The 224498-nt window shown below is 73.6% G+C and carries 203 protein-coding genes and 3 pseudogenes (1 of these 206 running past the window's edge); 87 read left to right on the top strand and 119 right to left on the bottom strand.

The window, feature by feature from the left end; translation table 11 throughout:
* The 4 genes from OIE69_RS07015 to fxsA all read left to right on the top strand — a co-directional run.
* On the top strand, positions 1-483 hold the end of the coding sequence (locus OIE69_RS07015; RefSeq protein ID WP_326581024.1) for an amidohydrolase. 1068 nt of this gene lie to the left of the window's left edge; 483 of the gene's 1551 nt are visible here — the last part of the coding sequence; its start codon lies beyond the left edge, outside the window; it ends in the stop codon at positions 481-483.
* A 532-nt stretch (positions 484-1015) separates the two neighbouring features.
* Positions 1016-2674, top strand: a complete 1659-nt coding sequence (lnt, locus tag OIE69_RS07010; protein ID WP_392567474.1) for an apolipoprotein N-acyltransferase — start codon at positions 1016-1018, stop codon at positions 2672-2674.
* Positions 2671-3465 (top strand): polyprenol monophosphomannose synthase, encoded by a 795-nt coding sequence (locus OIE69_RS07005; protein ID WP_326571069.1) that lies wholly within the window; start codon positions 2671-2673, stop codon positions 3463-3465. The genes lnt and OIE69_RS07005 overlap by 4 nt, the downstream gene beginning before the upstream one ends.
* 43 nt (positions 3466-3508) lie before the next feature.
* Entirely contained in the window at positions 3509-4153 is a 645-nt protein-coding gene (gene fxsA, locus OIE69_RS07000; protein WP_326571068.1) for an FxsA family membrane protein, read from the top strand.
* Positions 4154-4214: 61 nt separating this feature from the next.
* On the opposite strand, the gene OIE69_RS06995 is transcribed toward fxsA, so the two are convergent.
* The 3 genes from OIE69_RS06995 to OIE69_RS06985 all read right to left on the bottom strand — a co-directional run bounded on the left by OIE69_RS06995 (position 4215) and on the right by OIE69_RS06985 (position 7583).
* Positions 4215-4589, bottom strand: coding sequence for an RNA polymerase-binding protein RbpA (locus OIE69_RS06995; RefSeq protein WP_326571067.1), 375 nt, complete (start codon positions 4587-4589; stop codon positions 4215-4217).
* A gap of 256 nt (positions 4590-4845) precedes the next feature.
* Positions 4846-6285, bottom strand: a complete 1440-nt coding sequence (locus tag OIE69_RS06990) for an MFS transporter (RefSeq protein ID WP_326571066.1) — start codon at positions 6283-6285, stop codon at positions 4846-4848.
* 167 nt (positions 6286-6452) lie between these two features.
* Positions 6453-7583, bottom strand: a complete 1131-nt coding sequence (locus OIE69_RS06985) for a hypothetical protein (protein WP_326571065.1) — start codon at positions 7581-7583, stop codon at positions 6453-6455.
* 1305 nt (positions 7584-8888) lie between these two features.
* Here OIE69_RS06985 and OIE69_RS06980 point away from each other — a divergent pair.
* Positions 8889-10049, top strand: coding sequence for a class F sortase (locus tag OIE69_RS06980; RefSeq protein ID WP_326571064.1), 1161 nt, complete (start codon positions 8889-8891; stop codon positions 10047-10049).
* 30 nt (positions 10050-10079) lie between these two features.
* Here OIE69_RS06980 and OIE69_RS06975 read toward each other — a convergent pair whose 3' ends face one another.
* Positions 10080-10868: a glycerophosphodiester phosphodiesterase gene (locus OIE69_RS06975; RefSeq protein WP_326571063.1), complete on the bottom strand. Its 789-nt coding sequence runs from the start codon at positions 10866-10868 to the stop codon at positions 10080-10082.
* Complete coding sequence (yczE, locus tag OIE69_RS06970) at positions 10865-11551, bottom strand: membrane protein YczE (RefSeq protein WP_326571062.1); 687 nt, start codon at positions 11549-11551, stop codon at positions 10865-10867. The genes OIE69_RS06975 and yczE overlap by 4 nt, the downstream gene beginning before the upstream one ends.
* Positions 11552-11649: 98 nt before the next feature.
* Here yczE and yczR point away from each other — a divergent pair, with 98 nt between their 5' ends.
* Positions 11650-13140: a MocR-like transcription factor YczR gene (gene yczR / locus OIE69_RS06965; protein WP_326571061.1), complete on the top strand. Its 1491-nt coding sequence runs from the start codon at positions 11650-11652 to the stop codon at positions 13138-13140.
* Positions 13141-13214: 74 nt separating this feature from the next.
* Here the strand turns inward: yczR and OIE69_RS06960 are convergent, their stop codons facing one another.
* Positions 13215-13601 (bottom strand): hypothetical protein, encoded by a 387-nt coding sequence (locus OIE69_RS06960; RefSeq protein ID WP_326571060.1) that lies wholly within the window; start codon positions 13599-13601, stop codon positions 13215-13217.
* 245 nt (positions 13602-13846) lie between these two features.
* Positions 13847-15151: a M28 family metallopeptidase gene (locus OIE69_RS06955; RefSeq protein ID WP_326571059.1), complete on the bottom strand. Its 1305-nt coding sequence runs from the start codon at positions 15149-15151 to the stop codon at positions 13847-13849.
* A gap of 167 nt (positions 15152-15318) precedes the next feature.
* Here OIE69_RS06955 and OIE69_RS06950 point away from each other — a divergent pair, with 167 nt between their 5' ends.
* Positions 15319-15696, top strand: coding sequence for an RNA-binding S4 domain-containing protein (locus tag OIE69_RS06950; RefSeq protein WP_326571058.1), 378 nt, complete (start codon positions 15319-15321; stop codon positions 15694-15696).
* Positions 15697-15924: 228 nt separating this feature from the next.
* On the opposite strand, the gene OIE69_RS06945 is transcribed toward OIE69_RS06950, so the two are convergent.
* Together OIE69_RS06945 and OIE69_RS06940 are read right to left on the bottom strand one after the other, a co-directional pair.
* Positions 15925-18237: an ABC transporter permease gene (locus tag OIE69_RS06945; RefSeq protein WP_326571057.1), complete on the bottom strand. Its 2313-nt coding sequence runs from the start codon at positions 18235-18237 to the stop codon at positions 15925-15927.
* Positions 18234-18941, bottom strand: coding sequence for an ABC transporter ATP-binding protein (locus OIE69_RS06940; RefSeq protein ID WP_326571056.1), 708 nt, complete (start codon positions 18939-18941; stop codon positions 18234-18236). The genes OIE69_RS06945 and OIE69_RS06940 overlap by 4 nt, the downstream gene beginning before the upstream one ends.
* Positions 18942-19079: 138 nt before the next feature.
* Here OIE69_RS06940 and OIE69_RS06935 point away from each other — a divergent pair, with 138 nt between their 5' ends.
* Both OIE69_RS06935 and OIE69_RS06930 read left to right on the top strand, forming a co-directional pair.
* Positions 19080-19958, top strand: a complete 879-nt coding sequence (locus tag OIE69_RS06935; protein WP_326571055.1) for a sensor histidine kinase — start codon at positions 19080-19082, stop codon at positions 19956-19958.
* Entirely contained in the window at positions 19955-20665 is a 711-nt protein-coding gene (locus OIE69_RS06930) for a response regulator transcription factor (RefSeq protein WP_326571054.1), read from the top strand. The genes OIE69_RS06935 and OIE69_RS06930 overlap by 4 nt, the downstream gene beginning before the upstream one ends.
* Before the next feature lie 20 nt (positions 20666-20685).
* Here OIE69_RS06930 and OIE69_RS06925 read toward each other — a convergent pair whose 3' ends face one another.
* Positions 20686-21930 (bottom strand): MFS transporter, encoded by a 1245-nt coding sequence (locus tag OIE69_RS06925; RefSeq protein ID WP_326571053.1) that lies wholly within the window; start codon positions 21928-21930, stop codon positions 20686-20688.
* A gap of 57 nt (positions 21931-21987) precedes the next feature.
* A complete protein-coding gene (locus tag OIE69_RS06920) occupies positions 21988-22440 on the bottom strand; it encodes a YchJ family protein (protein WP_392567473.1) in 453 nt (150 codons plus the stop codon).
* A 109-nt stretch (positions 22441-22549) separates the two neighbouring features.
* Here OIE69_RS06920 and OIE69_RS06915 point away from each other — a divergent pair, with 109 nt between their 5' ends.
* The gene (locus tag OIE69_RS06915; protein ID WP_326571051.1) at positions 22550-23440 is read left to right on the top strand and encodes an ATP-grasp domain-containing protein; all 891 of its coding nucleotides are present in this window, start codon (positions 22550-22552) and stop codon (positions 23438-23440) included.
* A gap of 3 nt (positions 23441-23443) precedes the next feature.
* On the opposite strand, the gene OIE69_RS06910 is transcribed toward OIE69_RS06915, so the two are convergent.
* The 7 genes from OIE69_RS06910 to OIE69_RS06880 all read right to left on the bottom strand — a co-directional run bounded on the left by OIE69_RS06910 (position 23444) and on the right by OIE69_RS06880 (position 32413).
* A complete protein-coding gene (locus OIE69_RS06910) occupies positions 23444-24205 on the bottom strand; it encodes a uracil-DNA glycosylase (RefSeq protein ID WP_326571050.1) in 762 nt (253 codons plus the stop codon).
* Between the two features lie 121 nt (positions 24206-24326).
* Complete coding sequence (locus OIE69_RS06905) at positions 24327-26576, bottom strand: MMPL family transporter (protein ID WP_326571049.1); 2250 nt, start codon at positions 26574-26576, stop codon at positions 24327-24329.
* A 48-nt stretch (positions 26577-26624) separates the two neighbouring features.
* Positions 26625-27260 (bottom strand): TetR/AcrR family transcriptional regulator, encoded by a 636-nt coding sequence (locus OIE69_RS06900; protein ID WP_326571048.1) that lies wholly within the window; start codon positions 27258-27260, stop codon positions 26625-26627.
* 126 nt (positions 27261-27386) lie between these two features.
* Positions 27387-28538 (bottom strand): spore photoproduct lyase family protein, encoded by a 1152-nt coding sequence (locus OIE69_RS06895; protein ID WP_326571047.1) that lies wholly within the window; start codon positions 28536-28538, stop codon positions 27387-27389.
* 36 nt (positions 28539-28574) lie between these two features.
* Positions 28575-29942: a cytochrome P450 gene (locus OIE69_RS06890; RefSeq protein WP_326571046.1), complete on the bottom strand. Its 1368-nt coding sequence runs from the start codon at positions 29940-29942 to the stop codon at positions 28575-28577.
* Between the two features lie 595 nt (positions 29943-30537).
* Positions 30538-31347, bottom strand: coding sequence for a DUF3152 domain-containing protein (locus OIE69_RS06885; protein ID WP_326571045.1), 810 nt, complete (start codon positions 31345-31347; stop codon positions 30538-30540).
* A 355-nt stretch (positions 31348-31702) separates the two neighbouring features.
* On the bottom strand, positions 31703-32413 hold the full coding sequence (locus OIE69_RS06880) for a TetR/AcrR family transcriptional regulator (RefSeq protein WP_326571044.1): 711 nt from the start codon (positions 32411-32413) through the stop codon (positions 31703-31705).
* Positions 32414-32530: 117 nt separating this feature from the next.
* Between OIE69_RS06880 and OIE69_RS06875 the strand changes: the two genes are divergently transcribed.
* The gene (locus OIE69_RS06875; RefSeq protein ID WP_326571043.1) at positions 32531-33751 is read left to right on the top strand and encodes a saccharopine dehydrogenase family protein; all 1221 of its coding nucleotides are present in this window, start codon (positions 32531-32533) and stop codon (positions 33749-33751) included.
* On the opposite strand, the gene tgmB is transcribed toward OIE69_RS06875, so the two are convergent.
* The 5 genes from tgmB to OIE69_RS06850 all read right to left on the bottom strand — a co-directional run bounded on the left by tgmB (position 33718) and on the right by OIE69_RS06850 (position 38225).
* Positions 33718-34674, bottom strand: coding sequence for an ATP-grasp ribosomal peptide maturase (gene tgmB / locus OIE69_RS06870; RefSeq protein WP_326571042.1), 957 nt, complete (start codon positions 34672-34674; stop codon positions 33718-33720). The two genes, OIE69_RS06875 and tgmB, sit on opposite strands and share 34 nt — an antisense overlap.
* A gap of 15 nt (positions 34675-34689) precedes the next feature.
* Positions 34690-34881, bottom strand: coding sequence for a putative ATP-grasp-modified RiPP (gene tgmA, locus OIE69_RS06865; protein ID WP_018562451.1), 192 nt, complete (start codon positions 34879-34881; stop codon positions 34690-34692).
* Positions 34882-35124: 243 nt separating this feature from the next.
* Positions 35125-36612 (bottom strand): cryptochrome/photolyase family protein, encoded by a 1488-nt coding sequence (locus OIE69_RS06860; RefSeq protein ID WP_326571041.1) that lies wholly within the window; start codon positions 36610-36612, stop codon positions 35125-35127.
* 174 nt (positions 36613-36786) lie between these two features.
* Entirely contained in the window at positions 36787-37341 is a 555-nt protein-coding gene (locus tag OIE69_RS06855; RefSeq protein ID WP_326571040.1) for a GNAT family N-acetyltransferase, read from the bottom strand.
* Positions 37338-38225 carry an amidohydrolase family protein gene (locus OIE69_RS06850; protein WP_326581022.1) on the bottom strand — a complete coding sequence of 296 codons (888 nt, stop codon included), beginning with the start codon at positions 38223-38225 and terminating at the stop codon, positions 37338-37340. The genes OIE69_RS06855 and OIE69_RS06850 overlap by 4 nt, the downstream gene beginning before the upstream one ends.
* 157 nt (positions 38226-38382) lie before the next feature.
* On the opposite strand from OIE69_RS06850, the gene OIE69_RS06845 reads away from it, so the two are divergent.
* The 4 genes from OIE69_RS06845 to OIE69_RS06830 are packed head-to-tail and all read left to right on the top strand — an operon-like array spanning position 38383 to position 44258.
* A complete protein-coding gene (locus tag OIE69_RS06845; RefSeq protein WP_326581020.1) occupies positions 38383-39603 on the top strand; it encodes a CaiB/BaiF CoA transferase family protein in 1221 nt (406 codons plus the stop codon).
* A gap of 30 nt (positions 39604-39633) precedes the next feature.
* The gene (locus OIE69_RS06840; protein WP_326571039.1) at positions 39634-40776 is read left to right on the top strand and encodes an acyl-CoA dehydrogenase family protein; all 1143 of its coding nucleotides are present in this window, start codon (positions 39634-39636) and stop codon (positions 40774-40776) included.
* Positions 40777-40822: 46 nt separating this feature from the next.
* On the top strand, positions 40823-42037 hold the full coding sequence (locus tag OIE69_RS06835; protein WP_326571038.1) for an acetyl-CoA C-acetyltransferase: 1215 nt from the start codon (positions 40823-40825) through the stop codon (positions 42035-42037).
* A gap of 37 nt (positions 42038-42074) precedes the next feature.
* The gene (locus tag OIE69_RS06830) at positions 42075-44258 is read left to right on the top strand and encodes a 3-hydroxyacyl-CoA dehydrogenase NAD-binding domain-containing protein (RefSeq protein WP_326571037.1); all 2184 of its coding nucleotides are present in this window, start codon (positions 42075-42077) and stop codon (positions 44256-44258) included.
* Positions 44259-44348: 90 nt separating this feature from the next.
* Here the strand turns inward: OIE69_RS06830 and OIE69_RS06825 are convergent, their stop codons facing one another.
* The 3 genes from OIE69_RS06825 to OIE69_RS06815 form a co-directional block, all read right to left on the bottom strand.
* Positions 44349-45125, bottom strand: a complete 777-nt coding sequence (locus tag OIE69_RS06825) for a MerR family transcriptional regulator (RefSeq protein WP_326571036.1) — start codon at positions 45123-45125, stop codon at positions 44349-44351.
* Positions 45126-45365: 240 nt separating this feature from the next.
* Complete coding sequence (locus OIE69_RS06820; RefSeq protein ID WP_326571035.1) at positions 45366-46973, bottom strand: PP2C family protein-serine/threonine phosphatase; 1608 nt, start codon at positions 46971-46973, stop codon at positions 45366-45368.
* 183 nt (positions 46974-47156) lie between these two features.
* Entirely contained in the window at positions 47157-48314 is a 1158-nt protein-coding gene (locus OIE69_RS06815) for a PP2C family protein-serine/threonine phosphatase (RefSeq protein ID WP_326571034.1), read from the bottom strand.
* A gap of 135 nt (positions 48315-48449) precedes the next feature.
* On the opposite strand from OIE69_RS06815, the gene OIE69_RS06810 reads away from it, so the two are divergent.
* The 4 genes from OIE69_RS06810 to OIE69_RS06795 all read left to right on the top strand — a co-directional run bounded on the left by OIE69_RS06810 (position 48450) and on the right by OIE69_RS06795 (position 52432).
* Complete coding sequence (locus OIE69_RS06810) at positions 48450-48944, top strand: MarR family winged helix-turn-helix transcriptional regulator (protein WP_326571033.1); 495 nt, start codon at positions 48450-48452, stop codon at positions 48942-48944.
* Positions 48945-49164: 220 nt separating this feature from the next.
* A complete protein-coding gene (locus OIE69_RS06805) occupies positions 49165-50382 on the top strand; it encodes a PP2C family protein-serine/threonine phosphatase (protein WP_392567472.1) in 1218 nt (405 codons plus the stop codon).
* Positions 50379-51992, top strand: coding sequence for a sensor histidine kinase (locus OIE69_RS06800; RefSeq protein WP_326571032.1), 1614 nt, complete (start codon positions 50379-50381; stop codon positions 51990-51992). Before OIE69_RS06805 ends, OIE69_RS06800 begins: the two co-directional genes overlap by 4 nt.
* A 2-nt stretch (positions 51993-51994) precedes the next feature.
* Complete coding sequence (locus OIE69_RS06795) at positions 51995-52432, top strand: response regulator (protein ID WP_089223561.1); 438 nt, start codon at positions 51995-51997, stop codon at positions 52430-52432.
* Positions 52433-52467: 35 nt separating this feature from the next.
* Here the strand turns inward: OIE69_RS06795 and OIE69_RS06790 are convergent, their stop codons facing one another.
* Positions 52468-53295: a DUF1206 domain-containing protein gene (locus OIE69_RS06790; RefSeq protein WP_326571031.1), complete on the bottom strand. Its 828-nt coding sequence runs from the start codon at positions 53293-53295 to the stop codon at positions 52468-52470.
* A 170-nt stretch (positions 53296-53465) separates the two neighbouring features.
* Between OIE69_RS06790 and OIE69_RS06785 the strand changes: the two genes are divergently transcribed.
* Positions 53466-53729, top strand: coding sequence for a GlsB/YeaQ/YmgE family stress response membrane protein (locus tag OIE69_RS06785; RefSeq protein ID WP_326571030.1), 264 nt, complete (start codon positions 53466-53468; stop codon positions 53727-53729).
* Positions 53730-53898: 169 nt separating this feature from the next.
* Complete coding sequence (locus tag OIE69_RS06780; protein WP_326571029.1) at positions 53899-54402, top strand: DUF6328 family protein; 504 nt, start codon at positions 53899-53901, stop codon at positions 54400-54402.
* A gap of 88 nt (positions 54403-54490) precedes the next feature.
* Here OIE69_RS06780 and OIE69_RS06775 read toward each other — a convergent pair whose 3' ends face one another.
* From OIE69_RS06775 to OIE69_RS06765, 3 genes are all read right to left on the bottom strand, one after another.
* Positions 54491-55204 (bottom strand): hypothetical protein, encoded by a 714-nt coding sequence (locus OIE69_RS06775; protein WP_326571028.1) that lies wholly within the window; start codon positions 55202-55204, stop codon positions 54491-54493.
* Positions 55201-55845 carry a hypothetical protein gene (locus OIE69_RS06770; protein WP_326571027.1) on the bottom strand — a complete coding sequence of 215 codons (645 nt, stop codon included), beginning with the start codon at positions 55843-55845 and terminating at the stop codon, positions 55201-55203. The genes OIE69_RS06775 and OIE69_RS06770 overlap by 4 nt, the downstream gene beginning before the upstream one ends.
* Positions 55846-55975: 130 nt before the next feature.
* A complete protein-coding gene (locus OIE69_RS06765) occupies positions 55976-56383 on the bottom strand; it encodes an ATP-binding protein (protein ID WP_326571026.1) in 408 nt (135 codons plus the stop codon).
* Positions 56384-56566: 183 nt separating this feature from the next.
* Between OIE69_RS06765 and OIE69_RS06760 the strand changes: the two genes are divergently transcribed.
* Entirely contained in the window at positions 56567-57433 is an 867-nt protein-coding gene (locus OIE69_RS06760) for a SigB/SigF/SigG family RNA polymerase sigma factor (protein ID WP_326571025.1), read from the top strand.
* Between the two features lie 79 nt (positions 57434-57512).
* Entirely contained in the window at positions 57513-58718 is a 1206-nt protein-coding gene (locus OIE69_RS06755; protein ID WP_326571024.1) for a low temperature requirement protein A, read from the top strand.
* A gap of 54 nt (positions 58719-58772) precedes the next feature.
* Here OIE69_RS06755 and OIE69_RS06750 read toward each other — a convergent pair whose 3' ends face one another.
* The gene (locus OIE69_RS06750; RefSeq protein WP_326571023.1) at positions 58773-60950 is read right to left on the bottom strand and encodes a discoidin domain-containing protein; all 2178 of its coding nucleotides are present in this window, start codon (positions 60948-60950) and stop codon (positions 58773-58775) included.
* Between the two features lie 423 nt (positions 60951-61373).
* Between OIE69_RS06750 and OIE69_RS06745 the strand changes: the two genes are divergently transcribed.
* The gene (locus OIE69_RS06745) at positions 61374-61826 is read left to right on the top strand and encodes a hypothetical protein (RefSeq protein WP_326571022.1); all 453 of its coding nucleotides are present in this window, start codon (positions 61374-61376) and stop codon (positions 61824-61826) included.
* On the opposite strand, the gene OIE69_RS06740 is transcribed toward OIE69_RS06745, so the two are convergent.
* On the bottom strand, positions 61774-63273 hold the full coding sequence (locus OIE69_RS06740; RefSeq protein WP_326571021.1) for a hypothetical protein: 1500 nt from the start codon (positions 63271-63273) through the stop codon (positions 61774-61776). The two genes, OIE69_RS06745 and OIE69_RS06740, sit on opposite strands and share 53 nt — an antisense overlap.
* Before the next feature lie 82 nt (positions 63274-63355).
* Here OIE69_RS06740 and OIE69_RS06735 point away from each other — a divergent pair, with 82 nt between their 5' ends.
* Positions 63356-63691, top strand: a complete 336-nt coding sequence (locus OIE69_RS06735; protein ID WP_326571020.1) for a YkvA family protein — start codon at positions 63356-63358, stop codon at positions 63689-63691.
* Positions 63692-63712: 21 nt separating this feature from the next.
* On the opposite strand, the gene OIE69_RS06730 is transcribed toward OIE69_RS06735, so the two are convergent.
* The 3 genes from OIE69_RS06730 to OIE69_RS06720 form a co-directional block, all read right to left on the bottom strand.
* A complete protein-coding gene (locus OIE69_RS06730; protein WP_326571019.1) occupies positions 63713-65173 on the bottom strand; it encodes an ATP-binding protein in 1461 nt (486 codons plus the stop codon).
* On the bottom strand, positions 65170-66828 hold the full coding sequence (locus OIE69_RS06725; protein ID WP_326571018.1) for an FAD-dependent oxidoreductase: 1659 nt from the start codon (positions 66826-66828) through the stop codon (positions 65170-65172). The genes OIE69_RS06730 and OIE69_RS06725 overlap by 4 nt, the downstream gene beginning before the upstream one ends.
* Positions 66829-66973: 145 nt before the next feature.
* Positions 66974-67330, bottom strand: coding sequence for a DUF427 domain-containing protein (locus OIE69_RS06720; RefSeq protein ID WP_326571017.1), 357 nt, complete (start codon positions 67328-67330; stop codon positions 66974-66976).
* Between the two features lie 160 nt (positions 67331-67490).
* Here OIE69_RS06720 and OIE69_RS06715 point away from each other — a divergent pair, with 160 nt between their 5' ends.
* Positions 67491-68000 carry a hypothetical protein gene (locus OIE69_RS06715; protein WP_326571016.1) on the top strand — a complete coding sequence of 170 codons (510 nt, stop codon included), beginning with the start codon at positions 67491-67493 and terminating at the stop codon, positions 67998-68000.
* A 213-nt stretch (positions 68001-68213) separates the two neighbouring features.
* Here the strand turns inward: OIE69_RS06715 and OIE69_RS06710 are convergent.
* The 4 genes and pseudogenes from OIE69_RS06710 to OIE69_RS06695 form a co-directional block, all read right to left on the bottom strand.
* Positions 68214-69050 (bottom strand): annotated as a pseudogene (locus OIE69_RS06710) (endo alpha-1,4 polygalactosaminidase).
* An 87-nt stretch (positions 69051-69137) separates the two neighbouring features.
* A complete protein-coding gene (locus OIE69_RS06705; RefSeq protein ID WP_326571015.1) occupies positions 69138-69404 on the bottom strand; it encodes a hypothetical protein in 267 nt (88 codons plus the stop codon).
* A 178-nt stretch (positions 69405-69582) separates the two neighbouring features.
* Entirely contained in the window at positions 69583-69732 is a 150-nt protein-coding gene (locus OIE69_RS06700) for an MFS transporter small subunit (RefSeq protein ID WP_326571014.1), read from the bottom strand.
* Positions 69729-71120, bottom strand: a complete 1392-nt coding sequence (locus OIE69_RS06695; protein ID WP_392567471.1) for an L-lactate MFS transporter — start codon at positions 71118-71120, stop codon at positions 69729-69731. The genes OIE69_RS06700 and OIE69_RS06695 overlap by 4 nt, the downstream gene beginning before the upstream one ends.
* 342 nt (positions 71121-71462) lie before the next feature.
* On the opposite strand from OIE69_RS06695, the gene OIE69_RS06690 reads away from it, so the two are divergent.
* From OIE69_RS06690 to OIE69_RS06680, 3 genes are all read left to right on the top strand, one after another.
* Entirely contained in the window at positions 71463-72992 is a 1530-nt protein-coding gene (locus tag OIE69_RS06690) for a GMC family oxidoreductase (RefSeq protein WP_326571013.1), read from the top strand.
* Between the two features lie 83 nt (positions 72993-73075).
* On the top strand, positions 73076-74863 hold the full coding sequence (locus OIE69_RS06685) for a SpoIIE family protein phosphatase (protein WP_326571012.1): 1788 nt from the start codon (positions 73076-73078) through the stop codon (positions 74861-74863).
* A gap of 6 nt (positions 74864-74869) precedes the next feature.
* Complete coding sequence (locus OIE69_RS06680) at positions 74870-75715, top strand: GNAT family N-acetyltransferase (protein ID WP_326571011.1); 846 nt, start codon at positions 74870-74872, stop codon at positions 75713-75715.
* Between the two features lie 311 nt (positions 75716-76026).
* On the opposite strand, the gene OIE69_RS06675 is transcribed toward OIE69_RS06680, so the two are convergent.
* Positions 76027-76890: a chitosanase gene (locus OIE69_RS06675; RefSeq protein ID WP_392567470.1), complete on the bottom strand. Its 864-nt coding sequence runs from the start codon at positions 76888-76890 to the stop codon at positions 76027-76029.
* A gap of 203 nt (positions 76891-77093) precedes the next feature.
* On the opposite strand from OIE69_RS06675, the gene OIE69_RS06670 reads away from it, so the two are divergent.
* The gene (locus tag OIE69_RS06670; protein ID WP_392567469.1) at positions 77094-79280 is read left to right on the top strand and encodes a SpoIIE family protein phosphatase; all 2187 of its coding nucleotides are present in this window, start codon (positions 77094-77096) and stop codon (positions 79278-79280) included.
* Between the two features lie 66 nt (positions 79281-79346).
* Here the strand turns inward: OIE69_RS06670 and ykgO are convergent, their stop codons facing one another.
* Complete coding sequence (ykgO, locus tag OIE69_RS06665; RefSeq protein ID WP_319140616.1) at positions 79347-79469, bottom strand: type B 50S ribosomal protein L36; 123 nt, start codon at positions 79467-79469, stop codon at positions 79347-79349.
* 117 nt (positions 79470-79586) lie between these two features.
* Between ykgO and OIE69_RS06660 the strand changes: the two genes are divergently transcribed.
* A complete protein-coding gene (locus OIE69_RS06660) occupies positions 79587-80105 on the top strand; it encodes a DUF1003 domain-containing protein (RefSeq protein WP_326571009.1) in 519 nt (172 codons plus the stop codon).
* Here OIE69_RS06660 and OIE69_RS06655 read toward each other — a convergent pair.
* Both OIE69_RS06655 and OIE69_RS06650 read right to left on the bottom strand, forming a co-directional pair.
* Positions 80100-80411: a hypothetical protein gene (locus tag OIE69_RS06655; protein ID WP_326571008.1), complete on the bottom strand. Its 312-nt coding sequence runs from the start codon at positions 80409-80411 to the stop codon at positions 80100-80102. The genes OIE69_RS06660 and OIE69_RS06655 overlap by 6 nt on opposite strands.
* A gap of 23 nt (positions 80412-80434) precedes the next feature.
* Positions 80435-80626, bottom strand: a complete 192-nt coding sequence (locus tag OIE69_RS06650) for a hypothetical protein (protein ID WP_089223249.1) — start codon at positions 80624-80626, stop codon at positions 80435-80437.
* Positions 80627-80833: 207 nt separating this feature from the next.
* Here OIE69_RS06650 and OIE69_RS06645 point away from each other — a divergent pair, with 207 nt between their 5' ends.
* Positions 80834-82600, top strand: coding sequence for an ABC transporter ATP-binding protein (locus OIE69_RS06645; protein WP_326571007.1), 1767 nt, complete (start codon positions 80834-80836; stop codon positions 82598-82600).
* 87 nt (positions 82601-82687) lie between these two features.
* Here OIE69_RS06645 and OIE69_RS06640 read toward each other — a convergent pair whose 3' ends face one another.
* The gene (locus OIE69_RS06640) at positions 82688-82924 is read right to left on the bottom strand and encodes a hypothetical protein (protein WP_089223247.1); all 237 of its coding nucleotides are present in this window, start codon (positions 82922-82924) and stop codon (positions 82688-82690) included.
* 283 nt (positions 82925-83207) lie between these two features.
* On the opposite strand from OIE69_RS06640, the gene OIE69_RS06635 reads away from it, so the two are divergent.
* On the top strand, positions 83208-84407 hold the full coding sequence (locus OIE69_RS06635) for a PP2C family protein-serine/threonine phosphatase (protein WP_326571006.1): 1200 nt from the start codon (positions 83208-83210) through the stop codon (positions 84405-84407).
* Between the two features lie 237 nt (positions 84408-84644).
* On the top strand, positions 84645-84803 hold the full coding sequence (locus OIE69_RS06630; protein ID WP_179279708.1) for a hypothetical protein: 159 nt from the start codon (positions 84645-84647) through the stop codon (positions 84801-84803).
* A 123-nt stretch (positions 84804-84926) separates the two neighbouring features.
* On the opposite strand, the gene OIE69_RS06625 is transcribed toward OIE69_RS06630, so the two are convergent.
* The 8 genes from OIE69_RS06625 to OIE69_RS06590 form a co-directional block, all read right to left on the bottom strand.
* Positions 84927-85379: a DUF5990 family protein gene (locus tag OIE69_RS06625; RefSeq protein ID WP_326571005.1), complete on the bottom strand. Its 453-nt coding sequence runs from the start codon at positions 85377-85379 to the stop codon at positions 84927-84929.
* A gap of 2 nt (positions 85380-85381) precedes the next feature.
* Complete coding sequence (locus OIE69_RS06620; protein ID WP_326571004.1) at positions 85382-85753, bottom strand: ASCH domain-containing protein; 372 nt, start codon at positions 85751-85753, stop codon at positions 85382-85384.
* Positions 85754-85828: 75 nt separating this feature from the next.
* The gene (locus tag OIE69_RS06615) at positions 85829-86776 is read right to left on the bottom strand and encodes a carbohydrate kinase family protein (protein WP_326571003.1); all 948 of its coding nucleotides are present in this window, start codon (positions 86774-86776) and stop codon (positions 85829-85831) included.
* Positions 86773-87762 carry a zinc-dependent alcohol dehydrogenase family protein gene (locus tag OIE69_RS06610; RefSeq protein WP_326571002.1) on the bottom strand — a complete coding sequence of 330 codons (990 nt, stop codon included), beginning with the start codon at positions 87760-87762 and terminating at the stop codon, positions 86773-86775. The genes OIE69_RS06615 and OIE69_RS06610 overlap by 4 nt, the downstream gene beginning before the upstream one ends.
* Entirely contained in the window at positions 87759-88610 is an 852-nt protein-coding gene (locus OIE69_RS06605; protein WP_326571001.1) for a carbohydrate ABC transporter permease, read from the bottom strand. Before OIE69_RS06605 ends, OIE69_RS06610 begins: the two co-directional genes overlap by 4 nt.
* A complete protein-coding gene (locus OIE69_RS06600) occupies positions 88607-89581 on the bottom strand; it encodes a carbohydrate ABC transporter permease (protein WP_326571000.1) in 975 nt (324 codons plus the stop codon). Before OIE69_RS06600 ends, OIE69_RS06605 begins: the two co-directional genes overlap by 4 nt.
* A 7-nt stretch (positions 89582-89588) precedes the next feature.
* Positions 89589-90983, bottom strand: a complete 1395-nt coding sequence (locus tag OIE69_RS06595; protein WP_326570999.1) for an ABC transporter substrate-binding protein — start codon at positions 90981-90983, stop codon at positions 89589-89591.
* Between the two features lie 115 nt (positions 90984-91098).
* Positions 91099-91860, bottom strand: coding sequence for a DeoR/GlpR family DNA-binding transcription regulator (locus tag OIE69_RS06590; RefSeq protein WP_089223238.1), 762 nt, complete (start codon positions 91858-91860; stop codon positions 91099-91101).
* Between the two features lie 267 nt (positions 91861-92127).
* Here OIE69_RS06590 and OIE69_RS06585 point away from each other — a divergent pair, with 267 nt between their 5' ends.
* Positions 92128-93036, top strand: coding sequence for a phytoene/squalene synthase family protein (locus OIE69_RS06585; RefSeq protein WP_326570998.1), 909 nt, complete (start codon positions 92128-92130; stop codon positions 93034-93036).
* A gap of 305 nt (positions 93037-93341) precedes the next feature.
* Positions 93342-94244 (top strand): MHYT domain-containing protein, encoded by a 903-nt coding sequence (locus tag OIE69_RS06580; protein WP_326570997.1) that lies wholly within the window; start codon positions 93342-93344, stop codon positions 94242-94244.
* 46 nt (positions 94245-94290) lie between these two features.
* On the opposite strand, the gene OIE69_RS06575 is transcribed toward OIE69_RS06580, so the two are convergent.
* The 6 genes from OIE69_RS06575 to OIE69_RS06550 are packed head-to-tail and all read right to left on the bottom strand — an operon-like array spanning position 94291 to position 101196.
* Positions 94291-95592, bottom strand: a complete 1302-nt coding sequence (locus tag OIE69_RS06575) for a vWA domain-containing protein (RefSeq protein ID WP_326570996.1) — start codon at positions 95590-95592, stop codon at positions 94291-94293.
* On the bottom strand, positions 95582-96484 hold the full coding sequence (locus tag OIE69_RS06570) for an AAA family ATPase (protein WP_326570995.1): 903 nt from the start codon (positions 96482-96484) through the stop codon (positions 95582-95584). Before OIE69_RS06570 ends, OIE69_RS06575 begins: the two co-directional genes overlap by 11 nt.
* Positions 96481-97437 carry an XdhC family protein gene (locus tag OIE69_RS06565; RefSeq protein WP_326570994.1) on the bottom strand — a complete coding sequence of 319 codons (957 nt, stop codon included), beginning with the start codon at positions 97435-97437 and terminating at the stop codon, positions 96481-96483. The genes OIE69_RS06570 and OIE69_RS06565 overlap by 4 nt, the downstream gene beginning before the upstream one ends.
* Positions 97434-99812 carry an aerobic carbon-monoxide dehydrogenase large subunit gene (locus OIE69_RS06560; RefSeq protein WP_326570993.1) on the bottom strand — a complete coding sequence of 793 codons (2379 nt, stop codon included), beginning with the start codon at positions 99810-99812 and terminating at the stop codon, positions 97434-97436. Before OIE69_RS06560 ends, OIE69_RS06565 begins: the two co-directional genes overlap by 4 nt.
* The gene (locus OIE69_RS06555; RefSeq protein WP_392567468.1) at positions 99809-100309 is read right to left on the bottom strand and encodes a (2Fe-2S)-binding protein; all 501 of its coding nucleotides are present in this window, start codon (positions 100307-100309) and stop codon (positions 99809-99811) included. Before OIE69_RS06555 ends, OIE69_RS06560 begins: the two co-directional genes overlap by 4 nt.
* A complete protein-coding gene (locus OIE69_RS06550; RefSeq protein WP_326570992.1) occupies positions 100306-101196 on the bottom strand; it encodes an FAD binding domain-containing protein in 891 nt (296 codons plus the stop codon). The genes OIE69_RS06555 and OIE69_RS06550 overlap by 4 nt, the downstream gene beginning before the upstream one ends.
* Positions 101197-101355: 159 nt before the next feature.
* Here OIE69_RS06550 and OIE69_RS06545 point away from each other — a divergent pair, with 159 nt between their 5' ends.
* From OIE69_RS06545 to OIE69_RS06535, 3 genes are all read left to right on the top strand, one after another.
* Positions 101356-102315, top strand: coding sequence for a LysR family transcriptional regulator (locus OIE69_RS06545; RefSeq protein WP_326570991.1), 960 nt, complete (start codon positions 101356-101358; stop codon positions 102313-102315).
* Positions 102316-102505: 190 nt separating this feature from the next.
* The gene (locus OIE69_RS06540) at positions 102506-103321 is read left to right on the top strand and encodes an SRPBCC family protein (RefSeq protein WP_326570990.1); all 816 of its coding nucleotides are present in this window, start codon (positions 102506-102508) and stop codon (positions 103319-103321) included.
* A gap of 9 nt (positions 103322-103330) precedes the next feature.
* A complete protein-coding gene (locus tag OIE69_RS06535; RefSeq protein WP_326570989.1) occupies positions 103331-104443 on the top strand; it encodes an XdhC family protein in 1113 nt (370 codons plus the stop codon).
* A 123-nt stretch (positions 104444-104566) separates the two neighbouring features.
* Here OIE69_RS06535 and OIE69_RS06530 read toward each other — a convergent pair whose 3' ends face one another.
* A complete protein-coding gene (locus OIE69_RS06530; RefSeq protein WP_326570988.1) occupies positions 104567-105133 on the bottom strand; it encodes a cysteine hydrolase family protein in 567 nt (188 codons plus the stop codon).
* A 255-nt stretch (positions 105134-105388) separates the two neighbouring features.
* Between OIE69_RS06530 and OIE69_RS06525 the strand changes: the two genes are divergently transcribed.
* Positions 105389-106372, top strand: a complete 984-nt coding sequence (locus OIE69_RS06525; protein WP_326570987.1) for a hypothetical protein — start codon at positions 105389-105391, stop codon at positions 106370-106372.
* A 110-nt stretch (positions 106373-106482) separates the two neighbouring features.
* Here OIE69_RS06525 and OIE69_RS06520 read toward each other — a convergent pair whose 3' ends face one another.
* From OIE69_RS06520 to OIE69_RS06510, 3 genes are all read right to left on the bottom strand, one after another.
* The gene (locus tag OIE69_RS06520) at positions 106483-107916 is read right to left on the bottom strand and encodes a CHAT domain-containing protein (protein ID WP_326570986.1); all 1434 of its coding nucleotides are present in this window, start codon (positions 107914-107916) and stop codon (positions 106483-106485) included.
* Positions 107917-108417: 501 nt separating this feature from the next.
* Complete coding sequence (locus OIE69_RS06515; RefSeq protein ID WP_392567652.1) at positions 108418-109602, bottom strand: glycoside hydrolase family 64 protein; 1185 nt, start codon at positions 109600-109602, stop codon at positions 108418-108420.
* Positions 109603-109791: 189 nt separating this feature from the next.
* A complete protein-coding gene (locus OIE69_RS06510) occupies positions 109792-110292 on the bottom strand; it encodes a GNAT family N-acetyltransferase (RefSeq protein WP_326570985.1) in 501 nt (166 codons plus the stop codon).
* Between the two features lie 663 nt (positions 110293-110955).
* On the opposite strand from OIE69_RS06510, the gene OIE69_RS06505 reads away from it, so the two are divergent.
* The gene (locus OIE69_RS06505; protein ID WP_326570984.1) at positions 110956-111366 is read left to right on the top strand and encodes a hypothetical protein; all 411 of its coding nucleotides are present in this window, start codon (positions 110956-110958) and stop codon (positions 111364-111366) included.
* Positions 111367-111921: 555 nt separating this feature from the next.
* Here OIE69_RS06505 and OIE69_RS06500 read toward each other — a convergent pair.
* Entirely contained in the window at positions 111922-112158 is a 237-nt protein-coding gene (locus OIE69_RS06500; protein ID WP_326570983.1) for a DUF5133 domain-containing protein, read from the bottom strand.
* 119 nt (positions 112159-112277) lie between these two features.
* Between OIE69_RS06500 and OIE69_RS06495 the strand changes: the two genes are divergently transcribed.
* Positions 112278-112619, top strand: a complete 342-nt coding sequence (locus OIE69_RS06495) for a hypothetical protein (protein ID WP_326570982.1) — start codon at positions 112278-112280, stop codon at positions 112617-112619.
* Between the two features lie 196 nt (positions 112620-112815).
* On the opposite strand, the gene OIE69_RS06490 is transcribed toward OIE69_RS06495, so the two are convergent.
* Positions 112816-113055: a WhiB family transcriptional regulator gene (locus tag OIE69_RS06490; RefSeq protein ID WP_326570981.1), complete on the bottom strand. Its 240-nt coding sequence runs from the start codon at positions 113053-113055 to the stop codon at positions 112816-112818.
* Between the two features lie 195 nt (positions 113056-113250).
* Here OIE69_RS06490 and OIE69_RS06485 point away from each other — a divergent pair, with 195 nt between their 5' ends.
* The 3 genes from OIE69_RS06485 (at position 113251) to OIE69_RS06475 (ending at position 114509) form a co-directional block, all read left to right on the top strand.
* Positions 113251-113730, top strand: a complete 480-nt coding sequence (locus OIE69_RS06485) for a DUF6882 domain-containing protein (RefSeq protein WP_326570980.1) — start codon at positions 113251-113253, stop codon at positions 113728-113730.
* Positions 113731-113820: 90 nt separating this feature from the next.
* On the top strand, positions 113821-114267 hold the full coding sequence (locus OIE69_RS06480; protein ID WP_326570979.1) for an alpha/beta hydrolase: 447 nt from the start codon (positions 113821-113823) through the stop codon (positions 114265-114267).
* Complete coding sequence (locus OIE69_RS06475) at positions 114264-114509, top strand: hypothetical protein (RefSeq protein ID WP_326570978.1); 246 nt, start codon at positions 114264-114266, stop codon at positions 114507-114509. Before OIE69_RS06480 ends, OIE69_RS06475 begins: the two co-directional genes overlap by 4 nt.
* A gap of 43 nt (positions 114510-114552) precedes the next feature.
* Here the strand turns inward: OIE69_RS06475 and OIE69_RS06470 are convergent, their stop codons facing one another.
* Positions 114553-115464, bottom strand: coding sequence for an HD domain-containing protein (locus OIE69_RS06470; RefSeq protein WP_326570977.1), 912 nt, complete (start codon positions 115462-115464; stop codon positions 114553-114555).
* 178 nt (positions 115465-115642) lie between these two features.
* On the opposite strand from OIE69_RS06470, the gene OIE69_RS06465 reads away from it, so the two are divergent.
* A complete protein-coding gene (locus OIE69_RS06465) occupies positions 115643-116836 on the top strand; it encodes a damage-control phosphatase ARMT1 family protein (RefSeq protein ID WP_326570976.1) in 1194 nt (397 codons plus the stop codon).
* 12 nt (positions 116837-116848) lie between these two features.
* Here the strand turns inward: OIE69_RS06465 and OIE69_RS06460 are convergent, their stop codons facing one another.
* The gene (locus OIE69_RS06460; protein ID WP_326570975.1) at positions 116849-117139 is read right to left on the bottom strand and encodes a DUF6295 family protein; all 291 of its coding nucleotides are present in this window, start codon (positions 117137-117139) and stop codon (positions 116849-116851) included.
* Positions 117139-117882 (bottom strand): dienelactone hydrolase family protein, encoded by a 744-nt coding sequence (locus OIE69_RS06455; RefSeq protein WP_326570974.1) that lies wholly within the window; start codon positions 117880-117882, stop codon positions 117139-117141. The genes OIE69_RS06460 and OIE69_RS06455 overlap by 1 nt, the downstream gene beginning before the upstream one ends.
* Positions 117883-117995: 113 nt before the next feature.
* Here OIE69_RS06455 and OIE69_RS06450 point away from each other — a divergent pair, with 113 nt between their 5' ends.
* Entirely contained in the window at positions 117996-118982 is a 987-nt protein-coding gene (locus OIE69_RS06450; protein WP_326570973.1) for a phosphotransferase, read from the top strand.
* 16 nt (positions 118983-118998) lie between these two features.
* On the opposite strand, the gene OIE69_RS06445 is transcribed toward OIE69_RS06450, so the two are convergent.
* On the bottom strand, positions 118999-119271 hold the full coding sequence (locus tag OIE69_RS06445) for a DUF1905 domain-containing protein (RefSeq protein ID WP_326570972.1): 273 nt from the start codon (positions 119269-119271) through the stop codon (positions 118999-119001).
* Positions 119272-119327: 56 nt separating this feature from the next.
* Positions 119328-119708 carry an effector-associated constant component EACC1 gene (locus tag OIE69_RS06440; protein WP_326570971.1) on the bottom strand — a complete coding sequence of 127 codons (381 nt, stop codon included), beginning with the start codon at positions 119706-119708 and terminating at the stop codon, positions 119328-119330.
* A gap of 154 nt (positions 119709-119862) precedes the next feature.
* Between OIE69_RS06440 and OIE69_RS06435 the strand changes: the two genes are divergently transcribed.
* Positions 119863-120621, top strand: a complete 759-nt coding sequence (locus OIE69_RS06435) for an IclR family transcriptional regulator (RefSeq protein WP_326570970.1) — start codon at positions 119863-119865, stop codon at positions 120619-120621.
* A gap of 98 nt (positions 120622-120719) precedes the next feature.
* Entirely contained in the window at positions 120720-121856 is a 1137-nt protein-coding gene (locus tag OIE69_RS06430; protein ID WP_326570969.1) for a PP2C family protein-serine/threonine phosphatase, read from the top strand.
* 29 nt (positions 121857-121885) lie between these two features.
* On the opposite strand, the gene OIE69_RS06425 is transcribed toward OIE69_RS06430, so the two are convergent.
* Positions 121886-124324, bottom strand: coding sequence for an ATP-binding SpoIIE family protein phosphatase (locus tag OIE69_RS06425; RefSeq protein WP_326570968.1), 2439 nt, complete (start codon positions 124322-124324; stop codon positions 121886-121888).
* A gap of 210 nt (positions 124325-124534) precedes the next feature.
* Here OIE69_RS06425 and OIE69_RS06420 point away from each other — a divergent pair, with 210 nt between their 5' ends.
* Positions 124535-125125, top strand: coding sequence for a TIGR03086 family metal-binding protein (locus OIE69_RS06420; RefSeq protein WP_326570967.1), 591 nt, complete (start codon positions 124535-124537; stop codon positions 125123-125125).
* On the opposite strand, the gene OIE69_RS06415 is transcribed toward OIE69_RS06420, so the two are convergent.
* Positions 125088-125951 (bottom strand): class I SAM-dependent methyltransferase, encoded by an 864-nt coding sequence (locus tag OIE69_RS06415; protein ID WP_326570966.1) that lies wholly within the window; start codon positions 125949-125951, stop codon positions 125088-125090. The two genes, OIE69_RS06420 and OIE69_RS06415, sit on opposite strands and share 38 nt — an antisense overlap.
* A 327-nt stretch (positions 125952-126278) precedes the next feature.
* Between OIE69_RS06415 and OIE69_RS06410 the strand changes: the two genes are divergently transcribed.
* The gene (locus tag OIE69_RS06410) at positions 126279-126737 is read left to right on the top strand and encodes a lamin tail domain-containing protein (RefSeq protein ID WP_326570965.1); all 459 of its coding nucleotides are present in this window, start codon (positions 126279-126281) and stop codon (positions 126735-126737) included.
* Between the two features lie 510 nt (positions 126738-127247).
* On the opposite strand, the gene OIE69_RS06400 is transcribed toward OIE69_RS06410, so the two are convergent.
* Positions 127248-131540 (bottom strand): discoidin domain-containing protein, encoded by a 4293-nt coding sequence (locus tag OIE69_RS06400; protein WP_326570964.1) that lies wholly within the window; start codon positions 131538-131540, stop codon positions 127248-127250.
* 242 nt (positions 131541-131782) lie between these two features.
* A complete protein-coding gene (locus OIE69_RS06395; protein WP_326581004.1) occupies positions 131783-132841 on the bottom strand; it encodes an AI-2E family transporter in 1059 nt (352 codons plus the stop codon).
* 255 nt (positions 132842-133096) lie between these two features.
* Between OIE69_RS06395 and nagB the strand changes: the two genes are divergently transcribed.
* Positions 133097-133879 (top strand): glucosamine-6-phosphate deaminase, encoded by a 783-nt coding sequence (nagB, locus tag OIE69_RS06390; RefSeq protein ID WP_326570963.1) that lies wholly within the window; start codon positions 133097-133099, stop codon positions 133877-133879.
* A 10-nt stretch (positions 133880-133889) separates the two neighbouring features.
* Here the strand turns inward: nagB and OIE69_RS06385 are convergent, their stop codons facing one another.
* Positions 133890-134951: an NAD(+)/NADH kinase gene (locus OIE69_RS06385; RefSeq protein WP_326570962.1), complete on the bottom strand. Its 1062-nt coding sequence runs from the start codon at positions 134949-134951 to the stop codon at positions 133890-133892.
* Between the two features lie 164 nt (positions 134952-135115).
* On the opposite strand from OIE69_RS06385, the gene OIE69_RS06380 reads away from it, so the two are divergent.
* Positions 135116-135613, top strand: coding sequence for a hypothetical protein (locus tag OIE69_RS06380; RefSeq protein WP_326570961.1), 498 nt, complete (start codon positions 135116-135118; stop codon positions 135611-135613).
* Positions 135614-135954: 341 nt separating this feature from the next.
* On the opposite strand, the gene OIE69_RS06375 is transcribed toward OIE69_RS06380, so the two are convergent.
* Together OIE69_RS06375 and OIE69_RS06370 are read right to left on the bottom strand one after the other, a co-directional pair.
* Complete coding sequence (locus tag OIE69_RS06375; protein ID WP_326570960.1) at positions 135955-138396, bottom strand: SpoIIE family protein phosphatase; 2442 nt, start codon at positions 138394-138396, stop codon at positions 135955-135957.
* A 153-nt stretch (positions 138397-138549) separates the two neighbouring features.
* Positions 138550-140628, bottom strand: coding sequence for a SpoIIE family protein phosphatase (locus OIE69_RS06370; protein ID WP_326570959.1), 2079 nt, complete (start codon positions 140626-140628; stop codon positions 138550-138552).
* A 208-nt stretch (positions 140629-140836) separates the two neighbouring features.
* Between OIE69_RS06370 and OIE69_RS06365 the strand changes: the two genes are divergently transcribed.
* On the top strand, positions 140837-142186 hold the full coding sequence (locus OIE69_RS06365; RefSeq protein WP_326570958.1) for a hypothetical protein: 1350 nt from the start codon (positions 140837-140839) through the stop codon (positions 142184-142186).
* 1283 nt (positions 142187-143469) lie between these two features.
* Here OIE69_RS06365 and OIE69_RS06360 read toward each other — a convergent pair.
* On the bottom strand, positions 143470-143736 hold the full coding sequence (locus OIE69_RS06360) for a helix-turn-helix domain-containing protein (protein ID WP_326570957.1): 267 nt from the start codon (positions 143734-143736) through the stop codon (positions 143470-143472).
* Positions 143737-143801: 65 nt separating this feature from the next.
* On the opposite strand from OIE69_RS06360, the gene map reads away from it, so the two are divergent.
* A complete protein-coding gene (map, locus tag OIE69_RS06355) occupies positions 143802-144569 on the top strand; it encodes a type I methionyl aminopeptidase (RefSeq protein ID WP_326570956.1) in 768 nt (255 codons plus the stop codon).
* On the opposite strand, the gene OIE69_RS06350 is transcribed toward map, so the two are convergent.
* Positions 144556-145470: a helix-turn-helix domain-containing protein gene (locus OIE69_RS06350; protein WP_326570955.1), complete on the bottom strand. Its 915-nt coding sequence runs from the start codon at positions 145468-145470 to the stop codon at positions 144556-144558. The genes map and OIE69_RS06350 overlap by 14 nt on opposite strands.
* 96 nt (positions 145471-145566) lie before the next feature.
* On the opposite strand from OIE69_RS06350, the gene OIE69_RS06345 reads away from it, so the two are divergent.
* Complete coding sequence (locus tag OIE69_RS06345) at positions 145567-147090, top strand: dienelactone hydrolase family protein (RefSeq protein WP_326570954.1); 1524 nt, start codon at positions 145567-145569, stop codon at positions 147088-147090.
* Positions 147091-147093: 3 nt separating this feature from the next.
* Here the strand turns inward: OIE69_RS06345 and OIE69_RS06340 are convergent, their stop codons facing one another.
* From OIE69_RS06340 to OIE69_RS06300, 9 genes are all read right to left on the bottom strand, one after another.
* Positions 147094-147588: a universal stress protein gene (locus tag OIE69_RS06340; RefSeq protein WP_326570953.1), complete on the bottom strand. Its 495-nt coding sequence runs from the start codon at positions 147586-147588 to the stop codon at positions 147094-147096.
* A 48-nt stretch (positions 147589-147636) separates the two neighbouring features.
* A complete protein-coding gene (locus tag OIE69_RS06335; protein WP_326570952.1) occupies positions 147637-148170 on the bottom strand; it encodes a hypothetical protein in 534 nt (177 codons plus the stop codon).
* 99 nt (positions 148171-148269) lie between these two features.
* Positions 148270-150213 (bottom strand): APC family permease, encoded by a 1944-nt coding sequence (locus OIE69_RS06330; protein WP_326570951.1) that lies wholly within the window; start codon positions 150211-150213, stop codon positions 148270-148272.
* A gap of 169 nt (positions 150214-150382) precedes the next feature.
* Entirely contained in the window at positions 150383-151474 is a 1092-nt protein-coding gene (locus tag OIE69_RS06325) for a zinc-dependent alcohol dehydrogenase family protein (RefSeq protein ID WP_326570950.1), read from the bottom strand.
* Positions 151475-151562: 88 nt separating this feature from the next.
* On the bottom strand, positions 151563-152210 hold the full coding sequence (locus tag OIE69_RS06320; RefSeq protein ID WP_326570949.1) for a CBS domain-containing protein: 648 nt from the start codon (positions 152208-152210) through the stop codon (positions 151563-151565).
* 82 nt (positions 152211-152292) lie between these two features.
* Positions 152293-153234 (bottom strand): GerMN domain-containing protein, encoded by a 942-nt coding sequence (locus OIE69_RS06315; protein WP_326570948.1) that lies wholly within the window; start codon positions 153232-153234, stop codon positions 152293-152295.
* Between the two features lie 56 nt (positions 153235-153290).
* On the bottom strand, positions 153291-154049 hold the full coding sequence (locus OIE69_RS06310; protein WP_326570947.1) for a class I SAM-dependent methyltransferase: 759 nt from the start codon (positions 154047-154049) through the stop codon (positions 153291-153293).
* A gap of 285 nt (positions 154050-154334) precedes the next feature.
* A complete protein-coding gene (ppk2, locus tag OIE69_RS06305; RefSeq protein ID WP_326570946.1) occupies positions 154335-155147 on the bottom strand; it encodes a polyphosphate kinase 2 in 813 nt (270 codons plus the stop codon).
* A gap of 66 nt (positions 155148-155213) precedes the next feature.
* Positions 155214-155990, bottom strand: a complete 777-nt coding sequence (locus OIE69_RS06300) for a hypothetical protein (RefSeq protein ID WP_326570945.1) — start codon at positions 155988-155990, stop codon at positions 155214-155216.
* A 396-nt stretch (positions 155991-156386) separates the two neighbouring features.
* Between OIE69_RS06300 and OIE69_RS06295 the strand changes: the two genes are divergently transcribed.
* Positions 156387-157358 (top strand): aldo/keto reductase, encoded by a 972-nt coding sequence (locus OIE69_RS06295; protein WP_326570944.1) that lies wholly within the window; start codon positions 156387-156389, stop codon positions 157356-157358.
* A gap of 10 nt (positions 157359-157368) precedes the next feature.
* Here the strand turns inward: OIE69_RS06295 and OIE69_RS06290 are convergent, their stop codons facing one another.
* Positions 157369-158739: an FAD-binding oxidoreductase gene (locus OIE69_RS06290; protein WP_326570943.1), complete on the bottom strand. Its 1371-nt coding sequence runs from the start codon at positions 158737-158739 to the stop codon at positions 157369-157371.
* Positions 158740-159024: 285 nt separating this feature from the next.
* On the opposite strand from OIE69_RS06290, the gene OIE69_RS06285 reads away from it, so the two are divergent.
* The 5 genes from OIE69_RS06285 (at position 159025) to OIE69_RS06265 (ending at position 165435) form a co-directional block, all read left to right on the top strand.
* Positions 159025-159921, top strand: a complete 897-nt coding sequence (locus OIE69_RS06285) for a glycoside hydrolase family 19 protein (protein ID WP_326570942.1) — start codon at positions 159025-159027, stop codon at positions 159919-159921.
* 343 nt (positions 159922-160264) lie between these two features.
* Complete coding sequence (locus OIE69_RS06280) at positions 160265-162028, top strand: endonuclease/exonuclease/phosphatase family protein (RefSeq protein ID WP_326570941.1); 1764 nt, start codon at positions 160265-160267, stop codon at positions 162026-162028.
* Positions 162029-162057: 29 nt separating this feature from the next.
* On the top strand, positions 162058-164025 hold the full coding sequence (locus tag OIE69_RS06275; RefSeq protein ID WP_326570940.1) for a phosphocholine-specific phospholipase C: 1968 nt from the start codon (positions 162058-162060) through the stop codon (positions 164023-164025).
* Between the two features lie 117 nt (positions 164026-164142).
* On the top strand, positions 164143-164922 hold the full coding sequence (locus OIE69_RS06270; RefSeq protein WP_326570939.1) for a GntR family transcriptional regulator: 780 nt from the start codon (positions 164143-164145) through the stop codon (positions 164920-164922).
* On the top strand, positions 164923-165435 hold the full coding sequence (locus OIE69_RS06265; RefSeq protein WP_326570938.1) for a hypothetical protein: 513 nt from the start codon (positions 164923-164925) through the stop codon (positions 165433-165435).
* Positions 165436-166027: 592 nt separating this feature from the next.
* Here OIE69_RS06265 and tmpA read toward each other — a convergent pair.
* Complete coding sequence (gene tmpA / locus OIE69_RS06260) at positions 166028-167665, bottom strand: 2-trimethylaminoethylphosphonate dioxygenase (protein WP_326570937.1); 1638 nt, start codon at positions 167663-167665, stop codon at positions 166028-166030.
* Between the two features lie 104 nt (positions 167666-167769).
* Positions 167770-168257: pseudogene (locus OIE69_RS06255) on the bottom strand (homoserine O-acetyltransferase); the annotation flags it as partial.
* A gap of 316 nt (positions 168258-168573) precedes the next feature.
* On the opposite strand from OIE69_RS06255, the gene OIE69_RS06250 reads away from it, so the two are divergent.
* Both OIE69_RS06250 and OIE69_RS06245 read left to right on the top strand, forming a co-directional pair.
* Positions 168574-169911, top strand: a complete 1338-nt coding sequence (locus OIE69_RS06250) for a sulfite oxidase (protein WP_326570936.1) — start codon at positions 168574-168576, stop codon at positions 169909-169911.
* Between the two features lie 109 nt (positions 169912-170020).
* Complete coding sequence (locus OIE69_RS06245; RefSeq protein WP_326570935.1) at positions 170021-170692, top strand: enoyl-CoA hydratase-related protein; 672 nt, start codon at positions 170021-170023, stop codon at positions 170690-170692.
* Positions 170693-170715: 23 nt separating this feature from the next.
* Here OIE69_RS06245 and OIE69_RS06240 read toward each other — a convergent pair whose 3' ends face one another.
* A complete protein-coding gene (locus tag OIE69_RS06240) occupies positions 170716-171444 on the bottom strand; it encodes an SMI1/KNR4 family protein (protein ID WP_326570934.1) in 729 nt (242 codons plus the stop codon).
* A 196-nt stretch (positions 171445-171640) separates the two neighbouring features.
* Here OIE69_RS06240 and OIE69_RS06235 point away from each other — a divergent pair, with 196 nt between their 5' ends.
* The gene (locus OIE69_RS06235) at positions 171641-172243 is read left to right on the top strand and encodes a GNAT family N-acetyltransferase (protein ID WP_326570933.1); all 603 of its coding nucleotides are present in this window, start codon (positions 171641-171643) and stop codon (positions 172241-172243) included.
* 9 nt (positions 172244-172252) lie between these two features.
* Here OIE69_RS06235 and OIE69_RS06230 read toward each other — a convergent pair whose 3' ends face one another.
* Entirely contained in the window at positions 172253-172441 is a 189-nt protein-coding gene (locus OIE69_RS06230; protein ID WP_326570932.1) for a DUF4236 domain-containing protein, read from the bottom strand.
* Positions 172442-172444: 3 nt separating this feature from the next.
* Here OIE69_RS06230 and OIE69_RS06225 point away from each other — a divergent pair, with 3 nt between their 5' ends.
* Positions 172445-172669, top strand: coding sequence for a hypothetical protein (locus OIE69_RS06225; RefSeq protein ID WP_326570931.1), 225 nt, complete (start codon positions 172445-172447; stop codon positions 172667-172669).
* 11 nt (positions 172670-172680) lie between these two features.
* Here the strand turns inward: OIE69_RS06225 and OIE69_RS06220 are convergent, their stop codons facing one another.
* Positions 172681-173832: a serine hydrolase domain-containing protein gene (locus OIE69_RS06220; protein WP_326570930.1), complete on the bottom strand. Its 1152-nt coding sequence runs from the start codon at positions 173830-173832 to the stop codon at positions 172681-172683.
* A gap of 182 nt (positions 173833-174014) precedes the next feature.
* Here OIE69_RS06220 and OIE69_RS06215 point away from each other — a divergent pair, with 182 nt between their 5' ends.
* The gene (locus OIE69_RS06215; protein ID WP_326570929.1) at positions 174015-175277 is read left to right on the top strand and encodes an FAD-dependent oxidoreductase; all 1263 of its coding nucleotides are present in this window, start codon (positions 174015-174017) and stop codon (positions 175275-175277) included.
* Between the two features lie 54 nt (positions 175278-175331).
* Here OIE69_RS06215 and OIE69_RS06210 read toward each other — a convergent pair whose 3' ends face one another.
* Entirely contained in the window at positions 175332-175922 is a 591-nt protein-coding gene (locus OIE69_RS06210; protein WP_326570928.1) for a TetR/AcrR family transcriptional regulator, read from the bottom strand.
* A gap of 249 nt (positions 175923-176171) precedes the next feature.
* On the opposite strand from OIE69_RS06210, the gene OIE69_RS06205 reads away from it, so the two are divergent.
* The 9 genes from OIE69_RS06205 (at position 176172) to OIE69_RS06165 (ending at position 185323) form a co-directional block, all read left to right on the top strand.
* Positions 176172-177614, top strand: coding sequence for an MFS transporter (locus OIE69_RS06205; protein WP_326570927.1), 1443 nt, complete (start codon positions 176172-176174; stop codon positions 177612-177614).
* A gap of 77 nt (positions 177615-177691) precedes the next feature.
* Complete coding sequence (locus OIE69_RS06200; protein ID WP_326570926.1) at positions 177692-178747, top strand: aldo/keto reductase; 1056 nt, start codon at positions 177692-177694, stop codon at positions 178745-178747.
* A 143-nt stretch (positions 178748-178890) separates the two neighbouring features.
* Positions 178891-179490 (top strand): sulfite oxidase-like oxidoreductase, encoded by a 600-nt coding sequence (locus OIE69_RS06195; RefSeq protein WP_326570925.1) that lies wholly within the window; start codon positions 178891-178893, stop codon positions 179488-179490.
* Positions 179460-180215, top strand: coding sequence for a ferredoxin reductase (locus tag OIE69_RS06190; protein WP_326570924.1), 756 nt, complete (start codon positions 179460-179462; stop codon positions 180213-180215). Before OIE69_RS06195 ends, OIE69_RS06190 begins: the two co-directional genes overlap by 31 nt.
* Before the next feature lie 37 nt (positions 180216-180252).
* On the top strand, positions 180253-180588 hold the full coding sequence (locus OIE69_RS06185) for a hypothetical protein (protein WP_326570923.1): 336 nt from the start codon (positions 180253-180255) through the stop codon (positions 180586-180588).
* Positions 180589-180740: 152 nt separating this feature from the next.
* Positions 180741-181058: a hypothetical protein gene (locus OIE69_RS06180; RefSeq protein WP_326570922.1), complete on the top strand. Its 318-nt coding sequence runs from the start codon at positions 180741-180743 to the stop codon at positions 181056-181058.
* A gap of 321 nt (positions 181059-181379) precedes the next feature.
* Positions 181380-183017, top strand: coding sequence for an ABC-F family ATP-binding cassette domain-containing protein (locus OIE69_RS06175; protein ID WP_326570921.1), 1638 nt, complete (start codon positions 181380-181382; stop codon positions 183015-183017).
* A gap of 85 nt (positions 183018-183102) precedes the next feature.
* Positions 183103-184716, top strand: a complete 1614-nt coding sequence (locus tag OIE69_RS06170) for an ABC-F family ATP-binding cassette domain-containing protein (RefSeq protein ID WP_326570920.1) — start codon at positions 183103-183105, stop codon at positions 184714-184716.
* 91 nt (positions 184717-184807) lie between these two features.
* Positions 184808-185323, top strand: coding sequence for a CGNR zinc finger domain-containing protein (locus tag OIE69_RS06165; protein WP_326570919.1), 516 nt, complete (start codon positions 184808-184810; stop codon positions 185321-185323).
* A 77-nt stretch (positions 185324-185400) separates the two neighbouring features.
* On the opposite strand, the gene msrA is transcribed toward OIE69_RS06165, so the two are convergent.
* Both msrA and msrB read right to left on the bottom strand, forming a co-directional pair.
* Positions 185401-185913: a peptide-methionine (S)-S-oxide reductase MsrA gene (gene msrA / locus OIE69_RS06160; RefSeq protein ID WP_326570918.1), complete on the bottom strand. Its 513-nt coding sequence runs from the start codon at positions 185911-185913 to the stop codon at positions 185401-185403.
* Position 185914: 1 nt separating this feature from the next.
* Complete coding sequence (msrB, locus tag OIE69_RS06155) at positions 185915-186382, bottom strand: peptide-methionine (R)-S-oxide reductase MsrB (protein WP_326570917.1); 468 nt, start codon at positions 186380-186382, stop codon at positions 185915-185917.
* A gap of 153 nt (positions 186383-186535) precedes the next feature.
* Here msrB and OIE69_RS06150 point away from each other — a divergent pair, with 153 nt between their 5' ends.
* Positions 186536-187213: an RNA polymerase sigma factor gene (locus OIE69_RS06150; protein ID WP_326570916.1), complete on the top strand. Its 678-nt coding sequence runs from the start codon at positions 186536-186538 to the stop codon at positions 187211-187213.
* Positions 187210-187425: a hypothetical protein gene (locus OIE69_RS06145; protein WP_326570915.1), complete on the top strand. Its 216-nt coding sequence runs from the start codon at positions 187210-187212 to the stop codon at positions 187423-187425. Before OIE69_RS06150 ends, OIE69_RS06145 begins: the two co-directional genes overlap by 4 nt.
* Positions 187426-187431: 6 nt before the next feature.
* Here OIE69_RS06145 and OIE69_RS06140 read toward each other — a convergent pair whose 3' ends face one another.
* The gene (locus tag OIE69_RS06140; protein WP_326570914.1) at positions 187432-188361 is read right to left on the bottom strand and encodes a pyridoxamine 5'-phosphate oxidase family protein; all 930 of its coding nucleotides are present in this window, start codon (positions 188359-188361) and stop codon (positions 187432-187434) included.
* A gap of 47 nt (positions 188362-188408) precedes the next feature.
* On the bottom strand, positions 188409-189281 hold the full coding sequence (locus OIE69_RS06135; RefSeq protein ID WP_326570913.1) for an alpha/beta fold hydrolase: 873 nt from the start codon (positions 189279-189281) through the stop codon (positions 188409-188411).
* A gap of 217 nt (positions 189282-189498) precedes the next feature.
* Here OIE69_RS06135 and OIE69_RS06130 point away from each other — a divergent pair, with 217 nt between their 5' ends.
* Entirely contained in the window at positions 189499-190095 is a 597-nt protein-coding gene (locus tag OIE69_RS06130; protein WP_326570912.1) for a GNAT family N-acetyltransferase, read from the top strand.
* Between the two features lie 113 nt (positions 190096-190208).
* Here the strand turns inward: OIE69_RS06130 and OIE69_RS06125 are convergent, their stop codons facing one another.
* Positions 190209-190844, bottom strand: a complete 636-nt coding sequence (locus OIE69_RS06125) for an LAETG motif-containing sortase-dependent surface protein (protein ID WP_392567467.1) — start codon at positions 190842-190844, stop codon at positions 190209-190211.
* 167 nt (positions 190845-191011) lie between these two features.
* On the opposite strand from OIE69_RS06125, the gene OIE69_RS06120 reads away from it, so the two are divergent.
* The gene (locus OIE69_RS06120; RefSeq protein ID WP_326570911.1) at positions 191012-192166 is read left to right on the top strand and encodes a HEAT repeat domain-containing protein; all 1155 of its coding nucleotides are present in this window, start codon (positions 191012-191014) and stop codon (positions 192164-192166) included.
* Between the two features lie 23 nt (positions 192167-192189).
* Here OIE69_RS06120 and OIE69_RS06115 read toward each other — a convergent pair whose 3' ends face one another.
* The 5 genes from OIE69_RS06115 to OIE69_RS06095 all read right to left on the bottom strand — a co-directional run bounded on the left by OIE69_RS06115 (position 192190) and on the right by OIE69_RS06095 (position 196691).
* Positions 192190-192510, bottom strand: coding sequence for a hypothetical protein (locus tag OIE69_RS06115; protein ID WP_326570910.1), 321 nt, complete (start codon positions 192508-192510; stop codon positions 192190-192192).
* A 58-nt stretch (positions 192511-192568) separates the two neighbouring features.
* Positions 192569-193378, bottom strand: coding sequence for an ABC transporter ATP-binding protein (locus OIE69_RS06110; RefSeq protein WP_326570909.1), 810 nt, complete (start codon positions 193376-193378; stop codon positions 192569-192571).
* On the bottom strand, positions 193375-194523 hold the full coding sequence (locus OIE69_RS06105) for a FecCD family ABC transporter permease (RefSeq protein ID WP_326570908.1): 1149 nt from the start codon (positions 194521-194523) through the stop codon (positions 193375-193377). Before OIE69_RS06105 ends, OIE69_RS06110 begins: the two co-directional genes overlap by 4 nt.
* A complete protein-coding gene (locus OIE69_RS06100) occupies positions 194520-195524 on the bottom strand; it encodes a FecCD family ABC transporter permease (protein ID WP_326570907.1) in 1005 nt (334 codons plus the stop codon). The genes OIE69_RS06105 and OIE69_RS06100 overlap by 4 nt, the downstream gene beginning before the upstream one ends.
* A 111-nt stretch (positions 195525-195635) precedes the next feature.
* Entirely contained in the window at positions 195636-196691 is a 1056-nt protein-coding gene (locus OIE69_RS06095) for an ABC transporter substrate-binding protein (RefSeq protein WP_326570906.1), read from the bottom strand.
* Positions 196692-196933: 242 nt separating this feature from the next.
* Between OIE69_RS06095 and OIE69_RS06090 the strand changes: the two genes are divergently transcribed.
* Genes OIE69_RS06090 through OIE69_RS06080 form a run of 3 tightly spaced genes read left to right on the top strand, consistent with a single transcriptional unit; the run spans position 196934 to position 199679 of the window.
* The gene (locus OIE69_RS06090; RefSeq protein ID WP_018562591.1) at positions 196934-197383 is read left to right on the top strand and encodes a MarR family winged helix-turn-helix transcriptional regulator; all 450 of its coding nucleotides are present in this window, start codon (positions 196934-196936) and stop codon (positions 197381-197383) included.
* On the top strand, positions 197380-199143 hold the full coding sequence (locus tag OIE69_RS06085) for an MFS transporter (RefSeq protein ID WP_326570905.1): 1764 nt from the start codon (positions 197380-197382) through the stop codon (positions 199141-199143). Before OIE69_RS06090 ends, OIE69_RS06085 begins: the two co-directional genes overlap by 4 nt.
* Positions 199119-199679 carry a cysteine hydrolase family protein gene (locus OIE69_RS06080; RefSeq protein WP_326570904.1) on the top strand — a complete coding sequence of 187 codons (561 nt, stop codon included), beginning with the start codon at positions 199119-199121 and terminating at the stop codon, positions 199677-199679. The genes OIE69_RS06085 and OIE69_RS06080 overlap by 25 nt, the downstream gene beginning before the upstream one ends.
* Here the strand turns inward: OIE69_RS06080 and OIE69_RS06075 are convergent.
* From OIE69_RS06075 to OIE69_RS06065, 3 genes are all read right to left on the bottom strand, one after another.
* Entirely contained in the window at positions 199660-200448 is a 789-nt protein-coding gene (locus OIE69_RS06075; RefSeq protein WP_326570903.1) for a hypothetical protein, read from the bottom strand. The two genes, OIE69_RS06080 and OIE69_RS06075, sit on opposite strands and share 20 nt — an antisense overlap.
* Positions 200449-200475: 27 nt before the next feature.
* The gene (locus OIE69_RS06070; protein WP_326570902.1) at positions 200476-201045 is read right to left on the bottom strand and encodes a GNAT family N-acetyltransferase; all 570 of its coding nucleotides are present in this window, start codon (positions 201043-201045) and stop codon (positions 200476-200478) included.
* Positions 201046-201140: 95 nt separating this feature from the next.
* On the bottom strand, positions 201141-205217 hold the full coding sequence (locus OIE69_RS06065; RefSeq protein ID WP_326570901.1) for a discoidin domain-containing protein: 4077 nt from the start codon (positions 205215-205217) through the stop codon (positions 201141-201143).
* Positions 205218-205504: 287 nt separating this feature from the next.
* On the opposite strand from OIE69_RS06065, the gene OIE69_RS06060 reads away from it, so the two are divergent.
* Positions 205505-206215, top strand: a complete 711-nt coding sequence (locus OIE69_RS06060) for a Type 1 glutamine amidotransferase-like domain-containing protein (RefSeq protein ID WP_392567466.1) — start codon at positions 205505-205507, stop codon at positions 206213-206215.
* Between the two features lie 36 nt (positions 206216-206251).
* Here the strand turns inward: OIE69_RS06060 and OIE69_RS06055 are convergent, their stop codons facing one another.
* From OIE69_RS06055 to OIE69_RS06000, 12 genes and pseudogenes are all read right to left on the bottom strand, one after another.
* Positions 206252-206848 (bottom strand): SMI1/KNR4 family protein, encoded by a 597-nt coding sequence (locus OIE69_RS06055; RefSeq protein WP_326570900.1) that lies wholly within the window; start codon positions 206846-206848, stop codon positions 206252-206254.
* A 58-nt stretch (positions 206849-206906) separates the two neighbouring features.
* Positions 206907-207899, bottom strand: coding sequence for an ABC transporter ATP-binding protein (locus OIE69_RS06050; protein WP_326570899.1), 993 nt, complete (start codon positions 207897-207899; stop codon positions 206907-206909).
* Positions 207896-210649 (bottom strand): FtsX-like permease family protein, encoded by a 2754-nt coding sequence (locus OIE69_RS06045; protein WP_326580998.1) that lies wholly within the window; start codon positions 210647-210649, stop codon positions 207896-207898. Before OIE69_RS06045 ends, OIE69_RS06050 begins: the two co-directional genes overlap by 4 nt.
* A gap of 10 nt (positions 210650-210659) precedes the next feature.
* Positions 210660-214001, bottom strand: coding sequence for an ABC transporter permease (locus OIE69_RS06040; RefSeq protein ID WP_392567465.1), 3342 nt, complete (start codon positions 213999-214001; stop codon positions 210660-210662).
* 190 nt (positions 214002-214191) lie between these two features.
* On the bottom strand, positions 214192-215262 hold the full coding sequence (locus OIE69_RS06035; RefSeq protein ID WP_326570897.1) for a trypsin-like serine peptidase: 1071 nt from the start codon (positions 215260-215262) through the stop codon (positions 214192-214194).
* A 144-nt stretch (positions 215263-215406) separates the two neighbouring features.
* Positions 215407-215817 (bottom strand): VOC family protein, encoded by a 411-nt coding sequence (locus OIE69_RS06030; protein WP_326570896.1) that lies wholly within the window; start codon positions 215815-215817, stop codon positions 215407-215409.
* Between the two features lie 87 nt (positions 215818-215904).
* Entirely contained in the window at positions 215905-216306 is a 402-nt protein-coding gene (locus OIE69_RS06025; protein WP_326570895.1) for an AraC family transcriptional regulator, read from the bottom strand.
* Positions 216307-216378: 72 nt separating this feature from the next.
* Positions 216379-216912 (bottom strand): Ig-like domain-containing protein, encoded by a 534-nt coding sequence (locus OIE69_RS06020; protein ID WP_326570894.1) that lies wholly within the window; start codon positions 216910-216912, stop codon positions 216379-216381.
* 129 nt (positions 216913-217041) lie between these two features.
* Complete coding sequence (locus OIE69_RS06015; RefSeq protein WP_326570893.1) at positions 217042-218091, bottom strand: IPT/TIG domain-containing protein; 1050 nt, start codon at positions 218089-218091, stop codon at positions 217042-217044.
* A 126-nt stretch (positions 218092-218217) separates the two neighbouring features.
* A pseudogene (locus OIE69_RS06010) lies at positions 218218-218957 on the bottom strand (IPT/TIG domain-containing protein).
* Between the two features lie 329 nt (positions 218958-219286).
* Positions 219287-220429, bottom strand: a complete 1143-nt coding sequence (locus OIE69_RS06005; protein ID WP_326570892.1) for a permease — start codon at positions 220427-220429, stop codon at positions 219287-219289.
* Between the two features lie 4 nt (positions 220430-220433).
* Positions 220434-221567, bottom strand: coding sequence for an MGDG synthase family glycosyltransferase (locus tag OIE69_RS06000; protein WP_326570891.1), 1134 nt, complete (start codon positions 221565-221567; stop codon positions 220434-220436).
* A 313-nt stretch (positions 221568-221880) separates the two neighbouring features.
* Here OIE69_RS06000 and OIE69_RS05995 point away from each other — a divergent pair, with 313 nt between their 5' ends.
* Genes OIE69_RS05995 through OIE69_RS05985 form a run of 3 tightly spaced genes read left to right on the top strand, consistent with a single transcriptional unit; the run spans position 221881 to position 224388 of the window.
* A complete protein-coding gene (locus OIE69_RS05995; protein WP_326570890.1) occupies positions 221881-222714 on the top strand; it encodes an SDR family NAD(P)-dependent oxidoreductase in 834 nt (277 codons plus the stop codon).
* A 4-nt stretch (positions 222715-222718) separates the two neighbouring features.
* On the top strand, positions 222719-223657 hold the full coding sequence (locus tag OIE69_RS05990; protein ID WP_326570889.1) for a DMT family transporter: 939 nt from the start codon (positions 222719-222721) through the stop codon (positions 223655-223657).
* Positions 223654-224388, top strand: coding sequence for a polysaccharide deacetylase family protein (locus tag OIE69_RS05985; RefSeq protein WP_326570888.1), 735 nt, complete (start codon positions 223654-223656; stop codon positions 224386-224388). The genes OIE69_RS05990 and OIE69_RS05985 overlap by 4 nt, the downstream gene beginning before the upstream one ends.
* Positions 224389-224498: the final 110 nt, after the last annotated feature.

The following is a 224498-nucleotide window of genomic DNA, read 5'->3' as shown; positions in this document are numbered from 1 at the left end:
GCCTTCGACGCCGCCTGGGGCGGCGAGGACGGCATGTACGCCCAGCGCCTGGGCGCCGAGCGGGCCCGCACCCTCAACCCGTTCGCCGCGATGACCCGGGCCGGTGTGCCCCTCGCCCTCGGCTCCGACAGTCCGGTCACGCCGCTCGACCCCTGGGGCACGCTGCGCGCGGCCGCGTTCCACCGGACCCTGGAACACCGCATCTCCGTCCGCGGCGCGTTCAACGCCCACACCCGAGGCGGCTGGCGTGCCGTGGGCCGCGACGACGCGGGTGTCCTCGTGCCCGGCGCGCCCGCGGACTATGTGGTCTGGCAGGCCGGTGACCTCGTGGTACAGGCCCCCGACGAGCGGGTCGCCAACTGGTCGACCGACCCGCGCTCCGGCACCCCCGGCCTGCCCGACCTCACCCCAGGGCTCCCGCTGCCGACGGCGCTGCGCACCGTGGTCGGCGGCCGTACGGTCTTCGCACGGCCGAACGAGTGACGGGTCAACGGCGGATGCCCCCGAACGGTTCTCCGTCGGGATGGCGTGGAACTTTCCCCCGCCTTGCGTTGACCTGCTGATTTGGTCAATCCACGCAGGTCAAGCCGCTGTTGACAGGCGGCGGTCGGGGGCGAGTAGGTTCGGCCGGGTCCACCACCGGACGTCCGACCGGATCTCCGTGCGCCGACGGCCGCAGCTGGGCCACCGGGCATCGCGCCGTACGGCGCGCGCCACCGGAGCCAGGTCCAGCGCTCGCGGCATGGAACGCGGTCCGCCTCACCGAGAGGCTCCGCCCGGTCGGCAGGTGTGACCCGGGAGGGGCCCGGACGCCCAGTAGACAACGGCCTTGTCGCCGATCCGCAGCCAGCGGGTCCCAGGTCGGCCCGAAGGGCGTTCCGGGCCCCGAGCAGATCACGCCCCTCCCGCGCCGCGCGCCCGCGCGGGAGGCTTTGCCCGCCCGGGGTCCGCGGACAGGGCCGTTGGAGGTACGGTCACTCTCACACAGTGACCACCTGCAGGAAGGCCGCGAACCTTGCGACCGCGCTCCGACGCCGCACCGGCCCCCGCCGCGCCGCCGGCGACGTCCGTAGAACCGCCGCCGCCGCCCGCCCCGGCACCCGGGCGCACGGCCCGCATGGCGCACGCCCTGCGGGCGAACGCGCGGCGGTCGGCGCTCGCCGCGCTGTGCGGCCTGGCCCTGGCGGCCGCGTTCCCGCCGTACGGAGTGTGGCCGCTGTCGGTCGTGGCCGTGGGGGGCCTCGCGCTGCTGACCCGGGACCGCACCGCCCGTCAGGGCGCGTGGCTGGGCTTCGCCTTCGGACTGCCGTTCTTCGTGTGGCTCCTGATGTGGCTGCGGGTGATCGGCTGGGACGCGGTCGTGGGCCTGTCCGTCATCGAGGCCGCCTTCGTCGCCGTGCTGGGCGCGGGCCTGGCGGTCACCTCACGGCTGCGTGCCTGGCCGCTGTGGGGCGCCTGCCTGTGGGTGGCGGAGGAACTCGCCAGGGACCGGCTGCCGTTCGGCGGGTTTCCCTGGGGCAGGCTGGCCTTCGCGAACACCAGCACCCCCTTCACCCCGCTCGCCGCGCTCGGCGGCGCGCCCCTGGTGACCTTCGCGGTCGCGCTGTGCGGCTCGCTGCTGGCCGCGGCCGCGGTCGCCGTGTGGCGGCTGCGCAAGGGCCCGGTCGTCTTCGGCCCGCGGCGCTTCGTGCCCGCCACGACGGCGGTGGTGCTGGCCGCCGCCGCCGTCGCCGCGGGGTACACGGTGCCGGTGCCCACCGCGGCCGACGACACCGTCCGGGTGGCCATCGTGCAGGGCAACGTCCAGCAGCCGGGCATGCACTTCCTCGGCCGGCCGCTGAAGATCCTCAACAACCACGTCGAGGCGACGCTGAAGCTCGCCGAGGACGTCAAGGCGGGCCGCACGCCCAAGCCCGATCTGGTGATCTGGCCGGAGAACTCCTCCGACATGGACCCGTTCTCCGAGCCGCAGGCCTACGCCCTGATCACCGAGGCGGTCCGGGCCGTCGGCGTCCCCGTCCTCGTCGGCGCCCTGGTCGACGGCCCGGACGCGGACCACGTCCAGAACGAGGGCATCGTCTGGGACCCGGAGAGCGGCCCCGGCGACCACTACACCAAGCAGCACCCGGTGCCCTTCGGCGAGTACGTGCCCTTCCGCGAGCAGCTCACCAAGGTCATCAAGCGGCTCGACCAGGTCCCGCGCGACTTCTACCCCGGCAAGGGCAGCGGTGTCCTGCAGATCGGCCCGGCGAAGCTCGGCGACGTCATCTGCTTCGAGGTGGCGTACGACGGGATCGTCCACGACACCGTCACCGCGGGCGCGCGCGCCCTGGTCATCCAGACCAACAACGCCACCTACGGCCGCACCGGCCAGCCCGAGCAGCAGCTGGCGATGTCGCGGCTGCGGGCCGTCGAGCACGGCCGCGCCGTGGTGACGGCGGCGACCAGCGGCATCACCGCCGTGGTCGCCCCCGACGGACGCATCGAGCAGCAGACCGAGGAGTTCACGCAGGCCGTGCTCAGCGCGCAGCTGCCCCTCCGCGACGATCTGACCGTCGCCGACCGCGTCGGCTCCGCTCCCGAATGGACCCTCGCTATGGTGGGCCTCCTGTCCTGGGCCGCGGCGATCGTGCTGGGCAGGCGAGGACGTACCGAGACGGAGGAGCAGCAGTGAGCGATGGCGGTGGGGTCACCCGTGGCGCAGCCCAGGGGAGGGCTTTCGGGCCGCTCGGCTCGGTTCTCGTGATCATCCCGACGTACAACGAGGCCGACAACGTCAAGCCGATCGTCGCCCGGGTCCGCGCGGCCGTGCCCGAGGCGCACGTCCTCGTCGCCGACGACAACAGCCCCGACGGCACCGGCAAGCTCGCCGACGAACTGGCCGCCGCCGACGACCACGTCCACGTGCTGCACCGCAAGGGCAAGGAGGGGCTGGGCGCCGCCTACCTGGCCGGCTTCCGCTGGGGCATCGAGCACGACTACGGCGTGCTCGTGGAGATGGACGCCGACGGCTCGCACCAGCCCGAGGAGCTGCCGCGTCTGCTGACCGCGCTCAAGGGCGCCGACGTGGTGCTGGGCTCCCGGTGGATCCCCGGCGGGCGGGTGGTCAACTGGCCGAAGTCCCGGGAGTTCCTGTCGCGCGGCGGCAGCACCTATTCGCGGCTGCTGCTCGACGTGCCGCTGCGCGATGTCACCGGGGGCTATCGGGCGTTCCGCAAGGAGACGCTGCTGGGCCTGGGGATGGACGAGGTGGCCTCCCAGGGCTACTGCTTCCAGGTCGACCTCGCCTGGCGCGCGGTGAAGTCCGGCTTCCATGTCGTCGAGGTCCCGATCACCTTCGTGGAGCGGGAACGCGGCGACAGCAAGATGAGCCGGGAGATCGTCGCCGAGGCGCTGTGGCGGGTCACCGCCTGGGGCGTCGGTTCCCGTGTGAGGCGGCTGACGTCCGGACGGCGCCGCGGCTGACCGGCCCTCCGGACTCCGGCGGGGAACAGGCACAATGGTGCGTATGACGATCAGTTCCCCGCCGCCGGCCGGTCCGCGGCAACCGGGCGGCGACGCGCGTCCGCGACGGCGCTCGCGCGCCGGCAGGTGGATACCGCTGGGTGTGGCCGCTTACGCGCTGCTGGAGATCTGGCTCCTCATCCTCGTGGCCGGGGCCGCCGGCGGTCTCACCGTCCTCCTGCTGCTCGTGGTGGGCTTCGTCGGCGGGGCGCTGGCCGTACGGCATGCCGGGCGCAGCGCCTGGCGGGCGCTGAACGAGACCATGCGCTCCGGCGGACCCGAGCGGGACGGCGAGAAGCGGGACGAGTCCGGGGCCGCGAACGGCGGCGGGGGCGGCGCGGCGCCGATCATGTTCGGCGGCCTGCTGCTGATGGTGCCCGGGTTGATCTCGGACGTGGCGGGGTTGTTCTTCCTCTTCCCGCCGACCCGCTCCCTGCTGACGCGGGCGGGCGCGCGTGTCCTGGACCGCCGGGCCGCCGCGGCCCGAGAGCGGGACCCGGGCTCGGGCTCGCTGGGCGATCTCTTCGCCCAGGCGCGTGCCGCCGAGGAGCAGATGCGCATCCACCGTCCCGACGGCAAGGTCATCCAGGGCGAGGTCGTCGACCGCGGCCCGGAGCAGAACGACGAAGACCCCGGGCCGCGGCACTGAAGCCACGCTCGCCCGGGGCGCACGTCTGCCGGGCCCGCCCCTCACGGGCCCATTCCTTCTCTCAGGCGGTCTTGCGGTGGTCCCGCGGATGCACCGCGATGTTCATGGCGCCGGAGCGCAGGACGGCCAGCCGCTCGGCCAGCACCTCCTCCAGCTCCTCGAGCGTGCGCCGCTCCATGAGCATGTCCCAGTGCGTACGCGCGGGCTTGCTCGTCTTCTCTTCCGGGCCCTCTCCGTCGACCAGGAGCGCGATCTGGCCGCAGGCGCGGCACTCCCACTCCGACGGAATCTCGGCCTCCACCGAGAACGGCATCTCGAATCGATGTCCGTTCCGGCATGCGTACTCAACGGTCTGGCGCGGTGCCAGATCGATGCCGCGGTCGGTCTCGTAGCTCGTCGCCCCGAGTCGCGTGCCGCGGAGAGCTCGCTCACTCATGAATCGTGCCTCCCGGGCTGTGTCGCCCACAGGACAGGTGTCGCTGTCGTCGTCATCCGGTCAACGTCCGGTCGGCGGTGAAGATTCCCGTTGCCGGGAGGTGCGTCGCCCGTCGTGCCGCCCCTTTTTGTACCCATCGACGCCCGTTTTGTCACATCTAGCGAGAGATGTCACCCTGCGTTCTGGTATCTTTAGCGCGCAGTAACGGTCCGTCCGACGGCCAACGGCGTACACTACCGCGCCGCACCCATCCGTACTAAATCGTCTCGGGGACCGGATTGCCCGCGGCCGCCACGGCCCGCCGCATCGGCACCCTCGCCAGCAGCACGAACCCGATGACGAAGAACGCCACCAGGGACACGATCGCGTCCCGGTAGCTCCCGGTCAGCTGGTACGTCAGACCGAACAGCAGCGGGCCCAGCCAGCTGGTGCCCCGGTCGCTGATCTCGTACACCGAGTAGTACTCGGCCTCCTTGCCGCGCGGGATGAGGTGCGAGAAGAGCGAGCGCGACAGTGCCTGGCTGCCGCCCAGGACCATCCCGATGGCCGCCGCCAGACAGTAGAACGCCACCGGCTCGCCGGCCGGCAGGAAGAAGCCGGCCCCGATCGTCAGCGTCCACGCCACCAGCGAGCCCAGCACGGTACGGCGCGCGCCGTACCGTGCCGCGAGCCGGCCCAGCAGCAGGGCGCCGAAGACGGCCAGCACCTGCACCAGGAGGATCGCGCCGATCAGGGCTGTCTCGTCCAGCTCCAGCTCCTTCGAGCCGTAGAGCGAGGCCTGCGAGATCACCGTCTGGATACCGTCGTTGTAGACCAGGTAGGCCAGCAGGAACGCCAGGGTGAGCGGGTGGCGGCGCATGTCCCGCAAGGTGGCGGCGAGTTGACGCCAGCCCTGGCGCAGTGACCCCGCGCCCTTGACGGCCTTTCCGCCGGACAGCCCGCCCGGCGCGGTGTCGCGCAGCCGCAGCAGCGGGATGAGCGTGAAGACCGCCCACCACAGGCCCGCCGAGGCCAGGCAGATCCGTACCGCCATGCCCTTGGAGAGGCCGACTGCGTCGTGCCCGAGGAACAGCGCCAGATTGGCGACGAGCATCAACGCCCCGGCCGCGTAACCGAACGCCCAGCCCCGCGAGGAGACCGCGTCCCGCTCGTGCGGTTCGGCGATCTCGGGCAGGAAGGCGTTGTAGAGGACCATGGCCGACGCGAAGGCCACGTTGGCGACGATCAGGAGTCCGCCGCCGAGGAGGTAGCGGTCCCCGGTCACGAAGAACATCGCCGTCGTCGCCGCGGCGCCGATGTACGCGAACGCCCCGAGCAGCGCCTTCTTGCGGCCTGTCCGGTCGGCGACCGCCCCGGCGAGCGGCATCACCAGGACCGAGAGCAGCACGGAGGCGGAGACCACGTACGCGAAGTACGCACCGGCGCGGACCGGTATCCCGAGCGGGTGGACGTAGCCGTCCGGGCCCGCGGCCGCCTCGGCGATGTCGGTGAGGTAAGGCCCCAGGAAGACCGTGATCACACTGGTGGAGAAGACCGAGTTGGCCCAGTCGTAGAAGTACCAGCCGCGCTGTGCGCGCCGCCGCTCGTGCGCCGGGGCGGCGTTACCGTCGTGCACCGCCGTGTCCTGCGCCTCGCCCGTGGTCACCCGTGGTTCCTGCCGATCCGTGTCGTGCGCCGTGCCGATGTGATCGGTCATGATGCCATCCACGGCCGGGGTGGGGGAGGGGGATCATCCGCCGGATTCCTGCGTTCATCCGGCGGACGCCTCCCGTCCGCCCGGCCCGGGCACGGGACTGCCCCCGGGCGCCACGAGGGCGGCCCGGGGGCAGTGCGGTCAGCCTGTGTCGCGGAGGTCCGCGACGATCAGGCGCGACCGCCGTTCACGCGCCGGCGACGCAGCATGTAGACACCGCCACCGGCACCGGCGAGCAGGAGTGAGGCGCCGAGCAGGGTCTCCGGGGTGTTCATGCCGATGGAACCGCCGAAGCCGGTGTCGGGGCCGCCGCCGTTGCCGCCGCCACCACCGCCCCCGCCGTTGCCGCCGCCGCCGCCACCACCGCCGCCACCGTTGCCGCCGCCGCCACCGCCGTTGCCGCCTCCGTGGCCGCCCTTGCAGCCCTTGTTGCCGCCCCCGCCGCCGCCGTTGCCGCCCCACGAGTCGTCCATGTTGCGGCCGTCGTCGGACCCGCTGTCGAAGTTCTGGGCGGTCAGGTCGTTGCCGTCGCCTCCGTTGTTGTCGCTGTCGTTGTTGTCGCCGCCGTTCTCTCCGCCGTTGTCGCCGCCGCCGCCGTTGTCGCCGCCGCCGCCGTTGCCGCCCCCGCCGCCGCCGTTGCCGCCACGGCCGCCGCCGTTGTCGCCGCCGCCGTTGCCGCCCCCGCCGCCGTTGCCGCCCCCGCCGTAACCGCCGCCGCCACCACCGCCGTGGCCGGAGTCGTCGTCACCGCCCCACCACGACTCGCACCGGTCGTCGCCGCCGTAGCCGCCGTGACCGCGCCCGTAACCGCCGCCGCCGCCGTGGCCGCCGCCGCCGTGGCCGCCGCCGTAACCGCTCTTTCCTCCGTGGTCGCCGCCGCGACCCCCGCCGTCACGGCCGCCCTCACCGTCGCGGCCGCCCTCACCGTCGCGGCCGCCCTCACCGTCGCGACCACTGCTGCCGTCGACGCTGACGGTCACGGTCGAAGTGACCTGGCCGTCGGTGCCGTCCGGCTCGTTGCAGGTCAGCTGGACCTGGTAGGAGCCCTCGGGCGTGGTCTTGTCCACGAGGAGCCGGAGGCTCGTGGTCGTGGCGGTACCCACCGGCTCCACCCTCGTGAGGGTGGTCACGTAGGTCGGCGCCGTGATGCAGCCGCCGAGCGTGAAGGTGACCACTTCGCCCGGGGCGACACGGCCGTTGTTGGAGACGGAGACGATCGGGTCCGCGACCGCCACACTTGCCGGCAGGACGACGGCCGTGACCGTCATCGCCGCCGCTGCGAGAATGCGTGAACCACGCATGGGGGGAACCTCCTTGCGGACGGGGCAGGCGGGATTGGGGATCACCGCGACACGTACTGCGACCGCGTCCTTGAGATCCATGGCACGAGGGCGGGGATCTTCACGCACCTCGGAATCGGCACAGGCCTTCCCCCGGACGGGGCATCAGAATTCTGGCCGGAACAGCGTTGTCGCAGGTGGGGAGCCATACCCGCGGTGGCGTCAGAAAAATGTGAAGAGTTCGTCAAACGGGTGATCGGGAGCGGGCCCGGCAGCGCATCAGTCGATGGCCGGTCAGCCGATTGCCTGTCAGGCAACACGGCGTCAGTACACCGCGGGGTCGTGAGACCCACGGCATCAATGTGCAGGGCCGCCCCTTCGGTGACGCGGATGGATGCGACTGCTCCGAAGCAACGCGGCTTTTCCCAGCGCGATCTCACGCGAATTCACCAGAACGGCTCACCGGGGGCGTTCGCGCAGCACGCCACGAGTGCCGGGTGCACCTGTGTCTCCCATGACCTCGGTGCGTACCTGCCGGCGAAGGCGACCGTCCGACACGGGCCGGCGATCCACACGGGCGGGTGAACCGGACGTCGGTGAACCCGGCGTCCTCGGAGCGGCGTTGACCGGGGCGGGCGGGCACGGGCCGGCACCGCCTGCGGACCCCGTACGAGCCACGCAGGGCCCCAGCCCCGGCAGGGGGCTGCGTGACGAGGCGTGGCCCGGCCTCCCGGTCCGCAGGCCGCGAGGGTCGGCGCGGCCGACCCCGCCCCCAGCGCGTCCACCGCCCGCAGGTACGGCAAGCCCGTGGCCGCGAAGTACGCCGTGGAGAGCGCGCCGCGAACGTTGCCTGCCGCCGCTGCCGGAGCGGCACCTCCATCACCTCCCACGGCGGCAGCGGCCAGGCCGCGGAGAACCCTCCTCCACCGCCCGGCCACCGTCGGTGCAGCTGCCGCCCGTTGCCGCGCCCCACCGACTGGCGCCACGACACCCCTGCCGACGGCGGTCCGCGACCAGGAATCCGCCCGGCAGCCACGGGCGTGCGCGCGGTACACGACGACCGTGGACGCGGCCAGCGCGTGCGGGCCTTCGGGGCGCAGAGCGCACGGGTGCTGAGCGCCCATCAGGACACGGTCGGCATCATCGGCGCTGCTCCCGGCGCCGCAGCGCCGGTTGCCCCCGCTGCCGCAGCACCGCCACTCGATCGAGTGGGGCGCACATTGCCCGCTTCACGCTGATCCATCCGCGTTTGACGCATACTTCGGTTTAACATCATTTATGACGGACTGTCACTCATGACCTGCCGGTCGGAGCTGAAGGACTGCGATGCTGCGAAACTCCGGGGATCACACCACCCCCGTGCCCTGGTACGGACAGCCCGACGCCTGGTACGGGCAGCCCGACCCCTGGTTCGGCCAGCCGTTCGTGCCCGAGCCCACCGCCGACGCGCCCGGCGCGCTCGGCAGGCCGGACCGCGCGCCGCAGCCCCCGGCCCGGGCCCGGCCCGCGGACCCGGCCACCGCGCAGGCGGGGCGGTCGCCCGGGAAGAAGAAGCGGAAGCCGAAGGGCGAACCGGCCGCGAAGGCACCGGCCCCGTCGAAGGGCGCGGCGAAGCCGCCTGCACCGGCGGGCGGGAAGCCCCCGGCACCGGCCGGCGGACAACCGCCCGCCCCGGCGGGCGCGAAGCCTCCGGCGCCGGCTCCCGGGAAACCGCCGGTCTCCGCCCCCGCGAAGCCCCCGGCCCGGTCCGGTCCGGGGGCGCCGACCCGGCGCCGGCCGATGCGCCGTCCCGGCCGTCCGGGCAGCGGCTCCGCCGCGCGTCCCGGGGGCGGGAGTCCCCAGCAGCTGAAGCTCACCCGGCGCGGCCGCGGCGCGGTCGGGGTGCTCGTGTGCACGGTCCTCGTCGCCGGGGTGGTGCTGACCTTCCAGGGCTTCACCGGCATGGACGGTCCGCCCCAGCCCTCGGCCGCCTCCGCGGCCCTTTCCGACGCGGCCGCGATCAAGGCCCCGCCGCCTCTCCCCCCGGCCCAGCCGACGCGCATCCGCATCCCCGGAGTGAGCATCGACGCGCCGATCATGAACGTGGGACTGGACAGCCGCGGTGTGATCGCGGCCCCGCCGCTCGAGAAGGCGGGGGAGGCCGCCTGGTTCAAGGACTCGGTCAGCCCGGGGGCCCGGGGCTCCTCCGTCATCGTGGGGCACGTCGACAACGAGAGCGGCCCCGCGGTCTTCTACAGCCTCGGGGCGCTGAAGAAGGGCTCGACCATCGACGTCGTCCGGGACGACGGCACCACGGCGATCTTCACCATCTACGGCATCGAGGTCTTCACCAAGGCCGAGTTCCCCGCCAAGCGCATCTACAGGGACACCGAGGACCCCGAGCTGCGCGTGATCACCTGCGGCGGCACCTACACCAAGGACTCGGGCTACTCGGGCAACGTCGTGGTCTTCGCCCGCATGTCCAAGACGAAGCAGGCCAAGGTCTGAGGGGCGCCGGCGGCCGGTCGGTACCGGCCGTCAGGCCCAGACCCCGCGTTCGGTGAACACCGCGCGCAAAGCCTCGAGCCGGTCGGTCATGATCCCGTCCACGCCGAGGTCCAGCAGGGCGCGCATCCGGGCCTCGTCGTTGATCGTCCACACGTGCACCTGCAGGCCCAGCCGGTGCGCCGCCGCGATGAACGCGGGGTCGACGACCCGGATGCCGTACGCCCGCTCGGGCACCTGGACGCACACCGCGCCGCGCCGACGCGCCGCGGCGAGGAGCAGCCGTTCGGCGGCACGGCCGCCGCGGGAGAGCAGCCGCAGGTCCGCCACGCCCCTGGTGCCCAGGGAACTGGCCAGCCGCGATCCGCCGAGTGCCCGGGCCCGGACCAGCCGGGCCTCGGAGAACGAGCCCACGCACACCCGGTCCCACGCGCCTGCCCGGCGTACCGCCTCCACCAGGGGCTCGACCGCGGCGTCCGACTTGGTGTCCACGTTCCAGCGGGCGTCCGGGAACTCCTCCAGCAGTTCCTCGAACAGCGGTACCGGCTCGCGCCCGGCCACACGGGCCCGGCCCACCTCGCTCCACGGCAGGTCCGCGATCCGCCCGCCGGCGTCGGTCACCCGGTCCAGGGACGCGTCGTGGAAGGCCACCAGTACGCCGTCCGAGGTCAGGTGGACGTCGGTCTCCAGGTAGCGGTAGCCGAGGTCGACGGCCCGCCGGAAGGCCCAGGCGGTGTTCTCCAGGCCGTCCGCGGTGCCGCCGCGGTGGGCGAAGGCGATCGGGGCGGGGCTGTCCAGATACGGATGGCGTGTGTCGCTCACTCCGGCAGTATCGCGCGCCCCTCCGCGGCGTCCGCCACCGGCTGCCCCCCGCGGGCGACGACCACGGAGTCGTCCTGCGGCCCGGGCCCCGACCGCGGCAGCTCGAACAGGCGCAGGAAGAACTGGGCCAGCGGCCCGATCGAGACCGCGTAGACGACCGTCCCCACGCCGACGCTGCCGCCGAGCACGAAGCCGACCGCCAGCACGGTGACCTCGATCGCCGTGCGCACCAGGCGGATGGAGCGGCCCGTGCGGCGGTGCAGGCCCGTCATCAGGCCGTCGCGGGGGCCCGGGCCGTACCGGGCGGTGATGTAGAGGCCGGTCGCCACGCCGTTGAGCAGCACGCCCGCCACCAGCAGCGGGATCCGCACGCCGAGGCCGTGCGGCTGGGGCAGCAGGGCCAGCGTCGCGTCCATCGACAGGCCGACGACGAAGACGTTGGAGACCGTGCCCAGCCCGGGCCGCTGGCGCATCGGCCACCACAGCAGCAGGACGAGCGCGCCCACCGCCACCGAGACCAGGCCGATGCTGACGCCGGTGTGCCGTGAGATGCCCTGGTGGAGGACGTCCCACGGGTCGAGGCCCAGCGCTGCGCGCACCTGCAGGGCCGCGCTCGCCCCGTAGAGGGCCAGTCCCGCGTACAGGTGCAACAGGCGGCGTGTTGTTCTGGATTGGCCCTCCACGAGACCCCCCTCTGGCCATGACGACTGGATGCGGGACACTATGTGGCATGGTCCTGGGAGAAATCCATGGCCAATGTGCGGAAGGTGGACCGGAAACCATGTCGCAGTGGACCGCAACGGTAGGGGTCACTCATCTCGCGCGCCTGCTCGAGCCCCGTCCGGCGCAGCGCGCCACCGGCCGCCGCGTCCCCGCCTACCGGGGGCTCGCCGACGGCATCCGGGTCCTGGTCCTGGAGGGACGCGTGCCCGTGGCCGCGCGGCTCCCCGCCGAACGCGAGCTGGCGCTGGCCCTCGCCGTCAGCCGCACCACCGTGGCCGCCGCCTACGAGGCGCTGCGCGCCGAGGGCTTCGCCCGGTCGCGGCGCGGCGCCGGCACGTGGACGGCCGTCCCGGACGGCCAGGCCCTGCCCACCCGTGGTCTGGAGCCGCTGCCCCCGGACGCCGCCGGCACCGTCATCGACCTCGGCTGCGCGGCACTGCCCGCACCCGAGCCGTGGCTGACCCGCGCGGTCCACGGCGCCCTGGCCGACCTGCCGTCCTACTCGGCCACCCACGGCGACTTCCCCGCCGGGCTGCCCGTGCTGCGCGAGGCCATCGCGGCGCGCTACACCGCGCGCGGCATCCCCACCCTCCCCGAGCAGATCATGGTGACCACCGGTGCCATGGGCGCCATTGCGGCCGCCGTGCGGCGGCTCGGCACCCCCGGCGAGCGGGTGGCCGTCGAGTCGCCGAGCTACGCCAACGTCCTGGAACTGCTGCGGGAGAACGGCGCCCGGCTCGTCCCCGTCGCCATGCGCGAGGGCCTCGGCGGCTGGGACCTCGACGCCTGGAAGCGCGTCCTGCGCGACGCGGCGCCCCGCATGGCCTACGTCATGCCCGACTTCCACAACCCCACCGGCACCCTCGTCCCTGACGACCAGCGCCGCGCCCTCGTCGAGGCCGCCCGCGCCGCCGGGACCGTACTCGTCGCCGACGAGACGATGGCCGAGCTCCCCCTGGACGAGGCCGCGTCCGCGCCGCGCCCGATGGCCGCCTTCGACCGCGGCGGCAGCGTCATCACCGTCGGCTCGGCGAGCAAGGCGATCTGGGCCGGGCTGCGCATCGGCTGGGTCCGCGCCGCGCCCGACGTCGTACGCCGCCTCGTCAGCGCCCGCGCCTACCTCGACCTCGGCTCGCCCGTCGTCGACCAGCTCGCCGTGGCCTGGCTGCTGCGCACCGGGGCGTGGGACGACGCGGTCGCCGCCCGGCGCGAGCGGGCCCGCGCCCACCGCGACGACCTGGTCGCGGCGCTGCGCGAGCGGCTGCCCGACTGGGAGTTCGCCGTCCCGGCCGGCGGCATGACGATGTGGGTGCGGACCGGCGACGTCTCCGGCTCACGTCTCGCCGTCGCGGGCGAGCGCCTCGGCGTCCGCGTCCCCTCGGGTCCGCGGTTCGGCGTCGACGGCGCGTTCGAGGGCTACATCCGGCTGCCCTTCACCGTCGGCGGTCCCGTCGCGCGTGACGCCGTCGAGCGCCTGGCGGCCGCCGCGCAGACCGTCCGCGACGGCGGGGGCTCCGAGGGCGAGGGCGCGGGGCTCTTCGTGGCCTGAACCGGCGGGCGGCGCGACAGGGCCCGGGACGGCCCGCCTGGCGAGCCGTCCCGGGCGCCGGGACGCCGTCCGGCTCAGCGGCCGTCGGGGAGCTCCGTGAGGCGGAGGCGGAGCTCGACCTCCTGGTCGCCGGAGACCGATCCCTGCTCCTCGAGGAGGAAGGAGTCGCCGAGCACCTTCTTGACCTCGCGTACGTGACGGGGCCCGCCGGAGAGATCCGCGGTCAGGGAGCCGTCGAGGTGGACGGGGCCGAGTTCGTGGCCGTGGCTGCGGGTGTCGACGGAGGCGGCCCACACGGTCGGGTGGGAGGACCCGGGGCGGGGCTCCACGGCCTCGGTGAGGGACTCGCCGGGACGCGTCGGGAAGGCGGCCTCCAACGCGCCGAGCACGGCTCCGGCGTCCTGCCGCTCGCAGCCGGTGAGGAGGACGTCGACGTGGGAATTGGTGTGATGACTGCTCATCAGCGGTTCTCCTCTCGCGGGAGGCCCGGCACGGTACGTCCGGCACCGCAAGCCGCGCCCCTCTTCAGCGTAGGACGGCGACCGTCCGCACGCGCCTTCGGCGGGCGGCTGCGGCGCGGGGGGAGGAGTGCTGCCGCGGGTGAACGGTCGACCGCGACGGTTGCGCGCGTGTGCAACAGGCGGCGCCTGCATTGATCCCGGTGACGGCCGCCGCGCGAGAACGGGGCCGTCACCGGATCCGCCGGTCAGAACGTCAGCTTCCAGCTGTTGATGTAGCCCGTGTCCTGGGAGGCCACGTCCTGCACGCGCAGCCGCCACGTGCCGTTGGCGACCTCGCCGGAGGCGTTGACCGTGTACGTCGTGATGACGTTGTCCGCGGAGTCGCTGCCGCTGGAGTTCTTCAGCCGGTAGCTGCTCCCGTCCGGGGCGACCAGGTCCACGACGAGGTCGCCGCGCCAGGTGTGCCGGATGTCCACGCCGACCGCGAGGGCCGAGGGGGCGTTGCCGCTGACCCCGCTGACGGTGATCGAGGACGTCACGGCCGCGCCGTTGTCGGGGACGCTGACGTCAGCGGTGTTCTCGAAGACCGTGCCGGGCGGGGGAGCGGCGGCGGTGCCCAGGGTCCAGATCGCGTTGGCGATCGCGTCGCTGTTGTTGTCGAGCGCGGTGTCGTTGATGTTCGACGTCGTGTCGCAGGACGAGTGGTAGCAGCGGTCGAAGGCCTGTCCGGCCGTGCCGCCCCACTTCTGCGCCTGCGCCGAGGTCTTGGTGTAGTCCGCGCCGGAGAACAGCCCGCCGACCGGGATGCCCGCGCTTTTGAAGGGCGCGTGGTCGGAGCGGCCGTCGCCCTCGGTCTCGATCTCGGTCGCGATGCCCTTGGCGGCGTACCAGTCCTTGAAGACCTTCTCGAGGGCGGCGTCGTCGTCGTAGACGAAGTAGCCCGGGTTCGGCGAGCCGATCATGTCGAAGTTCAGGTAGCCGTCGATCTTGGCGCGCTCGGTGGCGGCCAGGCCGTTGACGTACGCCCGGGAGCCGACCATGCCGAGTTCCTCGGCGCCCCACCAGCCGAACCGCAGGTGCTTCGTGGGCTGCAGGTTCTCGCGCGCGACGGCCAGGGCGGTCTCCAGGACCGCGGCGGAGCCGGAGCCGTTGTCGTTGATGCCGGGCCCCGCGGTGACGGAGTCGAGGTGGGCGCCCGCCATGATCACGTGGTTGGTGTCGCCGCCGGGCCAGTCCGCGACCAGGTTCCAGCCGGTGGCGCCGCCGGAGGTGAACTGCTGGAGCGCGGTGGTGTAGCCGGCGGCGTCCAGCTTGGCCTTGACGTAGTCGATCGAGGCCCGGTAGCCGGCTCTGCCGTGAGCCCGGTTGCCGCCGTTGGCGGTGGCGATCGACTGCAATTGGCTCAGGTGCGCCTTGACGTTCGCCACCGGGATGTCGGGGGCGGCGGCGAGGGCGGTGGGCCGCGCGGAGGCGGGTGTCGCGGAGGCGGTGAGCAGGGCCGCCGCGAGCGCGGTGGCGGCCCCGGCCGCGACGATCTTGAATGCGGGCACAGGTCACTCCGGTGTGTGGGGGATGGAGTTGCGCGGGACTGTGCGGGCGGTACGGCGGCATCTTTGACGTGTGCATGCCTGGGCGCATCCTGTGGCTCGCGGGGGCTCCCGTCAAGAGCGCATACCGGACGCCGCGTTCCGGGAACCGGGCGCGCTAGGGTCGTGACATGGCTGACGACGAGGGCCCGGTGCGGGTCGACGCCTGGATCTGGTCCGTCCGGCTCACGAAGACGCGGTCCATGGCCGCCACCGCGTGCCGCGCCGGGCACGTGCGGGTCAACGGCGAGCGCGTCAAGCCCGCGCACGCGGTACGCCCCGGCGACGAGGTACGGCTGCGCGGCGTGGGGCACGAGCGGATCGTCGTCGTCACGCGTCTGGTGCGGAAGCGGGTCGGCGCCCCCGTCGCGGCGGAGTGCTTCGTCGACAACAGTCCTCCGCCGCCCACCCTGGAGGAGGTGCCGGCGCCGGTCGTCCGCGACCGCGGCGCGGGCCGGCCGACCAAGCGCGAGCGGCGGGACATGGAACGGCTGCGCGGCACCCGCTGAGGCGTGCGCGTACCGCGCCCGGGCGGATTCGGTACGGCCCTGCGCCACGGGATGCCACGCGTCGCTCACGCGGTGAGGGCGGCCTCGAACCACCGGACCGTCCCGCCGGGGTCGCCCGGCGGCCGTCGCCGCATCCCGGCCCGGGCACCGCAGGCCACGGCATGAGCCCCTGCCGCCGGGGCAGGGGCTCACGGGGTGGGGAGGTGCGGCGGAACCGCGTCCGCGCCGTCACTCGTTGTGGAGCACCTGGGCGATCGTCAGGCGGGCCGCGCGGCGGGCGGGGAGGTAGGCGCCGAGGACCGCGATGGCGATGCCCGTGAGGGCGAGCGCGGTCAGGGCCACCGGGTGCCAGACGTCCGTCATGTACGGGGGGAGGGTGGTGTCGACGGCGTCCACCATGCGCGGGACGACCTGCTGGTAGCCCCAGATGCCCAGCGGGACGCCGAGCACGGAGCCGAGGGCGCCGAGTGCCGCCATCGAGGTCGTCATCATCACCGTGACCTGGCGCGGGGTCATGCCGATGGACTTCAGCATGCCCAGGTCGCGGCGCCGGTCTCGGGTGTTGAGGACGACCGTGTTGAAGACGCCGAGGGACGCGACGACGGCCAGCATCGCGGTGAGCACCGAGGCGGAACCGACGACGGTCCGGGTGATGGCGTTCGGGCCCGTGACCGCCGGGCCGACGCCTGGGTCGGCGGCCGCGGCCGCGCGGGCGTAGGCGGCCGGGTCGGTGCCGTCGCGGAGTTTGACGTGGTACGCGATGGGCTTCTCCTCGGGGGCGAGTGCCGTGAACGTCGGCCAGCCGGCGACGAGCAGTTGGCCGTTGGTCTCCATGAACGCGCCGACGACGGTCACCTCCTGGCTCCGGCCGCCCTTCTGCAACCGCACCTCGTCGCCGACGCGCACGCCGGACTGCCGGAGCCAGGCCGTCCCGGCGACGACTTCTCCGGCCCGCCGCATCCAGTGGCCCTCGGTGAGCACGCTGTCCAGTTCGGGTCCGTCGCCGCGGCGGCCCTCGAGCATGGCCTTGCGGGCGGAACCGGCGACCGTCACCTCCACGTCCCCCCGGGCCGTGATCCCGGCGACGCCGGGCAACGAGGCGAGCAGGGAGTGGAGTTCCGGGTCGGGGTGCTCGGCTTCGACGAGCTCGCCGTGCCGCACGGTGCTCGCGTACACCGTGACCTGGTAGGCGTCCCGGCCCGCGTTGCCGAACCGGGTCATCGTCGTGGCCAGGCCGGAGGCGAACGTCACGGTGGTCACGCCCAGGACCACCGCCGCCACCGTCAGCGCGCTGCGGCCGGGCCGGGCGAACGGCAGCCCCACGCCGAGGCTCACCGAGCGCGGCAGCCGGCTGCCGGCCAGGCGCCGCTGCACGCCCAGGGCGCGGCCGGCCCGCGGGGCGGTACCCGCGCTGATCGCCCGCGCCGCGGAGAGCCGGCGCGCGCGCAGCGAGGGGGCGAGCGCGGCGAGGACGCAGACGGCCGGCATGCCGAGCAGGGCGAGCACGTTCACCCACGGCGCGATGCCGACGCTGTCGTGGAACACGCCCGCGTCAGGCCCGGTGAACGTGAACCGGAGGAACGGCGCCGCCAGCAGGTTTCCGGCGACGACGCCGGCGGCGCAGCCGACGACCGCGGGCGCGGTCACCATCGCCAGGTACACCGCGAGCACCTGCCCCGGGGTGAACCCCAGGGCCTTGAGGATGCCGATGTGCCGGAAGCCGGAGATCACGGCACCGCTGACCACATTGGCGACGATCAGCACGGACACGACGATGCCGAGGATGCCGAAGGCCGACAGGTACGGCGCGTACGCCCGCGCCGCCCCGCCGATCCGGTGCTTGAGCGTGAGGTACGACTCGGAGCCGGCGAGCGCGTCCTGCGGGAGCCGTGCCGTCACCGTCCCCAATTGCTCGCGGAGCCTGGTGTCCGACGACGCGTCGGAGAAGCGGAACAGCATCTGCGTGGTGGCCGGGTGCAGCGCGTCGATCTGGGACGGCGCCACCCAGGCGTCCGCGGTGCGGCTCAGGTCGAAGGCGAAGCCGACGATGGTGAGCGTGGGGCCGGAGGGCACCGGGATCCGTTTGCCCAGGGCGTCGGCGGTCCAGTCCGGCTGCCGGTTGAGGACCACCTCGCCGGGCGCGGTCGCCCAGCGGCCCGCCCAGAGGTCGAGCCGGTCCACCGGCCCGCCCGGGTCCGCCCGGCCGACGAATGTGACCTCGCCGAAGACCCCGTACTTCGCGGTGTCCCGCGGCAGTCCGACCGTGGCCTGCGGGAACGGCCCGGCGACGGCCTCGACGCCGGGTTCCCCCGCGGCCTCGGCCAGTTGCGCGTCCGAGGTCCTGGACCGGTCGAACGCCGCCACGACATGGGGTCCGTGCTGCTTGCCGAAGGCCTTGTCGAACGGCGCGGAGGCCGCGTCGACCAGCCCGAGCGCGACGACGATCGCCCCCGTCGAGGTCAGCGTGACCAGCGCGATGACGAGGGTCTGGAGCCTGCGCCGCCGTACGGCCGCCCGCGCGGCCCGCCACACCGCCCTCATGCGGACGGCTCCAGGGTGTGCTGCCCCGTCACCCGGCCGTCGGCGAGGGTGACCAGGCGTCCGGCGCAGCGGCGCGCCAGGCGCTCGTCGTGCGTCACCAGGACGAGCGTCTGGCCGATCTGGTTGAGGTCGAGGAGCAGGTCCATCACCTGCTCGCCCGCGCGGCTGTCCAGGGCGCCGGTCGGCTCGTCGGCGAGCAGCAGGGCGGGGCGGTTCATCAACGCGCGAGCCACCGCGACGCGTTGACGTTCGCCGCCGCTCAGCACGGCCGGATGGGCGTTGGCGCGGTCCGCGATGCCGAGTTCCTCGAAGAGCTCCATGGCGCGGCGCCGGGCCGGACGGGCCGGGGTGCCGGTCAACTGGGCGGCGAGCGCGACGTTGTCCAGCGCGGACAGGTCGTCGACGAGGTTGAAGAACTGGAAGATCATGCCGATGCGGTGTCGCCGGTACAGCGCGAGGCCCCTCTCGCTCAACCGCCCCACGTCCTCGCCGTGCACCAGCACGGTGCCGGCCGTGGGCCGGTCGAGGCCGGCGATCATGTTGAGCAGGGTGGACTTGCCGCACCCCGAGGGCCCCATCACCGCGACCGCCTCGCCGGCGCGGATCTCCAGCGTCACGCCGTCCAGGGCCGTCGTCTCGCCGTATTCCCTGCGTACGCCGTCGAGTCGTACGACGGTCTTCCCGCTGCTGTCCTCAGTGACCATGCACAGGACGCTAGGCGCCCGGCGCGGCCCGGACATCCCTCCCCGGATGGCACCTTGGCGGGGATCTCATCCCGGGGATGCAGAACCCTGCATCCAGGGGCTGATGCGCCCGTGGTGATCGTCTGCGAAGGTGAACTCGTGGCGAATGGGGAGCCGGACGTGCTGGTCGCGGCGCTGGGGGCGGCGTGCGCGGTCGCCGTGTGCCTGGCGGTGGCCCTGGTGCGCACGCGGCGCCGCTGGCAGTCGGCCCTGGGGGAGCGCGGCTGGCTGCTGGAGCGGGAGCGGGAGAGCGCCACGCTCACCGCGGTGGCGGCCGAACGCGAGCGCATAGCGAGGGAGTTGCACGACATCGTCAGCCACAACGTCAGCCTGATGGTGGTGCAGGCCGGGGCCGCCCGCGAGGTGCTGGGCACCATGCCGGACGAGGCCGCGGCGGCGCTCCGTTCGGTCGAGGACGCGGGGCGCGGCGCCATGACGGACCTGCGGCACATGCTGGGACTGCTGGCGCCGTCCCCGGGCGGCGTGGACGACGAGGGCGGGGAGCACGGTCCGGACGGGGCCGGTGAGGGCGGCGCCGAGGCGCTGGCCCCGCAGCCCGGACTCGACCGGCTGGGGGCGCTGATCGACCGGGTCTCCTTCGCCGGGCTGCCCGTCGAGGTGCGCGTCTCCGGGGAGCCGCGCCCGCTGCCGCAGGGCGTCGACGTGACGGCGTACCGCATCATCCAGGAGGCGCTCACCAACGCGCTCCGGCACGGTGACGGAGGGAAGGCGGAGGTGACGGTGCGGTACGCGGAGCGCGCGCTGCGCGTCGAGGTGCTCACCACCGGCCCCAGCGTGCTGAACGGAACCGGAACCGGAACCGGGCCCGCTGCCGCTCCGCGCCGCCGGGAGGGCGCCGGGCGCGGGCTGTTGGGCCTGCGCGAACGGGTCGCGGTGTACGGGGGAGACCTGGACGCCCGGCGCCGTCTCGGCGGTGGCTACCGGGTCAGGGCGCGCATCCCGTTGGACCGGCCGTGACGGCGGGGGCGGGGGCGTCCCCCCGCGTGCTCATCGCCGACGACCAGACGCTCATCAGGACCGGCTTCCGGCTCATCCTCACCGCGCGCGGCATCACGGTGGTCGGCGAGGCGGCGGACGGCGCGGAGGCGGTCGCCGAGGCGGGCCGGCTGCGGCCGGACGTCGTCCTGATGGACATCCGCATGCCCATCATGGACGGCCTGGAGGCCACCCGCCGCATCCTGGAGCAGATCCCGGAGTGCCGGGTGCTCATCCTCACCACCTTCGACCTCGACCGCTACGTCTACACGGCGCTGTCGGTGGGGGCGAGCGGCTTCCTGCTGAAGGACGTCACGCCCGAGCACCTGGCGGCGGCCGTGCGTCTCGTCGACACCGGGGACGCCCTGCTGGCGCCGTCGATCACGCGCAGGCTGGTGGAACGCTTCGCCTCCGGGGCGGCGGCCGCGCAGGACGGTCCTCCGGCCCACGCCGGCCTCGCCGCCCTGACCCCGCGCGAACGGGAGGTCCTCACGCTGCTCGGCCGCGGTCTGTCCAACCTCGAACTGGCCGCGGAACTGACGCTGAGCGAGGCGACGGTGAAGTCGCACGTCGCCCGCATCTTCGCCAAGTTGGCGTTGCGCGACCGGGCCCAGGCGGTGGTCCTGGCCTACGAGACCGGTCTGGTACGGCCGGGCGGGCCCGGCGCCGAAGCCTCCCCCGGGCGTTGACCCCGCCAGCCCTCCCCGCCTCAGACGCGGTCGGTCGCCGGGACGGGGTCCGGGGCGGCGAGGCGCCGCCGGTAGGGCAGCAGGAAGGCCGTACCCAGGATCAGGACGCCGGCGGCGGCGACGGCCGTACGGGGACCGGTGACGGCGGCGAGCAGGCCCCAACCGGCCGTCAGCGCCGCGATGGTGGCGCTGCTGGTGATGGACCACGCCGACAGGACGCGGGCGACCTGGTCGGCGGGGCTGTGTTCGAGCCGGTAGGTGGCGAAGACGGGGTTGAACACCCCCACGCACGTGACCAGGCCGAACTCGACCAGGATGACGAGCACCAGACCCCACGGGCCGGGCCGGACGAAGGCCAGGCCGACGAGCCAGCAGGCCCTGAGGGCCCCGCTGGCGACCATCACGCGGCGCTGTCCGTACCGGGGGACCAGCCGCCGTGAGAGCCGGGAGCCGACCAGGCCGCCGAGGCACGGCACCCCGAAGGCGAGCCCGTACTGCCAGGGGGCGAACCCCAGGTCGCGCAGGAGGAGGACGGCCAGCAGCGGTGCGGTCGCCATGATCAGGCCGTTGACCAGGGTGGTGTTGAAGAACAGCAGGCGCAGGGTGGGGTGGCCGAGGATGCGCCGCCAGCCGTCCAGCAGGTCGCCGGGGCGGAAGGGCCGTGCCGTCTTCGGCGCCGGTGGCGGGTCCTCACCGCCCATCGCCCGGATCCCGAACGCCGACAGCAGGAAGCTGACCGCGTTCACCACGGTGGTCACCAGGGGCCCGAACGCCCCCACGGCGAGACCGCCCGACGGCGGGCCGAGCGCCGTCGCCGTCCACATCGTCGACTCGAAACGGCCGTTGGCGCTCAGCAGGTGCTCCGGGCGTACCAGCGCCTTCAGACAGGCTCCGCTCGCCGCGGTGAACACGACGTTGGAGGCGGCGACGACGATCGACACCAGGACCAATTGCAGGAAGGTCAGCGCCCCCGCCAGATGGGCCACCGGGAGCGAGAGCAGGACCGCGAACCGGAGGAGGTCGGCGCCGATCATCACGGGCCGCTTGCGGCGCCGGTCCACCCACGGGCCGAGCGGGATCGCGATGAGCGCCGCTCCGGCCAGGCCTGCCGCGGACAGCAAGGACACCTGCGCCGGGCTGCTGCGCAGCAGGCGGATGGCGATGAGCGGGAAGGCGTCGAGCGCGAACCACGTGCCCACCGTGCTCGTGGCGTACGCCGTCCACAGCCATCCGAATTCGCGTCCCAGCGACGGCCCGCGCTCCACGACGTCCTCCCCGCTCCCGTTCCTCGCCCCCGGCTGCCCTGTCGTGCGGTGTCGAGCTCAGGGCAGGGGCGCCACGTAGACCCAGGCGCCGTCGTGGCGGACGAAGCGGCTGTTCTCCTCCATCACGTCGTGCTCGCCGCGCAGGCCGTAGTGCGCGCGGAAGGCGACGGTGCCCTCGCTGTGGAAGGCGCTGCCGTCGGTGGTGGCGCCGATCTCCAGCCGTTCCCAGCGCACGTGGTGGTCGAGGTCCAGCTCCGCGGGCCGGGTCTCCGGGTGCCAGGTGCGCAGCACGTACGCCGCGTCGTGCACCGCGTAGGCGCTGTAGCGGGACCGCATCAGGGCCTCGGCGGTGGGGGCGGCGGCGTGGCCCGAGTGGTACCGGCCGCAGCAGTCGCCGTACGTGGCGGGCAGCCCGCAGGGGCAGGGCGCGCCGGGGGAGTGCGGCAGGGGACGGGTGCGGGGGCGCGGGGCGGAACGGCGGCCGGGGCGGGACTTGGGCATGCCGCCCATTGTGCACCGCCGCCGCGGACGCGCCCGCAGGCCCCGTGACCTCAGGCGATGCCGCCCGGGTAGCCTGCGGGACGGCAAGATCTCCGCCCGACCGACCCGAGGAGCCCCCGTGCCGCAGCCGAGGATCGCCCTGGTGACGACCGCGCACCTCCCGGAGGGCACCGTCGATCGCGACCTGCCCCTGCTGCGGGACGCCGTCGCCGCCGCGGGCGCCGAGGCCGCGGTCGTGAACTGGAACGACCCCGGCGTCGCATGGGCCGGGTTCGACCTGGCGCTCATACGCTCGACCTGGGACTACACCTGGCGCACCGGCGAGTTCCTGGCCTGGGCCGACCGCTGCGGTGCCGCGACCACCCTGCTCAACCCGCCCGCGGTCGTGCGCTGGAACTCCGACAAGCGCTATCTGGGCGAGCTGGCCTCCCTCGGCGTTCCCGCGGTCGCCACCCGCTACCTGCCGCCGGGCGGCGGCACCGACGGGCTGCCCGCCGTCCACGAGTTCGTGGTCAAGCCCGCGGCGGGCGCGGGCGCCCGCTACGCCGCGCGCTACCGCCCCGGGCAGCACGAGGAGGCGCGGGCGCACGTGGCGCGGATGCACGACGAGGGCATCACCGCGATGGTCCAGCCCTACATGCCGCGGATCGACACCAGCGGCGAGCGCGCCCTGGTCTTCCTCGGCGGCCGCTTCCTGCACGCCATCGCCAAGAACGCCGTGCTCTCGCCGGACACGCGCTACGACCAGCGCAAGGTCGCCCATCCCGGAGTGCGCCCCTGGACCCCGACGGAGGCCGAACTGGCCGCCGCGGAGCGGGCACTGGCCGCCGTCCCCGGCAGGCCGGAGCTGCTCTACGCCCGGGTGGACCTGGTTGACGCTGAGGACGGCACGCCGCGCGTGATGGAGCTGGAGCTCATCGAGCCCAACCTGTTCCTCAAGGACCACCCGGACTCGCTGCCCGAGGTCGCCGGCGCGATCGTGCGCGCCGCGGGCCGCGCCGCGGGCTGAGCCTCAGCGGGTCACCGGCAGTCCGGCCCGCTCGGCGGCCGCCGCCAGGACCTCGCGCAGCATGGCGGGGGTGAGCCGCCCGGTGAAGGTGTTCTGCTGGCTGACGTGGTAGCAGCCGTACAGGTGCAGCGGCGGCTCCCCTTCCGCGGGGGCCGCCAGCTCCACGTGCGCGCCGTGCCCGAAGCGCGGCAGCGGCCGCGGCAGCCGGTACCCGGCGCCGCCGAGCACGGGCAGCAGCGCCTGCCAGCCGAACGCGCCGAGGACGACGATGGCGCGCAGCGTGGGCCGCAGCAGCTCCAGTTCCCGCACCAGCCACGGGCGGCAGGTCAGCCGCTCCTGCGGGGTGGGCTTGTTGTCGGGCGGCGCGCAGTGGACGGGCGCGGTCACCCGCACCCCGTACAGCTCCAGGCCGTCGCCGCGTTCCGTGGAGGTGGGCTGGGAGGCGAGGCCGACGGCGTGCAGGGCCTCGAACAGCACGTCGCCGGAGCGGTCGCCGGTGAACATCCGGCCGGTGCGGTTGCCGCCGTGCGCGGCGGGGGCCAGACCGACCAGGGCCAGCGCGGCGTCCGGCGGGCCGAAGCCCGGCACCGGACGGGCCCAGTACTCCCACCCCGCGTAGGCGCGGCGCCGGACCCGGGCGGTCTCCTCGCGCCAGTCGACCAGCCGCGGGCAGGCCCGGCAACCGGTCAGCCGCTCGTCGAGCACGGCGAGGTCCCGCGCCCCGGGCGCGGCGAGGGCGGGGAAGTCCGCCGATTCCTGCTGCACCTGCGTGCCGTCCCTTCGCGGCCGGTACGGCGCTCGTACGGCCCGCCCCCACGCTACCCAGCCCCCGGCCCCGCCGCAGGGGGCGACGGGGCCGGGGCACGCGGTGGGGGCGTACGCGGGGTCAGGCGCGGGCCGGCTCCGGCTCGGCCGCCGGACCCGACGCCTCGACCTCGTCCGCCGCGTCGGAGGGGCGCAGCAGCTCGCCCTCGACGTCGACGTTCGGCAGGATGCGGTCCAGCCAGGACGGCAGCCACCAGGCCCGCCGGCCCAGCAGCGCCAGCACCGCGGGGACGATGGCCATCCGCACGACGAAGGCGTCGAAGAAGACGGCCGTCGCCAGGCCGAAGCCGATCGACTTGATCATCGCCTCGTGGGATCCGATGAAGCCGGCGAAGACGGCGATCATGATGACCGCGGCGGCCGTGACGACCCGGGCACTGTGCCGGAAGCCGGTGACGATGGCCTGCCCGGGCCGTTCCCCGTGGACATGTGCCTCGCGGATGCGCGTGACCAGGAAGACCTCGTAGTCCATGGCGAGACCGAAGACCACGCCCACCAGGAAGATCGGCATCATCGACATGATCGGGCCGGTCTGCTCGACCCCCAGCAGTGAACCGAGCCAGCCCCACTGGAAGACCGCGACGACCGCGCCGAGTGCCGCCATCACCGAGAGCAGGAAGCCGAGGGCGGCCTTCAGCGGGACGAGGACCGAGCGGAACACCACGATCAGCAGCAGGAAGGCGAGGCCGACGACGAGCGCCAGGTAGGGCAGCATCGCGTCGGTGAGCTTCTGGGAGGTGTCGATGTTGAGCGCCGTGGTGCCGGTGACGGAGACCTCGGCGCCGGTGCGGTCCGTGATCCCGCCGCCCGCGGCGCGGATCGCGCCGACCAGTTCCTCGGTCTCGCCGCTGCTCGGCTTGGACGCGGGGACCACGGTGATGATCGCGGTGTCCCCGGCCTTGTTGAAGGTCGCCGGGGTCACGGCCGCCACGTCGTCGAGGCCCTTGAGGTCCGCGGCGACGTCCCGGACCGCGCCCCGGGGGTCGTCGGTGCCCCTGGCGTCGGTGACCACGACGAGCGGGCCGTTGAAACCGGGGCCGAAGCCCTCCGAGAGCAGGTCGTACGCCCGGCGCTGGGTCGTCGAGGCGGGCTGCGACCCGTCGTCGCCGAGGCCGAGTTCGATCGAGCCGGCGGGCACGGCCACCGCGCCGAGTGCCGCGACGCAGAGCAGCAGGACGGCGACGGGGCGCCGGATGACGAACCGGGCCCAGCGGGTGCCCATGTTGGGGCGCTCCGCGCGGGGCACGCGGTGGGCGTGGTGCCGGGCGTCCCCTCCGCGGCGGCGGAAGAGGCCGGCGGCGTTCGCGGGACGGACGCGCTTGCCCGCGAAGCCGATCAGCGCGGGCACGAGGGTGAGGGCGATGAGGACGGCGATGACGACCGTGCCGGCGGCGGCCACGCCCATCTTCGTCAGCATCGGGATGTCGACGACGGACAGGCCCACCAGCGCGATCACGACCGTGAGCCCGGCGAAGACCACCGCGGAGCCCGCGGTGCCGACGGCGCGTCCGGCCGCCTCCTCGCCCTGCCGCCCCTCGGCGAGTTCGGCGCGGAAGCGGGAGACGATGAACAGGGCGTAGTCGATGCCAACGGCCAGGCCGATCATCATGGCCAGGATCGAGGTGGTGGACCCCAGGTCGAGGGTGCTCGCGAGCGCGGTGATGGAGCTGACGCCGATCCCGACGCCGATCAGTGCCGTGACCAGGGGCAGTCCGGCGGAGACCAGGGAGCCGAAGGTGATCACCAGCACGACGGCGGCGACGGCGATGCCGATCACCTCGGTGGCCCCGGTCTCCGGCGCCGTCTGGAGCGCGTCACCGCCGATCTCCACGGTCAGCCCGCTGTCGCGGGCGTGCGCGGCCGCGGTCTCCAGGGCCTCGCGGGAGGAGTCCCGCAGTTCCATGCCGGGGACGTCGTACGCCACCCTCGCGTAGGCGATCGTCCGGTCCTTGCTCACCGCCCCGGCCGTGTACGGGTCGTCGACGGAGGCGACTTCGGCGCCCTGCCGCAGTTCGCCCACGACCTTCCGGACGGCCTTCTTGTTGGCGCGTTCCGTCATCTTCTCGCCGGCGGGGGCCTTGAAGACCACACGTGCGGTCGCGCCGTCGGCGCCGGCGCCGGGGAAGCGCTCGTCGAGGAGGTCGAAGGCCTTCTGGGACTCGGTGCCGGGCACGGAGAAGGACGAACTGCCCGCGGCGGGCGCGTTGGCGGCGCCGACACCGGCGAGGGCGAGCAGCGCCACCCAGATCAGGACGACGAAGTGCCGTCGCCGGAAGGCGAACCGGCCGGTCCGGTAGAGGAATGTGGCCACGGGGTGTACTCCCTGTCGGGTTCGAGGGGCGGTGGAGGACGGTCGCCGTCAGGGAGCGGACGCGGCGGCGGGGTCGGAGGCGGGGTCGGTACGGAGGCCGAGCGCGGGCAGGATCACCGCGTCGAGGAAGGCCAGCAGGTAGGCACGGGTGGGCGGCAGGTCCTCGAGCACGTTCCGGGTGAAGAAGGCGCCCAGCAGCATCTGCAGGAGGTAGGGGAGCGCCGGGTCGTCCGCCCGGACCTCTCCGCGGTCGACGGCGCGCCGCAGCAGGGTGTCCAGGCCGGAGCGCTCCGGCTGGATCATGACCTCGTGCAGTGCGTGCATCAGGTCGGGGTTGCCGTGCAGGGCCATGGCCAGGCCGCGCATGAGGGCGCAGTCGCGTTCCAGCTGCCGGTCGTCGTCGAGGGTCAGCAGGGCGCGCAGGTCGCCGCGGAGGCTCCCGGTGTCGATGTCCCCGGGGCCGACGGGCCTCCCGTGGCGCAGGGCCGTGGCGACCAGCGCGGCCTTGCCGCCCCACTGGCGGTACAGGGTGGCCTTGCTGCAGTGGCCGCGGGCGGCTACGGCGTCCATGGTCAGGGCCTCGTAGCCGACCTCGCGGAGCAGGTCGAGCGTGCTCGCGTGGACCGCGGCCTCGCGTTCCGCGGTGAGGCGGCTGCCGCGACGGGTGGTGACCGGTGCGGTCATGGACCCTCTCCGTCCTGAACGAAACGGTTTCGTACTCGTCAGAGCATAGAGTCGGGCTCATCGAAACGAAACGGTTTCGTACGTGGGCTGCATCACGCCGTGGACGGGAACTTCCGCAGCGGACCCTCAGAAGGCGTAGCGGACGCGGAGCCAGGGTGCGTGCTCCGCGGCGAGCGCCAGCAGCCGGCGTACGGACGCCGCCTTCTCCGCCGCGCGGTATCGCACGTTGAGGTCCCCGTTCTGCGAACGCTTGGGCTCCTGCAGCGCGGGGCGCCACAGCAGTTCCTCGGCCCGGGGGTGCCAGCCCAGGTTGACCTCGTGCAGCCCGGCGTTGTGGGTGAGCATGATCACCTCGGCCGCGGCCTGGGTCTTCACCGCCGCCGGAAGGACGTCGTCCAGGTGCCGGAACAACTCCGCCCACGCGTCCTGCCAGCCGGGGCGCACCACGACCGGCGACAGGTTGAAGTGCACCTCGTACCCGGCCTCGAGGAAGTCGCCCGCGGCGGCGATCCGTTCGGCCACCGGGCTGGTCCTGACGTCCAGCAGCCGGGAGTCCTCGGGCGGCATCAGCGAGAAGCGGACCCTCGTGCGTCCGCGGGGGTCGAGCCGCAGCAGGTCGGGGTTGACGAACTTGGTCGCGAAGGACGCCTTCGCCGTGGGCCACCGCCGGAACGCCGACACGAGGTCGGCGGTGTTGTCGCAGATCAGGGCGTCCACCGAGCAGTCGCCGTTCTCGCCGACGTCGTACACCCACGCCAGCGGGTCGCACTGGTTGGCCTCGGGCTTGCGGCCCTGCTCGGCGACGTGCCGGGCGATGCGGCCGACGATCCGGTCGATGTTGGTGAAGGTGGTGACCGGGTTGGCGTAGCCCTTGCGGCGCGGGACGTAGCAGTAGGCGCAGGCCATGGCGCAGCCGTTGGAGGCGCCGGGCGCGATCCAGTCGGCGGAACGGCCGTTGGGGCGGACGGTCAGCGTCTGCCTCACCCCGAGGACCAGGGTCCGCGTCTTCACCCGCACCCAGCGCGCCGCGTTGCCCTCGTTGCCGTGCAGACCCGGGATCCGCCAGTGCGACGGCACCTCGACGACTTCGGCGTCCGGGAAGCGGGCGAGGATCTCCCGCCCCCGCGGGGAGGCGGCCGCCGTCGGCTCGGCGTACACGGTGCGGACGTCCAGCAGCCGTGCGGCGGCGGGGGAGTCGCGGAAGGACGCGCCGCCCGCCGCCTTGCGCGGAGGCAGGACGTCGTCGAGCGGGAACAGCCCGTCGGGTTCCGATGCCATCGTCGCGACCCTACCCGCACGGGCGGGGCGGCCCGCTCAGACGGCGCGCAGCGTCGCGGTCACCTCCCGGCCCGGCTGCAGGGTCAGGCCCGGGCGCGGGGGGATCTCGCCGGGGTCGACGTCGACGTGGAAGCGCCGGGCCAGGGTGGCCAGCACCAGCACCGCCTCCACCATTGCGAAGCGGGCGCCCAGGCAGGCCCGCGCGCCGCCGCCGAAGGGGAACCAGGCGTGGTCCGGCAGCGCGGCCGCCTCCTCGCCCTCCCACCGCTCGGGCCGGAACTCCCCGGGTGCGGGGAACCAGCGCGCGTCGCGGTGCGCGCTCCACTGGCTGGACCACAGCACCGTCCCCTCGGGGACCGGCCGCCCGTCGAGCACGGAGTCCTCCTTGGCGATGCCGGTCATCAGCCACACGGGAGGGTAGAGCCGCAACGTCTCCTTGACGACCTGCTCGGTCCAGCGCAGTTCCTTGAGGTCGTCGAAGCGCGGGTCGCGGTCGCCCAGCACCCGGGTGAGCTCGTCGGTGAGCCGGTCGCGCGCGGCGGGGTTTCGCGCGAGCAGGTACCAGGCCCAGGTGAGGGTGGTGCCGGTGGTCTCGTGGCCGCCGATGTAGAGCGTGACCGCCTCGTCCCGGACCTCCCGGTCGGTGAGCGGGCGGCCCTCCTCGTCGACGGCCGAGAGCAGCCGGCTCAGCAGGTCGTCGCGCTCCTTGCCGCCGCGCCGCCGGGCGGAGGTGACCCGGGCCACCTCCGCGTCGACGACCCGGACCGCCGCCTTGAGCCGCCTGCGGCCCGGCGTCGGAACCCACGGCGGCAGGAACAGCGTGACGCCCCGGAACTCGTCGCCGATGGCGCGCTGGGCGACGTCCATCGCCCGGCCGATCACGTCCTCCCGTCCCGCCGTGTCGGCGCCGAACAGGGTCCGCACCGCGATCCGCTGGGTGAGGGCCAGCATCTCCCGCCGTACGTCGATGTGCCGGCCCGCGCGCCAGCGTTCCGCGGTGGCCGCCGCGCTCTCCGCCATCGTGGCCGCGTACGACCGGACCTGACGGGGGCGGACGGCGGGCTGCACCAGAGCCCGCTTGCGGCGCCATGCGGGACCCTCGCTGGTGACCACGCCCTCCCCGAGCACCAGCTTGAAGGCCCAGCCGAGCTCGGGATGGCGGAAGACGGTCTCGACGCCGGTCAGCAGTTCGCCGATGTGCTCCGGCCGGGACAGGAACAGCGCACGCTGCGGGCCGAGCCGCCAGCGCACGAGGTCGCCGTGCCCGCGCAGCGTGACGAAGAAGGCGAGCGGGTCGCGGGCGAAGGCGGGCAGACTGCCGATCAGCGGCAGTCCGCGCGGTCCGGGGACGGGCAGGACGTCCGCAGCGGCGTCCTCGGGCTGTGCGGTGGTCTCCGCGGGCATGTCGTCCTGTCCTCGGGCTCGACGGCGGGGGCACGGGCAGAGCGGTCCGCACCCCAGCAAAGCGGCGCGGCGCCCCGTGCGCCAGAGGGCGTCGGGGCGCGGACGACGCCCGGGCCTTCGGCGGACTCGACCGGGCGGAACCCCTGGGCACCACAGGTCCGTGTCCGCGACTCCCGGGGACCGGCCCGGGCGGTGGCCTCTCACGGGACACGTGCAGCGGCAGGCCGGTGCCCGTCCGGTCGGGCCGGGGGGCGTGGGGTGGCGGCGCAGCACGGCGCGGTGCGGCTTGGCCCGCGTGAGCCGCCCCGGAGTTCGCACCACGCAGAAGGAGACGACCCGCTCCGTCGGGCGACCGCACGTGCGGGGTCGGCCGTGGCGGCGCCTGGGCCTGGGCGCGTGGAGCGGCGTGCTCACGCTCGGCGGGTCAGGGACCAGGGAGGCGTGAGGAGGGGCGGGCTCTGGCAGGGCACCGGGGCGAGGCGGGTTTCCGTCACCGCGAGCCCGCCCACCGGCGCCGGCCCGGTGAGGGGGTCGCGCCTCGGCGGCCGCTCGGCGTTATCGGGCGGAAGGCCGCGGAGCCGAGACGGCCGGGCCGTCACGGGACGGCGGGGCCGGTGATCGCGCGGCCGTGGCGGTCGAACGGCCAGGCGTTGGGGGTGCAGCCGTGGAGGCCCTTGATCTGCTGCATCATCGCCGGGGCGGGGCGCCCGGGGCCGGGGCAGCCACGATGGCCGCGGCCGAGACGGTGCCCGACCTCGTGGTTGATGATCAGGGCGCGGTACTCGGCCGGGCGGCCCTTGTAGTACGGGCTCAGCAGCACCCAGCGCTTGAGGTTGACCACGACGTCCTTGCCGCCGCTGCAGTTCACCTCGCCGCCGGTGTCCAGGCCGTACACCGCGCACAGCGCGTCCGTGGTGTCCGGGGTGGCCAGGCGCACGAGGAAGTCGTACGGCGGCGTGTCGACGCGCCGGAAGGCGGCGCCGGCCGTCGTCCAGCCGCGCTTGTCGGCGAGTATGCGGTCGACCTCCGCGGCCACCGAGGCGGCGGAGAACCCGGTGCCGTCCTCGACCTCCACGCCGTACCGCAGCAGGGTGCCGTGCCCGATGGTCCGCGAGGTGCCGGGGGCCTTGGTGAACCTGCCGTCGCCGTGTTCCGGCACCCGGGTCGGGGTCGGCTTCGGCGTAGCGCTGGGGGCCGGCGTGGGCGCCCGGGACGGCACGGCGGGGGCGGCCGGTCCGTGCTGGGCGGCCGCGGGGACCGCCCGCTCGTGGGCGTTCCGCTCGGTCAGCACCGAGCCCAGACCCACCGCGAGGACCGCGAGGACGGCGAGGACCGCGAGGCGCGGCACCAGCACCCGCCACCTGGGCTTCGTCCCGGGGCGTCGGTTCGTCCGGGGGTGTTTCATACGTCGTACTCCGTACTGCTGCGCGTGAACCGGCGGTGGGCGCCGGACCTCACGCTCCTTTCAGGCGTGCGTGTTCATGCCGGGCGGGCAACGCGACGGTGACCGTCAGCCCGCCCCCCCCGTAAGGGGTTCCTCTCCATCGAGGACACGATGACGGCCTTGGTCATCTCGTTCGGGAGGGGGGACACTGCCGCAGTCCCTCGGCTGTCGCGTCCGCGAGCATCTCCTCGTCCTCCACGACCAGCACCCGCACGTCCACCAGCCTCTCTCGCCTCGCCCCGTGCCGTGACCCGCGCAGGTCACGGGCGGGTCAGGCCTCCAGTATGCGGAGGCGAGGTGAACGGGAGACGAGCCCTCAGTCGTCCCGCGACGCCGCCAGCCGCGCCGTGGCGCTGTCGAGCAGCATGTCGAGGGCGGTGGGGTAGGCGCTGCGGTTCATGCGGGCGACCAGCAGGCCGGCGGTGGCCGCGATGTGCGGATGGGTCCGTGCCGGCAGCCGCGCGTACGTCTCCCGCCACACGTCCCGGTCGGCGGCGCGGGCGGCCTCGGGGAGGGCCAGGGTCGCCGCGTCCAGCGCGGCGAAGGCCAGGGCCTGGTCGATGAAGGCCTGGTAGATCGCGACCGCGGCGGGGTCGGGGAACCCGGCGGTGCGCAGGATGCCCAGGACCGCCTCGTCGGCCGCCGTCTCGTGGGCGCGCCCGGAGACCCGGCTGGCGGTGAGCACCGCCGCCTGCGGGTGGGCGAGGTACGCGGTGTGGATGCGCAGCCCCAGGCCGCGCAGGTCGGTGCGCCAGACGCCGGTGGACTCCCAGCCCTCCATCGCCCGGCCCATCAGGTCGTCCGCGATGGCCAGGGTGAGGTCGTCCATGCCGCGGAAGTAGCGGTACAGCGTGCTCGGGTCGGCACCGAGCGCGATGCCCAGCCGCCGTACGGTCAGCCCGGCCGATCCGTGCTCGTGCAGCATGCGCAGCGCGGTGTCGACGATCAGCCGGTGCGAGAGCACCGCCCCGTTCCTGGTGGGGCGGCGGCGCCGGCGTCCCGCCTCCTGCACGACCCTCTTGGGCACGAGTCCCTCCCTTCCCGCCGCGTCGAGCTTATGCCAACACCATTGACCATACGTCGCGGGACGGCGTTTCATCCCTGGGCAGAGGCGCCTCCGCCTCGGAACGGAGACTTGTCAGCCATGCGTGTACTGCTTGTGGGGGCCGGCGGGGTGGGTACCGCGATCACCCGGATCGCCGCCCGTCGCTCGTTCTTCGAGGCCATGGTCGTCGCCGACCGGGACCTCGCCCGCGCCGAGGCCGCCGTGGCGGCCGTGGACGACGGGACCGGCCGGTTCTCCGCCGCTCCCGTCGACGCCTCCGACGAGGCCGCGGTCACCGCGCTGCTCACCGAGCGGCGCTGCGACGTCCTGCTCAACGCCACCGACCCGCGCTTCGTGATGCCCCTGTTCGGCGCCGCCCTCGCCGCCGGCGCCGACTACCTCGACATGGCGATGTCGCTGTCCCGCCCGCACCCGGAGCGCCCCTATGAGGAGTGCGGGGTCAAGCTCGGCGACGCCCAGTTCGAGCGGGCCGCCGAGTGGGAGAAGGCCGGACGGCTGGCCCTGGTCGGGATGGGCGTGGAGCCGGGCCTGTCGGACGTCTTCGCCCGCTACGCCGCCGACGAGCTGTTCGACACGATCGAGGAGATCGGGGTGCGCGACGGTGCGAACCTCACCGTCGACGGCTACGACTTCGCGCCGTCGTTCAGCATCTGGACCACCATCGAGGAGTGCCTCAACCCGCCGGTGGTGTACGAGGCCGGACGCGGCTGGTTCACGACCGAGCCCTTCAGCGAGCCGGAGGTCTTCGACTTCCCCGAGGGCATCGGGCCCGTCGGTTGCGTGAACATCGAGCACGAGGAGGTGCTGCTGATGCCGCGCTGGGTCGACGCCGGACGCGTGACCTTCAAGTACGGCCTGGGGGAGGAGTTCATCGGCACCCTCAGGACCCTCCACCAGCTCGGCCTGGACCGCACCGGACCCGTCACGGTGCAGAGCGACCGGGGGGCGGTCCGGGTGAGCCCGCGGGACGTCGTGGCGGCCTGCCTGCCCGACCCGGCGACGCTGGGCGAGCGCATGCACGGCAAGACGTGCGCCGGAACGTGGGTGAAGGGGACGAAGGACGGCCGGGCGCGCGAGGTGTACCTGTACCACGTCGTCGACAACCAGTGGTCGATGCGCGAGTACGGCTCGCAGGCCGTCGTCTGGCAGACGGCCGTCAACCCCGTCGTGGCCCTGGAGCTGATGGCCGCGGGCACCTGGGCGGGCAGCGGCGTCCTCGGCCCCGAGGCCCTGGCCCCGCGTCCCTTCCTCGACCTGCTGACCTCCTACGGCTCCCCGTGGGGTGTGCGCGAATCCTGACAGCCGGCCAGCCAGTCGGCGATGGCCGCGGTGATGGGCTGCCCCGTCGCCAGCTCGACGAAGCCGAACTGGCCGCCCTGGTTGCACTCGAGGAACCACCAGGTCCCGTCGGTGTCCTCGGCGAAGTCGAAGGCGCCGTAGGCGAGTCCGGCCGCGGCCATGTACTCCCGCACCGAGCGCGCGATGCGCACCGGTGGCTCCACGGGCTCCCAGTCGGCGTCCTCGGGGCTGCCGAACCGGCCGTCGACCTGGTCGGGACCGGACTTCTTGCGGGCCGCGAACAACCCCGTCCCCACGCAGGTCAGGCGGATGTCGGCGGCCTTGGGTATGTACTGCTGCAGCAGCGTCGGCCCCGCCGCGACCGCGGAGAAGTCGGCGTCCGGGGCGACCAGCGTGGTCGGCAGCGCCATCGGCGGATCGCCCGGGTGCGTGCCGGAGACCGACTTGACCACCAGCTGCGGATGCTGCTCGGCGAACTCCCGTGCCGCCTGGGGGAAGGTGGTGATGAGCGTGGCGGGGACCGCGAACCCCGAGTGGTGCGCGGTGAACAACTGCCATGGCTTGTAACGGGCCTGCGCCGCGGCGGCCGGGTGGTTCATCCACCGGGCCCGCACGCAGCGCAGCGCCCCGTACAGCGCCGCGCCGGCCTCGGCGGTCAGCCACTCGGACTGCTCCGCCGCGCCGGCGCCGGGTGTGCCGGGTCTTCGGATCCAAATGGAGCGCACGCTGTCCATGCTCACCATGCGCTCCTGGACCGACAGGTACCCGCGTACGTCACCGCGTACGTACTCGGCGGACATGGAGACCTCGCCGGGCAGGTCCGCAGGGTCCAGGCGGACCACCGGCGTCCCGCGGTCGTGCAGCGCCGCCACCACCAGGTCGGCTGTCACGTCCTCGGGTGAGGTGAGGATCAGGACGGTCATGGGGGTTCGGGGTACTCAGTCGTCGAAGTGCGTCTTGGAGCCGGCGGTGGAGACGGTGGCGGCCGTGGCGAGCAGCAGCGCGCGGTCGGTGATGACGGGGCGTCCGTCGGGGAGCACGTTCAGCTGCAGGGCGGAATCGTAGGTGTACGGCGCTACAAATGTTTCGGGTGTGGCCGGCCGGGCATGAATCAGCGCGAACGGTCGCATGGCTTCTCCTCACTTCTCCTGCGCGTCGGGCAGCAACCAGCTCCAGTGCCCAACTGCGGCCCTACGTATGAGACTCACGTGGTGCCCCGAACCGTTCCCTGTAACTGGTGTGACGCAGGTAACTATACGTGCCTGAAGTGCATTGAGTTCGCTACTCAGAGTGACGAAGTGACTCTCTTTCGTAGATATCGCCAGGGGGCACCTGTCTACGGGTACCCGCTGCACGCCCGGGGTTGCGCACCGTCACGGAGTCCGTCGCCCGCGTTCCTCCTCCAGCGCCAGCACCTCGGGCAGGTTTCCCAGCCGCTCCAGGCCCCGAACCGCCCTCGCCGTACGGTGGTTGGCGGCGAGCAGATCCCGGTGCCGGTGCACGAAGGCCCAGTAGCCGGTGGTGTACGGGCAGGCGCGCTCACCCGTCCGTTCGGCGGGCCGGTAGGCGCAGCCGTCGCACAGGTCGCTCATGCGGTGGATGTAGGCGCCCGCCGAGGTGTACGGCTTGGTCGTCATCAGCCCGCCGTCCGCGTACTGGGACATCCCGACCACGTTCGGCGCCATCACCCAGTCGTGGCCGTCGACGAAGCAGCGGTGGAACCAGTCGGTCAACTCGGCCGGGTCCCAGCCGTGTTGGAGCGCGTGGCTGCCCAGCACCATCAGCCGGGGGATGTGGTGGGTCCACCCCGTGTCGCGGACCTGGGCCAGCACCGTCGACAGGCAGCGCGCCCGCACCGCGTCCGCGTCCAGTTCCAGGAACCAGCGCGGCAGCCGCGTGTGGTGGCGCAGTTCGTTGCGGTGCCGGTAGTCCGCGCCGAAGTGCCAGTACAACTGCTGTACGTACTCCCGCCATCCGGCGATCTGCCGGACGAAGCCCTCCACGCTGTTCAGCGGCGCGTCACCGGAGCGCAACGCGCGCTCCGCCCGCTCGACGCACTCGGCGGGGTGCAACAGCCCCAGGTTCAGGGGGGCGGAGAGCAGGCTGTGGCTCATCACCGGGTCCCCGGCGAGCATGGCGTCCTCGTACCGCCCGAACTCCGGCAAGCGGTGCGCGACGAAGGAGCGCAGCGCCGACAGGGCCTCGCGCCGGGTCACGGGGAACAGCCGGGGGCCGTCGCGGCCGACGAAGCGGACCCGCCCCTCGCGTTCCCAGCGGTCCAGGTCGCGCCGGACCTCCTCGTCGATCTCGTCCTCGTGCGGCCGCCAGGGCGGCGGTACCCCGAGGTCGTCCCGGTCGCGCGGCGGCGGCTCCCGGTTGTCGTGGTCCAGGTTCCAGCGGCCGCCGGCCGGTTCGCCGCCGTCCATCAGCAGGTCGTGGGAGCGGCGCACCCAGCGGTAGAAGTCCTCCAGCCGCAGGCGTGCCCCGCCGCGGTCCTCGAGCCAGCCGGTGAACTCCTCGCGCGACACCAGGAATCCGCGGTCCGGCAGGACCTCGACCCGGTCCATCGACTCCACCAGCCGCAGCGCGGCCCGCGAGCTCGGCCGGCACGCCGTCACCTGTGCGCCGCCCGCCGCCTCGCGCAGCCCCTCGCGATAGGTGCCGGCCCGCACGTAGCGCACACGGTCGCCGAGTTCCGCCGCCCGGTGCCGCATCGCGGACAGCACGAGGTGGGCCTTGGCCCGGTGCGAGCGGCGCCGGGCGAACGCCGAGCGCGCCTCGATCATCACCACGGGCACGCCGGGGTCGAGGAAGTGCGGCCCCAGCTGGTCGCCGAAGAGCCAGTGCAGACGTGGCGCCATGTGGGCGTACCTCCCGTGCGACGTGGGGCGGGCGTCCGGGATGTACCGGATGTCCCGGGCGGGGGACATCCTTCATCACGGCGGCCCCCGACGCCCGCAACGGCGCCCGCGGCAGGCCGCTGGTGTCGTCGCACCGGAGTACCGGAGTACCGGAGCAGCGCGCCCCGGACGGCGTCAGCCGCCCTGTGCCCCGCCGGGCCGGGTGACGTCGCGCTGCCAGCGGACCTCGCCGTCCACGACGACGGAGGTGGGGGCGAGGCCGGCGGCCGCGGCGACGGAACGGGACGCCCGGTGACCGGGGTGGACATGGGCGACGACGCGGTCCACGGGGAGTGCGACGAGCCGGGCGACGAGGGCGACGGCGGCCTCGGTGGCGATGCCGCGGCCCTGCCAGGGGGCGCCGGTCACCCAGGCGACCTCGGCGACCGTGCCGTCGGGGGTGTCCCACGCCACCGTCGCCTGCACGGTGCCCGTGAGGCGGTCCTCCGTGCGCAGCCGGACCACCCAGTTCCACCAGGACACGGCGGGGTCCCCGGAGCCGGCGACCAGGCGGGTGTAGCGGGCGCGCAGACCCGGCGCGTCGTACGGGGTGCCGCCGATGAACTCGTGGAGCCCGGGGTCGGAGAGCACGGCGGCCATCTCCTGCGCGTGATCGACCCGCAGCGGTTCGAGCACCAGCCGCGGCGTGGTGATCGCCTCGGGCCCGCCGGGCCGCACGGGCGGCGTCACTGCGGGATCCCGAAGAGCCGGACGGCGTTGCCGTACAGGACGCCCCGCGTCCACGCCTCGCCCAGCTCCAGCCGCGTCAGCGCCTGCAGGGCGTGCGGGTACGCGTACGGGATGTTGGGGAAGTCGCTGCCGAACAGGACGCGTTCGCCGAGGTCGGCCAGCCGTGTGCGCTCCGGGGGCGGGAAGGGCGCGTCGGCCTCGCTGAAGTCCGTGAACGCCATCGTCGTGTCCAGGTGCACGCCCTCGTACCGCTCGGCGAGGTCCAGGAACGCCCCGTACTCCGGCATGCCCATGTGCGCGACGACCAGCCGCAGCCGGGGGTGCCGGGCCAGCAGCCGGGCGATCGGGCCGGGACCGGTGTGGCGGCCGGGGACGGGCCCCGACCCGCAGTGGGTGACGACGGGGACGCCGCCGTCCGCGAGCAGGCCCCAGACGGGGTCGAGCAGCGGGTCGTTCGGGTCGAAGGCCCCGACCTGCACGTGGCACTTGAAGACCCGGGCGCCCGCCTCCAGCGCCTGCCGGACGTAGCCGGGCGCCTCCGGCTCCGGGAAGAAGGTCGCCGTGTGCAGGCAGTCGGGCGTCCGGGCGGCGAAGCCGGCGGCCCAGGAGTTCAGCCAGGCGGCCATCGCGGGCTTGTGCGGGTAGAGCATCGAGGTGAAGGCGCGTACCCCGAACGCCCGCAGTGTGGCCACCCGCTCGTCCTCGTCGGTGCGGTACGCGATCGGCCACCGCCGGCCCGTGAGCGGGCCGGCGGAGTCGAAGTACGCCCAGACCTTGGCCAGCACGCGGTCCGGCATGAAGTGGGTGTGGACGTCCACGATCCCCGGCAGGCCCAGGTCCTGCCAGAGCTGCCTCACCCGTACGGCCTCGTCCGCCGGCGCCATGTCCGTCACCTCTGCCACTGTGCCTCCTCCATGGCGGTGATCCTCACACGAACCGCGGCCCGCCGGGGCTGCGGCCCTTGTCATCGGCATCGCGCATCCATAGCATCGCCAGTGTTACAGCAATACTGTCATGCTCGTCGCGAAGCCGGAGGCCCCGATGACCGAGGCGCGAACGCGACCGGGGAAACGGCCGGGGGAACGACCGGCGGAGGCGGCATCCGCCGGCGGGCCGCTCGCCGGTGTGCGCGTGGTGGAGCTGGCCGGCATCGGACCGGCCCCCTTCGCCGCCATGCTGCTCGGCGACCTCGGCGCCGACGTCGTCCGCGTCGACCGGCCGGGCGGCTCACGGCTCGGCGTCGACCCGGCGCACGACGTCACCAACCGCAACAAGCGCTCCGTGGTCGCCGACCTCAAGAGCGAGGGGGGCGTCCGGCTGGTCCTGGACCTCGCCGCCCGCGCCGACGTCCTGCTGGAGGGCAACCGCCCCGGCGTCGCCGAACGCCTCGGCGTCGGTCCCACCGACTGCCACGCCCGCAACCCCCGCCTCGTCTACGGCCGTATGACCGGCTGGGGCCAGGACGGGCCGCTCGCCGCGCGCGCCGGGCACGACATCGGGTACATCGCCGTCGCCGGTGCCCTGGGGATGATCGGCCCCGGCGACGGACCGCCCGCGATCCCGGCCAACCTGCTCGGCGACTACGCCGGCGGCTCCCTCTACCTGGTCACCGGTGTGCTCGCCGCCCTGCACCACGCCCGCGCCACCGGCACCGGCCAGGTCGTCGACGCGGCCGTCGTCGACGGCGTCGCCCACCTCGGCGCGATGATCCGCGGCATGGTCGCCGCCGGCGGCTGGCAGGACCGGCGCGGCGCCAACCTGCTGGACGGCGGCTGCCCCTACTACGCCGTCTACGAGACCGCCGACGGCGGCTGGATGGCCGTCGGCGCCCTGGAACCCGCCTTCTACGCGGAGTTCGCCCGGCTGCTCGGCCTCCCCGAGGACGCGCCGGACCGGGGCGACCTCGGACGCTGGGACGAACTGCGCACCCTGATCGCGGCCCGCTTCAGGTCCCGAACCCGCCAGGAGTGGACGGAGGTCTTCGAGGGCAGCGACGCCTGCACGGCGCCGGTGCTCTCGCTGGCCGAGGCCGCGGCCCACCCCCACCTGGCCGCCCGCGGCACCTTCGCCGGCACCGGCGGCATCACCCAGCCCGCTCCCGCCCCGCGCTTCTCCGCCACCCCCGGCGCGCTGCGGCGGCCGCCCGCCCTGCCCGGCGCGCACACCGCGGAGGTCGCCCGCGACTGGGACCTTCCGGTGTCCGTCCCCGGGGTCACGACGCCCACCCCCCTCGTCGAACGGGCCGGCGACCGGCTCCCGTAGCCGGGCCACCGGCGGAAGGCAGGCACCAGTATGCGGCGCGACCTCTTCACGGCCGAGCACGAGGCGTTCCGGGAGACCGTCAGGGCCTTCCTGGCCAGGGAGGTGCTGCCGCACCACGAGCGCTGGGAGAAGGCCGGCATCGTCGACCGCGAGGCCTGGCTCGCCGCCGGCCGCCAGGGCCTGCTCGGCACCTCGGTGGCCGAGGAGTACGGCGGCGGGGGCAGCGACGACTTCCGCTACGCGGTCGTGCTGGCGGAGGAGTTCGCGCGGGCCGGGGCGCACGGGCTCGCCCTCGGCCTCCACAACGACATCATCGGCCCGTACCTGACCGGCCTGGCCACCGAGGAGCAGAAGCGGCGCTGGCTGCCCGGGTTCTGCAGCGGCGAGACCATCACGGCCATCGCCATGACCGAGCCCGGCGCCGGCTCCGACCTGCAGGGCATCCGCACCACCGCCGCCGACGAGGGCGACGCCTGGGTCCTCAACGGCTCCAAGACCTTCATCTCCAACGGGATCCTCGCCGACCTGGTCGTGGTCGTCGCCCGGACCACCCCCGAGGGCGGCGCGCGCGGGCTGAGCCTGCTCGTGGTGGAACGCGGCATGCCCGGCTTCGAACGCGGCCGCAACCTCGACAAGATCGGCCAGAAGGCCCAGGACACCGCCGAACTCTTCTTCCGCGACGTACGGGTGCCCAAGGAGAACCTGCTGGGCACCGAGAACCAGGCCTTCCTCCACCTCATGGCCAACCTCGCCCAGGAGCGGCTCACCATCGCCGTCGCCGCGGCGGCGGCCGCCGAGCACCTGCTGGACCTCACCACCACCTACGTCAAGGAGCGCGAGGCCTTCGGCCGGCCGCTCGCGCGGCTCCAGCACATACGGTTCGAGATCGCCGAGATGGCCACCGAGTGCGCCGTCACGCGCGCCTTCGTCGACCGTTGCGTCGGCGAGCACACGGCGGGCCGCCTCGACGCGGTGCACGCGTCGATGGCCAAATGGTGGGCGACGGAACTGCAGAAGCGGGTCACCGACCGGTGTCTGCAACTGCACGGCGGCTACGGCTACATGAGCGATTTCCCGATCGCCAGGGCCTTCACCGACGGACGTATCCAGACCATCTACGGCGGCACCACGGAGATCATGAAGGAGATCATCGGCCGTTCGCTGCTCGGCTGATCCCCCCTCGCACCACACCGACACCCTCATCGAAAGGCATCCGACGTTGAGCACCGACGCCTACGTCTACGAGGCCATCCGCACCCCGCGCGGGCGCGGCAAGGCCAACGGTTCCCTGCACGGCACCAAGCCCATCGACCTGGTCACCGGGCTCATCGACGAACTGCGCCGCCGCCTGCCGGGACTCGACCCGGCCGCGATCGACGACATCGTGCTCGGTGTCGTCACCCCGATCGGCGACCAGGGCTCCGACATCGCCAAGACCGCCGCCATCGCCGCCGGGCTTCCCGAGACCGTGGCCGGCGTCCAGGAGAACCGCTTCTGCGCCTCCGGTCTGGAGGCCGTCAACATGGCCGCCGCCAAGGTCCGTTCCGGCTGGGAGGACCTGGTGCTCGCGGGCGGCGTGGAGTCGATGTCCCGCGTCGCCATGGGCTCCGACGGCGGCGCCTGGGCCATGGACCCGATGACCAGCTACACCACGGGCTTCGTGCCCCAGGGCGTCGGCGCCGACCTCATCGCCACCATCGAGGGCTTCAGCCGCCACGACGTCGACACCTACGCAGCCGAGTCGCAGGCCCGCGCAGTCGAGGCGTGGAAGGAGGGCCGCTTCGACCGCTCCGTCGTCCCCGTCGTCGACCGCAACGGCCTGGTCGTCCTCGACCGCGACGAGCACATCCGGCCCGGCACCACCGCGGAGAGCCTGGCCGGGCTCAAGCCGTCCTTCGCCACGATCGGCGAGGCGGGCGGCTTCGACGCCGTCGCGCTGCAGAAGTACCACTGGGTCGAGAGGATCGACCACGTCCACCACGCGGGCAACTCCTCCGGCATCGTGGACGGCGCCGCACTGGTGGCCATCGGCAACCGTGAGACCGGCGAGCGCTTCGGCCTCACCCCGCGGGCCCGCATCGTCTCCGCCGCGGTCTCCGGCTCGGACCCCACCATCATGCTCACCGGCCCCGCCCCCGCCTGCCGCAAGGCGCTCGCCAAGGCCGGGCTGACCGTCGACGACATCGACCTCGTCGAGATCAACGAGGCCTTCGCCGCCGTCGTCCTGCGCTTCATGCGCGAGATGGGCCTGAGCCACGACAAGGTCAACGTCAACGGCGGCGCCATCGCGCTCGGCCACCCCCTCGGGGCCACCGGCGCCATGATCCTGGGGACCCTCGTCGACGAACTGGAACGCCGCGACCAGCGGTACGGACTCGCCACGCTGTGCGTCGGCGGCGGCATGGGTATCGCCACCGTCGTCGAGCGCCTCTGACCTCCTGTCCCGCACCCCGCTACGGAGCCGACCGAACATGACCGCTCTTCCGACGCACACCACCATCCGCTGGGAACAGGACGAGACCGGGGTCGTCACCCTCGTCCTCGACGACCCGAACCAGTCCGCGAACACCATGAACCAGGCCTTCAGGGAGTCCCTGCGGGCCGTCGCCGACCGCCTGGAGGCGGAACGCGACTCCGTCCGCGGCGTCATCGTCACCTCCGCCAAGAAGACCTTCTTCGCCGGCGGGGACCTCAAGGACATGATCAAGGCGGGGCCCGAGGACGCCCCGCAGATCTTCGAGGCCGGCATGGGGATGAAGCGCGACCTGCGCCGCATCGAGACCCTCGGCAAGCCCGTCGTCGCCGCCGTCAACGGTGCGGCCCTCGGCGGCGGTTACGAGATCGCGCTCGCCTGCCACCACCGCGTCGCACTCGACGCGCGCGGCTCGAAGATCGGCCTGCCCGAGGCCACCCTCGGCCTGCTCCCCGGCGGCGGCGGGGTCGTCCGCACGGTGCGGCTGCTCGGCATCACCGACGCGCTGCTGAAGGTGCTGCTGCAGGGCAACCAGTACGACCCGCGGCGCGCGCTGGAGAACGGGCTGGTCCACGAGGTCGCGACCGACCACGACGACATGCTCGCGAAGGCACACGCCTTCATCGACGCCCACCCCGAGTCCGCGCAGCCCTGGGACGCCAAGGGCTACCGCATCCCCGGCGGCACCCCCAGCACGCCCAAGTTCGCCGCCAACCTGCCCGCCTTCCCGGCCAACCTGCGCAAGCAGCTCGCCGGCGCCCCCTACCCGGCGCAGCGCAACATCCTCGCCACCGCCGTGGAGAGCGCCCAGGTCGACGTCGACACCGCCTTCGCCATCGAGGCCCGCTACTTCACCGAGCTGGTGACCGGCCCGATCGCCAAGAACATGATCCAGGCCTTCTTCTTCGACATGCAGGCCGTCAACTCCGGTGCCAGCCGCCCCAAGGACGTCCCGGCCCGCACCGTCACCAAGGTGGCCGTGCTCGGCGCCGGCATGATGGGCGCGGGCATCGCCTACTCGTGCGCCAAGGCCGGCATCGAGGTCGTCCTGAAGGACGTCAGCGCCGAGGCCGCCGAGCGCGGCAAGGCGTACTCCGCCGGGCTCCTCGACAAGGCCCTGGCCAGGGGCCGTACCACCCAGGAGAAGCGGGACGAGCTGCTCGCCCGGATCCACGCCACCGCCGACCCGCAGGACCTGGCGGGCTGCGACGCCGTCATCGAGGCGGTCTTCGAGGACCCGGCCCTGAAGCACAAGGTGTTCCAGGAGATCGAGGGCGTCGTCGCCCCCGACGCCCTGCTGTGCTCCAACACGTCCACCCTGCCCATCTCGCTCCTGGCGGAGGGTGTGCAGCGCCGCGAGGACTTCATCGGCCTGCACTTCTTCTCGCCGGTCGACAGGATGCCGCTGGTCGAGATCATCAAGGGCGGCCGCACCGGCGACGAGGCGATCGCCCGCGCCTTCGACCTGGTCCGGCAGATCCGCAAGACCCCGATCGTCGTCAACGACTCGCGGGGCTTCTTCACCTCGCGCGTCATCGGGCACTTCATCAACGAGGGCGTGGCGATGGTCGGCGAGGGCGTCGACCCCGCGACCGTGGAACAGGCCGCCGCCCAGGCCGGCTACCCGGCCAAGGTGCTCTCCCTGATGGACGAGCTGACGCTCACGCTGCCCCGCAAGATCCGCGAGGAGTCGCGGCGCGCCGTGGAGGAGGCAGGAGGCACCTGGCAGCCGCATCCCGCGGACGCCGTCATCGACCGCATGGTCGAGGAGTTCGGACGCACCGGACGCAGCGGCGGCGCCGGCTTCTACGACTACGCCGACGGCAAGCGGACGGGCCTGTGGCCCGGCCTGCGCGAGCACTTCACCAAGCCGGAGGCGGCGGCCGTCCCCTTGCAGGACCTCAAGGAGCGCATGCTCTTCGTCGAGGCGCTGGACACCGTCCGCTGCCTGGAGGAGGGCGTTCTGACCTCCGTCGCCGACGCCAACATCGGTTCCATCCTGGGCATCGGCTTCCCCGCCTGGACCGGCGGCGTCCTGCAGTACGTCAACGGCTACCCCGGAGGCCCGGCCGGCTTCCTCGCCCGCGCCGAGGAGCTGAGGGCCGCCTACGGCGAGCGCTTCGCCGCCCCGGAGCTGCTGGTGCGGAAGGCCGGGCGGGGCGAGACCTTCACCGACGGCTGACCCGTACGGCTGACCCGTACGAGCGGCCGGGACGCACCGGCCCGGACGGCGGCGCCGCGGCCCCCACCGGGGGACCGCGGCGCCGCCGTCTCACTCCTCGCCGCTCCCTCGTTCGCCGAACCCGGCGGCCGTGGCCCGCAGTTCCTCGGCGAGCGACCGCTGGAAGGCGGTGACCAGGGCCTGGACGACCATCGGCTGCAGGTCGTCGGTGAGCCTGCGCATCCGGGCCCGCTCCTCGGGCGCCGGGCGCCCGGCCACGTACGGCTGCCACACCTCCTGCTGGAAGAGCCGGTGCAACTCGTGGGCGACCGCGCGGGCGTGCTTCAGCACGATCTCCCGGGTGGCGAGCAGCGTCTCCAGCGGGATCGGCACGTCCAGCAGGCGCACCCCCAGGTGCAGCAGCGCCGGGTTCACCAGCAGCACACCGGGGTCCGCGGTGGGGTGCAGGACGCCCATGGCGGCGAGCCGGTCCAGGTCGTGTCCGCTCAGCGGCCGTCCCGCCCGCTGCTCCAGCCCGTCCCGGGCCAGTTCCTCCGCGGCGTCGGGCATCCACGTCGCCACCAGCGCCCGGTGCAGCGCGAGGTCCTCGGGGGTGATGTCGGCGGGCAGCTGCTCCAGATAGCGGCCGATCGCGGCCAGCGTCAGCCCCTGCCGCTGCAGCTCCTCGATCAACGCCAGCCGGGCGAGGTGGTCCGGCCCGTACAGACCGATGCGGCGGGTGCCCAGTTCCGGCGGCGGCAGCAGGCCCTTGGCGCTGTAGAAGCGGATCGTGCGGACCGTGGTACCGGAGCGTGCCGCGAGCTCGTCCACCGTCAGACGCGGCTCCTCGGCCGCCGGCGCGGTCTGCCGGGCGGGGGACTGCGTCATGCGCCGGATCTCGCTCTCTGCCTCGCCGCGCTGGTCATGACACCAGTATGACCGGTCACGGTGCGGAGCCGGGGCCGTGCGCACGCCTGCGGCGGCTCGGACCGGTCCGCGCCGTCGCGTACGCGTCCCCGCCGTGGTGGCGGCGAACAGGGCGCCCGCCCGGTCCTCTGCCGACGCGGAGTGCGCCGGGGGCGCGTCCTCACGGTGCCCATGGCGTGCACCCGGCCGGTCCGTGGGCGTTCACCGCACTCGGAGGGTGCCGCGCGGGGCGGCCACGCCGACCAGCGCGATGTCGTCGTGGGGGCGGTCGGCGAGCCATTCGGTGGTGCGCATCTCCACATGCTCGACCAGGGCTTCCACCGGCATCCCGACGCAGCCGGCCACGGTCGTCTTCAGCCGCTCGGAGCCGAAGAACTCACGGCCGGTCACCCCGCCGCGGGCCTCGGTGACGCCGTCCGAGTAGAGCAGGCAGCTCTCGCCGGGCTGCAGCACCGTGGTGAAGGTCGTGGCCCGCACGTCGGGCACCGCGCCGATCAGGGTGCCGGAGGTGCCGGCCTCCTCCACGTCGCCGGAGACCCGCAGGATGAGCGGTGCCGGATGGCCGCCCGTGGTCAGCCGTAGCCGCACCTGACCGCGGCCGAGCGGGGTGACGCCCGCGAGCACCATGGTGGCGAAGCGCGTGCGGGCGGTGTTGAGGAGCGCGTGGTTGAGCAGCGTCAGCAGCCTTACGTGGTCGGTCTCGACCATCCGCAGGGCGCTGAGGGTGTTGCGGATCTTGCCGGTGAGGACGGCGGCCTCCAGGCCCTTTCCGCACACGTCCCCCAGCACCACGGTGCTCTCGCCGTCGGAGTCCTCCGCCGGGTAGGTGTCGTAGAAGTCCCCGCCGACGCGCAGCGCCTCACGGGACGGCCGGTAGGAACCTGCCACCTCGGTGCCCCTGATGGGCCCCAGCCGCGGCGGCAGCAGGTCCTCCTGGAGCAGGGCGGCGCTGCGCGCCTGCTCGGTGTAGAGGACGGAGGCGGAGATCGCGGCGCCGGCGCGGGCGGCGAAGACCCGGGCGAAGGTCTCCTCCTCGACCGTGAACGGCCCGCCGAGGCGGCGCATCAGGACGAGTGCGCCCGCCGGGACGCCGTTCCCCGGCAGCGGGGTGACCAGCAGCGACACCGGGGCGCCGAAGTCCTCGGGGAGCAGCCAGTCCGGGGCCCGTGCGGGATCGGTCCGGCGCGACGGCACCGGGGGGAAGCCGGCCAGCGCCTCGGCCAGCCCGGGCACTTCGGCGGGGTCGACGGCCAGGGCGCACTCCTCCACGCCGTGACGGCCCGTGACGGCCCGGGTCAGCCGCAACTGCTGCCGGTCGGGCGGGGTGACGACCACCGCGGCGTCGGCGAGCTGCGAGGCGGCCAGCTCCGCCGTGGCGGTCACGCACGTGCGCGGGTCGAGCGAGGAGAGCAGCCCGGCGGACGCCTCGGCCAGGAACTCCGCGCGGCCGTGGGCCAGCTGCAGTTCGCGGTCGGTGCTGCGGGCGTCCGTCACGTCGGTGAGGTACCAGGCGTGGTGCCCGCCCGGGAGCTCGGCGCGGCGTGCCGTCACCTGCCGGGTCCCCATGCCGCCGTGGGCGGTGGCGGCACCCGAGGCGTCCGCCGCCGTCAGCCAGGCGGGGGCGGTCTCGGCGAGCGCGCGGCCGGCCACCAGCCGCGGCGCCCAGGAGGTGATCACGGCGTTGACGGCACGGATCACCCCTGCGCGGTCGCTCACCAGGACGGCGGTCTCGGTCAGGGACTCGACGAGCGCGCGCAGCACCCGCTGCCCGATCCGAGCGGAGGTGGCTGACCCCTGCTCTCGGGCCACTGGTGAGCGCGGAGGCGGGAGAGACGTCACGATGCGGTAGGAGCAAGGCCGGGGCCGCCGTGTGGGACCGTCGGGATCGCTCCGGTCCTCTCGTACCTGGACGAAGGTTGGCCGGGGCAAACAGTTGCCCTTCGGCAAGAGTCTTCCCCATCGCCCGTCACCAGGCAAGCTCCTCCCAGCGGTTCACGCCCAGTCCAGGCACACCACCAGCGCGTCGTCCTCGGCCTCCGGCAGCACGCGGTGACCCGGCAGTTCGCCCAGGACCGCCCGTGGGACGTCCGCGGCCGGGAGCAGCCGGGTGGCCAGGACCGCGCGGGCCAGCGCCCGTTCGCCGTACGTCTCGCCCCCGGGTGAGGCGGTCGCGTACACGCCGTCGCTGACGATCAGGAGCCGGTCCCCGGAGCGCACCTCGAAGCGCTGCGGGACATAGGGGGTGTCCTCGAACATGCCCAGGGGCGACTGGGCCTCGAAGTCGATCCGGTCCACCGCCGAGCCGCGCAGCCGGTACACGCGCGGCGATCCGGCCTCGACCACCTCGGCCGCGCCGGTCGCCAGGTCGAAGCGCATCAGCAGGACCGACACGTACTGTTCGCCCCGGTACCGGGCGTAGACGGCCTGGTCCGCGAGCATCGCCTGGTCGGCGAGGGGGACGCCGGCGCGCCGGGCGTTGCGCAGCGCGTTCACGGTGAGGCTGGTCAGCAGGGCGGCCTCGATGCCCTGTCCCATTCCGTTGGTGACGGTCAGTGTGAGGTCCCGCGCGGCTGCCGACCAGTCGAAGTTGTCGCCGTGGATGTCGTAGGCGGGCTCCAACTGGGCGCCGAGGGCGTACTCGGGGCGGGCGCAGGCTCGTCCGGGCAGCAGCTCCCACTGCATCTCGGCGGCGAGGGTGAGCCGGTTCCGGCGGCGGGCGCGCAGGTAGCGGTCGGTGTCCCGGTCGGCGACGAGGAGGTGATGGCCGAGCATCTCCGCGATCTCGGCGAGGTCGCGCACCTCCTCGGGCGCGGGTTCACCGGGCAGCGTGACGCTGAGCACGCCGATGCGGTCACCGCGCACGCTCACCGGAAGGTGGAGGCGTACGCCCTCGTCGCCCGCGGCCTCGGCGAACGGTTCCTGGGCGCCGAAGGCCCGGCCCTCGGGCGTTCCCGCGAGGGGTACGGCGGCCTGCGTGGGCTCGGGCGCGGAGACCGGCTGGAGCACCGCCAGGCCGTAGTCGGCGAGCAGGATCTCCACGGAGCGGGCCGCGCAGTGGGTGCGCAGGACGTCCGTCAGGGCGGCGGGCAGGGCGTGCGGGGGCGCGGCGCGCAGGGCGCGTTCGGCGGCGAGGGGGGCGTGTCGGTTCACCGGGGTGCGACGGTCCTTCTGGGTGCGGGGTCGGGTCGGTTAGCGTGGTGGCGCGCCGTTTGGCGCGCCCTGTCCTGTCTCGTCTACCCGCTCGCCGGCGGTATCCCTCCGGCGGCACGCCGTGAGGAGGTCCCCTTGGCCGCCACCGCCGGATCGCAGCGGGACGCCGCCGTGGCCGCGGCGTCGTCCGTGGTGGAGGCACTCGAGGTGCTGTGGGGCCGCGGCCGGGACGCGGGGGACCCTCCCGTGCCGCCCTCGCAGTTGCGCGTGCTGTTCGCGCTGGAGGGCAACGAGGGGATCAACCTGAGGACGCTGTGCGACGTTCTGGGTGCCGGGCCGCCCGCGGTGAGCCGGCTCTGCGACCGGCTGCAGGCGGTGGGCTACCTCACCCGGGACACCAGCCCCACTTCACGCCGCGAGGTGTGCCTGTGGCTCACGCCGCGCGGTACCGCCTTCCTCGCCCAGCTGCGGGAACGCAGGGAGCGGGAACTGGCGACGGTCGTGTCGGCGATGCCCGAACGCGCCCGTCGCGCCCTCCTGGAGGGGCTGACCGCGTTCCGCTCCGCCGCCGAGACGACGGGGCTCGGCGCCGTACGTCCGCTTCCCGGAGGCCGCAGCCACACCGCGTAGCCGTCCGGTCCGTGCTCCCGGCCGTGCGTCCGGTCGTGCGTCCGGCGCCGGGGGTACCCCCCGGCGGGCCGACCTGCGTGCGATTGTTGTGTTCGACTACTGTTGCCAAACGGCAATGATCGAAGATGATCGGCACTGACCCAAAGGGCATCCGGCCAGGGTGCCCTTCGCGTACGATCCCATCGCCCCACCTGGGGCACCACAGGGGTGGGGAGACGATGTGGAAGGCAACACGCTGACGCCCCCGGAGGGCGTCATCCCCAGACAGGGCGACGGCCGGCGCAGCCGGCTCTCCGTACTCCTCGTCGAGGACGACGCGGGGGACGCGCTGCTCGTCGAGGAGCTGGTCGCCGACAGCGGGGTGCCCGTCGAACTGCGCTGGGTACGCACGCTGGCCGAGGCGGGCACCGAACTGGCCGCCCGCCCCGCCGACTGCGTCCTGCTCGACCTGCACCTGCCCGACGGCCAGGGCCTGGACGCCCTCGGCCGGGCACTGTCGCTCACCGACCGTGCCGCCGTCGTCGTGCTCACCGGTCTCGCCGAGGAGCGGACCGGCCTGGCCGCGCTCTCCGCCGGGGCCCAGGACTACCTGGTCAAGGGGCGGGTCGAGGGCGAACTCCTGGGCCGCGCGCTGCGCTACGCGGTCGAACGCAAGCAGGCCGAACGGGCGGCCCTCGCCCTGCGGGCCAGCCAGATGCGGGCCCAGGAGAACGCGCGCCTGGAGCGCGGACTGCTCCCGCTGCCCATGTTGCGCACCAAGGACGTCACCGTCACACCCCGTTACCGTCCGGGCCGGGCGGACTCCCTGCTCGGCGGTGACTTCTACGACGTCGTGGAGACCACCGAGGGCGTCGTCCACACCCTCATCGGGGACGTGTCCGGGCACGGTCCGGACGAGGCCGCGCTCGGCGTCGGACTGCGCATCGCCTGGCGCACCCTGGTGCTGACCGGCGTCGAGGGCGCCCGGCAACTCGCGCTGCTGGAGCAGGTGCTGGTGGCCGAACGCGCCGCCCCCGAGATCTTCGCCACGGCCACCATCCTCACCCTCGCCCCCGACCGCCGCACGGCCCGGGTCTGGCGGGCGGGCCACCACGGACTGCTCAACCTGGCCCCGGACGGCACCGTCGAGTACACCGAGCCGCCCCGCGGGCCCGCCCTGGGCGTGGTGCCCGGCATGGGGGAGTGGCCCGAGGGCCGGATCGAACTGCGCCCCGGCCAGTCGCTGATGCTCTTCACGGACGGGCTGTTCGAGGGCCGCACCGACGAGGGCCGGCTCGGCGAGGAGGGCCTGCTCGCCCTGGCCAGGCAGCACGCCACGCTGCCCGCCTCGGAGTTCGTCGACACCCTGATCGCGCGCGCCGAGGCACTGGCCGCCGACCACGGCGGCCTGGACGACGACCTGGCGGTGGTCCACCTCACCTGGAGCGCCTCGCCGTGACGGCCGCCCGCGCGCGGCTGACCGTCCAGGGCTGGATCGTGCTGGTCCTCGCCGCCCTGGGGGTGTTCATGACCGTGGCCGCAGGCGTCGGCTTCACCCAGCTGCGGCGCACGGCGGAGGTCTCGGACCACCTCATCGCCCGGGTCTCGCCCGCGCGGGTCGAGGCCTACCGGCTGCAGACCGCCCTCGTCGACCAGGAGACCGGGGTCCGCGGCTACGCCATCACCGGCGACCCGGACTTCCTGGAGCCCTACACCCGCGGCCGGGTCGTCGAGGAGGACGCCGCCCGCCGCATGCGCGGCCTCGTGAACGGCCTACCGGAACTCGTACGCGACCTGGACGCGCTCCGGCAGGCCGCCGCCGACTGGCGCCGGCGGTACGCGCAGCAGGTGGTCGACCGCACCGAGGCCCTCGGCGGCGGCACCCCCGACGCGGCCACCACCCGCCGGGGCAAGGAGGCCTTCGACCGGGTCCGCGCCCTGTCCGCGACCCAGGCCCGCCGACTGGACGCGGAACGCGCCGCCGGCACGCGGCAGCTGGCGGACGCCCGCACCCTGCGCGACCGGGTCTTCGGGCTCATGGTCGTGGCCTTCTTCCTCACCGCCGTCGCGCTCGCCGTCCTGGTGCGGGTGATGGTCGTCCGGCCGCTGAACCGGCTCCGCGAGGCCGTGCAGGACGTGTCGGGCGGCGAATACGACCGCCGTATCCCGTCCCACGGCCCCGCCGACCTGCACGCCGTCGGCGCCGCCGTGGAGGGGATGCGGCGGCGCATCGTCACCGACCTGGGGGAGTCGCGGCGTAAGGAGGAGCAACTGCGCCACGAGGGCGAGCTGCGCGAGGCGCAGGCCGAGGAACTGCGCCGCTCCAACGCGGAGCTGGAGCAGTTCGCCTACGTCGCCTCCCACGACCTGCAGGAACCGCTGCGCAAGGTCGCGTCCTTCTGCCAGTTGTTGGAGAAGCGCTACGGCGAGAGCCTCGACGAACGCGGCACGCAGTACATCGCCTTCGCCGTCGACGGCGCCAAGCGCATGCAGGTGCTCATCAACGACCTGCTGACCTTCTCCCGGGTCGGGCGGCTGGGCGACGCCAGCGTGCCGGTCGCCCTGGACGAGCCGCTGGACCGCGCGCTGGGCAACCTGTCCGTCGCGATAGAGGAGTCGGGCGCCGTGATCGAGCGCCCGCCCGCGCTGCCCGGCACCGTGGGCGACCCGACCCTGCTGGCCATGCTCTGGCAGAACCTGGTCGGCAACGCCGTCAAGTTCCGAGCGGAGGACCGGCCGCCCCGGGTGACCATCACCCTGGACGGGCCGGGAGCACCGCAGGACCCCGGGCGTCCTGACGGGGACGGCATGCTCCACTTCTCCGTCACCGACAACGGCATAGGCGTGCCGGCGGAGTTCGCCGACAAGATCTTCGTCATCTTCCAGCGCCTGCACAGCCGGGACAGCTACGGCGGTACGGGCATCGGGCTCGCGCTGTGCAAGAAGATCGTCGAGTACCACGGAGGCCGGATCCGGCTCGACCCCGGCCGGCCGGAGGGCACCCGCATCCGCTTCACCCTGCCGGCGGCCGCCGAGCGGGCACCCGCACCGGAGGAGGAGTCCGCGTGAACCTGCAGGAACCGGAACCGATCATCGTGCTGCTCGTCGAGGACGACCCCGGCGACGAGCTGATGACCCGCGAGGCGTTCCAGGAGAACAAGGTCCGCAACGTCCTGCACGTCGTACGGGACGGCGAGGAGGCCCTCGACTTCCTCCACCGGCGCGGCGCCCACGCCGGCGCGCCGCGCCCCGGGCTGATCCTCCTCGACCTCAACCTGCCCCGCTTCGACGGCCGTCAGGTGCTCGCCGCGATCAAGGCCGACGCCGACCTGTGCACCATCCCGGTCGTCGTCCTCACCACCTCCGAGGCCGAGGAGGACATCCTGCGCAGCTACAAGCTGCACGCCAACGCCTATGTGACCAAGCCGGTCGACTTCGAACGCTTCATCGACGTGGTCCGGCAGATCGACGACTTCTTCGTGACGGTGGTGAAGCTCCCGGGCCGCTGATCCGGGCGCCCGCCGCCGCTCGGACCAGCTGCCGCTCAGACCTGCCGCCAGCGGGCCATCGCCCAGGAGAACACCCCGAACAGCGCCAGCCCCGCCGCGATCACGGCCAGCAGCCACGGTCCGGCGGGGGTGTCCCGGAACGTGCGCAGCGTGTCGTCCAGCCCCTTCGCCCGGTCCGGGTCGAAGCGCACCGCCGCGACGACGACGAAGCAGCCCGCGGCGGCGAACACCACGCCCCGGCTGGCCCCTCCGGCCACCCCGAGGAAGTCGACCACCCTGCGGACCCGCGGCGACATCGCTCCCGTCCGCAGGTGCTTGCGGAACTTCCGCAGCAGGGCCCGTACCGCGATCCACCCTCCGGCTCCCACCAGGACCAGGCCCGCCGCCCCCACCAGCCAGCGGCCCATGGGCCAGCCCAGGGCGTGCGCGGTGACGTCCTTGGAGGTCTCGTCGCTCGACCCGCCCGCGGAGGAGCCGTCCACCGCGAAGGTCACCACGGAGTACGTCACGAAGGCGTAGAAGACCGCGCGGGCCGCGGACATGAGCCGCTTGCCCGCCTTGTCCCCGTCCGGACCCGCCGCGCCGAACGCGGCCTCCGACAACCGCCACAGCGTCATCCCGGCGAACCCCACCGCCAGGGCCCAGACCAGGAACCCGCCGAAGGGCTGCGCCGCCAGCCGGGCGACCGCGCCGCCCCGGTCGGCCTGCTCCGAGGACCCGTCGAAGGCGACCCGCAGCGCCAGCACCCCGAGCAGCGCGTAGATGACCCCGCGCGCCGCGAGACCCGCCCGCGCCCCGGCGCGGATCGCCTTCCTCCCCCGCGTCCCGGGCCGTACCGCGCCCGCACCCACCGTCGTGTCCACACCGGCCTCCCTGCCCCGACTGCCTCCGGTCCACCGGATGCCCCGTCGCGGCCGGAACACACCCGGCGACACGGCGGCGCGCGGCTGCGTGGAGTGTCCGGCCCGGGGTATCCGCGTGGTGCGAACACACTTCCGGCCAGGGGCCGGACGAGGTTGGGGTTGAGGTGGAGATGGAGATCTCGAGCATCATCAGTGCCATCGTGATCGGCCTGATCATCGGTGTGCTGGGGCGTCTGGTGGCGCCGGGGCGACAGCCGATCGGAGTGCTGTGGACGATCGTCGTCGGCATCGTGGCGGCCTTCATCGGCAGCGCGATCGCCCAGGGGCTCGGTGTCGCCGACACCGACGGCGTCGACTGGGTCGAGTGGCTGATACAGATCGGCCTCGCGGCCGTCGGAGTGAGCCTGCTGTCGCGGAGCAGGGCGCGGCGGTGAGCACCGCGGTCCGGCCGCCCCCGCTCCGGGCGCGGGCGGCCGGACCGCGTACGAGGACGGCGACCGGTCCGGTCGCCGTCCTCGTCATGCCCGGGCCATGCCGCGCGCGACACGGGCAGCCGATGGTAAGTCAGCTATGACGTGCACGACCGAGCAGTGGGAGGGTGCCATGTCCAGTGACGACGCGGACGGCCGGACCGGCCCGGGGGACGGGCGTGACGAGACCGAGGACGAGCGCGCCGACCGGAAGTGGGGCGAGCTCATCCAGGAGGTGCGGGTCGCCCAGACAGGCGTGCAGATCCTCTTCGGATTCCTGCTGACCGTCGTCTTCACCCCGCACTACCAGCGGCTCGGGACGACCGACCACACGATCTACATCGTCACGGTGGTGCTCGGCGCCTGCGCGACCGGGGCGCTGATCGGCCCGGTCTCCTTCCACCGGATCGTCTCCGGCAGCCGCATCAAACCGCAGGCCGTGCGCTGGGCCTCCCGGCTCACCTTCGTCGGGCTCGTGCTGCTGCTGGCGACGATGACCTCGGCGCTGCTCCTGGTGCTGCGCGCCGCCACCCACGACGCCTTCGTGCCGTGGCTCGTCGCCGGCGTCCTGGTCTGGTACCTGGTCTGCTGGTACGGGCTGCCGCTCTGGGCCCGGTACCGCCACACGGGCGACTGACCCGCGACCGGGCGCACCTGAACGCGGTGGCCGGGAAACCCTGGGGTTTCCCGGCCACCGCGTTCATGTCGTTCGCGGCGTGCGGTCCTCAGACGTGCAGGACGCGGTCGACGAGGTCGCGGTAGCCCTGCAGGGCCAGGCGCAGCCTCTCGGTGTCGCCGCCCTCGCTCTCGTTCCGTCCGCCGGCCCGCCAGCCCGAGCGCAGTTCGTCGCGCCGGCTGCGCAGTTCCTCCACCAGCCGCTCGGTGGCCTCGCCGAGGACCTCGTCGGCCTCCTCCACCGCGTGGCGCGGCTCGTCGACGAAGCCGCCGACGGCGTGCTGCAGTCGCTGCTGCAGCTTGTCCACCGCCCCGTCCACACGCGGCGGAGCGCCCGGGGCGGGCACCCGCTCCTCCTGCCGCGCCGGGCTGCCGCCGGGCTTCACCGCCGCAGCGGGGCCGAAGCCGCCGGCCGTCGTGGGCTTCGCGCCGTGCTCGGGCTTCGCGCCGGCCGTCGCGGGCTTCGCGCCGTGCTCGGGCTTCGCGCCGGCCGTCGTGGGCTTCGCGCCGTGCTCGGGCTTCGCGCCGGCCGTCGCGGGCTTCGCGCCGTCCTCGGGCCGCGACCATCCGGTGGGCCGGCGCGCGGCAGGCGGCTCGTCCTTCGTGTCCGCGCTCTGCGGCGCGGCGGGGGACTTCGGCTTGCCGGGGGTCTGCTCGGAGGGGGCCGTGCGCCCCTCGCGCCCGGTGCCGGTGCCGTCCGTCGTGGCGGCCCGGTCGCTCTTGTCGGTTCCGTCGGTGTCGTGGTGCTCGTGTGTGGGGTTCATCGGCTGCTCCAGGACGGCAGGTGGAAGCGGTGGGAGCCGTTTCGGCCGGAGTCCGCGTCACCCGCGCCGTCCTCGCGCGAGGTGGTGCGGGGCCCCTTGTCCACCGCGATGAGGTCGTCGAACAGCGCCCGGGCGCTGAGCAGCCGCGCGCGCAGTTCCTCGGTGTCCGCCGTGGTGCGGTCACCGTCGTTCCGGGGTTCCGCGGCGCCGCGCAGGTCGCGGTAGGCCTGGAGGTGCCGGGGGCGGTGGACCGACAGGGCGTCGATCTGCTCGCCCGAGGTGTGCTCCGGGAAGCCGCGTTCGTGTGCCAGCCGGTCCAGCAGCCGCGACGCCTCTCGCACAGCCTGCGCGGGGGAGTCGACGAACCGCTCCTGCAGGGCGGCCCACTCGACGCGGTACTCCTCGGTCCGACGTGCGCTCAGCGGCTCCGGGGCCAGACCGCCGTGCCGTTCGACACGCTCCTGCAACTCGCGGTGCGCCGCGTCCGTGTCGCCCTCGTGCCGGGCGACCGTGCGTTCGTACTCCGGTCCGAAGCGGCGCCTGAGCTGTCCCGTGCCGCCGCCGCGCCGCGTCGTGAGGACCGCGGCGAGGGCGATCAGGACAACGACGACGACCGCCCCGATGATGATGCCCGTGGTCATGGTGTGCCTCCCGGGGGCCGTCGTCCGGCCCCGACGTTCGAACTGGCCGTGGTGCGGGTCTCGTTGCACCAAAGGTGCGTGTTACCGCGATCCGTTCGTCCACACGTACGACGTCGGGGGCAGGGGCGCGTCAGCGCGGCAGGTGCACGTGGATGACCTTGCCGCCCGCGCGCAGCAGCGTCACCCGGATGTCCCGGGCCAGCCGGCGCACCAGGCGCAGGCCGTAGCCGCCGGGCAGGAAGCGCTCGGTGGGCGGGGGCGGGGCCGGCAGCCGGTCGTTGTGGTCCTGGACGGACACGCGGATCGCGTCCGGTACCGCCACCACGTCGAGGCCCGCCAGCCCGCCGCCGTACCGGAAGGCGTTGGTGACCAGTTCGGAGACGACCAGCAGGCAGTCCTCGACCCGCTCCTGATCGACGCCTCGCAGCCGCGCACGGGCGAAGTCACGTGCCTCGCCGATGGTGGTGGGCAGCGGCCGGTCCGCCGGCGCGGGCCGCACGATCCCCGCGCCTTCCGCGTCTAGGTCAATGCTGTACACGCACGATCACCCCGTAGGCATCCTCGGTCCCTCACTGGTCTGCCCGGACTGGCCGGTCCTACGCTGCCCTTGGCGCGATTCACGTCCTTCCGGGATCGGTGGGAATGCTTTGCGGAGGAGCGGGTACCCGAGGGGCAACGTACGGGAACATGACGTAGAGGTGCAGAGGTGCGAGGAGGAGCCGTGATCGCCGACGTGAGCGGGACGAGCACCGGGGTCGAGAGCCCCGAGGTCGACGTACTGCCGCAGATCGCCGACCCGAGCAGCGTGGCTCCCACGAGCGCGCGCCGCCTGTCGAAGCTCTTCCTCGAGCGCCTCACGGTGCTCGAGGAGGGAACCCAGGAGTACCAGTACGCCCGCAACACCCTCATCGAGATGAACATGTCGCTCGTGCGGTTCGCGGCCAGGCGCTTCCGCGACCGCAGCGACGAGATGGAGGACATCGTCCAGGTCGGGACGATCGGGCTGATCAAGGCCATCGACCGGTTCGACATCTCGCGCGAGGTGGAGTTCACCACCTTCGCGGTGCCGTACATCGTCGGTGAGATCAAGCGGTTCTTCCGCGACACGACCTGGGCCGTGCACGTGCCGCGCCGCCTCCAGGAGCGCCGGGTGGAGCTGGCCCGCGCCCGGGACGAGCTGTCCTCCCGGCTGGGCCGCGCCCCGAAGGTGAGCGAGCTCGCGGCACTCATGGACATCTCCGAGGCCGAGGTCGTCGAGGCCCAGGTGGCCTCCAACGGCTACACCGCCTCCTCCCTTGACGCGGCCATGAACGGCGACGACGGCGACGACGGCGAGACGGTGCTCGCCGACTTCATCGGCGCGGTCGACCCCGCCATGGAACTCGTCGAGGACCTCGGCTCGCTCGCACCGCTCGTCGTGGAGCTCGGTGATCGCGATCGGCAGCTGCTCCATCTGCGGTACGTGGAGGAACTGACGCAGGCCCAGATCGGGGAGATCATGGGCTGCACGCAGATGCACGTCTCGCGGCTGCTCTCGCGCACCCTGGCCCGGCTGCGGGCCGGACTCCTCCAGGACGGCTGCGCCTGACCCCGCCCCGTCCCCCTGCACGTGGCCCGCGCCCGGTCCCTTCGGGCGCGGGCACGTGTGCACCGCCTACGATGCGCGGATGACCGATCACGATCAGGCGGCGCCGGACCGCCGCTTCCGCCCGCTGGTCCGGATGACGGCCCGGGACCCGCACGAGCCGCACCGGGTCGCCACGCCGCTGGAGCTGTTCTTCGACCTCTGTTTCGTGGTGGCGGTGGCCCAGGCCGGCGTGCGACTGGTGCACGCGGTCGCCGAGGGCCACGCCGGGCAGGGTGTCCTCGGCTACTGCCTGGTCTTCTTCGCGATCTGGCTGGCGTGGCTGAACTTCACCTGGTTCGCCTCGGCCTTCGACACCGACGACGTGCCGTACCGCATCGCCACGTTCGTCCAGATCGCCGGCGTCCTGGTGCTGGCGGCCGGGGTTCCCCGTGCCTTCGACGCCAACGACTTCTCGATCGCCGTCGCCGGGTACGTCATCATGCGCATCGCACTGGCCTTCCAGTGGCTGCGCGCGGCACGCAACGCGGCCGGACCGGCGCGGACCACGGCGCTGAGCTACGCCGCCGGTCTGGTCGTCGTCCAGGTGGGATGGGTCGTCCTGCTGCTCCAGCCCGTCGGCGGGCTGTGGTACTGGGGCTTCCTGATCCTGGCGGTCGCGGAACTGGCGGTGCCCGTCTGGGCCGAGCGGGCGCAGCGCACCACCTGGCATCCGCACCACATCTCCGAACGCTACGGCCTCTTCACCATCATCGTGCTCGGTGAGTCGGTGGCCGCCGCGACGGTGGCCGTGCAGTCCGCCGTCGACGAGTTCACCGCGCTCGGCGAGTTGCTGCCTGTCGCCCTGGGAGGACTGCTCGTCGTGTTCTCCGCCTACTGGCTCTACTTCGCCATCCCCATCCACCAGCACCTCACCAGCAGCGCGCGGGCGTTCCTGTGGGGCTACGGGCACTACCTCGTCTTCGGCTCGGCCGCCGCCATCGGCGCGGGGCTGGAGGTGGTGGTCGAGCAGGCCGTGGGCAAGGCACACATCTCGCAGACGGCCGCCGCGGCCGCCGTCACGCTGCCGACCGCCGTCTTCCTGCTGACGGTCTGGCTGATCCACTCCCGCAGCGCCAAGCGCGGGTTCGCCGAGCACGCGGTGCTGCCCGGCTGCGCCCTGGTGGTGCTGGCGAGCACCTTCTGCGGGGCCGGGGCGGTGCCGGTGGCGGGGCTCGCCATGGCGGCCGCGGTCGCCGTGGGCGAGGTGCTGCACTCCCGCCACTCCCGCCGCCTGCCGGCTGCCTGAGGACGGCTGACGGGGTGCCCCGCCGGAGGAACGGGGCACCCCTGCCCGGAGCCGTCAGGGGAACGAGACCACTGTGGACGGCGTGGTCGAGGTGCCGGAGGTAGCGGCACCGGTGCCGTTGATGACGTGGTCGTACTGGCCCATGCCGCCCAGGGAGACCACCAGGACGTCGTGCATCTTGATACCGGACTTCACCGGGACCTCGAAGCCGTGGTCCATGCGGATCGTCGGATCGGTGGTGAAGTTGCAGTAGCTGCCCAGGCCCCATGCCTCGTGGGTGTTCACCGAGTCGTCCACCTTGTAGGCGGCCCAGCCCTTCGTGGCGCCGTTCTGGATGGCGGCCTGGTTGGGCGCGTCGTAGGCGATCTCGTTCTGGAAGAAGATCGTCCTGCCCCGCTCGCCGCTCCACTGGACGTCGTACTTCTTGAAGTGCTCGACGAACAGGCCGGTGGCCAGGACGTCGTCGCCGTTGACGCGCAGACCGTAGTCGGCCGGGTTGGTGTCCCAGCCGACACCGGCGCCGTGGTCGGCGCGCCAGATCCAGGTGTGGTCGATGACGGTGTCGTCGCTGTTGACCTCCATGCTGGTGGTCGCCCTGCCCGGGCCGGCGCCGCCGATGCGGATGAAGACGTCCTGCACGGTCGTCGGGTTCGCGGCGTGGTCGGCGGCCGAGCCCTGCGGACCGACCTGGAGCAGCACCTGGGAGTTGACCGCGCCGGCGTCGATCAGGAACCCGGCCAGCTTCACGCCGTCGACGTCGGCGACCTTCATCGCCGTCACACCGTTGTCGGGGATGATCGTCGCGAGGCCGAGGCCGAGCACGACGGTGTTCGCCCGGTTGACGTCGATGGTCTGGTCGATGTGGTAGATGCCCGGGGTGAACAGGAGGTTGAGGCCCTGGGCGAGCGCGGCGTTGATGGTGGCGGCCGTCGCGCCCGGCTTGACCACGTAGAACTGGCTCAGCGGGATCGAGGAGCCCTGCGGCGCGCCGTTGCCCCAGCTGGTGCCGCGGGCGTTGGTGCGCTTGGCGGGCACGAAGACCTTGTAGTCGTTGCCGTCGAGGTAGAGGAAGGGCTTCTCACGGGACACGGGGGTGGTGTCGAGCGTGGTGTACGGCGGGTTGGGGAAGCTCTGCGCGGGAGCGCCCTGCACCCCGGAGAAGACCATGTTCCACACGCCGTTGGTCCAGCCGCCGACCGAGCTGTCCCGGGTGTACCACTGCTGCTGCGAGTACGGGCCCACGGTGCCGTCGATCCTGCTGTCGGCGATGTAGCCGCCGCTGGCCCAGCCGTAGCCGTTGGGGGCGAGGTTGAGGCCGCCCCTGACGTGCATCCGGCGGAAGGGCGCGGCCTGGGCGACGGCCCAGCGGTCGGTGCCGTTCACCGGGTTCAGGGCGAGGTTCTCCGCGGAGCGCCAGAAGTTCTGGGTGGCGTTGCCGTTGAACCAGCCGGCGTCCACGGTCACGTCGCCGTTGAAGGTGGTGTCGTCGGGGGAGAGTCCGAGCCCGGCGATCGAGGTGTAGAAGCCGATGTTGGCGTTGATGTTGTTGTAGGTGCCGGGCTTGAACAGCAGCGCGTAGCGTCCGGTGCCGAACTGCGCGGACTCCTGCTGCTGGAAGACCTGGTCCAGCCTGGCCTGGATGCCCGGGGTCGAGGGGTCGAAGACCAGGACGTTCGGGCCGAGGTCGCCGCCGCCGGGGATCACCGGGCCGGTGCCGCCGTCGGTGGTGTGCACGGCGAGCTCCCACAGCGAGTAGCCGTATCCGGTGGCGCGGGTGGTGCCGTACACGCGCAGGTAACGGCCGGTGCCGCTGACGGCGCGGGTCTCGGTGCCGCCGGCGCCGGTGCTGGTGGAGGCGACCGTGGTCCAGTCGCTGCCGTTGGCGGAGAGCTGGATCTGGTAGGCCTTGGCGTAGGCGGCCTCCCAGCCGAGGACGACCTCGCAGACGGTCTGGGAGCCGCCGAGGTCGACCTGGATCCACTGGGGGTCGCTGAACGTGCTGGACCAGCGGGTGCCGGTGTCGCCGTCGACGGCGTTGGCGGCGGCGAAGGAGCCGTTCTCGGTGGAGGAGGCGGTGGCGGTCCTGCCCTGTGCGGCGTTGGCGGTGCCGCAGGCGGCGGCGTGGGCACCGGTGAGGGGGCCGGCCGGCACGGTGAGCAGGGCGAGCAGTACGGCCAGCAGGGCGATCAGCCCCAGGGGTCTGCGGCGGGCGGCGTTGACTTCGGGTCTCATAGGAACTCCTGTGTCAGCCTCACGACTTAATTCAGGGCGTGAGTTAAGACGTGACAGAAGTCGCGGTCAAGGGTCCTCGCACAAAGTGTTTCTGAGGAGTCAACAGTTCGATGAGCGCTTCATGTACTTGCGCCGCCGTGACCTGCGGGGAGTCGAATGAGTTCGGGACTTGAATCAGATCGGCCCCATCCGGCCCCGGGAGGCGTTCCGCACCAGTCCTGGCGTGAAGTCTTGACGGCGCCGGGCCCGCTCGGTTGACTGCCGCCGCAGCGGCCGCAACCGGCTGGGGTACCGGCTCCGGCCGCTGCCGCCGGCATGCCCCCGCCCCCTCTCGCCCCCTGCCCTCCGGCGCCGGGCCCGCGTCGAGCAGAAGGGCCGACTCCACGGGTCCCGCAGATGATCTTCACGGGTTAGACTCCGCGGGTGTCCGAACTCCGCACACTGGTCCTCGGATTCCGGCAGGCGATCGTCGACTGCCCCGACCCGGGCCTGGTCTCCCTGGAGCGTTTCCCGCACGGCTCCTGCGGGGACGCCTCGATCCTCCTCGGTCAGTACCTGTACGAGAACGGGCAGGGGGTGTGGACGTACGTCAGCGGGTGGGAGGACCGCGCCACCCACGCGTGGATCGAGAAGAACGGCGTGCGGGTCGACATCACCGCCGACCAGTTCGACGGGGTCGGCACCCCCGTGATCATCGCCTCGGGAGGCGGCTGGCACGACCGCTTCACGGTCGACCCCACCGCCTCCCACGGCGCTCTCATCGACGTGCGCCAGGACTTCGCCCGACGCGAACTGCGCACCGCCTACGAGCGGTTGACCGCGGTCATCCGGCGGCATCGGCCGGGAGCGGCAGGGGCGCCACCAGCCTGCGCATGACCGTAGGCTCCAGTGCGGGGTTGGCCGCCGCCCGGTGCGCGAGCTCCTCGTCGTCGAGCAACTCCGCGAGCCGGGCCCGGGGGAGGTTCGGATGGCCCGCCCCGGCCGCCCGTACACCGGGATCCGGGTCGCGGGTCAGCCCGTCCACCGTCTCCGCCGCGGTGGCCGGGTCGCGGGCGGCCAGGGCGCGGACCGCAGGGTCCTCGTCCCCGGCGTACCGCGCCAGCCCGGCGATGGGAAACCCCGGCCGGGTGAGCAGGTGTTCGCGCTCGTACCCGGTGTACTCCAGGAAGGCGCTCAGCAGCAGCTCGGCGGGTGCCTCCGGATGGTTCTGCGCGAGCAGCACGCGCACGCCGAGGTCGTCGTCCGCGGCCAGCCGCGCCACCAGGTCGGACGGCAGGCTGTGGTCCCAGGCGGCGCGCCGCCGCAGCAACGGATGCCCGGACAGGGCGTCCCGCCGCACCGCGGCGGGATCCCGGGGCACCAGGCGCTGCAGCGTCGGTCCGAACGAGCCGTCCACCGGCACCTCGTAGTCGATCGCCGCCCGTTCCGCCTCGCTCAGCGCGGGATGCACGGAGAGCGCGAGGCGTACTCGCGGATCGGTGTCCGCGGCGAGCGCCCGGCGCTCCTCCGGCCCGAGGTCGGAGCGGTACGCGATCCGCTCCCGCACTTCGGGGTCGGCGTCGGCGGCCAGCAGGACCACCATGTCGGCGGGGAGGGTGGGGTTGCCCGCGATCGTCCAGCGGTCTCCCTCGCCCACGGGGGCGTCGAGCACGCCCTCCACGACGCCTCGGCTCAGGGCGCTGTGCATCAGCAGGTGCGTCCGCCCGTGGCACGGCCGGTCGGGCAGCTCCCGCTCCACCCACGCCGGGTCCTCGTGCCGCAGGTGCTGCCGCACCATTTCCCGTACCTCGTCGTCCGGATCCGCCAGGAGGGCGTCGCGGGCTTCGTCCGGCACGCCGCGCCAGGCGACGGCCATGCGCCGCACCTTCGGCTCGGGGTGGGTGCGCATCGACTCCATCAGCCCGGCGGAGGCCTGGCGGTAAAGGGTGCCCAGGATCTCCTGCTCGTACGTGAGGAGCATGTGGACGACGGCCCGGTCCGGGAGCGGCCGCGGGCGCACGCCCCCCGGCATCCGGGGCGTGTCGGCCAGATGCGCCCGCACGAACCACTCGGGGTCGTCCAGCAGCCGTGCGCGCTGGACCGGGTCGGCGTGCGGATTGCGGGCGAAGAAGCTGCGTGTGTACCTGTCGGGGTGGGCGACCACGGCGTCGACCACGGCGTCCGGCAGCGTCCGGTCCCGGCACAGGACCATGCGTGCCGCGAGCGGGCCGTCGGCGAGCAGTCGCAGCAGGATGTCCTCGGGGGCCGCGGGATTGAGCGCCAGGCCGGCGAGCCGGCGCGCGGGCAGGCCGGCGGTCCCCCAGATCTCCTCGGGCGTGATCATGTACTGTGTGCTTCCTTTCCGTCGGGGCCGGTTACCGTTTCCGCACACACCGGCCGGGTACACGGGATCGAGGGAGGCAGACATGGACCTGGGTGACTGGTCGACCACGGCTCTCGTGATCGCCGCGGTGGCGGTCGTGGTGATGCTCGTGGTGGCCGTGGTGCTCGTGGTGAAGATGGCCCGGATCCGCACCCTGCTGCGCAGCGCGGACGTGCCACGCTCGGGCAAGCTGGCGTTCTGGGCCGCGCTGGTCTACCTGGTCTGCCCGGTGGACCTGCTGCCCGATCCGATCCTGATCGACGACATCGGTGTGCTGCTGCTGGCCCTGCGCTCGCTCAAGAGCGCCGCCGACGGACAGCTGCCCGTCGGCCGCGACCGCGCCCGGACCCTTCCGAAGTCGAAGAGTCCGGTGGCCTGACCCTCCTCGCGGCCCGGGGGCTCAGCCCCCTGCCCGCTCCGCGTCCCCCGGCTGCGCCTCGGGCTGGGCGACCGGCAGGCACACGGTGAAACGGGTGTCGCCGGGGCCGGACTCGACGCGGATGTCGCCGTGGTGCTTGTTGACCACGATGCGGTACGAGATGTCCAGGCCCAGCCCGGTGCCCTCACCCACCGGCTTGGTGGTGAAGAACGGCTCGAAGATCCGCGGCCGGATCTCCGGGGAGATGCCGGGACCGGTGTCGCCCACCTCCACCACCAGACGGTCGGGGCCGTCCCAGGAGCTGCGCAGCGTCAGGGTGCCCGAACCGCCCATGGCGTCCAGCGCGTTGACGACGAGGTTGGTCCACACCTGGTTGAGCTCGGCGCCGTACGCCTGGATCTGCGGCAGGCTGCGGTCGTACTCCTTGACGACCCGCACCCCGCCGGGGATCTTCGCCTGGAGCATCGTGAGCGTCGCGTCGAGCAGCGCGTGGATGTCCACCGTCTGCTGCGGTGCCCGGTCGAGCTGCGAGTACTGCTTCGCGGCCCCCACCAGCCCGGAGATCCGGGTGACGGCGTCGTCGATCTCGCCCATGAGCAGTTCGGTGTCGAGGGTGTACGTGAGCCAGCGGATCGCCGCCTCCAGCCGTTCCTCGCCGACCGTGTCGACCACGGAGTCCAGCCACTCGGCGTCCACACCGCCCGCGACCAGCGTCGAGGCCAGTTCCCAGGAGCCGTTGACGCCGTGGTCGTCGAGCCAGTCCGTCAGCTCGTCCTCGGCGTCGGCCGCGTCCAGCGCCGACCGTTCGGGCGCCGACGCCATGCGCTTGATCGCGGCGTCCTGCAGCTCGACCAGCTCGTGCAGCTGCCGGGTGTCCAGCCGGCCGTCCGCGATCATCGCCAGCTTGTGCCGCATGCCGGTCACCCGGTCGCGCAGCGCCGAGGTGGCCCGCACCGCGGCGGCGGCCGGGTTGTTCAGCTCATGGGTGAGCCCGGCCGACAGCGAGCCCAGCGCGAGCAGCCGCTCGCGCTCCCCGATGATCGTGTTCTGCTTGCGGTACCCGAAGAACGCCCCCTCCAGCAGGTGCACCGCCATCGGGAACCACCGGCGCATCGCGCCGGCGAACTCCTCGGCCGGGATCAGGAAGAACTCGCAGTCGGTCACCGCCTTCAGCGAGTTGGGGTACGTCTGCTCGACGCGGTCCCCGATGTACGCCTGCGTCGCCCCGGCGTACACGCCCCGCTGGTCGGTGCGGTTGACCTCCACCACGTCGCCGTGGACCAGCCGGCCCAGCGACACCGTGCCGCTGAGCAGCACGTAGAAACAGCTCGCCGGATCGCCCTCGGTGTAGACGGGACTGTTCGCGGGGACCCGCTCCACCCGTCCCTGCTCGCTCAGCCAGTCCAGTTCCTTCTCACCGAGCGACTCGAACAGGAACAGGGTCCGCAGCTGCTCGGGCCCGAGCCGGTCCGTCGTGGTCACTGCGCCTCCAGATAACGGTGCACCAGGGATACGGCCATCGCGCCCTCGCCGACCGCGGAGGCCACCCGCTTGACCGACTCCGCCCGCACGTCGCCGGCGGCGAAGACGCCCGGCACGCTGGCCTCCAGGTGGTACGGGTCGCGGGGGAGCGGCCAGCCGGCGGGCCGCCTGCCCCCGGCGATCAGGTCGGGGCCGGTGACCACGAAGCCGCGCCGGTCCCGCTCGACGACGCCCTCCAGCCAGTCCGTGCGCGGTTCGGCGCCGATGAAGACGAACAGGAACGAGGCGTCCACGGTGGTCACCGTGCCCGTCTTCGCGTCGCGGAGCATCAGCTGTTCCAGGTGGTCGCCGCCCTTGCCGCCGACGACCTCGGTGCAGGGGCGGACCTCGATGTTGTCGATGGCCGCGATCTGGTCGATCAGATACTGCGACATCGAACGCTGCAGGTCGGCGCCGCGGATCAGCATGTGTACCCTGCACGCGTTGCGGGAGAAGTAGACGGCCGCCTGCCCGGCCGAGTTGGCCCCGCCGACGATGTAGACCTCCTGGCCCGTGCAGTTCATGGCCTCGGTCATCGCCGAGCCGTAGAAGACCCCGGCACCGGTGAACTCCGCCAGCCCGGGCGCTTCGAGCCGGCGGTAGGACACCCCGGTCGCCAGCACCACCGTGTGCGCCGCGATGGACGTGCCGTCGCCGAAGGACAGCACCCTTCCGCTGCCGGCCGCCTGCAGCGCGACCACCTCCCGGGTGCTGAGGATCTCCGCCCCGAACTTCGTCGCCTGGCGGCGGGCCCGGTCGGTCAGCTGAGCGCCGGAGACGCCGTCCGGGAAGCCGAGGTAGTTCTCGATGCGGCTGCTCTGCCCCGCCTGGCCGCCGGTCGCCCGGCGCTCCACCAGGACCGTGCGCAGGCCCTCGGACGCGCCGTACACCGCCGCGCCCAGGCCCGCGGGACCGCCGCCGACCACCACCAGGTCGTAGAAGTCGGAGGCCGGAACGGTGCTCAGCCCCACGTGGGCGGCGAGCTCGGCCTCCGTGGGCCGCAGCAGCGTCGTCCCGTCGCCGGTCACCACCAGCGGCACATCGGCGGAGGTCAGCCCGGCCGCGTTCAGCAGCTGCTCGGCCTCGGGCTCCTCCGCGGGCAGCCAGCGGTAGGGCACCAGGTTGCGGGTGAGGAAGTCGCGCACCTTGAACGAGGGCGCCGACCAGCGGTGGCCGACCACACGGGTCTCGGACGCCGTCGGGTCGGGAGTGGCGATCCACGTGTCGAGCAGGGTGTCGATCACCGGGTAGAGGTTCTCCTCCGGTGGGCTCCACGGCTTCAGCAGGTAGTGGTCGAGGTCGACGATGTTGATCGCGTCGATGGCCGCGCTGGTGTCCGCGTACGCCGTGAGCAGCACACGGCGGGCGAGCGGGAACAGGTCCATCGCCGCCTCGAGGAACTCCACCCCGTTCATCTGCGGCATGCGGTAGTCGGCGAGCATCACCGCGAGTTGCTCCCCTCGCAGTTTGATCTCCCGCAGCGCGCTCAGGGCCTCGTCCCCCGAGGTGGCGCGCACCACCCGGTAGCGGTCCCCGTACCTGCGGCGAATGTCCCGGGCCACGGCACGGGACACTGCGGGATCGTCGTCGACGGTCAGGATCGTCGGATTCGCCATGTGACCATCATTGCTCCCCGGCGGCCGTCGTGCGAAGCAAACCGAACAGCCGTGCCTCAAGTGGGGCATGGGGCAGCGGCACATGCCGCCGGCACGGTCAAGGACGTGGTGACGGACGGTGCGCCGACGCGCACCGTCCGGCCGGTCAGGCCTCCTCGACCGCGACCTCGGCCACGGTGTCGTAGAAGGAGAGGTGGCCGGTGATCTCCGGCACCGACGGGAGCGGCTCCTCGTAGAACCAGGCGACGTCGTTGTGGTCGCCGTAGGACCAGTAGGAGGCGACGCCCTTGTAGGGGCAGGTGGTGTTGGTGTCGCTGCCGCGGAAGAGCGCGAGGTCCACGTCCTGCGGCGGGATGTAGTAGCGCACCGGCAGGCCGGTCTCGTGGACGAGTACCGGCCGCCGGGTCTCGGCCACCACCTTGCCGTCGATCCTGACCGTCACGTGCTGCGTGCCGGGTACCGCGTCGACGCGGTGACCGCGCCGGCTGTCCGTGGGGGGCATGGGCTTCCCTTCCTCGGGTCCGTCCGGATCCGTTGCAACGGCGGCGGTGCCGCCGCACATTCCCCGGGCGCCCCGGGTTCCCCCGCATGCACGCATCTGCGTGACTCCGGCGGCGGTCCCCCGTTGGCCCTTCAAGATCACAGCGAAGGAGGACCGCCCGATGAGCACCCGCCGTCACCAGAAGGGCCGCAAGCACCGCACGGTCAATCGCACGCCGAGGCCCGTCGCCCCCGTCGGCACCGTGGGGGCGAGGGCCACGGCCACCCCGCCGGCCTCGCCCGCCGCCCCGGCCTTGCCCGCGACCCCGGCCGCACCGTCCCGCACCGCGGCAACCGCTCCCGTCCCCGCTCCGGCCGCGCCCCCGGTGGCGCCCTCGGTTCCGACGGTCCCCGCCCCGGCTGTCGCCCCGGCGCCCGCCACGGCCGCCGTGCCACCTCCCGCCGGGCCCCGCCCCGACATGTCCGGGCCGGAGGAGTCCGGTCTCGCCCGTACGGCGCTCAAGACCCTCCAGCAGCTTCGCGCGGCCGGCCGCGACGGGACGACCATCGACGCCCTCAGCGCCAGCGTCGGCTACCAGCCCGCCACCATCGTGCGGCACATCGACAGCCTCGCCGCGCACCACCTGGTCCACCAGCGCGACGGCCGCTGGTACGCCGTGACGACCTCATGACCCCGGGCGTGGCGGGCGGCCGGCGGCGCGTTCCGCGCGGACCGGCCGCGCACGGTCGTCCCGGGGGTCCACGGCGGTGAAGCCCCGGGCGCCGCTGGAGACCGATCGCCGCCGTCCGCCACGCCCCCACCGACCGCGCCGCCGTGCCCGCTCCCCGCGGGCAGGGGGTGTCGCCGCCCTGCCCCGTCCCGATGCCGGGCCGCCGCGCCCCGGTCAGCAGGTACGGAAGACGTGGCCCGGCTTCCCGGCGGGCGCGACGTCGCGGTCGCGGAGCACGACCGCCAGACGGGCACCCCAGCGGCGGCAGGTCGCCGTGAAGTCGGCCGCGTCATAGGCCACGACGAGGACGCGGTCGTCGTACGCGGCGGCGTACCGCCCGCACTCGTCGAACTCGCCGCACTCCTCGGCGACCGCGAAGTCGAAGCCGATGCCGGACCGTCGGGGGAGGAGTTCGGTGGTGTTCTTCTGCGCGACGGCCAGCCCCGCGGCGTGGGCGCGTGAGGCGAGCAGCCGGGCGAACGCGGCGTTGTCGGCGGGCGTGAGCAGGCCGTCGGAGCGCTCGACGGAGTCGAGGTTGTCCGGCTCGACCGCCCGGAACCCGCGCTCCGCGCAGTCGTCGATCCACGCGCCGACGACCTCCGCCAAGGCCTCCCGTTTGGCGGCGGTGGAGGTGTCCAGCAGGGCCTCGTCCCACTCGTCGTCCACGACGAGTCCGCCGTCCCCGTCACGCAACAGCAGGCCGGGGTCCCGGGCGCGCCACCTGGACAGCTCGCCGGGCTGGGCCTGGAAGGCGTTGACGTAGCAGACGGAGTACACGCCCGGGGCGGGCCGGTCCCCGCGGTCGCGGGAGACCACGCGCACGCCGTCGGGCGGCGGTTAGCCGCCGCCGATCTGGTAGTCGAAGGAGGCCCCGGCCCGCGGCGGCACCACGCGCGGGGCGGCGGACGAGCCGTCGCCGGTGCCGCAACCCGCCGTCGGCGCCAGGGCCGCCACGACCGCGAGGAAGGCGGCGACGGCACGCGGTACCGGTGACGGGTCGGGGAGGGGCACACGCGCTCCTGGACGGCGAGGCCGGACGGGGGACCATCATCCTCCCGTCCGGCCTCGTGGTGCCGTCGACCGGGTCCGCGCCGCGGATCACATCATCCCGCCGCCGTCCCAGTGGGCGCCGGTGAGCCAGACGAGGGCGATGAGGGTGTCGATCGCGCCCAGCACGACGGCGATCAGCGGGAGCACCGGCCTGGCGCCCCGGAGGGTGCGGCCCATGGCGAGCCGGCCGCACACGACAGCGGCCGGGCCGAGGACGATGCCGAGGACGAAGAATCCGGCGGCCGCGCAGAGCAGGCCGGCGGCAACCAGGGTGCGGGGGCTCGCGCCGGTACCGGTACGGCTGTTGGGGGGCATGGTTCCTTCCTCCATGGGCCGGTGCCCGTTCCGCGGTGCGGAAGTGGCGGTTCCCGGCGATCCGGACACCCCCGTGCGGTGCGCCCGGGGGCCGTCGGCACACAGGGGACCGCCACGGGCCGCCGGGTCCATCAGGACGGGGCGGCCCGTGGCGGGTGCCGGAGTGCCGGAGTGCCGGTCAGCCGGTGAACAACTGCTTGAGCTTGAGGACGAGTTCGTACACACCGTAGGCGAAGGGCGCGCCGACCCACAGCCAGGCGACGACCATCAGCGGCAGCCGGCCGTTCCCGGCGGTGGCCTCGGCGGGCGCGGGGTTCGAAGCGGTCATCGGACGGCTCCTTCCGACTCGGGTCCGATGGTGGCCTTCGTCTCGGCGGACGGTCCGTCATGGTGCCGCGGATGGACCGGGCGTACCAGTTCGTTGGCGACGAAGCCGATCACCAGCAGCACCATCATGATGACGAAGGACGTGGAGTAGAGGTCGGGTCCCGTCCGGCCCGCCGACTTCTCGTGGTCGGCGATCGCGTTCACGATCAGCGGTCCGAGCACGCCCGCCGTGGACCACGCGGTCAGCAGCCGCCCGTGGATGGCGCCCACCTCGTACGTCCCGAAGAGGTCCTTGAGATAGGCGGGCACGGTGGCGAACCCGCCGCCGTAGAAGGACAGGATGACGGCGGCCGCGATGATGAACAGCGGCTTGGAGTCGTCGCCGACCAGGGCGATCAGCAGGTAGAGCAGCGCCCCGGCACCGAGGTAGAGGCGGTAGATGTTCTTCCGCCCGACCAGGTCGGAGGTGGAGGACCAGGTGATCCGGCCGAGCATGTTGCCGAGCGACAGCAGGCCGACGAAACCGGCCGCGGCCGTGGCCGTCACCGGAGTGGAGGTGTCGGCGAAGAAGTCGGTGATCATCGGCGCGGCCTTCTCCAGGATGCCGATGCCCGCCGTCACGTTCATGCAGAGCACCACCCACAGACACCAGAACTGCGGGGTGCGCAGCGCGTTGCGCGCGGACACCTGCGCAGTGGTGACGAGTGGGCGCGCGGCCGCGGCCGACGGGCTCCAGCCGGGAGGCCGCCAGTCGTCCGCGGGGACCCGGACGAGCAGCACCCCGACGGTCATGAAGACCGCGTAGACCAGGCCCATGACCAGGAAGGTCTGCCCGATGCCGGAGGAGTCGGCGCCGAAGGAGGAGAGCAGTTCCGTCGACCAGGGTGAGGCGATGAGCGCGCCACCGCCGAAGCCCATGATGGCGATGCCGGTGGCGAGCCCCGGCCGGTCGGGGAACCACTTGATGAGCGTGGAGACCGGCGAGATGTAGCCGATGCCGAGGCCTATGCCGCCGACGAGGCCGTAGCCGAGGACGATCAGCCAGTACTGGCGCGTGGCGGCGCCGAGGGCCGAGATGAGGAAGCCGGAGGCGAAGCAGAGGGCCGAGACGCACATGGCCCATCGCGGGCCGTTGCGTTCGACGAGGGTGCCGCCGAACGCGGCGGACAGCCCGAGCATGACGATCGCGAGCTGGAACGGCAGCGCGGACTGGGTGCCGCTCAGCCCGAGCGAGGACTCCAGCGGTGGCTTGAACACGCTCCAGGCGTATGCCTGCCCGATGGCGAGGTGGATGGAGAGTGCGGCCGGCGGTACCAGCCAGCGGCTCCAGCCCGGCGGTGCGACGGTGCGGGCACGGGTGAGGACGTCGGGTACGCCCATTGACGCCATGGCGAGTACCTCCGTGAGGGGACATGATCCCGTGGACCGTACAACTTTCATCCATCCCTGGGTAGGGCGTTTGGCGATGAACTTGCCGGAGCGGAAGGCGTGTCCGGGATTCGCGAGGCATTCGTCCGCCTCTCGGTGGGGTCCTCGTCCGCGCGCGCGTCCCGGGATCGAGGGGGTGCGGGGCGCGCAAGGAGAGTTCGTAAGGGTTCGTCCATATTTATTGGCGATAGCGGCGATAACGACAAATCTGTTCGATTGGTGGTGGTTGGGGTTATCGTGTTCGGTGTTAGCCGATCAGGGCTATCACTGGAAACGCCGGACGTGGCCGGTCAGAGGTGACCCATGCATGCGATAACGGACAGCTACGACTTCGTGGTCGTCGGCGGCGGCACCGCGGGCAGTGTGCTCGCCGCGCGCCTCTCCGAGACGGACGGCGCACGCGTGCTCCTGCTGGAGGCGGGGGACGACGGGCCGCCGGCCGCGGCGGCGACGCCGCCCGCCTGGCCGACGCTGCTGGGCACGTCCGCGAACTGGGGCGACACCACCGTCCGGCAGTCGGCGACGGGCACCACCACACCCCTCGCGCGCGGTCGCGGCCTGGGCGGGGGGTCGGCCATCAACGCCATGACCTTCGTGCGGGGCCACCACTCCGGCTACGGCGCGTGGACCGCCGGCGGTGCCAAGGGCTGGGGCTACGACGACCTGCTCCCGTACTTCAAGCGCAGCGAGAACGCCCCCGGGCGCGACCCCGTGCTCCGCGGTGTCGGCGGCCCCCTGACCGTGGGGCCCGCGAGCCCGCCCCACCCCGTCGTGGCCGCGCTCCTCACGGCGGCGACCCAGACCGGCTACCGGCGGGCGGCCGACATCGCCGCAGGTCTGGAGGAGGGCTTCGGCTGGAGCGACCTCAACATCGTCGGCGGCCGGCGGCAGAGCGCCGCCGACGCCTACCTCACCCCCGCCCGGCACCGCCGCAACCTCACCGTGGTGACCGGTGCACTGGTCCACCGCCTGCTCCTGCGCGACGGACGGTGCGTCGGGGTGGAGTACGGGCACGCCGGCCGCACCGGCACCGTCGCGGCCGGCTGCCACGGCGAGGTCGTGCTCACCGCGGGCACCATCGGGACACCGCAACTGCTGATGCTCTCCGGCATCGGCCCCCGGGCGCACCTGCGGGACAAGGGCATCGACGTCGCCTTCGACCTGCCGGGCGTCGGGGCGAACCTGCAGGACCACCCGGTGGCCGCCGTCGTCCACCGAGCGGCCCGGCCCGTTCCGCCCGGAGCCAACAACCACGGCGAGGCCATCGGCCTGGTGCGCAGCCGGCTCGGCATCTGCGACCCCGACGTGCAGGTGCTCCTGGCCGACAGCCCGGGGTGCCGCACGCCTGCGGCCGACGTGCCGGACGGGCAGGGATACCGGATCGCGGTCTCCCCGATGCGGCCGCACAGCAGCGGCACCGTTCGGCTCGCGAGTGCCGAACCGGGAGCCCTGCCCCTGGTCGACCCCGACTACTACGGTGACGACCGCGACCTGGCCACGATGGTCGAAGCGCTGTTCCTGGCACGGGAGATCGGCCAGGCGCGCGCCCTCGACGGATGGCGCGCCCACGAGGTCCTGCCCGGCCCCGACGTGAAGGACGACGCCGGACTGCGGGCGTACGCGCGCGGCGCCCTGGCCTCCTACATGCACCCCGTCGGCACGTGCCGGATCGGCATCGACGACCTGGCCGTCGTCGACACGGACCTGCGCCTCCACGGCGTCGACGGCCTGCGGGTCGCCGACGCCTCCGTGATGCCCGCCATCCCCTCGGGCAACATCGCCGCCACGGTCTACGCCATCGCGGAACGCGCGGCGGACCTCCTCAGGCGCTGACCCCTTCGGCCCGGATCCGGCCCCCCACCGGCCGGATCCGGGCCCCGCCACATCCCCGCAGCCCAGACGAAGGACCGACGCACATGGCATCACCCGCACCCATCGACCTGGCCGGCCTGCTCCAGCGGGCGGTGGGCGTGACCGGGGCGGCGCTGGGCTCCCCCCTCGCCCCCTCGGCGATCGGCCTCGCCCTGTGGAACACCGACCTGCGGTGCACCTGGGTCAACGACTCACTGGAGGACTACGACGGCATCCCTCGGGAGCGGCGGCTGGGCCACCGCCCGGACGCGGCGCTGCCCGCCGGGGCGGGCGCGCTGGAGGCGGTGATGCGCCAGGTGCTGGCCACCGGCACGCCCGTCAGCGGCCGCGAGTACCTCGTGCCGGCGGTGGACGGCGTCCGCCGCGACGGGGCACTCTCCGCCTGTTGCATCCGCCTCGAGGACGCCGAGGGCAGGCCGATGGGCGTCTGCCTGGTCGTCCTGCGGATCACCGGTGAGCACCGGGCCGGCGACCGGCTCGCACTGCTCGGCGAGGCCGGTGCGCGTATCGGCACCACGCTGGACGTCATGCGCACCGCGCAGGAACTGGCCGCGTTCAGCGTCCCCTGCCTCGCCGACTTCGTCACCGTCGACCTCGCCGACACCCTGCGCCTCGGTGAGGAGCCGCTGTCCCGGCTCGGCCCGGACGGCGACTACGTCCCGGTGTTCCGCCGGGCGGGACTGTCCTCCGTCCACGAGGGCGCCCCCGAGGCGGTCTCGCAGGTCGGCGACGTGGTGTACGTGCCGTCCTCCTCGCCCCTCACACGCGTGCTGTCCTCCGGCCGCTCCCTGCTCGAGCCCGTGCTGGACACCGCCTCCCCGTGGCTCAGCCGCGACCCGGCACGGGCCCGGAAGATCGACCGGTTCGGCCTGCACTCGCTGATGATCGTGCCGATCAGGGCCCGCGGCGTCGTGCTGGGCGTGGTGCTCCTCCTGCGCTCCGACGACCCGCGGCCGTTCGACGAGGAGGACCTGCTGTTCGCCGAGGAACTGGTCGCCAGGGCCGCCCTGAGCCTGGACAACGCGCGCCGCTACACCCACGAACGCGCCACCGCCCTCGCCCTCCAGCGGGGCCTGCTCCCGCGCCGCGTGTGCGGCGGCCCCTCCCTGGACGTCGTCTCCCGCTTCCTCCCCGCGGACCTCGAGGACGGTGTGGGCGGCGACTGGTACGACGTGATCCCGCTGCCGCGCGACCGGGTGGCGCTCGTCGTCGGCGACGTGGTCGGGCACGGCATCGACGCCGCGGCCACGATGGGGCGGCTCCGGACGGCGGTGCGGACGCTCGCCGACCTCGACCTGGCGCCGGAACAGCTCCTGGCCCACCTCGACCAGACGATCATCCGCCTCGCAGAGGAGGAAAGCGAGGGTCCGCACGCCTCCTCCGTGAGCGCCAGCTGCCTGTACGCCGTCTACGACCCCGCCGGCCGCCGCTGCACCATCGCCAGGGCCGGACACCCGCCGCCCGCCGTCCGCCACCCCGAAGGCGGCGTCACCTTCCTCGACCTGCCCAACGGCACACCGCTCGGCCTCGGGATGCCCCCGTACCAGGCCGCCGAGGTGGAACTGCCCGAGGGCAGCCTCATCGCCCTCTACACCGACGGCCTCATCGAGGACCGCCGGCACGACGTCGACACCGGGATGGAGCGTGTGCGCCGCGCCCTCGACCGGCCCGGGCGCCTGGACGACCTCTGCGCGGCGGTGCTCGGCACCCTGCCGAGCGCGACCCCGCCCGACGACGTCACCCTCCTCATCGCCCGCACCCGCGCCGCGTCCTCGGCGCCCTCGCGTGCGCGGTGCCCGGCACCGCGTCCCGGCAACCGATTCCCGAGGTAGGTCCCCATGACCGCGTTCCACGTCTCCTCCGCAGGCGCCGAGGACATCAGCCGCCTCTCCGACTGGGCCGAGGACGAAGGATGGAACCCCGGCAGTTCCGACGGGCAGGCCTTCTTCCCCGCCGATCCGGCCGGCTTCCTCTTCGGGAGACTCGACGGCGAGCCCGTCGCCTCGGTCTCCGCGGTGCGCTACGGAGCGGACTTCGGCTTCGTCGGCCTCTACATCGCCCGACCGCCCTTCCGCGGCCAGGGCTACGGGATCCGGGTCTGGCGCGCCGGGCTGGACCACCTCGCAGGCCGTAACATCGGCCTCGACGGGGTCGTCGCGCAGCAGGAGAACTACCGCAGATCGGGCTTCAGCACGGCCTGGCGGAACATCCGGTACCAGGGGACGCCGTCCGGCGGGGTCATGCCCGGCGGCGTCGCGCTGATCGACGCCAGGAGCGTCGGATTCGGCGAACTGGCCCGCTACGACCGGCGGTTCTTCCCCGCCGCGCGCGACGCGTTCCTCGCCTCCTGGATCACCCTGCCGGACCGTACCGCCCTCGCGGCCGTCGCCGACGGCCGGCTGCGGGGACTGGGGGTGCTGCGCGCCGCCCGCGGGCCGTCCCGCGTGGGGCCGCTGTACGCCTCGTCCGGGAAGGTCGCCCTCGCGCTGCTCATGGGGCTCGCACGGACCGCGCCGGGGGAGCCCCTCGTGATCGACGTGCCCGAGCCCAACGAGGCCGCCGTGCGCCTGGTGGAGCACCTGGGCCTGACGCCCTCGTTCGAGGCCGCGCGCATGTACACGGGCCCGGTCCCGGACGTCGACCTGGCGGGCATCTACGGCGTCACCAGCCTGGAACTGGGCTAGCCGCGGGCCCCGGCGCCGCTCCCCCAGCTGACGCTGGGAGGTGCCCCCAGGCACGGCGCTCCCCCAGCCTTCGGCCAGGGGGAGTTGTCGAATCGTCCGAGCAGCCCACTACGAGGACGACTCTCCGCCTTGCGATGCACCGCACCTGGGGGCACCTCCCAGCGCAAGCTCGGGGAACCGCGGAGCCCGCCCTCCGGGCGGTGGGGGCACCTCCCAGGCTCATGTGACGACACGGCCTAGCCGCGGGCCCCGGCGCCGCTCCGGGCGGCCCCCCGGCCAGGGAGGCCGCCCGGAACGCCGTGCGTGGGGCGTTACTGGTTGATGGTGTAACTGTCCCCGTAGACCTTCCACTTGAGCGGAGGGTTGAGGTCGAGGTTGCCGTTGTTGAGGAAGACGCGCTGCTCCGTGTCGACCCGGCTGGTGTCGCTGTGCGCCTCCTCGGTCTTCATCGCCGCCTTGCGCGCGTCGAGGAAGGCGTTGATGTACGCCGTCTCGTCGCCGCCCTGCGCGGGGCTCTTCGCCTTGGACAGGGCGGTCTTGCGGATGCCGCCGAAGCTGACCTTGTCCTCGCCGGGGCCGTGCATCACGATCGCGTCGTAGTACGCGAACTGGCCCAGCGCGCGCAGCCCGTCGGCCTTGGCCTGCTTGACCGAGGGGTCGAAGTAGACGCGGTCGCGCTCGTCGTTCTGCGCCTGCTGGAACGCCGTGTCGGCGGCGGCGCTGCGCCAGGCGCTCTCGAAGCCTGAGCCGAGGCCGCTGTGCGAGTCGGTCCCGTTGACCCGGCGCAGTGCGGGCAGGTAGCGGGCGAGCGGGTTGCCCGGCTTGCGGTCGGTGTACAGCTCGACGAGCTCGAGCATGTCACCGGTGCCGGAGCAGAATCCGATGATGCCCGCGGTGTAGCCGCGGCCGTCGCCGATGTCCTCGATGTACTTGTACTGGGCCTTCCAGTCCAGTGAGGAGTTCTCGGCGCTGGACACCAGCTGCATGGCGATGTCCTTCTTGTGCGGGTCGTCGAGCCCGACGCCGGCCGCCGCGGCGGCCGGCCGCCCCGGCGCGGCCGAGGCCAGGGTGCCGGCGCCGGCGGCGAGGACGCCCGCGGTCAGCGCGGCGGTCGCGTAGAGGACGACCCGCCGGCGGGGGAGGGTGCGTGCATGACGGTGTGGGGGGATCTGCACGGGTGACTCCGTGGGTCAGAGGTTAGGAAACCTTCCTAACAGCGCCACATTGAAGCACCGGGCCAGTCGGACGCCAAGGGGTTCGAACAAAAACGCCGCATGTCATCTGCTCGAAGAATCAAGGGAGTTGGCGACAACCGCCCGGCGGCCGGGCGCGTCCTGCCGAAGCCGCGGGCTCCCCGCATGCGCGGTCCGCCACCCGGATGCAGTCTGGACGGGAAGAGGATGAGGAGGTGGTACCCGTGCCGGACGGGCCCCCTCCCTCCCCGTCCCACCCCGACGTCGGGGAGTGGACGGACGAAAGCCTGCTGGCACCGGCGCTGTTCGCGATGATGGACGGCGTGCGGGCGCACGCGGGCGGGATCTACCTCCTCGCGCCCGGCGAGCCGGTGCTGGAGATGGCCGTGATGGCCGGTCTGCCGCGCGCCTTCGCCGCGCCCTGGGAACGGGTGGGGCTGGGCGCCCCGATCCCCGTCGCGGAGGCACTGCGCGAACGCCGGCTGGTCTGGGTCGGCGGCGAGGAGGAGATGGCGCGCCGGTACCCGCGGATCGCGCTCGTCCTGCCGTACCCGTTCACCCTCGCCGCGCTGCCCGTCGCGACCGCCGGCACCGCCTTCGGCTCGGTGTTCGTCACCTGGCCGGGCGCCCATCCGCCCGAGCTGTCCGACTGGGAGCGCGAGCGCCTGCTCGCCGCCAGCGAGCAGCTCGCCCGCAGCCTGGAGCAGCGGACCACCGAGGGCCGGCCGGTGCGGCGCGGACGGGACGTGGCGATCGGCGCCCCCGTCGCCGGCGTCTCCTCGGCGGTCGAGGCGGTGCGCATGGTGGGCCGGCTGCCGGACGGCCTGTGCTCCCTCGACCTCGACGGGCGGGTCACCTACGCCAACGGCGCGGCGTCCCGCCGGCTGGGCGTGCCGGTGCGCAAGCTGCTCGGGCATCCGCTGTGGCGGACGCTGCCGTGGCTGGAGGACCCCGTGCACCAGGAGAGGCACCGCGCGGCGCTGATCAGCAGGCAGCCCACCTCGTTCACCGCGCTGCGCCCGCCCGGCGACTGGCTCACCTTCCAGCTCCACCCCAGCAGCAACGGCGTCAGCGTGCGCATATCGCCGGCCCGCGGCCCGGCGGCGGAGGCTCCCGTACCCGACCCCGTGAGCGGTGCGGCGCAGCCCGCGGTCGGGCTGGTGGCCATCTCCCACCTCGTGAACCTGTCCGGGGCGCTCACGGAGGCCGTCTGCGTGCAGGACGTGATCGACCTGGTCGCCGACGAGATCATGCCCGCGGTCGGCAGCCGGGTACTGGCCGTCGTCGCCCCGGAGGCAGGGAGGATGCGCGTGCTCGGCCACCGCGGCTACCGCGATCCGACGATCGTCGACCGGTACGACGGCATGGCGATGTCATCGCCGACCCCCGCCGCCCAGGTGCTGGCCAGTGGCGCGCCCGCGTTCCTGGAGTCCGAGCAGGAGATGCGGGCGTGCTTCCCCGACCGCCCGCCGGTCTCCGACGGCATGGCGGCCTGGGCCTACCTCCCGCTGATCGCCTCCGGCCGCCCGGTCGGCACCTGCGTGCTCGGATACCCGCGACCGCACCGCTTCGGGGCCGACGAGCGGGCTCTGCTGACCAGCCTCGGCGGACTCGTCGCCCAGGCCCTGGAGCGGGCGCGGCTCTACGACGCCAAGCACCGGCTGGCCCACGGCCTCCAGTCGGCGCTGCTGCCGCGGACTCTGCCGGAGCTCCCCGGCCTCGAGGCGGCCGCGCGGTACCTCGCGGGCACCGAGGGCATGGACATCGGCGGCGACTTCTACGACCTGCTCCGCGTGGGGGACCGGCCGGCCGCCGTGATCGGCGACGTGCAGGGCCACAACGTCACCGCGGCCGGCCTGATGGGCCAGGTCCGCACGGCGGTACGGGCGTACTCCGCCGTCGGGCAGTCGCCCGGCCAGGTGATGGAGTGCACCAACCGCCTGCTGCTGGACCTGGACGTGGAGCTGCTCGCCAGCTGCGTCTACCTGCACCTCGACCCGGACGGGGAACGGGTGATGGCGGCGGGCGCGGGCCACCCGCAGCCCCTGCTGCGGGAGCCGGACGGCCACGTGCGGCCGCTCGACCTCGCCCAGGGCCCGCTGCTGGGCATCGACGCGGAGGCGGTCTACCGCACCGTCGAGTTCCCGTTCCCGCCGGGCTCGGTGCTCATGCTCTACACCGACGGCCTGGTCGAGTGCCCGGGGACGGACGTCGACACCGAGCTGGCCGCCCTCTCGGACCACCTCGGCGCAGCCGGCGGGCTGCCGCTCGACCGGGTCGCCGACGGCGTGCTCGCCCTCACCTCCGAGCGCCGGCTGCGCACCGACGACATCGCGCTGCTCCTGCTGCGCTCCCTGACCCGGTCCCGGTGACCGCTACGCAAACGGGCGCCGCGCGCCGTCCTGGGACGGCGCGCGGCGCCCGTGGTGCTCTGCGGGTCAGCCCTGGCGGGCCTTGAAACGGGGGTCCCTCTTGTTGATCACGTAGACACGGCCGCGACGGCGGACGATCTGCGAGCCGGGGGTGTTCTTGAGGGAGCGCAGCGAGGCACGTACCTTCACCGGTCGCCTCCTTTCGGGCGGTTCTTGATCCGCCCATGCCAACGCTGGGAAGGCGCGGTTTCTTCCCGCCGCTTCCCGGTGCCGTGGCCGCGGAGGGCCGGGGGCAGGATGAGGCCCATGAGTTCCCCTGCCGACGGCCGCGCCGTCCCCTCGCCGCCGCACCCGCTGGTCCGCTCCCCGCACGAGCGGGTCCTCTTCGCCCGCGGGAGGGGCGCCCAGGACCGGGTCGCGGACGCGATCACCGCCTTCTCCGGCTCGATGGCCTTCGTCTATGTGCACATCGTCTGGTTCGCGGTCTGGATCCTGCTGAACGAGGGGCTCGCGGGGCCCGGCGGGGTCTTCGACCCGTACCCCTTCGGACTGCTCACCATGATCGTCAGCCTGGAGGCGATCTTCCTCTCGACCTTCGTCATGGTCAGCCAGAACCGCCAGGCCGCACGCGACAACATCCGCGCCGACCTCGCCTTCGAGACGAACGTGCGCTCCGAGGTCTGGTCATCGCACATAGGCCGGGCCCTCGGCCTCGACCCCGAGGAGGTCGAGCGGAACGTCCAGCAGCTCGTCGCCGAGAGCCGGGCCCGCATGGGCGTCACCTCCCCGGCGGTGCCCCCGGCCGCGAAGCCGCCCGTCTCATGACCCCTCGTCGTCCCGGTCCGCCTCGCGCGGCGCGCCGGGGCTGGTGAAGTCCGGGCTGGAGTACCCGGGCCCGCGGAAACCCGGCGACTCGAAGCCGGGTGACTCGAAGCCGGGCTCCGCGATGTCCGCGACCTCCGGCTCCGGGACCTCGTACTCCGGGATCCGCGGGGGCGGCGGAACCGCCGCGGCGTCCCCGGCGCCCGGTGCCGGCCCGGGGCCGTCGGCGGACGTGGAGAACCCGGGACTGCTGAAGCCCGGGCGGTGCTTCGGCACATTCCCGCGCGGGCGGTCCGGACGGTCCGTCATGGCCTTTCCCCTCCCCGGAGACCTCAGCGCCGTCGCCCGCGGTATCCGGACCAGCGGGCACCCGCGCCCGAGCCGACCCCGCCGAGGTGCGCGGCGAGCAGCGTCAGCCCGACCAGCAGCAGGCTCGTCGGGGTGAACACGGCCTCCGTCGCCGTCCCGGTGGCGTTGATGATGAACGCGACCGCGAAGACGACGGCCGCAACGATGGCCAGCATCGTCCCTCCCAGTGGTCCGGGGGCGCGCCTCGCGCCGCCCCTTCCCCCACCGTCTGCCCCGGGACCGGCCCCTCAGTCGGCCGGGACCGGTCAGGGACCCCCGGGCGGTGTCCGTGGGAGCGCTCGCAGCCTAGGATTCCGCGGTGACCGGACGATGAGCCAGTGCCGTCTCATCACCCCGCGCCCTCGTGCACCCGGAGTTCCCGCATGGCGTCGCCGCACGGCCCGCTCGACCACCGCTACCGCGGTGAGCACCCGATCCGCACCCTCGCCTACCTCTTCCGCCACGACCGCGGCCGACTGGCCCTGGCCGTGCTGGCGTTCATGGTCAAGCACACCCCGATCTGGCTGACCCCGCTGGTCACCGCACAGGTCATCGACGTCATCGTGCAGCACAGGCCGCTGTCGGGCATGCTGTTCGGCACCGCCGTCCTGCTGCTGATGCTGGTCCTCAACTACCCCTTCCACCTGCTGTACGTGCGCTGCTGGTACGGCAGCGCCCGCCGTACCGGCACCCGGCTGCGCTCCGCGCTGTGCCAGCGCATGCAGCAGCTCTCCATCGGCTACCACACGAAGGTCAACTCCGCCGTCCTGCAGACCAAGGTCATCCGGGACGTCGAGGCCATCGAGCAGGCGGTCCAGCAGACCGGCGACATGGGCCTTTCCGCGCTCGCCACGCTGCTCGGCGCGCTGGTGGTGATCGCCGTGCAGGCGCCGTCCTTCCTGCCGGTCTTCCTGGTCGTCGTGCCCGCGACGTCCGCGCTGGTGATGTGGCTGCGGGGGCGGCTGCGCGAGTCCAACGAATCGTTCCGCCAGGAGGTGGAGCAACTCTCCTCCCGCGTCACCGAGATGACCACCCTCATCCCCATCACCCGCGCCCACGGTCTGGAGTCCACTGCGCTGCGCCGCGTCGACGGCACGCTCAGCCAGGTCCTCACCGCGGGGCTGCGCCTGGACCGGCTCAACGGGCGCTTCGGCTCACTCGCCTGGATCGTCCTCAACGTCCTCGGCGCCTGCTGCCTGCTCGGCTCCGCGCTCGCCGCGTACCACGGCTGGCTGGGCGTGACCCCCGGCGACGTCGTCATGCTGACCACCTACTTCTCCGCCCTCACCGCCGCCGTCACGACCCTGCTCAGCCTCACGCCCGTGGTCAGCAAGGGACTGGAGTCGGTGCGCTCGGTCGGCGAGGTGCTGCAGGCGCCCGACCTCGAGCAGAACGCGGGGAAGACCGAGGTGGCCGCCGTCCGCGGGCGGGTGGACTTCGAAGGCGTCGGCTTCGCCTACGACGACGCCGTCGACCACTCGGTGCGCGACTTCTCCCTCTCCGTCCGACCGGGCGAGACCATCGCGCTCGTGGGCACCTCGGGGGCCGGCAAGTCGACCCTCCTCAACCTCGTCATCGGCTTCCTGCGCCCCACCGAGGGCCGGATCCTGCTGGACGGTGCGGACATGGAGACCCTGGACCTGCGCAGCTACCGCCGCTTCGTGTCCGTCGTGCCCCAGGAGTCCATCCTCTTCGAGGGCACCATCCGGGAGAACGTCGGCTACGGCATGCCGGGCGTCCCCGAGGAGGCGGTACGGGAGGCGCTGCGGGCCGCCAACGCCCTGGAGTTCGTGGAACGGCTGCCCGCCGGCCTCGCCACGGTCGTCGGCGAGCGGGGCGCGCGGCTGTCCGGCGGGCAGAAGCAGCGGCTGGCCATCGCCCGGGCGCTGATCCGCGACCCCCGTGTGCTGGTGCTGGACGAGGCCACCTCCGCCCTCGACTCCCGCTCCGAGGCCCTCGTCCAGCAGGCGCTGGAACGTCTGGTCCGCAACCGCACCGTCTTCGTGGTGGCCCATCGGCTGTCCACCATCCGCAACGCCGACCGCATCGTCGTCATGGACGGCGGAAGGATCACGGAGGTCGGCTCGCACGGGCAACTGCTGCGCGCCGGCGGCCCGTACGCCGCCCTGCGCAGCGCTCAGACCGCCTGAGCCCCCCGCCCCCGCCCGCACGCGCCCGGGGGCGCCCTCCGCGTCGGCGGAGCGGCGCCCCCGGGGCCGCGCGGATCGGGCCGCGGGTCAGCGGCGGTGGTGGTTGACGACGTGGTGGTGGTGACGGTGCTGGCGGTGGCCGTGCCAGCGGTGGTGGTGACGCTTGCCGTGGTGGCTGTGGTGGCCGCGGCCGTGGTCGCCGTGCGTGGCGTGCGTGCCGGGGGTGCGGACGGACTCCGGCGTGACGGCACCGGCACCCGCCGCACCGCCCAGGACGACGGCTACGGCCACACCGACCGCGGCCACGAAACGGGAAACGCGCATGGATCGACTCCTGTCTCCGCGGGCGCCGTGGGCACCCGCTCGGGTGGAACACGAGAAGCGTCGGGCCTCGGCATGTCCGTCGAGGTGCGCCACGCCCGTATTGGCACACGATTTGCTGGAATATGATGTTCTGTGGAACCGGCGGCTGTGGGCGATCCGGGGAGGCCCGCGCCGTGGTCGCGGCGGAGCCGCGGGCCGGGGTGGTGCGTGGTTTCGGCCTCGGTGTCCGGGGCAGGTGCCCGGTCGTCCCGGCCCCGCGCCGGGGACGGCGCACCGACAGGTGATGGTGACGGTGGACGACACCGGCTTTGGCGCTCTGCTGAGCGGGCTCCTGCAGCGCACGCACGAGGTCGCCCCGAAGGACTGGGGCGCGGCCCTCGCGCATGCCGCGCACGAGGTGGGCCTGGACGACGTCACGGTCCTCCTCGCCGACGTCCGGCAGGCCAGGCTCGTCCCGCTGTCGGGCGACCCGGCCTCCCGCGCCCGTGGGGCCGTGGCCGTCGACGGCACGCCGGCGGGCGCCGCCTACCGGACGGTCTCCCTGCGCCTGAGCGAGCGCGACGACCGGATCACGATGTGGCTCCCGCTCGTCGACGGCGTGGAGCGGATCGGCGTCATGGAGGTCACCGCCCACCGGATCGACCCGGAACTCCTCTCCCGCTGCCGCGCGCTCGCCGACGTCACGACCTTGACGATCGTCTCCAAGGCGGGGTCCAGCGACGACCTGCTGCGGCTCGTCCGCAGCCGCCCGATGACCACCGCCGCGGAGCTCGTGTGGGCCTTCCTGCCGCCGCGGACCCTCGGCACGACCGAGGTGACCTCCAGCGCCGTGCTGGAACCCGCGTACGAGATCGGCGGCGACGCCTTCGACCACAGCCTCCAGGAGGACCACCTGCACCTGACGGTGGTCGACGCGATGGGCCACGACCTCGCCTCGGGGCTCACGGCGGCCGTCGCGCTGGCCGGCTGCCGGGCCGCCCGGCGTGCCGGCGCCGACCTGGGCGAGATCGTCAAGACCGTGGACGAGACCCTCGCCGAGTGGATCCCGGACCGGCTCGCCACCGCGGTCTTCGCCGACCTCGACGTCCGCAGCGGCCAGTTCGCGTGGGCGAACTGCGGGCACCCCCCGCCCCGGCTGATCCGCGCCCGGCACGTCGTCCCCGGCGCCCTGGAGCGCGACGCGGATCTGCCCCTCGGCCTCGGTTCCGACTACGGCGACCGGCCGCGCTCCGTCCACTCCACGCGCCTGGAGCCCGGTGACCGGGTCCTCATCCACACCGACGGTGTGACCGAGTCCCGCGCCGAGGGCGGCGACGAGTTCGGCGAGCGGCGCCTCACCGAGTACGTCGTGCACGCCACCGCGTTCGGCGACCCCGCCCCGGAGGTCCTGCGGCGGCTCGTCCACGCCATCCTGGCGCACCGGCACGGTCGCCTCGACGACGACGCCACCGTGCTGCTCGCGGAGTGGCACCCCACGCGCTGAACCCGGCTGACCGAGGTGGTTTCCGGCGTGCCGCCCAGGGCAGCCGAAGCCTGACGGGTGGCGACGTGCCCGCGCAGCGGCGGACACGGTCGGTGCCGGGGCCGGCGCGCAGCGCGACGGCCGCCGGGTGCCGGGCGGACCCCCACGGCAAACATGTCCTGATCAGGAATGCTTTGTCGTGTAAATCACGTTCGAATGGGTATGCGGTGTCGAGAAGACATGAGGAGGCGCCCAGCCGTGGACACACGCAACGGCCACCCGACCAGCACCCGCATCCCCCGAGATCAGCAGATACGCACGTGCAGGCCTGCTGTCGTGAAGGAGGGCCGGGGCAATCCGCCGCAGCGGGAGCCCGACAGCGGCAAGGAATGGAACATCGTCAGGGGAGAGGACTGAGGGACCCGTACCCCCGTGTGACCGAGCGGGACCACTGCCCGGCGCCGGTGGGAAGGCGTAAGCGGTCGTGCGGACCGTGGGCGCGCCCACCGGTGGGGTGGTGGTCCCGTTCACTTCCCGTCGTCAGCCCGTGGCGTCCGGTGTCCCCGCCGACCACGTGACGAGCGGCGGCCGCACGGCGGCGCAGAGCGGGCCGCCCCTGGCGTCGGTGAGGCCCAGCCGTCCGAGGAGCGTCCCGGAGCGGGCGGCCGCGCGCAGCGTGGCGGGAGCGACACCGTCCAGCATGAGCTTGGCCCGGCGGAACATCGTGAAGTCGCCGGAACCCCCGACCTCGCCCCAGGACAGGTAGACGAAGCGGGCGCCGGGGCCGCCCTGGACATAGGGCCCCGTGACGTCGAGCCCGTCAGGGGTCTCGCGGACCCGGCAGTCGAGGTCCCACGTCGCCGCCGCAGCGTCGCCGGGCCGAGGGCCGAGGAGTTCCGCGGGACGGGCGCGGCGCTGCACGGCGACGTGGACGCCGCGGTGGTCGCCGAAGGCGCGGCCGGGCAGGTCGCTCCCCTCGATGCGGATCCGCACCGTCAGCCGCCCGCCGTGACGAGCCGGAACGCCAGGCACACCACGGGCGTGGCGTCCTCGACGGGAGTGCCCGCCCGTTCCCAGAAGCGACGGTGCCCGGCCCGCCACGCGTCGAGGGAGGCGTCCCCCTCTCCCTCGGCGGCGGCGTGCTCCCACCTCACGTCCGCGAAGGACGTCACTTCCACGTCCGTGACCACGATGACGCCGACGCAGTGGCTCTCCCGGTCCAGCAGGGCCAGCCGCTCGCCGACGAACTCCAGACCCTCGGTCTCCTCCACGTACTCGGACAGCAGTCCGGTCGTGGCGGTCTTCTTGCCCGCCAGGACCAGGGAGTTGAGCTCGTCCCGGAGCGCGTCGGGCGTGCCGAGCTCCATGGAGCGCATTCCGTCGACCCGCGGCCACATCGTCGTACCGCCCCTCGGTGCGTGGGAGTGCCGTCCGCCGGATCATCACATGACGGGCGCCACCTCCGCCAGGAACGGCGGGTCCGCCCCCGCGCGCCCGCAGGTCAGAGCCGCGACCCGCGCGGCGAGTTCCAGTGCCCCGGCCACCGCGGGCGGCGGGGAGCCGCCGTCCGCGGCGCCGTGCAGCCGCCGGCGGGCCGTCGCCCCGCCGAGCAGCCCGGCGCTGAGGAGGCCGGACAGCAGGCCCGCCATGAAGGCGTCACCGGCGCCGATCGTGTCGACGACGCGCGCCGGGTGGGCGGGGACCCGGTGCCGTCCGCCCGGGGCCCAGTGGGCCTCGGCGCCCGCCGCGCCCCGAGTGAGGACGACCAGGCGCGGACCGCGGCGCGCCCAGTCGGCGGCCACGTCCCCCGGATCCCGTCCCGGGTGCAGCCAGCCGAGGTCCTCCTCGCTGGCCTTCACCACGTCGGCCAGCGCCACCAGCCGTTCGACGCGCGGGCGTTCGTCCCCGGGCGGGCCGAGCAGCGCGGGTCTGAGGTTCGGGTCGTAGGAGACGGTGTGCCCACGGCGCCGGACCGCCGCGACCAGGCTGAGGATGCGGCCCGCGCCCGGCTCCAGCGCGGTGGCGATCGAGCCGGTGTGCAGGTGCCCCGGCACGTCGAGCCGACCGACCGGGGGCAGGTCCCAGGTGATGTCGAACCGGTACAGGGCGCCGCCGTTCGCGTCGAGCTCCGCCCTGGCCGTGGACGTGGGGGCGTGGACGACCGACCCCGGCAGCAGCCGGACCTTCCCCTCCGCCAGCCGTTCGGCGAGCGCGTCGCCGTGCGCGTCCCGGCCGATGCGCGTGGCCAGGGTGACCGGGTGCCCGAGCCGGGCGAGACCGAGCGCGGTGTTGGCCGGGCTGCCGCCCGGGTGGGCCCGCCGCGTCCCGTCGGGTCCGAGGACCAGGTCGGTCAGCGCCTCGCCGGCGACCAGCGTGGCGGGCGTCGTCACGGCGTCACCAGGATCTTGCGGCCGATGCCCGCCCTGAAGCGCTCGATGGCGTGGGGGTAGTCGGTGAGCGGGAACCGGTCGCTGATGAACACCCCGGGGTCCAGCACCCCGGCGGCGAACAGTTCGGCGGCCCGCTCGTAGCTGTGCAGGACCGCCATGGAGCCGGTGATGGTGATCTCCTGGTTGTAGATCCGGTACGGCTCGATGACCGCTCGGGCGGCGTAGTCGGCCACCCCGAACTGCAGGAAGGTGCCGCCCCTGCCGACTCGTTGCAGCCCGTCCTGGATGGCGGCGGCGTTGCCGGTGGCGTCCACGACGACCTCCCAGCCGCGCGGGCGGGTGATCTCCTGCGCCGAGCCGGCGGTGTTGTCGCAGCCCAGCAGCCTCGCCGTGGCGAGCCGTTCGGGGTTGACGTCGACGACGTCCACGCTCGCCGCGCCCGTGCGCTTGGCGAGTTCCAGCATCATCAGGCCCATCGTTCCCGAGCCGTAGATCAGCACATGGGCGCCGAGCCGGCTGCGCAGCACGTCGTAGCCGCGCACGGCGCACGACAACGGCTCGATCAGCGCCGCGTCGGCGGTCGCCACATGGTCGGGCAGGACGACGCAGTTGGCGACCGGCGCGACGGCGAACTCCGCGGCGCCGCCGGGCTCGGTGACCCCGATCGCGGCCCACCGCTCGCACAGGTTGCCGCGGCCCTGCCGGCAGTAGTGGCACTCGCCGCAGTGCAGCGAGGGGTCGACGGCGACCCGGGCGCCGACCGCCACTTCGGTGACGGCCGAGCCGACCGCGACCACCTCCCCGGCGAACTCGTGCCCCGGCACGATCGGCAGCGTCGGCGCGAACTCGCCCTGCAGGATGTGCAGATCGGTTCCGCACAGCCCGCAGGCCGCGACCGCGACCACCACGTCGCGCGGACCGGGCGCGGGGTCGTCGACGGTGGCGAGCTCGATCTTCCCGGGCTCGGCGATGACGACTGCCTTCACTTGACGGCTCCCAGTGACAGGCCCTGGACCAGGCGGTCCTGGGCGGCGAATCCGGCGACGAGGACGGGCAGGGACACCACGACGGCCGCGGCGCAGACCTTGGCGAGGAAGAGTCCCTGACTGGTGACGAAGGAGGTGAGGAAGACCGGCGCGGTCACCGAGCGGACACCGGTGAGCACCCGGGCGAAGAGCATCTCGTTCCAGCTGAAGATGAAGCAGATCAGCGAGGTGGCGGCGATGCCGGGGGCGGAGACGGGGATGACGATGCGGCGGAACACGGCCGGCAGCCCGGCGCCGTCGATCGCGGCGGCCTCGAGGATCGCCACCGGGATCTCGGCGAGGAAGGACCGCATCATCCAGACCGCGATCGGCAGGTTCATCGAGGTGTGGAGCAGGACCATCAGCCAGACGTTGTCCAGCAGCCCGAGGTTCTGCGCCACGAGGTAGACCGGCAGCAGTCCGGCGACCGCGGGCAGCATCTTCGTCGACAGGAAGAAGAACAGCACGTCGGACCACTTGCGGACGGGCCGTATCGACAGCGCGTACGCGGCCGGTATCGCCAGTGCCAGCACCAGCAGGGTGGAGACCAGACTCGCCGTCAGCGAGTTGGCCAGTGCGGGCCAGGGGCTCGCGCCCGTGGCGGCGCCGAAGAACTCCCGGTAGCCGTCCAGGGTGAGCCCGGCGCCGAGGGAGGGCGGGTTGGTGGCGGCGTCCGTCTCACTGTGCAGCGAGGTCAGCACCATCCAGGCGATCGGCAGGACGAACAGCAGGGCGGCGGCCCAGGCGACCAGCCCCCACAGGGAGGCCGAACGACGCCTGCGGACATCGGGCACGGCCACGGCGCTCATGAGGACTCCTCCTGCAGCAGCGTCGACACCAGGCGCAGGGCGAGGGTGGCGACGACGATGGTCCCGGCGACGACGACCACGCCGGCCGCCGACGCCCGGCCGTAGTCGTGGGCCTTGTAGAAGGACTCGTAGATCGTGTACGGCAGGTTGGCGGTGCCCAGGCCGCCGGAGGTGAGGGTGAAGACCGCGTCGAAGTTCTGCACGACGTAGACCGAGCCGAGCAGCGCGGCCAGTTCGAGGTAGCGCCGCAGGTGCGGCAGGGTCAGGAACCGGAAGACCTGCCAGGCGTTCGCGCCGTCCACCCGGGCCGCCTCCACCGCCTCCGTGGAGCGGCTCTGCAGTCCGGCGAGCAGGATCAGCATCATGAACGGGGTCCACTGCCACACCAGCGAGGCCCCGATCGCCCCGAGCGGCATCGAGGTGATCCAGTCCGGCTGCGGCGGGCGTTCGCTGCCGAACAGCTGCCACAGCCAGCTCAGCGCGCCGTTGAACAGCCCGTACTCGGGGTTGTAGAGGGCGTGCTTCCACAGCAGCGCCGAGGCGACCGGCACCAGCAGGAAGGGCGCGATCAGCAGCGTCCGCACCAGCCCGCGGCCCCGGAAGCGCCGGTCCAGCAGCAGCGCGAGGCCCAGCCCCAGCAGCAGGCTGACCAGGACGACACCGGTCGTGAGCCAGACGGTGGTCAGGACGGAAGCGCGCAGACCGGCGTCGCCGAACACGTCGGCGTAGTTGGTCAGTCCGGTGAAGCCGCGCCGGTCGGGGTAGAGGGCGTTCCAGTCCATGAAGGAGATCACCAGCGTGGCCACGAAGGGCAGTTGGGTCACCACCACCATGAACACCAGCGCCGGCATCAGGGGCGCGCGCCGGGCCCAGGCGGCGGCCCGGCCCGGGCCCGGGGTCCGGGCGGGCACCGCCCGGTCCGCTGCCCGGCCGCGCACCTCCTCGGTGACGGTGCTCGACGTACCGGTCATGGCCGAATCATCCGTTCCGGTACTGGGCGGCGACCTTCTCCGCGAGCTGCTGTGACTTGTCCAGCGCGGCGTCCACCGAGGTGCGCCCGGCGATGGCGGAGGCGATCTCCTGCGAGACCTTGGTGCCGAGGTCGGGGAACTCGGGGATGTCGACGAACTGGATGCCGAGCGTCGGCCGCGGCTGGACACCGGGGTCGCGCGGGTCGGCCCCGGCGATGGCCTCCTCGGTGGCCTTGGCGAAGGGGCCCGCCACCTTCAGGTAGTCCGCGTTCTCGTAGGTGGAGGTGCGCTTGCCCGCGGGGACGCGGGCCCAGCCGAGTTTCTCGCCGACGAGTTCCTCGTACCCCTTGCCGGACGCCCAGGCCACGAACTTCGCCGCGTCGTCCTGACGCTTGCTCGCCTTCTGGATGCCCCAGGCCCAGGTGTACAGCCAGCCGGAGCTGTCCGTCTTCACCACGGGCGCCGGGGCGTAGCCGACCTTGCCGGCGACGGGGGAGTCGGCGCTGTCGAGGATCCCGGCCGCCGAGGTGGCGTCGTACCACATGGCCGTCTTGCCCTGCTGGAAGGCGCCCAGGCACTCGGCGAAGCCGGCCTGCGGCGCGCCCGCCTCGCCGTGCTCGCGGACCAGGTCGACGTAGAACCTCGTCGCCTGCTTGAAGGCGGGGGCGTTCACCTGGGCCTGCCAGTCCTTCGTGAACCAGGTGCCGCCGAAGGTGTTGACGACGGTGGTCAGCGGCGCCATCACCTCGCCCCAGCCGGGCAGTCCGCGCAGGCAGATGCCCTTCATGCCGGACTCGGCGCCGTCCGCCTTCGCCGCGAGGGCGGCGACCTGCTGCCAGGTGGGGCGCTCGGGCATGGTGAGGCCGTTCGCCTCGAAGACGTCCTTGCGGTACATCAGGAACGACGACTCGCCGTAGAACGGTTCGGCGTACAGCCTGCCGTCGGCGCCGGTCAGGCTCTCCCTCATCGACGGGAGGATGTCCGCCTGGTCGAAGTCGGGATCCTCGGCGACCGTGTCGTCCATCGGGGCCAGCCAGCCGTTCTTGCCGTAGATGGGCGCCTCGTAGTTGCTGATGGAGGCGACGTCGTAGGTACCGGCCTGGCTGGAGAACTCCTGGCTGATCTTGTCGCGGACGTCGTTCTCCGGCAGCACGGTGAAGTTGACCTTGATGCCGGTGTCCTTGGTGAAGTCCGACGCGGTCAGCTTCTGGAGGTCCAGCATCTGCGGGTTGTTGACCATCAGGACGTTCACGGAGGCGCCGCCGCCCCCGTCGTCCCCTCCGCTGCCGCCCGCGCCGGCGCAGCCGGTGGCGAGCAGGGCCGTGCAGGCCCCGAGTGCGGTCAGCCGGACGGGGGAGCGGCGCCGTGGCGCCCTTCCGCGGTCGGTGTCGGTGCTGGGCATGGGGAGGCCTTCCTGTGAGGGGGATCCCGGCGGCGCGCACGGGGCTCGGGGTGCTTCGAGGCGTGCCGGGGCGACCTGCGGCGGCTCGCGCGCAGGGTGAGGCGGGTGCGGTGGCTCAGACGCGGATGACGTTGGGGCCGAGCAGCGAGTAGCGGTGGGCCTCGGGGGCCGGCAGGCCCGTGTCGGTGACGATCGTCTCGAAGTCGCCGATCTCCGCGAACCGGCAGAAGCTCGAGGCGCCGAACTTGGTGTGGATGCCCACCAGGACGCGGCGGCGAGCGGAGCGCACCGCCTGCGCCTTGACGTCCGCGACGACCGGATCGGGGGTGGTCAGGCCGAAGTCGCGGGATATGCCGTTGGCCCCCATGATCGCCAGGTCGATGACGAAGGAGGACAGCATCTGGGTGGCCCAGGAGCCGACGGTGGCCAGGGTGCGGCCCCGTACCCGCCCCCCGAGCAGCAGCACGGTGGTCTCGGGCGACTGGGCGACCGCCGCCGCGGTCGGCAGCGAGGCGGTCACCACGGTCAGCGGACGGTCGGTGGGGAGCAGCGCCGCCAGCAACTGCTGGGTGTAGCCCTCGTCGACGAAGACGGTCTCCGCCTCTCCGAGCAGCTTCACTCCCGCCGCGGCGATCCGGCGCTTGCCCTCCACCTGGTGGGTCTCGCGGCGGGCCAGGTCCGTCTCGAAGCCGGCGCTCTCCACGGGGTAGGCCCCGCCGTGGGTACGGCGGACGAGTCCGCGCCGCTCCAGCTCACTGAGGTCACGGCGGATCGTCTCCGGTGCCACCTTGAACTCCGCGGCCAACGCGGTGACCTCCACCCGCCCGGACTGCCGGACCAGGGCCAGGATCCTGTGCTGCCGTTCGTCGCCGCGCATGGCCGCACCTCCCTCGTCCCGGTTCCGTCATGGCCGTTCGGGCATCGGCCGCCCGTTTCCGCCCGTCCGAGATTTATACCGCTGGGGACAGCGGGGCGGTCAGCCCGTACAAGGGAAGAGTCCGCCCGTTTCTGCCCGTTTCCGAGAGGGTGGTGGCGCAGGTCAGCGATGGTCCGCTGGGATCACGCCAGTGAGTTTGCGGGTTTTTCTGCGTTTGGGTGATCATCGGTGACGTCCGGCCGGCGGATCGAGGGGAGCTGCGGAACGATGACCAGCTGGCGCAAGACGCTCGACCGGGCCGGCATCACCGACCCCGCACTCCGCGAGGCGTACTCCGCGCAACGCCGCCTGGTGGCGGGCTTCGACCGGGCCTCGTACGCCGCCGTGCGGCTGCTGCTGCCGGCGCCGGTCGTCCCCGACGCCCTGGCGGCCACCGCCTTCATGCACCACGGCGACAATCTCCTGGACCGGGGCCCGGACGGCCGCCGCGCCTTCGCCGAGTGGGAGGGCCAGATCGAGGCGGCCCTCGCCGGCGCCCCGGCGGACCCCCTGACGCGTGCCCTCGCACACACCGTCACCCGGCGGCCGGTGCTGCGCGCCATCGTCGCGGACTACCTGGTTGCCGCCCCCGCCGACGCGGAGTGGCGCGGCTTCGCCACCGAGGCCGACTTCCAGGCCTACGTCGACGCGTACTCGCTGCCCGCCTTCCTCCTCGTCGCGGGGCTGCTCGCGCCACCGGCCGGCTTCGACGCCTACCGCGCCGCCTGCCGCACCTTCATCGAGGCCGCCCAGCGCCTGGACTTCCTGGAGGACATGGCCGAGGACCTCGCGGACGGGCGGCTGGGCGTCACCGAGGACGCCCTCGCCCGCCACGGCCTGAGCCGGGCGGCCCTGGAGCAGGACCCCGACCCGGCGTCGGTGGCCGCCCTCGTCCGCGACCAGGCCGGGCTGGTCCGGGCGGGCCTCGCCGGCGCGCGGGTACTGGCGGACCTCGTACCGGAGCCCAACCGGCCCATGGTCCGTGCCCTCGTCACGCTCCAGGGGCACCGGTTGCGCAGCGCGGAGCGCGCCGGCGCGGCGCTGGCCCGGCGGTCCGCCCCGCGTCCGCTCGGTCCCGCCCTGCTCACCCTGCTCCGCGCGTACGCGGGCACCTTCCGCCGCCGCGCCCGGTCCTGAACGGTCCGCTCCCCGTGAAGCGGACCAACGGCCGTATTCCAGATGGGAGTTCGCGGGAATTTCCGGTCGGCGGGAATTATCCGCGCGGGAACGCGACGTTTCCGTTTTCGTGGTTGTGCGACGCCGCGGAATCCTTAATATAAGGCTCAAGCATCGGCCGTCGGGGTGGGGTCCGGCAGGCAATCACTGCGGGGTCGTCCGGTGACTTATTCGTCCGCGGCGCGCCGGCGAGGACAGCAGGCAAAGGTGCCGGCCCGATCCGCGCCCATCGTGCTCGCAGTCTGTGCCAGGTGGGGAGTTCATCCGTGGGGCACCAGCAGCATCTGTATTCGCACGCCTTCTATCCCCTGCTCGCCTACGTGATGGCGGCGGTGGGCTCGGGCCTCGGGCTCGCCTGTGCGGCCCGCTTCCACGCGCGGGGCCTCGCCAAGGGGTGGCCGTGGCTGGCCGCCGGGGCACTGACCCTCGGGTCGGGCATCTGGGGCATGCACTTCATCGCCATGCTCGGCTTCTCGGTCGACCGTGTGCAGCTCCGCTACGACGTGCCGCTGACCGTGCTCAGCCTGCTCGTGGCGGTCGTCATCGCAGGCGCCGGCATGCTGGTGGCCGGCCTGCGGCGCACCTGGGGCGGGCTGCTCGTCGGCGGTGTCGGCGCGGGGATCGGCGTCGCCGCCATGCACTACCTGGGCATGGCCGCCCTGCGTTTCCCGGGCACCTTCGACTACACGACCTCGCTCGTGGTGCTCTCCCTGGTCATCGCGGTGGTGGCCGCCACCGCGGCGCTGTGGTTCACCCTGCGCGTGACGGGGGCCCGCGCGACGGTGGGCGCCTCGCTGGTGATGGCGATCGCCATCAGCGGGATGCACTACACGGGGATGTCGGCCGTCACCGTGCGAAGCGTGTCGGGGCACGCGAGCGAGGAGGGCGTCACCGGACTCACCCTCGTCGCGCCGCTCATCATCGGCCTGGGCATCGAGGTGCTGCTGGTCCTCTTCGCCGTCCTGGTGAATCCCGTCGTCGCCGAGGGGAACGGAACGGCACCGCGGGAGGAATCCACGACCCTCCCGTACGACAACCGCCCCGCCCGCGAGGCCGCGCCGCACACGGCGCCGACGAGCTATCACGTACCCGCCCCCGCCTCGCGCTTCGAGGCATTCGGAGGCGATCAGGCCGACCCGTACCGCGAGTCCCGCGAATACCGGGGCTGAAATCCCGGGAAACGAAGGCGAGGAGAGGGGCCGGGCCGCCGGGAACTCAATTCCCTTCAGCCCCGCCCCCTTCCGCTTCCCTTTTCCCTCTTCTTCGGATTCCTCTTCCGTCCCCGCCTTTGCCGATCGCCTCGGCCACTTCCGCGAGCGCGGCGAAGGTGTGGCCGCTGACGAACTCGTCGCAATGGGGGAGTGCCGCCGCCATGCCGCCCGCGAGCGGCAGGTAACCCGGCGCCGCCTTGCGCGGGTTGACCCACACCACGCGGTGGGCCAGCCGGCGCAGCCGGGCCGCCTCGCGTCCCACGGCCCGCGGGTCCTCGCCCTCCCACCCGTCGGAGAAGATCACCACGACGGCGCCGCGCGCCATGCCCCGGCGCCCGAAGCGGTCGTTGAACTCCGCCAGCGCGTGACCGATCCGGGTGCCGCCCGACCAGTCCGACGCGGCGGCCCCCACCCGGCGCAGCGCCGCGTCCACCCCGTACCGCCCCGAGTGGCGCAGCACCGGGGTGAGGCGGGTCAGGCGCGTGGCGAAGACGAAGACCTCCGCGGACACACCCACCGCCGCCGCGCGGGGGAAGAGCCTGAGGTAGGCGCGGGCGTACGGCTCCATCGAGCCGGAGACGTCGCAGAGCAGCACCAGCGGGCGGCGCCGTGACCGGTGGCGCGACCGGGCCAGACGCACGGGCTCCAGGCCCGTCGTGCGGATCGCGCGCAGCGTGCGCCGAGGGTCCACGCGGGGGCCGTGCGGGTCGGCGTCGCGGCGCCGGGTCCTGCGCAGCGGGGTGCGCAACGCGATCAGCTCCATGAGCCGGTCCAGGGCGGCCAGTTCCGCCGCCTCCAGAGCGGCGAAGTCCTGGTGGGCGACGACCTCCGCGGTGCTGCCCAGCGTCGGCACCGTCCCCGCGGGGCCGTCCGCCCCCTCTCCGGCGCGGGGCGCGGCCGCCGCACGCACCGGACCCGCACCGGCCGGGGCCCGGCCCGGTGCCGTGCGGGCGCCGGGGGCAGGGGCCCGCACCTGCTCCTCCTCGGCGCCCGGCGGTGCGACGGTACGTTCGCCGCGCTCCGCGGGAACGCCCCCGAGACCGCCGAAGACGACCTCGAAGACCCGCTCGAAGGGCGCGATCAGTTCCCGGTCGGTGACGAAGGCCAGCCGCGCGGTCCAGTACAGGGCCTCGCGGTCCACCGGGGGCGCCAGCCGCAGCGACCGCAGGAAGCACACCGTCCGCTCGGGGGTGACCGGCAGACCGGAGCGGCGCAGCGCCTCGCCGAGCCGGCCGCCGAACTCGGCCGTGTCGAACAGGGGGAGAGGCGGGGGCGGAGGCGGCGCGGGCGCCCGCTCAGGTGTCACGGCCGCTGCCCACCAGCCACTCCAGGCCGCGTTCCCGCGCCAGTTCCTGGTCCTCCCGGTACTTCAGCAGTGCGCCCAGGGTCGCCCCGGCGGCCTCCGCGTCCAGCCGCCGTACGCCGAGCAGGGCGAGCGCCGCGAGCCAGTCGATGCTCTCGGCGATCCCCGGGGCCTTCTGGATCTCCAGGGTGCGCAGCCGCCGCACCGCCGCCGAGATCGCCTCCGCGAGTTCCGCCGAGGTCCCGGGCACCCGGCGGCGGACGATCCGCACCAGGCGCTCGGGGTCCGGGTAGTCGATCCAGTGGTAGAGGCAGCGCCGCTTCAGGGCGTCGTGCAGATCACGGGTCCGGTTCGAGGTGAGCACCACGACCGGCGGCACCACGGCACGGATGGTGCCGACCTCCGGGATCGTCACCGCCGACTCGGCCAGCACCTCCAGCAGGAACGCCTCGAAGTCGTCGTCCGCCCGGTCGATCTCGTCGATGAGCAGCACCGCGGGCTCCGGGCCGGGGTGGGTGAGCGCGGTCAGCACGGGGCGCCGCAGCAGGTACTCCTCCGTGAACAGGTCCGCCTCGGCGAGACGTTCGCCGCGCGACTCGGCGAGCCGGATGCCCAGCAGCTGACGCGCGTGGTTCCACTCGTACAGCGCCTCCGCCGCGTCGAGGCCGTCGTAGCACTGCAGCCGTACCAGCGGGCCGCCCAGCACGTCGGCCAGCGCCTTCGCCGCCTCCGTCTTGCCGACCCCGGCCTCGCCCTCCAGCAGCAGCGGCTGCGGCAGCCGCAGCGCCAGGAACAGCGCGGTGACCAGCCCGGGGTCCGCGAGGTAGCCGCGCTCGTCGAGCGCCCGGCGCAGACCGGCGATGTCCGGGACGCGCTCCTGCGTGAACGTGCTCACCGCACCTCCGCGTAACGGCCGGGGTCGGCCTCGAACGCCGTACGGCAGCCCTCGCAGCAGAACCAGCGGCGCGCGCCGCCGGCGTCGGAGTACGGGGTGTCCGGTACGGCGGCCACCGTCATCCCGCACACCGGGTCCGCCGCGGTGGACGGGGCCGGCTCCTTCGCCGGGGCCGGTCCGCCCGCCGGGGCCGGGGTCCGCGCCCCGTCCCGGACCCGCACCGAGGCGACCACCTCGGCGAGGATGGACAGCGCGATCTCGCCCGGCGTGCGGGCGCCGATCCACAGGCCCGCGGGCGTGCGGACCGCGTCCCGCTGCTCCCGCGTCAGGTCCAGCCCGCCGACCACCGCCGCCCCGCGCCGCGGACTGGCCACCAGCCCGACGTACGGCACACCCGCGCGCACCGCCGCCGTGATCACGGCCTCCTCGTCCCGCCCGTGCGAGGCTACGACGACCGCGTGGACCCCGGACAGCGACTCCTCGGCGAACCCGCCGGCGGGCGGCCGGGCGACCTCGTAGCCGAGGGCGGGGCCGAAGCCCGTCAGCGCCCGGGCGATGGGCGTCTCACCCAGCACCAGGACCCGCGGGACGGGGCGCCGGGGCTCGAGGAAGATCTCCAGCTCCCCGCCCGACAGGCACGGGTTGCGCAGGCTCAGCGCCCCCTCGACCGCCTCCGTCTCCCCGGCGGCGCCCTCCTCTGCCGCCTCCGGGGAGATCCGCAGCAGCAGCGCCTCTCCGCTCGCCAGCGTCCGCAGCGCCTGCGCGCGGACCGTGGCCTCCGCGCAGACGCCGCCGACGAACCCCTCGATCCGCCCGTCCTCCAGCACCACCGCCGTGTCGCCGGGGCGCGCGCTCGCCGGCCGGCGAGCGCGCACCACGGTCGCGCGGACGAACGGGACGTGCCGCGCGGTGAGTTCGGCGAACCGCGCGTCCGGCACCGGGGCCTGGCTCATTGCGGCGCCTCGACCTGGCCGTGCCGCATCGCCTGCCACACCCGGCCGGGCGTGAGTGGCATGTCGGCGTGGCGCACGCCGATCGCGTCCAGCACCGCGTTGACCACCGCCGGGGGCGAGCCGACGGTCGCGGACTCGCCGATGCCCTTGGCGCCGATCGGGTGGTGCGGCGACGGCGTGACGGTGTGCCCCAGCTCCCAGGCCGGCACCTCCAGCGCGGTCGGCAGCAGGTAGTCCATGAAGGAGCCGGACAGGCAGTTGCCGTCCTCGTCGAAGCCGATGAACTCCATCAGGGCCATGCCCACCCCGTCCGCGAGGCCGCCGTGCACCTGCCCCTCGATGATCATGGGGTTGATGCGCGTCCCGCAGTCGTCCACCGCGATGAAGCGCCGCACCTTCACCGCGCCCGTGCCCGGGTCGACGTCGACCACGCAGATGTACGCCCCGAACGGATAGGTCAGATTGGGCGGGTTGTAGACCGTGGTGGCCTCCAGATGGCCCTCCACGCCCTCCGGCAGCTCCAGCGCGCCGTGCGCGGCCAGCGCGATCTCCTGGATCGTCCGGGTCATCGCCGGGTCGCCCTTGACCGACCACCGGCCCTTGGTCCACTCCAGGTCGTCCGGGGACACCTCCAGCATCGCCCCCGCGATGATCCGCGCCTTGTCCCGCACCTTGCGGGCCACCAGCGCGGCGGCCGCCCCCGACACCGGCGTCGACCGGGAGCCGTAGGTGCCGAGACCGAACGGCGTCTGGTCGGTGTCGCCGTGCACCACGTCGATGTCCTCGGGCGGGATGCCCAGTTCCTCGGCGACGATCTGCGCGAACGTCGTCTCGTGGCCCTGCCCCTGGGTCTGCACGCTGAGCCGCACCACGGCCTTGCCGGTCGGGTGGACGCGCAGCTCGCAGCCGTCGGCCATGCCCAGGCCCAGGATGTCCATGTGCTTGCGCGGGCCCGCGCCGACCGTCTCGGTGAAGAACGACAGCCCGATGCCCATGAGCTCACCGCGCTCGCGCTTCTCCGCCTGCTCGCGGCGCAGTTCCTCGTAGCCGGCGAGGTCCATGGCCTTGCGCAGGCAGGCCGGGTAGTCGCCGGAGTCGTACTCCCAGCCCGTCTTGTTCTGGTAGGGGAACTGCTCGGGCTGCAGCAGGTTGCGCATCCGCAGCTCCGCCGGGTCGGCGCCGAGTTCGGCCGCGAGGCAGTCCACCATGCGCTCGATCAGGTAGACGGCCTCGGTGACACGGAAGGAGCAGGCGTAGGCGACGCCGCCCGGCGCCTTGTTGGTGTAGACGCCGGTGACCTCGCAGTGCGCGGCCTCGATGTCGTACGAGCCGGTGAAGATGTGGAAGAAGCCCGCCGGGTACTTCGTCGGCTGCGCCGTGGAGTTGAAGGCGCCGTGGTCGGCGAGGACCTTGACGCGCACACCGAGGATGCGGCCTTCCGCGGTCGCCGCGATCTGCCCGGTCATGTGGTAGTCGCGGGCGAAGGAGGTGCTCATGAGGTTCTCCGAGCGGTCCTCCACCCACTTGACCGGCTTCCCCGTGACGATCGAGCCCACGACCGCGCACACGTACCCGGGGTAGATGCCGACCTTGTTGCCGAAGCCGCCGCCGATGTCCGGGGAGATGACCCGGATCTTGTGCTCGGGCAGCCCCGCGACCATCGCGTAGAGCGTGCGGTGCGCGTGCGGCGCCTGGGTGGTCGTCCAGAGCGTCAGCTTGCCGTCGACGGGGTCCATGGAGGCCACCGCGCCGCAGGTCTCCAGCGGCGCGGGGTGCACGCGCGGGTAGAGCATCGTCTGCTCGACGACGACGTCGGCGCGGGAGAACACCTCGTCCGTGGCGGCCCGGTCGCCGGCCTCCCAGTCGAAGATGTGGTTGTCGGTACGCCCCTCCAGGTCGTCGCGGATGACCGGCACGGCGGGGTCGAGGGCGCGGCGGGCGTCGATGACGGGGTCGAGCGGCTCGTATTCCACGTCGATCAGTTCGATCGCGTCACGGGTCGCGTAGTGGTCCTCGGCGACGACGAAGGCCACCTCCTGGCCCTGGAAGCGCACCTTGTCGGTGGCGAGCACCGCCTGGGTGTCCATCGACAGCGTCGGCATCCACGCCAGGCCGAGCCCGGCCAGCGTCTCCCCGGTGATGACGGCCTTCACCTTGGGGTGCGCCTCGGCGGCGGACGTGTCGATGGACACGATCCGGGCGTGCGCGAAGGGGCTGCGCAGGACCGCGCCGTGCAGCATGCCCGGCAGCTTGACGTCGTCCACGTAACGGCCCTTGCCGCGGACGAAGCGCGGGTCCTCCTTGCGCTTCATCCGGCCGAAGCCGATCGGCCGCTCCTCGGCGGCGGGGCCGGCGGGTTCCTCGACGGTGGTCATGCCTGGCTCCCCGCTTCCTCACGGCCGACGGACTCGTGGGCGGCGGCCCACCGGATCGCCTTGACGATGTTGAGGTAGCCCGTGCACCGGCACAGCTGCCCCGAGATGGCCTCGCGGACCTCGTCCTCGGACGGGTCGGGGTTGCGGTCCAGCAGCGCCCGGCCGCTGAGCATCATCCCCGGGGTGCAGAAGCCGCACTGCAGCCCGTGCTCCTCGATGAAGCCCTGCTGCACCGGGTCGAGCCGGTCGCCGTCCGCCAGCCCCTCGACAGTGCGGATCTCGTGGCCCTCGGCCATGGCGGCCAGCACCGTGCAGCTCTTGACCGGCTCGCCGTCCATCAGCACCACGCAGGTGCCGCAGTTGCTCGTGTCGCAGCCCCAGTGCGTCCCGGTCAGCTCCAGGTCGTCGCGGAGGAACCGGACCAGCAGATGGCGGGCCTCCACCTCACGGGTGTGGTCCTCGCCGTTGACGTTCACCGTGATCCGCACGTCCGTCATCCCTCCTTCACGGCCGCGGCCGGGGCGGCGGCCCGGGCGACAGCGCGCCGCAGGGCCCTCTTGGTCAGTTCTCCGGCCAGATGCCGCTTGTAGTCGGCCGGCCCGCGGCTGTCGGTGACGGGAGAACAGCTCGCCGACGCCACCCGCCCCGCCTCCTCGAAGAGTTCCGGCGACGGCTCACGGCCCTCCAGCAGCTCCTGCACCGCCTCCGCGTGCAGCCCGCCGGCGCCGACCGCCGCCAGACCCACGCCGACGTGCGTCATGCGCCCGTCCTCCAGGCAGAGCGCCACCCCGGCCGCCGCCACCGCCCAGTCACCGGCCTTGCGTTCCAGCTTCTCGTAGGCGCTGCCGGAGCCCGGCCGGACCGGGAAGCGCACCTCGGTGAGCATCTCGCCGGCGCCGACCGCCGTCTCGTACGGGCCGCGGTGGAAGTCGGCCATGGCGACGCGGCGTTCGCCGTCCGCGCCGCGGATCACGGCCACCGCGTGCAGCGCCGCGCACACCGCCGACAGGTCCTCGGACGGATCGGCCTGGCACAGCGAGCCGCCGATGGTGCCCCGGTTGCGGACCGGCGGGTCGGCGATCACCCGCTCGGCGTCGTGGATGATCGGGAAGTGCCGTCCGACCAGCGGCGACTCCAGCAGGGTGCGGTGCCGGGTGAGGGCCCCGACCCGCAGCTCGCCGCCGGTCTCGTCGATGTGGTCGAGTTCGGTGAGGTCGTTGATGTCGACGAGCACCTCCGGCCCGGCCAGACGCAGCTTCATCATGGGGAGCAGGCTGTGCCCTCCCGCGAGGACCCTGGCCTCCTCGCCGAAGCGCCCCAGCAGTTCCAGGGCCTCCTCCACGCTCTGCGCCCGCTGGTACTCGAACGAAGCGGGTACCTGCACGGCACCCTCCTTCCCTGCCCGGACGGTGGACGATATGGGTCGTTGCGGGGTGCATGTGGGGGGAACACTCGCGCCGTGGAGGGGACCGGTCAACGGCAACTGAAGAGAATGGTTAATACGGACTGCGACAGTTGACGCTCGAACAGATGTAATGTCCTCATGACGCTCACGCAGTTGAGGGCCTTCGTCGCCGTGGCCCGACTGGGATCGGTCAAGGCCGCCGCCGTGTCGCTGGGCGTCACCGAGCCCGCGGTGTCCGGGGCCGTCGCGGCGCTCCGCCGCGAACTGGGCGACGTCCTCTTCATCCGCGCGGGCGGCGGCATCAGCCTCACCCCGGGCGGACAGCGCCTCGCCGCGGGGGCCGCCGAGATCGTCGGCCTGGCGGAGGAGACCCGACACCGGGTACGGCAGGCCAGCGCCGGCACCGCCCAACTGCGGGTCGCGTCCACCGAGACCGGCGCCGAGCAGGTGCTCCCTGCCCTGCTCGCGGCCTTCGGGCGGCGCCAGCCCGAACTGGACGCCGACACCCTGGCGGTACCCGTCGGCGTGTTCGGCGAACTGCTCAGGGACCGCAGGGCCGACGTCACGATCGGGCCCGCGCCCGCCCCGCACCCGGCGATCGAGTCCGTGCCCTTCCTCCGCTTCCAACTGGTCGTCGTCGCGGCGCCCGGTCACCCCTTACGGCAGCAGTCCCGCATCGTCCCCGGCCTGCTCAGCCGCGAACCGTGGCTCTTCGGCCCCGCCGGGATGGACCCCGACACGCTCGCCGGTGCCTTCCTCGCCCGCATCGGCGTCGACCCCGCCAAGGCCACCGCCTTCCCGAGCGTCACCGCCTCGCTCAACGCCGTCGCCGCGGGCGACGGGGTGACGCTGGCCCTGCTGCACGTCGTACGCGAGGAACTGCGGCGCGCCCACCTCGTCGTCCTCGACGTCCTCGGCATGCCGGTCAACGGCATGCTCTACGCGAGCACGCTCGCCCCCGACCGCCGCTCCACGGTCGCCGCCGCGCTCTGCCGGTTCGTGACCACCCCCGCCGCCACCCAGGCCCTGCTGGCCCGCTCCAACGGCGTGCCGCTGACGGAGTTCCGGCCGCCCGTCCACGTCACGCTCTGGAGCTGACCCCGGGGGTCGCCGTCGTGCCCACGGCCGACGTCGAAGCCGGGAGCGGACCTGCCGGACGCGGTCGCGGTATCGGCGGTATTAAGCGAACGCTGAACTGTGCGTTGACGGGCCGCGACGGCAGGCCCAAGGTGTGGGCACCGTCCGGGACCGCCGATGACGTCACGACCGGAAGAGAGGTCTGCCCTCGATGGACTTCACCAACGAGTTCCGAGTGAGCCTGCCGCCGGACCAGGCGTGGGCACTGCTGACGGACGTCGAGCGGATCGCGCCGTGCATGCCGGGTGCCCAGCTCACCGGGCGGGACGGCGACACGTACAACGGCCTCGTGAAGGTGAAGGTCGGCCCCGTGACCGTCCAGTACAAGGGCACCGCCGCCTTCGAGGAGCAGGACGCCGGGAGCCGGACCGCGGTGCTGCGGGCGCGCGGCCGCGACGCCCGGGGCCAGGGCAACGCCGACGCGCGGATCACCGCGCGGCTGGTCCCCGAGGGCGACGCGACGACGGTGACGGTCGAGACCCGCCTGACGATCACCGGCAAGATCGCGCAGTTCGGCAAGGGCATGATCGAGGAGGTCAGCAGGAAGCTGCTGGCCCAGTTCGTGGAGGCCCTGGAGCGGCAACTGGCCGAGGAGCGGGCGCCCGAGCCCGCCGCGGTCGGCGGGGGCGGCGGCAGTGAGCCCCCGGCCGCGGCCCCGGCACCCCCCGCGGAGAGCGCCGGTGCGGAGCGGGCGGGTGCCGCGGAAGACGTCGTGGAGGGGGCCGCGGAAGGGACTTCGCACGGCGGTACGGAAGGCGATGCGGCGGCTTCGGCGTCCATGGTCGAACCGGCGCCCGTGGTCGAGCCGGCGCCCGTGGTCGAGCCGGCGCCCGCCCCGGTGCGGCCCACGCCGGAGCCTGAGCCGATCGACCTCATGGGAGTCGCCAGGGGCGCCGTGCTCAAGCGGGCGATCCCGGCCGCCGTCGCGGTCGTCGTGGTCGTCCTGCTCGTCGTCTGGCTCGTCTGAGGCCCCGCGATGCGTGAACTCGAGGGCCCGATCCGCGCCTGGTACGCGGCGGGACGCACCTTCGGACTCGCCACCGTCGTCGCCGCCTACCGCAGCGCGCCCCGGCCCCCGGGCGCGGTGATGGCCGTGTCCGCCGAGGGCGAGGTCGCCGGGAGCGTGTCCGGCGGGTGCGTCGAAGCCGCCGTGTACGAGGTGGCGCGGGAGGTCGTCCGTACGATGACGCCGCAACTGCACCAGTACGGGATCAGCGACGACGACGCCTTCGCCGTCGGCCTCACCTGCGGCGGCACCATCGACGTCCACGTCGAGCCGGTCTCCCCGGCCACCTTCCCCGAACTGCCGGACGTCCTCGACGACATGGCGGCGGGCCGGGGCGTCGCCGTGGCCACGGTGGTCGCCGGGCCCGGCGCCGGCACCCGCCTGGTGGTGCGCCCCGGGGAACGCTCGGGCGGCCTCGGCTCCGCCGAACTGGACGACGCCGTCGCCGAGGACGCCCGCGCCATGCTGGCCCGCGGCACGAGCGCGCAGCGCCGCTACGGCGACCGGCGGGTCTTCGTCCGTTCCTACGCCCCGCCGCCCCGTCTGCTGGTCTTCGGCGCCACCGACTTCGCCTCGGCCCTCGCCCGCCAGGGCGCGCTCCTCGGCCACCGGGTCACGGTCTGCGATGCGCGCCCGGTGTTCACCACGGCGGCCCGCTTCCCCGACGCCCACGAGGTCGTCGTCGAATGGCCGCACCGCTACCTCGCGGCGGAGTTCGCCGCGGGCCGTGTCGACGCCCGCACGATGGTGGCCGTCCTCACCCACGACCCGAAGTTCGACGTGCCCCTGCTGGAGGTGGCCCTGCGGCTCCCGTTCCTGGGGTTCGTCGGGGCGATGGGCTCCCGGCGCACCCACGAGGACCGTCTCGAGCGGCTGCGGCGCGCGGGCCTCACCGAATCAGAACTCGCCCGCCTCAGCTCGCCGATCGGCCTCGACATCGGCGCCCTGACCCCGCAGGAGACGGCCGTCTCGATCGCCGCCGAGATCATCGCCGGTCGGCGCGGCGGCTCCGGGTCCCCGCTTCGCGGCATGGCGGGGCCGATCCACGCCGTGGCCGTCCACGCGGGACGCGGCGCCGGCTGACGGGCCGTGACCCGCGGGGCGGCAGTGCCCCGCGGATCGGGAGGGTGAGTGTGTCGGCTTCGTCCTCGTCCGCGCGTGCCGACCCGCAGCCCTCGGACCGGCCGATGCCCCGGCCCCGACGGCTCAGCCCGCGTCGGCCGCCGCGAAGGAGACGTCGGCGGTGTCGACGGTGCCGCCGCGGCGCCCGGGGGCGCTCTGGAACCTCCAGTAGAGGTTGGTGTGCGCGATCACCAGCTCCGGGCCGGGCGCCCCGTACGAGCTGAGGTCCTCCGTGGTGTGCGCGTCGCCGACGAGCGTGACGTCGTAGCCGCGGACGAGCCCCCCGTGCAGGGTCGAGCGGATGCAGGCATCGGTCTGGGCGCCCGTCACGACGAGGCGGCCCACGCCGCGGTCGGAGAGCACCGCCTCCAGCTCGGTGTCCTCGAAGGAGTCGCCGTAGAGCTTGTGGATCAGCGGCTCCGCCTCCTCGCGCACGAGCTCCGGCACGTACTGCCAGCTCTCGCTGCCCTTCTGGAGGTCCTCGTCCGAGTGCTGCACCCAGATCACGGGCACGTCCTCGGCGCGCGCCTTGCCGATCAGGGTGTTGATGTTCGCGATGACGTCGTCCCGGTTGGGGGAGCCGGTCACCACCCCGTTCTGGACGTCGATGACGAGCAGCGCGGTGTTCGGACGGTCGGAAAGGGTCGTCATGGGGACTTCCAGTCTCTCGTCGCGGTTCCAGTGTCGTCCCCACCCTAGGCCGGGCCACCGACAATCGGGCTCCAGCGGCCCGGTCCGGGGCTCCCGGGCCTTGTGACCGACGACCGGGGCTATGACTCGCTCCCCCGGGCAGTAACTGCAGTCGGCAGTCGGCAGTCGGCAGTCGGCAGCCGTACTGCCCCGCTCTGCGTGGCGGGAGCAACCCCCGCTCGTCTGTTCTTGATCTCCTGGGGGTACGGTTCGCGCGTGACAACGCTGAACCGGCTTTCTATGGGCTATCTCCCGGCTGTCTCATTCGACGAGGCGTACGGGGATCGAGAGCTCCGAACCGCGGTCGACGTGCTCGTCAAGCGCGGTGACTGGCACCCGTTCCGTGATCTGCTGCTCGCTTCCGGCGATGGCTGGGCTCTCAAGGATCACCGGGTGGGCTACGTCGCCGCACGTGCCGCGGGTAGGCCGGTGCTGCAGGAGTGGGTCGAGGCGGAGCCCGACAGCGCCGATGCGCTGACCGTCCTCTCCCGAGCGGAAACGGTACGGGCCTGGGCTGTTCGCTCCGGCCGGAGGGCACGGTTCGTTCGCAAGAGCGCCTGGCCGAAGTTCTTCGAGATCCTCGGGCGGGCGGACGACATCGCCGCGCAGGCCTGCGAGCGCGCGCCGATGGACCCGACACCCGCCGTGACTGCCGTGACCATAGCTCGCGGATTGCAGGTCTCCCGGCGTGAGTTCAACGCGCGCTGGGCAGCTGTGGTCGCCCGGGATCCTCTGCATCCGAGGGGGCACCACCACGCCCTGCAGTACCTGTGCGCCAAGTGGTCCGGTTCCCACAAGCAGATGTTCCAGTTCGCCCGCGACGCCGCCGAGAAGGCGCCGCCCGGCCATCCGCTCGCCGTGCTGCCGCTTTATGCCAACCTGGAGATGCGACTCGACGACGACGGCGTGGGGCTGGGGTCCGCGCGCTTCGGCATGGATCTGGCCCGGGTTCGGGAACGCTGGATCGAGGTGAACCCCGACCCGTACCCACGCATCGTCGAGGACCGAGCCCTCCTCGCGTTCTACCTGGGCCTCGTGCAACGCCCGGCCGAGGCGGCAGTCCACTTCCGCGCCATGGGTGCCCTTGGATCCACCGTGGGCTGGGAGTACTTCACTCTGGCTCCCAGGCACGCCTTCCGCCGGGACCGGGCAGCCGCCCTGCGCTCGGAGAGCACCGGCCGAGCTGTCCGCAAGAGCTGACCGTCCGACGGCCCCGATCGCGTCGTACCGCCACTGCGCCTTCCGCACCTCTGGTGGTCTCGGAGAACGTCGGCCTATGCGCCGATCCCCGGGCCTTGGGCATTGCCCTGTCATGCGCCGAAGCAGGCGAAGGAGGCCCAGGCCGAAGGGGGTACCCCCTGAGCGTGTGCCTTGCCGATTGCCTGGCCCAGGGCTCTTGTGGTGGACGATGTGACCAGGGCTCGATGTGTCTCCGTCATCAGGGTCACGGTCGCCTGGGTGTCGGGAACCGGCCACAGTGCGCCGATGACGGAACGCGCGCCTACGGCGAGCAGCGCGGCCGGAAAACCCAGCTGCTCGTCCGGGAGATCACCGGTGATACTCCCCAGTTCGCATGCGGACAGTACGACGGTGGCCCCTGGGCGCAGATTGTTCTGCAATACGCTGGCAAGAGGCAGCTTCCCACCCAGGAGCAGCGAGGAAGCCAGTGGGTCGTCGGAGCGCAGTTCGCCGTGGCAGGCGAGATGGACTACTGACGCCTCGGCTATGCGGTCCACGATGTCGGCTGGTGCCAGGCCGATTTCGCTCGTCGCGAGTATTTCTTGGGACGTGCCGCGGGTTGTCCGCAGCAGGTCGGGGAAGTCGGCCGGTACCTTGCGAGGTGGAGGCTCCGGCGCGTCGATGACCTGCTCCCGAAGGATCTCCGGCTCCACGCCGTGCACTGCCGCGATCGCCCGTGCCTCGGGCACGGTCCGGGGGATCGACCGGAGGCCGCCTCCGTCGACCCACGGATCGGCAGCGACAAAGACACCCCGCTCGGCCTGCCGCTGCCATCCCGCGGACAGGAAGAGGGCGCGCCCGGAAGGCACCATGGTCATGTCCAGCACTGAGCAGGCTGGTGCCCCGCCCACAAGGGCCGTGTAGAAGGGGAGAAGGGCGGATTCCGCCAGGGGGGCCAATGCAATCGGGAGTTCCCGCAGTTCGGGCCATTCGGTCAGCAGCGGGTCCCAGAATGCCGAGGTCACCTTGTCGAGGGCGGTGCGTATGAGCTTGGCCAGGCCCTTCTGGCCGAGTTCGCCGCGTTGGGCGGCCACGTAGCCGTCCCGGACCTGCTCGACCAACGTGCGCACGGAGACGAAATCAAGTGCTGGAAGCTCGATGCTCTCGCATATCTCGCGTTCGGAACCGGGGGAGTTGATGCGAAGCGCGGCTGCGCTGCGCGGCGCAGGGGCGATGTAGATGAGGGTTCGCCCGCTGGAGAGGGCTGCTCGCGCGGATGCGAGGGCGTTGGGCGATGTGGCCAGTCTGTGGGTGCCCTCTGCCGTGTTCAGCGTGGCGAGGTCCGTCAGGAACTGTTGTTTCACGGCTTCGTGAAGGGTGAGGCCGATATGGGGGGAGCGTTTCGCCATGGTGCGTGTCGCTCGCATCTCCCGTGCGGCCGTCCTCTGCATGCCGGTCAGTTGCCGTTGGAGCGCGACCAGGCCGCTGTCAGTGATCGTGGCCGTGCTCTCCCGGGCCACCATCCGGTCTCCCAGTGCCAGGGAGGTGATCGCCTCCGCAGTCATGACGCCGGCGAGGGGAACCCCGCATCGGTGCGCCGCGTAAGCCGACGTCGGCGCCATAGGCGTACCGGCGAGGGAGAGACCACTGTCGCCATCACTCGCACGGGGACAGGTGCAGTCGAGCGCCCATGAGCAGACCGTAACAGCGCGGATCGCTCGAGCAAGGAAGTTCCGGCAACCTGCGTTGTCGCTCCGATCATGGCCAGCGCGCAGAGCCATTCTTGATCCACAACCGAGTCCGCGAGGAACCGCCCTACAGCGTGTCGAGCACCGCCGCGATCCTGCCCGAGGCCATCGGCGGACTCTTCAGCGGCGAGGATGACGGAGGCGCCGGCGGATTTGGTGCCGTACTCGGAGTGCATTTACCAGGCCCGCCGGCCCTGCGCACCGAATGCGCCGGCGGGCTCGCCGGGTTGGAGCAGGGGGACCACGTCGCGCGCCTCGCGCAGGGAGGCGCCGGCCTCGCCTGCACGGCGGAAGGCACGGGCGACGTGGTCCTCGACGCTAGTCGAGCGGGTCCAGCGTGATGTACGCCTGTTGCGGGTCGGGGTCGTTGACCAGGGACTCGTGGTTGCCGACGTCGTCGAAGGCGAAGGCGTACGCCTTGCCGTCGGCCGTGCGCGCGTGGATCTCGCGGGCGTAGTGGTTGGTCACGGCGTCCTGGTAGAAGCCGGCCGCGCCGGTGTCCGGCTGCGCCGGGTTGGTGAGCAGGGTGGAGCGGTTGAAGCCGGCGCACAGCGTGCGCGAAATCGGCCCGCGCACCAGGTCGTTGGGCGCGTCCAGCAGCTTGTGGCAGCCGAAGATGCTGTCCGCGTCGGGCTTCTGGAACGAGGTGACTACGGCCCCGGAGGCGTCGGTGAAGCGCATGACGCCGCCGGAGACGCGCCCGTAGTACTTCGTGCCGGGCCGGTCGCCGAAGGGTGTCATCGTCAGCGTCGCCGCGGAGTACTTCTGCCAGACGCGGTTGACGTAGTCGTCCATGACGGTGCGCGGGAGCGCGCCCGTCTCCGTCCCGTGGCCCGGGGAGAGCGCGCGGAGCACGGTGCCGTCGGAGCGGGTCTGCACGAGGTTCGCCCAGCCGCCCGTCCGGCCGCGCAGGGCGGCGAAGAAGCCGTTCCAGCCGCCCGGCACGAGGTGCCCGGTGGTCGTGGTGCTGCCGTCGGCGCGCTTGAGGCCGACGGCGTACGGGGCGGAGAACATGTCCACCTGGGTGCTGTTGATCCACAGTCCGGAGTCGTTCAGCGTGTACTCGGACCAGTTGAAGAGGATGTCCCGGTTGGGGTCGGAGGGGTTCTGCACCGCGGGCTGGACCAGGCCCCCCGTGGTCAGCCTGAAGTCCAGTTTCCGGCCGTACGAGAAGTAGACGCGGCCGGAGAACTTGGGTATGCGGATGGTGACGGACCTGCCGTTGGCGGGGCCGGGGATCGAGGCGTCGGGCGCCGGGGTCGGCGGGTTGCCACCGGCCGGCCAGGGGTGGAAGGTGCCGCCCGCGTCGGCCCAGCCCTGGCGGCCCGTGGCGAGTTCGGTGCCCAGGTCGTAGAGGTAGACGGGTTCGTCGCGGCCGGAGTTGTTGGTGAACGTCAGCGGGATGGTGGCGGGGACGGCGGCCTCGGCGCGGGGGGACCAGGTGCCGAGGCCGGTGAGGCCGACCGTCATCAGCAGCGCGGCCAGCAGGGCCGCGAAGGGCATGCGTCGGATGTGCACGCGCTTCCTCCTTGTGTGGGGGGGTGGAGGGACGCCAGGAGTGGCGGAGCAGTGCGTGAGAGCGCTCTCAAGCGTCAATGCGTGAGGCGGACATGTCAATGCATGGCGTCGGAGTTGTCGATGGCGCGCACCTTTGCGTGCAGCCGGGACCAACCGGCCCCCGGTGGCGATGTCTCAGCCCGCGTGGCGCAGCCACACGTACGCGACCGGCTGCGGCACGTTCCACTCCGCTGCCTGCTCCGCGGGGACGGGGGTGAAGCCCGCCCCGAGGTAGCACCGCAGCGCGGCGGCGTTGTCGGGGTGCACGCGCAGGAAGACCTCGGCCAGGCCGGTCAGCCGGGCCCGCGCGGTCAGCCCGGCGGTCAGACGCCGCCCGAGGCCGCGCCCGCGGGCCGAGGGCGCGACGATGACGCGGGCCAGTTCGACCTCGTTCTCCTCGGCGTCCAGCCAGAGTTCGCCGTAGCCGACGAGGTCCGGTCCGTCGTACAGCAGGTACGCCTCGACGTCCTCCGCGTCGCGCCAGCCCGCGACCACCGCGCCCGCCAGCGGGTGCTCGTGCCGCCCGCACCACAGGGCGACCTCCCGCGCCGTGGCGGGCCAGCCCGCCACCGTGGCGGCATACGTCGCGTCGCCCCCATGCGGCCCGTCCGCCCCGTCGGCCCGGAGCAGCTCCATCGTTCCTCCGCCTCTCGCGTCCGGGCGCCGCCAGGCACGGCGGCAGCCCGATCGGTCAGCGTACGGGCCCCGATCCAGCAGCTCATCGGGCGGGCCATGACGGGCACGTGTTCGGGACGAGATGTCCGTGTGGAGACGGGTCCCACTCCTCTGAGAAGTTCGTGAGCCTCGAGCTTTCCGGAAGACCGGGATCGTTGCCTTCGGACCGACGCATGTGGGGAATGGGTCGATCGCGGATGTCGAGACGCCGGTCGAGCCGGCCGCGCAGACGAGGAGAAGCTCCTCGGAGAGTCCCCAGCCGGCGCACCTCTTCCGCCTTGCTTTCCGTACGTCCTGCAAGCGTGAGCACGGCGGCACACGGTCGTTCGCCCTCGGCAGGATCGCCGCCACGGCAGCGTGGAGGGCTCGCGGGACTGCGATGTCAGCGCGGGGGTGGCCCGCAAGCAGACACAGGAGCTTGTTGTCGTTCCAAGCACTGTCTCGGGCCGCGCTCAGCTCCGTCAGGGTGTCGGGCGCCGTGTGGGGATTGGCCGCAAGGCGATGCAGGACGGAACTGTCGCTCTCGATCCTCGCCGGTCCAAGGTGGTCGGCAGGCGTATGCACGTACGGTGGCCTCGCAGGCTCGCCCGGAAGGAAAGAGGGCGGCCTCTGATCGTAAGCGGCGTGGAGATCGCCTACGGGACAGCCCTTGGCGGGCTGCCGGATGGCATGATCCGGACCGTGAGGGCAGACCCTGGACCGGGTGAGACCGGTGGGCTCGAGGACGATGCCTTTCGCCTGGTCCGCGAAGAGGTACCGCACCTTGTCGTCGAGCGGGAAATGGCAGATCAGGCGGGGATCCAGTCGGGCCACCATGGCGGGATGTTGCTGGGCGGGCAAAGCCCGGAACCGCTGAAAGAACCGTCGAGAGTCCCCTCTGTCTTGAAGTACCACCAGGCCAAGAAGGTCAGTGTCGTCACGACCAGCACCATCGACGCACCCACCCGTAGCGCGGTCGGCGCACGGAAGGTCAGCAACCAGGACACCGTGCAGGACGAGCGCATACAGCCCGAAGTCGACTACGTGCTCGGGTAGCTCGACGTACCAGAACCCGAACCTGTCGCCGGCCTCCAGCCCGGCATCGCAGTACGCCCGCGCGCTGAAAGCCAGCAGCCAGGCTCCGTAGCCCGCGAACATCCCGAAGACGGTTGCTCTGACCCAGGGATCCACGCATGCGACCGCGACTTGCTTTGGCTCATGATCGGACATGACGTCTGAGCGTGGCCCACAGTTGCGCGCGGCCGCATCTCCGCCGCTGCGGTTCGCCTTCCTCAGGTCGCGGGCTGCGGGGCGGGCCCCGGTGACGGGAGCGGTCCCGGTTCGGGCCCGGGGCCCGGCGGCGTGGGGTCCGGGGGGACGGGGTCCGGACCGTGCGGCGGGGGCGTCGGCGGCAGCGGGTCCGGGCCGCCCGGGGGGATGGGCCCGGGTGCGGGACCCGGCTCCGGTCCCGTGGGGCCGGGCGACGGAGTGGGGCTCGGAGGCACCGGATCGTTGGGGGGCGTGGCGTTCGGCGTCATGCGTTCCTCCCGGTTCGGGCCGTCTGCGCTGAGGGGCGCGTACCCGGGACTCCGCCGCTCACGCGGCCCGGCCTCAGGAACCGGGAACGGTGCCGTCCGCCGGCCGTGCCCCAGGCAGCCTGCCGCGGGCGGCCGCGAGCGCGGCCTCCACGTCCGTGGTCCCCGTGGCCACGCACAGCGTGTACGCCACGTCCTCCAGCCGTCGGCGCGCTTCGGGGCCGTCGTTCCCGCCGTTCACGGCGTCCGCCGCCCGCAGCGCCTCGTACTGCTCGACCAGCATGTGCAGAACCACGGGATGGGCCATCAACATGATCGGGATCCCTCCGTCACGACACGGGCACATTCTGCGACTCCGCGACCGGGTACCCCTCATCCCTTCCGCCATTCGGGGTAAGTGACAGGCATGGGCGGGTGGTGGAGGGGGCGGTGATGGAGGGTTCGGGGCTCACGGAGCGCGAACGGCGCGCGCTGGCGGAGATCGAGGACCTGATGCGCGACGACGACGTGCTCGAACGTCAGTTGCGCACGATGCGGCTGGACCCGGAGCCGGACCCGCACCCGGGCCCGGCCGACCTGTTGCGGCGGCCACGCGCCCTGCTGCTGGCGCTGCTGGCGATCGTGTGCCTGGGGCTGCTGATCGCCGCGACCGTGACGACCCTTCTGGCGGTCGTCTGCGCCTTCGTGGTGACGTGGCTGGTCACCCTGGTCGTGGCCGTTCGCCTGCCGGGCACGGCTCGCCGCCGCGGCCGCGGCCGCCGTCGTCGTCGCTGAGCCGGCGCCACCGACCGCGTCTCACGGCCGCGAGAGCACCTCGGCGGCCCCCTGCCGGACAGGCGAGGGGCCGCCGAGGGGTGGGGTCTGCGCCCCGGGCGCTGCGCCGCGGGGAGAGCCCGCCGTCTTCGCCGCCGCCGGCGCCCGCAGGCGCCGACTCCCGCCCCGTCGTGCCGGGACCGGGGCCGCGGGGCGCTCACCCGGTGCGGGCGGCGCGGCGGCGTATGGCGCGGCGCTCCTCCTCGGACGTGCCGCCCCAAATACCCGGGGACTGCCCGGTGGTGAGTGCCCATTCGAGGCAGTCGCCGATCACCGGGCACCTCTCGCAGACCGCTTTGGCACGGGCCTCCTGCCCCGCACCCGGGCCCGACGAGCCGACCGGGAAGAACAGTTCGGGATCCTCTTCTGCGCAAGCGGCGCTTCGCCACCAGCCCATCGTTTCGACTCCTTCCGGAGGAAGCGTTCGGGGGTGCCACGGACATTGCCGTGATGCCGCGCCTACCCGATGTGCCGGGGCCGATGCCTCCCGATCCGCAGCGGACGCGCGAACGGCCGAAGGGACCCGCCACCGGTGCGCATTCGGCCCGGTGAGAGGATCCGGTACCGAAACCGACCCCGGAGGCGAGGGCCCATGACGCAGCACGACCATGCCGCCTGGGAGGAGGTCGTCCTGGCGGCGCGCGAGCGGGCGCGCACCCGGCAGGCACTCATGGTCGAGCGCTTCGGGCTCTCCGGTGACGTGCGGTACGACTGGACGCTGGAGGACGCCCGCATCGCCTGGGCGCGCGGCGGGGAGGTGTTCCTCACCGGCCGGATCACGATGATCGGCAGCGTCGGCCTCACCCAGGGCACCTGGCTCTGGTCGTGGGCGAACGACTCGCTGCCCCCGGCCGCCGTCGGGGACACGGACCGCGTACGGCGGTTCGGCGAGGCGAACGGCTTCCCGGTCCTGCCGTGGCCCGGCTTCGGCGCCGACCCCCGGCTGGTCGCCGAGGCCCGCATGGTCGCCGCCTCCGTACTCGACGCCGAGGGGCTGTGGGCGGACACGGTCGAGGACACACAAGTCCACTTCCTGCTGCACGACCTGACTCCGTCCGCCCCGGCGGCCTGACGCCACGAGGTCGCGAGGCCACGCGGCCGGCCGGCCGGGCCCGCCCCGCTGGTCGTCGTCTCGCACGGCACCGGAGGCTCGGGCGGTGACATGGAGTGGCTGGTGCGTCCGCTGCGCGAGGAGGGTCCGCGGGTACTGGCCCTGGACCACCACGGCAACAACTTCGTGGACGGATACGAGCCGGAGGGCTTCCTCCACGTGTGGGAGCGGCCGCGGGACGTCTCCTTCGCCCACGACGAGCTCGCCGGGGAACGGCCACTGGGACCCGTCGGCGCGGCGGGCTTCTCGCTGGGCGCCCACACGGCGGTGGCGCTCGCCGGGGCCCGCCTCGACACGGACGTGCTGTGGGCCGTGCTGTCGGGCGCCGTGCCGCTGCCGGACATCCCCCGAGTTCCCCGGTGTGCTCGAGGCGTACCGCAAGAAGTACCCCGACGACCTCTCGGTACGGCGGGCGATCGACGGCGCGGGGGGCGGACCTCTCGGACGCGCGGGTGCGGGCGGTCTTCCAAGTGGCCCCCGGCGTCGGCGGATTCGTGACCTCGCGGAGCCTGGCGGCGGTCCGGGTGCCCGTGGGCATCCGCTGGGGCGGTGCCGACACGGTCAACCCGTACGAGGCCGACACCAGGCCCTACGTGGAGCACATCCCCACAGCGAGCGGCCGCTGCGCCGGTGCCCACGTCCGCCACGACGACTTCTTCGCGCCGGAGCCCGCCGACCCGGGAGTCCGCCACCGCGTCGGCGGGGAGGCAGCCGTCTTCTTCGCGCGGCACCTGCGCTGACCGAGCTGTCCGCGCCGATCGCCCCGCCGCCCCCGTGCGCCCCTCAGGTGCGGCCAGGTTCGCGCCCCAGGGCAGCGGGGCTCCCCGCGCCCCGGACCACGGGGAACGCCGTGTGGAAGGCCAGGCGCCGGTCGGCGTCGGCGGCGACCTCGCCGAGGAATCCGTCCAGCGCAAGGAACACCTCCCAGCGCTCGTCGCCGGTCGCCCCTGCCAGCCGGTCGACGACCAGGTCCTCCAGCTCCGTGACGCGTTTGCCCTTCCAGACCTTGTCGGCCACGCTCACCAGCAGGTCCTCCATGGTGACGGCCCCGTCCGTCCACGACCCGTGCGTGGCCGCGAAGCGCGCCAGGCGCGGCGCGACGCCCCGCGCCAGCAGCAGCGCGCGGCCCGCCCTCTCGTGGGCGCTGCCAGGCCCCGACAACTCGGCGACGTGCAGCGCCTTTCCGATGTCGTGGGTGGCCGCGCCGAAGAGCACGGCCTCGCGGTCGACGACCAGGTCGGGGCTGTACTGCCGGATCCACTCGACCAGTTCGCAGGCCACGTCGTGAACGAGCCGCAGGTGGGCCGCGAGCCGCGGCGGAGCGCCGACGTCCCGCAGCAGCCGTTCGACCTCGGGTGGCAGCGGCCGCTCCCGTCCCTGTACGAGGGCCCGGTCGAGGTCCGACACCCGAACGGGTCCTCCGGCCTCCGCCGTCGCCCCGGCGGGTCCTCCGGCCTCCGCCGTCGCCCCGGCGGCGCGCAGTGCGGCGACGGCCGCCTCGGCATCCTCCTCCGGCACGTCGCGCAGCACCGCCACCGGCACCCGGCCCGTGAGGAACCGGCAGTGCTCCGCGCCCCGTCCCGTCAGCCGGCCCAGCACGGCCACGACGTCCGGCACTCGCGGCCCCACCTCCACGAGCACCACCGTCGCCGGCGGCGCGCCGCCCTCCGCCCCCACCTCACGCACCACGGCCATGCGCCCTCCCCGTCACTCCTCGTCCCCCGCCGCGGACAGCGTGCCCCACGCCGCGCGGCAGGGGAACCGCGCGTGCCGCGTGCCCACGTACGGCCGGGGTGCCCCACTTCCCCTCCGCTTCCTGTGAGAATGCCCGCGACCGCTGCCCCCGCCCCCGACCGCTGGAGGACGACGACGCATGGGTGGACACCCCGAAGGCCTCCCCGGCCCCGCGCTCCCGCAGGCACCGCCGATCACCTGCGACGAGCCCGGGTCCTTCGCCCGGAGCGTCTTCCAGGAACGGCACCCCGTGCTGATCCGCCGCATCCTGGACGCCGTCCCGTACGGACCGGAGCGCCGCCGGGCCTTCGCCGCGCTGCTGGAGGAGTCGTGCTCCGGCACGGTCGCCGGGCTGCCGCGGGACGCGCCGGACCTGGCGGCGTGGGAGGAGTGGGGCGAAGGGCGCTTCGGGCGGCCGTGGGCCGAACTGCCCTTCCTGTGGTCGGAGTCGTACTTCTACCGCCGGCTGCTCGACCCCGCCGGTTACCTCGCCGCAGGAGCGTGGCACGGCGTGGACCTGTTCGCGCCGTTCAAGGACGCCGAGCTGGACGGTCCCGGCTTCGCCGCCGACCTCGCCGCCCTCGACGGGCTGCCCGGGCTCGCCCCCGCCGAGCGGGAACACGCGCTGCTCGCGGCCGCCGTGTGGGGCAACCAGGCGGACCTCGGCTTCACCATGGTGGCCGAGGCGTCCGCCCCCGAGGCTTCCGGGACGCTCGTCGCCGACGAGTCGGAGCGGCTGTGGTCCCTGCTGGTCGGCGGCACGGTCGTCGTGGTCACCGACAACAGCGCCCGCGAGGTCCTGGCCGACCTCGCCCTCGTCGACGGCCTTCTCGCGAGCGGACGCGCCGACGAGGTCCACCTGCTGGTCAAACCCCACCCGTACTACGTCTCCGACGCCACCACCCAGGACGTCCTGTCCTGCCTGCGCCGGATGACCGCCGCCCCCGGCGAGGCCGCCCGCATCGGCGGGCGCCTGCTGGCGGCGCTGCGCGAAGGGCGGCTCACGCTGACCGCGCACCCCTTCGCCTGCGCGCCGCTCGGCTATCGCGACATGCCGTACGACCTGCGGGAACGTTTCGCGGCCGCGCGGCTGACGGTGATGAAGGGCGACCTCAACTACCGGCGGCTGGTGGACGACCGGTTCTGGCCCCCGACGGTGCCGTTCGCGGACGTCACCGCCTGGTTCCCGGGACCGGTCGCCACCCTGCGCACCCTCAAGTCCGACACCGTCGCCGGGCTCGCCCCGGAGACCGTGGCCCGGCTCGACGCCGGCGGCATCGCGTGGCGCACCAGCGGCACGCACGCCCTGATCCAGGTCACGGTCCCGGGGTGACGGCCCGTTCCGTCAGCGCGCCGCCGGCGCGGCCTGCCCGGAGGAGGCCAGCCCCGGTGGGGCGGCCGCCAGCGCGGAGCGGATCGCGTCGACCAGGGCCAGCGCCGCCTCCTCGGTGAGCTCGACGGCGACCCGGGCCGACGGCCCCAGCGCCGGGTTGAGGAAGTCGATGTTGACGGCGTGCTCGTACGGCGCGTGCTGCGGGTGGTCGACGTAGACCATGGCCTCGGTCAGCCCGAAGTAGCCCTGGGCGCCCTTGCCGCTGCCGTCGATGCGGATCTTCTCGGTGAGGTACGTGCACATCAGAGGTGCTCCCTGAAGAAGGCCAGGACCTTCGACCAGCCGTCGACCGCCGCCTCGTTGCGGTAGCTCGGACGGTTCACGGCGAAGAAGGCGTGGCCGGCGTTCTCGTAGGTGTGGAACTCGTACGGCTTGCCCTGCGCCTTGAGCTCGGCCTCCAGTTCGGCGACGTGCTCGGGGGAGGGGTAGCTGTCCTCCGCGCCGAACAGCCCCAGCAGCGGGCCGTGCAGGTCCTTCGTCAGGTGGACGATGGGCTCGACCTGGAGCGGGAAGCCCTCCGGCGGCCGGCCCGCGACGAAGGCGCCGTAGCAGTCCACGCCGGCCTGCACGTCAAGCGAGGCCAGGGCGAGGAAGGCCTGGCGCCCGCCGGAGCAGTAACCGATCACGCCGACCTTGCCGTTGGACGACGGCAGGCCCCGCAGGTACTCGGTGGCGCCCGCGGCGTCCCCCAGGAACCGCTCGTCGGGCACGCCGCCCCGCGCGCGTGCCGCCGCGGCCGCGTCGTCCGGCGACGCGCCGGGCGCCTCACGGCTGTAGAGGTTCGGGCAGACGGCCGCGAAGCCCTCCGCCGCGAACCGCCGGGTGATCTCCTTGGTGGAGTCGTCGTAGCCGGGCATGTGGTGGATCACCACGACGCCGCCGAAGGGACCGGGGGCCATGGGGCGGGCGGAGTACGCCTCGATGCGGTCGCCGCCGTGGCCGGTGACGGTCACGGTCACGGTCTCGGCGAGGAGTGCGTCATACATGTACGTCGATCCTTCCGGGGGGACGGATGATCAGCACTCTATGCCGCATGCGCTTTCCCCTCGCCGCCGCCCCGCCCTGGACCCCGGCGGAAGCCGTTTCGTAGGGTCGCCGTATGAGAGAACGGCCCGAGGGGATCGGCGAGCCGGAGCTGGGTGACGCGCTGCGCGGTTGGGGGATTGACGTGGCGTCATGGACGTACGAGCCCGTGGGCTTCGGCGACTACCACTGGACGGCGGACGACGCCCGCGGCCGCCGCTGGTTCGTCACCGTCGCCGACCTGGCGCACAAGAGCCACTGCGGCGCGGGCGCCGACGCCGCCTTCGAGGGACTGAGCCGGGCCATGGACACCGCCCTCGCCCTGCGGGAGCGCGCCGGACGGGATTTCGTGGTCGCGCCGGTCCCCGCCGCGAGCGGCGGTACGGTGCACCGGGTCGGCGCCCGGTACGGGGTGAGCGTCTTCCCCCACGCGGACGGCGTCGCCGGCCGATTCGGCGACCGCCTCGGCGCGCGCGAACGCGGCGCCGTGCTGGACACCCTGGCCGTGCTCCACCGGACGCCGCCTCCGGAGCCCACCCCACGTGTGCGGCTCGCGCTCCCGGGCCGCGCAGCCCTGGAGTCGGCACTCGCCGGGCTGCGCGACCCCTGGCAGGGGGGCCCGTACGCCGGGCGGGCCAGGGAGCTGACGAGGGAGCACGCCGGGGTGCTCCGGCGGCGGCTCGACGAGTTCGACCGGCGTGCCGGCGCCCTCGAAGGCGCGGGAGGCGAACGCGTCGTCACCCATGGCGAGCCGCACCCCGGCAACCTGCTGCGCCAGGGCGCGGGGTACGCGCTGGTCGACTGGGACACCGTGGGCCTCGCCCTTCCCGAGCGTGATCTGTGGCTGGTCGCCACCGGGCCCGAGGACCTCGACCGCTACCAGGACGCGACCGGCCGCCGCCCGGATCCGGAAGCCCTCGCCCTCCACGGCCTGCGTTGGCGGTTGGCGGACGTCGCCGCCTACCTCGGCGACTTCCGTTCCCCGCACACCGCCACGTCCGACTCCGACCTGGCCTGGCGGTCCCTGGCCGGCACGGTGCGCGCCCTGGCGGAGGCGGGCTGAACGGGCCGCACGCCCCTCAGCGGTCCAGCCGTTCCTCCAGGCGCACGGTCACGGTGTCCCCCTCGCTCTTGCCGATGGCCTTGCGGATCCCGGCGTTCACCGGCAGCTTGTGGGTGCCGTCGCCGAGGGCCATGAACGAACTGCGGAACGGCTGCCCGTCGATCGTGCCCCGTACCTTGACCAGCCCGCGGGTGCCGAAGAACTCCGCGGCCTCGGGCCAGACGACGTAGGTCCAGCCGCCCTTGGCCGGGCTCTTCCGCAATGTGGCGGTGAACTGCTTGTCGATCATCGAATGCCTCCGGTGGTGTCGTCCGCACCCTTGATGACGGCGCGGGCCCCCGGAACTCATCGTCGCGGCCCCCCCCGGCACCGCGCCGTCCGGTCACGGCGGTCGGTGGCGCGGAGTGCCTCGAGGGCACGGGTGGCGGTATCGATGTCCTGCCCGGACAGGGCGACGGCGACGCCGTCCTGCCCGAAGGTCATCTCCGGGGCCGAGGGGCGGGCCGCGCGCCAGGCCGGCCAGGCCGCGGCGAGATCGGCCGGCCGGAAGCCGCCGTCGAGGACGATCCGCACACCGTCCGGGGCGCCGCCGGGCGCGGGGCCGTGCCCGGCGAGGGTGACGTCGGCGTTGCGCCGCACACAGGGGTCGGCGTCGAGCAGCCGGCTGTGGAACGGGCGCAGCCCGTCCCCGGCGTCCTGCGCCTGTGTCGTGACGACGAGGTCCATCGGCACCGCTCCCCCCGGGACCAGCACCGTACCGCCGTCACCGTGGCACGACGGCGCGCGGGGGCGCCGGCATCTGCGCACGGAAGGGGACGAGACCTGCGGTGCGGTGTTCCCGTCGCTTGCCGGGGTCCGGCGAGGGGCGCAGGCTGGAGGCATGGCTGCTCAGGGCGGGCCGACGCTCATCACGTCCGTCCAGCGGGCCTTCCGCCTGCTGGAGGCGGTGGGCGCACACGAGTCCGGTGCGCCGGCGAAACAGCTGGCGCGCGAGACGGAACTGCCGCTCGCCACCGCCTACCACCTGCTGCGGACCCTCACCCACGACGGCTACGTGCGCAAGCTCGACGACGGCGGCTTCGCCCTCGGTGAGAAGCTCGAGGCCCTGCACGCCGCGAGCCGCCCGCAGATGCCGCTCAGCCGCGTCCGGCCGGCGCTGGCCGCGCTGCGCGACGACCTGTCGGCCGCCGCCTATCTGACCTTCTACGAGGACGGCGAGATCCGGGTGGCGGACATCGTCGACGGCCCCCGCACCCCGCGGGTCGACCTCTGGGTGGGCTTCGACGACGCGGGACACGCCACCGCGCTCGGCAAGTGCGTGCTGCGCGAGCTGGACGAGGAGTCCCGCAACGACTACCTCTCCCGGCACCCGCTGGCCGATCTGACCCCGCGCACGATCACCCGCCGCACCGAGCTGCTGCGGCGCCTGGAGGACGTACCCGCCCCTCCCGCCGTCATGGACCTGGAGGAGTACGCCCTCGGCACCGTCTGCGTCGCGGTGCCCGTCTACAGCGGCGGCACCCTGGGCTCGCTCGGTGTGTCGCTCCGCGCGGACCGGGTCGCCGCGCGCGACGAGGTGCGCGCCAAGCTGCTCGCGACGGCGAGCCGGGTGACCCGGGGGCTGTCGCTCACTATCTGAAATCCCCGCCCTTGTGGCCGAGCCGCATACACCCATTAACTGGTCGAAACGGACAGCGGCGGTGTGACGCCTCACACAGGCAGGGATTGCGGACGAACATGAGTCAAGCCCCGGACCAGCGGCACGGCGGCCGGCCGGCGTGGCAGGCCGCCACGGGAACGCCCTTTCTGGTCATCTGCGCGGTGGCCTTCGTCGCCTTCGCCAGCGGCAGCGGCCCGGACTGGCTGCCGCTGCTCGCCGTCGGGCCGGCGCTCGCCGCGGCCGTCGGAGGCCCCTGGCGCGTGCTGCGAGCCGGTGTGCTCGCCGTGGCGCTGGCCGCCGTCCTCGGCGCCTACAACGACACGCCCGGCGACAAGCTGGCCATCGTGCTGGGCGCGCTGACTGCGGTCACCCTGGCGAGCGGGCTGGGCGCAGCCGTCCGCAAACGCCGTGAACGCGTGCTCGCGGCCGTCCGTTCGGTCGCCGAGGCCGCGCAGCATGCGCTGCTGCTCCCCGTGCCGGAGACGGTCGGCCCCTTCCAGGTCGCCGTGCGCTACAGCGCGGCCGCGGCGGAGGCCCGGATCGGCGGCGACCTGTACGCCCTGGTGCCCACGCCGTACGGGGTGCGGCTGATCGTGGGCGACGTCCGCGGCAAGGGGCTGCCGGCGGTGAGCACCGCCGCCCTGGTGCTGGGCGTGTTCCGCGAGGCGGCGTACGACGAGCCCGACCTGCTCGACGTCGTCGACCGGATCGAGCGCAGTCTGGCCCGCAACCTCGGCCCGGACGACTTCGTCACCGCAGTCGTCGTCGGGCACCCGCGCCCGGGCCGCATGGAGGTCGTCAACTGCGGCCACGCCCACCCGCTGCTGCTGCGCGGGGGCGACGTCGTCGCCGTCGAGTCCTCCGGCCACGTCCCGCCGCTGGGGCTGCGCGCGCTGGCCGGGGAGGAGCCGGAGCTCCAGGTGCTGCCGTTCTCCGAGGGCGACCAGTTGCTGCTGTACACCGACGGTGTCGTCGAGGCCCGCGACCACGGCCGCCGCTTCTACCCCCTGGACGAGCGCGTCACGCGCCATCTGACCGACGACCCGGCGCGTACCCTGGCCGCGCTCCACGAGGACCTGCTGCACCACGTCGGCGGCAGGCTGCACGACGACGCGGCGCTGCTCCTGCTGCGCAGCACCTCCGGTGTCGCGCCCGTCACCGAGCTGCCCGTCCCCGCCCTGACCGGCGGCGCGTGCGGGACCGGGGCCGCCTGACGCACCGGCCGCCGCGGTGCCGACGGCGGTCAGGCATCGCCCGGCGCCCCGTCCGGTGCGGGCAGCGGCTGCTCGGCCCAGAGGGTCTTGCCGCGGGCGTGGTAGCGCGTGCCCCACAGCGACGCGAGCTGCGAGACCAGGTAGAGCCCGCGGCCGCCCTCGTCCGTCTCCAGGGCGCGACGGACGTGCGGCGAGGTGCTGCTTCCGTCCCCGACCTCGCAGATCAGCCGGCGATCGCGGATCAGCCGCAGCCGCACCGGCGGCGAGCCGTAGCGGATCGCGTTCGTGACCAGCTCGCTGACCAGCAGCTCGGTGGTGAACTCCAGCTCCGCCAGGTCCCATTCGGCGAGTTTCCCGGTCACCAGCCCGCGCGCCCGCCCGACGGACTCCGGCGCGTCCGGCAGGTCCCAGGTCGCGTACCGGTCCGGCGGCAGCCGGTGCAGCCGTGCCACCAGGAGCGACACGTCCTCCCCGGGATGCCCGCCGGGCACCAGCCGGCGCAGGGTCTCGTCGGCGACCTCGCCGGGCTCGCTCCCGGCGGAGGCACCGGCCCCGGCCAGCGCCTCGCCCAGCCGGAGCACCGCCCCGCCCCCGGACTCCGGGGCGAGCAGTCCGTCGGTGTACAGGGCGAGGAGGTCACCGTCGGCGTGGGCCATCTCCGCGCACTCGAACGGCACGCCACCGGTGCCCAGCGCGGGTGTCGCCGGGGTCCCGGACACCGACACCTCGCCGTCGGGACTCAGCCGTGCCGGCATCGCGTGTCCGGCGCTCGCCATGAGGGAGCGCATGGTGATCGGGTCGAAGATCGCGTAGAGGCAGGTCGGGGCCGTGGCCCCGGGCGTGGGGCCGCCCTGCTCGTCCTGGAAGCGCTTGACCTGGTCGCTCAGATGCGTCAGTAGTTCCTCGGGCGCCATGTCCAGGTCCGCCAGCGTCCGCACCGCCGTCCGGAGCCGGCCCATGGACACCGCCGAGTGCAGCCCGCGCCCGCCCGCCTCGCCGATGACCAGGGCGGTACGCGCGCCGGAGAGCGGGATGACGTCGAACCAGCTGCCGCCGAGCCCGGCGTGGCCGCCGCGGGACAGGTGGCGCGAGGCGGTCTCCACGGTCGCCAGCACCGGCAGCCGCTGCGGCAGGAGGTTGCGCTGCAGTGTCATCGCCGTGGCGCGTTCACGGGTGTAGCGGCTGGCGTTGTCGATGCAGACCGCGGCACGCGCGGCGAACTCCTGGGCGAGCAGGACGTCGTCCGCCTCGAAGGAGTGCGCCCGGCTGAACCGTACGAAGAGCACCACGCCCAGCGCCGCCCCCCGTGCGAACATCGGCACCAGCAGCCAGGACCGCACGGCGAAGCCGCGGATCAGCTGCGCCCGGGCGGGATCGGCGGCCTCGAGCTCGACCAGCAGCTCCTCGCCGGTCAGCAGGACCGGCTTTCCGGTGGCCAGGGCCCGGGCGGCCGGGGTGCCGGGCATGGACGCAAAGCGGTCCACCTCACCCGGCGAGACCACGGTCCGCGCCGGGCCGTCGGGGACCATGGTCGCGGCCGCGCGGCGCAGGGGCACCGTCTCGGCGACCGGCCCGGGCAGCGGCTCCTCACCGCCCAGCACCGTGTCCAGCAGGTTGACGTAACTGAAGTCGGCGAACCGCGGCACCGCCACGTCCGTCAGCTCCTGCGCCGTGTGCAGCACGTCCAGGGTGCTGCCGATCCGCGCGCTGGCCTCGTTGACCAGGTCGAGCCGTTCCCGGGCCCGGGCCTCCGTGGTGAGGTCGAAGACCATGTGCGCCAGGGCCACCACGTCACCGTCGGCGCCGCGCAGCGGCAGGATCGTCTCCGACCAGACGGTGTCCCGGTCCGGGTCGCGGGGGTCGCGGCCGCGCACCTCGCTGCCGATCATCGCCCGGCCCGAGGTGAGCACCAGGCGCTGGCGCGCCTCGAAGGCGTCCGTGTCCAGCAGACCGGGCGGCGACACCTCGCGCATGGTGCGCCCGACGAAGTCGTCGGGGAAGCCCGTCGCGCGGATCTGGGAGTCGTTGCGGGCCAGGAAGCACAGGTCCGTGTCGAAGACGTCGATGATGAACGGGGACTCCGTGAACAGGCCGTGCAGCAGCGCACCGAGCAGGTCGTCATGCCGCACCGCCTCGGCGTTCTCCGCCTGCAGCAGCCACTGGTCCGGCGCGAGGGGATGTCCCCACAGCACCACCCCGACGGGCGTGCCCTCCCGGTGCCGCAGCAGCAGCGGACCCAGGAAGACCGAGTGCTCGGGGCAGACGAGGCCCGCGAGGCGGGCGCCGTCGGCGCGGGACCACAGCAGCCGGGACACCGGCCCGCGGGCCTCTGCGGCCGCCCAGCCGAGCAGCCGCTCCGCGCCGGGGGTCCAGTTCGTCACGGTGCCCCGTGCGTCGACGACGGCGAAGGCGTCGCCTCTGGACCGGGGGAAACCGTCAGGGGCGTCGGCGAACAGCGTGCCGCGCATGTCCACCCGTCACGCCCACCCGGCCCTGGCACACCCAAGGATTCCCACAGACCAATACTGCCCGCGGTCAAGATCTGGGGCACGCGGTGCGTGTGCCGCCGCCGTGACCTGCCAGAACGCGACCAACGGAGGCCGTTTCGGCGTACGGCGATGAGTTCGGGGCACCGCACCGGTCCTCAACGGTGACGGCAACCGACCCAGGGGATCCCCATGACGTCTCATCCCGACCTCCGCCCGGCCGCCCGGGACGTGAGCGCACTGCTGGAGCAGATCGGCGACAAGCACCTCGACGCGCCCACCCCCTGTCCCGACTACACCGTGGCGCACCTCATCGGGCACATCGCCGGGCTCTGCGCCGCCTTCCGCGACGCCGCCCGCAAGGACTTCGGCCCGGCCACGGACACTGATCCCGGCGCATCCGTCCCCGAGCTCCCCGCCGCCTGGCGCGAGCTGCTGCCCGTCCTGCTGACCGAGGTGGCGGAGGCCTGGAACGGCCCCGGGGCGTGGGAGGGCGAGACGCGGGCCGGCGGGATCGCCCTGCCCGCGGACGCCGCGGGCCGTTTCGCGCTGAACGAGCTGCTGGTCCACGGCTGGGACCTGGCCCGGGCGACGGGGCTCGACCACCACCCCGACGAGCCGGGCACGGAGATCGCGCTCGCCCTGCTCACGGCTGCCCGGGCGGCATCCGGCGACGGCTCGGGGCCCTTCGGCCGGCCCGTACCGGTCCCGGACTCCGCGCCGGCGCTGGACCGGCTGGTCGGTCTCACCGGCCGGGATCCGGGGTGGACCCCGCCGCGCTGAGCGGCCGGCGGCCCCAGGCGGAGACCATGGGCGCCGTGGCCAGGTCGAGCGTGCCCGTGGCGACGTTCGCCAGATGGCGGTCGACCTCCTCGTCGGTGGCCAACCCGGCCGACACGAGCCGGTCCCTGATGTGCCGCACCGTGGCCGCCTCCAGGACGGCGCAGGCCGGTGACGTGATCGGGAAGTACGCGTCGGCCCCGACCTCCTCCAGCCCGGCCTCCCGCAGCAGGCGCGGCAGCCTCCGCCCGTAGGCCAGGTCCGCCCCGCGCTCGGCCATCAGCGCGCGGAAGCCCGAGCGCAGGCGGTTGGCGAGCCGCTGCTCCGGTCCGGACTCGTCCGGGCAGAGCAGCGGCTGCAGCCCGGGATCGGCGTCCTCCAGCAGCAGCCGGCCGCCGGGGCGCAGCGCGCCGACCATACGCCGCAGCGCCTCCGCCCGGTCGGTGACGTGCACCAGCACCAGCCGGGCGTGGACGAGGTCGAAGCCGCCCGGCGGGGCGGGGTCGGCGGCGACGTCGTGCCGCAGCACCCGGACGACGCCTCCCGTGGCGTCACGGGCCCACGACACGTCGATGTCGGTGGCGACCACGGCGCCGCCGGGGCCGACCCGCGCGGCCAGTCCGAGAGGCACCGAGGCGCCCCCGGCACCCACCTCCCAGCAGCGCATCCCGGACCCGACGCCGAGCGCGTCGACGTGCCGGAACGTCACCGGGTCGAAGAGCTCGGCGAAGGCCTCGAAGCGTGTCCCCGCCTCGGCCCGGCGGTTGTCCAGCAGATAGCCGTGGTCATGCCCCGGAACGCCCCCGTGGTCCGTGCCGCGTGTCGTCATGGCGCGATTCTCCGTTACCGGGGCCCTTCTCCGGCTGCCGGGGGCCGCCCGGCGATCAGGACACTCGTGTGGGTGACACCGAAAAGCCCGCACGGCGGTGCCCGGCGGATGGGTGCATCACGCAGGCAGTCGATATTTCAGCTGAGATTGACAGATGTCGCTTACAGCTAACAGTTACGGATATGTCCGCATTCTGTAACGCGAAGCGATTGTTCCGGTTGTGCGCGCCGCCGCCGGGTCAGAGTTGGGTCATCGGCAACCGCCGAAGCATCCGCACCGCGGGAACGGCCCGAAAGGGCCTGGAACGCACCTTGTTGAGGGGGCATCATGTCTGCTCGTATCACCCGTCGCGTCATCGCCACCGTCCTCGCCTCCGGAGCGATCGTCGCCGGCGCCGCCCTGCCGGCCACCGCGGCGGACGGCCGCGACCACGGCCGCGACCACGGACGGTCTTCGGTGGTCATCGGTGAGGTCAACACCCGCGACGGCCACGGCCGCTTCGGGCGCGGCGGCGGCGAATGGATCGAAGTGGTGAACACCGGCCGCCGCTCGGTCAACCTGCGCGGCTGGACCCTGTCGGACCGCGACGGCAACCGCTACCGCTTCAACAACGTGTGGCTCGTCGGGCACTCGAAGGTGCGCGTGCACACCGGCTTCGGCCGTGACACCCGGCGCGACGTCTTCCAGGACCGCCGCAACTCCGTCTGGGACCGCCGCGACGCCGCGACCCTGCGCAACGACCACCGCCGGGTCGTCGACGTGAAGTCCTGGAGCGGCCGCCGCTGACCGGCACCCGATCCGGGCCGTGCCGCCGCATCCCCGTGGCCGGCACGGCCCACCCCGTCCCCTCCACGGCGTGCCGCGGCGGAAATCCGCTGCGGCACGCCGTCGTGCTGCGCGAGCATGGCGGCATGGACCGCGAACCGGACACATGGGTGACCCTCTTCGGCTACGAGAACCTGCCGGGCTGCCCCCGGCCCACCGAGCTGACGGCACGTTGACTGCGGGACCGGGGGATCGACTGGTGGCCGTTCGCCGACCATGAGCTGATAATCGACCTCGCCTGCGGGATCGGGGAGGACGGGCACTGGCACGGCACCTACGGCGTGAGGATCGACGCCGCCGCACTGCGTCGGCTCGGACTCCACCCGGACCAGCCGACGTCCGCCCCCGCTGATCCGCCGATCCCGGCGTGGTGGGGTTCGTGGGCGTACGGCCGCGGGCGGCGGGGATGACGGAGCGCCGTGGTCCCGGCCGGAGAACCGGCCGGGACCACGGCGCCCGCGCGTCCCCGCGCTACGGGTTGACGTTGATGGTGAAGGTGGACGTGGTGTTCTTGATGTTCAGGTAGTTGTCGTTCATGGTCAGGTTGTTGAAGGTGACGGAGCCGACCGCCGGACCCTGTCCCGACTCCGGCATCTCGTTGGCCCACAGGCCGAAGCCCGACTTGGCGTCGTAGGCGTCGCCGCTGCGGTGGGCACCGGTGATGGACACATTGGTGAGGACCGTGTCCTTGATCGGGTTCTGCGGCTGACCGCCCACGTAGTTCGTCTGGAACATGATCCCGCTGTAGGTCGGGTCCACGATGTCCACGTCGCTGACGCGGATGCCCTGGAAGACCTTCGAGGCGGAGAAGAGCCAGATGCCCGGGAAGGTCTGGCTGCCCCAGAAGTGGCCGCCGCAGCGGACGATGGAGATGTTCTGGAGATTGGTCGGCTCGGTCCCGAAGCCGTTCATCGGGTAGCCGAAGTCCAGGGAGCTGATCGTGACGCCCGAGTAGACCAGGGTGTCCGCGACGAGGATGTTGCGGAAGGTGTTGGCGTAGCCGCCGTAGACGGCGATGCCCGCGGCGCGCCAGGTCAGCAGGGACGTCAGGTTCTCGTAGAGGTTGTTCTTCTCGTCCGCCCCGCCGGCGTCGATCGCCGAGAAGAGGGCGAAGCTGTCGTCACCCGTGGCACGGGCCTCGATGTTGTCGAGGTGGTTGTCCGTGCTGCCGTTGGTCATGTTGACGCCGTCGGCGAAGGTGTCGCGGATCCGGGAGTTCTTGATGGTGACGTCGTCGGTGTTGGCGCCCCAGTAGAGGCAGACCGTGTGCTCGTTCCAGACGTTGTCGATGGTCATGTTTGCGACGTTGGCGAAGTCGAAGACCTTGCCGGGGCCGTCGATGCGTGAGGTGTAGTTGCCGAAGAAGGAGAAGCCCGAGAAGGACGAGCCGTTGGCCGTGGAGTCGGCGCGGAAGCCCGCGTCGGTGTTGGACTGGCCGGCCGGCGTGTGGAAGCGGGCGTACCAGGGGCCCGCGCCGATGATCTTCACGGACTTGCCGTAGACCTGGAACTTGCTGCCCGTCTCGTAGTCGCCCGGCGGCAGGTAGACCCCCTTCAGGGTGCCCGTGGTGTCCATCCGGGCCTTGTCCAGGGCGTTCTGCACGTCCTGGTGGGTGAACCCGGTCGGCGCGGTGTAGGCAGCGGGGTCGGGGTTGGCGATCGGCGAGACCTGCTCGGTGTTGACGAAGTCGATCGCGTACTGGCTGCCGTTGGCGGCGTCCTTCTGCAGCTTGATCTTCGATCCGGCCGGCACGGTCGTGCCGAGCATCATGTTGGCCTCGTCGTAGATGTGGCGGGGGCTGCCGTCACCAGGGTTGTTGCCGGGGGCGGTCTCGCTGCCGTACAGCCACGCGTACTTGGAGGTGAGGTCGATGGCCTTGAGGAAGCTGCCGTTGACGTACACGTTCAGGGTGGAGTTGATCCCGCCGCCGCCCGCGGCGTCGGGGATGGAGTAGCGCACGACCAGGGTGTTGGTGCTGGCCCTGGTGGTGAACTCCACCGAGCTGCCGGTGCTGTTCAGCGTGACGGCCTTGCGGCCGGACGCCTCGCCCGCCGGGTCGCCGACGGTGCGGTTGGGCCCGACCAGGGCGGCGCTCCCGCCGAGGACCCCGTCCTCCGCCTCGTACATGTCGTACGGCATGTTGGCGCCGCGTCCGACGAAGAGGGACTGGGTGCTCGTGTTGTTCTGCTGCTTGACCGCCAGTTCGTTCGTGTCGGGCGCGATGACGGTCTTGACGGTGTACTTGCCGTTGGCGGCGGTCCAGGTGCCCAGCGAGACGGGGCTCGTGGTGCTGCCCGCGGCGATGGCGCCGTTGTAGGAGCCGGTCAGCGTCTTGACGACGGAGCCGGAGACGGAGTCGGTGACCGTGACGGTGATGCCGTGGGAGCCGCCCGCGGAGGCGACCGTGCCCTGGTTCCTGATCGCCACCGAGAAGGTGACCGTGTTGCCCTTGGCCGGGTTGCCGGGGGACCAGCCGGTGGGGGAGGCGATCAGGTCGGAGCTGTCGACCGGCCTGACGACCAGCGGGGTCGGGCTGTTGTAGGCGTTGTTGGTGTCGTTCTGCTCGATGACGTCCCCGGCCTCGTCGACCTTGGCGCTCAACGGGTAGCTGCCCGCGCCCCGTACGCCGATGCTCGCCGTCACGGTGGTCGAGGCACCGGCCGCCAGCCCGCCGACGGCGGCGGTGCCGACCTTGGTGGTGCCCAGGTAGAAGGTGACGTTCGTGGCGCCCGAGGCCAGCTCGCCGATGTTGCGCACGGTCGCGGACAGGCTCACCGAGTCGGTCTCGACCGGCGCGCCGGGGGAGACCGACATGCCGGTGACGGTCAGGTCCGGGTTCGGCGCCGGAGTGCCGATCACCTGGAACTCCGCCAGCTGGCCCGCGGCGGCGCCGCTGTTGGCGGTGAACTGCAGCCGTACGTCGGCGACCCGTGCGCTGACCGGGATGGTCACCGTGTTCGCGGAGGACGGGTTGAAGGAGTAGCCGGCCGCCGCCTTGAGGCTGGTGAAGCCACTCGCGCCCTGTTCCCGGCCGAGCACCTGGACGGTCTGGGTGCGGGTGCCCCAGGCGCTGTCCGGGTTGAGCTTGAGGACCAGCGAGGTGACGTCGGCGTTCGCCCCTAGGGAGACGGTCAGCGTGTTCGGGTAGCTGCCGCCGGCGCCCTCCCAGTAGGTGGTGACGCTGTTGTCGTTGGCGTTGGCCGCGACGAAGTTCTGCGTGCTGGACGACGCCGTGATCGGCTTGCCCACGGCCAGGTTGGAGCCGGTGCCGCCCGAGCCGTTGCGGGTGACGGTGGTGCTGGCGACGCTGCGGTTGCCCGCCGCGTCCTTGGCCCTCACGTAGTAGGAGACGGTCGCGCTGTCGGGCTGGCTGTCGGTGTACGTGAGCGTGGTGCCCGACACCGTGGTGCGCAGCACCTCGTTGGCGTACACCTCGTAGCCGGTCACGCCGACGTTGTCGCCGGCGGCGGTCCAGGTCAGCTTGACCTGGCCGGAGGAGGGCTGGGTGAGGGCGAGGTCGCCCGGCTGGCTGGGCGCCTGCGTGTCGCCGCCGGAGCCCGTCCGGGTGACGGTGTTGCTGTTGCCCGAGACGTTGCCGGCCGCGTCCTTGGCGCGCACGAAGTAGCTGACGGTGGAGCTGTCGGGCTGGTTGTCGGTGAAGGCGAGCGTGCTGCCGGAGACGCTGGTGCGCAGCTCGCCGTCGGCGTAGACGTCGTAGCCGGTGACGCCGACGTTGTCGGTCGCGGCGTTCCAGGTCAGTCGGATCTGGCCGGAGCCGGGCTCGGTGTAGGCCAGGCCGGTGGGCGCGTTCGGCGCGGTGGTGTCACCGGAGGCCGGGCCGTAGACCTCCAGCTCCGACAGCTGCGCGGCGGCCCATCCGGTGTTGCCGGTGACGTCGACCCGCAGGTAGCGGGTGGTCGTGCTGCTCAGGCTGATCGTGACGGTGTTGTTGTCGGCCGGTTTGAAGGAGTAGTCGCGGGACGCCACCAGGTCGCTGAAGGACGTGCCGTTGGTGCTGCCGCGCAGGGACAGCGTCTGCGTCCGGGCCTCCCACGAGGGCGGCAGCTTCAGCACCACCTTGGTGACCGCGACCGAGGACCCCAGGTCGGCCTGGATCCACTGCGGGAAGGTGCTGCCGGCGCTCTCCCAGTAGGTGGTCTGGTTGCCGTCGTTGGCGTTGGCGGCCACGTAGGGCGCGTTGCCGCTGCTCGCGGTGAGGGTGCGGCCCCGGGCGAGGTCGTCGGTGGAGGTGGCGGAGCCGTGCACCTCGAGCTCGGAGATCTGGGCGGCGGGCCAGCCGGTGTTGGCGGTGATGTTCAGCCGTACGAACCGGGTGGGGGTGGCCGCGAAGTCGATGGTCACCGTGTTGCCCGAGCCGGGGCCGAAGTTCCGCGCGGCCGAGCCGGAGAGCGTGGAGAAGGTGGTGCCGTCGGGGCTGCCCTGCACCGCGAAGGTCTCGGTCCTGGCCTCCCAGGCGGCGGGGAGCTTGACGACGACCTGGTCGATGCTGGTGCTGCCGCCCAGGTCGACCTGGACCCACTGCGGGAAGGAACTGCCCGCGCTCTGCCAGTAGGTGTTCTGGTTGCCGTCGGTGATGTTGGCGACCCCGTACTCGGCGTGGGAACTGCTCGCGGTGGCCGGCGCTCCCGCGGCGAGGTTGGGGCCGCCGGCGGCCGCGGCGGGCAGGGCCGACTGGCCGAGCAGCACCAGGCCGGCCGCGATCACCCCCGCCAGCAGCCGTCGGATGAACCGTTTCCTTGGCATGTCGTCCCTGTGCCTCTCGTCAGAGTTGTTGGTGCCATGACATGTCACATGCGGTACGGCTGCCACGCAGAGAAAATTGCGTTGATTGCTTTGGTAATTGCGCGGCCCGAGCCGATAGTTGCAGAGGTGCTTCCGGGCGTCTATGCCCTCGACCGGGCTTTCATCTCAGCCGACACGGGCTTGCGCTGGAGTGTCGTCCAGCCGACAGGGGGTTGCGGAAGCACCGCAAAAACTTGCGCGTCCTACTCCGCGGTGCGCAGCGCCTGGTACATCGACCAGAGGACGGATACCAACGGGACCGCCACCACCGCGCCGATCACCCCGGCGGCGATGGCCCCGCCGATGACGGTGAGGGCGACGACCACCGGATGCAGGCGCACCGCCCAGCTCATCACCAGCGGGTGCAGCACGTGGCCTTCGATCTGGCCGATGACGACGATCAGGCAGACGACGACCGCCGCGATGATGGGACCCTTGGCGGCCAGCGCCACCACGGCGGCGACCGCCAGGGCGATGGGCGAGCCGATCAGCGGCACGAACGCGGCGAAGAACTCCAGCAGTGCCAGCGGCAGTGCGAGCGGCACCCCGAGCAGGTACAGCGCCACCCCCACCAGGATCGCGTTGGTCCCCGCCACCAGCACGATCCCGTGGGTGTAGCCGGTGAACGTACGCCATGCCGCACGGCCCGCCAGCGACACCCGGCCGCGGACCGACCTCGGCAGCTGCCCGCAGAACCAGGACCACTGCCGGTCGCCGGAGTGCAGGAAGAACACCGAGCAGAACAGCGCCAGCGCGAAGACCGTCAGCACCTCGACCAGACGCCCGGCGCCGCTGAGCGCGGTGCTGATCAGGGTCGACCGGTGGCTGGAGAGCCACTGCCCGATCTTCGACTGCAGGTCGGTGAGCGCCTCGGGGTCGAGCCGGAACGGCGGGGCCTCCAGCCAGCGCTCGATCCGTGACAGTCCCGCGCCGAACTCGCGCTGCAGCCCGCCGGTCTCGCCGGCCACCACCTCGCCGACCAGCGCCAGGATGCCGAAGACGACGAGGATGCTGCCGATCAGCGAGACGGCGACGGCCAGCGAGCGCGGAATGGCGCGGGCGAGCAGATCGGCGAGCGGCCGCAGCATGGCGGTGCCGACCAGCCCGAGGAAGACGGCCACCGCGATCTCGTGGAACCGTCCCAGGGTGGCGAACACGGCGTAGACGACGGCCCCCACGACGAGCAGCCGCCAGGAGTAGGCGGCGGCCGTGTTCAGTGCGGGGAACACCCGGACGCCGGGCCGCCTGGCGGACCCGCGCACCTCCCGGCGCCCCGCGCGGATCCGGATCCGCCGTCCTTGGGACACCGTCCCGCACCTCCCCGTCGCGTCCGGCCGCACGCCCGCGTCCGGCGCGCCTGTCCCTGCTTGCTACCACCGGCGGCGAGCCGTCCAACGCGGCGCGCGCCGCATTCGCCCGAAGGCACCCTCCTGGCCGGCGGTGGATCTCCGGGGGTCCCGGCTGCTAAATTGGTCTAAACCAGTTTCGGTCTCTCTCACCAGATCGGCGGTCCCGAAGTGGAAGTCGTCATCGTTCCGGACGCCACCGCGGGCGGCGAACTCATCGCGGGCGCCATCGCGGACCTGCTGCGCCGCAAGCCCGACGCGCTGCTCGGCGTCGCCACCGGATCGACCCCCCTCCCGGTCTACCGGGCACTCGCCGGACTGGCCGGTGAGGGCCGCACCGACGTGTCGCGCGCCCGGATCTGCCAGCTGGACGAGTACGTCGGCCTGCCCGCCGGGCACCCGGAGTCGTACCGCTCCGTGGTGCTGCGCGAGGTCGTCGAGCCCCTCGGCCTCGCCGAGGAGTCGTTCATGGGACCGGACGGCACCGCCGAGGACATCGTCGAGGCGTGCGCGGCGTACGAGCGGACGCTGGCGGAGGCCGGCGGGGTCGACCTCCAACTGCTCGGCATCGGGACCGACGGCCACATCGGTTTCAACGAGCCGTGCTCCTCGCTGGCCTCGCGGACCCGGATCAAGACGCTGACCGAGCAGACCCGCAAGGACAACGCGCGCTTCTTCGACCGCCCCGAGGACGTGCCGCACCACGTCATCACACAGGGCATCGGCACCATCCTGGAGGCCCGGCACCTCGTGCTGCTCGCCACGGGCGAGGCCAAGGCGGAGGCGGTCGCGCTCGCCGTCGAGGGCCCGCTGGCGGCGGTCGTCCCCGCCTCCGCGCTGCAGATGCACCCGCACGCCACCGTCGTCGTCGACGAGGCGGCCGCGTCCAAGCTGAAGCTGGCCGACTACTTCCGGGCCACCTACGCGGCCAAGCCGGCCTGGCAGGGTCTGTGACCCCGTCGGCTCAGCGTTCGCCCGGCGGCGGGAAGCGCAGATTCCGCAGGTCAGGGGGAACGGGCGCGGACGGCCGGTACAGCGGGGGGACCTCACCGTCCGCGGCCGCGGCCGGCGCGTCACTGAGCCGGAAGCGGTCGCGCACCCGCCCGTAGAAGTCGGTCGGCCCCAGCCGGATCAGCCGCAGCCGGTGCCGGGCCTTGTACACCCCGACCCAGTCGCCCGGATCGAGGACGCCCCTCAGCTGGCCGTCGATGCTGACCGCGACCCGCCCCGAGCGGGTCAGCACCCGGACCCCCACGACCTCGTCCGGGGCCGCCACCAGGGTGCGGTCGAAGGCCATGTGCGGTGCGACCGGGGTGAACACGATCGCGTCCATGTGCGGCGAGACCACCGGGCCGCCGGCGGCGAAGCTGTACGCGGTGGAACCCGTCGGCGTGGCCGCCACCACCGCGTCCGCGGAGTAGGACGCGAAAAGACGGCCCGCCAGATACACCGCGAGGCTGGCCTGCCGGTCCCGGGCGAGCTTCTCGAAGACCACGTCGTTGACGGCGTTGACGGCCATCGGCACGCCCCAGCCCACGTCCTCGGGGTCGCTGGGCCGCACCCGCGGCGGCGGGAGCGCGGGCCCGCGCCCGTACCGCAGCAGCGACTCGATGCCCTCGGGGATCTCCAGCGGCCGCGACGCCCGAAGCGTCAGCGTCATGCGGTCCTCGACGGTGGCCCGGCCCTCGTGCACGCAGTCGAGCGCCCGCTCCACGTCCTCGGTGCACACCTCGGTGAGGAAGCCGACGCGCCCCAGGTCCACGCCCAGCACGGCCGCCCCGCACGCCGCGGCCACCCGCGCGCCGCGCAGGAAGGTGCCGTCGCCGCCGAGGGTCACGACCAGGTCCGGATAGCCGGCCACGGCCGCCTCCTCCTGACCGCTGTGCCGGGGCCGGTCCTTGCGCCACACGTCGATCTCCACCGCGGGGACCCCGTGCCGCGCACACCAGCGCTCCACCGCCGCGGCGGCCTCGCTCGCGTCCTCGCGCGCCCCGTGCACGACCAACCCGATCCGGCCCACTGGCATCACGGCCTCCCCGGCGGCGTCCGCTGCGGCGTCATGCCCCCATCGTCCGCCTCGCCGGTGCGCGCGTCGCGTCGGGCGCCGCGCGTGGCCGCTCCCCGCCGCCGTGCGGCGGCGCGCGCGGCGGAGTACCGTTCGGCTGTTCCACAGGTGCAGGGAGGACGAACGTGGAGACCAAGCCCGCGCCGGGTGTCCTCGCCCAAGTGGCGGACCTGATCGGCCGTACGCCCGTCGGGCAGCGCGGAGCGCTGTGGCGGCTCGGTGCGGACCGCCGCCAGCTCGACGCCAACGTCATCCGCCTTCCGGCGGGCACCGAGGTCCGGCCGCACGTCGAGGCCGACCTCGACGTCCTGCTGTACGTCGTGGACGGCGGCGGACACCTCTCCGGCGACGGCGGCGGACGCCAGACGACCCTGGCGCCCGGCGCCCTCGCCTGGCTGCCGCGCGGCACCTGCCGCTCGCTGTCCGCCGGCGCCACGGGTCTGACCTACCTCACGGTGCACGCCCGCCGCCCCGGCCTCACCATCGCCGGCCCCGCCCCGGCACCGGAGGCGGGCGACGCGGCCTGCCTGCTGCACCGCGTCTGCGTGGAGTGCGGCCGCCTGTCCGGCGAGAGCGACGCCCTGTACTGCTCCCGCTGCGGCACCGCACTGCCGCCCCGCTGAGCCCGCCGGGCGGGCCCGGCCGCCGCGTACGGAGGCCGCCCCCGGTCCGCCGAGCGCGGGCCCCGGCACCTGGGAGCGCGGCGTCGTGCGGAAACCGGTCGACGCGCCGGCCGTCGGTGCGATCATGCCGCAGTCGTGCTCGGCCCCACAGCGGGCAGCGGCCGGGCCGTCCTGCGAAAGGCGACGCGGTCCGTGGCGACGCGTCAGCACGGCGCTCGCACCGGACGCGGCCGCGGGGTGGGCGATTCCGGCGGGCAGCCGACCGCATGGCGATCGCGCCGCGGTCGTGCTCAGCGCGGCACGGCGGGCGCACGGGCCGAAGACCCATGTGCCCTACCCGGTCAGAAATCCCCCTGCAGGGGCTGCTCGGTCCAGATCGTCTTGCCCTCGCGCGTGTAGCGGGTGCCCCAGCGTTCGCTGAGCTGGGCCACCAGGAAGAGCCCGCGGCCGCCCTCGTCCGTCGTCCGCGCACGCCGCAGGTGCGGGGAGGTACTGCTGGCGTCGGAGACCTCGCAGATGAGGTGGCTGTCGCGGATCAGCCGCAGCGTGATGGGCCCGCCCGCGTAGCGGTACGCGTTGGTGACCAGCTCGCTGACGATCAGTTCGGTCACGAAGGCCGCCTCCTCCAGCCCCCACTCCGCGAGCTTGGACTCCACGAGGGAGCGGGCCTCCCCGGCGGCGGTGGCGTCCGGGGAGAGGTCCCACGTGGCGACCTGCTCCGGCGCGAGGACGCGGGTCCGGGCGACCAGGAGGGCCACGTCGTCGGCGGCCTCGGTGGCGCGGCGTCCCTTGAGGAGGGCGTCCTCGACGGCGCCGCAGGTCTCCTCCAGCGAGCCGGACGGCGCCGTGAGCGCGCCGCACAGCATCGCGATGCTGTCGTCGACGTCGCGGCAGCGGGTGCAGAGGAGTCCGTCGGTGTACAGCGCGAGCGTGCTGCCCTCGGCCAGTTCGATCTCGGCGGTCTCGAAGGGGAGGCCGCCGAGGCCCAGCGGCGGGCCCGGGGGGATGTTGACCAGGCTGGCCCGTCCCTCCGGGGTGACGACCACGGGCGGCGGATGGCCGGCCCGGGCGAGCGAGCAGCGCCGCGAGACCGGGTCGTAGACGGCGTACAGGCAGGTCGCGCCGACGACGGGCGGGGCGTTCTCGTCGGTCTCGCGCTGCTCCGAGGCGAGCCGGTCCACGAGGTCGTCGAGGTGCGACAGCACCTCGTCCGGGGTGGGGTCCAGGTGGGCCAGGGTGTGCACGGCGGTGCGCAGCCGGCCCATGGTGGCCGCCGCGTGCAGACCGCGGCCGACGACGTCCCCCACCACCAGCGCGATGCGGAGCCCGGAGAGCGGGATGACGTCGAACCAGTCGCCGCCGACCCCGGTGGCGGTGTTGGCGGGCAGGTAGCGGTGGGCCACCTCGGCGGCGGGGTGCCACGGCACGTTTCCCGGGAGGAGGCTGTGCTGCAGGGTGAGGGCCGCCTGGTGCTGCTGGGTGTAGCGGCGGGCGTTGTCGATGCTCAGGGCCGCGCGGGCGGCGAACTCCTCGGCGAGGGTGAGGTCGTCGGCCTCGAAGGGCTCGCGGCGGCGCGTCCGCCAGAGGCTGATCAGCCCGAGCACGAGCCCGCGGGCGACCAGCGGCACCACCATCAGGGAGTGCGCGCCGACCTCGCGGGCCGCCCTGGCCCGCGCGGGGTCCTCGTCGAGCCAGGCCAGGGCCCGGTCCATGTCCGACTCGAAGACCGGGCGGCCCTCGGCCAGCGAACGCGCCTGCGTGGAACCCGGGGGGATGCCGATGGTCCGGCCCACCGGGTACATGATCTGCTCGGTGTCCGGGAAGACCGACTGCACCGCCGCGCGGCAGACCACGGGGAAGGCGTCCTGGGCGGGTTCCTCTCCCTGCGGGACGGCCTCCAGCAGGTCGACCGAGGCACTGTCGGCCAGTCCCGGCACGGCCACCTCGGCCAGTTCGCGGGCGGTGCGGCCGACGTCCAGCGTGGTGCCGATGCGGGCACCGGCCTCGCTGAGCAGGGCGAGCCTGCGGCGGGCCCGGTAGCGCTCGGTCACGTCCTCGACGGTCTGGGTCACCCCGAGCACGTGCCCGTAGGTGTCCTCCATGCGGAACGCCGAGACGGCCACGTACAGTTCGCGCTGCGGGTCGCGGCGCAGCCGGCAGGGCTGCTCGGAGAAGATCGAGGAGCGGCCGGTCTCGAGGACCCGCCGCAGCTGGTCGTCCACGGCTTCGGCGTCCGGCCCGAAGAGGAAGTCCGCCGTGCGCAGGCCCTGGTGCTTCTGCGCGGGGACGCCGCTGAACTTGGTGATCGCCCGGTTCACGCGCAGAAAGGTCAGGTCGGGCGCGAAGACCGCCAGCCCGATGGGGGAGCGGCGGAACAGCCCGTCCAGCACCCATCGGTCGGTCTCCCACTGCACGACCTCGGCGGCGGGCGCCGCGACCACGTACCACTCGCGGCGGTCGTCCTCCCGCGCGACGGCGCGGACCCGGCAGCCCACCTCCACCCGGCGTCCGTCACGGTGCAGCACGGGCACGACCCCGAACCAGCCGCCCTCGCGCAGGCACGCCGCGGTGACGCCGAGGACCAGCTCCAGATCGGCGGGGTGGACGAGGAGTTCGGGGGCCGGCCGGCCCAGCACGTCCCCCGCCCGGTGGCCGAGCAGCGTCTCGGCGCGCGCGCTCCACCCCACCACGGACGCGTCGTCGTCCAGTACCACCGAGGCCGCGCCGTGCACCGAGAACGGGTCCTCCGGTGACTCGCTGAACGTCTTGGCCGGGTTGTCCATCGCTACCACCGTCGCATGTGCGGAAGAACCGGGCGAGCTGCGTCACGTGGGGTGGTTCCCCGCCGGGGCTCGGGAGGAGCGCCCGTACGGGCACAGCTCCGGTATCGGCCCGTCCGGCCGGTGGCGCGTGGCCCGCCGGGCGCCGTCGCGCGCTCAGTCCGGGGGCTCATGGCGGGTGGTCGGGTGGAGCGGCCGGGCCAGCAGGATCGCGACGTCGTCCTGCGCGCCCCGGGGCAGCAGGCGGGCGAGGACGCGGTCGCAGATCCGGGAGAGCGGCCGGCCGCGATGGCGCAGGGCGCGGGCGAGTTGGAGCATGCCCTGGTCGAGGTTGCGGTCGCGGGCCTCGATCAGGCCGTCGGTGTAGAGGACCAGCACGGCGCCCGGCGGCAGCAGCACCCGTTCGGTCTGGAAGTCCCGGCGGCCCACGCCCAGCGGCGTACCGCTCGGGCCGTCCAGGAAGGCCACCTCGCCCCCCGCGCCGGCCACCGCGGGCGGCGGGTGCCCGGCGCGCGCGACCAGGCAGCTGCCGTCCGCCGGGTCGTGGACGGCGTAGACGCACGTGGCCATCTCGTTCTCGCCGACGTCGGCGACGGCCGCGTCCAGCGACCGGAGCAGCTCGACCGGGGGGATGTCGTGCCGGGCCAGGGTGCGCACCGTGGTCCGCAGCTGCCCCATGACGGCCGCCGCGTGCACCCCGTGGCCCATGACGTCCCCGATGACCAGGGCGGTCCTGTCACCGGGCAGCGCGATGACGTCGAACCAGTCGCCGCCCACCTCCTGGTCGCTGGCGGGCAGGTAACGGCCGGCCAGTTCCAGCCCGGGCACTGTGGGCAGCGCGGTGTTGGCGAGACTGCGCTGCAGGGTCAGGGCGGCGCGGCGCTGGGCGGAGTACATCCGCGCGTTGTCGATGCCGAGCGCGGCGCGGGCGGCGAGTTCGTCGATGAGCAGGTTGTCCTGGTCGTCGAAGGGCTCGCGCCTGCGGGACCGGGTGACCATGACGACGCCCAGCACCGTGCCGCGGGCCACCAGCGGGACCATGCGGGCGGAGCCCAGGGTGCGCAAGTAGCTCCGGAGCCGCTCGTTGTCCGGCCCGGGCACCAGCCGGGGTATGTCGGCCCTGGTGAGCCTCATCGGCCGCCCCTCCACCATGACCTGTTCGTACGCCGACGCCCGGGGCACCTGGTGCGTCATGCCGACGGCCAGGTCCTCGGCCGGGGCCGCGGGGTCGGCGAAGGCGACCGCGAGTCGGCGCACCATGCCGTGGGCGGAGGCCGTGGCCTCGTCCGGGTCGAGGACCTCCTCCAGCAGGTGCACGTCGGCGGAGTCGGCCACCCGGGGCACGAGCACCTGCACCACCTCCTCCGCGGTCTGCCGCAGGTCGAGCGTGGTGCCGATGCGCGTGCCCGCCTCGGCGAGCAGGGCGAGCCGCTGCCGTCCGCGGGTGGCCTGGAGCTGCGCCCGCTCCTCGCGGCTGATGTCGATCAGGCTGGCGATCACGCCGAGCCGGCGGCCGCCGCCGCCGAGGAGCGGCGAGAAGGAGCACGACCAGACCCGCTCGTTGCGGGGGTCGGCGCCCGTCCGTCCCAGGCCTCGGAAGTCCACCACGGGTTCGCCGCGGGCCAGCACCTGCCGCATCACCGTCTCCAGCGCCATGGTGTTGAGTCCGGGGACGACCTCGCTCACGCGCCTGCCGATGTGCTGGGCGGCGGGGACGCCGTTCATGCGGGCGAGCGCCTCGTTGACCCGTACGTAGCGCAGGTCGGGCCCGAGCATGGCCAGACCGATGGGGGACTGGGTGAACAGCCCCTCCAGGGCCGCCAGCGAGTCCCGCATGCGCAGCACCGCGGAGGTCTCGGCGGCGATGCCCAGCAGTCCGGTGCGCCCCTGCGGGTCGGCGGTGGGGCAGATCCACATCTCCATGGTCACCAGATGGCCGTCGCGGTGGCGTACCGGCAGCGTGCCCACGACGGCCTCGCCCGACAGCACGCGGCGCGTCAGCTCGTCGGCCAGCTCCCAGTTCGCCACGGGGACCAGCAGAGGGGTGGCGCTGCGGCCGAGCACCTCCTCCGCGGTGTGACCGAAGAGCTCCTGCGCGGCCAGCGACCACTGGGAGATGCGCCCCTCGGAGTCGATCCGCCACATCGCGATGGGCAGCAGGTCGCGGAACACACCTGCCTGCCCCACCGCCGTCTGGGGCTGACCGACATCCTTCGCCGACTGCTGTATGTCCACCGCGACGACCCATCCCCGGGAACGAGGGGCGTTCTCATGCGGTCGGTCCCCGCGGGCCCCCACCCGCCGGACCCAACCGGTCGATGTCGCTCATTGTCGGTCAATTCTGACAGAACAGCCTATCGGAGATGCCGGACACCGCCCGGGGGGAGCGGCGAGCGGGCTGCCGCGGCGCCGCGGCGGCCCGATCTGGGTTAGCGTCGTAGACATGAGGACCGTCCGGCGGATCCTCCGCCTCGTGCCGGTACTCGCCGTGATCTGCGGTGTGCTCTGCATCGTCGTCGCGACGGGCGTCGGGGCACGTGCCGCGGGCGGTCTGGACACGGCGGCGGCCGCCCTGCGCGAGGGACCCGTGTACGTCGATCCGCGGGCGCGCGATGTGCTGTCGCAGGCCGACGCGGACACCCTCGCCGGGCGCATCGAGAAGGCGGACCGGCCGGTCTTCGTCGCCGTCCTCCCGGACACCGCGGAGTTCCCCGCCGCCACACTCCTGAAGGACCTGCGGACCAAGGTCGGCATCACCGGCGTGTACGCCGTCGCCCTCGGCGACCGCTTCGACGCCGGCGCGGACCCCGCCGTGATGTCGCGCGACTCCGTCGAGAACCTGGCAGGCGCCGTGCGCCGGTCCGACCCCGGCGACCCCGCGGCGATGGTCACCGGCTTCGTCGACCAGGCACTGCCGCAGGCCGGCGGCCACGCCCCGGCCTCGTGGGGCGGCGGCTCCGTCGGCGTCGGCACGGGTGGCGGCGGGACCGCAGTGCTCGTCGCGCTCGGCCTCCTGGTCCTCGTCGGGGGCGGCGGGGCCGTCCTGGTGTCGCGACGCGCCAAGCGGCGCCGCGAGGAGCAGGACCGTGCCCGGCTCGACCAGCTGCGCCCGGTGGTGGACGAGGACATCACCGCGTTCGGCGAGGAGCTGAGCCGGATCGGGTTCGACCCGGGCGGCGCGACGGCCGACGACGCCATGCGCGAGGACTACACGCGCGCGCTGGACGCCTACGACACCGCGAAGGCCGCCATGGACCGGGCGCATGCCCCCGGCGACGTGCAGCAGGTCAGCCGGGCACTGGAGGAGGGGCGCTTCGCGCTCGCCACGCTGGACGCGCGCATCGAGGGCGGGCCGCTGCCCGAGCGCCGCCCGCCGTGCTTCTTCGACCCCCGGCACGGGCCGTCGGTCCAGGACGTGCCGTGGACCCCCGAGGGCGGTGGGGCCGAGCGGACCGTGCCGGTCTGCGCCGCCGACGCCGCCCGGCTCGCGGACGGCCTGGAACCCATGGCCCGCCAGGTCGACACACCCCGCGGCCCCCGCCCGTACTGGGAGGCGGGCCCGGCCTACGCCCCCTGGGCCCAGGGCTACTTCGGCAGCGGAATGCTGCCCGGGATCCTCGTGGGGACGCTGCTCGGCGGTTCCCTCGGCGGGTACGGCGGCGTGCCGCCGGACGGCCAGGGCGGGGACTACTCGGGTGCGGACTTCGACAGCGGCGATTTCGGCGGCGGCTTCGGGGGCGGTTTCGGCGACGGAGGGGGTTTCGGCGACGGCGGGGGTTTTGGGGGCGACTGAGCCGCGGGTGCGGTTGTCGTGTGCGGCGCCGTTGTGGTTGCGGTTGCGGTTTCTCCCCCGCCCTCCCGCCCTCCCCCAGCCTTCGGCCGGGGGGACCCCCATCCCGGATGGTTGGTGCGGGCCTCGCGCGTGCGTGGTGGGCCGGGGGCGGGGCCTCCGGGGCTGCACGTCCTGGACTGGGTTATTTACGTGCATGGCGGGCGGTCCAATTGGTGCCGTCTGTGCCGCACACAAATATCCCGCAGCGTCCAGAACATCCACCCCTACGACCCCGCCCCCTCCGTATCGCTGGGCGACCAACGGCCGGTGGGGGGTGATGGGGGGCGCCCCTCCCCACACCGCTGGGAACTGGCCCCAGTAGGGGGTCCTCTGGCCGCAGGCCGAGCAAGGGTGCGCGCGCCAGTGGCCGGGGGCAGCACCTCCCGCGGGACGGCTGGCGCACCTCGCCCGCCGGCGCTCCAGGGCTATGCCTATGTCACGGCGACGCCGAAGGCCGCCAGGCGGCAGATCACGACGATTGCCGATGTGGGGACGCACCCGGACGTCCGGCGGGCGGCCGACCCGTAACCAGGTTCAGTCAGGCCGCCCCTGGCCGAGGGCTGAGGGAGGGCAGGAACCCGCACACGGCCGCTCAGCAGAGCGATCAGCGCCCCCGCGCCCTACCACCGGCATCGGCCCGAGCACCCCCTTCCGGTCCGATCGCACCGGAGCCGGCGCGGGCCTCAGCCGCCACCCCCAGCTACCCCCGGAAGTACCCACCATGGAGGGCCTGATGGCCGTGGGCGTTCTGTACGACGGGTGCGGCAACCCCGGACCGCCTCACCCCCCTCCGGCCGTCAGTCGCCCCACGATGCGGAGGGGGCGGGGTCGTAGGGGTGGATGTTCTGGACGCTGCGGGATATTTGTGTGCGGCATCCGGGGCTCGGACATGGACCGCCCGTCATGCACGTAAATAACCCAGTCCAGGACGTGCAGCCCCGGAGGCCCCGCACCCGGCCCACCACGCACGCCGCGAGGCGGTCACTGACCGCGCCGGATGGGGGTCCCCCCGGCCGAAGGCTGGGGGAGGGCGGGCGGGCGGGAGAACCGCCCGCCGCAGGCGCAAACGACCCGCACACAACAACCGGGCAGCCCGGGGCACCCGGCCCGCAGGCGCAAACAACCCGCACGCGACAACCGGGCCGCAGGGGGCACCCCGACCACAAGGCACTCGCACACACCCACCGGGCAGCCCGGCGCAGCCGCCCCCAAGCGCAACGGACCCGCACACGGGGCCGCGGCCGCTACGCGGCCCCCGCCGCGTCGGCCTCGGGCACGCACGCGAAGGCGAGTTCGTCCAGGGAGACGTCCAGCGCCGCGGCGAGCGCGGCCACGGTGAAGAACGCCGGGGTCGGAGCGCGGCCGGTCTCGATCTTGCGGAGGGTCTCGGCGGAGACGCCGGCCGCCGCGGCGACCTCGACCATGCTGCGGTCGCCGCGTGCCCGGCGCAGCAGCGCACCGAAGCGCTCACCGCGTTGTCGTTCCCAGGGGGTCAGGGGAGTTCGCACCATGTCCGTGATACTAATACCGGTATAAGAATTGGGTGCCCCCGGGGGCGGAACGAGGAGCCACGGACATGGTGGAGATCAAGACGGATGCCGCGCTGGCGGCCATGCGGGAGGCCGGGCGTGTCGTGGCCCATGCGCTCGCCGCGGCCCGTGATGCGGCGCGCGTCGGCGTGTCGCTGCGGGAACTGGACGAGGCGGCCCGCGCCGTCCTGGACGCGGCGGGCGCGCGGTCGCCCTTCCTCGGCTACCGGCCGTCGTTCGCCCCCACGCCGTTCCCCGCGGTGATCTGCACGTCCGTGAACGACGCGCTCGTGCACGGCATCCCCACCGACTACCGGCTGTGCGACGGCGACCTGGTGAGCGTCGACTGCGGCGCCGAACTGGAGGGCTGGACCGGGGACGCCGCGATCAGCTTCACCGTCGGCACACCCCGCCCCGCCGACCTGCGCCTCATCGAGGCCACGCGGCGGGCCCTCGACGCCGGTATCGCCGCGGCGACCGTCGGCAACCGGATCGGCGACATCTCGCACGCCATCGGCACCGTCGCCCGCGAGGCCCGGTGCGGAATGCCCGGGGACTTCGGCGGTCACGGCATCGGCCGACGGATGCACGAGGACCCCCATGTGCCCAACCAGGGCCGCCCCGGGCGTGGTTACCCCCTGCGGCACGGACTGGCCCTCGCGATCGAGCCGATGCTGATGGCCGGGGGGCGCGGCGGCTACCGCACGGCCACCGACGGCTGGACGCTGCACACCGAGGACGGCAGCCGCGCCGCCCACTTCGAGCACACCGTCGCTATCACGGACGAGGGCCCCCGTATCCTCACCGCGCCGTGACCTCGCCCTCGAGCGCGGAGCGCAACCAGGTGTGGGCGGCACCCGGGGTCGGTTCCCCCGGGCCCCTGAGCTCGCCCACGAGCTGCCAGTAGCGGTCGATGCGGGGCTCCACGGCCAGCATGCCGCTCAGCCGGCGGCGGAAACGGGGGGTGTCCCGCGCGCCGAACGACCGCGCGTGGGCGGTGACGAAGCAGTCGAGCGCCTCGCCCGCGCCCGGCGCGCGTCCGGCCAGGACGTCCGGCGCGGCCAGTTCGTAGGCCTCGTAGAGCCCCTCGTACAGCATGGCCGGACGGGGGCCCGCGTCGGGCCGGTGCGCCGCGAGCCGGTGCACGGCACCGGGCGGGCAGGAGGTCGAGGTGAAGGCGTGCAGCCGGGCGAAGGCGAGGACCTGCGCCGGGCCGGGCTCGTCCGGCGGCTGCGGCACGGCGAGTTCGACGACCCGGGCCAGCACGGGAGCGGGCAGCCGCGCGGGCTGCAGCCAGCGGCGCCAGAAGCGGGCCATCGGGTCCGTGCTCGGCGGTACCGGGACGGCGCCGACGAGTTCGAGCCGCTCGGCGCGTTCCTCGGCGGTGCAGTCCTGGAGCAGCCGCAGAGCGGCCTCCCGCCAGCGCAGGGCGGCCAGTTGGGAGCCGAGGGTTCTCAGGTGGCCGGCGACGGCGTCCTCCAGGGCGTCCTCCCGCTCCAGGGCCCGCGCCACCTCCGGCACCGGCAGGTCCAGGGTGCGCAGGGAGCGGATCAGGCGGAGGCGGGCCAGCGCCTCGGGGGCGTAGCGGCGGTGGCCGCCCGCGCTGCGGGCGGACTCGGGCAGCAGCCCGCGGTCCGAGTAGAAACGGACGGTCTTGACGGAGACGCCGGCCCGCTCGGCGAGCTCCCCGATGCCCAACGTGCTGTCGGCCTCCACCGCTTGAACCTCCCTCAGGGGGAGTTCCTACCGTACCGGCGAGCGCGGACGGCCGGCACGGCCGGACCGCGGACCACCGCGTGCGGGGAGGCACACATGACCGTGTTCGTACTGGTTCCCGAGGCCCACACGGGCGGCTGGGTGTGGGAGGACGTCGCCGGACGGCTGCGGGAGTCGGGCGCCGGCGCCCATCCCGTGAGCCTCACCGGCATGGCCGGCTCCGGCAGCCCGGCCGGGCCCGGCACCGACCTGGAGAACCATGTCGAGGACGTCCTGCGCGTCATCGACGGTGCCGGCTCCCCGGACGCGGCGGACGTGGTGCTCGTCGGCCACGGCTACGGCATCCACCCGGTGGTGGCCGCCGCCGACCGGCGGCCCGGACGCGTCGCCCGCGTCGTCCACCTGGACGCGGGCATGCCCCGGGACGGCGATCCGCCGCTGGCCCTGGTGCCCGACCAGGAGCTGCGCGCCCGGCTCTCGGAGCCGGCCGTCCCGCGTGACGACGCGCGGCCCGTCGCCCCGCCGGCGCCCGGGGCGTGGGAGCACTGGGGCAGCACGGCCGGCGTGCCCGCGGCGGCGCTGGCCCGGCTCGCCGCCGACGCCGCGCCCCAGCCCGCCGGGACGCTCACCCGGCCGCTGCGCCTGTCGGGGGCGGCAGCCGCCCTGCCGACGACCGGCGTCCTGTGCGCGGGCAATGGTTCGAGCATCGCCATGGTGGAGGCGCTGGTGGGCCTGGGGCACCCCGAACTCCAGGCGCTGACCGACCCCCGCGTCACCTTCTTCGAACTCTCCACCGGCCACTGGCCGATGCTCTCCGCCCCCGGCGAACTCGCCGGCGTCCTGCTGAAGGCCGCCGCCGGGGAGGGCCACCGCATCACCGAGACGGGGGAACCGCCCGCGCACCTGCGTCCGTTCCTCCTCGACGTGCCCGAACGGCCCCGCGAACGCCGCGAGCGGACCGACCTGTACCTCCCGGAACCCGCCGACGGCGGCGGACCCCGACCGGCCGTGGTGTTCGTCCACGGCGGCCCGGTGCCGGCCGGCGCCCGGCCGACCCCGCGCGACTGGCCGGGCTTCGTCGGTTACGGCCGGCTCGCGGCGGCTCTCGGAGCGGTCGGCGCGACGGTCGACCACCGGCTGCACGGACTCGGCGACTTCCCGCGCGCCGCCGGGGACCTCGCCGAGGCGGTCGAACTCGTCCGCGCCGATCCGCGGGTCGACGCCGACCGCGTCGCGCTGTGGTTCTTCTCCGCCGGCGGGCTGCTGTCCGCGGACTGGCTGGCCGCGCCCCCGCGGTGGCTGCGCTGCGTGGCGGCCACCTATCCCGTCCTCGCGCCGCTGCCCAACTGGGGCCTGGCCGGCCCCCGTTTCCGGCCCGCGGCCGCGGTGCGCGCAGCGGGCGCACTGCCGCTCGTCCTGACCCGGGTGGGGCGGGAGCGTGCGGAGGTCGCGGCGACGGTCGAGGAGTTCCTCTCCGCCGCCAAGGACGCCGGGGCGGACGTGGAGGTCCTCGACCTCCCCGACGGCACCCACGGCTTCGAGACGACCGACCACGGCGAGGCGGCGCGCGGCGCCGTGGAGCGCGCGATGCGCACTGTCCTGGAGCACCTGAGGAGCTGAGGCTCAGACCCCGGCGGGCAGCCGGGACGGCGGTACGGCCAGCACCGGGCAGGCCGCGTGCGCGACGCAGTAACGGGCGACCGAACCGCGCAGCGCACGCGGCAGCAGTCCGCGCGACCCCGTGCCGACGACCAGCAGGTCCTCACCGCGGGCGGCCGCCTTCACCAGTACGTACCCGGCGGGCCCGCGCCCGGTCCCGGCGCGGAAGTCCGGCATCCCGGGCGGCGCGTCGGCGCCGAAGGCCGCCTCCAGGGCGGCGCGCAGGCGCTCCCGCGCCTCCTGTTCCCAGTCGAACGGCCGCGGCGGGAGCGGCACCCGGCGATGCGCGAACTCCTCGGGGGGCGGTTCCCATGCCAGCACCGCCAGCAGTCCCGCGGAGCGGGACCGGGCCTCCGCGACCGCCCGGTGCAGCGCGGCCAGACTGCCGGGGGAACCGCTCAGGCCGACGACGACCCGCCGGCCCGCACCTGACGCGCCCCGATACGGCGACTCGCTCACGGACTGCCTCATTTCTCGACGTACCACCACCAACGACGACGCGGCCGGTCAGGCGATCCCGGACACATCGAGCACCGCGCGCGCCGTGGTGCCGTCGATCCGCTCGCCGAGCCGCCTCAGCACCTCTTCCCCCTCACGGAACGTGCCGGCGGTGCGGGAGCGCCGCGCGCCGGACTCCAGCCGGTGCCACAGCAGCGGATTCGCCTCCAGGACGCGGGGATCGAGCTCCAGCCACCGGCCGTGCGCGTCGCACAGGAGCAGAAGCCGCGACACCCCGGGGGACTGGCGGACCACGGTCAGCGCGTCCGTCCGCACCCGCCGCTCCCGCAGCGGGCCGCGCACCGCCAGCCACCCGTCGCCCGCGGTCACCCGGTCCGGGTGGAGCAGCACGAGCACGAGCACGGCCAGGAGCAGCCACAGCGCGGCACGCCGCGGGGTGAGCGTGCCCGCGACCGCGTCGAGCGGCACCGCCAGGCAGAGGAAGGCGAGCGCGCAACCCAGCGCGCGCCGCAGGTCGGCACGCCAGTGGCGGTCGCCGTTCGTGCCCCGCCGTTCGGGCCGGGGAGCCCTTCGCCGTTCCATGGGGCCGACCGTAGGCAGGACCGGACGCTTCCGGCGCGGCCCTGACGGCGCCTTGACGGGGGCCGGTCCGGTCTTTGCACGCCCCTGACGGGCTGGGGCTCAGCCGACGTGGACGCGGGGCCTGCGGTTACGGTCGGGCTCGGCCTCGCGCAGCACCTCGCGCGTGACCGGGGCGACCTCGCCCTGCCCGAAGAGGAAGAAGCGCCAGAAGTTGGCGAACGGGGTGCCCTCGGTCCACTCGAAGTAGATGTGCGGACGCTGCCCGGTGGTGTCGCGGACGTGCAGCAGGAACGCCGCCAGCGCGTTCGGGATGGAGGAGCTCTCGAGGGTCAGGACGCGGTAGCGGTCGTGGAGGACCTCACCGCGGACCACCAGGCCCGCCTCGAACTCGGACGGGTCGGCGACGGTCACCTCGACGAAGACGAAGTCCTCCTCGGCCGGCAGGTCGTTGTCGGACCGGATCTGCTTGATCTTGTCGCGGTACTCGGCGGCGTCCCGCCGGTCGGGCTCGTTGGCGATGAAGCGGATCGTGCGGTGGGAGATGTCCCGTATGAAGCGCTTGGCCATGTCGTCCGTGCTGATGCCGGTGATGCGCAGTTCGAAGGCGCGGGCGAGCCGCGACAGCAGCGAGATCAGCATGATGCCGACGATGAAGCAGGCGCCGATCTTCACACCGTCCGGCCGCTCGAAGACGTTGACGACCGTGGTGTAGAGGAAGACGGCCGAGATCACCCCGAAGGCGATCGTCCAGTTGCGCTGCCCCGCCTTGCGGGCGGCGATGGTCACCGCGATCGCCGCGGAGGAGATGAGGACCAGGACACCGGTCGCGTACGCGCCGCCCTGGGCGTCGACGTCGGCGTCGAAGATCCACGTGACCAGGAACGCGACAAGGGTGAAGACCAGCACCATCGGCCGCACCGCGCGCGCCCAGTGCGGCGCCATTCCGTAGCGCGGCAGGTAGCGCGGCATGAGGTTGAGGAGCCCGGCCATCGCCGAGGCACCGGCGAACCACAGGATGCAGATCGTCGACACGTCGTACACGGTGCCGAAGACGTTGCCCAGGTACTCGTGCGCGAGGTAGGCCAGCGCGCGGCCGTTGGCCTTGCCGCCGGCCTCGAACTCGTCGGCGGGGATCAGCAGCGTGGTGATGAAGCTGGTCGCGATCAGGAAGCAGCTCATGATCACGGCGGCCGTGGTCAGCAGCTTCTTCGTGTCGCGGATGCGCCCGGCGGGACGTTCCTCGGTGTCCGAGGCGTCGCCCTTGACGTGCGGCATCACCGCCACACCGGTCTCGAAGCCGGACAGGCCCAGGGCGAGTTTCGGGAAGACCAGCAGCGCCACCCCGACCATCACCAGGACGTTTCCGTGCTCCGTGGTGAGGGCGTTCGACCAGTCGGTGACGACGTGCCCGGCCGTGGCCACGTGCCACAGCCCGACGGCCACGACGACGACGTTGAGCGCGAGGTAGGCGCCCACGAGGGCGACCGCGACACCGATCGCCTCCAGGAAGCCCTTCATGAAGACCGCGCCGAGCAGCGCGACCAGCAGCAGCGTGATGAGCATCTGCTTGCCGTGCAGCGCGCTCGTGAGGTGCGGGTTCTCCACCAGGTGGGTCGAGGCGTCGGCCGCCGAGAGCGTGATCGTGATGAGGAAGTCCGTCGCCGCGAAGCCCAGCAGCGTCAGGACGAAGAGCTTGCCCTTCCAGAACGACAGCAGCCGCTCCAGCATGGCGATCGAGCCCTCGCCGCGGGGGCTCTCCTGGGCCACCCGGCGGTAGACGGGCAGGGCGCCGGCCAGCGTGACGACGACGAGGACGACGGTGGCCACCGGCGACAGCAGGCCCGCCGCCAGCGCCGCGATGCCGGGCTGGTAGCCGAGCGTGGAGAAGTAGTCGACGCCCGTCAGGCACATCACCCGCCACCAGCGCTGGCCGTGGTCACGCCGCTCCGCGACCGCCTGTCCGCCCTGCTGATGCCGGGCCATGTCGGACAGGCCCTCGAGCATCCACGCGCGCAGGCGACCCGTAGGGACGGGGGAGGTCATGGAGGCTCCTGACGTACTGCGACTGGTTCCCGCCACCACGAGATGGCCTGGTCAGCGTACGCATCGGGCGGCAGCCGATCCCCCGTACCGGCGCCTCACGCCGTTAAGATTCCGTCAAGAGTGGCCGCCGTGTCCCTGACGCGGCCCTGACGTGCCCCTGACGTGCCCCTTACGCCCCGCTCCGTCCGCTCCGGTCAGACCTGGGCACGAGGACGTCATGGTGAGGCCCGCCCAGGACGACCTTGAGCGCGCCGGTGTCCGCCGCCGCCGCGAACACGTCGTAGGCCTCCGCCATCTCGTGCAGTTCGAAGGTGTGCGTGACGAAGGGGCCGGTGGGCAGCTTCCGGGCCTCCAGCAGGCGCAGCAGGGTGGGCGTGGAGTAGGTGTCGACCAGGCCCGTGGTGATGGTGACGTTGCGGTTCCACAGGTTCTCCAGGTGGAGCGTGACGGGCCTGCCGTGCACCCCCGCGTTCGCCACCCGGCCGCCGGGCCGGACCATCCGCGTGCACATCTCGAAGGTCTCCGGCAGCCCCACGGCCTCGATCACCACGTCCGCGCCGAGACCTCCGGTGAGGTCGTCGACCAGCTGCTCCGGCTGCTCGCCCGCCGGGACCACGGCGTCCGCGCCCAGGTTCTTCGCGGCCTGCAGACGGGCCGCCGCCAGGTCGACGGCGATCACGGTGTGCGGGGAGCACAGCTGCGCGGTCGCGACGGCGGCCAGGCCGATCGGGCCGCAGCCGACCACGGCGACCGTGTCCCCGGGCCGGACCCGGCCGTTGAGGACGCCCACCTCGTAGGCGGTGGGGAAGACGTCGGAGAGCAGGACCGCGTCGTGCCCGGACACGTTGTGCGGCAGCGCGTGCAGCGAGGTGTCGGCGTACGGCACGCGCACGTACTCCGCCTGCGTGCCGTCGACGAGATGCCCGAGTACCCAGCCGCCGCCGTCCAGGCACTGCCCGTAGGCCTGCTCACGGCAGAACCGGCAGCGTCCGCACCCGGAGACGCAACTGACGAGTACCCGGTCGCCCGGCCGGACGGTGTCCACGTCCGCGCCGGTCTCGACGACCTCGCCCACGGCCTCGTGGCCGAGCACCGTGCCGGGAGCGACGTCCGGCACGTCGCCCTTGAGGATGTGCAGGTCGGTGCCGCAGATCGCGACGGTGTCGACGCGGACGATGGCGTCGCTCGTTTCCTGGAGGACCGGATCGGCCACCTCCTGCCAGGCGGCCCGTCCCGGACCCTGGAAGACCCATGCCTTCATGGCGTTCCGCTCCTTCGGGCTGAGCTGTTTCCCCCCTCCCAGCGTGGGCGCGGCCGGCGGCCCTCGCATCCGGCGCCGGCGCCGCCCGTCACACGCGGTTCGGCGTGAGCTCGAAACGCACGTCCACGACGCCCTCCACGGACCGCACCAGGCGGTCCGCCACCGGCACCAGGGAGCGGTCCCCGAGCAGCCCGCTCAGCGTGACGACCCCCTCCTCGACGTCGACCTCGACGGACCGCCACGCGCCGGGGAAGAGGCGGCCGACCACGTTCTCCCGGACGTCGCGGGCGATGTCCTCGTCGGACCGCAGGAAGACCTTCAGCAGGTCGCCCCGGCTGACCACGCCCTTGAGCATGCCGCGGTCGTCGACGACGGGCAGCCGCTTGACCTGGTGCCGTGCCATGGCACGGGCGGCCCAAGCGAGCGAAGCGTCGCCGCGCACGGTGACCGCGGGCGAGGTCATCAACTCCTCGGCGGTCAGGGCGGCCGCCCTGCGGGACCCGGTGGACGCGCCCACCGGGGGTGGCCCGTCCTCGCGGCGCTCCTCCTTGCGCAGCAGGTCGGCCTCGGAGACGACGCCCACGACGCGCGTGCCGTCCTCCACCACCGGTACCGCGCTGACGTGCCACTGCTCCAGGGCCCGCACGATCTCCTTGAACGACGCGCGGCGGGTCACCGCGACGACCCTGCACGTCATCACGTCGCCCACCGTCATCGGCTGCCGGACGGCGTTCATGGCGGCCTCCTGAACCCGGGACGTGCCCCTGGTTCCAGTCTCGGCCGGTGCGGCGGCGCGCGCACGGTCCGGCCGGGCCCGCTCACCGCGCGAGCGTGAGCGGCACCGTGTCCAGGACGACCCGGTGGCCGTCCTCGGCGGACAGGACGTACGCGGTGAGGGTGCCCGGTCCCGGTCCGCCGGGCGCGCGGTAGGGCACGGTCACGTCGAAGGTGCCCCGGGTGCCGCTGCCGGAGGTGGCCGCCACCCGTACGTCGGCGACCGCGCGGCCGGAGCCGTCGGAGACCCGCAGCCGGAACTCCGCCTCGAAGGTGTTGGCCGTACCGTGCACGCGCAGCGGCGCGGCGACGGTGTCGCCGAGGAGCGGCGACTCCACGAGGACGGCGGGGGAGACGTCCTCGAAGTCGCCGCGGCCGAGCGGGCGCCCGCCGGCCGCCGGACCGAGGCCGGCCGCCGGCCTGCCGTCCACGCGGAAGCGCACCTTCTCGACGCCGGGGAACCGGGTCGCAGTGAACACCACTTGGGCCAGCCGGGCTCTCGCGGAAGCGCCGGGGGTGTCGTCGTAGCGGCCCGAGAGGTCCACGGTGGCGACGCGGTCGCGTACGGCCAGGGACCGCAGCGCCGTTCCCGAGGGGATCGCCGTCGCCCGGTCGTGGCCGCGCTCGACGCGGTTCGGCCCCGCGAGCAGGGCCCGCAGGGCCGCCGCGGCGGTCGCCGGGCCGGTGACCGTGCGCGGCGCGGCCGACAGCTTGCCCTCGTGGAGGAAGTAGACGGCCGCCCGGACCGGGCGGGGCGCCGCCGTGACGGACGCGGACGCGGGCGGGAGCGCGGAGGCGGGGGTGGTCGGGTCCGGCGATTCGCCGCTCGGTGTGGCGACCGGCGTGGCGACCGGTGTGCCGGTCCGGGACGGGGCCCCGGAGGCTTCCCGGCCGGAGCCGCCGCAGGCGGACAGCAGGGCCAGGGACAGCAGCGCGGCGGCGAGCGCCCGCGCGGGGCGTGAGGCGGCGAGCCGGGCACCGTCCATGTGGGACCTCCCCTCCGGCATGTGCACACAGTGCCCGCTCCCGCCTCCGCGCGCCATCACCCGGGAGGGTCACCCGCCGGCCCCCGCCGTGCCCGGAACAACGCCGCCCACAGGAAGTCCTCGCCGAAGCGGGCGGAGTCCGCCGGCTCGTCGCGCATGCGGCGCAGCTCGACCTCCGTCAGGCCGGAGAAGATCCGGCGCAGCGCCTCCGGGGTGTAGGCCAGGCCGCCGTGCAGGCGGGACTCGCGGTAGAAGTCCGCGTCGTCCAGCTCGGACCCCATCGCGCCGGCGGCGAAGCAGGTCAGCGCCAGCTGCCCGCCGGGTGCCAGGACCCCGTCCAGCAGCGCGAGGTAGCTGATGCGCCGGTGCGGCGGCAGATGGTGGAAGCAGCCCGAGTCGTGGACCAGGTCGTACGGGCCGCGCAGCACCGTCCCGGCCAGGGCGAAGGCGTCACCACGGTGGAACCGCACGTCCGCCCCGGCCTCGCGGGCCCGCTCCTCGGCCCAGGCGATGGCGGCGGGGGAGAGGTCGACGGCGTCCACGGTGAACCCCCGTGCGGCCAGGTACCGCGCGTTGCGTCCCGGACCGCACCCGAGGTCGAGGACCCGGCCGCCCGGCGCGATCAGGCCCCGGTCCAGCCACTCCACGAGGTTCTCGTCCGGCTTGTCCACGAAGAACGGCACCGGCCGGGCCCGGTCCGCGTAGAACGTGTCCCACCAGCCGGCCGCCCCGTCCGTCCAGCGGTCGGCGCCCGCGGCGAGCAGGTCGTCCAGGAGCCTCAGCACGTCGTCGACGTCTCGGATTCCACGGTCCATCAGATTCCCCTTCCCGATGGGGAGACGCTAGGCCGTGCGAGCCCGAAAGCCCAGCTCAGCGGCGGTATCCGAACCCCGCGTACGCCCGTCTCCCCCACCCCGGCCCCGCACTCCGCCCGCCGTGTCCGCACCCCGCCCGCAGGGCCGCCCCCGCCCCCTTCGACGCCCTCCGCGGTGCCTTTCCCGGGCATGCCGGGCGTGGTTTTCCAGGGGAACTCCGCGGATCCCCGGCGGCGGCCCCACGTGCCCGGAGCGGCCCAAAGGCGCCGAGCGGTCCTGGCGGCGTCACGGGCGCAGGGTCGCCGCGTGGTCCGGGACGTAGGTCTGCAGGTCGCGGGGCGGGCGCTGGTAGCCGGTCGACTCGGGGCGGGGCGGGAGTTCGATGGCGGGGAGCGGGACCTCCTCGTACGGGATGCCGGCCAGGAGGTGGGCGATCATGTTGATGCGGGCGGCGCGTTTGTCGTCGCTCCCGACGACGTGCCAGGGGGCCTCGGGGATGTCGGTGTGCACGAACATCTCGTCCTTGGCCCGTGAGTACGCCTCCCAGCGCGTGATGGACTCCAGGTCCATCCCCGACAGCTTCCAGCGGCGGGTCGGGTCCTCCAGGCGGGCCCGGAAACGCTGCTCCTGCGCGGCGTCGCTGACGGAGAACCAGTACTTGCGCAGGATGATGCCGTCCTCGATCAGCAGCCGTTCGAAGATCGGGCACTGGTGCAGGAAGCGCACGTGCTCCTCGGGGGTGCAGAAGCCCATCACGTGCTCGACGCCCGCGCGGTTGTACCAGCTCCGGTCGAACAGCACGATCTCCCCGCCGGCCGGCAGATGGTCGACGTAGCGCTGGAAGTACCACTGGGTGCGCTCGCGTTCGGTCGGCGCGGGGAGCGCCGCGATGCGTGCGATGCGGGGGTTGAGGTGCTCCGTCACCCGCTTGATCGTGCTGCCCTTGCCGGCCGCGTCGCGCCCCTCGAAGACCACGACGAGCCTGTGCCCGCCGACCCGCACCCACTCCTGCAGCTTGACCAACTCGACCTGCAGCCGCAGCAGTTCCCGCTCGTACACACCGCGCGGCAGGCGGTCCTGCCGCTTCTTGTCACCCATGCCCCGGCGCCCTCGCTTCCGTAGGACGCCCACGGTACGGCTCCAGGGGCGGCCTCCGGGGGAGGCTCAGCCGACCGGGCCGGTGCCGCCCGGGGCGCCGGCGGCGTGACCGGGGGCGGTCGCCGGGAACGGGAGCCAGGGGCCGTGGGTGTGACCGCGGCCGTGGGCGTGCGGGTGCGGAACCGCGCCGAAGGGGGGCAGCGGTGCGGCGTCCGCGCGCTGCGGGGCGGTCCGGGGGGCCGCCGCCGCCGGGGGCTCGGCCGTTTCGGCGGCCGGGGGCGCGGAGGCGTACGGGGTGTCCGTCGTGGGTGCCGAGGTCGGGGACGGGGTGGACGCCGGCGGCGTGGGGTCCGGCGTCTGCGTCGGGGGCGGTGTGGTCGCCGGCGGCGGGGTGGGCGTCGCCGGCGGGGTGGCGGTGTGGCTGGGCTTCGGGGTCGGCGTGCTCGCGGGGGGCTTCGGCTGGGCCGGCTTGGTGTGGGCGGGCTTCGGCGTGGTCTTCACCGGCTTCGGCTTGGGCTTCTCGGCCTTGGCTTTCACCTTCGCCGGGGCCGAGCCCTTCGAGGGCGTCGCGCCGGTGCCCTTCGTCTCCTTCGCCTCCGGTGCCGCGTCACGCCGGCCGCTGTCGGCGTCGACCAGGCCGTGCTCCGGCTGCTCGGACGCGCTGGGCAGGATCGAGGTGACGTGGACCTTGGACGAGCCGGACGAGCGGTCCGCCGTGCCGTCCGAGCCGGACTGCTGGAGTGCCCACGCGGTGCCGCCGAAAGCCGCGGCGGAGGCGACAGCCGCGGCGGACAGCTTGAGCCGCAGGGAACGCCCGCGGCGGTGCTTGGCCTGGTTGCGCATGTGAGACGAGGACCCTTTCGGCTAGCCCCCGCCCGCAATGCCGGCTGCCGCGCTGCGCGGCCGGGGCCGGATACGTCAGGACTCTGCGCGAGCATTCCTGCGGGCGCAAGGGCCTGACCTGCGCAGTCGTCGGAAACGGAGTGCTCTGTTCCGGAAAGTCGCAGGTCAAAGCCATGATGAACCGCGCAAATCGGCGCATGTGACATCGCCCACGTCGCTCACGGGGCGGAAGTCCCGTAGTGGTGCACAGTAGTCATCCAGCCTAGGTCCGGACGATACGGACGGATGCCCCCGTGTGCCGGGCAGGGGCCGTCGACGCGGAGATCCACCGGCTTGCATACTCAGGTGCGCCGTTCGGCGATCGAAGCCACCACACCACCCCGCGGAGGCATGGACGTGGAGTACACGAAACTCGGCAGCACCGGTCTGGACGTCTCCCGGATCTGCCTGGGCTGCATGAGCTACGGCACACCCGAGCGCGGCAGCCACCCGTGGACGCTGGACGAGGACGCCGCCCGCCCCCTGATACGCGGCGCCGTCGAGGCCGGCATCACGTTCTTCGACACCGCCAACGTCTACTCCGACGGCACCAGCGAGGAGATCGTCGGCCGGGCCCTCGCCGAGTACGCGTCCCGCGAGGAGATCGTGCTGGCCACCAAGGTGAACGGCCGCATGCGCCCCGGCCCGAACGGGGCGGGTCTGTCACGGAAGGCCGTCCTCACCGAGATCGACGCGAGTCTGCGCCGCCTCGGGACGGACTACGTGGACCTCTACATCATCCACCGCTGGGACCCGCACACCCCGGTCGAGGAGACGATGGAGGCCCTGCACGACGTGGTGAGGTCGGGCAAGGCGCGGTACATCGGCGCGTCCTCCATGTACGCCTGGCAGTTCTCCAAGGCCCAGTACACGGCGGAACGCCACGGCTGGACGAAGTTCGTCAGCATGCAGAACCACTACAACCTCCTCCACCGCGAGGAGGAGCGCGAGATGCTGCCGCTCTGCGCGGACCAGGGCGTCGGCGTCACCCCCTGGAGCCCGCTCGCCCGGGGGCGGCTGACCCGTGACTGGGACGCCGTCAGCGCCCGGCAGGAGACGGACGAGTTCGGCGGCACCCTCTACATCGAGGAGGACCGCGTGATCGTCGAGGCGGTCGCGACCATCGCGGCACGGCGTGGACTGTCGCGGGCCCAGGTCGCCCTGGCGTGGCTGCTGGGCAAGCCCGGGGTCACGGCGCCGATCGTGGGCGTCGGCAAGGAGGCGCACCTGCGGGACGCCGTCGCCGCGCTGGACGTGCGCCTCACCGAGGAGGAGTTGAAGGAGCTGGAGAGCCCCTACCGGCCGCACGGCGTCGTGGGCTTCTCCTGAGCGGCCCCCGTCAAGGCGTGATGTTCTGGTTGAGGTGGAACAGGTTCCCGGGGTCGTACGTCCGCTTGACCTCGACGAGCCGGTCGTAGTTGCCCTTGTAGTTGGCCCGGATCCGCCCCTGGTCGTCCCCGGCCATGAAGTTGACGTACCCGCCCTCCTCCGAGAGCGGCGCCAGGGCGCGGTAGTAGTCGCGCACCCAGGCCACGTTGGCCTCGTTGGCCGCGGGATCCGGCCACATGCCGGCGATCACGGTGGCGAAGGACGCGTCGCGGTAGGCGAAGGCGGTCGCGTCCGCGGGGACGCGGTGGCAGGCGCCGTCGATCGGGTAGATGTGCACGGTCGAGTTCACGGCGGGCAGGCCGGGCGCGTGCTCGAGGTGCGCGGCGATGGCCTCGTCGGTCAGCTCGGTGACGAAGTTCGCCTTCCAGTAGTGCTGGAGGCCGGGCGGTACGAGGCCGTCGAAGGCGGTGTTGAGCGCCGGGTACGGCATCGGGCCGATGTGCTCGGCGACGACCGGCGCCATGTCGTGGAAGGGCCGCAGCGCCCGCTCGCCCTCGTCGAGCGGGCCGGCCCAGCAGGTCACGGTGGCGACGTGGGCCCTGCCGTGCCGCTCCGGCGGGATGAAGGGCAGGGGCGGGGCGATCTGGAACGCCGGGAAGCTGCCCAGCTGTTCGGGGGCGTCGGCGATGGCCTCGCGGTAGGCGTGCAGCACGCTGCCGGCGTCCTCGAGGTCGTAGAAGATGGGGCCGCCGTAGATGTCCTTGACGGGGCCGAGCCGGAACTGGAACGAGGTGACCACGCCGAAGTTGCCGCCACCGCCGCGCAGCGCCCAGAAGAGGTCGTCGTACTCCTTCTCGCTGGCGACGAGGAAGCGCCCGTCCGCGGTGACGACGTCCGCCGAGATCAGGTTGTCGCAGCTGAGTCCGAGGCCCCGGCTCAGATAGCCGATGCCGCCGCCGAGGGTGAGGCCGCCGACGCCGGTGGTGGAGATGATGCCGCCGGTGGTGGCCAGCCCGAAGGCGTACGTCGCGGCGTTGACGTCTCCCCAGGTGGCGCCGCCCTCCGCGCGGGCGGCGCGTGATCCGGGGTCGACGCGTACGGAGCGCATCGCGGAGAGGTCCGCCACGACTCCGTCGTCGCAGGTGCCGAAGCCCGGTACGGAGTGGCCGCCGCCGCGCACGGCCAGGTCGAGCCCGTTCTCCCGGGCGAAGTCCACCGCGGCGATGACGTCGCCGGCGTTGGCGCAGCGCACGATGACGGCGGGCCGCCGGTCGATCATCGCGTTGTGGACCTTCCGGGCCTCGTCGTAGGCGCCGTCGTCCGCGGTGATCACCGCCCCGTGCACACGCTCCCGCAAGTGGTCGATTGAGGGCTTGCCCATGGCCGACGCTCCTCGTGCGCTTCCGACGCGAGCCCCGCCCGGGGACGCGGCCCGCCTGGGGCCGGCGGTGCGGCTCGACGTGGCGCGCGCCTCGCCCCGCGGGCTCGCCCGCCCACCGGCGCCGGCCTGATTCCACGCTACGCCGACGGGGCGCAGCCTCAACCCGGGGCCGTGGCCGGGCCGTGCGGGGGATGTTGGTCTAGACCTTGACAGGTATAGGCCAATCCGGTTCATTGCTCAGTGCGAAGCGCGACAACTCCCCCCACACAAGGAGCAGTTACGGTGATGCGACGTATCCTCGCCGCCCTGACGACACTCACGGCCGCCGCCGGCCTGGCGGTGGCCCTCCCCGCCGGCACGGCCTCCGCCGCGACCTGCGCCACGCCCTGGAGCGCCGGCGCGGTCTACACCGGCGGCATGACCGCCTCCTACAGCGGCCACAACTGGCAGGCCAAGTGGTGGACGCAGGGCGAGACCCCCGGCACCACCGGTCAGTGGGGCGTCTGGGCGGACCAGGGCGCCTGCGGCGGCACGACCGACCCGGGCAACCCCGGCAACCCCTCCGGATTCGTGGTCAGCGAGGCCCAGTTCAACCAGATGTTCCCGGGCCGGAACTCCTTCTACAGCTACAGCGGCCTGGTCGCGGCCCTCTCCGCGTACCCAGGCTTCGCCAAGACCGGCAGCGACACCGTGAAGAAGCAGGAGGCCGCCGCCTTCCTCGCCAACATCGCCCACGAGACCGGCGGACTGGTCCACATCGTCGAGCAGAACACCGCCAACTACCCGCACTACTGCGACACGAGCCAGCCCTACGGCTGCCCCGCCGGCCAGGCCGCCTACTACGGCCGCGGCCCCATCCAGCTCAGCTGGAACTTCAACTACAAGGCCGCCGGCGACGCCCTCGGCATCGACCTCCTCCACAACCCCTGGCTCGTCGAGCAGGACGCCGCCGTCGCCTGGAAGACCGGCCTCTGGTACTGGAACACCCAGAACGGCCCCGGCACCATGACCCCGCACAACGCCATGGTGAACCAGGCCGGCTTCGGCCAGACCATCCGCTCCATCAACGGCTCCCTGGAATGCGACGGCCGCAACCCGGCCCAGGTGCAGAGCCGCGTCAGCAACTACCAGCGCTTCACCCAGATCCTGGGCGTCGCCCCGGGCGGCAACCTCACCTGCTGAACGACCTCGCCTGCGCACAGCGGAACGTGCACCGTCGAACGGTGCATGACGCCGCCTCCCTCCGAGCGGCGGCCCGGGGGGAGGCCGCCGCTCCGTGTGCGGGACTCCTCGTGGGGCATCCCGATCCCCGTGATGTCGCTGCTCAAGGCGGTGGTGGGGGCGGAGGGCGGCTTGTCCCGCCGCGCGCGCCAACCTCAGATTTCCGCCTGATTCCCGGACGGCGGCAACCCGTCGTTCACGGGTTCGTCGCCGTGGGACGGCTTGCTGGGAGCGAAGTTATCTAGACAACTTTGCCCACCCGTACGCCGCCGCGGCGGCGCCGGGGCGGAGAGGACCCAACACCGTGCCATCCCTCTCAGAGGTCGCCGCATCCGGGAGCAGCGTCGCGCTCGACTCCACGACGCCTCCGCATCGCGGTGACAAGCTCACCTTCACCTGGTCGACGGACGCTCCGGACGCCAAGAACTGGATCGGCGTCTACGACGGCGACCGGCAGCCCGGCAGCGGCAGCGGGTCGCTGGTGTGGACGTACGTCACCGGCACCTCGGGGCGGACGACCCTCGACACCTCCGGCCTGAGCGGCGGGCCGTACACCGTGTACCTGCTGGCCAAGGACGGCTACGGCGTCCTCGCCAAGACCGAGCCGTTCACCTTCGCCGGCCCGCCCACCGGCGACTCCGTCGAACTGCGGACCCCCCACCCGTTCGAGGGTGACAAGGTCTCCTTCCACTGGACGACCGACGCACCCCACGCCAAGAACTGGATCGGCGTCTACGACGGCGACCGGGTCCCCGGCAACGGCGCCTCCCTCGCCTGGGAGTACACCCCCGCCGCCTCCGGCGACATCACCATCGACACCTCCGGCCTCAGCGGCGGGCCCTACACCGCCTTCCTGCTCGCCAAGGACGGCTACGGCATCCTGGCCCGCACCGCGCCCTTCAGCTTCGTGCCGCGCCCCGTCATCCCGCGCCCGCACGCGGTCGTGGACGCCCTCACCACCGCCGAGCAGACGGCGGGCACCGCCTTCTCCCTCTCGCTCGGCGGGCTGTGGATCCGGCCCGAGGGCAACGCCGAGGGCGGCGCCACCTTCAGGCGCACAGGCGGCGACCCCTGGCTGACCGTCGCCTCCGACGGCACCGTCAGCGGCAAGGCCCCGTCCCTCGCGCCGCGCACGCCCGGACGGCTGGTCGTCGCCGTCACCGACAGCGCCGTGGGCACCGACACCGTCACCGTGCAGGTTCCGGTCCGCGCGAGCAGGGACCGGCTGACCCTCAAGGTCGCCACGCTGAACCTGTGGGACGCGGGCAGCCACATCGACGGCGCGCTGGAGAAGCAGCTGCGGCTGGTGCTGACCCAGGGCCTCGACGCCGTCGCGCTCCAGGAGTGCGGTGACGACGCCGCCCGGCGGCTCGCCGCCGCGCTCGGCTGGCACGTGCACCAGGGCGGCGGCCTCGGCATCGTGAGCCGCTACCCGCTCACCGGCACCGTCGCCCCCACCGCCTCACTGCCCGCCGCCGCCGCGACCCTGCGGCTGCCGGGCGAGCGCACCGTGCGGCTGTGGACGGCGCAGCTGGACGAGGCCGGCTACGGTCCGTACGCCGTGCTTGCCGGCCGTACCGCCGCGCAGGTCGAGGCGGCGGAGAAGGGCAGCGCGCGCTACCGGCAGACGCAGGCCCTGGTCGCCGCGATGCGCCGCGACATCGCCTCGCGCGGTCCCGTCGTGCTCGCCGCCGGCCTCGCCTCGCCGTCGCACCGCGACTGGACGAACCGCACGTCGTCCGCGCACGGGGGGACCGGCCGGCTCCGCTGGCCCGTCACCGAGGCGCTGGAGGACGCCGGCCTCACCGACGCCTTCCGCGCCGAGCACTCCAGCCCCGTGAAGGACCCCGGGACCACCTGGTCGCCCGTCAGGCCGCAGCACGAGGGCGGCGGCGCGGAACCGCAGGACCGCATCGACCAGGTCCAGTACGCGGGCCCGCTCAAGGTCGTCGAGGCGCACACCCTGGTCACCGGCCGGCCCCGGCCCCTCCCGGACACCGCCGGCAACGGCTGGCCCTCCGACCACGCCGCCGCCGTCGTCACCTTCTCCCTGTCCGCCCGCGGCTGACCCCGAACGACCTAAGGACACATTCACTCATGACCGAGTTCAGCCGCCGCGCCTTCATCGGCACCGCCGCGGGAGCCGCCGCAGCCGTCGGGCTCTCCGGAACGGCCGAGGCCGCCGGGCACGGCCCGCGGCACGGCAGCATCGAGGACGTCAAGCACGTGGTGATCCTGATGCAGGAGAACCGCAGTTTCGACCACTACTTCGGCACCCTCAGCGGCGTACGGGGGTTCGGCGACCGACAGGCCGCCGTCCTGTCCAACGGCGACCCCGTGTTCCGCCAGCCCGCCCGCGGACGCGAGGAGGGCCACCTCCTGCCGTTCCGCATGGACACCACCAAGTACAACGCCCAGAACGCCGGCGGCCTGCCCCACGACTGGGACAGCGGCCACTCCGCCGTCAACAACGGCGCCATGGACAAGTGGGTGTCCGCCAAGGGCGAGCGCACCATGGGCTACTTCACCCGCGAGGACATCCCCTACCAGTACGCGCTCGCCGACGCCTTCACCCTCTGCGACGGCTACTTCTGCTCGCTGAACGGGCCCACCGACCCCAACCGCCTCTACCTGTGGACCGGCACCGCCGGCCCCGGCGTCGACGGCACCACCGGCCCGTGGACCGACAACACCCCGGTCACCGACAACCCGGTGGCGGACTGGACGACGTACGCGGAACGCCTGCAGGACGCGGGCGTCACCTGGCGCGTCTACCACAACCCGGACGGCTCGGACGACCGCAACGGCGACTACGACGACAACGCCCTGTCGTACTTCAAGCAGTTCCACGAGTTCCCCGAGGACGACCCGCGCTACGTCAACGCCATGACGAAGTTCGACCTCACGGCGTTCGACAAGCACTGCAAGGACGGCACGCTGCCCACGGTCTCCTGGCTGGTGGCGCCGTACCTGTTCTGCGAGCACCCCGCGGCCAGCCCCGACTACGGCGCCCACTGGGTCGACACCGCGCTGCAGTCGCTGTTCTCCAACCCCGACGTGTGGAAGCACACCGTCTTCCTGCTCATGTACGACGAGAACGACGGCTACTTCGACCACGTCATCCCGCCGTTCCCCGAGCCGGGCACCAAGGACGAGTTCGCGAACGGCAAGGCCATCGGCCTGGGCAGCCGGGTGCCGCTGTGGGTCGTGTCGCCGTGGTCACGCGGCGGATGGGCCAACTCGCAGGTCTTCGACCACACTTCGGTGCTGCGCTTCCTGGAGCGCGTCACCGGGGTGAAGGAACCCAACATCTCCGACTGGCGGCGCACCGTCTGCGGCGACCTCACCAGCTGCTTCGACTTCACCAGGCCCGACTACAGCATCCCCGCGCTGCCGGACACCGTCGCGCTGATGGCCAAGGCCGACGCCAACAACGCGCTGCCCGCGGTGAAGGTGCCGGACCGGTCGGCCATGCCCGAGCAGGAGGAGGGGCGGCGGCCGCACCGCCCGCTGCCGTACCGGCCGTGGGCCGACGCGACCGTCGACCGCGACACGGGCAAGGTCACCTGCCGGCTGACCAACGACGGCACCGTCGGCTACCACTTCACCGTGCTGCCCAACACGGCGCTGCCCTTCACCGGCACGCCGTTCACGGTGCCGCCGCGCTCGTCGCGCACCTATGTGTGGGACGCGGCGGCCACCGACGGCCGCTACGACTTCTCCGTGCACGGCGCCGACGGGTTCGTCCGCCGCTTCTCCGGGACGATCGTCCCCGGGGGGCAGGACGACGTCGCCGTGCCCGGCGTCACCGCGACCCTGCGGCACGACGGGCGGCCGGAGAACGCGAACGTCGAGTTCTACCTGCGCAACGACGGCGGCACCGAGGTGGCCTTCACGCTCACCCCGAACGACTTCGCGGGCAAGGAGCAGACCGTGTGGGTCCGGCCGGGCGACCGCACCCGGGTGACCTGGCGCACCGACGGCGGCCGCTACGACGTGACCGTCACCGCGGGCACCGGCACCCGCTTCGTCCAGCGGTACGCGGGAACCGTCCACGCGGTGTGACGCACGGCGGAGGGGACGGGGAACGGGCCGCCGCCCGTCCCCCGTCCCCTCCGGGTAGGGTCGGGGGAACCGGCCGCGGGCGCGGCCCGCACGGCACGAGCAGCTCAGGAGACCACGGTGCGGCAGGAGCAGGGCACCCCGGACAGCGAGCTGCGCTACCGCAAGGTCGCGGCAGAACTGCGCGAGGCCATCATCGCGGGCGAGTACGCCGCCGGCGCGAAACTGCCCCCCGAGGGCACTCTCGCCGAGCGCTACGGCGTCTCGCGCGGCACGGTCCGGCACGCGCTGGCCGTGCTCCGCGCGGACGGCCTGGTCACCTCGCGCCGCGGCACCCGGCGCACGGTGCTCGGCGGCCCCCGCGCGCAGAGCTTCTCGGAGCTGCTGAGCTTCACCAACTGGGCCCGCTCCATCGGGGAGACCCCGGGCGGCCGGGTGGACAGCGTGGTGCGGCGGCCCGCCGAGCCCTTCGAGGCCGGCCAGCTGGGCCTGGAGGACGGCGCCGAGGTTCACCTGGTGCTGCGGGTGCGGACGCTGTCCGGGGAGCCGGTGATGGTCGAACGCTCCCTCTACCCGGCCCGGATCGGTGGGCTGGTGGCGGAACTGCCGCCCGACACCGTCTCGCACACCGAGGCTCTCGTCGCCCACGGCGTGCTGTTCACCGACGCCGACCACACCATCGACCTCGCCTGGGCCGACGCCGACGACGTCCGCCTCCTGGACTGCCCGCCCGGGCAGGTCCTGCTGCGCGAGCGGCGCCGCACCACCGATCCGGAGGGCGCGCCGGTGGAGTGGTCCGAGGACCGCTACCTCCCCGGCACCATCGCCTTCACGGTCCACAACTCCGTCGCGGCCTCCACCCTCGGCCGCCGCCACAGCCCGCGTCCCGGGAAGGACTGAGTGTCCCGGGGCCTGGACCAGGTCACTGCGGCCCTGGCCCAACGCCTCGGCGCCACCCCCGGCGACCTCTCCGACGAGCACGAGCGCTGGGCCCTGTACCGGCGGGCCCTGGAGGACCCGGCCTGTCTGCCCGGCCTGTACGACGCCGTGGCCGTCGAACCCGATCAGAGCGTCGCCCTCGGCATCGTCCTGCACGTCCTCGGCGGCCTCCCGCCCTCCGAGCGCCCGGCCTGGGTCGACCGTCTCGGAACCGAACGCGGCCGCGCCTTCGCGGCACGGCGCGCCCGCGAGATCGGCATCCTGCAGAGCGCGTCGGTGACCGCCCTGTTCGCGGACGAAGCGGTCCAGGACCCCTGGTCGGACTGGCTCCAACTGTGCCTCGCCGAGTCCTCGCAGGAGCCCGCGGTGCTGAACCGCCTCGCGGCCGCGGGCCGCACGAAGCGCATCCGCCGCCTGGCGACCGAGCGGGAACGTTCGATCCGCCGCCACAGCCCGCGTACGGAGGGGGCCTGAGCGCGCAGACGCAGTGGACGGGTGCGGGTTCGTCTCGCGCGCGCCCTTCGGGCGCAATGCGGCGGGCTGCGGACGGGGAGGGTGCCGGTCTGGGGCCGGTCTCCGCTGCCCGGGTGGTGGGTGGCGGGGGTCAAGGCTCCGGAGCGGGTGGGCTTGAGGGTGGGCGCGGGTCTCGTTGCCGTCCGCGGGTGCAGATGGCCGCTTCCACGCCTTCGGTGGGTGGTGGGCGCGCCCGCCGTAACCCGCGTCCGCCGGTGCTTCGGGGTGCTGTTGAGCCGTTGCAGGAGATCGGGCTCGCTTTCGCCGACATGTTCGGTGAAGCAGAGCCCGATGTCGGGGAAGCACCCGCAGACGCCGGTTACGGCGGGCGCGCCGCCCACGAACGGTGGGCGTCGCAACCCGCCATCTGCGCCCGCGGGCGGCGACGAGACCCCAGCCACCGGAAAGGCGAACCGCTCCGGCGCCTGGAGCCTGGCCACGAACCCACCCGCACCGTGCCCACCAGCCCCGGACCGGCACCCTCCCCGTCCGCAGCCCGCGTCTTTGCGCCCGAAGGGCGCGAGACGGCGCGACAGCCGGACCACCAACCGTTCTAGCCGCGCATCAGCGCGGTGAGCAGCGGGAGGAAGTGCTCGAACGGCGGTGTGGGGGCGTCGGGGTCCTTCGCCTCCTCGTCCCAGCGGCGGACGGCGACCGCGTCGGCCGCGCCCGGCAGGCCGGCGAACTCCGCCGCCTGGCGGGGCGTCATCACACCGCCCTGGACCTCCAGGGTGTACTTCGAGGCCTCCGACAGCCGGTCGTGGTACCCCGGCTCGACCGCGCAGAGGTAGCGCTTGGCGGCCACGTGCAGCCGCACCGGCTCGGTGACCTCGGGGCCGAACCAGCGGCCCAGCAGGTCGGCGCCGGTGTGGCTGTGCCGGTTGTCGTCGCCGGTCATCAGGTCGCGGCCGGTGACGACGTCGCCCCGCACGTGCCCGACGTCGTGCAGCAGCGCGGCCGCCACCAGGTGCGGCGGGGCGCCGGCCGCCTGGGCCAGGGCGCCGGCCTGCAGCATGTGCTGGGCCATGGTGACGGGTTCGCCCAGGTACTCCGCGGACACCGCGCCCGCGAACAGCTCGGCGAGCGGCTCCAGGGTGTCCGCGCGGCGCAGCACGGCCAGGGTGCTCGCCAGCCCGTCCAGGTCGGCGTAGCAGCCCTGCAGGTGGCGCGCACCGTCCTGGGCGAAGGCGGTGCGGGCGTGCAGCAGCCGGGTGTTGTCGAAGACCAGGCAGTCGCCGGGCGTGAGCCGCAGGTCCAGCTGCAGTTCGGGGCGGAGCAGCAGCTCGGCGAAGGTGCGGTAGGCCGCGTAGAACGCCTCCAGCTCGTCCGCGGCGAGCCGCAGGGTGCCGATCGAGCGGTTGTTGAACCGCACCTCCCTTACGCGGCCCAGCGGGTCGGTGCCGATCAGCGGTCGGTCGGCGCGCAGTTCGGTCCCCGCGTCACGGAAGACGAACGGCACGGGCGTGCGGGTGAGCACGTCGAACGCCTCCGGGTCCTCGCGGCGCAGCAGTGCGGCCGCAGCGAAGCCGTCGACGAGGCCGGAGTCGCCGCCGGCCGCGTCGTTGACCAGGCAGTGCAGCAACTGGAGCGTCGGAACGGGGTCCCGGTACGGGTTGTCGGTGTGCGGCGTGATGGCGGCCGAGGTGAAGGCCAGGTTGTTCGGGTCCGGCTCGACGCGCACGTCGAAGAGCTTCCCGTAGTTGGTCTCGCGGACGTACCCGAAGGTCTCCGCCACCTCGAGCACCTGGCCCTCGCGCCCGGGTACGCCGTGCAGCAGCATGAAGCCGAGCCGCAGCACGGACTCCAGCATCCGGGCCCGCACACCGGGCTCGCCGAGGTACTCCTCCCAGCCCGCCTCGGGCAGCCGCCCGGAGACCTCGCGCGCGGTCCACAGTTCCTTCCCGGCCTCGGTGCGCAGGTCACCGTGCCCGATCCGGCCGGGCCGGACGGTCTCCAGCCACGCCAGCGGGTACGACGAGCGGTGCCCGTCGGGCTCCCAGACGACCTCCACGGCGGGCGCCGCGTCCCCGGCCGCGTCGGCCGCCGAGCCCACCCGCAGCCCGGCGGGCAGGGCACCGATCTGGAACAGCTTCTGCCCGGACCGCGGGTCGCGGCACTCGGCGCAGGGGCAGTTGTCACGAAGCCACATCGCCGGCAGATCACCGACGGGGAAGCTGGGCAGGGCGGACATGGTCACTCCTCGGGGCAAAGTTGTATAGCCAACTTTGCCGACCGTCACAGGCGGAGACGACCGGGAGGTGACCCCGGCATGTCGCGGCGGCGAACACCCGCCCCCTAAGGCCCGGCCCGGCCCCGCAGTTCCCTGACCAGCCCACCGACCTGCTCGGTCTCGATGAGGAAGCCGTCGTGGCCGCACGGGGAGTCCACGACCCGCACGCGCCCCGCGCCGGGGGTCCCGGCCGCCGGTTCCTCCTGCTGTGCGAGCGGGTGGAGGCGGTCCGAGGAGACCCCGGCGACCAGGGTCCTCGCGGTCGCCCGGCGCAGGGCGGCCTTCACCCCGCCGCGTCCCGGCCCACGTCGTGCCCGTTCATGGCCTGGGTCGGGGCGACGTAGCTCCCCGCGTCGAAGCGCCGGACCAGCTTGGCCGCGTGATGGTCCAGGTAGGACTCCACCTGGTAGCGGCCGCCGCGCCACGGGTCCTCCGCGTCCTGCGGCGCGCGCCCGAAACGGACGCCGAGCTCGGCCTCGCTGCGGTACGTCACGTGGGCCGGCCGCCGGGCCGGCCCGAGTCCCGCGTGCGGACTGTGCCCCGGCGCGGCGTCGGGCGGCTCTGCCGGATGGTGCGCGCGCGCCCCGCCGCGCGCGGTGCTCGCGCGCGTGACCCGGACCGGTCGGCACCGGACTTGACGGACGGGGCTGACGCCGCGTCGGGCCGGCCCTACGATGAGCCCGTGAACTCCACCAGCCCGGCCGTCACGGCCGTACGCACCGGCACGCCGCGCGTTCCCGCGCCGCGCCGCTGTTGTCGCTGAGCGTTCAGGGCCGCCACCCCGCCCGGTTCACGCTTCTCCGCCGCGCCGCCGCGCGCGGTTCTCCGCACCTCCTCGGTCGTTCCCCGACACTGGAAGCAGGACCGTCATGACCCGTGCCCCGCGTTCCACCGTTCCCGTCGACGAGGCCTCCTACGACCGTCTGCGGCTGAGCCAATGGCTCGCAGGACGGGCCCGCGGCGACGGGATGTCCCGCCGTGGGGTGCTCACCCTGCTCGCCGCGGGCACCGCCGCTCTCGCCCTGCCCGCTCCGGTGAGGGCCGCCGCCGCGACCTCCCCGGGAATCGTCAAACCGCTGCCGGACGAGTGGTTCACCCTCCGCGGCACCAATGCCGAGACGAAATGGGAGGCGCTGCGGGGCACCGGCTACCTGACCCCGGCCGACCGCTTCTTCGTGCGCAACCACACGTCGACCCCCGTCGTCGACACCACGACCTGGCGGCTGAGGGTCTGGGGGAGTGGGCTGCGGGGCGGCACGGGCCTGGACGACGCCGTGGAGTTCGGCCTGGACGACCTGCGGGCGCTGCCGCCGGTGGAACACACCGCCTTCGTCGAGTGCGCGGGCAACGGCCGGAGCTTCTACACCTCGCAGCAGGGGCAGTCGGTCTCCGGCACCGCGTGGACGCTGGGCGCCGTCGGCGTGGCCCGGTGGCGCGGCGCGCGCCTGTCGGACGTGCTGCGGCGAGCGGGTATCACCCGGCACGCGGTGGACGTCATGCCGCGCGGTCTCGACGACGAGTACGTCACGGGCGGTGTCGGCCTGGGCCGCGTCCGCAGGCCGCTGCCCGTCGCGAAGGCGCTGGACGACGTGATCCTCGCGTACGAGATGAACGGCGAACCGCTGCCGTACGACCACGGCCGTCCGGTGCGGGTGCTCGTGCCCTCGTGGGCGGGGATCTCCTCGGTGAAGTGGGTCGGCGACATCGAGGTCTCGGCGGAGCCGCTGTACTCGCCCTGGAACACCGACTTCTACCGGCTGTTCGGCCCCGGGTTCCCCGAGGCCGGCAGTGCGCCGCTCACCCGGCAGACCCTCAAGAGCGCCTTCGAACTCGAGGCGGGTGCCGCATTCCCCGCGGGCGTCCGCAGCGTCCTGCACGGCCGCTCGTGGTCGGGGGCCGGGGGAGTGCGGCGCGTGGAGGTCAGCACCGACGGCGGTGCCACCTGGCGGCGGGCCGGACTGCGCGACGTCCCGCGCCGGGACGGCTGGGTGCGCTGGAGCGTCCCGTGGCGGCCGCGCACGCCGGGCCCGGCCGTGCTGCTGGCGCGCGCCACCGACACCGCGGGGCGGACCCAGCCGGACGAGGCGGTGTTCAACACGCAGGGCTACTTCTTCGACGCCGTGGTGCGGCATCCGGTGGTCGTCGCAGGACGTGATGTCGCGGGTGGGGACAGGCCGGGCCGCTCCATGTACGATGCGGACCATTGAGGTTACCGGCTGGTAGGTATGCCGTCCGCGGAGCCGGGGCGAAGGCGACGGCCCGGCCGCGTTCCCGGCAGCCGCCCGGCCGCCCGGCCCTTCGCCCCAAGGAGCAGCCATGCCCACGCTCGACCGCCAGGACGACGTCTTCATCCTCGACCTCGGGGACGGCGAGAACCGCTTCCACCCCGACTGGCTCGCGTCTGTCGACGCCCTTCTGGACGAGGTGGAGAAGGCGGAGGGGCCGCGGGCCCTGGTCACCGCGGCCACCGGCAAGTTCTGGTCCAACGGGCTCGACCTGGAGTGGCTGTTCGCCCACGCGGACCGGGCCGGAGCGTACGTCACCGGCGTGCAGGCCCTGCTCGCCCGCTTCCTGACCCTGCCGGTGTCCACCGTCGCCGCCCTGCAGGGCCACACCTTCGCCGCGGGCGCGATGCTCTCCCTGGCCCACGACTTCCGCGTGATGCGCGCCGACCGGGGCTACTGGTGCCTGCCCGAGGCGGACATCAACATCCCCTTCACCCCGGGCATGTCGGCCCTCATCCAGGCCCGCCTGCACCCGCAGACGGCCCACGAGGCCATGACCACCGCGCGCCGCTACGGCGGCCTCGACGCGCTGGCCGAGCGCATCGTGGACCGTACGGCGGGCGAGGACGAGGTCCGCGAGGCGGCCGTCGCCCTCGCCCGTCCCCTGGCCGGGAAGGCGGGTCCCACCCTCGGCACGATCAAGACCCGCCTGTACGGACCCGCGCTGGAGGCCCTCCGCCAGGAGGACGTGCCCCTCGGCTGACCCGTACGCGGGGGGCGCCGGGGTCAGCGGGGGTCGTTGAGCCAGTCGCCGGGGAGGTCGTCGCGCACCCGGTCGAGCGCCTCCTCGGTGCGGGCCCGCGCCCACAGCCAGGTGCGGTCCTCCTCGCGGAGTATCACGTCGGTCCCGGCGTACCAGCGCGCACCCGGGTCCTCGCCGGGCGGGTACGCGGGGAACGGCAGCGGGGTGAACCGGCCGCCCAGGGACTCGGACTGGGCCTCGTCGAGGTCGTCGCGGAAGTCGCCGAGCTCGAACGGCGCGTGCAGCGACTCCGACAGGACGATCTCGACGCACGCCCACGAGAAGCGGTCCAGCCACGCCGACCACCTCTCGGCCTCCTTGTCCGCGAGGTCCGGCTTCATGACGACCGGCGGATCGGGCTTGTGCAGGTCGGTGAGGAGGATGCCCCACGACGCGGCGCCCTGGTTCTCGTACCGGAAGACCAGGGCCTCCTCGCGGGAATCCACATGCAGCTCCGCCGGTGCGAGCAGCCTGTCGTGATTGCTCGTCAGGTCCGGTCGCCGGCCGAAGAGCCGGTAGGCGTCGCGCAGCACGGCGGGGAGGGCGAAGCCCAGGCGCTCCTCGGCGGCGGCCAGTTCGGGCACACCGCACCCGTCGCCGTCCTGCAGGGGGGTGAGCCAGTGTCCGGCGAAGCCGCGCACGAACCGCAGCGCCCCGGCCGGGTCCGTCATCCCCGCGGCCAGCTCCCGCCGCACGTCGAAGTCGTCTGTCATGCCGCGCACGCTATCGCGCCGCCGCGCGGCGCCCACCGCCTCGGCCGCCGCCGGCCCGCGGAGGCGGGCAGGACGCCCCGTACGCGACGACGCCCCGTATTCATCCCGTCACCCTGGAGTGATGGGGGGCATGGGGCGTGTGGGCGGGAATCCGCGAGTTGGTGCGGTGGCGTGCCCGCCGGATTAGCGTGCGGATATGGCAGTACGCTTCCCCGCTTCGGTCACCATCGACGGCCGGTACGCGCGGCTGGTCCCGCTCTCGCCGCTGCACGTGCCGGCGCTGTTCGCCGCGGCGCGCGCCGACGAAGGGATGTGGCGCTGGCTGTCGACGACACCACCCGGTTCACCGGGCGAGATGGCGGCGCTGGTGGAGCAGCGGCTGGCGCAGGCCGCGGCGGGCGAGTCCGTGGTGTTCGCGGTCGTCCCGCACGCCACGGAGCGCCCGTCGGGCTGGGCCGCGTACATCGACATCTCGGTCGTCGACGAGCGCGTGGACATCGGCTGGAGCTGGCTGGACCCGGCCCTGTGGGGCAGTCCGGTGCACCTGGAGATGCACTTCATGCTGGTGTACTACGCCTTCGAGGACCTGGGCTTCGGCCGCGTCCAGTGGCGCCTGGACGACCTCGACGTGGCGACCCAGGACGCGGTGTCCCGCATCGGCGGCCTCCGCGAGGGCGTGCTGCGCCGGCACTGCCGCCGGATCGACGGATCGTGGCGCGACACCGTGTACTACTCGCTGGTCGCCACGGAGTGGCCGGCCGTGCGGGAGCGCTGGATGGCGGGCTGGATCCTCGAATGACGACGGGCGTCAGTGCCCCTTGCGGGTGCGCCGCCAGGAGAACGGCCCCGGGAGGTCGACGGATTCGGTGCGTTCACCGCGGGTGTTGACCGTGTGGTGGACGCCCTTGCTGCCCGTGGTGATGGAGAGCGAGCGCTTGTTGATGTTCAGGCGGACGCCGGGCAGGATCCGGAACGACTTGCGGAAGCGAAGAGGCATGTGGTGCTCCTTTCCGAGGGTTCGGTCTGGAGTACGTGTGCCCTGCTGACGGCCTTTCAACGGGGGCCGCCCGCACGCGGATCGCGGACGCCCGTCTCAGGCCGGGGGGCCGCCCACGCGGCCGGCGTCTTCGGCGCCGCCGTCCCGCTGCGCCGCGCCGAGGGCAGCGTCGGCGTACCGCTCTCGGTCACCCCGGTCTTCCTCTCGGCGGAACCCCGGGAGGCGTGACCGCGCCGGGCTCAGATCCCGGCCGCGTAGGCCCAGAAGGCGCGCATCGTCGCCGGCGCGGCAGGGCCGGTCAGTTCGACCTGTGTGAGCAGCACCGCCACGGTGCCCGTGGCAGGGGTGATGTGCGCCGCCGTGCCGGTGCCGCCGATCCAGCCGTAGCGTCCCGGCACGTTCCACGGGGCGATCGCCACCACGTCCACCGAACCGCCGAAGCCCCAGCCCTGCCCCTCCAGGAAGATCTCGTTCGCGGCGCGCTCGGCGGGCGGCAGGTGGTCGGCGGTCATCAGCCGCACGGACTCCGCCGACAGCAGTCGGCGGTCGCCCGCGGTGCCTTCCGCGAGGAGCATCCGGCCGAAGGCGTACCAGTCGTCGACGGTCGACACCAGGCCGGCCGCGCCGGACGGGAACGCCGGTGGTCGGCTCCACTGCCCGTCGGGCGCGTCCACCAACTCCAGCCCTCCCCGCGGATCCGGACGGTAGAAGGCGGTGAAGCGGCCGAGGTCGGCACGCGGCACGGCGAAACCGGTGTCGGTCATGCCCAGCGGCTCGAAGATCCGCTCGGCCAGGAACTCGGGCAGCGGCCGGCCCGACGCCCGCGCGACCAGCACGCCCTGGATGTCCGAGCACGTGTTGTACAGCCAGGCCCCGCCCGGCTGGTGCAGCAGGGGGATCCCGGCCAGCGTCGCCATCCAGGCGTCCGGCGCCATGACCTGCTGCGGCCGCGGCGGCCCCTGCTTCAGCTCGCCGAACAGCGGGGCGAGCGCGGGCAGGGAGAAGTCCGCGGGGAAGCCGTAACCGGCACGCGAGGTCAGCAGGTCGAGGACGGTGATCGGGGCCGTGGCCGGCACCACGTCGTCGAGCGGGCTCGCCGGGGTGCGGACGACCACGGGCCCGGCCAGTTCGGGCAGCCACGTCGAGACGGGGTCCGACAGCGCGATCCGCCCGTCGTCCACGAGCATCATGACCGCCGCGGCGACCACCGGTTTGGTGATCGAGGCGATGCGGAAGACCGAGTCCCTGGCCATGGGGGCCGGGTCCCCGACGCCCAGGGTGCCCACGGCCGCCACCTCGACCCGGCCGCCGCGTGCCACCAGGCCCACCGCTCCGGGCACCGATCCGTCGTCCACGAACGCCTGCAGGACGTCGCGCAGCTGCGGCTCCATCGCTCCACCTTCCCTCGTGTGCCGTCATGGAGAGGACTCCCGCCGCGGCGCGGACTCATCGGTGCGCGGGCGCCGGGCGCCCCGTTCGGCGGTGCGTGGCAAGGGGCGGCCCCGGGCACCCGCGTAGCGTACGGAAGGCCGGCCCGTATCGGGGTGTACACGGAGGAAAGGGCACCGGATCCATGCAGCAGGAACGCGGTGACCGCTGTGACGTGATCGTGGTCGGGGCGGGCGCCGCCGGGCTGGCGTGCGCGGCGGACCTCGCCGTGGCGGGCCTGGCGGTGCGGGTGCTGGAGGCCTCGGACGCCGTCGGCGGGCGGATGCGCACCGACCGGCACCGCGGCTTCCTGCTCGACCGCGGCTTCCAGGTCTTCAACACCTCCTACCCCCAGGTGAAGCGGCGCCTGGAGCTGGAGCCGCTGCGGCTGCGGCCCTTCACCCCCGGTGTGCTGGTGCACACCTCCCGCGGGCGGCTGCGCTTCGCCGACCCGACCCGCCCGCCGTACGCGACCGCCGACCTGCTGCCCGGACGGCTCGCGTCGGGGCGCGACCTGGCTGCGCTGGGGGTCCTGAGCGCCCGCGACATGGTGCTGCCCGCGGGAAGGCTGCGCGCCGGCGCCGACACCACGACGCTCACCGCGCTGGCCGCCGCGGGCATCTCGCCCGAGCTGGTGGAGACCCTGTTCCGGCCGTTCCTGTCCGGGGTCTTCCTGGAGGACGAACTGGAGACCTCCAGCCGCTTCTTCCACTTCGTCTGGCGCGGCATGCTGCGCGGCACCCTCGCCCTGCCCGCCGAGGGGATCGGCGCCGTGCCCGGGCAACTCGCCGGGCGACTGCCCGAGGGCACGGTGCGCACCGAGGCCCCGGTGCGCGAGCTGACCGGCGACGGGGTGCTGCTGGAGGACGGCACGGACGTCACCGCGCCCGTCGTGGTGGTGGCGACCGGGCCGGGGGCGGCCGTACGGCTGCTGCCCGGCCTCACGGCCCCGCCGACGCGGACCGTGACGACGTACTACCACGCCGCCGACCGGTCGCCGCTCGCCGAACCGACGCTGATGGTGGACGAACGCCGCCGCTTCCTCAACACCGTCGTCCTCACCGAAGTGCAGCCCGGGCTGTCCCCGGACGGCCGCGCCCTGATGGCGACCTCCGTGCTCGGCACCCCGGGGCCCGCCGACGAGCCGGCCCTGACCGCGGCGCTGTCGGACGTGTACGGCACGGACGCCTCCGCCTGGGAGCCGCTGCACCGCTGCACCGTGCGCGAGGCGCTTCCCGCGATGCCGGCGCCGCACCCGATGACCCGCACCACCCGCTTCGCGCCGGGGCGTCATGTGTGCGGCGACCACCGGGCGACCGGGTCGCTCCAGGGCGCGCTGGCCTCGGGCGCGCGGGCCGCCCGCGAGGTGCTGGCGGACCGCCGCCGGGCGGCGACGCGGCTGCGCTGAGGCGCCGGGGCGGCGGGGAGACGGCGGCGGCGGGGACCGGGGGCGGCGGGGCGCTCAGTCGATCGCGGCGTCGACGAGGGCGATGGCGACGGCGCGGGCGTGGGCGCCCGGCCCGGTGGCGTTCAGCGCGGTGCTGCGCGCGACGGCACCGTCGTAGAGCAGGGCGAGCTGTTCGCCGAGCGCCTCGGGGTCGCGGGCCCCCGCCACTCGTGCCAGGGCCGTCAGCCTGCGGGCGAACTCCCTCTTGTAGGCGGCCACCATCAGGTGGACCGGATGGTCGGGGTCGGGGACCTCGACGGCGGCGTTCAGGAAGGGGCAGCCGCGCAGCGGTCCGTCCGTCCGCCCCGGCGGCCAGTCGAAGATCGCCAGGAGCTGCTCGCGCGCGTCCGGGCAGGGCTCCCCGGGGACCACCTCGGCGGGGAGCAGGCCGTCCTCGAGTTCGCGCAGGTAGGCCTGGACGAGGTCGTCCTTGCTCGCGAAATGCGTGTACAGGGTGCGCTTCGACACGTGGGCGACGGTGGTCAGCTGGTCCATCCCGGTCGCGTTGACCCCCTGGGCGGTGAACAGCTCCGTCGCCGCCTTCAGGATCCGCTCCCGGGCGCCTCGGCCACTGCGCCGGCGTACGGGGGAGGGTGTGTCGCTCATGCCTCAAGGATACCGATCGTTTTACTTCGCCGGAATCGGCTGTTACGGTGGAGCGCGTAAGGAAACCGATCGGTTTACTTAAGGGGTTGGCGGGCCCTTCCGCCGCCCCCTCCCGCGGACGCGGGCGGTGTGCCCGTGCACGCCTCCGCTTTCCGCCGCAACGCCGCGGCGACCCTCCGGTCCCACCGTCGGCCGGGCCGACCGGCCCGCGTACGGCACGACCGCGCCCCTTCCCCCGGAGACAGATCGATGACCCGTACCCCCTCGCGCCCCCTCGGCGGCACCGCCGCTGTGCGGGCGCCGGCCCCAGGCCGCCGGGCGGCAGAACGCCGCACCCCGCACCCGGGGCTCGTGCTCGCCGTCCTGGCGACCTCGGTGTTCCTCTCCGCCCTCGACGCCTTCGTCGTCAACGTCGCCCTGACCCCCATCGGGCACGGCGTGGGAGAGACCTCGCTGTCCCGGCTCAGCTGGATCCTCAACGGATACGCGATCGTGTACGCCGCGCTGCTCGTCCCGGCCGGACGGCTGAGCGACCGCTACGGGCGCAAGGCCGGATTCCTGCTCGGGCTGGGCGTGTTCACCCTCGCCAGCCTCGGCGCCGCCCTCAGCGGCGACCTGTGGGTCCTGGTCGCGTTCCGCTTCCTGCAGGCGGCGGGCGCCGCCGTCCTCACCCCGGCCAGCCTCGGCCTCGTGCTGACCACGGCGCCACCCGCGAAGGTCACCCGTTCCGTGCAGATCTGGGCGGCCGGCGGCTCGCTCGCCGCGGCGGCCGGGCCCGTCGTCGGCGGTCTGCTCGTGCAGTTGGCCTGGCAGTGGATCTTCCTGCTCAACCTGCCGATCGGCGCCGCCGCGTTCGTCCTGGCGGTACGGATGCTGCCGGGCGGCCGGCCGGACACCGACGCCCGACTGCCCGACCTCGTCGGCGGGGCGCTGCTGGTGGTGGCGATCGGCGCGCTCGCGCTGGGCCTGGTCGAGGGCCCGGAATGGGGGTGGGCGACCGCACCCACCGCCGGCGCCTTCGCCGTCGCGGCGCTCGCGGCCTGCCTCCTGCGCTCGGCCCGCCACCCCGTCCCCGTCGTCGACCTGAACCTGCTGCGCGACCGCGTGTTCGCCTCGGCGAACCTCGCCGCCCTGCTGTTCTACGCCGCCTTCGGACTCCAGTTGCTCGCTCTGACCCTGTGGCTGCAGCAGGTGTGGCACTGGTCGGCCATCGAGACCGGGCTCGGCGTCGCACCCGGCCCGGCCATGGTGTTCGCCGCCTCCGCCCTCGGGCGGCGGATCGGGCGGCGCGTGCCGGTGGGCACGGTCGCGGCGCTCGGCTCGGCGCTGGTCGGCCTCGGCACCGTGTGGACCGCCCTCCACGCCGGAGGGCGCCTCGACTACGCCGTCGACATCCTGCCCGGCTGGCTGGTCGCCGGGGTCGGCGTCGGACTGGCCCTGCCCACGATGATCTCGTCGGCCACCGCGGGCCTGCCCAGGGAACGGGCGGCCACCGGCAGCGCCGTCGTCACCATGTCCGGTCAGGTCGGCACCGTGCTCGGTGTCAGCGGCCTGGTCGTCGTCCTGGCCGCAGCCGGTCCGCGGGACCCGGCGCACGCCTACTCCCTCGCCTGGTGGATCTCGGCCGGTGTCGTGGCGCTGAGCGCGCTCGCCGCACTGGGGATCAGCCCCCGCGCCGACCGACGGCGGTGACGCACCGCCGGCACCCCCCGAACCCCGTCCCACCCCACCACCCCACGACAGCACCACCCCCCTCAAGGAGAGACCTGATGCGTTACACGACCTTCGGACACCGGACCGGACTTCGCGTCTCCGAGTACGCCCTCGGCACCGGCAACTTCGGCACCCGCTGGGGCGCCGGCGCCGACCCGGACGAGTCCCGCCGGATGTTCGACAGGTTCGCCGAGGCCGGCGGCACCTTCGTCGACACCGCCGACAACTACCAGTTCGGCGAGGCGGAGGAACTGCTCGGCAGCTTCCTCGCCGCGGACCGCGACCACTTCGTGGTGGCCGGCAAGTACAGCGTCGGCGCCTCCCCGCGCCCGGACGTCTCCCGGAGCGGCAACGGCCGGAAGAACATGGTCCTGTCGCTGGAGGCCAGCCTGAAGCGCCTCGGGACCGACCACCTGGACCTGTTCTGGGTGCACTTCCCGGACGACCTGACGCCCGTCGAGGAGATCCTGCGGGGCCTGGACGACCTGGTGAGCTCCGGCAAGATCCTGCACGCCGCCCTGTCGAACTTCCCGGCCTGGCGCGTCTCCCGCGCCGTCACCCTCGCCGACCTGAGGAACTGGGCCCCCGTCGTCGGCATCCAGGTCGAGTACAGCCTCGTGGAACGGACCGCCGACCGCGAACTGCTGCCGATGGCCGAGAGCCTCGGGCTGGGCGCCGCCCTGTGGTCGCCGCTCGGCGGCGGCCTGCTCACGGGCAAGTACCGCGGCGGCGACGAGGGCCGGCTCAGCGACCTGAAGACGCTGATCCACACCGAGTCGTCCGCCCAGAAGACCGCGGTCGTCGACACCGTCCTGGCCGTCGCCAACGAGACCGAGGCGACGCCGGCGCAGGTGTCCGTGGCCTGGCTCCGCGAGCGTGCCGCCCGCGCCGCCACCTCCTTCGTGCCGATCATCGGCCCGCGCAACAGCGCCCAGCTCGATGACTACCTCGGCGCGCTCGACGTACGGCTCACCCCGGAGCAGTACACGCGCCTGAGCGAGGTCAGCGCCGTACCTCTCGGCGTCCCCCACGAGGCCACCGCCGGCGTGCTGGAGCGGCTCCGCGGCGGCGACGCCTCCCTGGTGGTGGAGCCGCCCAGGCCGGTCGCCTGACCCCCTGCGGCGGCGCGGCGCCGGTCACGACGACCGGGGCCGCGCCCCGCGGGCTCCGGTGGACCGGATCCCCCGGGTCCGCGATGCTGGGGTTCCGCACCACGGGCGAGCCGGGGCGGCGAGGAGAGGAAGGACGGCGCGGTATGCCCATCATCTCGCGCGGATTCCACGGCCGGCGCCCCACGTCGGGCAACAACCTCCCGCCGGGACAGTACGAGACCTTCGACTTCCCCGTCATGTCCGCCGGCCCCACACCGCGGATCGCCCACGAGGACTGGGAGTTCACCATCACCACCGAGGACGGCACCCGTCACCGGTGGGACTGGACGGAACTCATGGCGCTGCCCGCCGAGACCCCGACCGTCGACCTGCACTGCGTGACCAAGTGGTCGAAGTTCGGCACCCACTGGCGGGGCGTCTCCCTCGACACGCTGCTCGCCGACGTCGAGACCGCCGCCGAGTACGCCCTCGTTCACTCCTACGGCGGCTACACCACCAACCTGCCCCTGGAGGACCTCCTCGACGGGCAGGCGTGGATCGCCCACGAGTACGACGGCGACGAGCTCGCCCCCGAGCACGGCGGCCCCGCCCGGCTGCTGGTCCCGCACCTGTACCTGTGGAAGTCGGCGAAGTGGGTCCGCGGCATCCGACTGCTCACGGAGGACGAGCCGGGCTTCTGGGAGAGCGTCGGCTACCACGACTACGGAGACCCATGGCGCGAACAGCGGTACCAAGGCGACTAGGCGACCGCCTGCGCTGGCAGGCCGCCGAACTGGTGGAGCGGCGCGCCGAGTCCGTGGCGGCGTGGACCCTGGTGTTCGACGTGCCCGGCTGGCCCGGTCACCTGCCCGGCCAGCACGTCGACGTCCGGCTCACCGCGGAGGACGGCTACAGCACCCAGCGCAGCTACTCCCTGGCGTCCGCGGCCGACGGCGGCCGGGTCGAACTGACCGTCCAGCGCGTGGAGGACGGCGAGGTCTCGCCCTACCTGACCGACGACCTCGCCGTCGGGGACGCCGTCGAGATCCGCGGCCCCGTCGGCGGCTGGTTCGTCTGGCGCCCCGAGCAGACCGAACCGGTCCTGCTGGTCGGGGGCGGTTCGGGGCTCGTCCCGCTCATGGCGATGGTCCGCGGCCGCACCGCGGCGGACAGCCGCGCCCCGTTCCGGCTGCTGTACTCCGTGCGCGCCCCCGAGGACCGGTTCTACGCGGCCGAACTGGACCGGGGCGCCCCCGGCCTCGACACGACGTACGTCTACACCCGTTCCGCACCGGACGGGTGGACCCGCCCGGTGGGCCGGCTCCAGGCCCGTGACCTGGCCGAATGGGGCTGGCCCGCGGACTTCGAGCCCACCTGCTACGTGTGCGGCCCCACCGGCTTCGTCGAGACGGCCGCGGGACTGCTGGTGGCCCTGGGCCACTCCCCGGACCGGATCCGCACCGAGCGCTTCGGTCCCAGCGGGGGATGACCCCGCGCCACCTCACCGGAAGGAGACCACCCCGACCATGACCGAGCGCTACGCCGCCCGCCTGATCGAGGTGCCCGACGAGGGCATCCGCCTCCACCCGACGGAGGGCACGGCGCCGCCCGAGCCGCCGACCGAGGTCAACCTGCTCGGCATGGCCGTCGCCCTGGCCCTCGGCGCGGCCGGCTACGAGCACCACCCCGCCCTGCGCGACCCCCGGCTGCAGACCCTGGAGGCGCTGCTCGCCGGCGAGGCCGTGATGCCCTGGCGCCCGCCCGCCGCGCAGGCCGGGACCGCCGCGTACGTGGAATGCGAACGGTCCGGCTCCGGCGTCTTCACCTGCGCGGTCCGGCACCGGCCGGCCGAAGGGGACTGAGCGCCGCCCGCGCACGGGGGTGGTACCACCGTTCCCAGGTTCACCGGGGCCCGGCCGACCCGCGATGGAGGGCGCCGCGCCCGCTGTTCCAAGGGATCGGAGGGTGGTGGTCCGGGACACGGCCGCCACGGAGACCGCGAACGAGGAGAGCAGTGACGATGCTTGCCACCGTCGCCCCCGAGGACCGATGGTTCGTGGGATTGCGGTTCAGTACGGCCCGGGGTGCCGTGCGCAGCCACTACTACGTGGTCGGCGAGGCCGACGACGCCGAGGACGCGGTGCGGACCGCCATGCACCGCGCCGCCGACGCCCATGAGTGCGCGGCGCGGGAAAACGCCGTGATCGACGGGGTCGAGGTGCGCCGTCTGCGCTGGAACCCGCTGGGCTGGGCCTACCTCACCGCGTCCGACAGGGACGCCGGGGCATCCTTGTGCCTCGGGCACGGCACCGGGACGGCGTGGAGCGCCTGATCGCCCTGATCGTCCCGGACGACCGCGGGCGCGCGGCGCCCGCGGACCTCCGCCCCGCCGGGCGGGACCGGCCCACCAGGTGCTCTCCCGGAGCGCCCGGCGGGACGGCTGGTAGGGTGACGCGCATCTCCGAATCGGGAACCAAGGGAGTGCGAACGTGGCGGGTGACGACGACATCTCCGGGTGATACCGGGTGTCCTCGGCCATGGGCGGGCGCGCACGACGCGCCGATGCCGTGGCCGTCTCGTCATGCCTTCCCACACTTCCTTTCCCGCGCGGCGGCCCCATGGCCGCGCGCGGCGACCTCCCGAGGGCCCACCCATGTCCGACGCGTACGTCATCTGCTCCCACCTGTCCTTTTCCTGGCCTGACGACACCCCCGTCTTCGAGGACCTGTCCTTCACCGTCGGCGGCGGCCGCACCGGTCTCGTCGCGCCGAACGGCGCCGGCAAGAGCACCCTCCTCAAGCTGATCGCGGGGGAGTACCGGCCCCGCGGCGGCACCGTCACCGTCGACGGGACGCTCGGCTATCTGCCGCAGAGCCTGCCGCTCGCCGGAGATCTCACCGTGGCCGAGGTCATGGGCGTCGCCGACGTCATCCGCGCGATCGACGCCATCGAGTCGGGGGACACCGCGGAGGAGCACTTCACCACCATCGGCGACGACTGGGACATCGAGGAACGCACCCGCGTCGAGCTGGACCGGCTCGGACTCGGCGACGTCTCGCTCGCCCGGCCGCTGCACACGCTGAACGGCGGCCGGATCGTCTCGCTCGGCCTGGCGGCGCAACTCCTCCGGCGCCCCGACGTCCTGCTGCTCGACGAACCCACCAACAACCTGGACATCGACGCGCGCCGCGCGCTGTACGCGGTCCTGGACGAGTGGCGCGGCTCCCTGCTGCTCGTCAGCCACGACCGCGAACTGCTCGACCGGGTGGACCGGGTGGCCGAACTCGACCACGGCGCCCTCCGCTTCCACGGCGGCAACTACACCCTGTACGAGGAGGCCGTGCGGGCCGCCCAGGAGACCGCCGAGCGGAACGTCCGCAGCGCCGAGCAGGAACTCAAGCGTGAGAAGCGCGAGTTGCAGCAGGCCCGGGAACGCGCCGCCCGCCGGGCCGGCAACGCCGCGCGCACCCTCGACAGCGCGGGACTGCCCAAGATCTTCGCAGGGACGCTGAAGCGCCGCGCCCAGGAGTCGGCGGGACGGTCGAACGAGACCCACTCGGCCCGGGTCGGCGAGGCCAAGGCACGTCTGGACGAGGCGGGCCGGGCCCTGCGTGACGACCAGCGCATCGTGGTCGAACTGCCCGGCACCCGCGTCCCCGCAGGCCGCACGCTGTTCGTCGGTGAGGGGATGCGGATCCGCTACGACGAGCGGGACGTCTTCGCGGGCGACGGCGCCGCCCTGACGATCCGCGGACCGGAGCGGATCGCCCTGACCGGGCCCAACGGCGCCGGCAAGTCCACCCTGCTGCGCCTGCTCCACGGGGACCTCGAACCCGGGGACGGCGGCCGGGTCAGGCGTGCCGACGGCCGGGTCGCGTATCTGTCGCAGCGCCTCGACCTGCTGGACGCCGACCGCACGGTGGCCGAGAACCTCGCGCGGTTCGCCCCGGCGACGCCCGAGGCCGAGCGGATGAACCTGCTGGCCCGCTTCCTGTTCCGGGGCGCGCGCGCCCACCTCCCGGTCCGGGTGCTCTCCGGAGGCGAACGGCTGCGCGCCACCCTGGCCTGCGTCCTGTGCGCCGAGCCCGCCCCGCACCTGCTGCTCCTGGACGAGCCGACCAACAACCTGGACCTGGTCAGCGTCGGGCAGCTGGAGAGCGCACTGGCGGCCTACGAGGGCGCCTTCGTCGTGGTCAGCCACGACGAGCGGTTCCTGGAGCGGATCGGCGTCGGCCGCCGGCTGCACCTGTCCGAGGGGCGGCTGACGGAGACCGGCGCCTCCCCGGCGTAGCCCGCGGCCCGTCCCCTCAGCCCTCCCGCCCCGGCCGCCGTCACGGCGGCCGGGGCCGCCCCGACCCCTTCTTGTGGTGATCCCCGTGACCCAGCCCGCCCTGTCCGCCCATGACCTCGTCCGCACCTTCGGCACCCGACGCGTGCTCGACGGCTTCTCCCTCACCGCCGCCCCCGGGCACCGCATCGGTCTCGTCGGCGAGAACGGCGCCGGCAAGTCGACCCTCCTCGAACTGCTCGCCGGAGTGGCCGAGCCCGACGCCGGAACCGTGGTCCGTCCTCCCGACCTGGGCTTCCTGCGCCAGGAACTGCCCTTCCCCGGCAGCGCGACGGTCGGCGACGTCCTCGACGACGCCCTGCGCGAGGCGCGCCGTCTCCTGGCCGAGCTCGACCGCCTCGCCGCCGCCCTCGCCGGGACCCCGCAGGACGCGCCCGCCCAGGCCGGGCTGCTCGACGCGTACGCGGGAGCGCTCGATGCCGCACAGGCCCAGGAGGCCTGGGACGCCGACCGCCGCGCCGACATCGTGCTGGCCGGCCTCGGCCTCGGGGACGTCCCGCGCGACCGCGTGCTGTCGCGGTTGTCGGGCGGCCGGCGCGGCCGGCTGGCGCTCGCCGCGCTCCTGGTGCGACGGCCCACCGCTCTGCTGCTCGACGAGCCGACCAACCACCTGGACGACGCCGCCGCCGCTTTCCTGGAGGAGCAACTGCGCGGCCTGCCGGGGGCCGTGGTGGTCGCGAGCCACGACCGGGCCTTCCTCGACGCCGTCTGCACCGATGTGATCGACCTCGACCCCGCGGCCGACGGCCCGACCCGCCACGGCGGCAACTACAGCGCCTACCTGAAGGAGAAGCACGCCGAACGGGCCCGCTGGCAGCGGCGCTTCGACGCCGAGCAGGAGGAACTCGCCGACCTGCGCCGGTCGGCGGACGTCACCGCCCACCGAGTGGCCCACGACCGGCCCAAGCGCGACAACGAGAAGATGGGGTACGGCCACTCCGGCGGGCGTGTGCAGCAGCAGATCTCCCGGCGCGTGCGCAGCGCCGCCCGCAGGCTCGGGGAACTGGAGCGTGAACAGGTCGCCCGGCCGCCGGAGCCGCTGCGGTTGCGCGCCGCCGCACTCGCCGCCCGGTCCGCCGAGGGTGTCCTGCTGGCGCTGCGCGACGTCCACGTGCCCGGAAGGCTCACCCTGGACCGCCTCGACGTGCCGGCGGCCGACCGGCTGCTGGTCACCGGGGTGAACGGGGCGGGGAAGTCGACCCTCCTGGCCGTGCTCGCCGGGCACCTGGCGGCGGGCAGCGTACGCCGCAGGGAGGGTTTGACTGTCGGCCTGCTTTCCCAGGACACGGTCTTCGAGCGGCCGCACCGCACCGCGCGGGAGACCTATGCCGCGTCGCTCGGCGCGGAGCGCGCGGAGGCGGTCCCGCTGGCCGACCTCGGGCTGCTCGGCGATCCGGAGCTGGACCGGCCGGTCGGGCGGCTGTCCGTCGGGCAGCGGCGCCGGCTGGCCCTGGCCCTGCTGGTGGCCGACCCGCCCGAGCTGCTGCTGCTCGACGAGCCCACCAACCACCTCTCGCCGCGGCTCGCGGACGAACTGGAGGAGGCGCTCGGCCCGGGACCGGGCGCGATCGTCGTCGCCAGCCACGACCGGCGGCTGCGCTCCCGGTGGAGCGGCCGTGAGCTGCGGCTGGAGGCGTCGTGAGCCCGCCGGGGCGCCCGCGGCGGGTGCGCGCTGGGAGGTGTAACCTTCAAACGACCGATGAAGGGTTATCCGAGATGGGAGGGCGCGGAGCATGACGGCCGACCCGGCGGACGACGACTACCTGCTGGAACTGCTCAACACGACCCCGGTCGCCGACGGGACCCAGGTGGACGAACTGGCCGACCCGGACGCCGGCCGCCGCTGGGTGCGCGCCCATGGCGGCACAGGAACGGCGCAGGAGCTGCGCCACCTCCTGGCGGCGCGTGACGCGCTGCAGCGCGTGACGCGCGGAGACGGGGCGCCCGCCGAGCTCCAGAAGCTGCTCACCGGGGTCGCCCGGGTACCGCGGGTGACCGCGCACGGCATCGACTGGGTGCTGGAGGCCCCCGCCGAGCGCATGCCGGCCGTCCGGGCCGTCACGGTCTGGGGCGCGCTGCAAGAGGGCAGGCCCGGACGCCTGCGGCCCTGCGCCAACGACGAGTGCCGGCTGTTCCTGCTCGACCGCAGCAAGGCCAACACCGCCCGCTGGTGCTCCATGGCGGCCTGCGGCAACCGCATGAAGGCCCGGCGCCACCACCGGCGCGCCCGCGCGACGGCCGCCGACTGACGTACGACGGCGGCCCGGGGCCGCCGAGGGCCGCCACGCCGCCCGAGCCCGTCACCAGGGCGGCGCGACGGGGTCCGTCAGCCCTTCGTGCGGGCGGGCAGCCGCCAGTTCGGCCGCGGGAAGTGGCAGGTGTACCCCTCGGGGTAGCGCTCCAGGTAGTCCTGGTGCTCCGGCTCGGCCTCCCAGAAGGGCCCGACGGGCTCGACCTCGGTGACGACCTTGCCGGGCCACAGGTCCGAGGCGTCGACGTCGGCGATGGTGTCCTCCGCGACGCGCTTCTGCTCGTCGTCCACGTAGTAGATCGCCGAGCGGTAGCTGACGCCGATGTCGTTGCCCTGGCGGTTGCGCGTCGACGGGTCGTGGATCTGGAAGAAGAACTCCAGCAGCGCCCGGTAGTCCGTCTTCTCGGGGTCGAAGAGGATCTCGATCGCCTCGGCGTGGGTGCCGTGGTTGCGGTACGTGGCGTTGGGTACGTCGCCGCCCGTGTAGCCGACGCGTGTCCCCACGACGCCGGGCTGCTTGCGGATCAGATCCTGCATGCCCCAGAAGCAGCCGCCCGCGAGCACGGCCCTCTGTGTCTGTCCTGCCATGTCAATCCTCCGAATCGGTCCTGTCACCATTGTCGAACAACCCGAGGTAGGCCCCGTAACCTTCCCGCTCCAGGTCATCGGCGTGGATGAAGCGCAGCGAGGCGGAATTGATGCAGTACCGCAGGCCGCCGGTCTGCCGGGGGCCGTCGGGGAAGACATGCCCCAGGTGGCTGTCGCCCACCGCCGAGCGCACCTCGGTGGCCAGCAGCCCGTAGCCCGGGTCCGGGCGCTCCACGACGGTGGTCCGGTCCAGCGGCCGGGTGAAGCTCGGCCAGCCGCTGTGGCTGTCGTACTTGTCGACCGAGGCGAACAGCGGCTCTCCCGAGACCACGTCCACGTAGATCCCTGGCTCCTTGTTGTCCAGGTAGGCGCCCGTGAAAGGGCGCTCGGTGCCGTTCTCCTGTGTCACGCGGTACTGCTCCGGTGACAGTCGCGAGACGGCCTCCGGATTCCTGCGGTAGCCGGTCACGGTCCCTCCTTGCTCGCGGCTCTCTCTTTTCCGTACGCCCATTGGTGGCGGGGAACGACCGGGTCTTACCTCCCGGGAGCGGCCGGTTCTCGCGGGGGCGCGACGGGCGCCGCCGTGGAGGTGGGGGCGGGCGGCCGCGTCTAGGATCGCTGCATGGGTTCCGCAGAGAACGACGGCCGGGCGGGCGGCGGGGGCCGGGGCGGCAGGTCCATGGACGCGGAGTCCGCGCAGTGGGTGCGGGCGCTGTCGGCGGAAGGCGAGGCGTACGAGGAGGCGACCGGCCGGCTGCACGCGCTGCTGCTGCGCATCGCGTACGCGGAGCTGAACCGGCGTGGGTCGCGGCACGGCATCAGCGGGCCGGAGCTGGACGACCTCGCCCACCAGGCCGCGGCCGACGCCCTGCTGTCGATCACCCGGAAGATCGGCGATTTCCGCGGCGACAGCCGCTTCACGACCTGGGCCTACAAGTTCGTCATGCACGAGGTGTCGAGCAAGCTCGGCCGTCACTTCTGGCGGACGACCGGTGTGCAGCTCGACCCCGAGGCGTGGGAGCGGCTCCCCGACCGGCTCGGCGCCGATCCCGTGCGGCAGAGCGAGGCCCGGGAGCTCGTCGCCGCGCTGCGCGAGGCCGTGGAGGAGGAGCTCACCGAGCGCCAGCGCCGGGTGTTCACCGCGCTCGCCGTGAACGGCGTGGACGCCGACACACTCGCGGCGGAGCTCGGGACCAACCGCAACGCGCTCTACAAGACGATGTTCGACGCGCGGCGTAAGCTCCGTGCCCGGCTCGCAGCCAATGGACATCTGCCCCTGACGACAGCGAGGCGCTCATGAACGAATGGCAGGGCCTTGACGACCTCCTGCGCAGCGATCCCCTGGACCCCGGCTGCGACGCGGCGCTCGACCTGATGGACGTCTACCTGGAGCTGTTCCTGGCGGACGCGGCAGCGGAGCGGCGCTACCCCGGTGTCGCGGCGCACCTGCGCGGCTGCCCGGCCTGCGAGGAGGACTTCCGCGGGCTGCTGGCGGCGGTGACCGGCGGCTGACCGCGGTCAGGCGGTGAGCGGCGGGTTGAGCCGGTAGGGGAGGACGGCGTCCGCCCGCACCGGGACCCGCCCGGTGGCCGCGTGCCGCGGGGTGAAGCGGACCCGGCGGCCCGTGCTGCCGTCGTCGCCCGGGGCCCCGGGTGCGGTCCAGTCGACGGCCGCGGTGCCGGACAGCTGCAGCGTCGTCCCCGTGGCGAAGTCGACGAAGAGCAGAGCCGCGGCGGGGTCGCTCGCCAGGTTGCCGAGGCTGTTGAACATGTTGTTGCCGGGATAGTCCGGCCACCACAGGCCGCCGTCGTCCGTCACCCGGACGAATCCCGGCGGGCCGCCCCGGTGGGAGACGTCCGCGCCGCGTTCGGGGTGGGCGGTGCCGAGGAAGAAGGTGTCGGCCCGGCCCACCATGGCCGCCTGCGCCGCGTCGAGCCGGTCGGCGGGCCGCGCTCCGGCCGCGGGGGTGTCCTCGCCGCCCGGGCCGCCTGCCGGTGCGGGGCCGAGCAGGCGCTGCTGGATGTACTGGGGGCAGTTCCCGTAGGCCTGGTCGACGGCGAGCTCAAAGCCGGTGTCGTCGGCCGCGGCGAGGGTGCCGTTGAGGCGCAGCCGGCGACGGCTGGCGAGGTCGATCACGATCAGGGCCGCGGCCCCGCCGGAGGGGAGCCCGGCGAGCGGGTCGCCCGCCCGCGGACGGGTCTCGACCCGTACGGCGTCACGCCGGGTGGAGAGGAAGCCGGGGGTGCCCGTGAGCGGGGAGACCCACAGGCGCCCGTCCTCGTCGCGTGCGCCGAGTACGGCCAGGTCGCGGTCGGCGAGGAAGCGGGACACCCCGCCGCCGAGGTGCGGCGGGTCGAGCATGCCCCGCAGGCGGGCGGCCTCCTGCGCGACGCCGGCACGTCGCTGGACGGCGAGTTCTCCCTCGTGGAAGCCGGTGTGGCGGGTCATGGCCCTCGCAATCTTCGTACGGCGGTGGGTGTGCGGGATGCGGGAGCTCAGCGCGGCAGTCCCGCCCGGTCGAGGAAGCCCAGGATCAGCTCCGCGACGGGCTCGACGTGGGTCTCCAGGAGGAAGTGCCCCCCGTCGAGGAGGTGCACCTCCGACCGCTGCGCGTCCTTGGCGAAGGCCCGGGCGCCGTCGGGCCCGAAGATCGGGTCGTGCTCGCCCCAGACCGCCAGCACGGGAACGGCGTGGGTGCGCAGGTACTCGTGCAGGCTCGGGTAGAGCGGGATGTTCGTGGCGTAGTCGCGGAAGAGCGTGAGCTGCACGAGGTCGTTGCCGGGCCGGGAGACCAGCTGGAAGTCGTGGTGCCAGGTGTCGGGGGAGACGCTGGTCTCGTCCGGCACTCCAGTGACGTACTGCCACTTGATGCCCTCGAGGCTCAGCGCCACGCGGACGCCCGCCTCGGTCTCGGGGGTCTGCTCGCGCTGGTAGGCCCGGACGTCGTCCCAGAACTCCTCGACGAGTCCCGCCTCGTAGCCGTTGCCGTTCTGGGTGACGATCGCTGTGACGGCGCCGGGGTCGCCCAGGGCGAGGCGCCAGCCGATCGGCGCCCCGTAGTCCTGGACGTAGAGCGCGTACCGCGTGACGCCCAGACCGTCGAGCAGGCCCTTGGTGAGGCCGGCGAGGGCGTCGAAGGAGTACGCGAACTCGTCGGCGGCGGGGGCGTCGGAGAAGCCGAAGCCGAGATGGTCGGGCGCGATGACGCGGTAGCGGCCGGCGAGCCTCGGGATCAGCTCGCGGAACATGAACGAGCTGGTCGGGAAGCCGTGGAGGAGCACGATGACGGGGGCGTCGGCGGGGCCCGCCTCCCGGTAGAAGAGCCGGTGCCCCTGGACCTCGGCGTAGCGGTGGTGCACGGTGGCCATGTCTAACCCCTTCGATTCACTTCGATGGTTACATGCAAACAGGGTCGGGGTAACCTGTCAAGTGAGTGATGGGGGTTAGTGGGGGATGGGTGTGGTGCCCGTCCGGCTGGGGCGGGAAGCGAGGGCGCTCCCCTGGTGTTGTGCATGGTCACAGGGGACCTCGGGTGCCCGCCGGACGTACGGCCGGCGGAGCCCGCGACAGGGACGGAAGACGCACATGACTGGTACGGCCACGGCACAGCGCGCGAAGGGCAACGAGGAAACCCGGATCGTCACCCCCCGGCTCGTCCTGAGGCCGTGGCGTACCGACGACGCCGAAGCGGCGCTGGCCGTCTACGGTACGGACGACGTGACGCGCTGGCTGGCCCCGGCGATGACTCGGCAGCCCGACGTCGCGTCCATGCGGGAGCTGCTGCGCTCCTGGCAGGAGGGCGGCGCCGCCCTGGAACCGCCGGCCGGACGCTGGGCGGTCGAACTGCGCGAGAGCGGCGAACTCGTCGGCGGAGCCGCCGTCCTGCCGCTCCCGCCGTACGGCGTCGACCTCGAGATCGGCTGGCAGCTCGCCCACCCGTTCTGGGGCCGGGGCCTGGCCGCCGAGGCCGGACGCGCGCTGGCGGGGTACGCCTTCGCGTCGGGCGTGGACGAACTCTTCGCCGTGGTCCGCCCGCGGAACGACCGCGGCGCCGCCACCGCCCGCAGCGTCGGCATGGAATGGGTCGGGGAGACCGAGAAGTACTACGACCTGCGGCTGCAGGTGTACCGGCTGCGCAAGGGGGAGTTCGAGGCCTCCACCGCGCGGGGGCCCGCGGCCTGACGCGGAACTCGCGCGGCGGGGCGCAAAAAGCCGGGTGCCGGACCGTACGGAGCACGGTCCGGCACCCTTGTGTCATGCACGGCGAGTCACCGCGCCGCCGTCAGCGACCTGGGTCAGTGACGTGCTGCGGCGCGACGCTTGCGGTTCGCGAAGAGCAGACCGCCGCCGGCGAGCAGCGCGACGGCCGCACCACCCGCGAGCAGCGGGGTGGAGCTGGAGGCACCGGTCTCGGCGAGGTCGCCGGCCGGGGACTCGTCGGTGGAGGGGGTCGAGGGCGCGGCGGAGGGGGCCGTGCTGGCCTCCTCGCTGGGCGTCTCGCTGGGCTTCGGAGACTCGGTGGTCTTCGTCTCCGTCGGGGTGGGCGTGGGGGTGGGCGTGGTCTCGCCCGAGTCCTCGCACGCCGGGGCGTTCTTGGTCTCGTCACGCGAGTAGTTCGCGCCGTCGGCGGCCTTGACGACGAGGCGCACCTGCACCTCGGTCGTGTGGGCCGGCAGCGGCAGCTCCGTGTGGAACTGGTCCTTGAAGGTCTCGGTGGGCAGCAGGTCCTTGCCGTCCACCGTGATCGTCACGGTGTTGTCGCCGCGGCCGTACTGCGTGAGGTCGACCTTGACCTTGGTGCAGGTCACGTCCCACACCGGAGTGTGGGCCGACGCCGGGGTGGCGCACAGGCCGAGACCGATGATGCCGGTCGCGGCGGTTGCTATCAGGGTGCCGGTGCGGGACCAGGCACGGCGGGGGGATGCGGTCACAAGTTCTCCAGGCTGTCGCTAAATCCGATGCCAATGGCAGGCGCAATCTACTCCCCGTCTTCACACCCCTCACTGCCGCCCCACAGCTAACGTGGAAACACGGGGGAAAGAGCCGGATTCGCCTGATGTGCGCGGCCGTTGTCAGACCTCTGCGCCAGACTGCCGCCATGTCCGCGAACCACGCCACCCCCGCACCGCCCGACCCCGCAGCCCTGTTGGCGGCGACCGACTGGGCCGCACTCGCCCACGCCTACGGGCCCGCCGACGGCACCCCGGACGATCTGCTCGGCCTCCTCCACGACGACCCGGAGGTGCAGGCGGAGTCGCTCGGCCGACTGGAGATGTCCGTCCTGCACCAGGGGTCGTTGTACTCCGCCACCGCGCCGGCCGCTCTGTTCGTCGCGGCCGTCCTGAACGACCCCCGCACCCTTGCGGTTCACGAGAACTTCTTCCCCTGGGACGACCGGGCCCGGCCGCTGCGCGCCGCGCTCCTGGAATGGCTGGGCGAACTCGCCGACTCCGCGGCGTACGAGGACGACGAGGAGGACCAGGAGGACGACGGCGAGGAGTGGGCCGAGGAGATCGCGGCGATCGAGGCGTGCCGTACCGTTCGTCCGCAACTGTTCGACGCGGTCGCGCCCTGGCTGGACGACGCGGACGCCACCGTCAGGGAGGCGGCCCTCGGCGCGGTGACGCATCTGCTCCGGGCACCCGAACTCGCCGACCGCATACCGGCCGCGGCCGAACGACTGGAGCGGATCGCCAGGGGCGACGGCGACCGCCGCGAACGGGCCGGCGCCCTCCTGTCGCTGGGCGCCTGGGGCCGTGACACCGGCGGCCTCCTGACGGACTCCGACCCGGCGGTGCGCGCCTGCGCCGCCCTGGGTACCACCGCCCCGGGCGCTGTGCATGCCCTGCTCGACGCGCTCGCCGACCCCGCGGCCGCCGACGCGTGGTTCGACGAGCCGCTGCCCCACTTCGACGGCTGGTTCCGCTTCACCCTGCTCCGCGGACTGCTCGACCGGGCCCGGCACTTCGACGAGGTCCTTCCGGCCGCCCTGTCACTGGTCCCGATGTGCAGCCAGCACACCGTCGACAGCGATTGGGGCCCGCTCCTCGCCTCCGCCTTCCCCGAGCCGTACGCGCCCGGCCGCCCCCTGACGGCCGCCCAGCACGCGTTCCTGCGGGCGCTGGCCGACCGTGACGCCTGCTGGGGCGACATCGCCAACCGCGTCTCCTGGCTGCGGTCCGCCGGACTGCCCACGAAGCGCGCACCGCTGCGCGCCCTCCTCGCCGAAGGGGCGGCGACGCCGGCGCCCTGACGCCCGCCTGACGGCGTGCCGCCTCAGCCCCCGTCGAGGGGCAGCGACGCCACGAACTCCGCCAGACCGGCGGCCCGCGGCGGCGCCGCCTCGCGGGGGAGGAAGCGACGGTAGTGGTCGGCGACCAGGCGGCGCAGAGTCGCCTCGTCCGGTGCGGCGCCGGTGAGTTCGAGGGTGACGCGATGGGGTTCGCCCGTCATGCGCAGGGGGCGGGCCCGCGCGTCGAATCCGCGGGTGTACTCGTCCGGCTCCTCCCAGTAGGCCTCCGCATGGGCCGCATTCGCGAGGACGTACATGTAGAGGTCGTCGTCGAAGAGGATCACGGGGCCGGTCGGTGAGGTCACCCGTGCAGTATGGCGGGGCCCGGCCGTGCTCCCGCCGTGCCGCGTGACGCCCGAGGCGTCAGTCGGCCGCGGCGGGCTGCCAGGGGACTCCGGGGACGACGAGGGGGCTGCCCGTGACCGGGTCGGGGACGATGACGGAGGTCAGGCCGAAGACCTCGTGGACCAGGTCCGCCGTGACGATGTCGCGGGGCGGGCCCTGGGCGACGATGCGGCCGGCCTTCATGGCGATGAGGTGGTCTGCGTAGCGGGCGGCCTGGTTGAGGTCGTGGAGCACGGCGACGACCGTGCGCCCGCGCCCGTGGTTGAGGCGGCGGACCAGGTCCAGCACCTCGACCTGGTGGGCGATGTCGAGGTAGGTGGTCGGCTCGTCCAGCAGGAGCAGATCGGTCTCCTGCGCCAGGGCCATGGCGATCCACACCCGTTGGCGCTGCCCGCCGGACAGCTCGTCGACCGGCCGGTCCGCGAGGTCGGCGGTGCCGGTGTGCTCCAGGGCCTCGGCGACGGCGCGTTCGTCGGCCTCCGACCACTGCTGCCACCACTTCTGGTGGGGCTGGCGCCCGCGCGCCACGAGGTCGGCGACGGTGATGCCGTCCGGCGGCGTGGGGCTCTGCGGCAGTACGCCGATCGTGCGGGCGATCTGCCGGCCGGGGATGCGGGCGAGTTCGGTGCCGTCCAGCAGGACCGTGCCGGAGCGCGGCTTGAGCAGCCGGCCCAGCGCGCGCAGCAGCGTGGACTTGCCGCAGGCGTTGGGGCCGACGATGACGGTGACGCGGCCGTCCGGGATCTCCAGGTCCAGACCGTCGACGACGGTGCGGTCCTCGTACGCCAGGGTCAGCGCCCGGGCGGTGAGTCGGCTGGTACGGCTCATGGGGTGGTGCCTCCGGAACGGCTGCGGGTGCGGGCGATCAGCCACATCAGGTACGGGGCGCCCACCGCTGCGGTGAGGACGCCGACGGGGAGTTCGACGGGGGAGAACAGGCGCCGGGCCAGCAGGTCGGCGACGACGACCACGAGCGCGCCGGTCAGCGCGGAGGACAGCAGCGGGATCTGCGCCGTGCGCGTCAGCCGCCGGGCGATCTGCGGGGCGAGGAGCGCGACGAAGTCGACCGGTCCGGTGGCACCCGTCGCCACGGACGCCAGGACGATGCCGAGCGCGGTCAGGCCGAGCCGCACGCGGTCCAGCCGGATGCCGAGGGCCACGGCGGTGTCGTCGTCGAAGGAGGCCCCGCGCTGGGCCCTGGCCGCCCACAGCGCCGCGGGGACCGCCAGCAGGAGCACCGTCGCCAGGGGGGCGGCCTGGTCGTAGCCGCGGCTGTTGAGCGAGCCCGTCAGCCAGACCTTGGCCTGCTGGGCGACGAGGAAGTCGCCCTTGGTGAGGAAGAGTTGGGTCAGCGAGCCCAGGGCGACCGAGACGCCGATCCCGACGAGGACGAAACGTGAGGCGTGGAGTCCGCGGCGCCAGGCGAACACGTAGACCAGCAGCGCCGCCGAGAGTCCGCCCGCGATCGACACGTAGGGGAGCGCGGTGTACGAGACGAGGCCGAAGCTCATCGCGGCGACGGTCGCGGCGCCCGCGCCGTGGGTGACGCCGATGACGTCGGGGCTGGCCAGGGGGTTGCGCGCGACGGTCTGGACCAGCGCCCCGGCGACTCCGAAGGCGAGCCCGGCGAGCAGGCCGACGACCAGCCGCGGCAGCCGCAGCGTGCCGACGACGAGCTGGTCGGGGCTGGGCCGGCCGAGGAGGACGTTGACGACCTCCACCGGGGAGACGAAGGACTCGCCGACGCAGAGGTAGACCACGACGGCCGCCGCCAGCAGCACGGCGAGCACGACGGCGACGAGCACGGCCCTGCGGTGGACGAGGAGGCTGCCGCGCCCGCGGCGCAGGACGGCGTGCCCCGCCGGGCGCACCCATCGGCCGGCGGCGGCCGGCGAGGCGTCCCGCGTCACGGTGTTCGTGGGGCTCGTGGGGCTCGTGGGGCTCGTGGGGTTCGTGGGGCTCGTGCGGCTCATGCGGCGACCACCGTCCGGCGTCGTACCAGCGCGATGAGGAAGGGCACGCCGAGCAGGGCGGTCATGACGGCCACCGGTACCTCCGAAGGCGGGAAGACGATACGGCCGAGCACGTCGGAGGCGAGGATCATCACCGGTCCCAGGAGGGCGGCCACCGGAAGCACCCAGCGGTGCGCCGCACCGACCAGGGCCCGGGCGATGTGCGGAACGGCCAGGCCCGTGAAGGCGATCGGGCCCACGGCCGCAACGGCGGCGCCGGTCAGCACGGTCGCCCCCACCGCGCCCAGGACGCGCAGCAGCGCCACGTTGTGGCCGAGGCCCTTGGCCGCGTCGTCGCCGAGCGCGAGCGCGTCCAGGCCCCGGGCCAGCACCGCGGCCAGGAGCAGTCCGGCGGCCACGAACGGCCAGATCTGGCCGATGACGTCGCTGCCGCGGCCGCTGATCGAGCCGACCTGCCAGAACCGGAACTCGTCCAGGGCGTGGGCGTCGGTGGTGACGATTCCGGAGACCACGGAGGCGAGGAAGGCGTTCATCGCGGCGCCCGCGAGCGCGAGTTTCACGGGGGAGGCCCCGCGGTAACCGCCCGCGGCCACAGCGTAGACGGCGACGGCGGCGATTGCCGCGCCCACGAAGGCGAACCAGACGTACCCGGTGAGGGTGTGCACGCCGAGGAACGCGATCGCGCACACCACACCGACGGACGCGCCCTGGCTGACGCCCAGGATGCCGGGTTCGGCGATGGGGTTGCGGGTGATGCCCTGCATCACGGTCCCGGCCACGGCGAGGGCGGCGCCGGCCAGTACGCCGATGACGGTGCGCGGTACGCGCAGCGCCCGCACCACCTGGGCGTCGTCACTGGTGCCGCCGTGCAGCAGGGCCTGGACCACCTCGCCGGGGGCGATCTGACGGCTGCCGACGGCCAGGCTCAGCAGGACGGCGATCAGCAGCATCACCGCGCACCCCACCAGCCAGGCGATACGGCGACGGGTCGGTCGCGCCATGCGCCGAGCTCACTCTCTCTTTCCGGGTCGGGTGTCGTACGGGCGCCGGGCGCCGGCGGGCACGACGGCCCGCCGGCGCCCGGCGCACGGCTCTGGAACAGCCTCGCCGGCTCAGGCCGTGAGGTGCTTCTCCAGGTCGTCGAGGACCGCTTCGGCCGCGGTGACCCCGAGCCCGAGGTACCAGGTCTCGTCCGGGACGTCGAAGGCGTGGCCGTCCTTGACCGCCTGCAGGTTCTTCCACAGCGGGTTGCCCTGGGCCTTGGACTTGTCGGTGGCCTTGGGGTCGCCGTAGACGCCGGTGAAGATGTGGTCGGCGTCGGCCTGGTCGATGTTCTCGGCGCTGATCTCGGCGGCCAGGTCCTCGATGTCCTGGTTCTTCGGCCGCGGGATGCCGACGTCCTTGAGGATGGTGCCGATGAACGAGTCGTTCGCGTAGAGGCGGATCTTGCCCTCGGGCATGTAACGCACCATCGACACGCTCGGCTTGTCGGCGCCCAGCTTCGTGCCGAGGTCCGCCGCCTTCTTCGCGTACGCGTCCAGGTTCGCCTTGGCCTGCGCGGTCTTGTCCAGCGCGGCGGCGTTGAGGAGGTAGTTCTCCTTCCACGTGAAGCCGGGGCGGATGGAGAAGACGGTCGGCGCGATCTGCGAGAGCTCGTCGTAGGAGTCGGCGGCGCGCAGCTGGCTGCCCAGGATCAGGTCCGGCTTGAGCGCGGCGATCGCCTCGAGGTTGAGGCTGTTGATGGTGCCGATGTTCGCGGGCTTGCCCGCCTTCCCGTCGAGGTAGGACGGGAGCTCCGGCGAGCCCTCGGTGGGCGCGAGGCCGACCGGCTTGATGCCGAGCGAGACGACGTTGTCGAGCTCGCCCACGTCCAGGACGACGACGCGCTCGGGCTGCGCCTTGAGGACGGTGCTGCCCATGGCGTGCGTGATGGTGCGCGGCCACTCGCCCGGCTTGGCGGTGGTGCCCATCGCGGCGGTCTTCTCCGCGGCGTCCCCGAAGTCCTCGCCGCCCTGCGCGACGGACTTGGAGTCCTTGGACCCGGCGGTCGCGGAGGCGGCTGCACTGCCCTCCTTCCCGTTGCTGCTGGACCCGCCGCAGGCCGCGAGGGACAGCGCGGCGGCGATGGCGACAGCGACGGCGGCTGATCCGCGGCGCCGAAGAGACATGTGGAGCTCCTGTACGTGGTTCACCTTTGAAGTATTAGGCGAGCCTAACCTTATGCGCTGTCTGCGAGTCTCCCGCAAGCGGGGGGTCCCCGGGCGCCCCGTCGCCCTCGTGTGAACTGCGGCGTCACCGGGATCGTGGGTCACGGTCCGGCGAGTGGGGGCGCGGCAAGCGTTCGTCCTTGGCGCGGTCTTGACCAGAGCTCGATAGTTACATCAGATTGATTAACCTACTGTTACTGAATATGGATGCCAAGGCACTCGAAGCCGGTGAGCCGACCGAGGTCGGGGCCGCGTTGCGGCTGAGCGTGGGGCGGATCGCGCGGCGGTTGCGGCAGGCGCACGCCGTCGGCGACGTCACGCTGTCGGAGGTGTCGGTGATCGCCCGGCTGGACCGGGACGGCCCGGATTCGCCGGGGTCGCTGGCCGAGCTGGAGCGGGTGCGCCCGCAGGCGATGGCGACGACGCTGGCCGGGCTGGAGGAACGCGGGCTGGTGAGCCGCAGGCCGGACGCCCACGACAGGCGGCGCGTCGTGATGACGGTGACGGAGGCGGGGCTCAAGGTGCTCGCGGACCGGCGGTCGGAGTCGGTGCAGCGGCTGGCCGCCGTGCTGGGCGGGCAGTTCACCGCCGAGGAACGGCGGCAGCTCGTCGACGCGCTGCCGCTGCTGGACCGGCTGGCGGAGAAGCTGTGACCACCGCGCAGGCGGACGACGGCGGCCGCTACAAGTGGGTGGCGCTGTCGAACACGACGCTCGGCGTGCTGATCGCGACCATCGACGCCTCGATCGTGATCATCTCCCTGCCGGCCATCTTCCGCGGCATCGGCCTGGACCCGCTCGCCCCCGGCAACATCGGCTATCTGCTCTGGATGATCCTCGGCTACCTGCTGGTCTCCGCCGTGCTGGTGGTCGTGCTCGGCCGGCTCGGCGACATGTTCGGCCGGGTCCGGATGTACAACATGGGCTTCGCGATCTTCGCCGGCGCGTCGCTCGCGCTCTCCCTCGACCCGCTGAGGGGCGGGGGCGGCGCCCTGTGGCTGATCGGCTTCCGGATCGTGCAGGCCGTCGGCGGGTCGATGCTGACCGCGAACTCCGCGGCCATCCTCACCGACGCCTTCCCCGCCCGGCAGCGCGGCATGGCGCTGGGCATCAACCAGATCACCGCGCTCGCCGGCCAGTTCCTCGGGCTGATCGCGGGCGGCCTGCTGGCGACCATCGACTGGCGTGCCGTGTTCTGGGTGAGCGTGCCCATCGGCGTCGCCGGCACCCTCTGGTCGTACCGCAGCCTGCGGGAGACCGGCGCGCGCAAGCCGGGGCGCGTCGACTGGATCGGCAACCTCACCTTCACCGCGGGCGCCGGAGGACTGCTCGCCGCCATCACGTACGGCATCCAGCCCTACGGCGGCCACGCCACGGGCTGGACCAACCCCTGGGTGCTGGGCGGCCTGGCCGCGGGCGCGCTGCTGCTCGCGGTGTTCTGCTTCGCGGAGACCCGGGTCGCGGAACCGATGTTCCAGCTCGCGCTGTTCCGCGTCAGGGCGTTCGCCGCCGGCAACCTGGCGGTGCTGCTCACCGCGATCGCCCGCGGCGGCCTGCAGTTCACCCTCATCATCTGGCTGCAGGGCATCTGGCTGCCGCTGCGCGGCTACGACTTCGAGCAGACGCCCCTGTGGGCGGGCCTGTTCATGCTGCCGCTGACCGTCGGCTTCCTCGTGGCGGGGCCGGTGTCCGGGTACCTGTCGGACCGCTTCGGCGCACGGCTGTTCTCCACCACCGGACTCGTCCTGGTGGCGGCCTCGTTCGTCGGCCTGCTCGCGCTCCCCGCCGACTTCTCGTACCCCGCCTTCGCGGCACTGCTGCTGGTGAGCGGCATCGGGCAGGGCATGTTCTCGGCCCCCAACACCTCGGCGATCATGGGCAGCGTCGCACCCGAACACCGCGGTGTCGCCTCCGGTATGCGGTCCACCTTCCAGAACTCCGGGACCGCGCTCTCCATCGGCCTGTGCTTCTCGCTGATGATCGCCGGACTGGCCGGCTCGCTCCCGGGGACGCTGGAGAACGGCCTGCGGGCGAACGGCGTGCCCGCCGGCACCGCCGAACAGGTCGCCGGACTGCCGCCGGTCAGCACCCTGTTCGCCACCTTCCTCGGCGACAACCCCATCGGCCACCTGCTCGGGCCCAGCGGGGTCCTGGCCACCCTGCCCGAGCACCAGGTGCACATCCTGACCGGCACGGCCTTCTTCCCCACGCTCGTCTCCGGTCCCTTCCACCACGGACTCGTCACCGTCTTCGGCGCGGCCGCCGTCATGGCACTGATCGCCGCGCTCGCCTCCGCGCTGCGCGGCCGCCGCGACACCCCCGCGGCGCGCCGGCCCGGCGGCGGGGACGACTCGCACGGTCCCCACGGCACGAACAAAGGACAGCAAGAATGGCGCGCAGCGCACTCCTCGTGATGGACGTCCAGCGGGCCATCACGGACCGCTTCACCGTGGACACCGGCTACCTGTCCCGGGTGCGTGAGGCGACCGATGCCGCGCGCGCCGCGGACATCCCCGTCATCCACGTCGTCATCGGGTTCCGCGCCGGTCACCCGGAGGTCAGCCCGCGCAACAAGACCTTCGGCGCGCTCGCCCGGGGCGGCGGCTTCGCCGCGGGCGACCCGGGCGCCGAGATCCACCCCGACGTCGCGCCTGTGCCCGGCGACGTCGTCGTCACCAAGAAGCGCGTCAGCGCCTTCGCGGGCAGCGACCTCGACATGGTCCTGCGGGCGCGCGGCGTCGACAGCCTCGTCCTGACCGGCATCGCCACCTCAGGCGTGGTCCTGTCCACGCTGCGCCAGGCGGCCGACCTCGACTTCGGCCTGACCGTGCCGGCGGACGGGTGCCTGGACCCCGACCCCGAGGTGCACCGCGTGCTCACCGGGAAGGTGTTCCCGCGGCAGGCGGACGTCGTCACCGTGGAGGAATGGGTCACGTCGATCGCGCACTGACCGCCGTGGACGGCTCCCCGTACTCTCCCAGGGCGCGGGCGAGCCGCTCCTGCTCGGCGGCGGTCACGCCGAGGCCCGGCAGCGGCCACGAGCCGGGCCGTCCGGCGCCGTCCCCGGCACGGGAACCGCCGCCGCTGAGCGGCGAGCCCCACGCCGGGTCGTGCCAGATCCCGTCCTCCGTCCCGCCGATGAGGCACCGGGCCGCGAGGGCCGCGGTCTCCTGCGGGGCCCCGACCGCCGTGAGCGCGGAGGCGATCCGCGGAACGGCCTCCGCCGCATGCCGTGGCCCGTCGGTGAGGACGGGCAGCAGGAGCAGCAGCCGGGCGGCGGGGTCGGACAGGCCCTCGTCCGGGCCGTGACCCGGCCCGCCGTCCGGTACGGAAGCGGCGACGTGCAGCAGTTGACGCCAGTGCAGACCGGGGCCGCTGCGGTCGCCGTCGTACGAGAGCAGGGTCTCCGCACACGCCCAGCCGGGGTGGGTGAGAAGGAAGTCCAGCCCGGGGTCGCCGTCGAGGTTCCGGAAGACCGCGACGACGCGGTGCCCGTCCCCGAACGGCACCCGCAGGACCGGCCAGGCCCGCTCGTCGTACAGCACCCCCGCCAGCGCGTCGGTGTCGGCCCCGTCGTCCCCGAACCACTCCGGTTCGGGACGCACGCCGTCCGGCCCGGCCTCGCACCACCCCAGGAGGTGGTTCGCCCAGAAGCCGGGCCGGTCCGCCAGCGTTTCGCCGGCCGTCAGCGGTCCGTGGTCGTAGCCCTTGATCAGCACGCCGCACAGGATGCCAGACGCCGCCGGTCAGTCCAGCGGCACGGTGCTGCCCGACGCCGCGGTGGCGGCGACGCGGCCGCGCAGGTCGAGCCGGAGACGCAGGAAGTCGACGCCACCCGGGCCCGGGCGGCGACCGCCCTCCGGGACCCAGCCGTGGCGGGTGTAGAAGGCGAGGGCACGGCTGTTGCGCTCCCAGGCGTCCAGCAGCCCCGTCTCCAGGGAGGACTCCCGCAGGAAGCGCACGAACTCGGCGTGCAGCAGCCCCCCGACGCCGCGGCCCCAGCGGTCCGGCCGCACATGGATCCGGTGCAGCTCACCGCACGAGGGCGCGGCCTCCGCACCCTCCTTGGGCGGGCCCATGGCCACCACACCGACCACCTCGGTGTCCTCGACGGCGCACAGCACCGTCGTCGCGCTCGACTGGATCGCGTGCGCCCAGGTCGCACGGCGGCGCGCCCACCCGTCGGGGCTGTCGATCTCTGAGCCGGGCAGGCCGCCCGCCTGGTAGTACGCGGCACGTGCCTGTGTGTGCACGTCCACGATGGCCGCCAGGTCGCCGAACCGCGCCGGGCGCATCAGGGTTGGAGAAGTCGTCACCTCCTGTCAGACGTCCGCGATGTGGGACGGGTTCCCGGCGCGCGGGACCGCCGTGGCGGCCACCCCGAAGGTGACCGCCACGGCGGCGCGACCGGCTACGGCTGCGCGGTGACCGCGGGCACGTTGTACCCGTCGACCCGCAGCTTCGGCCGCTTCGACGGCAGCGCCCCGGCGGGCCAGGACAGCGTCACCGTGCGGCTCTCACCGGGCAGCAGCCACACGTAGTTGTCGCTGTACAGCGTCGGCAGCACCCGGTCGCCGGAACGGGAGTCCAGCAGGGAGAGCCGGACCAGGGCGGCGACCGTGGCCCCCCGGTTGCTCACCCGCGCGGTCAGCCCGTGCCGGTCGCCCGAGAAGTCGGTGTCCGTGACGTCGGCGGCGACCCGGGTCCGCGCGGCCTTGTTGAGCGCCTGCATGTGCTCGGGCTTGCGGTAACGCCAGTAGACGTTCTCGGACAGCACCTCGCCATGGCGGTCCGTCAGCCGCAGCCGCAGCAGGTGGAAGTCCGGCAGGCCGTCCGTCCAGGCCACGGTGAACGCGTCCGCCTTCGCGGACGCCGCGACGTCCACCGTGCCGCGCCGCTCCGCGGACAGCGGATGGCCCGACAGGTCGAGCAGACGCGCGGACACCGTCGCGCCCTTGAGAGCCGCGGGCGTGTGGTTGACCGCCACGACCTTCCCGGTCACGGGGTCGGCCTGCACGTGGACGGGCTCGGCGGCCTTGCGGACCCCGTAGTAGGCGCCGTTGACGTCGAAGTCGTAGTCGTACGTCTGCCACACGGTGCTGTACCAGGCGGGGTGCGACATCCACAGCATCAGGCCGGAGGCGTCTTCCCACAGCCGGCCGTTCCAGGCCTCGAACATGGCACGGAAGTTCTCGTAGTTGACGAACTGCGCCTTGCGGGAGAAGTCGTCGAGGTCCTCCGCCGTGCCGAGCCGGCCCTCGATGGCCGCGCGGTAGTTCTGCGGGGCCTGGTTGCCGCGGGTGCTCCAATCGTGGTGGTACCAGACGCCGCCGACCGGCCACTCGGGCTCCTCGCCGGCCATGCGCCGCATGGTCTCGGCCGTCGAGACGACGGGCATGCCGATCTCGGTGTGGAACCCGAAGCTGCCACCGCCGTAGGTCGACGCGGAGTAGTACCGCTCGGGCTCGACCCAGCCGTAGGGCCCGCCGCCGGAGACGATGCCGCCCGCCGAGTTGTTCTGGTAGAGCAGGCCGGGGGCCTCCGCGCGCACCGCGGTGCGCATCCCCTCGTCGACCGGGCCCGGGGGGTTGCCCTCGTTGGCGCCGCACCACACCACGACGCTGGGGTGGATGCGGTAGCGCCGCACGGTGTCCCGCGCCAGGTCGAGGAAGGCCTGGCGGTTGGGCGGGTCCATCGCCCAGGCGTTGGGGAAGTCGTTCCACACCAGCAGGCCGTGCTCGTCGCAACTGGCGTAGAACTCCTCGCGGTTGCTGCTGCCGACCCAGTTGCGGATCATCGTGAAGTTCATGTCGCGGTGCATGCGCACGGCCGCGTCCATGCGCTCCGCGGGCATGCGGCGCAGCAGCTCGTCCCAGCCCCAGTTGCCGCCGCGGGCGAAGACGCGGACGCCGTTGACGCTGATCTTGAGCGGCACGGTGGAGTTGTCGACGGACTTCACGTCGGTCCAGTCGTCGCCGTCGTCGGAGACCTGGACGGTGTACGTCCTGGCGTACGCCTGCTCCCAGGTGATGACGACCCGGTCGAACCGTACCGCGGAGCCCAGGTCGACCTGGATCCACTGCTCGTCCTCGTACTTCGAGGACCAGCGGGTGCCGGGCTTGCCGTCCACCGCGTTGCCCGGCCCGCTGCCGTCGCCCTCGAAGGACGAGGCGGTGGCCTCCTTGCGCAGCGCCAGGTCGGTGCCCGGCGTGCCGCTGTCGACCACCGACAGGCCCCACATCGACGAGCCCCAGCTGGTGGCGCGCGTGTGGCAGAGGATCCGCAGGTAGCGGGCCGTGGTCGCGGCGAACTCCACGTCCTGCAGGCTCGCCGAGCCCGAGGTCTGGAAGGGCAGCGGGACCGCGGCGTTGTCGACGGACGCGGCGTCGGTCCAGGCGTCGCCGTCGTCGGAGACCTGGACGGTGTACGTCTCGGCGTACGCCTGCTCCCAGGTGACGACGACACGGTCGAAGGCGACCGCGGAGCCGAGGTCCACCTGGACCCACTGGTCGTCCTCGAACTTCGACGACCAGCGCGTGCCCGGGTCCCCGTCCGTGACGTTGCCGGGTCGGTTGGACGGGTCGTCGGTGGAGGAGGCGGTGGCGTCCTTGTGCAGGGCGAGGTCGAGATCGGGCACGGTGCTGTCGGCGACCGACAGGGCCCACATCGACGAGCCCCAGTCGGTGGCCCGGGTGCGGCACAGGACGCGCACGTAGCGGGCGGTCCGCCGGGTGAAGGTCACCGTCTGCGCGTAGGCGTTGGAGCCCGACTGGAAGGTCAGCGGGACGTCGTACTCGTAGCCGAACTGGCGCAGGCCGAAGCGCGTGGTGCGCCGGTCGCTCTCCTGCCCGGCCACGGAGGCGGTGAGGGTGAGCCGGTGCAGCTCCGGCTCGCCGTAGCCGTTGGGCCACCACAGCTTCGGGTTCCGCAGGCGCAGCTTCGGGTCCGAGGCCGGGGCGAAGACGACGTCGGTGCTGCCGCCCCCGGGCACGGTGACCGTCCGCTGCACGCGTACGCCGTCGAACGCGGCGGTGACGGTGACGGACCGGGCGTCCGCGGCGGCGTTGCGGACCGGGACGACGACGGTCACCTCGGCCGTTCCGGTGCCGGGCAGGTCCGGCAGGACGGTGTCGACGCGGGGGTCGCCGAGGACGGCGTCGCCGGTGGAGCGCAGCCGTACGTGGTTCCAGATGCCGGCGGCCCGGTCGCGCACGGCGGGCATCCAGTCCCAGCCGGAGGAGGCCAGGTAGGTCGGCGAGTTGCGGTTCATCATGTTCGCGCCGGCATCGACGAAGGCGAGCCCGGCCGGGCCCTTGTCGCCGGGGCTGCCGGGGAACGGCATGGGGCTGATCTTCACCGCGAGGGCCTGCGGGCCGTCGGCGGCCAGCAGCGCGGTCACGTCGTAGGCGGCGCGGGCGAAGGGGAAGGTGAGGGTGCCGGCCTGCTTGCCGTTGAGCCAGATGTCGGCCTCGTGGTTGACCCCGTCGAACTCGAGCCAGACGCGGCGCCCGGCCCCGGTGCGCAGGCCCTTGGGCAGGCGGAACTCGCGCCGGTACCACCAGGAGTGGCGGGAGAGGGCCTCGGGGATGTGCAGGTTGGCGAAGCCGGCGACGGGGTCGGGCAGGTGCCCCTCCGCCACGAGCGAGGACAGGACGGTTCCCGGCACGGTGGCCGGCAGCCAGGCGCTGGTGTCCACGGACGGCGCCGACAGCTCCGCGGCGCTGCCACCCGCCCAGTCGTCCATGGTCAGGTCCCAGCCGGACTCCAGCGGCACGGTGCCGTCGTCGGCGACCTCGAGGGCCGGGGGCGTGCGGTGGTGGGTGCCCCAGTCGGTCCAGCCGGTGGCCTCGGGGCGCCGGCCGCGCGGGGTGCCGTACACCTGCAGGCCGTTGAGGCCCAGCGGGTTGGCGTTGGAGCGCTTGGTGACGGTCATCCGCACCCAGCGGGCGGTGACGGGCTTGGGCAGGGCGATCTCCACGACCCCGCCCTTGCCGTCGTCGGTGCGGTGCGCGACGCTCCACGACGTGCCGTCGCGCGAGGTCTCGATCACGAAGGCGACCGCGCAACTCGACAGGATCTCCTGGCCGGTGGTGTTGTCGCGGGGGTTGCCGCCCGTCCCGGGGGTGTACGGCGGGTCGTCAGCCGTCGCCTCGAAGGTCAGGCGCACCGACTCGACCTTGCACAGGGCCTGGAGGTCGACGGTTATCCACTGGGGGTCGCCGGCGGCGGCCCGCCATCCGGAGCCCCGGACGCCGACCCGGTCGAGACCGTCGACGGCGAACTCGGCCGGTGTGGGGGCGTAGTCGGTGGAGGACACGGTGACCGGGCGGTACGCGGCGAGTTCGCCCCGGGCGCCGGAGGGGTTGGAGGGCCGCGTCCCGGCCGAGGCGGCGGCGGGGAAGGCCATGCCGAGCCCGAACCCCGCGAGGAGGGTGGAGCCGGTGGAGAGTACGGCGCGTCGGGAGGGCAGGGAGGACTGGTCCGGCATGAACAACGGCTCCGTTCAGGGATGTTCAATGAGGAGACGGCCTGGCATCATCGAGGCGATGACAACGTTGCCATCGCGATGACAACGTTGCCGAACATGCACCCGCCGGGAAGAGCCTGTCAAGGTTTTGAGCACACCACGTTCCGGGATTCTCCTAAATTAGGAATACATATTGACATGCGTCCGACTTCGCGTCAGAGTCGTTGGTCCGCCGGTGCCGGGGGCCGTTCCCGGGCCGGCCCGGGGCGAGCGGTGTGGCCCGCCGAGGGGGCGTCAAGGATGTCCCCATGACCACGAAGAGAAGGATCGTGCTGCTGGGCGGCGGTTTCTCCGGAATGCCCGGTACGCCCGGCTCGCCGCTCGACACATACCTGCTGCGCACCACTGGACGGCCCCGCCCGAAGGTCTGCTTCGTTCCCACCGCGAGCGGTGACGCGCGGGCGTACGTCGAGGAGTTCCACGCGGCGTTCGCCGCGCGCGACTGCGAACCCACCCACCTGCCGCTCTTCAGCCGCGACCACCAGGACCTGCGTTCCCTCGTCCTCTCCCAGGACGTCGTCTACGTCGGCGGCGGCAACACCGCGGCCATGCTCGCCGTGTGGCGGGTGCACGGCCTGGACGCGGTCCTCCGCGAGGCCCACGACGCCGGCGTTCTCCTCTGCGGTATCAGCGCCGGCGCCAACTGCTGGTTCCGGGCCTGCCTCACCGACTCCTTCGGTCCTGTCACGCCTCTGCGCGACGGCCTCGGCCTGCTCCCGGGGGGCTTCTGCCCGCACTACGACAGCGAGCCCGCCCGCGAGCCCGCGTTCCGTGCCGCCGTGGCCGCGGGGGAGCTGCCCGCCGGCTGGGCCCTGGACGACGGCGCGGCGGCCCTGTTCACCGAAGGCGAGCTCACGGAGGTGGTCGCGGAACGACCGGGCCCGACCCTGCACCGCGTGGAGCCCGGGAGCGGCGGCACGATGCGAGAGACTGCGCTGCCCGCACGCCTGCTGCCGTGAGGCCCGGCGCGGGGCGGGGCGCAGCGCCGATCACGCCTACCGCGCGCGTCGCCGCCTTGCGAACTGCGGCCGGACGGCGGGCGGTCGGTGGTCCCAGACGAGGAGACCCTCGTCCGTCACCCGCGGGACGTGGTGGACCATGGGCGTGCCGCCCTGCAGTGACGCGGCGAGTTCCTCGAGGTACGCGGTCAGGGAAGGCCATGGGTGACCGCCGCCGCCGGTCTCCATGAAGTAGGTGCTCACCGAGCCGTACCCGGCCCCCGACCGGACGTCGAGGTAGAGCCTGCTCCATGCGTCGTGGTTGGCGGCGAACGGGATCCACTGCGGGTGCCACCACGTGCCCACCAGATCGTCGCTGTCGAGAAGGGCGCACAGCGTGCTGTGCATCGACACGATCTCCCGGAGCGGCAGCAGACGCTTCCGCTGCAGGAATCGCCCGGCTTCGGTGTCCTCCGCACCGTCGTGCAGTCGCAGTAGAAGGGCCAGCTGGTGCGGGATGGTGAGCCCCATGCTCTCCTCGGCCGCCGCGAGTTCCGCCGGCGTGGTGCCAGGGCGCAGCGCTGATCGGACCAGTGGTGCCTCTGCCGTCAGCCAGTTCTCGACCCGGTTCCACGCCTCGCTCAACGACTGCATCCCGCTCGCTCGCCTCCTTCGGCCGGAACGATGGTCGCACCCGCCACCGACAGTGGAGCTACGAGCTCGGCGTGCCCTCGGCGTTGTCGTCGGGGCGGACGGCGATGTGGTCGGGTTCGAGTTGGAGCATGACGCGGTTGCGGATGTCGAGGGCGTGGGTGTAGTCGCGGGGGAGTTGGAGGCGGCCGGAGCGGTCGACGGTGGCGTATTCGCTGGCGTGGACGGTGGTGCGGCCTTCGTCGTCGACGCTGGTGCGGCGCAGGACTTCGGAGGCGGTGCGGCCGTCGCGGATGGCGACGGTGCGGTCGACGGCGGTGGCGACGGCCTGGTCGTGGGTGACGACGACGATGGTGGTGCCGAGTTGTTCGTTGGCGGTGCGGAATGCGGCGAAGACCTGTTCGCCGGTGGCGGAGTCGAGTTGGCCGGTGGGTTCGTCGGCGAGTACGAGGGAGGGGTGGTTGGCCAGGGCGACGGCGATGGCGGTGCGTTGTTGTTCGCCGCCGGACATCTGCTGTGGGCGTCGGTGGGCGCAGTGGCCGACGCCGAGCATGTCGAGTAGTTCGGTGGCGCGGTCGGCGCGTGCTGTGCGGCCTTTGACGCGGCCGGAGAGGCGCATGGGCAGGACGACGTTCTGCAGGGCGGTGAGGTAGGGCAGCAGGTTGCGTGAGGTCTGTTGCCAGACGAAGCCGACGACTTCGCGCTGGTAGCGCAGGCGGTCGGCGGCGTTCAGGGTGAGGAGGTCGAAGCCGGCGACGGAGGCGGCGCCGGCGGTGGGGGTGTCGAGGCCGGCGAGGATGTTGAGCAGGGTGGATTTGCCGCTGCCGGACGCGCCGACCAGGGCCATCAGTTCGCCCTGCTGCACCAGCAGGTCCAGTCCCTGCAGGGCCTGGACCTCCACGCCCTGGGCGGTGAAGATCCGCACCAGGCGGTCGCAGACGATCAGGGCGTCGTGCCCGTAGGCGGGCTGCTCGCGGTTCTCGGTGACGCGTCGTTCCAGGTCCGCCAGCGTCGTGCCGCCGCGTTCCACCGTCCCCGGTGTGTCCTGACTCATGATCGTTCCCCCATCCGGAGTTCGGTTCCTTCTCCCCGCCGTCCTGTCAGCCAGGCCTGCACGGCCAGCACCACGCAGGCCAGGACCACCAGCGAGGCCGACGGCAGCAGCAGCGACAGCGGGTCCGTGCGAAGTACCGCCTCGGACACTCCGGTGACCTCGGCCGCGGAGAAGGCCAGCGCGGTCAGATCGACCCCCTGACGCAGCAGCGGCACCGTGGCCAGGCTGACCAGGATGCCGCCCAGCGCACCGAGCAACACCTGCGGCAGTGTCTCCAGGACGGCGAGCCACTGCCGCTGACGGCTCGTCATGCCCATCGTCCGCAACCGGGCCAGCAGCGCCTTGCGCTGCGGTGTGTGCACCATCAGGGACAGCAGCAGGGCCAGTGCGCTGTAGCCGGCGCCCGCCGCCACGGCCGCCAGATACACCCGACGGGCGCCGGTCTGCAGGGCCGAGGAGGTGAACGAGGCGCGTTCCGCCGAGCGCAGGGCCACCGTCAGGTCCGATGAGGCGGCGCGCGCGACGGCCTTCAGTGCCCGTCCGTCCACCCCCGGCCCGGTGACGTACAGGGCGGTCGCGCCTTGGACGGAGGAGTGGGCGGTCTCGGGGTGCGCTCGGGCCAGCCCGGCGGCGGAGATGATCACGAAGTCGCCGCCCGGGACGGCCGGTGTCACGTCGCGCACGGCGACCGTGCGCACCGGCGTCGCTCCCGCGTAGGCCTGCACGGTCGAGGTCGTCCTGCCGAACTCCGCTGCCAGCCCGGGGGAGACGATCGCGGGGAGCGGCCCGGCGCCTTCGCGCTCCAGCGTCGAGGCGGAGAAGGGCGCGCCGATGCCCGTGGCCGCCACCAGGGCGGCGTAACGCGCCGGATCGACGACCACCAGGTCGTACGAGGTGCCGGCCGGGATCGTCGACAGGCCCGTCTCGATCCGCACGGGCGAGGTGCCGTGCACGCCGTGCACCCGCCGGACCCGCGCGTCCAGTCCCGCCGGCAGCGTGGTGAGCGAGTCGATCCGCGCGTCGCCGCCGACCGTGCGAGTGGCGGCCTGGTCGCGGCCGCTCTCGACGCCGGTGAGGACCGAGCCGCCGAAGGACGTCACGGCCAGCGCCACCAGCACGGCCACCAGCGGCAGCGCCGTGGCGGAGGGCGTGCGGCCGGCCCGAGCCAGCCCCAGGTACAGGACGGTGCCCCGCAGCCGGGCCGCCGGACGGGACAGCAGCCGCAGTGGCAGCGGGTACAACCGCAGCAGGACGAGCGCCCCGACGACCGCGACCAGCACCGGTGCCGAGGCGGTCAGCAGGTCCGCGCCGCCGTCCGTCGTGCCCCGGCGCCGCAGCGCCACCACGGCACCGGTCACGACGACGGCCACCGTCAGCTCCGCCACGGTACGGCGGCGCGAGGGCCGGGTCTGCACGAGGTCGTCGCGCTGCTCCGGTCCCACCCGGCGGGTGAGCACCACGGCCCGCAGCGGCAGCGCCGGCACGGCGACCGCCGCCACCAGCGCCCCCGCGAGCAGGGAGGCCGCCGTGCGTTCGGCCGGCACCAGCAGCAGCGCGAGCAGCACCCCGGCCGCCGCGCAGGGGACGACAACGACCGCGCTCTCCGTCAGCAGCCGGGCGCACAGACCCGTCAGGCTGCTCCCGCGAGCGCGCAGCAGGCGCAGTTCGGTACGGCGACGGGTCGCCGACAGGCCGCCCGCCATCAGCAGCACGATGCCCGCCACCGATCCCACGCCCACCGTGGCGATCAGCACCAGGGGCGCGGCCGCCTCGCGCTCGCGCGCGAACGGCCCGAGCAGTTCGGCGAGTCCGTCCTGCCCCACGGTGATGTCCTGATTGCCCGTCAGGAGGCGCAGCCGGGTGGAGTCCGGTCCACCCGACAGCGACGCAAGCCGGTCGCGCAGTTCGGGTACGTCCTGGGCGGAGAGCGCGCCGATGTCGGCGGGGTGGTGCCAGTACAGGCGGGCGCCGTCGGGCAGGCCGAGCACCACGCCGGCCGCGTCCTGGCCGATCAGCGCGGTGAAGTGCCAGTAGTACTCGGGATCGTCGCCGGGCTGCCCGGGGACGCTCACCAGGGCCGGCGCGAGCACGTCCTGCTCGGCGTTCCAGAAGGCCTCGCCCGGTGAGCGGGGTTCGACGATCCCGGTGATCCGCACGGCCAGCCCCGCCCCGGTCGTGTCCTGCAGGTGGACCGCGGAACCCGCGCGCAGACCCATCACCTTCGCGGTCCGTGCCGTCACCACCGCCTCCACCTGGCGCTCCCCGGAGGTCGCCGCGGGCATGCGTCCGGCGACGAGGCGGGAGCGGGACGAGAGACCCGCCTGCGAGACGAGCGTCGCCCGCGGATCGCGGTTCTGCGTCGGACGCGGCAGGCCGGGATCGGTCGCGGACGCCGCCACCGCGTTGCGCACCCCGTACACGGTCTGCGCGGTGTCCAGGGCCAGCGGCGGCCGGACCACACTGCGGAACGCGCTCTCGGCGGCGGCAAGGGAGCTCGCCCTGAACGGCGAACCGGCCCCGACGCGCACCCCGGCGAAGGACACGTCCAAGGTGGCGGTGACGCTGCGGTCGGGCAGGGAGGCCCGCCGGAGGGTGTCCCGCAGCGCGGCGTCCTCATAGCCCTCGACGGTGCGGGGCAGCGCCGCCGCCAGGAACGCGGTCACCAGCACCAGGGCGGCCAGCGCCAGCGCCCCGCCCGGGGCGGCCCGCAGGCGGGCCCAGGTCCACGAGGCCGTCCGGGCCGTACGCACCTCGGTCAACTCACTCCCCTCCCTGCCGACGCAGCGCGCGGACCGGATCGGCCGTGCGCAAGACCGCCACCGCCACCGCCAGGAGCGGCAGCACCGCCACGGCTGCCAGCAGTTCCAGCAGCGGCACGGCAGGCAACTCCACCCGCACCGCGGGCACCGGGCTGTCCGCCCGCGCCGTCAGCACGATCAGCGGCACGATCGACCGGGTCAGCAACGCTCCCAGCAGCGCCCCCACCCCCACCGCCGTCAGCACCAGCAGCCCCTGCTCGGCCGCGATCACCCGGGCCAGCGACCGCCGCGGCGCCCCCAGGGCGCGCAGCACCGCGAACTCCTCCGAGCGCTCCCGTACCGCACCCGCCGCGGCGACCGCGAAACCCACGGCGGCCAGTACCGCGGCCGCCACCACCGCCGCCGGCAGGGCCGAGAGCGGACCCGCGCCCAGCGGATCACGCCGCAACTCCGCTCGCGCCTCGTCGCGGACCACGATCGTGGCGGCGTCGCCCCGGGCCCGCAGGGCCGCGGCCACCCGGGGAGCGCCGCCCGGCTCGGTGGCGAGCCACCACTCGGTGGGTTGCAGCGCGCGCTGGTCCTGGAAGGCGAGCGCGCGATCGAGGCTCGCCAGGTCCAGCAGGACGGCGCCGCCACCGGTGCCGGTGGAGCCGTCCCGCCCGGTGGTGGGCAGCGCGTGGACCGACGCGGTGATGCGCAGGGACAGCCGGGTGCCGCCCAGTTCGACCGGGACGGTGCTGCCGGGCTTCGCGTCGATCGCGCTCAGGAAGGCGTCGGTCGCGACGGCGGGTAGTACCGAGGGCGGCCGCGGCCCGGCCCGCAGGGTGACGGAGGCCTCGTCGGCGCCGCTCGGCGCGTCCCTCTGGAAGGGTTCCTCGCCCGTGTCGTAGCGGACGGTCAGTGGGGTGCCGGTGGCGGAGCTGGGCCCGACGGCGTGCGCGGGGCGGTAGCCGAGCCCCGGGGCCTCGGGGAAGTCTGGGTTGTCGATCCGCGCGCGGGCGGACCAGTCCGTCGTGGCGGGAGGGGGCACCTCGCGTACGCCGCCGCCGGTCACCGCGTGCACGGCGGTGACGGTCAGGCTGTGCCGCTCGTTCCGCGGGGGCACCGCGTACTCGGCCCTGAGAGCGGTCAGACGCAGCGGCCCGGCCGGGCCCGCGCCGCGCGCCCCTCCCGTCAGGGTCGCGAAGTCGGCCTCCAGCACGTGCTGTCCGCCGTCGGCCCGGACCTCGCCCAGGGGGAGCGTGTACGGGACGCCGTACCGGTCGGTCAGCGTCACGTACAGCCGGTCGGTCACGGTGCCGGCGACGGTACGGTCCCCGGCACCGAGGGAGCGGAGCCGGACCGTCAGGCGGAGCCGGTCGGTGCCGTCGGGCAGGACGAACCCGGCGGCGCGGGCCGCGGGGCCGCCGTCCGCCCGCAGCGGCCGCATGAGGTCGGCGAGGGGCTCGGCGGACAGGTCGTCGCGCAGCCGCAGGACCCGGGCGGCCGAGGCGGTGTCCACGGCCACGACGGTCGCGTCACGGTCGCGGGGCAGGGACACCGTGTCGCGGACGCCCGGGGTGACGGCCGCGATGCCGGGTATGTCGTCGTAGATGCCGCCCTGTCCGAACGCGGGCGTGGCGGAGCCGGACACGCGCAGGTCGGCGCCGACCGCGAAGTCCGCCTGGTCGGCCTGCGACCGCGTCCAGCTGCCGTTCTCCCCGATCGCGAACATGCTGATCGACACGGCGAAGACCAGCAGCAGGGCGGGCCCCGCCCCGCGTCCCGGACGGCGCGCCAGCTGCCAGCCCACCAGGGACGCCGGCAGCCCGCGGGCCTTCGCTGCGCGGCGCTCGCCGAGCCGGGCCGCGAGCGGCAGCAGCCGCAGCGCCAGCACCGCACCCGCCAGCAGGCACAGCGCGGGCGCCCCGACCAGGACCGGGTCCAGTCCCAGCCGTCCCGAGGTGTCCGTGCTGAGAGCTCCGCTGCCCGCCTCGCGACGGGACAACTGCCAGAAGGCCAGACCGGCCACGAGCACCAGGCCCGCGTCCGCACCCACCTGCGCGGCGGCGGGCAGCGCCCGCCGGCGCCGCCGTGCCGAGTGCTGCTGCGCGTACGTCCCCGAGTGCCGCAGTACGGGCCCGACGACGGCGAGGGCGCAGGCGAACGCGGTGAGCGCCGCCACCCACCAGGCGGTCACCGGCGAGGGCTCCAGCCGTACCCCCGCCCTGGACAGCGCCCCGTGACCGGCGAGCAGCCGCACCAGCGGCCCGGTCAGCAGCGGGGCCAGCACCGCGGCCGGTACGGCCAGCAGCAGGGCCTCGGCGGCGGCGAGGCCGGTCATCTGGGCGCGCGAGCCGCCGCGGGCCCGCAACTGCGCCGTCTCGCCGGAACGTTCCTCCGCGAGCAGCCCGGCGACCAGGAGCAGCGACAGCCCGGCCAGCAGCATCAGCTGCAGCACGCTGATCAGCAGGGTCGACCGGCTGACCAGCAAGGTGCCGCGCAACTCGGCGAGCAGGTCGGGGAGTTCGCTGTCCGCCGTGACGGAGTTCGCGGCCCGCAGGGTGTCCAGCCGCTGCACGGTCCGCCGGACGCTCCCGCTGACGTCGTCGGCGCGGGCCGTGGTCATCGCCGCGAAGTCCCCGTGCGTCTGCCACGCCATCTCCACCGCCGGGACGCCGCCGGGGCCGAAGGCAGCCGGGTCGGCGAGCATCGGCCCGTACGTGGTGAAGGAGAGCGTGCGCACGCCGCGGCCGTCCAGCGGGTCGAGCCGCCAGTACAGCGCGTACCGGTCGACCGGCCGGTATGTCCCGGTCACGCGCACCCGCAGCGTGCCGCGGTGCAGGCGGTCGGTCAAGGAGATCACCTGCCCGGTGCGCACCTTCAGCGCCGCGGAGGCCGCTTCGGGCAGTGCCACCGGGACGGGGCCGCCGTTCGCGGGCGGACCGGGCAAGGTGCCCTCGGCCATCGTCACCCGCGCCCGGTCCAGCGTCGACAGCACCGTCAGGTCCGGGTCCGCGGTGCGCGGGGCACCGGGCGGGCGGAGCGCCGTCGGCAACCCGTACGGGCCGGAACGGGTGACGCCGGCGACGGAGACCGGCAGGCCGTCGTAGGCGCCGGTCAACGTCCCGCGCACGGCCCTGTCCGCCGCGTCCGGGTCCTTGCCGTTCACGTCGGCGGTGATCTCGACCAGCGTCCGTGCGGCCGACTGCTCCTGCAGCGCGCGGCGCAGACCGGCGTCCCCCACGGCCGAGCTGAACGCGGCGAGCGCCGCGACCGCGCAGGTGGTGAGGAGCACGGAGAGCACCGCGGCGCCGAGCAGAAGACGATGCGCGCGCAGACGCAGGAACACGAACGCCGACACCACGCCCCCCGTTCTCGATGGCCCGTGCAATGAGATGGCACAGACTAACGCCCACCCGGCCCCGGGGAGAGGCCTCGTCCGTGACCGGTTGCGGGCCCAACGCGACCGGCCCCGGCCGTCGTTGGGCGAACGTCGCGAACGGTACCTCCCGGCGGCGGCCGGGAGGTACCGTGTGGCCGGTGCCGGCCGCTCAGCGAGTGGCGCGCCCGGCGCGCTCGTAGAGCGGCCCGGTGACGGCGGAGGTGAACTGCGGGCCCACGAGCCGGCGGGTGCAGTCCGGGGCCGGCTCCCAGGGATCGCAGGCGTTGCCCCCGGCGTCGAGCCGGCTGCCCTCGGAGTTGTCGCCGACGACGGTGCCCACGCCGGACTCCGGGTCGAGACCGGCTATCCGCGGGCCGCCGCTGGAGCCACCGCCCATGACGCACTCGGCCCCCCACAGGCCCTTCGCGGCGGGGAACTCGGGAGTGCCGACGACCTGTTCGGCCCGGCCGCTGCAGTAGGCGAGCCGCTCGCCGGTGTACTCGGGCAGGCCCTCGCGGTCCGGGTCCGAGGCCGAGCGGGGGTATCCGAACTGGTGGACCGTCCGGCCCCCGGGCCGGTCGAAGCCGATCTTCTGCGCCGCGCCGGCCGCGGCCTGCACGGTCCGGCCCCGCGCGTCCGTGTTGAGGACGACGAATGCCTGGTCGTAGGCGCCGTACACCTCACCGTGCTGCTGGTCGTTCTCCAGCCAGGCGGGGGCGACGACACCCAGTCGGCCGGTGAACTTCCCGTAGGGCGCCCGTCCGTCGCGGTAGCCGGGCACGAACAGCACGTTCCGGGTCCACTGGTTGTCCTCACCGACGAGGTCGGTGTTGTTCACGCAGTGCCCCGCGGTGACCACAGTGCTGCCGTTGGCGCTGTCGACGACGGTGGCGGTGCAACTGGCGTCCTCGCCGTGGTCGCTGAAGAACAGCCGGCCCACCGTACGGGCGAGGGCGTTCCTGCCCGTCCACGGGGCGCCGTCGGGGCCGCTTCTGGGCGGTTTGGCGGACGACGGCTGGGTCAGCGCCGCGATCCGCTCCGGCGTCCAGTAGTCGAGGACCGCCCGCCGCTCGGCCCGGGTGACCGCCTGGTCGTGGGTGGCCACGGCGGTCGTGGCCGGCGGGACGGCCCCGGAGGCGTCCGCCGCGGGGGCCGTGACGAGCACGGCCGCGGCGACGAGGGCGGCCGCGAGGAGCGGCCGGTGGAAGTGCGCGGAACGGGGTGGCTCATGTGACGGCATGCTGCTCCTCGGGACGCCGATTGCACGCCCGGGAGGCCGCGTGCCGGGTGACACGGGCCCTCCGGGCGGAAGGACGTGCGATACAGACGTCCGGGAGGGGCAGTCGGTTGGGACGGATCGCGGGGCGCCCGCGGCGGCCGCGTCTCAGGCCTTCGGCTGCGTGAAGCGGATGCTGTTGCCGAAGGGGTCGCGCAGACCGCAGTCGATCCCGTAAGGGCGCTCGGTCGGCTCCTCGGTGAACTCCACGCCGAGGTCCCGGAGCGTCTCGTACGTCTTGCGGCAGTCCTCGGTGCTGAAGATCAGGTGGCCGCCCATGGCGCCCTTGGTGACCAGCTCGCGGACCTGCTGCGCGGTCTCCTCGGACATCGCCGGCGGGCCCGGCTTCTCCAGCAGGATCTGGCGCTCCGGGTGGCCGGGGACGCTCACCGTGAGCCAGCGCATGAAGCCCAGGTCGACGTCGGCGTTCACCTCCAGGCCGAGCTTGCCGACGTAGAAGTCGAGGGCCTCGTCCTGGTCGAGGACGTAGATCTGCGAGTGCGTGATGGCGTTGAACATGGACATCACGCTACTGGCCGGGCAGGAGGAAAACTTATCCAAAACTGCTCGGTCCGCCGGGCCCGCCGGGTCGGCCTCCGCCGGCGATCAGGCGCGCGGCCGCATCCAGGCCTTGGCGAAGCAGGTCGGCACGTCCACCGCCGTCGTCTGCTTGCGGTACGCCCGCGGCGACGTGCCCACGATGTCCCGGAAGGTGCGGCTGAAGGTCCCCGGGCTGCCGAAGCCGACCTCGAAGCAGATGTCGGTCACGCTGCGGTCGCTCTCCCGCAGCAGGAACATCGCCCGCTCCACCCGGCGGCGCTGCAGGTAGCGGTGCGGCGTCTCGCCGAACGTGGCCCGGAAGGTGCGCGTGAAGTGCGCCTCCGACACATGGGCGATCCGCGCCAGCGCCGGTACGTCCAGCGGCTGCGCGTACGCGCGGTCCATCGCGTCCCGTGCCCGGAGCATCCGGCGGTTGGTCTCTTCAGCGGCGCGGCTCACGCCGCCCATGAGACCACAGGCTCCCGGCGCCCCGGACGGCGGCGGTGGACGGCGTGCGCGACGGCCGCCCTCACACCGGATTCACCAGGACCGGCACCGGTCGTGCGAGCCGGACGGCCGAGCGGCCTGGTCGATCCCCGGGGCCGATCGACGGGACGGGCAGTCGTGCGAGCCCGTCGGACGTCCCTGGCCGTCCCGGCACGGGTCGGTGCCGTAGGCGCAGTACTCGGCAGGGGTCACCGTGACCGTCGCCGTGGTGTTCGAGGCATAGCAGTTGACGTTCCCGTTGTACGCGGCCGTGATCGTGTGTGTCCCGCTGCTCGCGAACCTGGCCACGTAGCTGGCGAACCCGTTGGCCACGACCTTCTGCGTCGCCAGGAGGTCCCCACCGTCGAAGAAGGTCACGCCGAGGCCGTTGCCACCGCCGGGCTCCCCGGGGCAGAACACCCTCGCGGTCAGCTGCACGGGCGACCCGGCGACGGCTGTCGTGGGTGATACCAGGAGCGTCGTCGTCGACTGATCGGCCGCCGCCGCCGGCGAGGAGACACCCACGACCGCGGCTATCGCGGCGAAGGCTGCGGCCGTCCATGTCTTTCGCGTATCCCAGGGCTTCACGAGACAGGCTCCTTGTTCGAACTGTGAGCGGAATGTCACAGTTGGTCATGGATCGTCACGTTACGTCGCCGCGCCGGGTCCCGCACGTGGAGCGAGCCGGCCTCCGCCCTCCCGACCTGCGGTCTCCGCCTAGATCTGCGGAGCCGCGACACGCGTGTAGGGGAGCGAGTTGCTCGTACCGCCGGATGTGGTGACGTCGACCGCGACGGTGCCCGGGGCGCCCGTCGGGGCGACGGTGGCGACGGCGGTGTCGGACAGCACGGTGAACGCCGCGGATGCGGCGCCGAAGTGCACGGCGGTCGTCGTGGTCAGCCCCGTGCCGGTGAGGGTGACGCCGCTTCCGGCGCCGGTCGGTCCCAGCGAGGGGGTGAGGAGGGTGAGGACCGGGGACCCCACATATGTGTAGCCGACGGAGTTGCTGGTGCCGCCCGGTGTGGTGACGGTGACCGGGACGGTTCCCGTTCCCGCCGGAGCGACCGCGGTGATCTGCGTGGGGGAGTCGACGGTGAAGCCGGTCGCGGGCGTGGCGCCGAAGCCGACCGCCGTGGCCCCGCTGAGGTTCGTGCCGGTGAGGGTGACCGTCGTCCCGCCGGCACCCGGCCCCTGAGCCGGCGAGACGGAGACGAGGACGGGTGCGCCCAGATAGAAGAAGAAGACGGCGTTGCTGGTGCCGCCCGGTGTGGTGACGGTGATCGCGACGGATCCCGTTCCCGCCGGGGCGATCGCGGTGATCTGGGTGGCCGAGTTGACCGTGTACGACGTCGCGGCGGTGGTGCCGAACGTGACGGCGGTGGCTCCGGTGAAGCCCGAACCCGTCAGGGTGACCGTCGTGCCGCCGGCGGTCGGCCCCTGAGTCGGTGAGACGGAGACGAGAACGGGTTGTGCCGTGTAGGTGTACGTCACCGAGTTGCTGGTGCCGCCCGGTGTGGTGACGGTGATCGCGACGGATCCCGTTCCCGCCGGGGCGACCGCGGTGATCTGCGAGGCCGAGTTGACCGTGTAGCCCACCGCGGCGGTGGCGCCGAACTTGACGGCGGTGGCTCCGGTGAAGCCGCTGCCGCCCAGGACGACGTTGTTGTTGCCCGCCGCGGGGCCGGTGTTGGGGACGGCCGAGGTGAGGACGGGGGCGGCGGCGACGGCGGTCGGGTGTGCCGCCGCCGGGTGTGCTGTGTCTTTCACGGGATCTCCGTACGATGTCGGACCGGCCCGGGGGCCTGTCGATGTCCTTGCTCGGCGCCCGCACGGGCCGGGCGTCCGGGCCCGTGCGGGTCGTCCGGGCCGGGGCCCGGGAGGGCGCGGGTGGGCTCAGATGCCCGGACCCGCGAGGTAGGTGTACGCGCCCATCGCGGTGGCGGTGCCCCCGTCGGTGGTCACGGCGACGTCGACGGCACCGACGGTCCCCGGAGGAGCGATCACGGAGACCACGTTGCCGTTGATCACCGTGAAGGCCACCGGGTTGCCGTCGAAGGTGACCGCGCTGGTGCTGGTCAGTGCCGTGCCGATCAGGGTCACCGAGGTGCCGCCGGAGGCCGGACCCTGTGCCGGGGTGACGGTCGTCAGCGTGGGGGCGTCGAAGTAGGTGTACGAGAACCCGTTGTTGGTGCCGCCGGCAGTGGTGACGCTGACGCTCACCGACCCGGCGGTACCGGCCGGTGCGACGACCGTGATCTCACCGTCGGACACCACGGTCCGCACCGCGGTGTTGGCGCCGAAGGCGACGCTCGTCGCGGTGTACAGCCCGGTGCCCTTGATGGTGACCGTCTGCCCCCCTGCCGACGGTCCGCCGGTCGGACTGAGGCTCTGCTTGAACGGCGCCCCGATGTAGTAGAACGGGAGCGGATTGCTCGTTCCGCCGGCGGTGGTGACGGTGACGCCGACCGCCCCGCTGCCGGAGGCGAGACGACGCTGACGCTCGTCGGCGTGTTGGCGGTGATGGTCGCGAGCCGCGTTCCGAAGTGCACGGCGGTGGCGCCCGCGAGGTTGACGCCGGTGATGGTGACCAATGTGCCGCCACCGCTTGATCCTTGGTTCGGGCTGATGGGCATGGGGTTCCTCCTCGCTCGGAATGCGCTACATTTCCGAGCAGCGATGAGGGCTTTCGGTCCGCACACGTACCTGGTGGTGCGAGCCGGCTCCCGAGGAGAACAACCTGTCAGGTGTGAGTTGCCGCCTGAACAGGGGCTTGCCCACGTCCGTCTGCAAAGTCGAATGCCGCTCGTACGGACACTCGAAGTAACCCATAAGGGTGATTGAACGACAAGACTTCAGCCGCGATGTCTACCTTTCAGGTGAGCGCCACGGCGTGAAGAGAGGCGCCTTTTCGGCGTATTCACGACTGTCTTTTCATATGCCAATCGGTTCGGGCGGGAAATGGTCAGTTCCCGCCCGCCGGTGAGCCGCCCATCATGCGCAGCATGCGTCGGCCGCCCGTGGCGAGGAAGCGGGCCAGCAGGACGGCGGCGAGCGCGAGGAAGGCGATGTTGAGCCACGTCGTGTAGTCCCAGTGGACGCCGCCGCTGGGGACGTGGGCGCTCGACCGGTCGGGGATCAGGCCGAGCGCGCCGAAGAGGAGCTCGACGACGTATCCGGCGACGGCCATGGCGGCGTAGAAGGTGCCGAGGAGCAGGAGGGCCGTGCGGCGGCCGTAGTACTTCCGGTAGATGTTCAGGATCGGCAGGATCAGCAGGTCGGCGAAGATGAACGACACCACGCCGCCGAAGCTGATGCCCCCGGTCCACAGGACCACCGCGAGGGGCACGTTGCCGACGGAGCAGACGAACGAGGCGATGGCGACGAGCGGCCCGATCAGCGGGCCCCACAACTTCGCCGCGAGCGGATGCCCCTCGAAGAAGAAGGCCTGCCAGAAGGAGTCCGGCACCCAGGCGGCGACGGCGCCGGCGATGAGCAGGCCGAGCACGAGGTCGCGCAGGATCGCCGCCCACTCCATCACGAAGACGTGCGAGGTGGCCGTGAAGCCCTCGGGGGACAGCAGGCGCCGCAGGAACGGGCCCTCGCGGCGCACGGACATGTCCATCGCCGCGTGACCCTCCATCGACCCGGCGAGCCCGCGGTCGGCCTGGGCGCGGGCCTCGCGCAGCAGGTCCGGCCGCAGCAGGCGCCGGAAGAGCAGTGCGATCACGACGATCATGACGGGCCCGCCGACGAACTCCGCCACCGTGAACTGCCAGCCCATGAGCAGGGCCAGCAGGACGCCGAGTTCCACCACGAGGTTGGTGGAGGCGATCTCGAAGGCCATCGCCGCCGTGAAGCCCGCCCCCTTGCGGAAGAGCGAGCGGGCGAGGGCGACGGCGGCGTAGGAGCACGACGAGGACGCGGCGCCCAGGCCCGCGGCGATCACCAGCGTCCGGGGCCGGTCGTCGCCGAGCAGGCCGGCGACGCCCTGCTTGCGGGCCACCGCCTGGACGACCGCGGACAGCGCGAAGCCGAGGATCAGCGCCCAGGTGATGTCCCAGGTCATGGCGCCCGTGATGGACAGGGCGTGCAGCAGGGCGTCCATGCGGTCAGACCGCGACCGGGTCCGGTGCGCAGGCCTCCATCAGGTGCGCCGCGGTGTCGGGGGCGAAGAGCGCGGCCGCGGCCGGGGAAGGGGTGCGGCGCTCGCGGCGCGGACGGGTGAGGCCGTCCAGGACGTCGATCAGCGTCCACGGGTCGGGGGCGAAGCTGGTCAGCCCGAGCGCGGCCATCTGGTGCGCCCCGGCCTTGCCGTGGCCCGGGATGGGGCGGTGGCCGACGACGGGCAGTCCCATGGCCAGCGCCTCCAGCGCGGTCTGCCCGGCGGCGTTGTCCACCAGCGCGTCCGCCGCGCTCATCAGCGCGGGCATGTCCCGTTCCCAGCCCAGTGCGAGCGTCCCGGGGACGCGGGAGAGCCGGGCCCGCAGCCGCCGGTTCTCGCCGCACAGCGCCACCGGCAGGAAACCGGCCCGGACGAGCAGGGCGGCGGTGTCCGCCAGATGTGTGCCGGCTCCCCAGGCACCGGCGGAGAGCAGGACGACCGGCCGCTCCGGTGCCCGGGTACGGAACACCCGCTGCCAGGGCCCGGCGTCCGGGGCGGGCGCCAGGAAGCGGGAGGCCACCAGGGGGCCGGTCGCCGCGGCCGGGCGGCCGGTGGCCTCCCGCACCCGGCGGGCGGCGCTCTCCGTGAGACAGCAGTACAGGTCGTTGCCGGGGTGCAGCCACTGGCTGTGCACGTCGAAGTCCGTGACGACCACCGCGCTCGGCACCGGGAGCGATCCGCGGGCCCGCATCCCGCCGGTGAGCTGGGCCGCCAGGTGGAACACCGGGACGACCAGTCCCGGCCGCTCGCGCCGGACGAGTTCGGCCAGCCCGCGCTCGGCGAGCCCGGCGAGCCCGCCCGGGCCGGGGGTGCGGCGGGAACCGCCCGGGCGCAGGAACGTCGCGTAGATGCCCGCGTAGAGCAGCGGGAGGTGCAGGACGGTGGCGCGGTAGAACCCGCGCAGCGCCGCGCCGGCGTGTGCGGGGAGGAGGTCCAGGACATCGGCCCGGCGGGCCTGCCCGCCGCGGGCGGTGAGCCGCGCGACGAGCTCGTCGGCGACCGCGTCGTGACCGGCGCCCATGGCGGCGCTGAGCACGAGGAAACGCCGGGGCGCACGGCCCGCCCGCCCGGTGTGCGTCACCGCGACACCACGACCTGCCGGGGGGCGGCGGGTGGGGCAGCTGCGAGCACATCCGGCACGTGATCACCTCGTACACCAGTCGCGGACTACTCGGGTCTAACCGATTTGCCCGGTCTTGAAACGAAGCGCCCGTATCACCACGCGTACGACGGCCGAGGCGCCCCCCCCCCCCCCGCGTCTCCCCGGCGGGGTCGCCCACAGAGCCGGTCCGGCGATCGGGCGGTTTACTGAGACCGGAGGGGGACGTGCCCCGGGGGAGCCGCACCGGCCGCCCCGGGCGGCAGCTGCAGCGGCAGGGACAGAAAGCGGTGCCATGACCTCTCACGCTCCCCAAGCGGTCCCCGGCGGCAAGGCCGTTCACGGCGAGCCCGCGCGCGGCCCGGCAGACGCGGGCGGCGGACCGGCCCCGGTCGCGCTGGTCACCGGCGCGTCCTCGGGCATCGGCGCCGCGATCGCCGACCGCCTCGCCGCCGAGGGATGGCGGTTGCTGGTCAGCGGCCGCGACCACGAGCGCCTGCGGGCGGTGGCCGAGCGCACCTCGGCGACCGCGCTGCCGGCCGACCTGGAGGACCCCGGTGGCACCGGCCGGCTGGTGCGCGACGCCGCGCTCGTGACGGGCGGCCGGGTCGACCTGCTGGTGGCCGGAGCGGGCATCGGCTGGGCTGGCCCCTTCTCCTCGATGCCGCAGGGCGTCATCGAACGGATCTTCATGGTGGACGTCGTATCGGCGATGGAACTGGTGCGCCGCGTGCTGCCGGGCATGCTGGCCCGGCGCAGCGGCCACATCGTGCTGATCGGCTCCTTCGCGGGCAGCGTCGGCGTCCGCGAGGAGGCCGTCTACTCCGCGGCCAAGGCGGCACTGGGCGCCTTCGCCGACTCGCTCCGCTACGAGCTGGCCGGCAGCGGGGTCAGGATCACCCACGTCGTCCCCGGCGTCGTCGACACCCCGTTCTTCGCGAGGCGGGGCGTGGCGTACACCCGCTCCCGGCCCCGCCCGATGCCCGTCGAGCGGGTGGCCAGGGTGGTGACCGACGCGATCCGCCGCGGACGGGACGAGGTGTACGTCCCCCGCTGGCTGCGTATCCCGGTCGCGGTGCGCGGCGTGATGCCGTGGGTCTACCGGCGGCTCGCGGGCAAGTACGGATGACGCGGTGCCCGTCCTGACGGTCGTGCTGGCGCTGCTGGCGGCCCTCGCGAATGGCGCGGCCTCCGCACTGCAGCGGCGCGCCGCCCTGCAGCAGGAGGAGGAAGAGGGCGCGGGGCGCGGTGTGCGCGGGCGGCTGCGGCACCTGCTGGAACTGGTCCGGCGCCCGTTCTGGGCGGCCGGGATGGCGGCGCTCGTGGTCTCCGGGGCCCTGCAGGCGAGCGCCCTGGCGGTGGGAGCGCTGTCGGTCGTGCAGCCGCTGATGGCGACCGAGCTGCTGTTCACCCTGATGGCGGGAAGCCTCGCGTTCTCCCGGCGGCCCGACGCCGGGACCTGGTTGTGGTTCCTCGCGCTGGCCGGGGGACTGGCCCTGTTCCTCGGCGCCGCGAGGCCCTCCGGCGGCGAGGCGCAGGCACTGCCGGGCACCTGGCCGCGTGCCGCCGTGCCGCTGGCGCTGCTGGTGCTCGTCCTGTGGCTCGTCGGGCGGACGCTGAGCGGTGGCGCGCGGGCCTGCGTCCTGGGGTGCGCCACCGCCGTGTGTTTCGCCTGCACGGCGGCGCTGGTCAAGGACGTCACGGGCCTCGTCCCGGACGGCCTGCCCCGGGTGTTCGCCTCCTGGCAGCTGTACGCGGCGGGCGCCGTCGGGCTGCTCAGCCTGCTGCTGCTCCAGGTGACCCTGCGGGCCGGCAGCCTCGCGGCGTCCCAGCCGGTGCTCACCATCGGGGACGCGGTGGTGAGCGTGGCGCTGGGCTGGGTGCTCTTCGAGGAGCGGATCGCGCTCGGGGCGCACGTGGTGCCCGAGGCGGCGGGCGTCGCCCTGATGGCCGCCGGGGCCGTCGGGCTGGCGCGCTCGCCCGCCGTGGCCGGAGGCTGGGACGTGCCGCGGGGGCACCGCCCGGACACGGCGCAGGGCCGTCACCCTCCCGTCCACGGCGGGCCGCGATGAGGCCCGGCGGCGACGTCCGGCGGGCCGCGCTGGCGGGGGGTGTCCTGGCGGCCGGCCACATCGTCCCGGCCGCCACCTGGCTCCCCGGACTGCGCCGCCGCGCCTTCCCCGCCCTGGCCGGCCTCGGGCGCCCCGACCACGTGGCCCTCACCTTCGACGACGGGCCGGATCCGGTCTCCACGCCGCGCTTCCTGGACGCCCTCGACGAACTGTCGGTCCGGGCCACCTTCTTCGTCCTGGGCGCGCGGGTGGACGGACATCCCCGGGTCGTGCGCGAGGCCGTCCGGCGCGGCCACGAGGTCGCCGTCCACGGCTGGACCCACGACCGCCCCTGGCTGCCGGACGCCGCGCGCGAGCGGGCCGGCCTGGCCCGCGCCGTCCGGTCGGTCCGCGAGACCTGCGGCACCGCGCCGCTCTGGTACCGCCCCCCGTACGGCATCCTCACCGGCGGCCGCTGGGCGGCGGCCCGCCACGCCGGCCTGACCCCGGTCCTGTGGAGCGCCTGGGGCCGCGACTGGACGCCCGGCGCCACCGCGGAGTCCGTGCTGGCGACCCTCCGCCCCGATCTGTGCGCGGGCGCCACCGTCCTGCTCCACGACAGCGACCACGTCTCCGCCCCGGGGTCCTGGCGGGCCACCCTCGCGGCGCTCCCCGCGCTGGTCACGGCCTGCCGGGAGGCCGGTCTGACGGTCGGTCCCCTCGTGGAGCACGGGGTCGGCGCGGGCGTTTGACGCCCGGCGGGAGCCGACGGAGACTCGATTGATAGGTGCCCGATACATATCACTCGGAGTGACAATCGCGCCGCGGAGTCGGCCAGGGCCAACCCGATCCGTGACGCAGC

Source organism: Actinacidiphila glaucinigra (assembly GCF_035918135.1).
Lineage (GTDB): Bacteria > Actinomycetota > Actinomycetes > Streptomycetales > Streptomycetaceae > Actinacidiphila > Actinacidiphila glaucinigra.
Note: the sequence above shows the minus strand (reverse complement) of the source record. Positions and strands in the feature narration are given on the sequence as shown.

What these genes read in the sequence shown, in the direction of transcription:
- OIE69_RS06465 (WP_326570976.1), top strand. Translation starts at nt 115,643, where the DNA reads ATGGGTGGACACCCCGAAGGCCTCCCCGGCCCCGCGCTCCCGCAGGCA.
- OIE69_RS06240 (WP_326570934.1), bottom strand. Translation starts at nt 171,444, where the DNA reads ATGACAGACGACTTCGACGTGCGGCGGGAGCTGGCCGCGGGGATGACG.
- OIE69_RS06100 (WP_326570907.1), bottom strand. Translation starts at nt 195,524, where the DNA reads ATGGCGCGACCGACCCGTCGCCGTATCGCCTGGCTGGTGGGGTGCGCG.
- OIE69_RS06285 (WP_326570942.1), top strand. Translation starts at nt 159,025, where the DNA reads ATGCGACGTATCCTCGCCGCCCTGACGACACTCACGGCCGCCGCCGGC.
- OIE69_RS06175 (WP_326570921.1), top strand. Translation starts at nt 181,380, where the DNA reads ATGTCCGACGCGTACGTCATCTGCTCCCACCTGTCCTTTTCCTGGCCT.
- OIE69_RS06990 (WP_326571066.1), bottom strand. Translation starts at nt 6,285, where the DNA reads ATGACCGATCACATCGGCACGGCGCACGACACGGATCGGCAGGAACCA.
- OIE69_RS06250 (WP_326570936.1), top strand. Translation starts at nt 168,574, where the DNA reads ATGACCCGTGCCCCGCGTTCCACCGTTCCCGTCGACGAGGCCTCCTAC.
- OIE69_RS06385 (WP_326570962.1), bottom strand. Translation starts at nt 134,951, where the DNA reads ATGCCAGTGGGCCGGATCGGGTTGGTCGTGCACGGGGCGCGCGAGGAC.
- OIE69_RS06650 (WP_089223249.1), bottom strand. Translation starts at nt 80,626, where the DNA reads ATGCTGGCCATCGTTGCGGCCGTCGTCTTCGCGGTCGCGTTCATCATC.
- OIE69_RS06555 (WP_392567468.1), bottom strand. Translation starts at nt 100,309, where the DNA reads ATGACGGACGTGCGGATCACGGTGAACGTCAACGGCGAGGACCACACC.
- OIE69_RS06705 (WP_326571015.1), bottom strand. Translation starts at nt 69,404, where the DNA reads ATGCCCCCCAACAGCCGTACCGGTACCGGCGCGAGCCCCCGCACCCTG.
- OIE69_RS06275 (WP_326570940.1), top strand. Translation starts at nt 162,058, where the DNA reads ATGACCGAGTTCAGCCGCCGCGCCTTCATCGGCACCGCCGCGGGAGCC.
- map (WP_326570956.1), top strand. Translation starts at nt 143,802, where the DNA reads ATGGTGGAGATCAAGACGGATGCCGCGCTGGCGGCCATGCGGGAGGCC.
- OIE69_RS06845 (WP_326581020.1), top strand. Translation starts at nt 38,383, where the DNA reads ATGACCGAGGCGCGAACGCGACCGGGGAAACGGCCGGGGGAACGACCG.
- OIE69_RS06460 (WP_326570975.1), bottom strand. Translation starts at nt 117,139, where the DNA reads ATGTGCACGTACCTCACCGAGAAGATCCGCATCGACGGCAGCGGCAAG.
- msrA (WP_326570918.1), bottom strand. Translation starts at nt 185,913, where the DNA reads ATGGCAGGACAGACACAGAGGGCCGTGCTCGCGGGCGGCTGCTTCTGG.
- OIE69_RS06780 (WP_326571029.1), top strand. Translation starts at nt 53,899, where the DNA reads ATGTCCAGTGACGACGCGGACGGCCGGACCGGCCCGGGGGACGGGCGT.
- OIE69_RS06715 (WP_326571016.1), top strand. Translation starts at nt 67,491, where the DNA reads ATGAGCACCCGCCGTCACCAGAAGGGCCGCAAGCACCGCACGGTCAAT.
- OIE69_RS06480 (WP_326570979.1), top strand. Translation starts at nt 113,821, where the DNA reads ATGGAGTGGCTGGTGCGTCCGCTGCGCGAGGAGGGTCCGCGGGTACTG.
- OIE69_RS06310 (WP_326570947.1), bottom strand. Translation starts at nt 154,049, where the DNA reads ATGGACCGTGGAATCCGAGACGTCGACGACGTGCTGAGGCTCCTGGAC.
- OIE69_RS06230 (WP_326570932.1), bottom strand. Translation starts at nt 172,441, where the DNA reads ATGCCTCTTCGCTTCCGCAAGTCGTTCCGGATCCTGCCCGGCGTCCGC.
- OIE69_RS06585 (WP_326570998.1), top strand. Translation starts at nt 92,128, where the DNA reads ATGACCAGCTGGCGCAAGACGCTCGACCGGGCCGGCATCACCGACCCC.
- OIE69_RS06210 (WP_326570928.1), bottom strand. Translation starts at nt 175,922, where the DNA reads ATGAGCGACACACCCTCCCCCGTACGCCGGCGCAGTGGCCGAGGCGCC.
- OIE69_RS06660 (WP_326571009.1), top strand. Translation starts at nt 79,587, where the DNA reads ATGAGTTCCCCTGCCGACGGCCGCGCCGTCCCCTCGCCGCCGCACCCG.
- OIE69_RS05995 (WP_326570890.1), top strand. Translation starts at nt 221,881, where the DNA reads ATGACCTCTCACGCTCCCCAAGCGGTCCCCGGCGGCAAGGCCGTTCAC.
- OIE69_RS06530 (WP_326570988.1), bottom strand. Translation starts at nt 105,133, where the DNA reads ATGACGACCCTTTCCGACCGTCCGAACACCGCGCTGCTCGTCATCGAC.
- OIE69_RS06065 (WP_326570901.1), bottom strand. Translation starts at nt 205,217, where the DNA reads ATGCCGGACCAGTCCTCCCTGCCCTCCCGACGCGCCGTACTCTCCACC.
- OIE69_RS06400 (WP_326570964.1), bottom strand. Translation starts at nt 131,540, where the DNA reads ATGCCAAGGAAACGGTTCATCCGACGGCTGCTGGCGGGGGTGATCGCG.
- yczR (WP_326571061.1), top strand. Translation starts at nt 11,650, where the DNA reads ATGTCGCAGTGGACCGCAACGGTAGGGGTCACTCATCTCGCGCGCCTG.
- OIE69_RS06485 (WP_326570980.1), top strand. Translation starts at nt 113,251, where the DNA reads ATGACGCAGCACGACCATGCCGCCTGGGAGGAGGTCGTCCTGGCGGCG.
- OIE69_RS06830 (WP_326571037.1), top strand. Translation starts at nt 42,075, where the DNA reads ATGACCGCTCTTCCGACGCACACCACCATCCGCTGGGAACAGGACGAG.
- OIE69_RS06420 (WP_326570967.1), top strand. Translation starts at nt 124,535, where the DNA reads ATGACGTCTCATCCCGACCTCCGCCCGGCCGCCCGGGACGTGAGCGCA.
- OIE69_RS06185 (WP_326570923.1), top strand. Translation starts at nt 180,253, where the DNA reads ATGACCGAGCGCTACGCCGCCCGCCTGATCGAGGTGCCCGACGAGGGC.
- OIE69_RS06860 (WP_326571041.1), bottom strand. Translation starts at nt 36,612, where the DNA reads ATGGCGCCACGTCTGCACTGGCTCTTCGGCGACCAGCTGGGGCCGCAC.
- OIE69_RS06600 (WP_326571000.1), bottom strand. Translation starts at nt 89,581, where the DNA reads ATGACCGGTACGTCGAGCACCGTCACCGAGGAGGTGCGCGGCCGGGCA.
- OIE69_RS06200 (WP_326570926.1), top strand. Translation starts at nt 177,692, where the DNA reads ATGCGTTACACGACCTTCGGACACCGGACCGGACTTCGCGTCTCCGAG.
- OIE69_RS06365 (WP_326570958.1), top strand. Translation starts at nt 140,837, where the DNA reads ATGAGGACCGTCCGGCGGATCCTCCGCCTCGTGCCGGTACTCGCCGTG.
- OIE69_RS06985 (WP_326571065.1), bottom strand. Translation starts at nt 7,583, where the DNA reads ATGCGTGGTTCACGCATTCTCGCAGCGGCGGCGATGACGGTCACGGCC.
- OIE69_RS06345 (WP_326570954.1), top strand. Translation starts at nt 145,567, where the DNA reads ATGACCGTGTTCGTACTGGTTCCCGAGGCCCACACGGGCGGCTGGGTG.
- OIE69_RS06060 (WP_392567466.1), top strand. Translation starts at nt 205,505, where the DNA reads ATGACCACGAAGAGAAGGATCGTGCTGCTGGGCGGCGGTTTCTCCGGA.
- OIE69_RS06890 (WP_326571046.1), bottom strand. Translation starts at nt 29,942, where the DNA reads ATGCCCGCGGAGACCACCGCACAGCCCGAGGACGCCGCTGCGGACGTC.
- OIE69_RS06690 (WP_326571013.1), top strand. Translation starts at nt 71,463, where the DNA reads ATGCATGCGATAACGGACAGCTACGACTTCGTGGTCGTCGGCGGCGGC.
- OIE69_RS06540 (WP_326570990.1), top strand. Translation starts at nt 102,506, where the DNA reads ATGGACTTCACCAACGAGTTCCGAGTGAGCCTGCCGCCGGACCAGGCG.
- OIE69_RS06435 (WP_326570970.1), top strand. Translation starts at nt 119,863, where the DNA reads ATGGCTGCTCAGGGCGGGCCGACGCTCATCACGTCCGTCCAGCGGGCC.
- OIE69_RS06205 (WP_326570927.1), top strand. Translation starts at nt 176,172, where the DNA reads ATGACCCGTACCCCCTCGCGCCCCCTCGGCGGCACCGCCGCTGTGCGG.
- OIE69_RS06520 (WP_326570986.1), bottom strand. Translation starts at nt 107,916, where the DNA reads ATGACTGCGGAGGCGATCACCTCCCTGGCACTGGGAGACCGGATGGTG.
- OIE69_RS06165 (WP_326570919.1), top strand. Translation starts at nt 184,808, where the DNA reads ATGACGGCCGACCCGGCGGACGACGACTACCTGCTGGAACTGCTCAAC.
- OIE69_RS06140 (WP_326570914.1), bottom strand. Translation starts at nt 188,361, where the DNA reads ATGACCCGCCACACCGGCTTCCACGAGGGAGAACTCGCCGTCCAGCGA.
- OIE69_RS06320 (WP_326570949.1), bottom strand. Translation starts at nt 152,210, where the DNA reads ATGAACGCCGTCCGGCAGCCGATGACGGTGGGCGACGTGATGACGTGC.
- OIE69_RS06850 (WP_326581022.1), bottom strand. Translation starts at nt 38,225, where the DNA reads ATGGCGCCGGCGGACGAGGCCGTACGGGTGAGGCAGCTCTGGCAGGAC.
- OIE69_RS06565 (WP_326570994.1), bottom strand. Translation starts at nt 97,437, where the DNA reads ATGAGCCAGGCCCCGGTGCCGGACGCGCGGTTCGCCGAACTCACCGCG.
- OIE69_RS06425 (WP_326570968.1), bottom strand. Translation starts at nt 124,324, where the DNA reads ATGCGCGGCACGCTGTTCGCCGACGCCCCTGACGGTTTCCCCCGGTCC.
- OIE69_RS06950 (WP_326571058.1), top strand. Translation starts at nt 15,319, where the DNA reads ATGGCTGACGACGAGGGCCCGGTGCGGGTCGACGCCTGGATCTGGTCC.
- OIE69_RS06995 (WP_326571067.1), bottom strand. Translation starts at nt 4,589, where the DNA reads ATGAGTGAGCGAGCTCTCCGCGGCACGCGACTCGGGGCGACGAGCTAC.
- OIE69_RS06510 (WP_326570985.1), bottom strand. Translation starts at nt 110,292, where the DNA reads ATGGAGCTGCTCCGGGCCGACGGGGCGGACGGGCCGCATGGGGGCGAC.
- OIE69_RS06900 (WP_326571048.1), bottom strand. Translation starts at nt 27,260, where the DNA reads ATGACCGCACCGGTCACCACCCGTCGCGGCAGCCGCCTCACCGCGGAA.
- OIE69_RS06490 (WP_326570981.1), bottom strand. Translation starts at nt 113,055, where the DNA reads ATGGGCTGGTGGCGAAGCGCCGCTTGCGCAGAAGAGGATCCCGAACTG.
- OIE69_RS06300 (WP_326570945.1), bottom strand. Translation starts at nt 155,990, where the DNA reads ATGCGCAACCAGGCCAAGCACCGCCGCGGGCGTTCCCTGCGGCTCAAG.
- OIE69_RS06095 (WP_326570906.1), bottom strand. Translation starts at nt 196,691, where the DNA reads ATGTCTCTTCGGCGCCGCGGATCAGCCGCCGTCGCTGTCGCCATCGCC.
- OIE69_RS06025 (WP_326570895.1), bottom strand. Translation starts at nt 216,306, where the DNA reads ATGGGCGGCGTGAGCCGCGCCGCTGAAGAGACCAACCGCCGGATGCTC.
- OIE69_RS06440 (WP_326570971.1), bottom strand. Translation starts at nt 119,708, where the DNA reads ATGGACCTCGTCGTCACGACACAGGCGCAGGACGCCGGGGACGGGCTG.
- OIE69_RS06750 (WP_326571023.1), bottom strand. Translation starts at nt 60,950, where the DNA reads ATGAGACCCGAAGTCAACGCCGCCCGCCGCAGACCCCTGGGGCTGATC.
- OIE69_RS06980 (WP_326571064.1), top strand. Translation starts at nt 8,889, where the DNA reads ATGCTGCGAAACTCCGGGGATCACACCACCCCCGTGCCCTGGTACGGA.
- OIE69_RS06725 (WP_326571018.1), bottom strand. Translation starts at nt 66,828, where the DNA reads ATGGCGAATCCGACGATCCTGACCGTCGACGACGATCCCGCAGTGTCC.
- fxsA (WP_326571068.1), top strand. Translation starts at nt 3,509, where the DNA reads ATGACGATCAGTTCCCCGCCGCCGGCCGGTCCGCGGCAACCGGGCGGC.
- tmpA (WP_326570937.1), bottom strand. Translation starts at nt 167,665, where the DNA reads ATGTCCGCCCTGCCCAGCTTCCCCGTCGGTGATCTGCCGGCGATGTGG.
- OIE69_RS06110 (WP_326570909.1), bottom strand. Translation starts at nt 193,378, where the DNA reads ATGAGCCGTACCAGCCGACTCACCGCCCGGGCGCTGACCCTGGCGTAC.
- OIE69_RS06680 (WP_326571011.1), top strand. Translation starts at nt 74,870, where the DNA reads ATGACCGCGTTCCACGTCTCCTCCGCAGGCGCCGAGGACATCAGCCGC.
- OIE69_RS06135 (WP_326570913.1), bottom strand. Translation starts at nt 189,281, where the DNA reads ATGGCCACCGTGCACCACCGCTACGCCGAGGTCCAGGGGCACCGGCTC.
- OIE69_RS06920 (WP_392567473.1), bottom strand. Translation starts at nt 22,440, where the DNA reads ATGGGCGGCATGCCCAAGTCCCGCCCCGGCCGCCGTTCCGCCCCGCGC.
- OIE69_RS06050 (WP_326570899.1), bottom strand. Translation starts at nt 207,899, where the DNA reads ATGAGTCAGGACACACCGGGGACGGTGGAACGCGGCGGCACGACGCTG.
- OIE69_RS06685 (WP_326571012.1), top strand. Translation starts at nt 73,076, where the DNA reads ATGGCATCACCCGCACCCATCGACCTGGCCGGCCTGCTCCAGCGGGCG.
- OIE69_RS06670 (WP_392567469.1), top strand. Translation starts at nt 77,094, where the DNA reads ATGCAGTCTGGACGGGAAGAGGATGAGGAGGTGGTACCCGTGCCGGAC.
- OIE69_RS06785 (WP_326571030.1), top strand. Translation starts at nt 53,466, where the DNA reads ATGGAGATCTCGAGCATCATCAGTGCCATCGTGATCGGCCTGATCATC.
- OIE69_RS06895 (WP_326571047.1), bottom strand. Translation starts at nt 28,538, where the DNA reads ATGGCATCGGAACCCGACGGGCTGTTCCCGCTCGACGACGTCCTGCCT.
- OIE69_RS06470 (WP_326570977.1), bottom strand. Translation starts at nt 115,464, where the DNA reads ATGGCCGTGGTGCGTGAGGTGGGGGCGGAGGGCGGCGCGCCGCCGGCG.
- OIE69_RS06090 (WP_018562591.1), top strand. Translation starts at nt 196,934, where the DNA reads ATGGATGCCAAGGCACTCGAAGCCGGTGAGCCGACCGAGGTCGGGGCC.
- OIE69_RS06445 (WP_326570972.1), bottom strand. Translation starts at nt 119,271, where the DNA reads ATGATCGACAAGCAGTTCACCGCCACATTGCGGAAGAGCCCGGCCAAG.
- OIE69_RS06325 (WP_326570950.1), bottom strand. Translation starts at nt 151,474, where the DNA reads ATGAAGGCATGGGTCTTCCAGGGTCCGGGACGGGCCGCCTGGCAGGAG.
- OIE69_RS06755 (WP_326571024.1), top strand. Translation starts at nt 57,513, where the DNA reads ATGACCGATCACGATCAGGCGGCGCCGGACCGCCGCTTCCGCCCGCTG.
- OIE69_RS06005 (WP_326570892.1), bottom strand. Translation starts at nt 220,429, where the DNA reads ATGGACGCCCTGCTGCACGCCCTGTCCATCACGGGCGCCATGACCTGG.
- OIE69_RS06035 (WP_326570897.1), bottom strand. Translation starts at nt 215,262, where the DNA reads ATGCCGTCACATGAGCCACCCCGTTCCGCGCACTTCCACCGGCCGCTC.
- OIE69_RS06145 (WP_326570915.1), top strand. Translation starts at nt 187,210, where the DNA reads ATGAACGAATGGCAGGGCCTTGACGACCTCCTGCGCAGCGATCCCCTG.
- OIE69_RS06960 (WP_326571060.1), bottom strand. Translation starts at nt 13,601, where the DNA reads ATGAGCAGTCATCACACCAATTCCCACGTCGACGTCCTCCTCACCGGC.
- OIE69_RS06215 (WP_326570929.1), top strand. Translation starts at nt 174,015, where the DNA reads ATGCAGCAGGAACGCGGTGACCGCTGTGACGTGATCGTGGTCGGGGCG.
- OIE69_RS06030 (WP_326570896.1), bottom strand. Translation starts at nt 215,817, where the DNA reads ATGTTCAACGCCATCACGCACTCGCAGATCTACGTCCTCGACCAGGAC.
- OIE69_RS06535 (WP_326570989.1), top strand. Translation starts at nt 103,331, where the DNA reads ATGCGTGAACTCGAGGGCCCGATCCGCGCCTGGTACGCGGCGGGACGC.
- OIE69_RS06700 (WP_326571014.1), bottom strand. Translation starts at nt 69,732, where the DNA reads ATGACCGCTTCGAACCCCGCGCCCGCCGAGGCCACCGCCGGGAACGGC.
- OIE69_RS06620 (WP_326571004.1), bottom strand. Translation starts at nt 85,753, where the DNA reads ATGGAGCTCGGCACGCCCGACGCGCTCCGGGACGAGCTCAACTCCCTG.
- OIE69_RS06605 (WP_326571001.1), bottom strand. Translation starts at nt 88,610, where the DNA reads ATGAGCGCCGTGGCCGTGCCCGATGTCCGCAGGCGTCGTTCGGCCTCC.
- tgmA (WP_018562451.1), bottom strand. Translation starts at nt 34,881, where the DNA reads ATGCGACCGTTCGCGCTGATTCATGCCCGGCCGGCCACACCCGAAACA.
- OIE69_RS06415 (WP_326570966.1), bottom strand. Translation starts at nt 125,951, where the DNA reads ATGACGACACGCGGCACGGACCACGGGGGCGTTCCGGGGCATGACCAC.
- OIE69_RS06740 (WP_326571021.1), bottom strand. Translation starts at nt 63,273, where the DNA reads ATGATCACGCCCGAGGAGATCTGGGGGACCGCCGGCCTGCCCGCGCGC.
- OIE69_RS06080 (WP_326570904.1), top strand. Translation starts at nt 199,119, where the DNA reads ATGGCGCGCAGCGCACTCCTCGTGATGGACGTCCAGCGGGCCATCACG.
- OIE69_RS06375 (WP_326570960.1), bottom strand. Translation starts at nt 138,396, where the DNA reads ATGGACAACCCGGCCAAGACGTTCAGCGAGTCACCGGAGGACCCGTTC.
- OIE69_RS06735 (WP_326571020.1), top strand. Translation starts at nt 63,356, where the DNA reads ATGGACCTGGGTGACTGGTCGACCACGGCTCTCGTGATCGCCGCGGTG.
- OIE69_RS05985 (WP_326570888.1), top strand. Translation starts at nt 223,654, where the DNA reads ATGAGGCCCGGCGGCGACGTCCGGCGGGCCGCGCTGGCGGGGGGTGTC.
- ppk2 (WP_326570946.1), bottom strand. Translation starts at nt 155,147, where the DNA reads ATGGGTGACAAGAAGCGGCAGGACCGCCTGCCGCGCGGTGTGTACGAG.
- tgmB (WP_326571042.1), bottom strand. Translation starts at nt 34,674, where the DNA reads ATGACCGTCCTGATCCTCACCTCACCCGAGGACGTGACAGCCGACCTG.
- OIE69_RS06235 (WP_326570933.1), top strand. Translation starts at nt 171,641, where the DNA reads ATGGCAGTACGCTTCCCCGCTTCGGTCACCATCGACGGCCGGTACGCG.
- OIE69_RS06885 (WP_326571045.1), bottom strand. Translation starts at nt 31,347, where the DNA reads ATGAAACACCCCCGGACGAACCGACGCCCCGGGACGAAGCCCAGGTGG.
- OIE69_RS06455 (WP_326570974.1), bottom strand. Translation starts at nt 117,882, where the DNA reads ATGTATGACGCACTCCTCGCCGAGACCGTGACCGTGACCGTCACCGGC.
- OIE69_RS06695 (WP_392567471.1), bottom strand. Translation starts at nt 71,120, where the DNA reads ATGGCGTCAATGGGCGTACCCGACGTCCTCACCCGTGCCCGCACCGTC.
- OIE69_RS06515 (WP_392567652.1), bottom strand. Translation starts at nt 109,602, where the DNA reads ATGCCCTTCGCGGCCCTGCTGGCCGCGCTGCTGATGACGGTCGGCCTC.
- OIE69_RS06590 (WP_089223238.1), bottom strand. Translation starts at nt 91,860, where the DNA reads ATGCGCGGCGACGAACGGCAGCACAGGATCCTGGCCCTGGTCCGGCAG.
- OIE69_RS06770 (WP_326571027.1), bottom strand. Translation starts at nt 55,845, where the DNA reads ATGACCACGGGCATCATCATCGGGGCGGTCGTCGTCGTTGTCCTGATC.
- OIE69_RS06315 (WP_326570948.1), bottom strand. Translation starts at nt 153,234, where the DNA reads ATGGACGGTGCCCGGCTCGCCGCCTCACGCCCCGCGCGGGCGCTCGCC.
- OIE69_RS06410 (WP_326570965.1), top strand. Translation starts at nt 126,279, where the DNA reads ATGTCTGCTCGTATCACCCGTCGCGTCATCGCCACCGTCCTCGCCTCC.
- OIE69_RS06940 (WP_326571056.1), bottom strand. Translation starts at nt 18,941, where the DNA reads ATGGTCACTGAGGACAGCAGCGGGAAGACCGTCGTACGACTCGACGGC.
- OIE69_RS06055 (WP_326570900.1), bottom strand. Translation starts at nt 206,848, where the DNA reads ATGCAGTCGTTGAGCGAGGCGTGGAACCGGGTCGAGAACTGGCTGACG.
- OIE69_RS06130 (WP_326570912.1), top strand. Translation starts at nt 189,499, where the DNA reads ATGACTGGTACGGCCACGGCACAGCGCGCGAAGGGCAACGAGGAAACC.
- OIE69_RS06840 (WP_326571039.1), top strand. Translation starts at nt 39,634, where the DNA reads ATGCGGCGCGACCTCTTCACGGCCGAGCACGAGGCGTTCCGGGAGACC.
- OIE69_RS06560 (WP_326570993.1), bottom strand. Translation starts at nt 99,812, where the DNA reads ATGACCACCGTCGAGGAACCCGCCGGCCCCGCCGCCGAGGAGCGGCCG.
- OIE69_RS06720 (WP_326571017.1), bottom strand. Translation starts at nt 67,330, where the DNA reads ATGCCCCCCACGGACAGCCGGCGCGGTCACCGCGTCGACGCGGTACCC.
- OIE69_RS06945 (WP_326571057.1), bottom strand. Translation starts at nt 18,237, where the DNA reads ATGAGGGCGGTGTGGCGGGCCGCGCGGGCGGCCGTACGGCGGCGCAGG.
- OIE69_RS06825 (WP_326571036.1), bottom strand. Translation starts at nt 45,125, where the DNA reads ATGACGCAGTCCCCCGCCCGGCAGACCGCGCCGGCGGCCGAGGAGCCG.
- OIE69_RS06360 (WP_326570957.1), bottom strand. Translation starts at nt 143,736, where the DNA reads ATGGTGCGAACTCCCCTGACCCCCTGGGAACGACAACGCGGTGAGCGC.
- OIE69_RS06335 (WP_326570952.1), bottom strand. Translation starts at nt 148,170, where the DNA reads ATGGAACGGCGAAGGGCTCCCCGGCCCGAACGGCGGGGCACGAACGGC.
- OIE69_RS06595 (WP_326570999.1), bottom strand. Translation starts at nt 90,983, where the DNA reads ATGCCCAGCACCGACACCGACCGCGGAAGGGCGCCACGGCGCCGCTCC.
- OIE69_RS06430 (WP_326570969.1), top strand. Translation starts at nt 120,720, where the DNA reads ATGAGTCAAGCCCCGGACCAGCGGCACGGCGGCCGGCCGGCGTGGCAG.
- OIE69_RS06775 (WP_326571028.1), bottom strand. Translation starts at nt 55,204, where the DNA reads ATGAACCCCACACACGAGCACCACGACACCGACGGAACCGACAAGAGC.
- OIE69_RS06105 (WP_326570908.1), bottom strand. Translation starts at nt 194,523, where the DNA reads ATGAGCCGCACGAGCCCCACGAACCCCACGAGCCCCACGAGCCCCACG.
- OIE69_RS06635 (WP_326571006.1), top strand. Translation starts at nt 83,208, where the DNA reads ATGGTGACGGTGGACGACACCGGCTTTGGCGCTCTGCTGAGCGGGCTC.
- OIE69_RS06150 (WP_326570916.1), top strand. Translation starts at nt 186,536, where the DNA reads ATGGGTTCCGCAGAGAACGACGGCCGGGCGGGCGGCGGGGGCCGGGGC.
- OIE69_RS06645 (WP_326571007.1), top strand. Translation starts at nt 80,834, where the DNA reads ATGGCGTCGCCGCACGGCCCGCTCGACCACCGCTACCGCGGTGAGCAC.
- OIE69_RS06545 (WP_326570991.1), top strand. Translation starts at nt 101,356, where the DNA reads ATGACGCTCACGCAGTTGAGGGCCTTCGTCGCCGTGGCCCGACTGGGA.
- OIE69_RS06195 (WP_326570925.1), top strand. Translation starts at nt 178,891, where the DNA reads ATGCCCATCATCTCGCGCGGATTCCACGGCCGGCGCCCCACGTCGGGC.
- OIE69_RS06190 (WP_326570924.1), top strand. Translation starts at nt 179,460, where the DNA reads ATGGCGCGAACAGCGGTACCAAGGCGACTAGGCGACCGCCTGCGCTGG.
- OIE69_RS06220 (WP_326570930.1), bottom strand. Translation starts at nt 173,832, where the DNA reads ATGGAGCCGCAGCTGCGCGACGTCCTGCAGGCGTTCGTGGACGACGGA.
- OIE69_RS06290 (WP_326570943.1), bottom strand. Translation starts at nt 158,739, where the DNA reads ATGGGCAAGCCCTCAATCGACCACTTGCGGGAGCGTGTGCACGGGGCG.
- OIE69_RS06655 (WP_326571008.1), bottom strand. Translation starts at nt 80,411, where the DNA reads ATGACGGACCGTCCGGACCGCCCGCGCGGGAATGTGCCGAAGCACCGC.
- OIE69_RS06875 (WP_326571043.1), top strand. Translation starts at nt 32,531, where the DNA reads ATGCGTGTACTGCTTGTGGGGGCCGGCGGGGTGGGTACCGCGATCACC.
- OIE69_RS06450 (WP_326570973.1), top strand. Translation starts at nt 117,996, where the DNA reads ATGAGAGAACGGCCCGAGGGGATCGGCGAGCCGGAGCTGGGTGACGCG.
- OIE69_RS06640 (WP_089223247.1), bottom strand. Translation starts at nt 82,924, where the DNA reads ATGCGCGTTTCCCGTTTCGTGGCCGCGGTCGGTGTGGCCGTAGCCGTC.
- OIE69_RS06120 (WP_326570911.1), top strand. Translation starts at nt 191,012, where the DNA reads ATGTCCGCGAACCACGCCACCCCCGCACCGCCCGACCCCGCAGCCCTG.
- OIE69_RS06495 (WP_326570982.1), top strand. Translation starts at nt 112,278, where the DNA reads ATGGAGGGTTCGGGGCTCACGGAGCGCGAACGGCGCGCGCTGGCGGAG.
- OIE69_RS06330 (WP_326570951.1), bottom strand. Translation starts at nt 150,213, where the DNA reads ATGACCTCCCCCGTCCCTACGGGTCGCCTGCGCGCGTGGATGCTCGAG.
- OIE69_RS06500 (WP_326570983.1), bottom strand. Translation starts at nt 112,158, where the DNA reads ATGTTGATGGCCCATCCCGTGGTTCTGCACATGCTGGTCGAGCAGTAC.
- OIE69_RS06245 (WP_326570935.1), top strand. Translation starts at nt 170,021, where the DNA reads ATGCCCACGCTCGACCGCCAGGACGACGTCTTCATCCTCGACCTCGGG.